The organism is Serratia sp. JSRIV002 (assembly GCF_019968725.1).
GTDB lineage: Bacteria > Pseudomonadota > Gammaproteobacteria > Enterobacterales > Enterobacteriaceae > Chania > Chania fonticola_B.
In genome coordinates this window covers 5687886-5918571 of record NZ_CP074143.1, presented here as the reverse complement: position 1 = coordinate 5918571, position 230686 = coordinate 5687886, and the positions used below count along the sequence as shown (strand labels likewise).

216 protein-coding genes, 4 tRNA genes, 3 rRNA genes, 4 pseudogenes and 2 riboswitches (2 of these 229 only partly in view) are annotated in these 230686 nt (G+C 53.8%); of the genes and pseudogenes, 107 read left to right on the top strand and 120 right to left on the bottom strand.

Features of this window, described 5'->3' with window-relative positions; genetic code table 11:
- The 3 genes in view from KGP26_RS27820 to KGP26_RS27810 are tightly spaced (each overlapping or abutting the next) and all read left to right on the top strand, a layout consistent with a single transcriptional unit that may run on beyond the window.
- Positions 1–477: the 3' portion of an energy-coupling factor transporter transmembrane component T gene (locus tag KGP26_RS27820; RefSeq protein ID WP_223664834.1), read on the top strand. Its footprint begins 234 nt before the window's first position; the window shows 477 of its 711 coding nt (coding positions 235–711); the start codon falls outside the window, past its left edge; it ends in the stop codon at positions 475–477.
- Positions 462–1139, top strand: a complete 678-nt coding sequence (locus tag KGP26_RS27815; RefSeq protein WP_371824929.1) for an energy-coupling factor ABC transporter ATP-binding protein — start codon at positions 462–464, stop codon at positions 1137–1139. The genes KGP26_RS27820 and KGP26_RS27815 overlap by 16 nt, the downstream gene beginning before the upstream one ends.
- Positions 1133–1810, top strand: coding sequence for an ABC transporter ATP-binding protein (locus tag KGP26_RS27810; protein ID WP_223664833.1), 678 nt, complete (start codon positions 1133–1135; stop codon positions 1808–1810). Before KGP26_RS27815 ends, KGP26_RS27810 begins: the two co-directional genes overlap by 7 nt.
- Positions 1811–1927: 117 nt before the next feature.
- Here KGP26_RS27810 and dinD read toward each other — a convergent pair.
- The 3 genes and pseudogenes from dinD to KGP26_RS27795 all read right to left on the bottom strand — a co-directional run.
- Positions 1928–2188 (bottom strand): annotated as a pseudogene (gene dinD / locus KGP26_RS27805) (DNA damage-inducible protein D); the annotation flags it as partial.
- Between the two features lie 208 nt (positions 2189–2396).
- Positions 2397–2568: pseudogene (locus tag KGP26_RS30455) on the bottom strand (IS3 family transposase); the annotation flags it as partial.
- A 566-nt stretch (positions 2569–3134) separates the two neighbouring features.
- Positions 3135–3530 (bottom strand): DUF2280 domain-containing protein, encoded by a 396-nt coding sequence (locus KGP26_RS27795; protein ID WP_371824928.1) that lies wholly within the window; start codon positions 3528–3530, stop codon positions 3135–3137.
- Between the two features lie 704 nt (positions 3531–4234).
- On the opposite strand from KGP26_RS27795, the gene KGP26_RS27790 reads away from it, so the two are divergent.
- Positions 4235–4666, top strand: a complete 432-nt coding sequence (locus KGP26_RS27790) for a hypothetical protein (RefSeq protein WP_223664832.1) — start codon at positions 4235–4237, stop codon at positions 4664–4666.
- Positions 4667–4678: 12 nt separating this feature from the next.
- On the opposite strand, the gene KGP26_RS27785 is transcribed toward KGP26_RS27790, so the two are convergent.
- The 12 genes from KGP26_RS27785 to KGP26_RS27730 form a co-directional block, all read right to left on the bottom strand.
- Positions 4679–5641, bottom strand: a complete 963-nt coding sequence (locus tag KGP26_RS27785) for an Abi family protein (RefSeq protein WP_223664831.1) — start codon at positions 5639–5641, stop codon at positions 4679–4681.
- A 343-nt stretch (positions 5642–5984) separates the two neighbouring features.
- Positions 5985–6173, bottom strand: coding sequence for a hypothetical protein (locus tag KGP26_RS27780; protein WP_199062150.1), 189 nt, complete (start codon positions 6171–6173; stop codon positions 5985–5987).
- Positions 6174–6468: 295 nt separating this feature from the next.
- Positions 6469–7050 carry a hypothetical protein gene (locus KGP26_RS27775; protein ID WP_223664830.1) on the bottom strand — a complete coding sequence of 194 codons (582 nt, stop codon included), beginning with the start codon at positions 7048–7050 and terminating at the stop codon, positions 6469–6471.
- A 219-nt stretch (positions 7051–7269) separates the two neighbouring features.
- Entirely contained in the window at positions 7270–7467 is a 198-nt protein-coding gene (locus KGP26_RS27770; protein WP_059200085.1) for a hypothetical protein, read from the bottom strand.
- A gap of 148 nt (positions 7468–7615) precedes the next feature.
- Positions 7616–7996 (bottom strand): hypothetical protein, encoded by a 381-nt coding sequence (locus tag KGP26_RS27765; RefSeq protein WP_223664829.1) that lies wholly within the window; start codon positions 7994–7996, stop codon positions 7616–7618.
- Entirely contained in the window at positions 7993–8757 is a 765-nt protein-coding gene (locus tag KGP26_RS27760) for a hypothetical protein (RefSeq protein ID WP_223664828.1), read from the bottom strand. The genes KGP26_RS27765 and KGP26_RS27760 overlap by 4 nt, the downstream gene beginning before the upstream one ends.
- 15 nt (positions 8758–8772) lie before the next feature.
- Positions 8773–9609, bottom strand: a complete 837-nt coding sequence (locus KGP26_RS27755; RefSeq protein ID WP_223664827.1) for a hypothetical protein — start codon at positions 9607–9609, stop codon at positions 8773–8775.
- An 8-nt stretch (positions 9610–9617) separates the two neighbouring features.
- Complete coding sequence (locus tag KGP26_RS27750) at positions 9618–10238, bottom strand: Gp138 family membrane-puncturing spike protein (RefSeq protein WP_223664826.1); 621 nt, start codon at positions 10236–10238, stop codon at positions 9618–9620.
- Positions 10235–12013: a hypothetical protein gene (locus KGP26_RS27745; protein WP_223664825.1), complete on the bottom strand. Its 1779-nt coding sequence runs from the start codon at positions 12011–12013 to the stop codon at positions 10235–10237. Before KGP26_RS27745 ends, KGP26_RS27750 begins: the two co-directional genes overlap by 4 nt.
- 9 nt (positions 12014–12022) lie before the next feature.
- Entirely contained in the window at positions 12023–12232 is a 210-nt protein-coding gene (locus KGP26_RS27740; RefSeq protein WP_223664824.1) for a transglycosylase, read from the bottom strand.
- A 2-nt stretch (positions 12233–12234) separates the two neighbouring features.
- Positions 12235–12642, bottom strand: coding sequence for a hypothetical protein (locus KGP26_RS27735; RefSeq protein ID WP_223664823.1), 408 nt, complete (start codon positions 12640–12642; stop codon positions 12235–12237).
- A 9-nt stretch (positions 12643–12651) separates the two neighbouring features.
- Positions 12652–12831 carry a hypothetical protein gene (locus tag KGP26_RS27730; RefSeq protein ID WP_071926072.1) on the bottom strand — a complete coding sequence of 60 codons (180 nt, stop codon included), beginning with the start codon at positions 12829–12831 and terminating at the stop codon, positions 12652–12654.
- Between the two features lie 369 nt (positions 12832–13200).
- Here KGP26_RS27730 and KGP26_RS27725 point away from each other — a divergent pair, with 369 nt between their 5' ends.
- Positions 13201–14160, top strand: a complete 960-nt coding sequence (locus tag KGP26_RS27725) for a phage antirepressor N-terminal domain-containing protein (RefSeq protein WP_223664822.1) — start codon at positions 13201–13203, stop codon at positions 14158–14160.
- A gap of 42 nt (positions 14161–14202) precedes the next feature.
- Here the strand turns inward: KGP26_RS27725 and KGP26_RS27720 are convergent, their stop codons facing one another.
- From KGP26_RS27720 to KGP26_RS30285, 10 genes are all read right to left on the bottom strand, one after another.
- Positions 14203–15135, bottom strand: a complete 933-nt coding sequence (locus KGP26_RS27720) for a hypothetical protein (RefSeq protein WP_223664821.1) — start codon at positions 15133–15135, stop codon at positions 14203–14205.
- The gene (locus tag KGP26_RS27715) at positions 15132–15605 is read right to left on the bottom strand and encodes a hypothetical protein (RefSeq protein ID WP_223664820.1); all 474 of its coding nucleotides are present in this window, start codon (positions 15603–15605) and stop codon (positions 15132–15134) included. Before KGP26_RS27715 ends, KGP26_RS27720 begins: the two co-directional genes overlap by 4 nt.
- Before the next feature lie 156 nt (positions 15606–15761).
- A complete protein-coding gene (locus tag KGP26_RS27710) occupies positions 15762–15926 on the bottom strand; it encodes a hypothetical protein (protein WP_223664819.1) in 165 nt (54 codons plus the stop codon).
- A 155-nt stretch (positions 15927–16081) separates the two neighbouring features.
- On the bottom strand, positions 16082–17092 hold the full coding sequence (locus tag KGP26_RS27705) for a hypothetical protein (protein ID WP_223664818.1): 1011 nt from the start codon (positions 17090–17092) through the stop codon (positions 16082–16084).
- 198 nt (positions 17093–17290) lie between these two features.
- Positions 17291–20050, bottom strand: a complete 2760-nt coding sequence (locus tag KGP26_RS27700; protein WP_223665697.1) for a TOPRIM and DUF927 domain-containing protein — start codon at positions 20048–20050, stop codon at positions 17291–17293.
- Positions 20050–20256, bottom strand: a complete 207-nt coding sequence (locus KGP26_RS27695) for a hypothetical protein (RefSeq protein ID WP_223664817.1) — start codon at positions 20254–20256, stop codon at positions 20050–20052. The genes KGP26_RS27700 and KGP26_RS27695 overlap by 1 nt, the downstream gene beginning before the upstream one ends.
- Entirely contained in the window at positions 20240–20425 is a 186-nt protein-coding gene (locus KGP26_RS27690) for a hypothetical protein (RefSeq protein ID WP_223664816.1), read from the bottom strand. Before KGP26_RS27690 ends, KGP26_RS27695 begins: the two co-directional genes overlap by 17 nt.
- Positions 20418–20642 carry a hypothetical protein gene (locus KGP26_RS27685; RefSeq protein ID WP_223664815.1) on the bottom strand — a complete coding sequence of 75 codons (225 nt, stop codon included), beginning with the start codon at positions 20640–20642 and terminating at the stop codon, positions 20418–20420. Before KGP26_RS27685 ends, KGP26_RS27690 begins: the two co-directional genes overlap by 8 nt.
- Positions 20639–20857: a hypothetical protein gene (locus KGP26_RS27680; RefSeq protein WP_223664814.1), complete on the bottom strand. Its 219-nt coding sequence runs from the start codon at positions 20855–20857 to the stop codon at positions 20639–20641. The genes KGP26_RS27685 and KGP26_RS27680 overlap by 4 nt, the downstream gene beginning before the upstream one ends.
- The gene (locus tag KGP26_RS30285; protein WP_245399450.1) at positions 20850–21011 is read right to left on the bottom strand and encodes a host cell division inhibitor Icd-like protein; all 162 of its coding nucleotides are present in this window, start codon (positions 21009–21011) and stop codon (positions 20850–20852) included. The genes KGP26_RS27680 and KGP26_RS30285 overlap by 8 nt, the downstream gene beginning before the upstream one ends.
- A gap of 319 nt (positions 21012–21330) precedes the next feature.
- On the opposite strand from KGP26_RS30285, the gene KGP26_RS27670 reads away from it, so the two are divergent.
- The gene (locus KGP26_RS27670) at positions 21331–21522 is read left to right on the top strand and encodes a YlcI/YnfO family protein (RefSeq protein ID WP_199062119.1); all 192 of its coding nucleotides are present in this window, start codon (positions 21331–21333) and stop codon (positions 21520–21522) included.
- 398 nt (positions 21523–21920) lie between these two features.
- Here KGP26_RS27670 and KGP26_RS30280 read toward each other — a convergent pair.
- The 7 genes and pseudogenes from KGP26_RS30280 to KGP26_RS27635 form a co-directional block, all read right to left on the bottom strand.
- Positions 21921–22025: pseudogene (locus KGP26_RS30280) on the bottom strand (DUF4222 domain-containing protein); the annotation flags it as partial.
- On the bottom strand, positions 22025–22627 hold the full coding sequence (locus tag KGP26_RS27660; protein ID WP_223664813.1) for a BRO family protein: 603 nt from the start codon (positions 22625–22627) through the stop codon (positions 22025–22027). The pseudogene KGP26_RS30280 and the gene KGP26_RS27660, both read right to left, overlap by 1 nt.
- 14 nt (positions 22628–22641) lie before the next feature.
- Entirely contained in the window at positions 22642–23064 is a 423-nt protein-coding gene (locus tag KGP26_RS27655) for a hypothetical protein (protein WP_199063865.1), read from the bottom strand.
- Positions 23064–23279 carry an AlpA family transcriptional regulator gene (locus KGP26_RS27650; RefSeq protein ID WP_199063864.1) on the bottom strand — a complete coding sequence of 72 codons (216 nt, stop codon included), beginning with the start codon at positions 23277–23279 and terminating at the stop codon, positions 23064–23066. Before KGP26_RS27650 ends, KGP26_RS27655 begins: the two co-directional genes overlap by 1 nt.
- Before the next feature lie 111 nt (positions 23280–23390).
- The gene (locus KGP26_RS27645; RefSeq protein WP_223664812.1) at positions 23391–24326 is read right to left on the bottom strand and encodes a hypothetical protein; all 936 of its coding nucleotides are present in this window, start codon (positions 24324–24326) and stop codon (positions 23391–23393) included.
- Positions 24327–24419: 93 nt separating this feature from the next.
- Complete coding sequence (locus KGP26_RS27640) at positions 24420–25688, bottom strand: site-specific integrase (protein ID WP_223664811.1); 1269 nt, start codon at positions 25686–25688, stop codon at positions 24420–24422.
- A 186-nt stretch (positions 25689–25874) separates the two neighbouring features.
- Positions 25875–26738: a YicC/YloC family endoribonuclease gene (locus tag KGP26_RS27635; RefSeq protein ID WP_021181835.1), complete on the bottom strand. Its 864-nt coding sequence runs from the start codon at positions 26736–26738 to the stop codon at positions 25875–25877.
- A gap of 126 nt (positions 26739–26864) precedes the next feature.
- On the opposite strand from KGP26_RS27635, the gene rph reads away from it, so the two are divergent.
- Positions 26865–27581, top strand: a complete 717-nt coding sequence (rph, locus tag KGP26_RS27630) for a ribonuclease PH (RefSeq protein ID WP_037376445.1) — start codon at positions 26865–26867, stop codon at positions 27579–27581.
- 92 nt (positions 27582–27673) lie between these two features.
- A complete protein-coding gene (pyrE, locus tag KGP26_RS27625) occupies positions 27674–28315 on the top strand; it encodes an orotate phosphoribosyltransferase (protein ID WP_021181837.1) in 642 nt (213 codons plus the stop codon).
- 34 nt (positions 28316–28349) lie between these two features.
- Here the strand turns inward: pyrE and slmA are convergent, their stop codons facing one another.
- From slmA to coaBC, 3 genes are all read right to left on the bottom strand, one after another.
- Positions 28350–28946 (bottom strand): nucleoid occlusion factor SlmA, encoded by a 597-nt coding sequence (gene slmA, locus KGP26_RS27620; RefSeq protein WP_223664810.1) that lies wholly within the window; start codon positions 28944–28946, stop codon positions 28350–28352.
- A gap of 257 nt (positions 28947–29203) precedes the next feature.
- Positions 29204–29662, bottom strand: coding sequence for a dUTP diphosphatase (gene dut / locus KGP26_RS27615; RefSeq protein ID WP_021807280.1), 459 nt, complete (start codon positions 29660–29662; stop codon positions 29204–29206).
- The gene (coaBC, locus tag KGP26_RS27610) at positions 29640–30857 is read right to left on the bottom strand and encodes a bifunctional phosphopantothenoylcysteine decarboxylase/phosphopantothenate--cysteine ligase CoaBC (protein WP_223664809.1); all 1218 of its coding nucleotides are present in this window, start codon (positions 30855–30857) and stop codon (positions 29640–29642) included. The genes dut and coaBC overlap by 23 nt, the downstream gene beginning before the upstream one ends.
- Before the next feature lie 198 nt (positions 30858–31055).
- Between coaBC and radC the strand changes: the two genes are divergently transcribed.
- From radC to mutM, 4 genes are all read left to right on the top strand, one after another.
- A complete protein-coding gene (gene radC / locus KGP26_RS27605; protein WP_223665695.1) occupies positions 31056–31724 on the top strand; it encodes a DNA repair protein RadC in 669 nt (222 codons plus the stop codon).
- Between the two features lie 265 nt (positions 31725–31989).
- Positions 31990–32226, top strand: a complete 237-nt coding sequence (gene rpmB / locus KGP26_RS27600) for a 50S ribosomal protein L28 (protein ID WP_004931195.1) — start codon at positions 31990–31992, stop codon at positions 32224–32226.
- An 11-nt stretch (positions 32227–32237) separates the two neighbouring features.
- Entirely contained in the window at positions 32238–32405 is a 168-nt protein-coding gene (gene rpmG / locus KGP26_RS27595) for a 50S ribosomal protein L33 (protein ID WP_004392084.1), read from the top strand.
- A 79-nt stretch (positions 32406–32484) separates the two neighbouring features.
- Positions 32485–33294, top strand: coding sequence for a bifunctional DNA-formamidopyrimidine glycosylase/DNA-(apurinic or apyrimidinic site) lyase (gene mutM / locus KGP26_RS27590; RefSeq protein ID WP_166733682.1), 810 nt, complete (start codon positions 32485–32487; stop codon positions 33292–33294).
- Here the strand turns inward: mutM and coaD are convergent, their stop codons facing one another.
- From coaD to waaA, 3 genes are read right to left on the bottom strand one after another with little or no spacing between them, the layout of a single operon-like run.
- Positions 33295–33780 carry a pantetheine-phosphate adenylyltransferase gene (gene coaD / locus KGP26_RS27585; RefSeq protein WP_021807277.1) on the bottom strand — a complete coding sequence of 162 codons (486 nt, stop codon included), beginning with the start codon at positions 33778–33780 and terminating at the stop codon, positions 33295–33297.
- 3 nt (positions 33781–33783) lie between these two features.
- Positions 33784–34557: a glycosyltransferase family 2 protein gene (locus KGP26_RS27580; RefSeq protein ID WP_021807276.1), complete on the bottom strand. Its 774-nt coding sequence runs from the start codon at positions 34555–34557 to the stop codon at positions 33784–33786.
- On the bottom strand, positions 34558–35835 hold the full coding sequence (gene waaA, locus KGP26_RS27575; RefSeq protein WP_223536658.1) for a lipid IV(A) 3-deoxy-D-manno-octulosonic acid transferase: 1278 nt from the start codon (positions 35833–35835) through the stop codon (positions 34558–34560).
- 123 nt (positions 35836–35958) lie between these two features.
- Between waaA and KGP26_RS27570 the strand changes: the two genes are divergently transcribed.
- Positions 35959–36972: a glycosyltransferase family 9 protein gene (locus KGP26_RS27570; protein ID WP_223664808.1), complete on the top strand. Its 1014-nt coding sequence runs from the start codon at positions 35959–35961 to the stop codon at positions 36970–36972.
- Positions 36973–37004: 32 nt separating this feature from the next.
- Here the strand turns inward: KGP26_RS27570 and KGP26_RS27565 are convergent, their stop codons facing one another.
- Genes KGP26_RS27565 through rfaQ form a run of 3 tightly spaced genes read right to left on the bottom strand, consistent with a single transcriptional unit; the run spans position 37005 to position 40309 of the window.
- Entirely contained in the window at positions 37005–38102 is a 1098-nt protein-coding gene (locus KGP26_RS27565) for a glycosyltransferase (RefSeq protein WP_223498619.1), read from the bottom strand.
- Positions 38103–38105: 3 nt separating this feature from the next.
- Positions 38106–39233, bottom strand: a complete 1128-nt coding sequence (locus KGP26_RS27560; protein WP_094981578.1) for a glycosyltransferase family 4 protein — start codon at positions 39231–39233, stop codon at positions 38106–38108.
- On the bottom strand, positions 39230–40309 hold the full coding sequence (gene rfaQ, locus KGP26_RS27555; protein WP_024527877.1) for a putative lipopolysaccharide heptosyltransferase III: 1080 nt from the start codon (positions 40307–40309) through the stop codon (positions 39230–39232). Before rfaQ ends, KGP26_RS27560 begins: the two co-directional genes overlap by 4 nt.
- 215 nt (positions 40310–40524) lie before the next feature.
- Here rfaQ and KGP26_RS27550 point away from each other — a divergent pair, with 215 nt between their 5' ends.
- Positions 40525–41481, top strand: a complete 957-nt coding sequence (locus tag KGP26_RS27550) for a polysaccharide deacetylase family protein (RefSeq protein WP_223664807.1) — start codon at positions 40525–40527, stop codon at positions 41479–41481.
- Between the two features lies 1 nt (position 41482).
- Positions 41483–42577 (top strand): glycosyltransferase family 9 protein, encoded by a 1095-nt coding sequence (locus KGP26_RS27545; RefSeq protein ID WP_021181851.1) that lies wholly within the window; start codon positions 41483–41485, stop codon positions 42575–42577.
- 16 nt (positions 42578–42593) lie between these two features.
- On the opposite strand, the gene KGP26_RS27540 is transcribed toward KGP26_RS27545, so the two are convergent.
- From KGP26_RS27540 to rfaD, 6 genes are read right to left on the bottom strand one after another with little or no spacing between them, the layout of a single operon-like run.
- Entirely contained in the window at positions 42594–43583 is a 990-nt protein-coding gene (locus tag KGP26_RS27540) for a glycosyltransferase (protein ID WP_186486578.1), read from the bottom strand.
- The gene (locus tag KGP26_RS27535; protein WP_209529689.1) at positions 43580–44812 is read right to left on the bottom strand and encodes an O-antigen ligase; all 1233 of its coding nucleotides are present in this window, start codon (positions 44810–44812) and stop codon (positions 43580–43582) included. The genes KGP26_RS27540 and KGP26_RS27535 overlap by 4 nt, the downstream gene beginning before the upstream one ends.
- 28 nt (positions 44813–44840) lie before the next feature.
- The gene (locus KGP26_RS27530; RefSeq protein ID WP_223664806.1) at positions 44841–46004 is read right to left on the bottom strand and encodes a glycosyltransferase; all 1164 of its coding nucleotides are present in this window, start codon (positions 46002–46004) and stop codon (positions 44841–44843) included.
- Positions 46001–46966: a lipopolysaccharide heptosyltransferase RfaC gene (gene rfaC, locus KGP26_RS27525; RefSeq protein ID WP_021181855.1), complete on the bottom strand. Its 966-nt coding sequence runs from the start codon at positions 46964–46966 to the stop codon at positions 46001–46003. Before rfaC ends, KGP26_RS27530 begins: the two co-directional genes overlap by 4 nt.
- Before the next feature lie 2 nt (positions 46967–46968).
- A complete protein-coding gene (gene rfaF, locus KGP26_RS27520; RefSeq protein WP_223664805.1) occupies positions 46969–48015 on the bottom strand; it encodes an ADP-heptose--LPS heptosyltransferase RfaF in 1047 nt (348 codons plus the stop codon).
- A gap of 24 nt (positions 48016–48039) precedes the next feature.
- On the bottom strand, positions 48040–48972 hold the full coding sequence (rfaD, locus tag KGP26_RS27515; protein ID WP_021807264.1) for an ADP-glyceromanno-heptose 6-epimerase: 933 nt from the start codon (positions 48970–48972) through the stop codon (positions 48040–48042).
- 240 nt (positions 48973–49212) lie between these two features.
- On the opposite strand from rfaD, the gene kbl reads away from it, so the two are divergent.
- Together kbl and tdh are read left to right on the top strand one after the other, a co-directional pair.
- Positions 49213–50409, top strand: a complete 1197-nt coding sequence (gene kbl / locus KGP26_RS27510; protein ID WP_024482907.1) for a glycine C-acetyltransferase — start codon at positions 49213–49215, stop codon at positions 50407–50409.
- A gap of 9 nt (positions 50410–50418) precedes the next feature.
- A complete protein-coding gene (tdh, locus tag KGP26_RS27505; RefSeq protein WP_021181859.1) occupies positions 50419–51444 on the top strand; it encodes an L-threonine 3-dehydrogenase in 1026 nt (341 codons plus the stop codon).
- An 86-nt stretch (positions 51445–51530) separates the two neighbouring features.
- Here the strand turns inward: tdh and KGP26_RS27500 are convergent, their stop codons facing one another.
- Genes KGP26_RS27500 through gpmM form a run of 3 tightly spaced genes read right to left on the bottom strand, consistent with a single transcriptional unit; the run spans position 51531 to position 55372 of the window.
- Entirely contained in the window at positions 51531–52481 is a 951-nt protein-coding gene (locus tag KGP26_RS27500; RefSeq protein ID WP_021807262.1) for a divergent polysaccharide deacetylase family protein, read from the bottom strand.
- 2 nt (positions 52482–52483) lie between these two features.
- Positions 52484–53818 carry a murein hydrolase activator EnvC gene (gene envC, locus KGP26_RS27495; protein ID WP_039996198.1) on the bottom strand — a complete coding sequence of 445 codons (1335 nt, stop codon included), beginning with the start codon at positions 53816–53818 and terminating at the stop codon, positions 52484–52486.
- Positions 53819–53827: 9 nt separating this feature from the next.
- Positions 53828–55372, bottom strand: a complete 1545-nt coding sequence (gpmM, locus tag KGP26_RS27490; protein ID WP_021807260.1) for a 2,3-bisphosphoglycerate-independent phosphoglycerate mutase — start codon at positions 55370–55372, stop codon at positions 53828–53830.
- Between the two features lie 303 nt (positions 55373–55675).
- On the opposite strand from gpmM, the gene KGP26_RS27485 reads away from it, so the two are divergent.
- The 9 genes from KGP26_RS27485 to KGP26_RS27445 all read left to right on the top strand — a co-directional run bounded on the left by KGP26_RS27485 (position 55676) and on the right by KGP26_RS27445 (position 61757).
- Positions 55676–56110 (top strand): rhodanese-like domain-containing protein, encoded by a 435-nt coding sequence (locus tag KGP26_RS27485; RefSeq protein ID WP_021807259.1) that lies wholly within the window; start codon positions 55676–55678, stop codon positions 56108–56110.
- A gap of 26 nt (positions 56111–56136) precedes the next feature.
- Positions 56137–56385, top strand: a complete 249-nt coding sequence (gene grxC / locus KGP26_RS27480) for a glutaredoxin 3 (protein WP_024482902.1) — start codon at positions 56137–56139, stop codon at positions 56383–56385.
- A gap of 83 nt (positions 56386–56468) precedes the next feature.
- Entirely contained in the window at positions 56469–56939 is a 471-nt protein-coding gene (gene secB / locus KGP26_RS27475) for a protein-export chaperone SecB (protein WP_021181865.1), read from the top strand.
- On the top strand, positions 56939–57958 hold the full coding sequence (gene gpsA / locus KGP26_RS27470) for an NAD(P)H-dependent glycerol-3-phosphate dehydrogenase (protein ID WP_223664804.1): 1020 nt from the start codon (positions 56939–56941) through the stop codon (positions 57956–57958). The genes secB and gpsA overlap by 1 nt, the downstream gene beginning before the upstream one ends.
- Positions 57959–58056: 98 nt before the next feature.
- The gene (cysE, locus tag KGP26_RS27465) at positions 58057–58878 is read left to right on the top strand and encodes a serine O-acetyltransferase (protein WP_021181867.1); all 822 of its coding nucleotides are present in this window, start codon (positions 58057–58059) and stop codon (positions 58876–58878) included.
- A gap of 185 nt (positions 58879–59063) precedes the next feature.
- A complete protein-coding gene (locus KGP26_RS27460; protein ID WP_223664803.1) occupies positions 59064–59387 on the top strand; it encodes a type II toxin-antitoxin system RelE/ParE family toxin in 324 nt (107 codons plus the stop codon).
- Positions 59374–59655, top strand: a complete 282-nt coding sequence (locus KGP26_RS27455; RefSeq protein WP_024482898.1) for a helix-turn-helix transcriptional regulator — start codon at positions 59374–59376, stop codon at positions 59653–59655. The genes KGP26_RS27460 and KGP26_RS27455 overlap by 14 nt, the downstream gene beginning before the upstream one ends.
- Positions 59656–59695: 40 nt before the next feature.
- On the top strand, positions 59696–61201 hold the full coding sequence (locus KGP26_RS27450; RefSeq protein ID WP_223664802.1) for a PLP-dependent aminotransferase family protein: 1506 nt from the start codon (positions 59696–59698) through the stop codon (positions 61199–61201).
- A gap of 100 nt (positions 61202–61301) precedes the next feature.
- Positions 61302–61757: a GNAT family N-acetyltransferase gene (locus KGP26_RS27445; protein ID WP_223664801.1), complete on the top strand. Its 456-nt coding sequence runs from the start codon at positions 61302–61304 to the stop codon at positions 61755–61757.
- A 68-nt stretch (positions 61758–61825) separates the two neighbouring features.
- Here KGP26_RS27445 and trmL read toward each other — a convergent pair whose 3' ends face one another.
- From trmL to cpxR, 3 genes are read right to left on the bottom strand one after another with little or no spacing between them, the layout of a single operon-like run.
- Positions 61826–62299: a tRNA (uridine(34)/cytosine(34)/5-carboxymethylaminomethyluridine(34)-2'-O)-methyltransferase TrmL gene (gene trmL / locus KGP26_RS27440; protein ID WP_179248759.1), complete on the bottom strand. Its 474-nt coding sequence runs from the start codon at positions 62297–62299 to the stop codon at positions 61826–61828.
- A 57-nt stretch (positions 62300–62356) separates the two neighbouring features.
- Positions 62357–63727, bottom strand: coding sequence for an envelope stress sensor histidine kinase CpxA (gene cpxA / locus KGP26_RS27435; RefSeq protein WP_059199350.1), 1371 nt, complete (start codon positions 63725–63727; stop codon positions 62357–62359).
- The gene (cpxR, locus tag KGP26_RS27430; protein WP_021181873.1) at positions 63724–64422 is read right to left on the bottom strand and encodes an envelope stress response regulator transcription factor CpxR; all 699 of its coding nucleotides are present in this window, start codon (positions 64420–64422) and stop codon (positions 63724–63726) included. Before cpxR ends, cpxA begins: the two co-directional genes overlap by 4 nt.
- Before the next feature lie 149 nt (positions 64423–64571).
- Here cpxR and cpxP point away from each other — a divergent pair, with 149 nt between their 5' ends.
- The 4 genes from cpxP (at position 64572) to KGP26_RS27410 (ending at position 68669) form a co-directional block, all read left to right on the top strand.
- On the top strand, positions 64572–65066 hold the full coding sequence (gene cpxP / locus KGP26_RS27425; protein ID WP_021181874.1) for a cell-envelope stress modulator CpxP: 495 nt from the start codon (positions 64572–64574) through the stop codon (positions 65064–65066).
- Between the two features lie 335 nt (positions 65067–65401).
- The gene (gene fieF, locus KGP26_RS27420) at positions 65402–66304 is read left to right on the top strand and encodes a CDF family cation-efflux transporter FieF (RefSeq protein WP_021807232.1); all 903 of its coding nucleotides are present in this window, start codon (positions 65402–65404) and stop codon (positions 66302–66304) included.
- A gap of 233 nt (positions 66305–66537) precedes the next feature.
- Entirely contained in the window at positions 66538–67500 is a 963-nt protein-coding gene (pfkA, locus tag KGP26_RS27415; RefSeq protein ID WP_021181876.1) for a 6-phosphofructokinase, read from the top strand.
- A 179-nt stretch (positions 67501–67679) separates the two neighbouring features.
- Positions 67680–68669 (top strand): sulfate ABC transporter substrate-binding protein, encoded by a 990-nt coding sequence (locus KGP26_RS27410; RefSeq protein WP_021807231.1) that lies wholly within the window; start codon positions 67680–67682, stop codon positions 68667–68669.
- Positions 68670–68734: 65 nt separating this feature from the next.
- Here KGP26_RS27410 and tpiA read toward each other — a convergent pair whose 3' ends face one another.
- Both tpiA and KGP26_RS27400 read right to left on the bottom strand, forming a co-directional pair.
- On the bottom strand, positions 68735–69502 hold the full coding sequence (gene tpiA, locus KGP26_RS27405) for a triose-phosphate isomerase (RefSeq protein ID WP_021181878.1): 768 nt from the start codon (positions 69500–69502) through the stop codon (positions 68735–68737).
- 127 nt (positions 69503–69629) lie between these two features.
- Positions 69630–70217 carry a DUF1454 family protein gene (locus KGP26_RS27400; protein WP_209529740.1) on the bottom strand — a complete coding sequence of 196 codons (588 nt, stop codon included), beginning with the start codon at positions 70215–70217 and terminating at the stop codon, positions 69630–69632.
- Between the two features lie 195 nt (positions 70218–70412).
- On the opposite strand from KGP26_RS27400, the gene KGP26_RS27395 reads away from it, so the two are divergent.
- Positions 70413–70832, top strand: coding sequence for a DUF805 domain-containing protein (locus tag KGP26_RS27395; protein ID WP_021181880.1), 420 nt, complete (start codon positions 70413–70415; stop codon positions 70830–70832).
- Position 70833: 1 nt separating this feature from the next.
- On the opposite strand, the gene fpr is transcribed toward KGP26_RS27395, so the two are convergent.
- Both fpr and KGP26_RS27385 read right to left on the bottom strand, forming a co-directional pair.
- Positions 70834–71580: a ferredoxin--NADP(+) reductase gene (gene fpr / locus KGP26_RS27390; RefSeq protein WP_021807228.1), complete on the bottom strand. Its 747-nt coding sequence runs from the start codon at positions 71578–71580 to the stop codon at positions 70834–70836.
- 4 nt (positions 71581–71584) lie between these two features.
- A complete protein-coding gene (locus KGP26_RS27385) occupies positions 71585–72208 on the bottom strand; it encodes a metalloregulator ArsR/SmtB family transcription factor (protein WP_021807227.1) in 624 nt (207 codons plus the stop codon).
- A gap of 308 nt (positions 72209–72516) precedes the next feature.
- Here KGP26_RS27385 and emrD point away from each other — a divergent pair, with 308 nt between their 5' ends.
- On the top strand, positions 72517–73701 hold the full coding sequence (gene emrD, locus KGP26_RS27380; protein WP_021807226.1) for a multidrug efflux MFS transporter EmrD: 1185 nt from the start codon (positions 72517–72519) through the stop codon (positions 73699–73701).
- A 32-nt stretch (positions 73702–73733) separates the two neighbouring features.
- Here the strand turns inward: emrD and glpX are convergent, their stop codons facing one another.
- From glpX to KGP26_RS27365, 3 genes are all read right to left on the bottom strand, one after another.
- Positions 73734–74744 carry a class II fructose-bisphosphatase gene (gene glpX, locus KGP26_RS27375; protein ID WP_059199387.1) on the bottom strand — a complete coding sequence of 337 codons (1011 nt, stop codon included), beginning with the start codon at positions 74742–74744 and terminating at the stop codon, positions 73734–73736.
- A 121-nt stretch (positions 74745–74865) separates the two neighbouring features.
- Entirely contained in the window at positions 74866–76374 is a 1509-nt protein-coding gene (gene glpK / locus KGP26_RS27370; RefSeq protein WP_021181885.1) for a glycerol kinase GlpK, read from the bottom strand.
- A 43-nt stretch (positions 76375–76417) separates the two neighbouring features.
- On the bottom strand, positions 76418–77263 hold the full coding sequence (locus tag KGP26_RS27365; protein ID WP_021807225.1) for an MIP/aquaporin family protein: 846 nt from the start codon (positions 77261–77263) through the stop codon (positions 76418–76420).
- Positions 77264–77784: 521 nt separating this feature from the next.
- Between KGP26_RS27365 and zapB the strand changes: the two genes are divergently transcribed.
- A complete protein-coding gene (gene zapB, locus KGP26_RS27360) occupies positions 77785–78024 on the top strand; it encodes a septal ring assembly protein ZapB (protein ID WP_021181887.1) in 240 nt (79 codons plus the stop codon).
- 54 nt (positions 78025–78078) lie between these two features.
- Here the strand turns inward: zapB and rraA are convergent, their stop codons facing one another.
- The 7 genes from rraA to priA form a co-directional block, all read right to left on the bottom strand.
- Positions 78079–78564: a ribonuclease E activity regulator RraA gene (gene rraA / locus KGP26_RS27355; protein ID WP_021181888.1), complete on the bottom strand. Its 486-nt coding sequence runs from the start codon at positions 78562–78564 to the stop codon at positions 78079–78081.
- Between the two features lie 104 nt (positions 78565–78668).
- Entirely contained in the window at positions 78669–79586 is a 918-nt protein-coding gene (locus KGP26_RS27350) for a 1,4-dihydroxy-2-naphthoate polyprenyltransferase (protein WP_021807224.1), read from the bottom strand.
- 97 nt (positions 79587–79683) lie between these two features.
- Positions 79684–81018, bottom strand: a complete 1335-nt coding sequence (hslU, locus tag KGP26_RS27345) for an HslU--HslV peptidase ATPase subunit (RefSeq protein WP_021807223.1) — start codon at positions 81016–81018, stop codon at positions 79684–79686.
- Between the two features lie 12 nt (positions 81019–81030).
- Entirely contained in the window at positions 81031–81561 is a 531-nt protein-coding gene (gene hslV, locus KGP26_RS27340) for an ATP-dependent protease subunit HslV (protein ID WP_021807222.1), read from the bottom strand.
- Positions 81562–81663: 102 nt separating this feature from the next.
- Positions 81664–82593 (bottom strand): cell division protein FtsN, encoded by a 930-nt coding sequence (ftsN, locus tag KGP26_RS27335; protein ID WP_037376434.1) that lies wholly within the window; start codon positions 82591–82593, stop codon positions 81664–81666.
- 195 nt (positions 82594–82788) lie between these two features.
- Entirely contained in the window at positions 82789–83817 is a 1029-nt protein-coding gene (cytR, locus tag KGP26_RS27330; RefSeq protein WP_024482873.1) for a DNA-binding transcriptional regulator CytR, read from the bottom strand.
- 280 nt (positions 83818–84097) lie between these two features.
- On the bottom strand, positions 84098–86293 hold the full coding sequence (gene priA / locus KGP26_RS27325) for a primosomal protein N' (RefSeq protein WP_179248757.1): 2196 nt from the start codon (positions 86291–86293) through the stop codon (positions 84098–84100).
- Positions 86294–86492: 199 nt separating this feature from the next.
- On the opposite strand from priA, the gene rpmE reads away from it, so the two are divergent.
- Complete coding sequence (gene rpmE, locus KGP26_RS27320; protein WP_021181895.1) at positions 86493–86708, top strand: 50S ribosomal protein L31; 216 nt, start codon at positions 86493–86495, stop codon at positions 86706–86708.
- Between the two features lie 72 nt (positions 86709–86780).
- Here rpmE and metJ read toward each other — a convergent pair whose 3' ends face one another.
- Positions 86781–87098 carry a met regulon transcriptional regulator MetJ gene (gene metJ, locus KGP26_RS27315; RefSeq protein ID WP_006317756.1) on the bottom strand — a complete coding sequence of 106 codons (318 nt, stop codon included), beginning with the start codon at positions 87096–87098 and terminating at the stop codon, positions 86781–86783.
- Between the two features lie 317 nt (positions 87099–87415).
- Between metJ and metB the strand changes: the two genes are divergently transcribed.
- The 3 genes from metB to metF all read left to right on the top strand — a co-directional run bounded on the left by metB (position 87416) and on the right by metF (position 92129).
- The gene (metB, locus tag KGP26_RS27310; RefSeq protein ID WP_223664800.1) at positions 87416–88576 is read left to right on the top strand and encodes a cystathionine gamma-synthase; all 1161 of its coding nucleotides are present in this window, start codon (positions 87416–87418) and stop codon (positions 88574–88576) included.
- Positions 88577–88579: 3 nt separating this feature from the next.
- The gene (locus KGP26_RS27305; protein WP_021807218.1) at positions 88580–91015 is read left to right on the top strand and encodes a bifunctional aspartate kinase/homoserine dehydrogenase II; all 2436 of its coding nucleotides are present in this window, start codon (positions 88580–88582) and stop codon (positions 91013–91015) included.
- Between the two features lie 214 nt (positions 91016–91229).
- A complete protein-coding gene (gene metF / locus KGP26_RS27300) occupies positions 91230–92129 on the top strand; it encodes a methylenetetrahydrofolate reductase (protein WP_021807217.1) in 900 nt (299 codons plus the stop codon).
- A 36-nt stretch (positions 92130–92165) separates the two neighbouring features.
- Here metF and rihC read toward each other — a convergent pair whose 3' ends face one another.
- From rihC to argE, 4 genes are all read right to left on the bottom strand, one after another.
- Positions 92166–93101 (bottom strand): ribonucleoside hydrolase RihC, encoded by a 936-nt coding sequence (gene rihC, locus KGP26_RS27295; RefSeq protein ID WP_223664799.1) that lies wholly within the window; start codon positions 93099–93101, stop codon positions 92166–92168.
- A 64-nt stretch (positions 93102–93165) separates the two neighbouring features.
- Positions 93166–94536: a C4-dicarboxylate transporter DcuC gene (dcuC, locus tag KGP26_RS27290; RefSeq protein WP_037376433.1), complete on the bottom strand. Its 1371-nt coding sequence runs from the start codon at positions 94534–94536 to the stop codon at positions 93166–93168.
- Between the two features lie 331 nt (positions 94537–94867).
- Positions 94868–97504 (bottom strand): phosphoenolpyruvate carboxylase, encoded by a 2637-nt coding sequence (ppc, locus tag KGP26_RS27285; protein WP_223664798.1) that lies wholly within the window; start codon positions 97502–97504, stop codon positions 94868–94870.
- A 315-nt stretch (positions 97505–97819) separates the two neighbouring features.
- Positions 97820–98965, bottom strand: a complete 1146-nt coding sequence (gene argE, locus KGP26_RS27280) for an acetylornithine deacetylase (RefSeq protein WP_037376432.1) — start codon at positions 98963–98965, stop codon at positions 97820–97822.
- A 218-nt stretch (positions 98966–99183) separates the two neighbouring features.
- Between argE and argC the strand changes: the two genes are divergently transcribed.
- The 4 genes from argC to argH all read left to right on the top strand — a co-directional run bounded on the left by argC (position 99184) and on the right by argH (position 103674).
- Positions 99184–100188 carry an N-acetyl-gamma-glutamyl-phosphate reductase gene (gene argC / locus KGP26_RS27275; protein ID WP_021181907.1) on the top strand — a complete coding sequence of 335 codons (1005 nt, stop codon included), beginning with the start codon at positions 99184–99186 and terminating at the stop codon, positions 100186–100188.
- Between the two features lie 20 nt (positions 100189–100208).
- The gene (gene argB, locus KGP26_RS27270; RefSeq protein ID WP_021181908.1) at positions 100209–100982 is read left to right on the top strand and encodes an acetylglutamate kinase; all 774 of its coding nucleotides are present in this window, start codon (positions 100209–100211) and stop codon (positions 100980–100982) included.
- Positions 100983–101008: 26 nt separating this feature from the next.
- On the top strand, positions 101009–102226 hold the full coding sequence (locus KGP26_RS27265; protein WP_021181909.1) for an argininosuccinate synthase: 1218 nt from the start codon (positions 101009–101011) through the stop codon (positions 102224–102226).
- Positions 102227–102300: 74 nt separating this feature from the next.
- Positions 102301–103674 (top strand): argininosuccinate lyase, encoded by a 1374-nt coding sequence (gene argH, locus KGP26_RS27260; RefSeq protein WP_021807213.1) that lies wholly within the window; start codon positions 102301–102303, stop codon positions 103672–103674.
- Between the two features lie 29 nt (positions 103675–103703).
- Here the strand turns inward: argH and KGP26_RS27255 are convergent, their stop codons facing one another.
- The 4 genes from KGP26_RS27255 to KGP26_RS27240 all read right to left on the bottom strand — a co-directional run bounded on the left by KGP26_RS27255 (position 103704) and on the right by KGP26_RS27240 (position 106762).
- Positions 103704–104030, bottom strand: a complete 327-nt coding sequence (locus KGP26_RS27255; protein WP_021807212.1) for a type II toxin-antitoxin system HicB family antitoxin — start codon at positions 104028–104030, stop codon at positions 103704–103706.
- Entirely contained in the window at positions 104017–104277 is a 261-nt protein-coding gene (locus KGP26_RS27250; RefSeq protein ID WP_021807211.1) for a hypothetical protein, read from the bottom strand. Before KGP26_RS27250 ends, KGP26_RS27255 begins: the two co-directional genes overlap by 14 nt.
- 171 nt (positions 104278–104448) lie before the next feature.
- Entirely contained in the window at positions 104449–105897 is a 1449-nt protein-coding gene (locus KGP26_RS27245) for a dihydrolipoyl dehydrogenase (protein ID WP_223664797.1), read from the bottom strand.
- A gap of 133 nt (positions 105898–106030) precedes the next feature.
- On the bottom strand, positions 106031–106762 hold the full coding sequence (locus tag KGP26_RS27240) for a glutathione peroxidase (protein WP_021181914.1): 732 nt from the start codon (positions 106760–106762) through the stop codon (positions 106031–106033).
- Positions 106763–106915: 153 nt separating this feature from the next.
- On the opposite strand from KGP26_RS27240, the gene oxyR reads away from it, so the two are divergent.
- On the top strand, positions 106916–107833 hold the full coding sequence (gene oxyR, locus KGP26_RS27235) for a DNA-binding transcriptional regulator OxyR (protein WP_021181915.1): 918 nt from the start codon (positions 106916–106918) through the stop codon (positions 107831–107833).
- On the opposite strand, the gene sthA is transcribed toward oxyR, so the two are convergent.
- Entirely contained in the window at positions 107816–109213 is a 1398-nt protein-coding gene (gene sthA, locus KGP26_RS27230; RefSeq protein ID WP_021807209.1) for a Si-specific NAD(P)(+) transhydrogenase, read from the bottom strand. The two genes, oxyR and sthA, sit on opposite strands and share 18 nt — an antisense overlap.
- A gap of 214 nt (positions 109214–109427) precedes the next feature.
- On the opposite strand from sthA, the gene fabR reads away from it, so the two are divergent.
- A complete protein-coding gene (gene fabR, locus KGP26_RS27225) occupies positions 109428–110060 on the top strand; it encodes an HTH-type transcriptional repressor FabR (RefSeq protein WP_024482854.1) in 633 nt (210 codons plus the stop codon).
- Between the two features lie 13 nt (positions 110061–110073).
- Positions 110074–110436 carry a YijD family membrane protein gene (locus KGP26_RS27220; protein WP_021807207.1) on the top strand — a complete coding sequence of 121 codons (363 nt, stop codon included), beginning with the start codon at positions 110074–110076 and terminating at the stop codon, positions 110434–110436.
- 64 nt (positions 110437–110500) lie between these two features.
- Here the strand turns inward: KGP26_RS27220 and trmA are convergent, their stop codons facing one another.
- Positions 110501–111601 (bottom strand): tRNA (uridine(54)-C5)-methyltransferase TrmA, encoded by a 1101-nt coding sequence (gene trmA, locus KGP26_RS27215; RefSeq protein ID WP_223664796.1) that lies wholly within the window; start codon positions 111599–111601, stop codon positions 110501–110503.
- Between the two features lie 120 nt (positions 111602–111721).
- A riboswitch (cobalamin riboswitch) is annotated at positions 111722–111937 on the top strand.
- A 73-nt stretch (positions 111938–112010) separates the two neighbouring features.
- Here trmA and btuB point away from each other — a divergent pair.
- The 13 genes from btuB to yjfF all read left to right on the top strand — a co-directional run bounded on the left by btuB (position 112011) and on the right by yjfF (position 125436).
- Complete coding sequence (gene btuB / locus KGP26_RS27210) at positions 112011–113891, top strand: TonB-dependent vitamin B12 receptor BtuB (protein WP_037376431.1); 1881 nt, start codon at positions 112011–112013, stop codon at positions 113889–113891.
- On the top strand, positions 113836–114699 hold the full coding sequence (gene murI / locus KGP26_RS27205) for a glutamate racemase (protein WP_223664795.1): 864 nt from the start codon (positions 113836–113838) through the stop codon (positions 114697–114699). The genes btuB and murI overlap by 56 nt, the downstream gene beginning before the upstream one ends.
- Positions 114700–115115: 416 nt before the next feature.
- Positions 115116–116656: ribosomal RNA gene (locus KGP26_RS27200) — 16S ribosomal RNA — on the top strand.
- Between the two features lie 75 nt (positions 116657–116731).
- Positions 116732–116808: transfer RNA gene (locus KGP26_RS27195), tRNA-Ile, on the top strand.
- Positions 116809–116916: 108 nt separating this feature from the next.
- Positions 116917–116992 (top strand) — tRNA-Ala (locus KGP26_RS27190).
- A gap of 219 nt (positions 116993–117211) precedes the next feature.
- Positions 117212–120119, top strand: a 23S ribosomal RNA gene (locus KGP26_RS27185).
- Between the two features lie 102 nt (positions 120120–120221).
- Positions 120222–120337, top strand: a 5S ribosomal RNA gene (gene rrf, locus KGP26_RS27180).
- Together the 16S, 23S and 5S rRNA genes with 4 tRNA genes alongside form the textbook arrangement of a ribosomal RNA operon.
- Positions 120338–120431: 94 nt before the next feature.
- Positions 120432–120508 (top strand) — tRNA-Asp (locus tag KGP26_RS27175).
- A gap of 53 nt (positions 120509–120561) precedes the next feature.
- A tRNA-Trp gene (locus KGP26_RS27170) sits at positions 120562–120637 on the top strand.
- 297 nt (positions 120638–120934) lie between these two features.
- Positions 120935–121891: a galactofuranose ABC transporter, galactofuranose-binding protein YtfQ gene (gene ytfQ / locus KGP26_RS27165; protein WP_021807362.1), complete on the top strand. Its 957-nt coding sequence runs from the start codon at positions 120935–120937 to the stop codon at positions 121889–121891.
- A 22-nt stretch (positions 121892–121913) separates the two neighbouring features.
- A complete protein-coding gene (gene ytfR, locus KGP26_RS27160; RefSeq protein WP_094982440.1) occupies positions 121914–123428 on the top strand; it encodes a galactofuranose ABC transporter, ATP-binding protein YtfR in 1515 nt (504 codons plus the stop codon).
- A gap of 17 nt (positions 123429–123445) precedes the next feature.
- Positions 123446–124447 (top strand): galactofuranose ABC transporter, ATP-binding protein YtfT, encoded by a 1002-nt coding sequence (gene ytfT, locus KGP26_RS27155; RefSeq protein ID WP_223498610.1) that lies wholly within the window; start codon positions 123446–123448, stop codon positions 124445–124447.
- Positions 124444–125436 (top strand): galactofuranose ABC transporter, permease protein YjfF, encoded by a 993-nt coding sequence (gene yjfF, locus KGP26_RS27150; protein WP_037376500.1) that lies wholly within the window; start codon positions 124444–124446, stop codon positions 125434–125436. Before ytfT ends, yjfF begins: the two co-directional genes overlap by 4 nt.
- A gap of 4 nt (positions 125437–125440) precedes the next feature.
- On the opposite strand, the gene hdfR is transcribed toward yjfF, so the two are convergent.
- Positions 125441–126268, bottom strand: coding sequence for an HTH-type transcriptional regulator HdfR (gene hdfR / locus KGP26_RS27145; RefSeq protein ID WP_021807365.1), 828 nt, complete (start codon positions 126266–126268; stop codon positions 125441–125443).
- A gap of 119 nt (positions 126269–126387) precedes the next feature.
- Here hdfR and KGP26_RS27140 point away from each other — a divergent pair, with 119 nt between their 5' ends.
- Positions 126388–126726 (top strand): DUF413 domain-containing protein, encoded by a 339-nt coding sequence (locus KGP26_RS27140; RefSeq protein WP_021181829.1) that lies wholly within the window; start codon positions 126388–126390, stop codon positions 126724–126726.
- A 28-nt stretch (positions 126727–126754) separates the two neighbouring features.
- Here KGP26_RS27140 and KGP26_RS27135 read toward each other — a convergent pair whose 3' ends face one another.
- Complete coding sequence (locus tag KGP26_RS27135; RefSeq protein WP_094982438.1) at positions 126755–128278, bottom strand: YifB family Mg chelatase-like AAA ATPase; 1524 nt, start codon at positions 128276–128278, stop codon at positions 126755–126757.
- Between the two features lie 343 nt (positions 128279–128621).
- On the opposite strand from KGP26_RS27135, the gene KGP26_RS27130 reads away from it, so the two are divergent.
- The 8 genes from KGP26_RS27130 to KGP26_RS27095 all read left to right on the top strand — a co-directional run bounded on the left by KGP26_RS27130 (position 128622) and on the right by KGP26_RS27095 (position 137267).
- The gene (locus KGP26_RS27130; RefSeq protein WP_094982437.1) at positions 128622–129854 is read left to right on the top strand and encodes an MFS transporter; all 1233 of its coding nucleotides are present in this window, start codon (positions 128622–128624) and stop codon (positions 129852–129854) included.
- A gap of 133 nt (positions 129855–129987) precedes the next feature.
- Positions 129988–130086, top strand: a complete 99-nt coding sequence (gene ilvL / locus KGP26_RS27125) for an ilv operon leader peptide (protein ID WP_071681478.1) — start codon at positions 129988–129990, stop codon at positions 130084–130086.
- Positions 130087–130227: 141 nt separating this feature from the next.
- Complete coding sequence (gene ilvG, locus KGP26_RS27120) at positions 130228–131874, top strand: acetolactate synthase 2 catalytic subunit (RefSeq protein ID WP_037376516.1); 1647 nt, start codon at positions 130228–130230, stop codon at positions 131872–131874.
- The gene (gene ilvM, locus KGP26_RS27115) at positions 131871–132128 is read left to right on the top strand and encodes an acetolactate synthase 2 small subunit (protein ID WP_021181824.1); all 258 of its coding nucleotides are present in this window, start codon (positions 131871–131873) and stop codon (positions 132126–132128) included. The genes ilvG and ilvM overlap by 4 nt, the downstream gene beginning before the upstream one ends.
- A 21-nt stretch (positions 132129–132149) precedes the next feature.
- Positions 132150–133076, top strand: coding sequence for a branched-chain-amino-acid transaminase (gene ilvE / locus KGP26_RS27110; protein WP_021181823.1), 927 nt, complete (start codon positions 132150–132152; stop codon positions 133074–133076).
- Positions 133077–133143: 67 nt separating this feature from the next.
- Entirely contained in the window at positions 133144–134994 is a 1851-nt protein-coding gene (gene ilvD, locus KGP26_RS27105) for a dihydroxy-acid dehydratase (protein ID WP_021181822.1), read from the top strand.
- A gap of 5 nt (positions 134995–134999) precedes the next feature.
- Positions 135000–136544, top strand: a complete 1545-nt coding sequence (gene ilvA / locus KGP26_RS27100) for a threonine ammonia-lyase, biosynthetic (RefSeq protein ID WP_021181821.1) — start codon at positions 135000–135002, stop codon at positions 136542–136544.
- A gap of 21 nt (positions 136545–136565) precedes the next feature.
- Positions 136566–137267 (top strand): DUF2461 domain-containing protein, encoded by a 702-nt coding sequence (locus tag KGP26_RS27095; RefSeq protein ID WP_021807370.1) that lies wholly within the window; start codon positions 136566–136568, stop codon positions 137265–137267.
- Here KGP26_RS27095 and ilvY read toward each other — a convergent pair.
- Positions 137262–138146, bottom strand: coding sequence for an HTH-type transcriptional activator IlvY (gene ilvY / locus KGP26_RS27090; protein WP_059201933.1), 885 nt, complete (start codon positions 138144–138146; stop codon positions 137262–137264). The genes KGP26_RS27095 and ilvY overlap by 6 nt on opposite strands.
- Positions 138147–138314: 168 nt before the next feature.
- Between ilvY and ilvC the strand changes: the two genes are divergently transcribed.
- The gene (gene ilvC / locus KGP26_RS27085; protein ID WP_021181818.1) at positions 138315–139790 is read left to right on the top strand and encodes a ketol-acid reductoisomerase; all 1476 of its coding nucleotides are present in this window, start codon (positions 138315–138317) and stop codon (positions 139788–139790) included.
- 87 nt (positions 139791–139877) lie between these two features.
- Here the strand turns inward: ilvC and KGP26_RS27080 are convergent, their stop codons facing one another.
- Complete coding sequence (locus tag KGP26_RS27080) at positions 139878–140810, bottom strand: sugar kinase (protein WP_223664794.1); 933 nt, start codon at positions 140808–140810, stop codon at positions 139878–139880.
- 153 nt (positions 140811–140963) lie between these two features.
- The gene (locus KGP26_RS27075) at positions 140964–141167 is read right to left on the bottom strand and encodes a 2-hydroxymuconate tautomerase family protein (RefSeq protein WP_021181815.1); all 204 of its coding nucleotides are present in this window, start codon (positions 141165–141167) and stop codon (positions 140964–140966) included.
- Positions 141168–141309: 142 nt separating this feature from the next.
- On the opposite strand from KGP26_RS27075, the gene pdeH reads away from it, so the two are divergent.
- From pdeH to KGP26_RS27060, 3 genes are all read left to right on the top strand, one after another.
- A complete protein-coding gene (gene pdeH / locus KGP26_RS27070) occupies positions 141310–142110 on the top strand; it encodes a cyclic-guanylate-specific phosphodiesterase (protein ID WP_179248696.1) in 801 nt (266 codons plus the stop codon).
- Positions 142111–142213: 103 nt separating this feature from the next.
- The gene (locus tag KGP26_RS27065; protein ID WP_223664793.1) at positions 142214–144259 is read left to right on the top strand and encodes an AsmA family protein; all 2046 of its coding nucleotides are present in this window, start codon (positions 142214–142216) and stop codon (positions 144257–144259) included.
- Positions 144260–144509: 250 nt separating this feature from the next.
- The gene (locus tag KGP26_RS27060; RefSeq protein ID WP_059199085.1) at positions 144510–145469 is read left to right on the top strand and encodes an IS110 family transposase; all 960 of its coding nucleotides are present in this window, start codon (positions 144510–144512) and stop codon (positions 145467–145469) included.
- A 194-nt stretch (positions 145470–145663) separates the two neighbouring features.
- On the opposite strand, the gene KGP26_RS27055 is transcribed toward KGP26_RS27060, so the two are convergent.
- The 3 genes from KGP26_RS27055 to yhjD form a co-directional block, all read right to left on the bottom strand.
- On the bottom strand, positions 145664–146416 hold the full coding sequence (locus KGP26_RS27055; RefSeq protein ID WP_223664792.1) for a CDP-diacylglycerol diphosphatase: 753 nt from the start codon (positions 146414–146416) through the stop codon (positions 145664–145666).
- Between the two features lie 92 nt (positions 146417–146508).
- Positions 146509–147831 (bottom strand): MFS transporter, encoded by a 1323-nt coding sequence (locus KGP26_RS27050; protein ID WP_021807376.1) that lies wholly within the window; start codon positions 147829–147831, stop codon positions 146509–146511.
- 341 nt (positions 147832–148172) lie between these two features.
- On the bottom strand, positions 148173–149168 hold the full coding sequence (gene yhjD, locus KGP26_RS27045; protein ID WP_223664791.1) for an inner membrane protein YhjD: 996 nt from the start codon (positions 149166–149168) through the stop codon (positions 148173–148175).
- 321 nt (positions 149169–149489) lie between these two features.
- On the opposite strand from yhjD, the gene KGP26_RS27040 reads away from it, so the two are divergent.
- Positions 149490–150356 carry a crotonase/enoyl-CoA hydratase family protein gene (locus KGP26_RS27040; protein WP_071681458.1) on the top strand — a complete coding sequence of 289 codons (867 nt, stop codon included), beginning with the start codon at positions 149490–149492 and terminating at the stop codon, positions 150354–150356.
- A gap of 19 nt (positions 150357–150375) precedes the next feature.
- Here KGP26_RS27040 and pdeR read toward each other — a convergent pair whose 3' ends face one another.
- A complete protein-coding gene (gene pdeR / locus KGP26_RS27035; RefSeq protein WP_223664790.1) occupies positions 150376–152367 on the bottom strand; it encodes a cyclic di-GMP phosphodiesterase in 1992 nt (663 codons plus the stop codon).
- A 411-nt stretch (positions 152368–152778) separates the two neighbouring features.
- On the opposite strand from pdeR, the gene spy reads away from it, so the two are divergent.
- The gene (gene spy / locus KGP26_RS27030; protein ID WP_223664789.1) at positions 152779–153282 is read left to right on the top strand and encodes an ATP-independent periplasmic protein-refolding chaperone Spy; all 504 of its coding nucleotides are present in this window, start codon (positions 152779–152781) and stop codon (positions 153280–153282) included.
- 285 nt (positions 153283–153567) lie between these two features.
- Here the strand turns inward: spy and KGP26_RS27025 are convergent, their stop codons facing one another.
- Both KGP26_RS27025 and KGP26_RS27020 read right to left on the bottom strand, forming a co-directional pair.
- The gene (locus KGP26_RS27025; RefSeq protein ID WP_021807379.1) at positions 153568–154926 is read right to left on the bottom strand and encodes a Fic family protein; all 1359 of its coding nucleotides are present in this window, start codon (positions 154924–154926) and stop codon (positions 153568–153570) included.
- A 180-nt stretch (positions 154927–155106) separates the two neighbouring features.
- Positions 155107–156327, bottom strand: a complete 1221-nt coding sequence (locus tag KGP26_RS27020) for a Tm-1-like ATP-binding domain-containing protein (RefSeq protein ID WP_094982430.1) — start codon at positions 156325–156327, stop codon at positions 155107–155109.
- 385 nt (positions 156328–156712) lie between these two features.
- On the opposite strand from KGP26_RS27020, the gene KGP26_RS27015 reads away from it, so the two are divergent.
- Together KGP26_RS27015 and KGP26_RS27010 are read left to right on the top strand one after the other, a co-directional pair.
- Positions 156713–157249, top strand: coding sequence for a TetR/AcrR family transcriptional regulator (locus tag KGP26_RS27015; RefSeq protein ID WP_223499731.1), 537 nt, complete (start codon positions 156713–156715; stop codon positions 157247–157249).
- A 397-nt stretch (positions 157250–157646) separates the two neighbouring features.
- Entirely contained in the window at positions 157647–158498 is an 852-nt protein-coding gene (locus tag KGP26_RS27010) for a helix-turn-helix domain-containing protein (RefSeq protein WP_021807381.1), read from the top strand.
- On the opposite strand, the gene KGP26_RS27005 is transcribed toward KGP26_RS27010, so the two are convergent.
- The 3 genes from KGP26_RS27005 to KGP26_RS26995 are packed head-to-tail and all read right to left on the bottom strand — an operon-like array spanning position 158488 to position 161823.
- On the bottom strand, positions 158488–160275 hold the full coding sequence (locus KGP26_RS27005; protein ID WP_021807382.1) for an ATP-binding protein: 1788 nt from the start codon (positions 160273–160275) through the stop codon (positions 158488–158490). The genes KGP26_RS27010 and KGP26_RS27005 overlap by 11 nt on opposite strands.
- Positions 160272–160766: a molybdopterin-dependent oxidoreductase gene (locus KGP26_RS27000; protein WP_024527650.1), complete on the bottom strand. Its 495-nt coding sequence runs from the start codon at positions 160764–160766 to the stop codon at positions 160272–160274. Before KGP26_RS27000 ends, KGP26_RS27005 begins: the two co-directional genes overlap by 4 nt.
- Positions 160767–160788: 22 nt before the next feature.
- A complete protein-coding gene (locus KGP26_RS26995) occupies positions 160789–161823 on the bottom strand; it encodes a glycosyltransferase family 9 protein (protein WP_218520160.1) in 1035 nt (344 codons plus the stop codon).
- Between the two features lie 237 nt (positions 161824–162060).
- On the opposite strand from KGP26_RS26995, the gene KGP26_RS26990 reads away from it, so the two are divergent.
- Positions 162061–162603 (top strand): hypothetical protein, encoded by a 543-nt coding sequence (locus KGP26_RS26990; protein WP_223498602.1) that lies wholly within the window; start codon positions 162061–162063, stop codon positions 162601–162603.
- Between the two features lie 285 nt (positions 162604–162888).
- Here KGP26_RS26990 and KGP26_RS26985 read toward each other — a convergent pair.
- Positions 162889–164018 (bottom strand): annotated as a pseudogene (locus KGP26_RS26985) (RNA-guided endonuclease InsQ/TnpB family protein).
- Between the two features lie 186 nt (positions 164019–164204).
- Between KGP26_RS26985 and KGP26_RS26980 the strand changes: the two are divergent.
- Positions 164205–164492 (top strand): hypothetical protein, encoded by a 288-nt coding sequence (locus tag KGP26_RS26980; RefSeq protein ID WP_218520162.1) that lies wholly within the window; start codon positions 164205–164207, stop codon positions 164490–164492.
- 169 nt (positions 164493–164661) lie between these two features.
- On the opposite strand, the gene KGP26_RS26975 is transcribed toward KGP26_RS26980, so the two are convergent.
- Both KGP26_RS26975 and KGP26_RS26970 read right to left on the bottom strand, forming a co-directional pair.
- Entirely contained in the window at positions 164662–164973 is a 312-nt protein-coding gene (locus KGP26_RS26975; RefSeq protein ID WP_147281014.1) for a hypothetical protein, read from the bottom strand.
- Positions 164974–165146: 173 nt separating this feature from the next.
- Positions 165147–165965 (bottom strand): winged helix-turn-helix domain-containing protein, encoded by an 819-nt coding sequence (locus KGP26_RS26970; protein ID WP_218520163.1) that lies wholly within the window; start codon positions 165963–165965, stop codon positions 165147–165149.
- 526 nt (positions 165966–166491) lie between these two features.
- Here KGP26_RS26970 and KGP26_RS26965 point away from each other — a divergent pair.
- From KGP26_RS26965 to KGP26_RS26935, 7 genes are all read left to right on the top strand, one after another.
- Complete coding sequence (locus tag KGP26_RS26965) at positions 166492–166992, top strand: hypothetical protein (RefSeq protein WP_223664788.1); 501 nt, start codon at positions 166492–166494, stop codon at positions 166990–166992.
- A 146-nt stretch (positions 166993–167138) separates the two neighbouring features.
- Positions 167139–167702 (top strand): type 1 fimbrial major subunit FimA, encoded by a 564-nt coding sequence (gene fimA, locus KGP26_RS26960; RefSeq protein WP_223664787.1) that lies wholly within the window; start codon positions 167139–167141, stop codon positions 167700–167702.
- 214 nt (positions 167703–167916) lie between these two features.
- The gene (locus KGP26_RS26955; RefSeq protein ID WP_071784889.1) at positions 167917–168621 is read left to right on the top strand and encodes a fimbria/pilus periplasmic chaperone; all 705 of its coding nucleotides are present in this window, start codon (positions 167917–167919) and stop codon (positions 168619–168621) included.
- A gap of 81 nt (positions 168622–168702) precedes the next feature.
- Positions 168703–171312, top strand: coding sequence for a fimbrial biogenesis usher protein (locus tag KGP26_RS26950; protein WP_223500517.1), 2610 nt, complete (start codon positions 168703–168705; stop codon positions 171310–171312).
- Complete coding sequence (locus KGP26_RS26945) at positions 171312–171833, top strand: fimbrial protein (RefSeq protein ID WP_021807393.1); 522 nt, start codon at positions 171312–171314, stop codon at positions 171831–171833. The genes KGP26_RS26950 and KGP26_RS26945 overlap by 1 nt, the downstream gene beginning before the upstream one ends.
- 18 nt (positions 171834–171851) lie before the next feature.
- Positions 171852–172355, top strand: a complete 504-nt coding sequence (locus tag KGP26_RS26940; protein ID WP_037376519.1) for a fimbrial protein — start codon at positions 171852–171854, stop codon at positions 172353–172355.
- A 15-nt stretch (positions 172356–172370) separates the two neighbouring features.
- On the top strand, positions 172371–173297 hold the full coding sequence (locus KGP26_RS26935; protein WP_094982420.1) for a fimbrial protein: 927 nt from the start codon (positions 172371–172373) through the stop codon (positions 173295–173297).
- 151 nt (positions 173298–173448) lie between these two features.
- On the opposite strand, the gene KGP26_RS26930 is transcribed toward KGP26_RS26935, so the two are convergent.
- From KGP26_RS26930 to KGP26_RS26865, 14 genes are all read right to left on the bottom strand, one after another.
- Positions 173449–174813 carry a cation-efflux pump gene (locus KGP26_RS26930; RefSeq protein WP_094982419.1) on the bottom strand — a complete coding sequence of 455 codons (1365 nt, stop codon included), beginning with the start codon at positions 174811–174813 and terminating at the stop codon, positions 173449–173451.
- A gap of 150 nt (positions 174814–174963) precedes the next feature.
- The gene (locus tag KGP26_RS26925) at positions 174964–175131 is read right to left on the bottom strand and encodes a hypothetical protein (RefSeq protein ID WP_181817539.1); all 168 of its coding nucleotides are present in this window, start codon (positions 175129–175131) and stop codon (positions 174964–174966) included.
- On the bottom strand, positions 175131–175202 hold the full coding sequence (gene mgtS, locus KGP26_RS26920; RefSeq protein ID WP_245208526.1) for a protein MgtS: 72 nt from the start codon (positions 175200–175202) through the stop codon (positions 175131–175133). The genes KGP26_RS26925 and mgtS overlap by 1 nt, the downstream gene beginning before the upstream one ends.
- A gap of 286 nt (positions 175203–175488) precedes the next feature.
- A riboswitch (M-box (ykoK) riboswitch) is annotated at positions 175489–175660 on the bottom strand.
- Positions 175661–175899: 239 nt separating this feature from the next.
- Positions 175900–177252, bottom strand: coding sequence for a glutathione-disulfide reductase (gene gorA / locus KGP26_RS26915; protein ID WP_021181790.1), 1353 nt, complete (start codon positions 177250–177252; stop codon positions 175900–175902).
- Between the two features lie 123 nt (positions 177253–177375).
- A complete protein-coding gene (locus tag KGP26_RS26910; protein ID WP_059199417.1) occupies positions 177376–178164 on the bottom strand; it encodes a DeoR/GlpR family DNA-binding transcription regulator in 789 nt (262 codons plus the stop codon).
- Positions 178165–178292: 128 nt separating this feature from the next.
- Entirely contained in the window at positions 178293–179342 is a 1050-nt protein-coding gene (gene gatD, locus KGP26_RS26905; protein WP_059199418.1) for a galactitol-1-phosphate 5-dehydrogenase, read from the bottom strand.
- 51 nt (positions 179343–179393) lie between these two features.
- Positions 179394–180776, bottom strand: a complete 1383-nt coding sequence (locus tag KGP26_RS26900) for a galactitol-specific PTS transporter subunit IIC (protein ID WP_021807401.1) — start codon at positions 180774–180776, stop codon at positions 179394–179396.
- A gap of 3 nt (positions 180777–180779) precedes the next feature.
- Positions 180780–181064 carry a PTS galactitol transporter subunit IIB gene (gene gatB, locus KGP26_RS26895; protein ID WP_021181786.1) on the bottom strand — a complete coding sequence of 95 codons (285 nt, stop codon included), beginning with the start codon at positions 181062–181064 and terminating at the stop codon, positions 180780–180782.
- Positions 181061–181558 (bottom strand): PTS galactitol transporter subunit IIA, encoded by a 498-nt coding sequence (gatA, locus tag KGP26_RS26890; RefSeq protein ID WP_223664786.1) that lies wholly within the window; start codon positions 181556–181558, stop codon positions 181061–181063. Before gatA ends, gatB begins: the two co-directional genes overlap by 4 nt.
- On the bottom strand, positions 181551–182852 hold the full coding sequence (gene gatZ, locus KGP26_RS26885; RefSeq protein WP_021807403.1) for a tagatose-bisphosphate aldolase subunit GatZ: 1302 nt from the start codon (positions 182850–182852) through the stop codon (positions 181551–181553). Before gatZ ends, gatA begins: the two co-directional genes overlap by 8 nt.
- A 450-nt stretch (positions 182853–183302) precedes the next feature.
- Positions 183303–184157 (bottom strand): tagatose bisphosphate family class II aldolase, encoded by an 855-nt coding sequence (locus KGP26_RS26880; protein ID WP_223664785.1) that lies wholly within the window; start codon positions 184155–184157, stop codon positions 183303–183305.
- A gap of 192 nt (positions 184158–184349) precedes the next feature.
- Positions 184350–185192: a 23S rRNA (adenine(2030)-N(6))-methyltransferase RlmJ gene (locus KGP26_RS26875; protein ID WP_021181782.1), complete on the bottom strand. Its 843-nt coding sequence runs from the start codon at positions 185190–185192 to the stop codon at positions 184350–184352.
- Positions 185193–185296: 104 nt separating this feature from the next.
- On the bottom strand, positions 185297–185680 hold the full coding sequence (locus tag KGP26_RS26870; RefSeq protein ID WP_039996185.1) for a MarR family transcriptional regulator: 384 nt from the start codon (positions 185678–185680) through the stop codon (positions 185297–185299).
- 4 nt (positions 185681–185684) lie between these two features.
- Positions 185685–186050 (bottom strand): DUF6516 family protein, encoded by a 366-nt coding sequence (locus KGP26_RS26865; protein WP_218520166.1) that lies wholly within the window; start codon positions 186048–186050, stop codon positions 185685–185687.
- 388 nt (positions 186051–186438) lie between these two features.
- Here KGP26_RS26865 and prlC point away from each other — a divergent pair, with 388 nt between their 5' ends.
- The 3 genes from prlC (at position 186439) to KGP26_RS26850 (ending at position 191259) form a co-directional block, all read left to right on the top strand.
- The gene (gene prlC, locus KGP26_RS26860) at positions 186439–188481 is read left to right on the top strand and encodes an oligopeptidase A (protein WP_059199426.1); all 2043 of its coding nucleotides are present in this window, start codon (positions 186439–186441) and stop codon (positions 188479–188481) included.
- Positions 188482–188489: 8 nt separating this feature from the next.
- The gene (gene rsmJ, locus KGP26_RS26855) at positions 188490–189236 is read left to right on the top strand and encodes a 16S rRNA (guanine(1516)-N(2))-methyltransferase RsmJ (protein WP_094982413.1); all 747 of its coding nucleotides are present in this window, start codon (positions 188490–188492) and stop codon (positions 189234–189236) included.
- Positions 189237–189366: 130 nt separating this feature from the next.
- On the top strand, positions 189367–191259 hold the full coding sequence (locus KGP26_RS26850) for a bifunctional UDP-sugar hydrolase/5'-nucleotidase (protein WP_223665694.1): 1893 nt from the start codon (positions 189367–189369) through the stop codon (positions 191257–191259).
- A 68-nt stretch (positions 191260–191327) separates the two neighbouring features.
- On the opposite strand, the gene gdhA is transcribed toward KGP26_RS26850, so the two are convergent.
- Complete coding sequence (gdhA, locus tag KGP26_RS26845; protein ID WP_021807409.1) at positions 191328–192671, bottom strand: NADP-specific glutamate dehydrogenase; 1344 nt, start codon at positions 192669–192671, stop codon at positions 191328–191330.
- A 182-nt stretch (positions 192672–192853) separates the two neighbouring features.
- The gene (gene uspA, locus KGP26_RS26840) at positions 192854–193288 is read right to left on the bottom strand and encodes a universal stress protein UspA (protein ID WP_021181773.1); all 435 of its coding nucleotides are present in this window, start codon (positions 193286–193288) and stop codon (positions 192854–192856) included.
- Between the two features lie 553 nt (positions 193289–193841).
- Between uspA and uspB the strand changes: the two genes are divergently transcribed.
- Positions 193842–194177 carry a universal stress protein UspB gene (gene uspB, locus KGP26_RS26835; protein WP_021181771.1) on the top strand — a complete coding sequence of 112 codons (336 nt, stop codon included), beginning with the start codon at positions 193842–193844 and terminating at the stop codon, positions 194175–194177.
- A gap of 64 nt (positions 194178–194241) precedes the next feature.
- Here the strand turns inward: uspB and pitA are convergent, their stop codons facing one another.
- A complete protein-coding gene (gene pitA, locus KGP26_RS26830; RefSeq protein WP_223664784.1) occupies positions 194242–195747 on the bottom strand; it encodes an inorganic phosphate transporter PitA in 1506 nt (501 codons plus the stop codon).
- Positions 195748–196051: 304 nt separating this feature from the next.
- On the opposite strand from pitA, the gene KGP26_RS26825 reads away from it, so the two are divergent.
- The 7 genes from KGP26_RS26825 to fetB all read left to right on the top strand — a co-directional run bounded on the left by KGP26_RS26825 (position 196052) and on the right by fetB (position 202849).
- Positions 196052–197254, top strand: a complete 1203-nt coding sequence (locus tag KGP26_RS26825) for an NAD(P)/FAD-dependent oxidoreductase (RefSeq protein WP_218520168.1) — start codon at positions 196052–196054, stop codon at positions 197252–197254.
- Positions 197255–197431: 177 nt separating this feature from the next.
- Positions 197432–197776 carry a helix-turn-helix transcriptional regulator gene (locus KGP26_RS26820; RefSeq protein ID WP_059201935.1) on the top strand — a complete coding sequence of 115 codons (345 nt, stop codon included), beginning with the start codon at positions 197432–197434 and terminating at the stop codon, positions 197774–197776.
- The gene (locus KGP26_RS26815; RefSeq protein ID WP_321147196.1) at positions 197763–199025 is read left to right on the top strand and encodes a type II toxin-antitoxin system HipA family toxin; all 1263 of its coding nucleotides are present in this window, start codon (positions 197763–197765) and stop codon (positions 199023–199025) included. Before KGP26_RS26820 ends, KGP26_RS26815 begins: the two co-directional genes overlap by 14 nt.
- 204 nt (positions 199026–199229) lie before the next feature.
- A complete protein-coding gene (locus KGP26_RS26810; protein WP_021807411.1) occupies positions 199230–199970 on the top strand; it encodes a lipoprotein in 741 nt (246 codons plus the stop codon).
- Between the two features lie 619 nt (positions 199971–200589).
- A complete protein-coding gene (locus tag KGP26_RS26805) occupies positions 200590–200892 on the top strand; it encodes a hypothetical protein (protein WP_094982411.1) in 303 nt (100 codons plus the stop codon).
- Positions 200893–201411: 519 nt separating this feature from the next.
- Positions 201412–202089 (top strand): iron ABC transporter ATP-binding protein FetA, encoded by a 678-nt coding sequence (fetA, locus tag KGP26_RS26800; RefSeq protein WP_021181766.1) that lies wholly within the window; start codon positions 201412–201414, stop codon positions 202087–202089.
- On the top strand, positions 202076–202849 hold the full coding sequence (gene fetB / locus KGP26_RS26795) for an iron export ABC transporter permease subunit FetB (RefSeq protein WP_021807413.1): 774 nt from the start codon (positions 202076–202078) through the stop codon (positions 202847–202849). Before fetA ends, fetB begins: the two co-directional genes overlap by 14 nt.
- 66 nt (positions 202850–202915) lie before the next feature.
- Here fetB and KGP26_RS26790 read toward each other — a convergent pair whose 3' ends face one another.
- Both KGP26_RS26790 and KGP26_RS26785 read right to left on the bottom strand, forming a co-directional pair.
- On the bottom strand, positions 202916–203752 hold the full coding sequence (locus tag KGP26_RS26790; protein ID WP_094982410.1) for a TIM barrel protein: 837 nt from the start codon (positions 203750–203752) through the stop codon (positions 202916–202918).
- Between the two features lie 27 nt (positions 203753–203779).
- The gene (locus KGP26_RS26785) at positions 203780–205216 is read right to left on the bottom strand and encodes a sugar porter family MFS transporter (protein ID WP_071681409.1); all 1437 of its coding nucleotides are present in this window, start codon (positions 205214–205216) and stop codon (positions 203780–203782) included.
- A gap of 560 nt (positions 205217–205776) precedes the next feature.
- Here KGP26_RS26785 and KGP26_RS26780 point away from each other — a divergent pair.
- Together KGP26_RS26780 and iolB are read left to right on the top strand one after the other, a co-directional pair.
- A complete protein-coding gene (locus tag KGP26_RS26780; RefSeq protein ID WP_024482786.1) occupies positions 205777–207282 on the top strand; it encodes a CoA-acylating methylmalonate-semialdehyde dehydrogenase in 1506 nt (501 codons plus the stop codon).
- A gap of 110 nt (positions 207283–207392) precedes the next feature.
- Positions 207393–208202 carry a 5-deoxy-glucuronate isomerase gene (gene iolB / locus KGP26_RS26775; RefSeq protein WP_021807417.1) on the top strand — a complete coding sequence of 270 codons (810 nt, stop codon included), beginning with the start codon at positions 207393–207395 and terminating at the stop codon, positions 208200–208202.
- 46 nt (positions 208203–208248) lie between these two features.
- On the opposite strand, the gene KGP26_RS26770 is transcribed toward iolB, so the two are convergent.
- Positions 208249–209085, bottom strand: a complete 837-nt coding sequence (locus tag KGP26_RS26770) for a MurR/RpiR family transcriptional regulator (protein ID WP_021807418.1) — start codon at positions 209083–209085, stop codon at positions 208249–208251.
- Between the two features lie 207 nt (positions 209086–209292).
- On the bottom strand, positions 209293–211233 hold the full coding sequence (iolC, locus tag KGP26_RS26765; protein ID WP_094982408.1) for a 5-dehydro-2-deoxygluconokinase: 1941 nt from the start codon (positions 211231–211233) through the stop codon (positions 209293–209295).
- A gap of 594 nt (positions 211234–211827) precedes the next feature.
- Between iolC and iolD the strand changes: the two genes are divergently transcribed.
- The 3 genes from iolD to iolE all read left to right on the top strand — a co-directional run bounded on the left by iolD (position 211828) and on the right by iolE (position 215853).
- Complete coding sequence (iolD, locus tag KGP26_RS26760) at positions 211828–213768, top strand: 3D-(3,5/4)-trihydroxycyclohexane-1,2-dione acylhydrolase (decyclizing) (RefSeq protein WP_223664783.1); 1941 nt, start codon at positions 211828–211830, stop codon at positions 213766–213768.
- Between the two features lie 113 nt (positions 213769–213881).
- Positions 213882–214895 (top strand): Gfo/Idh/MocA family protein, encoded by a 1014-nt coding sequence (locus KGP26_RS26755; protein WP_021807421.1) that lies wholly within the window; start codon positions 213882–213884, stop codon positions 214893–214895.
- Positions 214896–214956: 61 nt separating this feature from the next.
- Positions 214957–215853: a myo-inosose-2 dehydratase gene (gene iolE, locus KGP26_RS26750; RefSeq protein ID WP_223664782.1), complete on the top strand. Its 897-nt coding sequence runs from the start codon at positions 214957–214959 to the stop codon at positions 215851–215853.
- Positions 215854–215925: 72 nt separating this feature from the next.
- On the opposite strand, the gene KGP26_RS26745 is transcribed toward iolE, so the two are convergent.
- Positions 215926–216423 (bottom strand): GNAT family N-acetyltransferase, encoded by a 498-nt coding sequence (locus KGP26_RS26745; RefSeq protein ID WP_021807423.1) that lies wholly within the window; start codon positions 216421–216423, stop codon positions 215926–215928.
- A gap of 387 nt (positions 216424–216810) precedes the next feature.
- Between KGP26_RS26745 and KGP26_RS26740 the strand changes: the two genes are divergently transcribed.
- Complete coding sequence (locus tag KGP26_RS26740) at positions 216811–217506, top strand: pirin family protein (protein ID WP_021807425.1); 696 nt, start codon at positions 216811–216813, stop codon at positions 217504–217506.
- Between the two features lie 135 nt (positions 217507–217641).
- Positions 217642–218637, top strand: a complete 996-nt coding sequence (gene gntR, locus KGP26_RS26735) for a gluconate operon transcriptional repressor GntR (RefSeq protein WP_071681484.1) — start codon at positions 217642–217644, stop codon at positions 218635–218637.
- A 36-nt stretch (positions 218638–218673) separates the two neighbouring features.
- Here the strand turns inward: gntR and KGP26_RS26730 are convergent, their stop codons facing one another.
- Positions 218674–219180, bottom strand: coding sequence for a gluconokinase (locus KGP26_RS26730; RefSeq protein WP_094982405.1), 507 nt, complete (start codon positions 219178–219180; stop codon positions 218674–218676).
- Between the two features lie 305 nt (positions 219181–219485).
- Between KGP26_RS26730 and gntT the strand changes: the two genes are divergently transcribed.
- Positions 219486–220802: a gluconate transporter gene (gntT, locus tag KGP26_RS26725; protein ID WP_021807428.1), complete on the top strand. Its 1317-nt coding sequence runs from the start codon at positions 219486–219488 to the stop codon at positions 220800–220802.
- 43 nt (positions 220803–220845) lie between these two features.
- Here gntT and KGP26_RS26720 read toward each other — a convergent pair whose 3' ends face one another.
- Positions 220846–221439, bottom strand: a complete 594-nt coding sequence (locus KGP26_RS26720) for a YhgN family NAAT transporter (RefSeq protein ID WP_021181749.1) — start codon at positions 221437–221439, stop codon at positions 220846–220848.
- A gap of 202 nt (positions 221440–221641) precedes the next feature.
- On the opposite strand from KGP26_RS26720, the gene asd reads away from it, so the two are divergent.
- Positions 221642–222748, top strand: coding sequence for an aspartate-semialdehyde dehydrogenase (gene asd / locus KGP26_RS26715; protein ID WP_223664781.1), 1107 nt, complete (start codon positions 221642–221644; stop codon positions 222746–222748).
- A 204-nt stretch (positions 222749–222952) separates the two neighbouring features.
- Here asd and KGP26_RS26710 read toward each other — a convergent pair whose 3' ends face one another.
- Positions 222953–223438: a heme-binding protein gene (locus tag KGP26_RS26710; protein WP_021807430.1), complete on the bottom strand. Its 486-nt coding sequence runs from the start codon at positions 223436–223438 to the stop codon at positions 222953–222955.
- Positions 223439–224065: 627 nt separating this feature from the next.
- Here KGP26_RS26710 and glgB point away from each other — a divergent pair.
- The 4 genes from glgB to glgA form a co-directional block, all read left to right on the top strand.
- Complete coding sequence (glgB, locus tag KGP26_RS26705) at positions 224066–226249, top strand: 1,4-alpha-glucan branching protein GlgB (protein ID WP_223664780.1); 2184 nt, start codon at positions 224066–224068, stop codon at positions 226247–226249.
- Complete coding sequence (gene glgX, locus KGP26_RS26700) at positions 226249–228234, top strand: glycogen debranching protein GlgX (RefSeq protein ID WP_094982403.1); 1986 nt, start codon at positions 226249–226251, stop codon at positions 228232–228234. Before glgB ends, glgX begins: the two co-directional genes overlap by 1 nt.
- A gap of 12 nt (positions 228235–228246) precedes the next feature.
- On the top strand, positions 228247–229524 hold the full coding sequence (glgC, locus tag KGP26_RS26695) for a glucose-1-phosphate adenylyltransferase (RefSeq protein ID WP_094982402.1): 1278 nt from the start codon (positions 228247–228249) through the stop codon (positions 229522–229524).
- Positions 229525–229606: 82 nt separating this feature from the next.
- Positions 229607–230686, top strand: partial view of a glycogen synthase GlgA gene (gene glgA / locus KGP26_RS26690; protein WP_021807434.1) — the 5' portion only. 354 nt of this gene lie beyond the right edge of the window; the window shows 1080 of its 1434 coding nt (coding positions 1–1080); it begins with the start codon at positions 229607–229609; its stop codon lies off the right edge, out of view.

The following is a 230686-nucleotide window of genomic DNA, read 5'->3' as shown; positions in this document are numbered from 1 at the left end:
GATGATAGCGAAATGCTCAACGCTGCCGCGCTCTGGCTACGCTTGTTGGCGTTGCTAAGTTTTGGGCAAATCTGGCTGCAATACGTGCCGCCGCAGCATGTTATTCGCGCTCTGTTTGCCAGCCGTTTGCCGCTCGGGCTGGCCTACCTGCTGGCAGGGCCGCTGTTGGTTGCTGAACAGCTGCGAGCGCAACTGGCCGCGATTTACCAGGCACAGCTGGCGCGAGGCGTGCCGCTAGACGGCTATTGGTATCAACGATTGCGCTACATTCCGGCATTGGTTATCCCGTTAACCCACAGTGCGTTGAATGATTTAACCGCGCGCAGCACGGCGCTGGATATGCGTGCTTTTCGGCTGTATCCCAGACGCACAACGCTATGGGCACCGAGCGACAGCCCGCTGCAACGTAGCGTGCGCTATGGCTTGCTGTTGGTGGCGGCATTGGAAATAGGAGCCTGGCTGTGGTTGTGGCACTGAATGCGCTGAGCTTTATTCCTCAAGGTAGTCGCTGGCAGTTGGAAAGCATCGATCTACATTGCGAGGTTCCAGGTTTATATGGCATTAGCGGTGGGAATGGCAGCGGAAAAACCACGCTTGCCCAGCTGTTGGCAGGCTGTTTCCCCGACTTCTTACCCGGCACAATACAGGGTTCAGGAGTGGCCCTCGGTGAGGAAATAGGTTCGCGCCCGCTGGTTGAAATGGCGCAGCAGGTGCAGCTCATTCAACAGGCACCCCAGCTGCAACTCTCCGGCTGTACCTTCACGGTCGAAGAGGAGATCGCCTTCGGGCCGGAGAATCTGTGCCTGGATGAAGCTGAGATCATGGCGCGTATCGAACAGGCGCTGACGTTTACCGATTGCCACGCCTTACGCCATCGTCATCCAGCTACGCTCTCTGGCGGTGAGGCACAACGGGTGGTGATGGCCTGTGCGCTGGCGATGCGCCCACGGCTACTATTGTTGGATGAAGCCTTTAGCCGCCTGACACCTGAAGCTACCGCCAAGCTGTTACAACAGCTGGTTACTTACGCTAATCAGCAGCAGTGCGTGGTTTTGCTCTTTGAGCGGTCACTCACCAAGGTTGCCGCTTATTGCCTGCAAACCTGGGCGCTGGAGCAAGGCAGGCTTTCATTATGCTAACGATTGAATCGCTGGAATATCAGTGGCCAGGCGTGAGCGAACCCATCATTAACGGTTTGGATTTGACCATTGAGGCGGGGGAATGGGTGGCCTTGATCGGGGATAACGGTGCCGGGAAATCCACGTTATTACGCCTGATGGCCGGGTTGCTAAAACCGACCGGCGGCAAGGTTCTCTTGCAGGGTCAAAATATTGCCACCCTTAAAGCGGCACAGCGTGCGCCGTTGCTGGGAGTATTATTTCAGGAAGCAGAACGGCAGATATTTCGTAACCGGGTACGCGATGAGATCGCTTTTGGCTTACACCATCAGGGTGTGCGCGGCGATAGCCTGGAGCAGCGTGTTGCTCAAACGCTGGCGCTTTGTGAGCTAACGGATGTTGCGGATGCTCACCCATTGGATTTACATGCCGGTCAGCGGCGTATGGTAGCCGTTGCCAGCCTCGCTGCCGTTGCGCCACCTCTGCTGCTGTTGGACGAACCCAGCCGTGACTTTGATAGCTATTGGTTAGGAGTATTTGCCCGTTGGTTAGCGGTTTGCCGTTCGCAAGGCACCACCGTGCTGGCCATTAGCCATGATTATGTTTTTGTTAAAACGCACTTTCCGCGCGTGATCCGTTTGGCTGATGGGGTTATTGCGGAGGATGGCGATGCGGGTCGGATAGTGGGCTAGCCTTAAGGCGAACCATTACGAGGATATCCTCGCAATGGCTTAGGCACAGGTTACTGATGATAAGCTTTGCCCTATTCGTGTCGTAGGGGCTAAGCAAAAATGCGCCCGTTAAGTGGTCTATTTCTTATCCAGGCGTTTCGCTGCTGATTCGAGTTGCTTGATGCTTTTTTCCGGCGTAGGGAGATTTTCCGGCATGGTTCCAACTAGTTCTTCAATAGTTTGTCGTACTTTCCTACCTACATCGAAATGGGTCTGATTTGCCTGTTGTTTTGATTTTACCTGGTCGCGGCGCAGTTTTTCTTCCGCTTGGGTTGCTCGGAACAGATTGGCAGCAAGCTCAGTAGAACCCATATGGTCGAGGATTTTTTGGCTCTGTTTTTGCGTGAGGACTTGCCTGGTCGTTTTATTATGACACTGATCTCATAGTCATTTTTCAGCATGTTAACGACAGCATCAAGGAACTCCGCTTTCTGGGTGACCAGCTCAAGCTGTTCTTCAAGTTTCCTGATCCTTTGCTCAGGAGTTAAAGGGGCAGGCGGTTGGCTCATGGGCAACTCCCGGCCGGAGAGATGGGGAAGACCTAGAGCCCAGTTAAGATGACCATGCTTGCGCGACCAGGTCAGAACGGTGGAACGTCCCTGAATACCATAGTGCAGTTGAGCCTGTTTGTAGGTCATTTCGCCTTTTTCAACCTGCTCAACAACAGCAATTTTAAAAGACAAAGGATAGTCACGTTGTGTGCGTTTAAACTCGGCCATTATCACGTTCTCCGGATTTAAGTCGAAAACGTGTCAACGCTATTCAGGACGGGTCAATCACTACAAAAAGCCCGCTAATGTGCGGGCTCTAAGGTTTTTAGCTATCCAGTGGTAGCGACTGAATTTATTCATTGAGTATCGGCATCTAAGCCTTTCTGTTAAAGGGGTTGTGATAATGCGATTTTCAAGTGTGTACACCCATATGTACACGGTAAAACGGAGTGCTATGCTATTCCGCCTATTTTTTAACCTTAGCCGTTCCCGCTGCTGAAATGTTTCCCACAGGACATTTTTGTCCCCTGGTACATATGGGATTATCCCACATCATGGAGCTGTTGCCTTTGTGGCTCGATTACATCGCATGGCTCTATCGGAATCTTTTTCCGGTCTCCGCTCAGATAGTACCGTATTGGTGGATACCAAAGTGGATACCCAGTGCATGGATACCAGGTGCGAACTTCAAAACAGCCTTTTCGGTGCGAACCAGAGCCGCGAACCTCCCAATGCGAACCAAGGTTGCCAATCTTAAACTCTCTTTTGGGTGGCAACTGACTTGGCAACAAGTATTATCCCCTGGAACGCCCCCGCTTTTGGTGGTTGGTGTAAGCATCCCCGACTTCTTTAGCCGCCTGCTCTATAAGTTGTGCCGCCATGCCGTAGTTCTTCACGCTTTCGGCCTGCGCAACCATCCTATCAAGTGACCGTAACCGGCAAGCCTTGTGTGCTATTGGAATATCAGCGATCTCGTTCTGGAGTCGTTCGCGGGTGAAGTGGAAAAGCTCAATCCACTTTTGCCCCAGCTTCTTACCATTGGCTTTACTGGGGTCGTGTGATTCCACCTGCTGGCGCGTTATGGTTAGGTTGAACTCTGCTTGTACAGACTTGACTACTTGAGTAGGCGTATCAAAACAGGCTAGCGCCTGAACAATGAAAGCCTTAACCTCTGTTGGTAATGTTGCCATTGCTCGTGATTCCGTCATACCCTGTCAAAAGTTTAAGCTGATTTTAGCACGCGCTCTATGCTTGGCTCGCACTATGAAGCCCTCTTTTCGGTGGAAACCTGCTTTGAAACCTCACGACTGGAAACTACAGCACCACTCAGCCAACTATTTGGCTCAGCTCGCAACCATCCAGCTAAACCTCAGTGCGACCACAGTGTGACCTTACCGTAATCTTACCGTTAGGTGCGTTTTCGCTGCGTACCGGCCTGCGTACTTTTGAGTGCGTACCTAATACGTACCTGTCACCAGGACAAAGGAGTGGATGCTTCCAGGCTGAGTTCTTTTCATACAATCAAAAAGCTGAGCTGCCCGCTAGGCCGCATTCCACCGTTTGAAAGCGTTTTTAAGTCCCGTCTTTTTATATATAAGCAAAAGTATGTTGGTTCAGTTAGTTCAGTTGGTTCAATTTGTAAAAATTGTTGTTTTATATGGCTTTATTTTCGAAAAGTGAACCAACACAAGGCCGTTTTGAACCAACAAGCGGGGTTTTTGTGTTGGTTCAGTTCCGATCATCTTGTCTTGCGCGTACTGGTCGCGAAACTCAACCGGCCAGGGAAGGAATCGTCAGCCTCTATCGAGTCCCTTAAATTCAGCCACCAGCTATGTATAACACTGTTATACAGTAGTACACTGTATGCCTACCAACTGGCTATCGAGGTGCGAGTGTGAGCAAATCCAACTTAGTGGCGTTCCGGGTTCCGGCTGATTTACAGGATGCCTTCAATCAGGCCGTGACGGCGTCAGGTGGCGATAAGTCGGCTTGGCTTGTCGATGCCATCAGAAGCAAGCTCAATCGCCCTGTGGCTGATTCTGATAGGCGTATGCTGGCGCTGGTGGAGCGCATGGAAACGGCAGCGGCGGCCCTGGTTGCCGGTAAGTCCGGCATACCTCCACACCCGTACAATGAAAAGGCTGTGATTGCCATTGTGGCGCAGACTATCGGGGAAGGTTTAGACAATGGCCGGATCATCGCTGAACGGCTCAATGATGCCGGGTATCAGACCAAGGGAGGCAAGGCGTGGGATAAGGACATTTACAGCGCCTGGAAGCGTCAAGGGAACAATGCCAACCTGGTTACTGCCGCACTGATCCGATAACACAGAGATAATTCATTCAATATCAAATAATTTCCGGGGGAATCCCTCATTGTTAGGGAACCCCATCGCCGTCAAATTACATCCGGGCAAGTGTGGTTTTTTATCTATCAAATCAGCAACGTCCCTGACCCATCTAGAGCCAGGCCCTATTTCCTTCACCAATAGCCATAGAACGGCTATCATTCCGTACATTCTTTCGTAAGCATCGTCGTTCATGTTCAAACGTTCGAAATAAGGATGGTTTGGTAATGGCTTTATCTTTGGCTCGTTAACTTTGTTCCAGATACGTGAGTGATGAGCGCAACGATTTCTAAGCACGTTCATAGCACTAAGCCAGTTTTGAAAAATAGCGCCATTACCAGGGGCTATACCAAGCCTAGAAAGTATCCCATTGCGGTGACCATCCTTCAGCATGGCATAGTATTTTGACATTAAGCCAAAATCCCAAACCTCAATAGCTACCCAGAACGGTAATCCTTCGTATTTACCCTCGTGCCACTTGATAAAATCCTCTCTGCTTTTGGCTATTTCGTTTGAATGCTTGGTAAGCCATTCATCTCTTGCACTACAACGCCCACCATGCCGTGGCTTCAAGTGCTTGGGATTGATCAGCGTATCGTCCAAGTATCCAAGAGGGGATATTTTGCCAATTTCATGTGCAATGACAGAGCGAACATAAACTTCGATTCGTTCCAAGGCATTCATCATCAGAAGGCGTAATTTTTTATCAAACAAATACAGGTCGTACACTGCCCGGAAGTTTGTCCCTGGGCGAACCTGATCCAATCGCGTTCTGATATGTTCAGGGGTTATATGGGGAATTCGGCACGGATACCAAAAGCCAGAGAGGCGATAATAGCCTACCTGCGATATTTTTTTTATTGCATGGAAACGGTCGGGAACATCCATGCCACGGGAAAGTAGCAGATCGATTAGTTCGTCATATTCTTTATGAACCTTTACCGGATCAGCCATTCAAGAGTTTCCCTGCCCCCAGATATGAGAAGGCCCAGCCATAACAATCACCCATCTAGGATAGGATCAAGCCAGGGGGCCGGGCTCAGTTGCTGCTAAATCTACACTATGTTGCTTTTATGTCAATGTGACCGGGCGCACTTACTTTTGTATAGTTAGCTATACATCAAGGCAAAACACTATATGTGGTTGTTAAGCCTGTTTATCACCACCAAAGGGTGTATTGAACGTTTTTACCTATCAATCTTATCAGCGGCGCTTCAACTGTAGTTAGGGGTGTTGTGTTACCGCAATACCTTGTGGTGATCTTGCGGTGCCCTTGTTGTGATCTTGTTGTTCGTGACTAGCGGCGCGGTGCTGGCTTCTTCCACTGGTAGGCCGGTGTGTTCATTCGCTGCCGGTGCCGCTCCTTGGCCGCCAGTGCCATCGAAACGTTGGTACGGATGTCTAGCAGGTCTTTACCGTTCAAGGTCAATCCTTCTCGCTTGGCGACGCTGATTAACGCCAGTTCCATAGTATGACGGTCAAGCACGGTATCACCTCCGATAATTGGTAGCCTGTTATCAACCGCCCATCCCGTAGGGCAACCTTAGGGTAGTGGTGGTGATCAATGCCAACGTGGATCACCGCCATTTTAGCTTAATCATTGGCAACATACACATTAGTTAGAATATTGAGCTTAGGGACTAACGTACATTTTTAACTTTATGGTGTTAAATGCTGCTATTCGGTGGTGATCGGCATTATCTGGATCACCGCCTATGCCTGGAACCCTTCGGCCTTCTTCGCAATTCGCATTTGTGCGTCAGGATTACTGACTCACAGTATCACCCTATCCGCTCAATCTTCCCTGTCTGGCGCTCAATTACAGGCATGAATACCTTCCAGTAGCGCTCCTCCTGCCGGAACAACTGCCAACGCTTACGCTCGAACGTTTCCCACCTCATGCCCTTGGGCTTGTCAAAATGAAATGGCGTCTTGAACAGGTTCATTAACTCCGGTGTGTCATGGCTCCAGATGGCAAGGCGCTGGCTTCTGAGCAACCGGCGCATTCTGGCTAACCTGTCCTCGCTCTGGCTGGCGTAGTGAAGCCCCCAGCACTTACGGCAGGCGATACTCTTACGCCCGATATGGAGCTTTGCGCATCGCTGGTGGCAGTGAGGGCATAGATACCAATGCCGCACACCATAACCGGCCTGGGTGGTTGTCAGTGATAGCCTGAACGAATGCCCGTTGATGGTGGCTGTGTACCCGTTGCCATTCTTGGTGATCCACAGCGTCCCGCTTTCGGTGGTGGCGTAGGTGGCGTGGCCGTCTGGCACATCTGCCAAATCCCGGCGCATATTACCAAGATACGCCAAGCCAATACGGGGGAGTGCGTCTGTGTAGCTCCTGGTTTGCTCTCTCATTTTCGCAATCTCCAGATTTTTGAATACGAAATAATATGGGAGTTGATAGAAATGCGAATCGTGCGCAATCGGGCTTATCCCTGTCGTGGTGCGACTTCTAGCCCAATTTGCGAATTGCTTTATGTTTCGTTTTACAGGCCCATGAATCCAAGGAAATCGGGTTAGCGCTAAAGTGATAGGGGGCCGGTGGTCTGTCAGGTGAAGGGGTCAAAGATTTACCTACCCGCCCCTCCCCAGTTTCTCCAGTATTGCCAGCCTCACGAACTCCGAGCGGTTCCGCGCTGCCGGGTGTGCTGGGTTGCCCGTTATCACTTCATCAACCAAGGCGACAATATCAGCCTCAACCGACACAATCAGCCTTGCCGTAACCTTACCGTTAAAGTAGCGGTTAACCTTTTTCTTTGTGCTGTGAGTCATGGCATTGCCTCCACCCGGCGTGCTCTCCCGTACTTGTCGCTTAATCATCTAAGTTAAAGATGAGAAATCTCACCTTTTTATGGTGTGTATAAATCATCAAACTGTTGCGCTTTAAAGCTGGCCCAACCGCCTCCACATACACTGCCATTTAACCTTTCTTGATGGAGCTGTAGTCGCTAAGGTAGTTTTGCGGCTCCTCAAGGCAATCTTGGTAATAGCTGTTCGTAAAGTCGGCCCCTTGGGAATCTCTAAGTATTCTGCGAAACGTTTTGTCGGTATAGACGCGATCAATAATAGACTGCACAAACTTTACGCCAGCTTCGGGAGGGGTTGTTTTCGGAGCTTGAGGTAGCAACAATTCTTCGGTAGGCTTCTTCTCAGGGTATAAGCTGGCTGCCGTCTTTGACACAAGGTTAAAAACTTGGGCATGCGTCATACATCCATTCTGTATCAATCCATCTATGTCCCTTGTTTCGGCGTTTCCACCAAAAGTGATTGCCCCCAAGGCAACCAGAATCAATTTTTTCATGAGATAAGCCCTATAAGTGTTTTTACTGCGCTCTTTAATTGTGCCTCGCCACTAAGACCAAGAACAGCGCGGCTAACTGTATTTACTGTTTGAGGTTGCGCTGATGGCACCATGTCCCTGGCTGAACGGATCGCCTTATTGACATCATCAATACTGGCCTCTCGCGTCGCCGCTTTGTCGTTCTTCTCAGTGACAAGTGCTGCGTCTGACTTCGTGTTTTTATTAATAGTTGCCTTTGAGGTTTTCACTGTTACAGGAACAGCCTGGAACACCATAGAGACAAGTAGCATAGTTACGCCGCTTTTCGAGTCGATCTTATAATCATACCTGGATAAATCATAGTCATAAAATAAGTCATCAGGCGTTTCGATATCATAAGTATCCGCACTCGCAACCATATTATCCAAGGTTTTTAGAAAGTCCGTTCTAGATGTTGCGGTGAAATTTGGCAGATTAGGCACTGCGCCGCTATACCCCGTCCATCCTTCAAATGCTACAACAAGGTTTATCTCTGCCGGCCGCTTTACCTTGTTGAATGCCTGGTAGTCGCCCCTCTCAAGTGGAGCAGTAGTGATGACGCTATCATTTTGACGAGCAAAAGAAACTGTAGTGTCATAGACCAGAGCCTTTTGCCCTACTTTTGGTGATGATGAGGAAAAATATACCCCATAACTTGGGACGAGAACGCTACCAATGACTGCGAAAATCCCGCCACCGTTGATAGCTGATAAAATCGTTGTTTCATTTAAATTTAGTGCCATATTTGAGCCCTTAAATCAGTCTTTCTTAATGGCTTGGATGGTTGTCATCCATGGGCCACCAGGAACATTGGAGGATATATCATGCTGAATGCTGACTACCGTCAACTCACCGTCAGCCGCTTTGTTATCTGACTTTATTAAAACCTTTCCTAGCCTCCGCAGCTTCGGGTTGAATAGCATGGTAGCGAAAACGCCCATACTGGTAACGGTTGGATAGCCGATCATTCCTGTATCAGGAGAAACCTCCAGAACGATATCTGTGAGTATTCCACCTTTGTTGGAAATCTCGACAACCCCGTTATGAATCGTCATTCCAATGTCGGCGGCGTCTGCGCAATCCATCATCTGGTTAATGGCGCTGCCAACCAAGTACATATCGTTAAGAATTTTATCCACGCCATGATTAACAAACGTGTAATCGCAAGATTCGGCTAGTACCTTAATAATATCCTGAACCTTTACAGCCCCTTTGTATGAGTTCGGGGCGGCAGGCTTCACTTGGTAGTAATACTTACTGTTAGATTGTATCCGCATAGGGACGTCAGGCATTTTGTTATAATCGACATAAGCATCAAATATCGTCCCTTGGTATATTTGCACCTGGTTATTTTTTTCTCCAGCAAGCAAGGAAACAACACTTCGTGTAGTATTAAAGCTAAACCCTTGACCAACAATTAACTGGGAAAGATCCTGATTTACATTGTAAATCACCATGTCTATTTTGCTTTGACTTCGCCCACCAGCGTTCTGCATGTTAACTTCGCAACGATACCCATCCAGGCGCACAACTTCATCGCTGTTGCTTGCAAGCTTAAACTCTACAGATATCAGCTTTTCCGAGTATATGCTCATTTTATGCCTTAATTTTCAGGTGTGCTGGTAGAACTGCCGCCAGACTCAACGCCGCCGTGCCTGTGAGAGTCAACAACGATGCCATCTTTAAGAACAAGCGTTCCATCAGCAAGCACTTTCAGCCCGTTAATGTTCACCTCTGGCGAGGTTATTTTGATGCCGTCATTTAAAAACTGAATAACCTGCGTTGGCGCTCCGTTGAGGAATCCGCCAATGTAAAGACCATCAGAGTAATGGTTACGCCTAAAGGAACCAGGGTTACCCGGCTTGCGTGTTTTTTTGATGTTAGTGATATCTCTATCTGCAAATATAGCGACGCCGATATCGCCAGGCTGCGGGTCAATAACGATGGCGTTACTACCACCCTGCAATCGGAAGAACGGGAGACTGTAAAGGATGTTGTGATCCATCTTATCTCCGCTCGCTGTCAGCAGGTTAACCATCGGCTTAACATCAACAAATCCAACAGGCGATAGCTCATCCTCAGTAGACACTGAGATCACATTTACCATCGAGGTGAAACACTTAAGCCCCATAAACTGCTTTATCATCGCGTTAAGCAGATTTTCCTGGTTGGCTCTATCCTCTGGACTTAATTCCCCTGGATATCCCTTGTTATCATTACTCATGATACAGCCCCATTAATGGTACCAATAAGAGGGTTTTGCCCCAGCTCTTTATGCATGCTTGTGGCAATGCCCTTAGCATCCGTAGCCTGCGTGTAAATGTTAAGCGCACCAATATGTACCTCGCTCGTGGAGCTTCCCCTGCCAACAGAAGGCATTGAAGAAAACGACGCACCAGCACCTAGCTGTAATCCCTTTATTAAGTCAGCGTTACTAACCGCATCCTTCCCACTCTCATGGTCAACAATGCCGCGCATCAGACTTCGCATGGTTTCAATGTCGTTGGGATTTAGCTTTTCATTTGCCCCTTTGCCGGTAGCCTTGGAAAGGTGGGAGATATACGCCTGAACATTATTCCCATCGCTGGACGGGGCGTAGGTATTAACAATTTCCGCGATGGTGTCTTTTCCGCGTTGAAAATACCGCATCAGTTGACGGTATAGGGCGGCAACTCCCTCGCCCATGGTCTTGAATGCCGCAAACCTTCCCGGCCCCTGCTCAGGAACAGCCCCGCGCTGGCCTCTGAATTCAAGGTTGCCAGGGTTGTTGTTACGCGCACCTCTCGTTTTAGATCGGTTGGCTGATTGGGCGTGCTGAACTGGCTCGGCAGGATCTTCCCCTTCATCACCAAAGCCTAAATAATTCTTGGCTTTATCAACGAACTCCCAAAAACCGACCCCGTTTTTTTCTTGGTTCTCGTTAACCTTATCAAGGAGGTACTCACCTTTTGTTTTTCCAACCTTGCCTGCTTCTTCTTGCAGTGATTTTACCTTGGAGGTTGCAAGCGCAATCATGGCGATAACTTTACCTATTGGCCCCAACATGCTGCCAAGCCAAACCGCGCCCATGAAAATGGCTAGCGCCGATAATTCGCCATGCCAGTCCCCAACGGCTTTGGCTGCGTCGCCTATCCCAATGGCAGCCTCATTGAAGAATGCGGCAATTTTGTCTGAGTTCTTATTGACCCAATCACCAAACTTATCAAGAAGCCGATTTAGTTGTTCCAGCGCGGGCATCATGCCAATAAGGATTTTCTGCTTGGTAGCGTCAAACTTGGAAGCCAACTCCGAAAGCTTTTGCACATACAGCTGAGCTTTCTTTGTCGCCTCATCTGTGGCATTAGACATTGCAGTATTTTTTGATACATCTTGCCCAACCACGTCGCTACCACGCGACAGCATGTTAACCATCTCAGGGGACAAACCAACATCACGCCCATACATTTGACGCGTGGCCGGATCCATATTCTTGAATCGGTCGGCCAACTCCATGTAGATGGCTTGAACAGACTTGTAGGCTCCTTCCTTGTCTTGCAGGTTGATACCCAGGCGGCCGGTAATTGTTATCAGCCCCTGGCTTATCTCGCCTTTGTTTTGGAGCAATGCAAGGTCATTTTGCAGGCCAGCCATGGAGCCGCGCACCTGCTCAGCTCCCGCCCCAAATTTTGCAAATGATTTCTGCCAGCCATCCAGTTCTTTACTGCTCATGCCAAGGTTCTGTGCGGCATACCCCAATTTACTTAAGGAGTCGGCAGTCGATAAAACAAAGCTTCTTATCCCCCCGAGAGTTAGGGTTACCCCTGCCAGAGCAAGTAATTCATTCTTGATCGAACCAAAGAAAGAGGCGGCTTTTTTACCTGCCGCCTCCATATCCTTGGCTAATTTCTCTGATTCCTTTTTTTGCTTTTTCATTTCCTCGGTCATCTCTTTACTCCCCCTTTTAAAATCAGAGGGGTCAAGACCGAGGGTGATAACTAAAGCATCAATAACTGTTGGCATTATCTCGCCTCACTGGCCTTTGTTGATGACCATTTGGTTGTAATCATGAACGGTTATCACTTCGAGAAACCGCCAAGCATCCTCCAGGCCATAAACCGTGTCTAACTCATGGAGGCTCGCCAAATTCAACTTATGCGAGATGATGATGCCGATAATCTTCGGCACATTGACGAGTTCAATCATTCCGCCAACATCATCACCCGGCATAGTCGGAGGCATATTTAAGCGCTTGCGGGTAGCAAAAAATCCACGTGAAGCTTGAAAACCTCCATACGCAGCTTAAGGCGTGTAGCAACCTCTTCGGTGTCGGACTCAACCAGTGGGCGCTGAATTTTCTTATCGTTAGGGTTTGGAACGGCCTGAACGCATGCCATCAGTTCATCGAGTAGCGGCTTAGCTTCAACGGCCGGGATTTTCGCAACCAGCGCCAACCCGTGCATAGCCATAGCAGCCATGCCCATGCTTGATAAATCGTCTGGCACCTCAACGCCGTTTCGAGACATCGCCATCCCCACTTGAATAGCCCACCACTCCGCCTGTGATGCTGACATTTCTTGAATGTGATACATCTTCCCTTCGTCACGGCCTTTGGTGCCGGACACTGTGTAATAGAGTTCTTTGCGAGCCATGGATACCCCTTAGTTAGATTCGTTGATAGAAGTAGTAAGCGCTTTAGCCACCAGCCCGCGAGCAATCTCATGAATGCTTGGCGAGATACCTAACGGTGACTTTTGTTTTTCTTGGCGTTGAATTTGAAGTATCGCCGCCATCTGCTCACCAGATAAAAGAACAGGCTTAACGTTTGCTTTCGTTGCCATAGCCACAATCTCACTGGTTATTAATACAGTTATTAGTGTTGCATAAAATGAAATGATTGCAATTTATATTGCAACAATCGCAATGATATATTTCGATCATTGCGATCGAATTTGCTGGTGGTTATGGAAGCCAGTCTGGAGGTGAGCAAGCAAGGGTTTGTTACAACAGGGTGGCAGGGTGAGGAGATACTTGAGGGGCAAGCAGTTAGTCTCATTCAGTTCAAAAAATATACTCAGATCCCATTTTTGCTATATACATTAGAAAAATTGTTCACTTCATGACTGTAAGTGTTCAATATTCAATCTAATCAGACACGCAACCGATACAGGAAAGGCCACCAAGGAGACACTCACCAAGGAGGGATTATCATGGCCCATTTAGCGATCAGCGTTCCATTCATCAACTCAATACTCTACATAATCAAACACTATGGAAAGCCCTACGTACCGATGAAGCCTGTAGTGGAAGGTATGGGGATGGATTGGCAAAGGCAACGCGCAAAACTTAAGGGACAGTTCAACGCTCATATTAAGAAACTTACTATTAAACCTTCTATCGATAGCCAGCCAACGATGTTTCTTTGTCTTGCCCTCGATAACTTTTCTGATTGGATGCAAACGATCTGCCCAAACAAAGTTAACCCCCAAATCAGAGATAAGGTTATCCAATACCAGTGTGAATGCTACGATCTGCTACATAAGGGCTGGGCCAAAGGTGAATCAAACCAAGTACCAGCCAGCGCCCCCGAAGAACGCACACCGTTACAGACAGCAGTAAACCGCATAACGGGGAAATACGGGTTACCTTACCAGGCAATTTACAAACTGATTCATTGCAAATTGGGTACAAAGCATCTCAATGAGTTGACTGAACGTCAGAACGCCGAAGCTATCGACCACCTTCTCGCTAGAGTGCTAGATGGTGAACTCTTGGGTAAACAGGATGGATTACCGCCACCCAGTCGCAAACCTGACTATAACTATCCTGTTGAAACTGCTGACCCACATGATCGCAAATTCGGTAATGCCTGGATGACTCCCCGCGTAATTCTGGACGAACGCAATCGTGCACCAGAACAGGAATTGTTAGAAGCATTGGAAAAAGATGGTTTTGATGTCACCGGTGCAAAAATACGCATCCATGCTATGTACGGCATCACGCAGCAATTTATCGAAATGCAGAAAGAGTTATCCTATGCGCATCAACTAACATCTCGCCTGAACAATGTTATCAATAACCAGACTAAAGAACGTGGTGCAAACATTATCTTCTCAGGAAAGGACAAGGGGTTAGCTTATGGTGGATATCCGAAAAGACGGCTAGGCTAAACACTAAATAAAAGACCCGGCTCGCTGACCGGGTCTAAATTATTATTGAAGGCTTTTTATCATATAATTTCGTCTTACGATACCTAATCTATCGTTATGAACTTCAGTGACACTTGCGACCACCGAAATACGTTCGCCAACTTTATATTTACTTTGTATTTCATTTAGCATCTCAATGGGATAAGAAGCTTTAATTCGCTCACATTCATTAACAACCTCAAGCTTCCCATACATAGAAAGTACAGCCAGTTCACCAGAGATACGCTCATCCCATGGTTTTGAAACCTGGGTCAACATCAGTCGATTAGTGAGTTTTCGGATATCTTCACTACTGATGGATACCTCTTTTCGGCCATTACTAAGGGGACCAACCCAGGAAATATCAAAGTTAAGGCCGTTTCTCTCACACTCATCAATGATTTTCTTAAGACTATGCGTCGAGTGAGAGCCAATTTCAGCGACCTTAGCTATAAATGTTTCCTCATCAGCAGCTTCCAACATTGAAAAAATTTCTTTTACCGCCTGGCTTGAGACTGTGTCGAAAAGCTCTCCCGAACCAGTAGAGAAAGTAACTGCGAGCTTTGTTGATCCTGGAGCGAGATCTGCTAACCGCATATTAAGGGCGTTTTTTACATCATTTGGTACCCGTCGAGAATCTTTACCTGATGAAATTCTATGCGTTGCCTTCTGGACAAGTCCTGCCAGATTAGCTGATATGACGGAAAGTATATCCAGCGGAATAGAACCAATGTCGACAAGGACACCTTTCAACCGCAGTTCCATGAAATCCTGTAGGGGATGCTTGATATCGATAGCCCTTTGCTGGGCTCGCAGGTCGCTCAGATGAGAGTCCATTGACCTATAAATAATATCGTCAGCAAATGACCTACCTCTTTTGCCCGAGAGCGATTCGACGTCACGCTGAACGAATTCAATTCGATCCTTCAAGGACTTGAAATCTTTTTCTTCGTTCATAGCATAACCCTCACCAGACCTTTTGGATTCTCCTTTCTATCGAAACCAAACCATCCCCGCCAATAGCTTCTTCTCTCACTATAATCTATCTCAGGGTGGTTTTCAGGAAGTATCAGCACATCAATGTTGAAATTTAACTTCACATATTGACGATCTAACAAGCTGCTTACCAGTCCATGAAATTGTTCAGTAATTTGATTTAATGCTAAAAAATCAACAACAACAAGAACGTCTATGTCATCTGGTTCTGGCTTTTCTGTTGTAAACGAGCCGTCAACCCATATCTCACTGAAACACTTGAACTGAGCATTGATGCTCCTAACCTGAGAAATATACTGTATATAATTACAGTACAGCATACCCCTTCGCTGAGAAGTAGTAAATCGTTCGACACACAATTCCTTCAGGCCATCATCGTCATAGTCATGGAACCCTGGCGATAGAAGGGGAGGAAAGCATAACTTCTCCATTACACGCCCTTGCTGTTTTTATTGTAAGATTCTGTTTTTATTTGCAATTTATGAAGCTCTTGATTTTAGTCGCTCCCCAGATACCTCTTACCACCATTAGGCCCTATAACCACATCATGAACTTGTGGCGATAGAGTTCGCGAGCGACAGAAACCATCAGCGGCAAGTTTTCTTTGATTTACTGACTGAGCCGTCATTACAGACAAATTTTTCGCCAGAACAATGGGAAACGCCACCTTTCTTGCCTGAACATGGGGTATTAGCTGCCGTTGCTACGAATGCAAACAGCGATAGGCATACAGCCAAAATTATTTTCTTCATTATCCGCTCCCTCGAATGCCACACATTAGTTTGCCTACTGTGTTCTACAGACGGCTATATAGCTAGACTAAAGTGTCTGTCCTTTGATCAATGGCACAAAAAAGCCCGCAAGATCGCAGGCTTAAGTATGGGAATGCAATAATTTAACAACGTTACTATTTGATACCTGTAGCACCAATGAGGTTAAACAATATCGCCTCGTTGTCATCGTCAAATCGCTCTTGAACCAGTAGCCACTTCAACACATCCACAGCCTCACGCTGGTGGAGCGGGCGGATCTGCGCCAACCGTCCAGAAAGATAATCCTCACGGTCATAAATATATCGCTCACTGTCAATGAGGGAATCGTTATACAGCTCTTTGTAAGCCGCCTGACGCATACCGTAGAGCCAATCCCAATACTGCCACTCCCTCACCACATCCGAGAGAGTGTGAGGCTCTGGAAGCGCATCCCTGAATCCCTCGGTTTTAAGTTGGCGCTCTGCCTCTTCCTGTTCGTGTTCTTCCCAATCCATCGAGCGAGTTTCACCCTCCTCCAAATCACTGACATACAGATGCCCGTATTTATCCAGCATCATCGCCTCTGCCTGGGTGGGCTTCATGGCGGCTTCATAGCTACCGAATACCGCCCTGACCTTGGCCGCCTCGCTGTTCTGCGCTTTGGCGCGATTGATGTGGTGCTGTGGATCATCCATGAACATGGTTGAGAAAGCCGCCGTCCAACCCGCGCCCGTGTTTACAAGGTGCTGCGTGTAGCGTTCCTGTGCCTGCTTGGGGGTAATGGTCAGCTTTTTAAGCGCATCCTCTGCGGCGGCGACGTGTGACAGCTCGTTGGTGCCGATCACTTCCAGCACCCACAGGTAAGCGTCCGTTTGCTTATGGCCGGTAATGACGCGCTGTGGTGGCAATGGCTTTACTGTCGCTACAGCGGTGCCGTATTGCGGTTCCGGGATGGTAAACAGGGCTTTGTGTACCTGGTTATCTGCGAACAGGCCAGACCGCTTACAGGCGCTTTTAACCGTACTCAGGTTAAAGCCGGTGATGTCAGCAATACGGCGATAACCCATGCCCGACTGTTTCAGGCGTAGCACTTCCGCCCGGTGCTCCCTGCTCATTCTGCCGGTAGATTTTGCACCCCCGGTATGCACGTTGGTTTGTGTGCTCATTCCCACTCACTCCGCTTGTTTTCTGGCTTGTGATTAGGGCCACCAGCCAGAAACACAATAATTTGTTGGTTCAAAACGGGCATTTGTTGGTTCAGTGTTGGTTCAAAATTAAAAATAATTTCCTTTAAAAACAGACATCTTTACAAATTGAACCAACTGAACTAACTGAACCAACATGTTTTCTCGCACGTAGAGATTTTATTCTTCCGACTGTTCGCCGTCTGGCAGGTGGTGGATCACGTACACGTTAATCTGTCGCCCGTCGATACGCGGTGATTTCCGTTGAAAGCCTCTCCCACTGGCTGGCGGTGTCAGCATCCCGGCCTCTGCCAGCGCCTTGGCGAAATGCTTGGTGTTAAACCCTCGCGCTATCTCATCTTCAAACGCTGCCGGGAACGTGTAGAACACCATAGCGTCGCAATCATGCTTCCCTTTGTCCCGGTACCCGGCCAAGTCACGAATAGGCAGGCTCTGCGGGTCATAGGGCAGTGGCGCGAACCGGCTCAAGCCGTGGGCGTTCAGGAAGGCTTCGGCAGCCTCGATAATCTGCTGGTGCTCTTTGTTGCCGGTGCCGAACTCTCTGATCCAGGCGTTGAAGTTGTGTTGTATCGCGTCCCGGCACTCCTGCGCATCCCAGCCAGTTACCACACAGCCCAGCAACAGCGCCGCCTCCAGTACAGCGAACCGCGCCGCCACTCGGTGAACCTGTTCCCCGTAGTCTGCCGGTATCAGTGAGCGCCAGCGTTCCTCTGCTGCTCTAACAGCGGCAATGGCCTGTTGCTGGTGGTCGGCAAGGTGCTTAATCCAAAAGCGCCCAGCGGCCCCGTAATTGTGCTGATAGGCGTCTTTCAGGGCGTCGGCGTGGGCCTTGCCGTTGACTGTCTCATGGTGCTGTTGTGACTTCTCCAGCGGGATATTCAGCAGGCGCACCAGTTGCCCAGCCTTCACCTTGCGGCCAGCGGTAGCTATGAAGGTTTCAATATCCATTTCACCGGTACTGAGCGCCACGGTACGCCAGCGCTTTAGATCTCGGTTCCCGCCCTCTTTGGCCCCTTGGAGCTTACCCACGCCGTTAAACAGGGTGTAGGCCGATTTCGCCACGCTATCCGGATCAGCGCCTTGCCCCACCTCATCCAGCGGCATCAGTCCGTCATTGTGCGCGGCGGCCTCGTTGGCTATCCCTAAAGCTGTACCGAACCACGTCAGGCGCAAGGTGTCCGGCTCACCGTACAGACTGCTGGCAATGTTAGCGGTCGTGGTCTTACCGGCACTGGATTGCTCGTAGAAGTGAATACCGAACCCGTCAACACCTGCCAGCCCAATGAGGGGGGCAGCCAGTGCCGCACCGATCCCGGCCATCATGGAAGGGTTGCCCTGCGCCAACCGGGCCACTGAATCACGCCAGCTTTCCGGCGTTCCCTTGACGGTGTACCCGGCAGCGGCAGCACTGCGCCCGTTGAACAGTACCGGCCTTTCAGGTGTGCCGATGATTTCCCCGTCCGGCATGATGTATGCCCCGCACTGCCAGCCCGTAGCCTGCGCCACGCGCCAAATATCACGGGAGCCGCCACACTGTAGCCAATCGGCCAACGTCGCCCGGAGTGCGGTTTTCGTGGTCACGTTCACACCGCCCGCCTTGAGTGTGCGCCATCCTTCACGCTCGCCAATGTCGGCCAGGGGAATGGCTGCGGTTGTTGGCAGGGTTTCGCCTACCGGTAGCCAACGGATAATCAGGTATTGGTCTTTGTCATCCCGGCCAGTGCCGATCACTTCCAACGGAGAACACAACCACGATTCATTGTTGATCACCTCGCCGCTCACCTGGTCTACCTTCGGCGTGATCCAGAAAATGCCATCCTTGCGGCTTTCAATGCGAGGTTTTAGCGGATCAGCCTCTTGGCTGTCTTTTTTACCGCCCTCAATGGCTTTCAGTTGGACGCTCACGCCTTCCCCCTTGTGCTGATACTGCGAATCGTCAAATGCTTGTGTAGCGGCTTCTAGACCGTTTTGCTGGCGGTAGTCGTCCCAATCGGCTTTATGCTCGGTAGGTGGCACTGATACCCACCCGGCAACAGCGGTAGCGGCTTTCTCTGCGGCGATCCGGCCAGTGTTGGCGCTGCCGTCTGCGTGGTGGTCGTTATCACCTGCAATGATGATTTGTGCCTCTGGATATTTCCGGCGCATCACCTGAGCAACGTGTAACAGGTTCCCGGCATCGATAGCGGCCACCGTCAGCGCGTCAGGGCGCATTAGGTGAGCGGTTAGTGTGGTTGCCAGCCCCTCGGCAATAATCACCGCCTGCGGCTGTTCTGGGGCGTTCACGGCATGGTATGCGCCGCGCTTGGTGCCGTCCGTTACCTGCCGCTTCTCACCAGCGGGGGTGATGGTCTGTGCTGCCGTGACTGCGCCGGTTTCGTCAGTCAGGGCCACCAGCAAGCGGCCATCGGGAAGAATGGGGAAGGTGAAGCCGGTCAGCCCTTTGGCGGTGAAATAGGTCGATTCACCCGGTGAGGCTTTGTTGTATAACGCGGTATAACGGTGGTTAAACTGCTGGCGCTTGCGCTCCTGCTCCACGGCTTCGGCCTGCTGGCGTTCCTGCTCCCGCTGCTGGCGTTCGGCGTCGATTATTGCCTTGCTCTGGCTGGTGGCCTCTGGTGCTGGTTCTGCTGCCCGGTAATCAATACCCAGCACGTCAGCGACCATCCGAGCGGCTTCGGTGGCGTCGCACCGGTTCGCCTTCTGGATGAGGTCTAACCCGTCACCGGCCCCGCACTGGTTGCAGAAATGCGAACCGCGCCCGTTATCGTCGAAACGAAAGCGATCTTTCCCACCACAGGCCGGGCAGGCCACTTGTGCGCGCGGGCTGGCGGGAACGTCAATCCCCACCATCGGCAACACGTCCGGCCAGCGGTTGGCGGCTGCTTTGGTCACTTCGCGGATAAGGTCAATGTTACGCATCATGCTGCCACCGCCAGCGGTTTGCGCTTCATCTGAACGCCAATGACTTTGGTCACAGTCCAGCAATTCTCTACAGCCTCGTCCAACGCCTTTTTGATAGCCTCATTCTGGTTCTGAGCATTGCCATACCAGACGGGGGAAATAGGGCGCCCAGCGGCATCCGTAGCGTAAATAAACACGCGGTAACGGTTAGTTTGATTCGACATAACCAGCCCCCTTGTTGCCGTCCTGCGCCTCTTTGGCTGTTACTTCGATAATTTCTAACAGACGGTGTTTTACCGCCCCTTCATCACCATTCGGCGCAAGGTGTCCGGCTGCTGCGGCTAGGGCTTCAATCTTGATCAGGGCATCAAGCAGCGAAAGAATGCTATGCATGTTTACCTCCACGCTTCGCCGCTTCGGCATCCATGCGTTGTGCCTGTTCTTCAATCAGCCATGTGGCAACCTCACCTGTTAGTTGGGCTAGTAACGAGGCAATGGCGGTAACTTCACTTTCTGCCATCTGGTGTGGATAGCTTTCCAATAGACGGCTGACCACTTCTGCCTGTTCGGCCTTTTCTGCTGCTTTAGCTAAGGTGATTTCGTGGCTCATGATTTACCCCCTGAATGGTCACGCATGACGTACTCACCAATACTGTTTTCCGCCTCGTCCATTGCTTCTGTCACACCTTCCAGCAGAGACATTACCGCGCCGATCATATGTGTATCGGACTCGCCCGCCTTTGTTGCTTCAAGCCATACAGAAAGGGTGGCTTTCGCTTGCGCAACACGTCCTCTAGCGTCAATCAGGGGCATCGGTTTACGCATAGCTCACCTCCTGAACCGTAGAGGTTTTCGCTATGGTTGAAGGTGTAGAGATTTCCCCCATACCTTGCACCGGCAGACGGGAGGCCAATGACAGGATGAAGTGTGGGGCCAGCACTTGGCGGGCTTCGCGCTCGGTGTGCGCTTCTACAGACATGCGGCAAGGCTTGGCCTTACGGTCTGAGCGTGATATCGCCAGAAAGCGCCAGGTGAACTTATTCAGGGTGAGAGAATTCCGCCCGGTTAAGGGTGTGGTATGATCTGACATAGCTACCTCGTTACTGTACTTAACGTTGGTGGTAAGACGCCTCGGTAGTGTTCCACCACTTCGGGGCGTCGCTATTTTGTGTGTTGCCTGTGCCTTACCTGTGGATAAGGTGTTAGAACACCATAACCTCAGGTGTTCTAACACGTCAAGTGTTTTATTTCCTCCACTTTTGTGTATAGTGCTTACACACCATCTAGGAGAAAAACCAATGGCGACTAAGAATGTTAATAACAAGTCAAGCTTGAAGGGAATTCGCTTTCCGCACGAACTAATTGAAGAAATAGACGTAAGCGTAGAGCGAGAGAAGCCAGAAAATCCCAGCGCCAACTTTTCTGCCTGGGTACTTGATGCCTGTGGTCGAAAGCTCAAGTTGGAACAGCGCAAGAAACCAAAAGAGTGACCAAAGTGCGATTTTGCACTTTGCCCCACATACTCCGGGGGGGCAGAAATGCCGCCCTTTTTTATGGACTTAAGAAACCCAGTCGCTGCCGCGTTGCATACCCGGTGCGCAAAGGTTGCCGCATGAAAAAAACTATGCATAACAGCATTATCCAAAACCGGATAATGACCGGCAGCACTCAGAGCCTTAGGAATTGTTAGGATCGCGCCACCAGCTTTACGGTCGGTGGTGTTATCAATTGTTAACATTGCCCAGGGCCAGATGTCAGGTTTTGACAGGTTGCCAGCCAGGGGAAAGGCTTCTTTCTGGCAGGTAGCGTTACTCATCCTCACCCCGGCGATAAGCTTATAATCCTTGTCGAAACGATCTAACGGCTGTACGCATGGGTGCTCGTACCCGTCGCGGTAGAACGTCACACTCAGGAACTCCACACTAACCACCGTGATCCGGTGGCCGTGTGAGTCTTTGTAGCGCTGATTAGGCTGAGGCTTGCTGACGGTCATTAGTGAACCTCCAACAGATCCGGCTGATACTTGCGCCACAACTCCGCTTCCTCATACGCCAGCGCCTGCTTCTCTGCTTTGCATGACTGTAAAGCCTGGCCTCGTTTGCTGGCCTTCTTGGTATACATGTTCTTGCGCTTGCTGTAGTCGTTCAGGAACGCAAACGGGACGCCATACGAGCCAGTCTTACGGATGGACGGGATAACATCGCGGAATACCCAATTACTGAATCGATGGGCTAATGTCCCTGCAGTGCTAGCCTTACGGCTACGGGCGATCAGTTTGTAGAAGCCAGACTCAGCAACCATATTCCAGATACGTGCACCACCACGCTTGCCGGAATGACCCGCAGTTAAAGTTAGGGTCATCACCTCGTCTCCATCCAGAGAGGAAACCGCGCTGGTGGGATTACTAATTTCTAGCGATTGGCAAACATCAGAGGCAACGAACCACGGCTGACCGTACACATTAACTATACGCACCGTTGTGCCCTCGAACTTGATAACGGAAATATCACTCTCATCAGCGGTGAAAGTAGCTTTCTGGCTTGGGATAGGCTGAGGGGCGTCCTCAGAATTGAATCTGATTTTTTCGAGTTTCATGTTGTCAGGCTCCGTTAGGCGGCGTTGTTGGCGTCTGGGTACAAGGTTAGGATGTTAGCTATGTCACCTTGGGAAAGGCCGTGATAGCCACCAGCAACGGCGCTATGGTTGACCAACTGGATCACGTGCAGAACATCGGCACGGCTCACAAATCGATAGCGAAAATGGCTACCGATACCGTCCGGGTTCTTTTCGTCGATACGCTCTAGATGAATATCCAGGCGGCGTTCCAACTCGCTAGCGTAGTTACGGCCAGATGAGAGGCGGCAATACTTGAGAATGTCATTCTCAGTCCAGCCATTGACGCCGGTTTTCAGCATATAAACACGAGCACGGTGTTTCTTTGGTGCTGGCTTGATGGTAGAGATGGCGCTATTATCAGAGGTGCCAACCTTCTGATTAGCCGCCTGCTGTACTGGGCGGTTTTTCATTTCCATTACGCAGCCTCCCGCCGAGAAGTCAGCCAGTTATTAATCTCTACTGCGTCGAAAGCCGTGATTTTCTCGCCCAGCTTAACCGGGCGCGGCAATGTGCCGTTTTTAACTTTGCGGTCGATGGTGGCAACGCTAACGCCCAGCATTTCAGCCAAGCGAAAGCGGCGGATATAGCCTGTAGTGGGGATGGCGACTTGCGTCTTTTGTGTTGCTGTCATAGCCCGTAACCTTTTGTTAGTGGTTGTTGCGTCGTTACGGGTGAGATTAATGAATTATTTTTTGCAAGTATCGGAGTTATCAGAAAACTCCTCGGAATTATGATAACTCCGTTATCGAGTTACCCCTCCCTTCCGCAACCACTCAATCAGTGCCTTATCATCATCCGGGAAAGGGAGATTATGTACTTTACTATTAGCTCTCTTTCTGAGAAGCGGCACACTACCCGTCAGATCACTCTCTGTTAAACCAATAGCTTTAAGCAAGGCAACAATAAGCTCTGACTGTTTTGCTGTTGTTCTTACTGGTTTTTCTACCTTCATTTCAGTTGACGGGGGTTGGTTAACACCTCCATTTATAAAGTTTGGTATACTTCCCCCAACCGAATTATCTATTTTTTCAATTTGATGCCGAGTAATAAGGATGTCGTTTACTGTAATTGTGGCAATTGGTTTAACTTCCGCTTCATTTAGGAAGCCAGATGAGTAGAGGTGCTCAGTCAATGGATGGGCCATAACTACATAATCATCACTGTCATAATCATCTAGGCTTAATGGAATGTCAGCTTCTTTAAATGAAAGATTGAAAGCGGTAAGCGTAACTTTTTCATTATTTTTTAATGCGCTGAAAAATGATAACGGAAGAAAGCCTGTTGACAACGCCCACAAGCCAGAAAGAAAAAGAATCGGTTTTTTTAGTCCCGGTGTATCTTCATGTTGATAAAATCGCTTAATTCTCTCGGTTGCTGTGGGGTTCATATTAACTTCAGCTTTTGGCATAAACATACTTAAAGGTGATTTGTTTGTGTATTTTGTCATCAGCTTGGGGGGGAATTTTTTCTCCCATTCATTTAATTCTTCCCATACGCTAAGTGGGGATAAGGCTGCTTCGAAATTATGAAGAGATAAACAAAGTTCAATAGCACCAATCTGGCTAAAATGAATTAAATCATTGGGATGACAGCCAAGCAGCTCAGCCGCTCTTGGCAGGTGGCAAAACTCTAGTGCTGGAATGTTATTACGTTCCCAGACGTTATTATTTTTGTTCATAACGTTACCTTTCACGCGCGGCCTTAAAAAGTTATTGAGTCAGGCGGTAAGGTTTCCCGCTTTTCACTCCGTCGAGCTATGCTCAATCCATTCTCATGATAGCTTATGTATCTTCTTGATGGGTGTCACGTTGTATTCTTCGCCGAGCTCTAAGGCCACCAGCAACGCCGCCCATTGCGCCAGTGCTGTTTTCCGTTCGTCAAAGTATTGATGCCGGTTGTAGATGCCCTCAACGCCTCTTATGCGGTGATTCAGGCAACGTTCAGCAACCACCGGATCAACCCCCAACGCTGCGAGGTGAGTGCGTGCTGTACGCCGGAAGTCGTGGATCGTGTAGTTAGGTACATCCGGCATCTCTGCCCGTACCTTAGCCAGTGCCACAGGGAGGGTGCTTTCCTGTATGTGGGGAATCATTCTGTTTTGCATCTTCCTGGCTGGCAGTACCCAGGCGCTATTGCATGAGAACGTGTGAAGCTCCTTCAGCCATTCAACCGCTGGTGGTGGTAATGGGATGTCGATAGCGTCGCCGTTCTTGCTACGCTCTTCTGGTAAATGCCAGATAGCAGCGTCCAGGTCGAATTCTTCCCACCGTGCGGCGCATAGCTCCATTTTGCGCACACATAGGGCCAGCAATAGCTTGAACGTGAGTTCGTTTTGTCTGCTGAACCCTTTGGCGGTTCGCATAGCCTGGAAAAGTCGGATCAGTTCTTCACGAGTTAACCACCTGTCTCGCGCTACCTCTTTCCCGCCAGCGTCGGAAACTTCAAAGGCCGAACAGGGGTTAATCTCCAGTGCGTGTCGTTTAATGCCGTAATCGAATATGCGGCGCGTCCATCTTAAAACGTCGGTTGCTATGGTCGGTGCTCCACGATCAACAATGCTTTTCAGCATGTCGTCAATGTGGCGGGGTTTTACGTCCTCGACCTTCATGTGACCGATAGACGGATTTATGTCTTTGTCGATACGGCGGCGCAGTATGTCCGGGTGCTTCCAGCGTGGCAGGATCTGGCGCTCAAAGTATTCGGCGGCAAGTGCTGACACTTTTAGAGCGTGCTTCTCCTGCTCCATCTTTTCCAGCGCTTCGGATTTGCGTTCCTGCTTCTCTCCGGCTACGTCATAACCCAGGGCAACACGAGCAGAAAGTTCTTTGGTTGTCTCCCGTGCTTTGGCTAACGACAGGTCGGCATAGGAACCGATCATCATTACCCGTGACTTTCCGGCAAATTTATACCGGAAGCGCCAGACGGGTGTTTGATAGTTTTCCCGGTAGGAAAGATAAAGCCCGTTGCCGTCTGAGCGTCCCTCAAACCGTTCTCCAGCTTTTATCCATGCCCGTATCTGCATATCTGTGAGCTTTGCCATTGTGCCGCCTGAACCTCAAATAGTGGTGTACACCTAATGCGGTACACCTTTTCCTTAGGGGTACACCCAGGTGTACATAACAATAGTGCGCTTTCTTGATTCTTTATGCTAGCTCATGACAACAAAAAAGCCCGCTGTTATGCGGGCCTTCTGGTTTTTTGCGGCTTGTTGATTCTTCCTGAATATTTACTCGATATTCTGAATTTGCTCGCGCATCTGCTCAATCAGCACCTTCAGCTCGATAGCTGAGGTAGTCACTTCGGCATTGATCGACTTGGACGCCAGCGTATTCGATTCGCGATTGAATTCCTGCATCATAAAGTCGAGGCGACGGCCAACGGCTTCTTTCTTCTTCAGGATGTTGTGCGTCTCTTTGACGTGCGCTTCCAGGCGGTCCAGCTCTTCGGCGACGTCGATACGCTGTGCCATCAGCACCAGTTCCTGCTCCAGGCGAGTGTTTTCCAGCTGTACCTGGGCTTCTTCCAGCTTGCTGACCAAACGTTCGCGCTGCCATTGCAGGATATTAGGCATCTGGGCGCGGACTTTGATCACTTCGGCGCTCACGCCGTCGAGGCGTTGCTCGATCAGGGCTTTCAGCGCGGTGCCTTCGCTTTCGCGTGCCACGATGAAATCATCCAGTGCGCCTTCCAGCGCCTGCATCAGCTCGTTGCTGATGAGGTCCAGATCCTGTTCCTGAGCGGACATCACGCCCGGCCAGCGCAGGACGTCGATCGGATCGATTTCTCCTTCGTCGCTCTGCATTTTGACCCAGTTAGCGGCTTCAACCAGCTGCTTGGCCAGTTTTTCGTTCAGGATCATCGAGCTTTGCGCGCTTGGGTCGAGCTCAAAGCGCAGGTTGCACTCCACTTTGCCACGCGTCAGGCGGCCACGGATACGCTCGCGGATCACTGGCTCGAGGCTACGGAACTGCTCAGGCAGACGGATGTAGGTTTCTAAGTAGCGTTGGTTAACGGAACGCAGCTCCCAAGCTGCGCTGCCCCATTCACCCTTGATTTCACGCCGGGCGTAGGCGGTCATGCTGCGGATCATTGTGCGTACCCGTAAATAGGAAAAGATGGAACGATTATAGCGTTGCACCTGCGGGCAGGATAGGCATAACGTCACGAAGCCCGTATAATGCGCAGCCAAACGTTAATAAGAAGCCGGAGAGAGCCCATGCGTCCTGCAGGCAGAGCACCACAACAAGTTCGCCCCCTGACACTGACCCGTCACTACACGAAACACGCTGAAGGTTCAGTGCTGGTTGAGTTTGGCGATACCAAAGTTTTGTGCACCGCCACGGTAGAAGAGGGCGTTCCGCGCTTTTTGAAAGGCCAAGGGCAAGGGTGGATCACCGCAGAATACGGCATGTTGCCGCGTTCTACCCACAGCCGTAATGCCCGCGAAGCGGCCAAAGGCAAGCAGGGTGGCCGTACGTTGGAGATCCAGCGTCTGATCGCTCGTTCACTGCGTGCCGCAGTGGACCTGAAAAAGCTCGGTGAGTTCACCATCACCCTGGACTGCGATGTGCTGCAAGCCGATGGCGGCACCCGTACCGCTTCCATCTCCGGAGCCTGTGTGGCGCTGGCCGATGCGCTGAATGCGCTGGTTGCCGCCGGTAAACTGAAAGCCAACCCGATGAAAGGGCTGGTTGCCGCAGTTTCTGTCGGTATCGTTGGCGGCGAAGCGCTGTGCGATCTGGAGTATGTGGAAGATTCCGCCGCAGAAACCGATATGAACGTGGTGATGATGGAGGATGGCCGCATGATCGAGGTGCAAGGAACCGCCGAGGGTGAGCCGTTCAGCCACGATGAGCTATTGGCGCTACTGGCGCTGGCCCGAGGGGGCATCGAAACCATCTTCCAGGCGCAGAAAGCGGCGCTGGCAGACTGATTTTTAAAGGCGACCAAGCAGTCGCCTTTTTTATGCCCGGAAATCGGGCTGCAATAGCACTAAAGTTACCGACCCAATTAGGAGAAGCAGTAATGAAAGCCTACCAGCGCCAGTTTATCGAGTTTGCGCTCCGCAAGCAGGTATTGAAATTCGGCGAGTTCACCCTGAAATCCGGCCGTACCAGCCCCTATTTCTTCAATGCCGGCCTGTTTAATACCGGGCGTGATCTGGCGCTGTTAGGGCGTTTTTATGCCGAAGCGCTGGTGGATTCCGGCATCGAGTTCGATCTGCTGTTTGGCCCAGCCTACAAAGGTATCCCGATCGCGACCACCACCGCAGTGGCATTGGCAGAACATCACAATCTCGATGTGCCTTATTGTTTCAACCGTAAGGAAGCCAAGGAACATGGCGAAGGCGGCACGCTGGTAGGCAGCCCGTTGCAGGGGCGTGTGATGCTGGTAGATGACGTGATCACCGCCGGGACGGCCATCCGCGAATCGATGGAAATTATCAGTGCCCATAACGCCAGCCTGGCAGGTGTGCTGATTTCTCTCGATCGTCAGGAACGTGGCCGTGCCGAAATTTCTGCAATCCAGGAAGTGGAGCGTGATTATCACTGCAAAGTGATCTCGATTATTACGCTCAAGGAGCTGATTGCTTACCTGGAAGAGCAGCCGGAAATGGCCGAAAGCCTGGTGGCCGTGAAGGCATATCGCGAGCAGTACGGGGTTTAAAATAATAGCGCCGGGTTGAACCCGGCGATATTTGTTACTGCAGTTGCACCGCTAACAGCGGCCAGCGTGCATCAAAATCCTGCGTTGGGCGGTAGCGGAATTCAGAGCGAATATAGCGCGACAGCATCCCTTCACAGAAGGCCAGGATCTGGCTGGCCAGCAAGGTCTCATCGACGATAAAGCCCTTTCCTTCCCGTAGCTTACGTTCCTTCAACACCTGACGCAGTTGCGCTTCAATCCGCTCGAACAGCTGGTTGATCCTGCCCTGCAGGCGATCCTGCTCAAACATCAGCGCGTGGCCGGTCATGATCCTGGTCAGGCCTGGGTTGCGCTCTGCAAACCCCAGTACCAACAGCACAATCAGGCGTAGGCGGTTGAACGTCTCTTTTTCATCCTGCAAGATCAGGTTGATGCGCGTTATCAGGCTATCTTCAATAAACTCGATCAGGCTATCAAACATCCGCGTCTTGCTGGGGAAATGCCGATAAAGGGCAGCCTCAGAGACACCAACGTTTGCGGCAAGCTTGGCTGTGGTAATGCGCTGGCTGCCGTCGCTGGATTCCAGCATCTGGGCTAACGCCTGCAATATCTCCTCACGCCGATTCCTTTTGGTATTTTCTTTTTCTGCCATGTTTGATTAGACCCTTGCTAAAACGGCTTATCCCCTCAATCTCTTCGGGTATAGATTTGCGAAAACCCGCGCACCGGCCGTTGCAGAGTAAACTCTGTGCGGCTTATAAGATCGCTGTTGTACGGTGTAATGGCTAACAGGTCTTTCAGACCCTTATTCTCCGTGCGTTACTCTCAATTGCCAGACCAACCGTGCCGCATTGCAAGCGGCGCGGTTGCAGGCGCCATCCCTGTAAATCATTCGGTTACGGGCAGGTTCTATTGGCGACCGGAGTGGCCAAAACCACCGGTACCCCGTTCGCTGCTATCGAACTCTTCCACCAGATTAAACTCGGCTTGCACTACCGGCACAAATACCATCTGTGCGATGCGTTCACCCGGCTCGATAGTGAAGGATTTCTGGCCACGGTTCCATACGGATACCATCAGTTGGCCCTGATAATCGGAATCGATCAGGCCAACCAGGTTACCCAGCACGACGCCGTGCTTATGGCCCAGACCGGAGCGCGGCAGGATCACTGCAGCAAGACTGGTATCGGCGATGTGGATAGCCAGGCCGGTAGGCAGCAGGGTGGTTTCGCCTGGTGCCAGCTCAACCGCGCTGTCCAGACAGGCACGCAGATCAAGCCCGGCAGAGCCTGGGGTGGCATAGGTCGGCAGTGGGAAATCTTGACCGATACGCGGGTCAAGGATCTTAACGTCGATTTTTTTCATCATAACGGCTGACTATCTCGTCTAGTAAACGTTGGCCAAGGAGTGCCTTGTCGCTATGCGGCAGGCGCTTGTCTCCATCCTGCCAAAAAAGATGCAGGGCATTGGTATCACTGTTAAAACCGTGCTCTGCAAGCGATACATCGTTAGCGCAGATTAAATCCAGTTTTTTACGCAGTAGTTTTTGTCGCGCATATTCTTCCACATTCTGGGTTTCAGCCGCAAACCCGACGACAAAGGGACGATTTTTGCTCATCGCGGCAACGCCCGCGACAATATCTGGATTCTTGATCATCTTGAGGATGATTTCATCACCCTGCTTTTTGATTTTCTCATCGGCAATCTGTTCTGCCCGGTAATCCGCCACGGCAGCGCAGGAGATAAAGATGTTCTGCTGCGCGGCGTGCTGTTGTACCGCTTGCTGCATTTCCAGCGCGCTGACGACATCCACACGGGTTACCCAAGGCGGCGTAGGCAGGCTGACCGGCCCGGCGACCAACGTGACTTGCGCACCGCGAGCGGCGGCGGCCTTGGCGATAGCAAAACCCATCTTGCCGGAGCTGTGGTTGCTGACGAACCGCACCGGATCCAGTGCCTCACGGGTGGGGCCCGCGGTGATCATAATCTTTAAATGTTGCAGATCCTGCGGCGCAGAGAAATGAGCGTTAGCCAGTTCCACTATCTCCAACGGATCCAGCATGCGGCCAGGCCCGATATCACCACAGGCCTGGCTACCGCTGTCTGGCCCCCACAGCAGCACACCACGCCCTTGTAGGGTCTGTAGATTGGCCTGAGTGGCGGCAGCGCGATACATCTGTTGATTCATGGCCGGTGCTGCCGCGATCGGGGCATCGGTAGCCAGGCAGACCGTGGTCAGCAGATCGTTGGCCATGCCGGCGGCAACGCGGGCCAGCAGATCGGCGGTGGCCGGGGCCAGGATCATCAGATCGGCCCATTTGCCCAATTCAATATGGCCCATGGCAGCTTCTGCTGCGGGATCCAGCAGATCGTCGAAAACCGGATAGCCGGAAACGGCCTGCAGCGTCAGTGGGGTAATGAAGGCTTTGGCAGCGCTGGTCATCACCACTCTTACCTCGGCGCCTCTGTCGCGCAGGCGGCGTACCAGCTCAGGGCATTTGTAAGCGGCGATACCGCCACTGATGCCAAGCACAATATGTTTGCCGGAAAGTCCCGTCATCATGATTGTCCGATTGAAATCCGAAAGAGGCGGACATTTTAGCATAACCGCTGCCAGGTGGAGCGATTCTGCTGTGTATGCAGCCAGTTACATGCGAGTTTTCGTAACACTTCGCAATATTATCAATCACCTGTCGCACGATGAAATTCCCCGTGACATGCTGCTGTAGCAGGCAGGGAGGTGGCAATGAGCAATCAGGATATGTCGTTATGGCCCGGGGCGTTGGCACCCAGGGAAAAATTGATGCGTGATGGGGCTGCGGCGCTTTCCGATAGGGAGTTGCTGGCGATCTTCTTACGAACCGGTTCGCCTGGAGTTCACGTCTCACAGTTGGCCGATCAGTTGCTGGCGCGGTTTGGTTCGCTGTATAGACTGATTTCGGCGGACTACGAACAGTTTTGCAGTCATAAAGGGTTGGGAATTGCCACTTATGCGCAGTTGCAGGTGATTTCCGAATTAGCCTTCCGGTTGTTTTCTTGCCCCCATCTGCAGGAAAACGCGTTGCTGAATCCGAAAATTACCCAGCATTATCTGCACAGTTTGCTGGCTCACCACGAGCGAGAGGTGTTTTTAGTGTTGTTTTTAGACAATCAGCACCGGGTTATTCGCCATCAGGAGATGTTTGCTGGTACCATCAACAGCGTCGTTGTCCACCCAAGAGAAATTGTGCGTGCGGCGTTGAAGGCTAATGCAGCAGCCCTCATTCTGGCGCATAATCACCCTTCGGGTAAGGCTGAACCCAGTCACGCCGACCGTTTGATAACCGAGCAAGTGGTTAATGCCTGCCGGTTATTGGAGATCCGAGTGCTCGATCATTTGGTGATAGGCCGGGGTGAATGCGTCTCTTTTGCCGAGCGCGGATGGCTATAAGCAACTTTTTCGCGATCCTTGAGGGATCTTTAGCTGTTCGGGACTTGAGCACTTACGCTTCAGAGCGTATACTACGCCACCTTTGAGAATCTTGGGTTTGGCGTTAAGAGCCTATCTCAGCAGGTTTCCAACCTGATGTGAGGTTTCTGACCTGATGACGAGAGTCTCCTCAGTATGAAGTTTGCTGAGATGGGCTCTAAAAGCCTGACGAGGCGGCCATACCCTATACGAAGCTCGAGCTGATTTGATTTTTGGAGAATAAGACATGTCACGAGTCTGCCAAGTTACTGGCAAGCGCCCGGTGAGCGGTAACAACCGTTCCCACGCAATGAACGCGACCAAACGCCGTTTTCTGCCTAACCTGCACTCACACCGTTTTTGGGTTGAGGCTGAGAAGCGCTTTGTAACTCTGCGTGTATCTGCTAAAGGTATGCGTGTTATCGATAAGAAGGGTATTGAGACGGTCTTGGCCGATCTGCGTGCCCGTGGTGAGAAGTATTAAGGAACTGCATCATGGCTAAAGGTGTTCGCGAGAAGATCAAGCTGGTTTCTTCTGCTGGTACTGGTCACTTCTATACCACCACGAAGAACAAGCGTACTAAGCCGGAAAAATTGGAACTGAAGAAATTCGATCCAGTTGTCCGTCAACACGTGATCTACAAAGAAGCTAAAATTAAATAATTTTAGTGGATTAATGAAAACCCGGCCTCGGCCGGGTTTTTTCATTTTATAGGGGTAGCAAACGGAGAGGGAGCCAGTCATGCCTGAATTACCAGAAGTCGAAACCAGCCGCCGTGGTATCGAGCCTTATCTTGTTGGCCACAACATCCAGTATGCGGTGGTGCGTAACGCTCGTTTGCGTTGGCCGGTCTCCGAGCAGATCCTGGCGCTGAGCGATCGGCCGGTGCGCAGCGTACAGCGCCGTGCCAAGTACCTGCTGATCGAGTTGGACCACGGCTGGATTATCGTGCATCTGGGGATGTCTGGCAGCTTGCGTATGCTGGCAGAGGAAATCGAGCCAGGTAAGCATGACCACGTCGATCTGGTGATGAGCAACGGTTTTATTCTGCGCTACACCGACCCGCGCCGCTTTGGTGCCTGGCTATGGTGTGACGATCTGGCCGCCAGCAACGTGTTGGCTCATCTTGGCCCGGAACCGCTGGGTGAAGAGTTCAATGGCGCCTACCTGTACGAGAAGTCCCGTAATAAGCGTACGCTGATCAAGCCTTGGTTGATGGATAACAAGCTGGTGGTTGGCGTGGGGAATATCTATGCCAGCGAATCGCTGTTTACCGCCGGGATCCTGCCAGATCGTCAGGCGGGATCCTTGACCAAGGCGCAGGCGGATCTGTTGGCCGAAACCATCAAGGCGGTGTTGCTGCGGTCAATTGAACAAGGGGGAACGACGTTGCGTGACTTCCTGCAGTCGGACGGTAAGCCGGGGTATTTCGCGCAGGAACTGCAGGTCTATGGCCGGGCAGGTGAACCTTGCCGCGCCTGTGGCACACCGATCGAGAGCGCCAAACACGGGCAGCGCAGCACCTTCTTCTGCCGCCGCTGCCAGCGATGATTACTGCGCGGCCAGCTTTTCCATCAGCGCTTTGGTGACGACATCCGGCAAGAACGGTGCGATGTCGCCGCCATGGCGTGCCACTTCCTTCACCAAGGAAGAAGAGATAAATGACCACTGCTCGGAAGGCATCAGAAACACGCTTTCCAACGTTGGCATCAGATGGCGGTTCATGTTCGCCAGCTGCAATTCATATTCAAAGTCGGATACCGCACGCAGGCCGCGTATCAGAATATTGGCGTTCTGATGGGCGGCGAAGTGCGCCATCAACTCGCTGAACCCCAGCACCTCGACGTTATCCAGATGAGAGGTCACCTGCGTGGCCAGGGCAACGCGTTCTTCCAGCGAAAACAGCGGTTTTTTGCTCGAACTGGCGGCAATGGCCAGGATCACGTGATCAAACATCAGTGAGGCGCGGGTGACCAGGTCCAAATGGCCGTTGGTCATTGGATCGAAGGTACCTGGGTAGATGGCTTTGCTGCTCATGGTTTACTTCTCTGAATAGTTGCGGCCCAATGCCCACAGTGCGGCATATTTATTGAAGGTATATTGCGCGTTGACCACGGCTAACAGCAAGCCCTGTTTGCCGTCGAGGAAACCGGCCCGCAGCAGCCAGGTTTTGCAGAACGCCCCCAGCGTGTGGGTGAGGATCGACAGATAACCGCAGCGCTTACCGGCCTGGTGGCGTTGGATTGCCCACTGCTCGGCGTAATGCAGTTGTTTGCGCTGGAAAGCAAAAAAGTCACGGCAGGTCAGGTGCAGCAGATCGCCTTGCAGCGGCACGACTTTTGCACCGCCGGTGTTGAGGGATTCATGGACAAGGTCGTCGTTATAGCGATAGCGCTGATTGGCATACAGCCGGTTGACCCGATCGGGATACCAGCCGCTGTGGCGCATAAAGCGGCCAAGAAACAGGTTACGGCGGCCCAGGCTGTAGACGACGTTATCGTCGGCGTTGGCTAATACCTGCTCAATGGAGTGGCGCAATTCTGGCGTGACGCGCTCGTCGGCGTCGATCATCAGCACGTAATCCTGAGTGGCGTAGCTTTGTGCTTTCTGCCGCTGCTTGCCGAAGCCTTGCCAGTCGGTATGGACAAACACTTTGGCACCCAGACTTTCCGCCAAAGCGACGGAACCGTCGGTACTGCCGGAATCTAGCACAATGATTTCATCAGCCCAGGCGACCGATTGCAGGCACTCGCTCAGCAACTCGGCTTCGTTTTTGGCGATCATCACTACCGACAGGCTGTTACGGTGGCTCATTCAGTGGCTCCGTGGCGGCAGGTGTGGCTCCAACAACTGCAGCAGGCGCTGCAACGCCCCCTGGTTCTGATACAGCACTTCAACCGCGTGGCGGCCGTAATAGCGGCGATAATCTTCATCGGTCAGCAGCGTTTCTATCTCTTTCACCAAGGAATCGATATCGCTGATGGTGATCATCCCGCCTGCTTCGGAGAGTTTGGCGCAGATATCTTTGAAGTTGAAGGTATGTGGGCCCATCAACACCGGAATGGCATGGGCTGCCGCTTCCAGGGGATTATGTCCCCCGCGCTCAACCAGGCTGCCACCGACGAAGGCCAGATCGGCAATACCGTACAGCAGCATCAGTTCGCCCATGGTATCGCCAATCACCACCTGTGTGCTGCCGGAAGGGATTTCGCCGCTGCTGCGGGTGGTGTAACTGAAGCCCGCTTTTTGCGTCAGCTCTTTGGCGGTTGGGAAACGCTCCGGGTGGCGTGGCACCAGGATAAGTAATAGGTCGGGGTGCTTTTCCAGCAGCCGGCGGTGGGCTTCCAGCAGAATGGTTTCTTCACCTTCGTGAGTGCTGGTGGCGATCCACACCGGGCGGCGTGGTGCCCATTGGCGGCGTAGCGTAACGGCTCTGGCCGCCAGCTCTGGCGTTACGGAGATATCGAACTTCAGGCTGCCGGTGACGGTCAGCTGTGAACGCTTCAGGCCCAGTTCGATAAAGCGCTCGCCGTCTTCCTGATTTTGCGCAGCGATCAGGGTAATGCGGCGCAGGATATCACGGATAAAACCGCCGATTTTCTTGTAGCCAGCCGCCGAACGGGCGGAAAGGCGCGCGTTGGCAATCACCAGCGGGATTTGGCGCTGGTGCAGGGCGTTAATCAGGTTGGGCCACAGCTCGGTTTCCATGATGATCACCAGCTTGGGATCCACCTGGTCGAGGAAACGGCGCATCGAACCCGGCAGATCGTAAGGCAGGTAGACATGATGCACATCTTTACCGAAAGCGGATTGCACCCGTTCGGAACCCGTTGGCGTCATTGTGGTCACAGTAATCGGCAGGTAAGGGTAACGATGGCGCAGGGCGCGAACCAGAGGGATCGCCGCCAGGGTTTCGCCAACAGAAACGGAATGCAGCATAATGCCGCCCGATACTACTTTCCCGGCGCAGAAACCATAGCGTTCCGCCCAGCGTTTACGGTAGGCTGGTGCTTTGCGGCTGCGCAGCAGTAAGCGGAGCCAGATCAGGGGTTGGATAAGGTAGAGTAGTACCTGATATAAACGGAGCAGCATTCTATCAATTTCATTTATATGGGTTATCCAGAATAGTACCATAACCGGAAGGGAAAGGCGCTAACTTGGTGGCTCGGTGTCAGGTTGGGACAACAGGCGAGAGATGTCGCCGATAGGTTTGTAATGAAGAATATTTTAATTATCCGCCGCGACAATATTGGCGATCTTGTCTGTACCACCCCGCTGATTGAAGGGGTGAAAACCGCTTACCCTGAAGCCAACCTCTATCTGCTTATCAATAAAGTCAGTCAGGATGTGGTGAAAAATAACCCGCATCTCACCAAGGTTTTTGTTTATAAGAAGGCCAAACACAAGGCCAAGAATGAGACCACCCTTGGGGTCTATTTTGAACGGCTGATGATATTTTTGCAGCTGAGAAAAATTAAGTTTGATGCGGCTATTCTGGCTAATCCGGTACCGTGCAAATATAGCCTGCGCCTGGCAAAAATGGCCGGGGTTAAAAATATTATCGGTGCAGATCTTGGTACCAGTGAAATTCATCACCCTTTCCGCGCGGCGGATTTTCACGGCAAGCATCAGGTGGAACACACCTTCAGCTACCTCTCTGCCATCACCGATCGCTCCATTGCCATTCCTCCGGTGAAGGTCTTCCTCACTGCGGAAGAACAGCACCAAGCGCAGCAACGTTTACACAGTCTGCTGCCCCCGGTTGAGCGGGTATTTGCCGTGCATATCAGCAGCCGCAGTCCGAAACGGCGCTGGCCCATTGAGCGCTATGCCGAAATCATCAACCGCCTGGTTGCCGATCCCACCACCGGCGTGCTGATCTTCTGGTCACCGCAGGGGACGCTAACGCCTGATGATATAGGCGATCAAAAGCGAGCGGAGCAGCTGTTGGCTGGCTGCCAGAACGAAAGGGTAGCGCTTTACCCAACGGCCTCGGTACGCGAACTGTTGGCCGGTTTCGAGCTATGCGACAGGGTGCTGTGCAGCGACGGTGGCCAGATGCATCTGGCCGCGGCACTGAATAAAAGCATGGTGGTCTTCTTTGGCGATACGGATAAAGAGTCTTGGCATCCGTGGAGCGGGCAATATCGGATCCTGCAAACCGAGTCGGGTGATTGCGTTGATGTTACCGTCGATGAGGTGTGGCAAGAAATACAGGCCTTGAATTAATTAACAACCAGGCAGGGTAACCCTGCCTGGAGTTATTTCTTTAACGCCAGATACTGTTGGCAAATAGGCTCCAGGCCATAGCTCAGCAGCTGCTGGTGATTAATGACCGGCGGATGAGCATAAATCTCTGCCATTTTCTCCGCCAGTGAGGCTTCATTTAATTCCGCTAGCGCACGGGTTAACCCCGCTTTTTCCAGAATTTCCTCAGGCCCGCCAGGGCAACGAGTGCTGACGACCGGCGTGTCGCACAGCAAGGCTTCAACCAGCACGTTACCGAATCCCTCACTGTCTGAACTGAGCACCAGCATCGCGGCGTGTTTGATCAGGGGATAGGGATTGGCCTGAAAACCGAGGAACAGCACGCGATCGCTAATGTTTAACTCTGCGGCAAGGCGTTTGGTCTCGTTGATTTGCGCTTCATTACCGGCGCCCACCAGCGCCAAAGGGGCCTGGATACCAGACAGTGCGTAGGCTTTCAGCAAGCGGTCGTGGCGTTTATGTGGATGAAAACGGCCCACGTGCACCAGATAGTCTTTGCCTGCCAGTTCACAAGGCTCTGCCGCCTGCTGTTCGATGGCGGCGATATCGAACGGGTTGTTGATCACCGCCAGCCGGTTAGGAGCAATCCCCAGATTTTGCTGGAGATCGTTGCCCACCGCCTGCGAGACGGCAACGATATTCTGCCGCTGGTAGACGCCCGCGACCTTGCGGCGTTTCAGCCAGCGATCGAGGCCGGTACGGTGACCGAGGTAGGAGGTGGACAGAATGCCGTGAATGCAGAACCACAGCCGGGTGCTGTCCAGCACTTTGCTATGGCTGACGATACGATCGGTCTTGTGCAGGTTGGAGAACACCAGGTCGTAACGGCCGTGCTGCTGCTCGTTGGCGGCAACCGCGCGATCCAACATCGCGGCGCGGCGTGCCAGCTCGGTCAGCTTACGCCAAGGCGATCGGCAGTTGTCGCTGAGCACCTGATAATCAATGCCGGTGGGGATCGGGTAGTTGCAGACGTCCCGCAATGAGATCAGGCTGACATCATGCCCCAACTGCTGCATGCCCTGGCACAGGGTCAGTACCACCTTTTCTGCTCCGCCGCCCGGCAGGCCGTCGATAATCATCAGAATACGCATAAGTTAGTCCAGCAGTCGGTTATACAACGATATGAGCTGTTCTGAGAGGTGTGCTGGCGTGGCCGACATGATACGCAACCGTGCCGCCTCTCCCATGCTCGATCCCAAGGCTTGCCGTGGCAGTGCAACGATAGCATCGGTGAGGGCGCTGACGTCCAATGCATCACAGACAAAGCCGTTATGCCCAGGAGTGATGAACTCAGCGCCACCGCAGGTGGTGCTGGTGATCACCGGGAGCCCGCATGACATGGCTTCCAAAATCACGTTGGGGAACGGATCGTACAACGTTGGCAGCAACAGGGCATCGGCGGCCTGATAGAACGGCAGCGTCTGTTTCTGCACGCCCATGAAGCGCACCCGGTCACCACAACCCAGCTTTTGTGCCAGTGAGCGGTAACGTTTTTCTGCTTTATCTTTACCCACCACCAATAGGTAGCTGTCGGTGGCGGCTACGGCGCGAATTGCGGCTGCCAACCCTTTACGTTCGAAGCCTGAACCGACAAAGATCAGACAGTGCGCCTGTTGCGGGATCTGATACTGCGCCCGCAACTGCTGCCGCTGTTGCTCATTCGCCGGTAAAAATTTCTGATTGTCGATGGCATTGTAGATCACCGTGATTTTATCGGCCGGCACGCCGAAATCGGCGATGATTTCCCGTTTGATCATCTCGGCGTTGCAGATCACCGCTTTCAGCTCTGGCGCGGCATACATGGCGCGTTCGGCACACATCACATAGCGGTGATAGCGGTTGGAGAACAGCCATTTGCGCCGCCACTCCGGCAGCAGGCGTGCCCGTTGCAGCAGCCAGCGGCGATGGACGCCGTCACCGGCGCGATAGATATCACAGCCGGGGATGCGTTCATGGCTTTGCACCAGATCGAAGCTCTCTTTCTGCCACAGGGCTCTAGCCGCTTCGGCAAAACCGCGTTCGCGGCTGATGCGCCCGAACTTCATCGGGTTGCACAGGTGGATGTGCCAGTTAGGGTTAACGTCCCCCTGCCATTCGCGGGTGATGACGTTCAGATCCAGATCTTGTTGTTCCAGCGCCTCCAGGGCACGGGAAACGAATCGTTCTGCCCCGCCATCCGGGCGGTATTTTTGGCGGACAATCGCCAGGCGAAATGCTTTCATGCAAGCGTGCTCCGCGCGGCTGCAATCACCACGTCTGTAGGAATAAGGTCCAGGTAGCGCTCATCGGTGCCGGTATTGATGGCATCCGGGTCCGGCAGGCTGCCGTAGTCCCCGGCCCAAATCACCTGGCCGATAACCTGCCAGGGGCGCCAAAATACCAGCTTGGATGGCCCGAACAGCGCCACGCAGGGCGTTTGTAATGCCGCCGCCATATGCATGGGGACTGAATCTACCCCGATAAACAGTTTGGCATGGTCGATCAACGCCGCCAGCTGACGCAGGGTCAACTGCCCGGCCAGAGAAACCACCCCTTGTTGTGGGCACTGTTTCAGTATTTGCGCCACCATGTCCTGCTCTTTGGCATCCGGCCCTGAGGTGATCACCAACTGGTGCCCTTCGGCCTGCAATGCGCTGATGGTGGCCGCCATTTTTTCTTCGCTCCAGCATTTAAAGAACCAGCGCGACGTGGGTTGTACCACGATATAGCTGCCGGTGACGCCATTTTGTTGCAAAAGCTGGTGGCTGGCCTGCCAATCTTGTGGGCTGTAGCTCATGGTGACCTGCTGGTTTTGCTCAGGTAAACCCAGCGGTTGCAGCAGCGAGAGATTTTGTTCAACGGTATGCAGATGCTCGTGCCCGGCTACCGGCACCAACTGAGTGTGGCAGTAACGCCACAGGAAGCCACGGCGTTTGGGGAAATCGAATCCCAGACGAATGCGGGCACCGGTGAGGCGAGTAATCAACGCGCTGCGCCACTGGTCGGCCAGGTTGACCACCAGATCGTAGCGTTGTGCCTGCAACTGACGGATCAGATGCAGTTCGTGACCCAAGTGTGCCTTGGTGCCCTGTTTTTTCCACTGGCGATCGATGACAAAGATTTGCGACAGCGCCGGGTTGCTCGCCAACATCTCCTGCGTTTCTTTGTACAGCAGGATGTCGATTTGAGCATCGGGATAGTTCTGCCTCAGCGTATTGATGACCGGAGTGGTCAGCAGCATATCGCCATGATGGCGCAGCTTGACGATCAGAATACGCTGTATGGGCGTGGCAGAAACAGGGGCTGGCGCGTCGTTCATAGTCAGTCGCTTTCAGGGAAACCAATCTTTGATTCTAAATGACCCGATTGCATGTGGCTACTGTTGCTCGGTTTTCTTGCCTGCACAGAAAAAAATAGTGGCATAGAGTGACAATTACGGCTCAATGTTGTCCAAACGAGGCGATAAAGTCGTTTGCCCTGAGGAATGGGGCTGCGTAACATAATGTAAATCTGTGACTATCAGGTTCCCAATGTATGACTAAACCGGCGTTTCTTATCACGATTGATACCGAAGGCGATAATCTGTGGCAAAACCACGATCGCATTTCGACCGAGAACACGCGTTTTTTGCCGCGCTTTCAGGCGCTGTGTGAAAAATATGCCTGCAAGCCGGTTTATCTGACCAACTATGAAATGGCGGTCGATACCCAGTACGTTGAATTTGCCCGCGACGTGATAGCACGCGGCACCGGCGAAGTGGGCATGCATCTGCACGCCTGGAACAGCCCACCGTTGACGCCGCTCACCGATGATGACTGGCGGCATAAACCCTATCTGATCGAATACCCGGCCGATCAAATTCGTGCCAAGGTCGATCATATGACCAAGCTGCTGGAAGATACCTTCCAGACCAAGATGCTCAGCCACCGTGCCGGGCGCTGGGCGTTTAATGAGTTTTATGCCTCATTGCTGCTGGAATATGGCTATCAGGTCGATTGTTCCGTCACTCCGCGCGTTAACTGGCAGTATTCGCCCGGCAATCCGCAGGGCAACGGCGGGACCGACTATCGCCATTTCCCCTCGCAGGCCTATTTTATCGATCCGGCCAATATCGCCAAACCCGGTAATTCCACGCTGTTGGAAGTGCCAATGAGCATTCAGTATAAACATTCGGCGCTGATGAATGCGGTGAAACAGGGCTATGACCGCCTGCGGGGTAAAAAGCGTTCGCCGTCGGTGCATTGGCTGCGTCCCTCCGGTAACAATCTGGACAAGATGAAGCTGGTGGTCGAACGCTCTCTGGCACAGGGGCACGATTGCGTCGAATTTATGCTGCACTCCTCCGAGTTTATGCCGGGAGGCAGCCCGACGTTCAAGACCGAGCAGGATATTGACGCGTTATATCGCGATTTGGAGCAGCTGTTTGCCTGGTTGCAACAGCGCACGGTTGGCATGACCTTGGCTGAATACTATCAACTGAAAGTGAATTAACATGTCAAAAAAATGGAAAATCAAGGCCGCTGACTGGTTCTTGCGGCGCTATACGGCAAAGCACGGCCGTTTCCAGCCGCCAGCGACTTTCGACAGCCGTCTCCAGTTCGAGAATATCGTGATTTATTCCACGACGGCACTGGGGGATTTCATGTTCAATACCCCGGTGTTAAGAGCGATGCGCGAACGCTACCCGGCAGCGCATATCACGCTGGTGGTACATGAAAAGAATAGGGAACTGGTTGAAAACGGCCGCTATTACGATCGCGTAGTCTACTGGAATAGCAAAATAAAGACCCTGGGGCCGCTGTTGAAATCGTTGCGTGAGCATCAGCCTGATTTGGCGCTGATCATGCATTCACATCTGCCTTATGACATTATCAGCGCCATTATGGCCGGGGCCAAATATGTCATCCGGGATAACTACAGCTCGGGGATCTGTGGGCTGGAGCCTTGGTTGACCAACTACGTATTCCATTATTACGGCCACTTTATCCGCCGTAAGCTGGAGCTGGTTTCTATTCTGGGTTGCCGCAGCGACGATCCGACCATGGAAATACCGGCCCCTTATACGCCAGGCAGTAAAAACCCTGATTTCTGCACCATTGGCTTCCAGCTAGGTGCATCAACAGAATCACGTTGCTGGCCGGTGGGGCACTTTGCCAAGCTGGCGGATATGCTGGTTGCTCGCTATGACAACATGCGCTTCGTGCTGATCGGCGCGCCGATGGAAGAAGGAAAAGCCCAGCAGTTCCAGCGGCTGATCAATGCCAATACCCAGGCTTGCGTTGACAACCAGATCGGCAAAACCGGGCTGCAAGGAGCGCTGACGCTGATCAGTAGCCTGGATGTGCTGGTGACCGGAGATACCGGGCCGCTTCATCTGGCGGTGGCCCTGAAAACCAAGACCATCAGCCTGTTTGTCACCGCTGACCCGCGCTCAACCGGGCCGATCCAGGATCACCAACTGCACCGTATCATTCATCAGTCACGCACGGGCTACACCATGCCATTGGAAGCGGAAGGCCCGGTGGGTGTCATACAACCGCAGCGGGTTTTTGATGAGATCGTGGCTCACGTACCACTGAACCCTTGAGAAAAAAACGCATCGGTTACCCGGTGCGTTTCTTCAGCCAGCGACGGATTTTAGACAGGCAGCTATCCACGCGCGCGAAGCGCATCTGGCGGACTTTCTTGTGCGGAACGTCGCTGTTGCTACACAGGGCCGCCGTTTGGCGCAGGATCGCCAGGGTTTCCGGCGGGTAGCGATAATAGCCGTAGACCGCCTTCGACATGGCCTTTAACTCCGAGAAAGCGTTGGCGAGCATCAGGGCAGCCAGCTGCCGCAGTGGCTCATCACCGCGATGAGCGTCCACGAAGCGCAGCATCTTCTGCATGGCAAACAGCATATCTTCACTATCTTTCGCCCGGATGTTGCGGGTGATCCCACGGTCATTATCCCGATATAAGTAGAGCGGGTGGTCGAGATGCGCGATGTGGCGGGTTTTGAAATATTGGAACGGCGTGAAGATAACGTCTTCATAGCGGCGGCCGTTTTCGAACGTTTCCCCAGCCAGCAGCGTACGCCGGTAAATCCGGCTCCAGACGTGCCACATTGAGTGTTCAAACAGCGGCTTCAGACTGGCCAGGCCGTGCTGTTCGAAATCGTAGCTACGGTAGCGTATCTCGCTATTGGCGGGCACTGCTGGCGGGTTTCCAGAGAATTTCTGATAGTTGAAATCAATCAGGTCATCTCTGCCTGTGAGTAACAGCGGGCGCAGGATCGCCAGATAGTCGCTGCTCAGCAGGTCATCGCCGTCCAGAAATGCGACGTAGCGTCCACTGACGTGTTGCAAACCGACGTTACGGGCGTGGGCAACGCCGCCGTTTGCCTGAGTAATGAATTTGCTATGCGGGTGCTGTCTTGCCGCCAGGAATTGGCTCACCAGGGCCGCAGACGCATCGCTTGAGCCATCATCGATAATCACCACTTCAATATCATCACCGATCTGATCGTATAACGAGCTCAGGCTGGCGATGACAAAGTCTTCATTGTTGTATACCGGCACAATAAAGCTGAGCAGCAGCGGTGACGAACTCATACCGACGGTTCCTGACGCTTCTTCACCGACAGCACGCTGGCGATGATGGCCAGGCAGAAGACTGCCGTGCCTTCGGTACTGAAGAAGATAACGTCGCTAAGCCCGTAGACAAACAGGCTGAAGGTCACCCCCAGCAACAGCGCATTGCGATACGGCTTAAATGAGGAGATGAATAGGCCGATGTACAGCGCCAGTAACAACAAACTTCCCCAGAGGCCTTTGAGCGAATAGGTTTCCAGCAGTTCGTTATGCAGATGCACGTTGATGTAAGGCGTTACCCCGTACAACCGCGGCTCCTGCGCAACGATGGCGCGGATCTCTTCCCCACGCTGTTCGGCAGATTGTCCCATTGGCGCAAGCGAGCCGGTGCGTATGGCGATGACCTGCATCGTCAGGCGGGAAATAATCGAGTTTTCCACCTCAGGCTGGTCGATCTCTTGTAGGTCGGTTTTGAAATCGGCAACACGCTGCTCGATTTGTGACTTAAAGGCGAAACCGCAGGCCAATAGCAATAAAGGCACCGAGGCGACCAGTTGGATCTTATGCTTGCGGGTCACCAGGTCTTTGGTTGCCAACAGCGACAGGCAGATGGCAACGGGATACACCAGTATGGCCGCCCGCGTCCCTGTTAGGATAAGAGTGGAGAAGGTGAGCAGGAAGCCAACCACGTACAGCGGGATGCGATACTTGGTCCGCAGCATCAGTATCGCCTTCATCATGACCAGGCTGATGGCGGTCATCAGGTAGGCAACGACGGTAGCCCGGTCGAAGTTAAGCTCCACGCGCGAGATATCTAACTGCAGGCCCTGATAAAGCGCATAGCCATTGACGGCCAAACCACAGACCAGAGCTACGACAATGAAGGCACGTTGCATGCAAAGACGCTCGTTCAGTGCGATCAACAAAATAAACGCTGTGGCAATCTGCAGCTTACCGGTCGACATATACGAGCGGTAAATATTGATGTATTCGCCGGGCTGCTTGAAATGGTTCATCCAGAAAATCGTCCCCATGCCTACGCAGAAAAACAGCAGCGGCAGGATCAGGTTTCTTTTGTTTTTCAGGAAGTACCTTAAGTGCAGACAAACGGCAATAAAGGAAATATAGCTGGAGACATAAAACAGGTTACGCCCCGTGTCGAAGCCGAAAGGGATGGTACAAAAGGCAATGGCGCATCCCAGATAGATCAGGTAGCTGAAAATCGGGTGCGGGGCTGTTTCTTTAAACATGGAGTAAGGTTTCCGGCTCACATTACGGTTAAGCAATAAAGGATTGCAGCGTGTCGTCGAATTCTGTTTTGAACAGAGCATAGCTGAAATGTTGAGCGGGGTAGTGCCGGGCATTCTGGCTCATCTGGTGGTAGGTTTCTGCCACCAGCAGTTTCTCTACCGCATCCGCACAATCGATATGCGACAACAGCTTCGGCGTGACCAGGCTGTCGGAGAGGGGATCGTAAACCTCGTGTGGGAAATCGACCTTGATGCCGGTTAACCGCTGGTGCTCTTCAATGGATACCGTCGGCGTCAAGCCAATGCCGCAGTAGCCGTCTTTCACCGCTTCCGGCTGGCCGTCTACCATGGGGAAAATCACCGGTACGCCAAAATAGAGCGACTCCATGCAGGATAAGCCGAAGGGTTCGGTGATCGGCGTGCTCATGTAGATTTGTGTGCGGTTGAAAAAATCTGCCACGTTATCCTGAAAGCCGCTGAAAACCACCCGCTCACCGAGCTGCAGCTTGGCTGCCAGGGCTTCAAACGCTGTCCGATCCGGGCCTTTGCCCGCAATTTCCAGATAAACGTCGTGCCCACGGCGCAGTAGCTCCTGCATCATCAGCAGAGAAACGCTGATGCCTTTCAGGCTCACCAGGCGCGAGGCAGTCCCAATCCTGATCGGCTGTGCCAATGATTTTGGCGTTTCATCGATCCCGGTAGGCGTTTTGATGCGGTTGATCACCACCGGATTCGGGCAAGGCAGATTAAAGCGCAGCTCCATCACCCGTTTTGAGGCATGGGAGGCAGAAATCACGCCGTCCAGCATGGCAAAGAAGCGCAAGGTCTTGTGGTTTTTGGCGTAGCGCCATGAGCAACCATGATCATAATAGACCAGTTTGCCACGCTTGGGCTTGGCCGCCAGCCCTGGGATCAGATCCCACACGATAATGACGTCGGCGTTTGCCCGCTCGATTTTTCTTTGCAGCAGGTATTTGCGCAGAAACTGTGGGCAACGCAGAGAGAGCGAATTGAACAGCCGGTTGGCAAAGGTGACCTGCTGGTTCGGCATCTGTTGGCGGATCTCTTCGCCAACTTCGCTGCTGACGCAAATCACCTCGTTACTGCCGTCGTGGGTATCATTGATATACTGCAGGAACAGGCGCTCAACCCCGCCCATCTTGCCTAAATTGATAATATGCAGCTTTTTCATGCAATAACCTTTTGCAGTTCTGTCCAAACGGCGTCGGCGGTGAGGGTGGCCATGCTTTTTTCCGGCGAAATCAGTGAGTGCTGATTCTGCCCATAACCCCCAATCAGCCCCGGATCGGTCGGGCCGAACAGGGTGATATTCGGGCGATCCAGCGCGGCGGTCAGGTGGCTTAACCCGGTATCGACCGACACCACGGCTTTTGCCCCAGCCAGCACTTCGGCAACCTGTTGCAGACTGAGCTTGGGTAACACTTCAACGTGTTCAAACCCTTCTGCCAGCCGTAAAGCGCGTTGGCGTTCGTGCTCAGCCCCCCAAGGTAGCTTGATATTTATGCCGCTCGGAGCGATCAGCGCGATCAGTTCGCGCCAGTTTTCCTCCGGCCAGTGTTTTTCATCCCGCGTAGTGGCATGCAGGAACACCAGATATTGCCCGGCATCGGCGGGTGGTTGGCTTAGAAAACGAGCGGCAATGGCGTAATCACCCGTGCTCTGCGGCTTTGCATATCCCAGGCTCTTGGCGAACAGCTCGCGAATGCGTTCCACCGCATGCTGCTGCTTGTCGATCTCATGGCGATGATTATAGAACCAGCTGGCAAAAGGCTCGCGGACGCTTTTGCAGTCCAGGCCGTGTTTGCTGCCGTGCGCGATGCGCGTCACCAACGCCGCGCTCTTGATCAGGCCCTGTGCATCGATCACGATGTCATAGTCGCGCTCCTGCACCTGGCGCTTGAAATCGCAGCGCTGTTGGCGTGTTTCACTGCCGAACCAATTTTTACGCCAGCGGCGGATGGCCACTGGGATCACGCGATCCACTGCCGGATGCCAGGTAGGGATCTGGCTGAACCCCTCTTCCACTACCCAATCGAAGCGGATACCGGGGATGGCGTGCATCGCGTCGGTCAAGGCCGGCAGCGTATGGAGCACATCCCCCATCGAAGAGGTCTTTACGATCAGCACCTGCATGATTATTCCTCGCTGGCGGCTAATAACGGCGTCAGCGCGTCTAACACCTGCTGTGGCTGGATGTCGATCAGGCTCTGGTGATAGCCCTGGTCGGCATCGCCTTTGCGTACCTTGTGATAACCACTGATCAGGCGGATCACCTTGGCCTGATGGGACAGCGGCGGCGTGAAGTCCGGGCTGCTTGGCCCGTACAAGGCTATCAGAGGTTTATTCAACGCTGCTGCAACGTGCATCAGGCCGGAATCGTTACTGACCACGGCCCGGCAGGAGGCCAACAGGATCACTGCCTGTTCGAGCTGGGTTTCACCGGCCAGGTTGAAGCAGAAATCGCGAGACTTTTCTGCCAATGCGTCACGGATCTGCTCACCGGCCTCGTGGTCTTTGGCTGAGCCAAACAGGGCGATTTGATAGCCTGCGTCGATCAACATCTGTGCCAGCGTGGCGTAATGGTAATGCGGCCAGCGTTTGGCTGGGCCGAATTCGGCGCCTGGGCAAAAACCGATAATGGGCCGGTGATCGGTGAGATTAAACGCCGACGTGGTTTCGGCAATCTCTTCGTCACTGACCTGCAACTGCGGCCAGAGTATCGGCTGCGGCAGATCTTCGGCGCGCAGTATCCGCTGCTTGTCATAAGCCAGTGCGACATAGCGCTGCACCATCAATGGGAATGCTGCTTTATCCAGTACGCGGAGATCGTTGAGCAGGCCATAGCGCATCTCGCCGCGCCAGCCGGTACGCTGCGGCACGTTGGCAAAGAAGGGCACCAGGGCAGACTTGAATGAGTTGGGCAGCACATAGGCACGGTCATAACCATTGGCGCGTAGCGCATGGCCAAGACGGCGGCGTTCGCCCAATGCCAGGGCACCGTGGCCCAGCGGCATTGCCAATGCCTGGTTGACTTCGGGCATCCGCGCCAGCAGGGGACGGCACCAGGCAGGTGCCATCACATCGATTTCTGCCGACGGGTGCTCGGCCTTCAGGGTGCGGTAGAGACTTTGCGACATCATCATATCGCCAACCCACGAAGGGCCAATGACCAGTATTTTCATACCGTGAGTAACTTCCTTCAGCGCTTAAGCGGGACGATTCAACCAGGCCATGTATTCTTTCACGCCTTCAGCCACGGTTTTGAACGGTGCGTCATAACCGGCAGCGCGCAGCTTGGTTTGATCGGCCTGGGTGTAAGCCTGGTAGCGGCCTTTCAGCTTTTCCGGGAATTCAATGTATTCCACGGCACCGGACTGATGGTATTCCACTACCGCATCGGCCACCGCCTGGAAGGTTTCCGCACGGCCGGTACCGCAGTTGAAGATGCCGGATACGCCGTTCTTCCAGAACCACAGGTTGACCGCCGCCACGTCGCCGACGTAGATAAAGTCACGCTTGAAGTTTTCGCTGCCGGCGAACAGTTTTGGATTTTCGCCACGGTTGATCTGGTTGTTCAGGTGGAACGCGACGCTGGCCATGCTGCCTTTATGGCCTTCACGCGGGCCGTAAACGTTGAAGTAACGGAAGCCACACACCTGCGAATCCGCTTCTGGCAGGATCTCGCGCACGTATTGGTCGAACAGGAATTTGGAGTAACCGTAAACGTTCAGCGGCTGCTCAAACTGACGCTCTTCGATAAAGTTATCGGTGCGGCCGCCGTAGGTGGCAGCGGAAGAGGCATACAGGAACGGGATCTGACGATCCAGGCAGTAGTGCAGGATGTCTTTGGAATACTGATAGTTGTTATCCATCATGTATTTGCCATCCCACTCGGTGGTAGAGGAACAGGCACCCTCATGGAAAATGGCGTCAATGTCACCCAGATCGTCACCGGCCATGATGCTGGCGATAAAGTCTTCTTTATCGACATAGTCAGCGATATCAAGGTCGACCAGGTTAACGAATTTGGTGCCATCTTTCAGGTTATCCACCACCAGGATATCGCGATATCCGTTTTCATTCAGTGCCTTGATGATGTTGCTGCCAATCATGCCAGCGCCGCCAGTGACGATAATCATTGGGTTTACCCCTGTGTTCTTCCCGGTGGTGCACAATGCCCCACCCTATATGCTGCCTATAATAGCATTTCATGCCATTGGGAACATCGGTACGGCTCTTAATATCCCGTGCCGTTACACTATGCGCCGGTTTGCCGTGATATCTGCTGCAATTTTCAGATTCTCTGCGGCGGAATGTCGTCAGTTTGCCGGCAACGCAGTAAAATATGCCGAAAATGCCCCTATCCTGGAGATGACCGAATGTCTGCGTCTTTTTACCAGCAGCTGGAACAGCAGCTTGCTACCACTCGCGCCGAAGGGCTGTTTAAACAAGAGCGCATTATCACTTCTGCCCAACAGGCCGATATCTCGGTGGCTGATGGTCGCCAGGTGATCAACTTCTGCGCCAATAACTATCTCGGGCTGGCTAACCACCCGGCGCTGATCGCGGCGGCAAAGGCCGGGATGGATAGCCATGGCTTCGGCATGGCGTCAGTGCGTTTTATCTGTGGTACACAGGATAGCCATAAGCAACTGGAACAAAAGTTGGCCGATTTCCTGGGAATGGAAGATGCGATCCTCTACTCCTCTTGTTTTGACGCCAATGGTGGCCTGTTTGAAACCCTGCTGGGCCCGGAAGACGCCATTATTTCCGACGCGCTGAACCATGCCTCGATCATCGACGGCGTGCGCCTGTGCAAGGCCAAGCGCTATCGCTATGCCAATAACGACATGAGTGAACTGGCCGAGCAACTGAAGCAGGCCAAGGCGGACGGGGCGCGCCACATCATGATCGCCACCGACGGGGTGTTCTCCATGGACGGCGTGATCGCCAACCTGAAGGGCGTGTGCGATCTGGCGGACCAATACGATGCGCTGGTGATGGTCGATGATTCCCATGCTGTGGGGTTTGTCGGCGCCAACGGGCGTGGGACGCACGAATACTGCGAAGTGATGGACCGCGTCGATATCATCACCGGCACCTTGGGTAAGGCGCTGGGCGGCGCTTCCGGCGGCTATACCGCTGGCAAGAAAGAGGTGGTGGAGTGGCTGCGCCAGCGTTCACGCCCTTATCTGTTCTCCAACTCGCTGGCGCCGGCCATTGTGGCAGCGTCGATTAAGGTGTTGGAATTGCTCGAAGACGGGGACGCCCTGCGCGATCGCCTTTGGGCCAATGCCAGCCTGTTCCGCGAAAAAATGACCGCAGCGGGCTTTACGCTTGCCGGGGCCGATCACGCCATCATCCCGGTGATGTTGGGTGAAGCAAAACTGGCGCAGGATTTCGCCAACGCACTGCTTAAGGAAGGCATCTACGTTACTGGTTTCTTCTATCCGGTGGTGCCAAAAGGTCAGGCACGTATCCGCACCCAGATGTCAGCCGATCACTCACCGGAGCAGATTGAACGTGCTGTTGAGGCGTTTATCCGCATCGGTAAGACGCTTGGCGTTATTGCATAAGGTAATTCGATGAAAGCATTAGCAAAACTGAAAGCGGAAGAAGGTATTTGGATGACCGATGTGCCTCAGCCTGAGCTGGGCCACAACGATGTCATGATTAAGATCCGCAAAACCGCTATCTGCGGTACTGATGTGCATATCTATAACTGGGACGAATGGTCGCAGAAAACCATTCCGGTACCGATGGTCGTGGGCCACGAATATGTGGGTGAAGTGGTCGCCATCGGTCAGGAAGTCAAAGGTTTCAGCATTGGCGATCGCGTTTCTGGCGAAGGGCACATCACCTGTGGCCACTGCCGTAACTGCCGCGGTGGCCGTACGCATCTGTGCCGCAACACCACCGGCGTGGGCGTAAACCGCCCAGGTTCTTTTGCCGAATATCTGGTGATCCCGGCGTTTAACGCCTTCAAAATCCCGGACAATATCTCGGACGAGCTGGCCTCGATCTTTGACCCGTTTGGCAACGCCGTGCATACCGCGCTCTCCTTCGACCTAGTTGGGGAAGACGTGCTGGTATCTGGCGCAGGCCCAATCGGCATTATGGCCGCGGCGGTATGTAAACACGTTGGCGCACGCCACGTGGTGATCACCGACGTGAACGAATATCGCCTGGAGCTGGCGCGCAAGATGGGCGTGACCCGTGCGGTAAACGTCAGCAAAGAAAACCTGACGGACGTGATGGCCGAGTTGGGCATGACCGAAGGGTTTGACGTGGGCCTGGAGATGTCCGGCGCGCCACCGGCGTTCCGTTCGTTGCTCAATGCCATGAACCACGGCGGCCGTATTGCGATGCTGGGGATCCCACCTTCAGATATGTCGATTGACTGGACTCAGGTGATCTTCAAAGGGCTGTTTATCAAAGGGATCTACGGCCGCGAAATGTTCGAAACCTGGTACAAGATGGCGGCACTGATCCAATCCGGTCTGGATCTGACGCCGATCATCACTCACCGTTTCTCGATTGATGAGTTCCAGCAGGGCTTTGACGCCATGCGTTCCGGGCAGTCGGGGAAAGTGGTACTGAGCTGGGATTGATGTGATTGGCTAAGTGGGCGCTGCATACGGCGTCCTGGCTACTTGGTCATTAAATGATAGGCGGAGCGTAAGCCCCGCCTTTTATCTTATGGCTTGGTTGGCTCCGAACCTACCCAGTGCTGCCAATGGCGTTTGATCACCAGCACGACCGGCGACTGCGCCACGCTTTCTGCAATGATGCCCAGCGCATGGCTGGCATTCACGCCTTCCTGCGGCAATTTAACTTTGCACTGCTTGATGCCACCGGTGAACGGATTTTTCGGCTGCGGTTTGTGTGGCTTGGATGGCGGCACATAGCCGCTTCCGCTCTGCTGAGGTTCATTGAGCAGCGAGCTGGGTTTCACCAGCACGATGTCGGAGGGCAGCGTAGCCAGCATCTGTTGCAGCACTTTTACCGTTGCCGGGCGCGGGTGGCCGATAGCGATGGCCGATCCGTTGCGGCGTGCCAGCTCGACGGCACGATTAAACTGGCGGCGGATATCGTCCGGGTTGGCCGTATCGTCAAGGAACACCTTGCGTTTGATCACCTTCACGCCGGTGCCCGCCGCCGCATGCGTGGCCTGGCTGTTGCCGATGGTCATGCTGTCGAGAAAATAGAGATGGTAGCTTTCCAGCGCCTGCATGACCTTTTGCATGCCCGGCAGGCTGGAGGTCATGGCGCTGCCCATATGGTTGTTCATGCCCACCGCAAAAGGCACGTTATTCACCGCATTACGGATGATACGCTGCACTTCTTCACTGCTCATGGAGGGTTGTAAGGTATCGCGCTCCAGCGGCTGTTTGCTGAGGGGAGCCATGGGCATGTGGATCAGCACTTCACGGCCTTGGCTATGGGCTTTGGTGGCCATCAGATGGGCGTGAGGCGCATTGGGCAGCACGGCAACGGAGATCGCCGTCGGCATTTGCAGTACGGCATTTTCTTCATGTGGGCGATAGCCCACGTCATCGATCACGATAGAGAGCTTGCCTGCCTGCGCTGCGCTAACGCACAGCAGCGCACTCAACAACAGGGCAGTACGCGTTTTGCTATAGTACAAATCTATCTTCCCAACCACGGCTGTGGGTTAACGGCCTGACCCTGGCGACGGATTTCGAAATAGAGCGATGGCGTTCCCTGACCACCGCTGGTACCGACCAGGGCGATAGGCTGACCGGCACGCACCTGCGCCCCGACGCTAACCAAAGCGCTCTGGTTATAGCCATACAGGCTCATATCGCCCTTACCGTGTTCGACCACGACCACCAGGCCATAGCCTTGCAGCCAGTCAGCCAGCAGCACGCGGCCATCGGCAATGGCTTTGACTTCGCTGCCTTCGGCTGCGGAAATCACCATGCCTTTCCAGCGTAACTCACCTTGCAGTTGCTCGCCAAAGCGATGTTCGATGCGGCCACGCACTGGCCATACGGCTTGCCCCGCAGGCTTGCCCAAACCGCCGGTTCGCGCCATCAGTGAACGCTCACCTTCGCTCGGTTTATAGCTGGTGCCGGTTTTCTTTGCCTGCTGCTCTTTGACTTTGACCTGCTCACGCACCTTGGCCGCTTCACGCGCTTCGCGTTCGGCTCGGGCGCGGGCTTCACGTTCGGCACGGGCGATCTGATCGCGCAGACGGCTTTCGTTCTGGCGCAGTTCCACCAGCCGCTGTTGATCTTTTTCCAACGAGGCTTCTAACGCGGTCAGGGTTTTTTTACGGGCGATGCGCGCCTGTTCCAGCTTTTGCTGCTGGGTTTGTTGCTCGCCAAGCAAGGATTTCTGCTGACCCTGTTTGGCCACCAGCGAGCTCTTTTGCTCTGCCAATTGCTTGCGGGTCTGCTTGAGTTGTTCAATCGACTGTTGACGTGCTTCGTTCAGATAGCCGAAATAAGCCAGCATGCGCTCACTGCGCTGGGTTTCCTCGCCGCTGAGCACCAATTGCAAGGCGCTGTGTTGCCCCTGGCGGAAGGCGGCATCGAGCTGTTTGGCGAGGATTTCCTGCTGAGTGGACTGCTGTGTTTGTAGCTTGGCGATGGAGGTGTTCAGCCCGGCAATGTCTTTGCCCAGTATGTCGAGCGTACCTTGGGTATCACGCAGCGAACGGCTGGCTTGCGCGATGGTCTTTTCCTGGAGTTTGAGCTGATTTTGCAGCGAACTGCGCTGTTGTTGCTGCTGTTTAACCGCTTTTTCTTTTTCCGCGATGCTCTGCTGAATATCTTTGAGCTGGGATTTGTTATCTTCCGCGGCGTTGCTGGTGAATGGCAACAACAATGCGCCAGCGAAAAACACGCTGGCGCAGAGTGTGGTTAACTTCCGTGGCGCGGAGCGTTCAGGCAGCGGTTGGCTGCCTGAGTTTGCGCTTCGGGTTACCCTTGATAGTGCAAAATTCGCCTTCTCCCTCATGGGGAAGGATTATTCCACGATGAACAGCGGCTTACCAGTCATCTCTTGCGGGATTTCCATTCCCATCAGTGACAGCATGGTTGGAGCGATGTCGGACAGTTTGCCACCTTCCACCGCTTTGGCGGCTTTACCGATGTAGATCAACGGCACTGGCAGGCTGGTATGGGCAGTGTGCGCCTGGCCGGTGGCCGGATCGCGCATTTGCTCGGCGTTACCGTGATCGGCGGTGACCAGCAGTTGGCCGTCAACGGCTTTCACCGCTTCAACTACCTGCGCAATGCAGTTATCCAGGGTTTCTACCGCTTTGACGGCTGCATCATAGACACCGGTGTGGCCAACCATGTCGCCGTTCGGGTAGTTACAGATGATGGCGTCATATTTACCGCTGTGGATGGCTGCCAACAGCTTTTCGGTCAGCTCGGCGGAGCTCATCTCTGGCTGTAAATCGTAGGTGGCCACTTTTGGCGAGTTGATCAGAATACGGTCTTCACCTTTGAACGGTTCTTCGACGCCGCCGTTATAGAAGAAGGTGACGTGGGCGTATTTTTCGGTTTCCGAAATGCGCAGCTGGGTTTTGTCATGCTTCATCAGCCACTCACCGAAGGTGTTGGCCAGCGAGGCAGGTGGATAGGCACAGGCGGTTTTGATGTCGGCGGCGTATTCGGTCAGCATGACAAAATCACCAAACTTGACCACTTTGCTACGTGGGAAGCCGTCGAAATCGGCATTGACGAAGGCGCGGGTGATCTGGCGAGCACGGTCGGCACGGAAGTTCATGAAGATTAACGCGTCGCCGTCGTTCATCTCGGCGCTGGCTTCGCCCGCAGCCTGGATCACGGTTGGTTTAACGAATTCGTCGTTTTCGTCACGGGCATAGGCAGCCTGCAGCGCGGCCACGGCGTTGTCGGCGGTGAATTCGCCTTTGGCCTGGGTCATCAGATCGTAGGCCAGCTGTACGCGGTCCCAACGATTATCACGATCCATCGCATAGTAACGGCCGATCACCGTGGCGATACGCCCGGCACCCAGCGTGGCAAATTCGTCACTGAAACGTTTCAGTGTATTTTCAGCACTGCGCGGCGGAGTGTCGCGGCCATCCAGGAAGGCATGCAGGTAAACCGCTTTGGCACCGCGCTGTGCGGCCAGCTTGATCATCGCCAGGATATGATCTTCATGGCTGTGGACGCCACCAGGGGACATCAGGCCCATGATGTGTACCGCTTTGCCTGCCTTCACGGCCTTGTCGACGGCGCTGGTCAGCGTTGCGTTGGTGAAGAAATCACCGTCTTTAATCTCTTTATCCAGACGGGTCAGGTCCTGATACACGATGCGGCCAGCGCCGAGGTTCACGTGACCGACTTCCGAGTTACCCATCTGGCCATCAGGCAGGCCGACATCCAGACCGGAAGCGGCAATCAGGGTATGCGGCTGTTGTTGCCACAGACGGTCCATGACCGGCGTTTTGGCGTTCAGGATCGCGTTGTCCTGTTGCTCTTCCCGGTGGCCGTAACCGTCCAGGATCACCAGTACCATGGGCTTTTTCTTGCTCGACATTGCAGTAACCTCTTTATGATCGTTTTAAGTTGTGAATAGCCATCAGCCCGTGGGCACTGGAATGATGGCTATTCACCCTCTGGAACCCGATGATACTACATTGTGACCGACTAAAAAGAGCCCAAAGAGATCAAAGATGCGGTGAACAGCCTCGACTTTCTCAACGTCATGACGGTAATTTTCCAGTGTACTCCGCAGTTTCTGCATTCCCGTTTGCTTATTGGCTGTATTTGACGCATTCGGCAGGTATACTCTGAAACCTTGACTTATTTTTCCCTTAACTGACGGGAGTTGTTACACCCCATGCTGCAAGAAATTATGCAATTTGTTAGCCGGCACCCCATACTTAGTCTGGCCTGGGTCGGTCTGCTGGCTGCCGTGATCGTCATGACCTTCAAGAGCCGTTTCTCCAAGGTTAAAGAGATCGCCCGCGGTGAAGCTACTCGCTTGATTAATAAAGAAGATGCGGTAGTGGTCGATACCCGTACCCGTGATGATTTCCGCAGAGGCCATATCGCCAACGCGATCAACCTGACGGCGAGCGAGATCAAAACCGGCAGCTTCGGCGAACTGGATAAACACAAGGCCCAGCCGGTCATCGTGGTCTGTGCCAATGGCACCACCTCACGCGAACCCGCAGAAAACCTGAGCAAAGCCGGGTTTGAACAGGTCTATACCCTGAAAGACGGCATTGCCGGCTGGAGTGGGGAAAACCTGCCGTTGGCGCGTGGCAAGTAAATTTTAGTGTGATTGAAGGGGTTTCCATGGCTAACATTGAGATCTACACCAAGGCAACCTGCCCGTTCTGTCATCGCGCCAAGGCGCTGCTGAACAGCAAGGGAGCTGCGTTTAGCGAGATTGCCATCGATGGTGATAACGTCAAGCGCGAAGCAATGATCGCGCGCAGTGGGCGAACCACCGTGCCTCAGATTTTCATCGATGGCCAACATATTGGCGGCTGTGATGATTTACATGCACTTGATGCTCGCGGTGGGCTGGATCCGCTGCTGTAAACCAGCGGCGGTCCCACTGCCAAGATGTGGGTATTGCAACCACTGAGTGTCTCTAAGGATAGTTAACCAAGGGTATTACACACATGTCAGAACAAAACAGCACAGAGATGGCTTTCCAGATCCAACGCATTTACACCAAGGATATCTCATTCGAAGCGCCAAACGCTCCGCAGGTATTCCAGCAAGAATGGCAGCCAGAAGTTAAGCTCGATCTGGATACGGCTTCCAGCCACCTGGCAGACGACGTCTACGAAGTGGTACTGCGCGTTACCGTTACCGCCTCTCTGGGTGAAGAAACTGCATTCCTGTGTGAAGTTCAGCAGGCAGGTATCTTCTCCATCTCCGGTATCGAAGGCACGCAACTGGCACATTGCCTGGGTGCATACTGCCCGAACATCCTGTTCCCGTATGCGCGTGAGTGCATCACCAGCCTGGTTTCTCGTGGTACCTTCCCGCAGTTGAATCTGGCACCGGTAAACTTTGACGCGCTGTTCATGAGCTATTTGCAGCAGCAGGCGGAAGGCGAAAGCGCTGAACCTCATCAGGATGCCTGATGAATACCGTCAATGCTTCAATGACTGTAATCGGTGCCGGCTCGTACGGCACCGCTTTAGCCATTACGCTGGCGCGTAATGGCCACCCGGTAGTGCTGTGGGGGCATAACCCCGAGCAGATCCAGATTCTGCAGCGCGATCGCTGCAATCAGGCGTTCCTTCCCGGCGTTCCTTTCCCCGATGCCCTGTTGCTCGAAACCGACCTTGCTCGTGCATTAGCGGCCAGCCGTGATGTGCTGGTGGTGGTGCCTAGCCACGTGTTTGGTGACGTATTGCGTCAGTTGAAACCTCACCTGCGCCCGGATGCCCGCATCGTATGGGCGACCAAAGGTCTGGAAGCGGAAACGGGGCGGCTGTTGCAAGACGTGGCTCGTGAGGCTCTGGGGGATACCATCCCACTGGCGGTCGTTTCTGGGCCAACGTTTGCCAAAGAGCTGGCGGCCGGATTGCCAACGGCGATCGCCCTCGCCGCCACCGACGAGCAGTTTGCCGAAGATTTACAGCAGCTGTTGCACTGTGGCAAAAGCTTCCGCGTTTACAGCAACCCGGATTTCATCGGGGTACAGCTGGGCGGCGCGGTGAAAAACGTGATTGCCATCGGTGCCGGTATGTCCGACGGTATCGGTTTTGGTGCCAACGCGCGTACCGCATTGATCACCCGTGGTCTGGCAGAAATGAGCCGTCTCGGTTCGGCATTGGGTGCCGATCCTTCCACCTTTATGGGCATGGCTGGGTTGGGCGATCTGGTGTTAACCTGCACGGATAATCAATCGCGCAACCGTCGTTTCGGTATTATGCTGGGGCAAGGCAAGGGCGTGCAGGAAGCGCAGGATAGCATCGGCCAGGTGGTTGAAGGCTATCGCAATACCAAAGAGGTATTGGCACTGGCGCAGCGCTTTGGCGTGGAAATGCCGATCACCGAACAGATCTATCAGGTGCTGTACTGTAATAAAAATGCCCGCGAGGCAGCGTTGACTCTACTTGGGCGCACCAAGAAAGACGAAAAGCACAGTGCCTGACCTTGGCTGCGGTGCAGCAATGTATCGCGTCACGACAATTTGATTAGGTTACCCTGCCGGGATCAGGCGGGGCAGCCTGTTTTGGCAGAGAGGAAGCGATGTCGTCAGAAGAGTTAGAACAGGTCTGGAGCAGCATTAAATCAGAGGCGAGAGCACTGGCAGATTGTGAACCGATGCTGGCTAGCTTTTTCCACGCGACCTTGCTCAAGCATGAAAATCTGGGCAGTGCGCTCAGCTACATTCTGGCGAACAAACTGGCTAATCCGATCATGCCGGCAATCGCCGTGCGTGAGGTGGTGGAAGACGCCTATCGTTCCGACGCTCAAATGATCGTCTCAGCGGCCCGCGATATTCTGGCGGTGCGGCTGCGCGACCCCGCAGTAGATAAATATTCAACGCCGTTGCTATACCTGAAAGGTTTCCATGCCTTGCAGGCATACCGTATCGGCCATTGGTTGTGGATGCAGGGCCGTCAGGCATTGGCGATCTACCTGCAAAATCAAATCTCGGTTGCCTTTGGGGTGGATATTCACCCGGCGGCTACCATCGGCTGCGGCATCATGCTCGACCACGCCACCGGCATTGTGATCGGTGAAACCGCCGTGGTGGAGAATAACGTCTCTATCCTGCAGTCGGTAACCCTGGGCGGGACAGGCAAAACCAGCGGCGATCGCCACCCTAAAATCCGCGAAGGCGTGATGATTGGTGCGGGGGCTAAAATCCTCGGCAATATCGAAGTGGGCAAAGGGGCCAAGATCGGTGCCGGTTCCGTGGTGCTACAGCCCGTGCCACCACATACTACCGCCGCAGGCGTGCCCGCACGTATTGTTGGCCGCCCGGAGAGCGATACGCCATCGATGGATATGGACCAGTACTTCAACGGTGCCAATCACGGGTTTGAGTACGGCGACGGTATCTGAATAGCTTTTCAGTCGTTATTGCTAATTATCTCTAATACCCACTAAACCCCTTGTAAACCGGCATGTGGAAACAAAATCACATACCGGTTTATCCCTGTGTGTCCCCCTGAAGAAAGACATGAAAATTGCACTACAATGCAAGTTGCATTATAGTGCAATAGTGGCAAAGACACAGGGATGGAAAGATGCTTACAGTAATCTATCACTACGAAGCGGAAAAGGAATTGAAGGCGTTGCCCCCGACCGTTGCGGCAAAACTGTCCCGGATTATCAGCAAGCTTGAAAGTGATCCCCGACAACTGAGAGAACCAGATACAAAGCCCCTAGGTAATGGACTCTATGAGATCCGTTCCATGGGCAAAGATATCGCACGTGGCATGTGGGTTTATCAGAAGGGTGAGAGGATCTTTATGCTCAGAATTTTTATTAAAAAGACGCCAAAAACACCAAGAAATGAGATAGATCTGGCCATGCAGCGACTGGAGGAAATGATCAATGACAAAGTATAAAACACATTCGCAAGTTCAGGCCGAGATGATGGAAAACAGCGAGTTTAAGGCTGCGATTGAGGATGAAATGCGCAAAGAGCGTTTGCAGGCAACCTTGGCAGAGTGGCGAAATATCGCAGGACTTACTAGTGCACAAGTCGCAAAGGCAATGGGTGTGAATGCTTCAACAGTCAGCAGAATGGAAAACAACGTAACGAAATCGAGCGTTGAAACCATTGCTCGCTATGCAAAAGCTTGCGGTATTGATCATGTGACGATTTCCTTCTGATTAACGACAGCGTTATTTTCTCTCTCCGTGGAGCTGCGCCTTGAACCGCCTGACCGAAAAGCAGCTCCAGACTCTCTTGCTGCAAAAAAACCTCGCCAAGCAAACAGTCCCCGAAGTTTCATTAACTACGGCGCTGGCTGCTGCTTTCAAGACGATGATCCAGCAGGGTGAGTTCATCACCGGCCAACGTTTACCGGCCAGCCGTGCGTTGGCAGCCTCACTGCAGTTATCTCGAGGGACCATTGAGAACTGTTATACGGCGCTGGAAACCGAGGGATACGTCTGCAGAGAGGTGGGGCGGGGAAGCTTTGTCGCCCAAAGACAGCAACCTTTGCTGGGCCTGACTAGCGAGCACTCAGTTGCATCTTTCGGCGGCCAGGTTACATTGAGCCGGAGATCGTCACAGCATACCAGGCCTGAATCAGGCAACTTGCCCCAGCAGCGGGCATTTAGCCCCGGCATGCCTGAAACCCGCAATTTTCCGATCCATACCTGGCTCAGGCTATATCAGCAAACCGTCAAAGAAGAGGGGCTGTCTATCTCGGCGGGCAGCAACTTGCAGGGCAATATTCACCTGCGGGAGGCGATTTGCGATTTCCTGCTGGCCGAGCGGGGCGTGAAGGCGCAGGCCGATCGAATTCTGATTGTGAGCAGTACGCAGCAATCGCTGTCTTTATGTGCGCAGGTCCTGGCGGATGCTGGCGATAGCGTCTTTATCGAAAATCCGGGGTATACCGGTGCGATTAAGGCCTTGCGGGCGGCCCAGCTAAAGCCTATCCCGATTACCGTGGATGAGCAGGGGATCTGTACCGATGAAATCATTCGCTCTCAGGCTAACGGCAAATTTGTCTATGTCACCCCTTCTAACCAATATCCTACCGGGCGAGCACTTTCGCTGGCCAGGCGGTTGGCATTAATTGAGGCGGCTAAAACACGGGATATGTGGATCATCGAAGATGATTATGACAGCGAGTTTCACTACCAAGGCATTGCGACGGCCTGTTTGCAGGGGTTAGACCCCCATCAGCGCACCATTTATATGGGCACCTTCAGTAAAACCCTGTTCCCGGATCTGCATGTGGCTTATATGGTACTGCCAGAAGCGCTGGTAAAACCCATGACCACCGCGCGGGCGAATACGGACAGCCAGGTTTCGGGGATCGCTCAGCGTACGCTGGCAAAATTCATTATGCAGGGACATTATCGAGAACATGTCCTGACCATGAAGAAAATATATTCATCCCGTGCGGCGCTGTTTATTAATGAGATCAACAAGCACTGCGGCTTAAAGGTGAAGGTTATAGTGCCTAACTGCGGCTTGCAAATACTCTGCCTGGTGGAAAGTAAACAGCTTGAGCAAGCTGTTGCCCATCGCGCTTCTGAGTATAATTTAACGCTTAGAAGCGTTGCCGAGTTTTGTACTGCAGATATTCCCTTATCTGGCTGGCTGCTGGGTTTCGCGGCTCTGGATCCTATTGAGATAGCCTATAACGTCGAGCAGTTTTCCCAGTTGCTAACGCGCTGTTTAAACGAGAGGCTTAATTAGCCACTTGAAATGGTCCGGTGTCTATCACGGATTGGTCCATTAACCCCACCCTATGGCATCGCCTATACTTGCGCCACTTTGAACATGCAGGGGTAGGACTATGTTGATGACTAAAAATAGCGTTACCATCAGGGAAATAATCGCTTCAGATAGAGCGGGTTGGGAACATCTGTGGCAGCAGTATCTGCACTTTTATCGTGCCGATGTCAGCGCCGAAATTACCGAAAAAACCTTTATCCGCCTGTGCCAAAAACAGGATTTGGTCGGCCTGGTCGCCGTTAACGATCAGGGGCAGATCCTAGGCTTTATGCATTTGGTTTATCACGCCTCGACGTGGAGCGATAAAAACTATTGTTATATTGAAGATCTGTTCGTTGATAAAAGCGCGCGGGGACAAAACGTAGCGGAGAGCTTATTTAATGAAGCTTATCAACAGGCGGAAGTGAGAGAGTCAAGCCGTGTTTACTGGATGACCCAGGAGTTCAATTCTTCTGCCCGTTCGCTATACGATAAAATCGGCCAAAGAACCTCGTTTATTATTTATAGTAAAAAATAGTACGGTGTTAAAAATAAGGCGACGGGGTTTAACCGTCGCCTGGCTGGCAGGCGATCGCCCAATAGGGATTACTCTTTAAGCAGTGCGCCCGCATAACCCAGTTGGCGCCAGGCTTCGTAAACCACCACCGAGACGGCATTGGACAGATTCATGCTGCGGCTTTGGGCTTGCATGGGAATACGGATCTTCTGCTGTGCGGGCAAGGCATCCAGAATGCTGGCGGGCAGTCCACGGGTTTCCGGGCCAAACAGCAGATAATCCCCAGCCTGATAGCTGACTGCGCTATGCGCCGGTGTGCCTTTGGTGGTCAGGGCAAACAGCCGCTGTGGATTTTCGCTGGCGAGGAAGGCGGAGTAGTCGGCATGACGCTTGATGCAGGCAAATTCGTGATAATCCAACCCGGCACGGCGCAGGCGTTTGTCGTCCCACGGGAAGCCCATAGGTTCGATCAGATGCAGTTGGAAACCGGTGTTGGCACACAGGCGAATGATGTTGCCGGTGTTCGGCGGAATTTCAGGTTCAAATAAAACGATATTCAGCATGTAAAAAGCCCCTCATGACGAGGGGCGCAGAATAGCAAAATCTTTGGGTGCTGGCGATTAACGCTGATGCAGCGGCAACCATAACACCAGACGCAGGCCACCTAGCGGGCTGTCTTCCGCTTTCACCCAGCCGCGATGCTGATTGACGGCGGATTCGACGATGGCCAAGCCCAACCCGGTACCGCCGGATTGGCGATCGCGTGCTTCATCGGTGCGATAGAACGGCCGGAAAATCTGCTCACGATCTTCCGGGCTGACACCTGGGCCATCATCATCCACCACGATGGTGATCCCCTGATTATCGGCGCTGAATGCCACCGCGATGCGCGTATCGGAATAACGCAGGGCATTACGCACGATATTCTCCAGCGCACTGTCCAGGGCACCTGCGTTGCCGTAAATCGTCCATGGGCCTGGAGGGGAGGTGACCTCCAGCTGTTTGCCCATCTGTTCGGCTTCGAAACTGGCGTTGTCCAGCACGTCGGCCCACAGTTCGTTGGCCTTCAGCAGTTCGCGCACCAGCTCGCTCTTCTGTTGGCCACGGGATAGCAACAGCAGGTCGTTAATCATCGAATCCAGGCGTTGGGCTTCGGTTTCGATACGCGCCAGCTCATGGCCTTCACCGTGGCGGCGGCGCATCAGGGCGGTTGCCAGCTGCAGACGCGTTAACGGGGTGCGCAACTCGTGGGAGATATCGGAGATCAGCCGTTGCTGGGCCGTCATCATCCTTTCGAGCGCGCTGATCATCTGGTTGAAACTGGCCCCGGTGGCAAGGAACTCCTGCGGCCCGGCTTCCAGCTCAGGGTGTTGCTTAAGGTTGCCACGGGCTACATCATCGGCGGCATTTTTCAACTTACGCGCCGGTTTGGCAAGACTCCAGGCCAGCCACAGCAACAGTGGGGCACTGATCAGCATGGTGACGATCAGCAGCAGCAGCGGCCGGTCGAACATCAGGTTGATAAAATCGGACTGCGAGCTGCTGGCCGGGCGGATCAGGTACAACTGGTAGTTGTCTTCACCATCGCGCACCGAGAACGGGCCAACCAGCTCGACGCGGCCATATTTTTTCTTTTGCGGTTGGTCGGAGTTGTCCGACTGGCCGATAAAGTTGCGCACGATCTGCATTTCGTTGCGCTGCGCGCCGATCACTCGCCCTTCGCTGGTCACCAACAACAGGCGCTGGCCCGGCGGTGCCCATTTTTCGATGGCGCGGAACAGGCGGCGCCACCACATCAGATCGTTGGCCGGATCGTTTTGCAGTTCGGCTTCGACATGCTGTTCCAGCATCAACCCCTGCCGCTGTTCACTTTCCAGCAGCGTGGTCATTTGGCGGGAGTCGAGTTTGGGCACCATCAACACCAACATCAGCACCAGGGCCAATGTGAACCAGAAAATGGCGAAGATGCGTGCCGTCAAGCTGTTGATCATGCTGCAGATACCATCAAGTAGCCCCGTCCGCGCAGGGTTTTGAACCAAGGATGCCCATCTTTGCGGTCCGGCAGTTTGCGCCGCAGGTTGGAGATATGCATATCAATGGCGCGATCGAACGGCGTCAGGCGTTTGCCCAGCACTTCCTGGCTGAGGAGTTCACGGGATACTACCTGGCCGAGATGCTGTGCCAGCAGATATAACAGGGTAAATTCGGTGCCCGTCAGATCCAGCACCTGCCCGTCGAAGCTGGCTTCCTGGCGGCCGGGGTTCAGCTGCAGGCCGTCAACATCCAGCGTAGGTGCGCTGGTATCCACATTCTGTTGCTGTTCGCTCCAGTTGGAACGGCGCAGAATGGCCCGGATGCGCGCAACCAGTTCGCGATCGTTAAAGGGTTTTGCCAGATAGTCGTCCGCACCGAGTTCCAGGCCAAGTACCCGGTCCAATTCGCTGCCGCGAGCGGTGAGCATGATCACCGGAGTCTGGTGGTGCTGACGCAATTCTTTCAGCGTATCGATACCGTTTTTCTTCGGCATCATGATATCGAGCAACAGCAGATCGATGGAGCTGTCCAGTAACGACAACGCCTGTTCACCGTCGTGAGCCACGACGATGTTAAAGCCTTCCATTTCAAGCAGTTCTTTCAGTAGCGAGGTGAGCTCGCGGTCGTCGTCAACTAACAGAATTTTGTGCATATGTGATTTACCTCCTGACGCAAAATACGTCATCAACTGTTGCTATTCCATGACTTTACGTAGTTTTACATGCCCTGACGCATGTTTGCAGGTGCAGCGATACACTGCTCCTCGTTGATTCGCAAAGTGAGAAAGCTCGAGGAGTAAAAATGGTTAAGGTGACCGCAGTAGTTATGGCATCAATTTTGGCATTTGGTTCTACCGCTGCCTTTGCTGCTGATACTACACCGGAAACTGTCCAACCTCCTGCTAATGATGCACTGTTGAGAGCGCTTGGCCAGAATCACATGTTCGACGGCGTTCGCTTGACCGAACAGCAACGCCAGCAAATGCGCGATTTGATGCGCCAGGCCCGTTACGATCTGCCTGGTGTTAATGTAGATGAAGTGGAAACCATGCATAAGCTGGTCACCGCAGATAAATTTGATGAAGCCGCCGTGCAGGCCCAGGCGGAAAAGATGGCTCAGGAACAGGTTAAGCGCCAGGTCGAAATGGCCCGGGTACGCAACCAAATGTATAACCTGCTGACGCCAGAGCAAAAAAGTGTTTTAGACCAGAAGCATCAGCAGCGTGTGCAGTTGATGAAGCAACAGATTTCTGGTTTGCAGCAAACTTCTGCCCAGAAGTTGAGTATGACCGAGTAATCCCCTGTTTTTCCTTGCCATAGACACCATCCCTGTCTTCCCCCTCATGATGAGGGGGTTTTTTTTATTCCTATTAAATAAATTCACTTAAAAAAACAATTCGTTAGCTATTTTCTGGAAGGCTGCGGATTTTCAAAAACCGTTGAGTGTGGACAGTATGTGGACGCGCCTTCAAACCTGGATACCTTATGAATACTTATCTAGGGAGAGCGACATTACTGCACGTTTTGCCAGATTTTTTTGCTTAGCTGACACGCATCCCGTCATGATGGCGGGACTTTTTTTACCCGGCATTCCGTTATACTGAAGCCCATAAACGTTAGTTGGGGTTTTTTATGGAACAGCAATATGCGCGGCTGGTACAGTCCGCTGCTTTAGCCGCCACCGGAATGGCTTCCATTCTACTGTTGATCAAGATTGTTGCCTGGTATCTCACCGGGTCGGTCAGCCTGTTGGCGGCTTTAGTGGATTCGTTGATGGATATTGCCGCATCGTTAACCAACCTGCTGGTGGTACGCTACTCGTTGCAGCCGGCTGATGAAGAGCACACCTTTGGCCATGGCAAGGCCGAGTCGCTGGCGGCGCTGGCGCAAAGCATGTTTATCTCCGGTTCTGCCCTGTTCCTGTTCTTGACCGGCTTCCAGCATCTGTATTCCCCGCAGCCCCTGAATTCGCCGGGCATAGGGGTAGCTGTAACTATCATTGCGTTGATTAGCACTTTCATCCTGGTGACCTATCAACGTTGGGTAGTCAGAAAAACGCGCAGCCAGGCGGTACGGGCCGATATGCTGCATTATCAGTCAGATGTGATGATGAATGGTGCTATTTTGATAGCACTTGGGCTAAGCTGGTACGGATTTCATCGTGCGGACGCGCTGTTTGCCCTGGGCATTGGGGTTTATATTCTCTATAGCGCGCTGCGTATGGGGTACGAGGCGGTGCAGTCCCTGCTGGATCGCGCCTTGCCGGATGAAGAGCGTCAGGCAATTATCGATGTGGTATCGTCTTGGCCGGGTATCAAAGGTGCCCACGATCTGCGTACGCGGCAGTCTGGGCCAACGCGGTTTATCCAGTTGCATCTGGAAATGGAAGACACCCTGCCGTTGATGCAGGCGCATATTCTGGCAGAACAGGTGGAGCAGGCATTGTTGCATCGTTTCCCCGGAGCCGACGTGATTATTCACCAAGATCCCTGTTCTGTTGTTCCTCAGGGCCGACAGGGGCATTGGGAACTATAATCAACTGACATAGGTCAATGTTGGGTGGATTGAGAAAACACGGTGTTAGCACGCCGTGCCATGTGAAGTTTTTTCCTTGATGTTGCGTGACCTGAATCAATTCAGCTGGGTGTTTTTGTTATAATATCCAGCAATAAAAGCCGTAAAGCTGGTTTTGCGCCGTTGGAGAGATACCCGGTGAGTCGGCGAATACAGAATTCTTAAGAAATTGCATCTACAGTTCAGAGGTAGTCATGATCAAGAAAATCGGTGTACTGACGAGTGGCGGTGACGCCCCAGGTATGAACGCTGCCATTCGTGGCGTTGTGCGTGCCGCGCTCACAGAAGGTCTGGAAGTATTTGGTATTTACGATGGCTACCTTGGTTTGTACGAAGATCGTATGGAGCAATTAGACCGCTATAGCGTGTCTGATATGATCAACCGCGGCGGCACCTTCCTGGGTTCTGCGCGTTTTCCAGAATTCAGGGATGACAGCGTGCGCGCCAAGGCGATTGAAAACCTGAAAAACCGCGGCATTGATGCGCTGGTGGTCATCGGTGGTGACGGCTCCTACATGGGGGCGAAGCGCCTGACCGAAGAGGGTTTCCCTTGCATCGGTTTGCCTGGCACCATCGATAACGACGTTGCAGGCACCGACTACACCATCGGTTACTTCACCGCGTTGGAAACCGTGGTGGAAGCCATTGACCGCCTGCGCGATACCTCTTCATCACACCAACGTATCTCTATCGTGGAAGTGATGGGGCGTTACTGTGGCGACCTGACCCTGGCGGCGGCCATTGCCGGTGGTTGTGAATTTATCGTTCTGCCGGAAATCGAATTCAGCCGTGACGATCTGGTTGACGAAATCAAAGCCGGTATCGCCAAAGGTAAAAAGCATGCCATCGTGGCGATCACCGAGCATATCTGTGATATCGACGAACTGGCACGCCATATCGAGCAGGAAACCAAGCGTGAAACCCGTGCTACCGTATTGGGCCACATCCAGCGTGGTGGTTCACCGGTTGCTTACGACCGTATTCTGGCTTCCCGCATGGGCGCGTACTCCATCGACCTGCTGCTGCAAGGTTACGGTGGCCGCTGCGTAGGGATCCAGAACGAGAAGATGGTGCACCACGACATCGTTGACGCGATCGAAAACATGAAGCGTCCGTTCAAGGGTGACTGGTTGGAAACGGCGAAAAAGCTGTACTAATCCAGCTTGAACGCCGCGAAATAGCCTCCTTTGTTGGGGGCTTTTTTTTATCGGTAGCCGCTATATTCCAGAATGGTCTAGTACAACATTTTTTATTCTTTAATTGTGAGGGAAGTTTCTGGCAGGCTTTGATGCTAAATCAACCGCTTGAGGTTGCGTCATTTTCTGGGGGAACGGCAATGCAAAAATGGGGTGTGGGTCTGACTTTACTGCTGTTGGCATCGGGTGCTATGGCGAAAGATATTCAACTGCTGAACGTCTCATACGATCCTACGCGTGAGTTCTACCAGGAATATAACACGGCGTTTGGTAAGTATTGGCAGCAGCAGACCGGCGATAAGGTTACCGTGCGTCAGTCACACGGCGGTTCCGGCAAGCAGGCGACCTCGGTGATTAACGGCATCGAAGCGGATGTGGTCACGCTGGCGTTGGCATACGACGTGGACGCGATTGCCGAGCGTGGTCGTATTGATAAAGCGTGGATCAAGCGCCTGCCAGACAACTCGGCACCTTACACCTCGACCATCGTTTTCCTGGTGCGTAAGGATAATCCAAAACAGATCCATGATTGGGCTGACCTGGTGAAGCCTGGCGTGTCGGTTATTACACCGAACCCGAAAACCTCTGGCGGTGCCCGTTGGAACTATCTGGCTGCCTGGGGTTATGCTCTGCACAAGAACGGTGGCGATAAAGCCAAGGCTCAGGAGTTCGTCAAACAGCTGTACCGAAATGTGGAAGTGTTGGATTCCGGTGCACGTGGCGCAACCAATACCTTCGTTGAGCGCGGCATCGGTGATGTGCTGATCGCCTGGGAAAACGAAGCTTTGCTGGCAGAGAAAGAGCTGGGTAAAGACAAGTTTGAAATCATCACCCCGAGCGAATCCATTCTGGCTGAACCGACGGTATCGGTGGTGGATAAGGTCGTTGATAAGCGCGGCACCCGTGATGTGGCTACGGCTTACCTGAAGTATCTGTATTCACCGGAAGGCCAGACCATTGCGGCCAACAACTACTACCGTCCACGTGATGCAGCCGTTGCAGCCAAATTCGCCGAGCAGTTTCCAAAACTGAAACTGTTCACCGTGGATGATACTTTTGGCGGCTGGACTGAAGCGCAGAAGGTGCACTTTGCCACCGGCGGGATTTTTGACGAAATCAGCAAGCGCTGATCGCCAATTTTGAGCCATAAAAAACCCCGGGAAACCGGGGTTTTGTCATTTCAGGCCGGATAAAATCAGGCTTTTTTCGCCAGGGCAGCGGCTTTGACGATCACGGCGAAAGCGTCAGCTTTCAGTGATGCGCCGCCAACCAGCGCGCCGTCGATGTCTGGCTGAGCAAACAGCTCTGCAGCGTTCTTATCGTTCACGGAACCGCCGTACTGGATGATCACTTCGGCAGCGACTGCAGCGTCTTGCTTGGCAATATGGTCACGGATAAATTTGTGTACTGCCTGAGCTTGCGCTGGGGTGGCAGATTTACCGGTACCGATAGCCCACACTGGCTCATAAGCGATGACGGTGCCTTTGAACGCTTCAGCGCCCTGGGTTTTCAGCACGGCGTCGATCTGGCGCGCACAAACTTCTTCGGTTTTACCCGCTTCGTTTTCTGCTTCGGTTTCACCGATGCACAGCACTGGGATCAGGCCAGCGGCTTTCAGCACGGCAAATTTCTCGGCGATCGCTGCGTCGGTTTCTTTGTGATAGGTACGGCGCTCTGAGTGGCCGATGATGATGTATTCAGCACCGACGTCTTTGAGCATGGTGGCAGAAACTTCACCGGTGAAGGCGCCAGACAGGTTGATGTCGACGTTCTGTGCGCCCAGAGCGATGCGGCTGCCACCCAGTGCGTGCTTGGCCAGATCCAGATACATGACTGGAGGTGCGATGGCAACGCCACAACCGTCAACGCTGCTCAGTTCTTTACGCAAGGCGGCGATCAGTTCGTTAACCATGTGAACGCTGCCGTTAAGCTTCCAGTTACCCATTACTAATGGATGACGCATGTGTTTTCCTCCAAAAAGGGGACGCGAGAGTCTAAATGACAACTGCCGGACAGGCAGTTTACCTGCCCAACAGTATAGAGATGAATCAGTGCAAAGGCTTTGCTTTTTGTCATTAATTGCTGGGGTATCAGGGTTCAGATAGCGTTAGCTTAATCGGTTCAACGGCGAAGGTTACCCCCTTATCGCCGTTATCTGCTACCACATAGCGTATTGCCCCGACCTGTTGTTGGTAGAAGTAGGAGCCTTTGCCTTTTTCCAGCAGGTTGTTCACCTTGATGATGCTTTCTTCCACGGTGAGTGTCGGTTCAAACTGGCGGCTCAGGGCTGCCATGTAGTTCACTGCGATGGCTTTGGCCGCTTTTTCTTCGCCATCCTGCAACAGCAAATGGGTAATTTGCAGGGTTTTAATCTTACCGGTGCCCTTTTCCAGCGCGGTAGAGGCGTACAGGTTTTCGTTAATCTTGCTGGCCGCGCGGGTCAGCAAAGGAGAGTCATCCTCTCTTGAGGGGACTACGCGGAATTCACCAATCGGCAGCGTTGGGTTGTCGCGGTTGTACTTTTCGCGAAATTGCACCACCGTCAGATCGAAGGTCGGCGCGCCAGCCAGCAAGTAGGGGGCGTTCGCCGGGGCTTCGGTAGGCGTATCCGGTGGATCGGCCCAAGCACTGCCGATGGGGGAGCACAGGCAGGCTATAACGATGATTTTTTTCAGCATGGTATACGGCATCGGTAACAAAGATGACTCCGATTAAAACGATAACCTGGGCGAATTGTCAAAAATTCCGCGTGATTGTCGTTTGCTGACGCAAGGCGGTGCGATGGTCTGCGTTTTTCCGGGGCTAGCTCAACCCGGTATGGCCTATGTTACACTGCGGCGCAGAATATGGGCAGGCCAAGAGTGCATGAATCGATGAGCTTACAGCAATGGTGTTTTTCCTTTAAGGGCCGTATCGGGCGGCGCGACTTCTGGATCTGGATGGCTGTCTGGGTAGTGCTGATGGCGGTGGCTTTCACGCTGGCCAACTACGATGTGGTAGCGATCCAGACCATCGCCTTTTGCATTGTGGCGCTGCTGTGGCCAACGGCGGCGGTGCTGGTCAAGCGCCTGCACGATCGCAATAAAAAGGGCTGGTGGGCGTTGCTGTTGATCCTGGCGTGGATATTGGCAGCCGGTAACTGGCAGATGTTGGCACCGGTCTGGCAGTGGGGCGTGGGGCGTTTTATTCCGACGCTGATTGTGGTGATGATGGCGATCGATCTGGGGGCTTTTCTGGGCACCCCAGGGGATAACCGATTCGGGCCAGAGGCCGAACCGGTAAAATTCCGCTGAACTACCAGTAATGCTCGCTGGTGATATGGCCCGGCTTGCGGCGCAGATGTTTGCGCATCTGGTACTTCTCTTTCAGCGTTTGCTGGGTATCTCGCACCATCTGCGGGTTGCCGCACAGCATCACATGGCTGGTTTCGGCATCCAGGGTCAAACCAACTGCCGCTTCCAGCCGCCCATCCTCCAGCAGAGCCGGAACGCGCCCGGTCAATGAGCCAGCCACCTCTTCGCGGCTGACCACGGTTTGAATGCGCAGTTTGCCGTTAAAACGCTGTTGCAGCTGCTGCATCAGCGGCAGGTAGCTGAGATCGCGGGCAAATCGTGCGGCGTGCACCAGTACCAGGTTGTTGAAGCGATCCAGATCTTTGCCTTCTTGCAGGATCGACAGATAAGGGCCGATGGCGGTGCCGGTCGCCAGCATCCATAAGGTGTCGCAGTCTGGCACTTCTTCGAGCACAAAGAATCCGGCGGCTTCTTTGGTGACCATCACTTCCGCTCCGGGCTGCAACTGATGGAGGCTTGGGCTGAGTTTTCCTTCCGGCACTGTGACCAGATAAAACTCCAGGTTGGGATCGCTGGGGGCATTAACGTAAGAATAGGCGCGCTGAACGCGCTCGCCGCCTATTTCTAGTGACAGCTTGGCAAACTGCCCGGCGGTGAAACTGTCGATCGGGGCATTGACGGTGATGCTGAACAAGCCATCGGTCCAATGTTGTACCCCTGTCACTTTGCCATTAACCCATTCAGCCATACTTTTAACGCTCCCGTGGTCGGATCAAATAAGCACAATGTCGTGAGCCGGAGATGGCATGCGCGGTACGTTCTATCCGGTAGCCTTTACCAAACAGGCGATGGAACAGCTGCAGTTCGGAGTTGCACAGGTTGCTGCAAGTATGGGCCGCCACGCCGATCGGACAGTGGTTTTCCACCAGCAACATGCCCTGCGGGCTTTCCAACAGTTCCGCCATATAGCCGTCACGCTGGCGCAGGTTAACCAGGCGGTTGAGCTTGCTGAGATGGTCTTCTTCCTCTGCCAGCTCATCGGCGTACCGGTGATAGAGTTTATCCTCGCGCGCCCGGATCAGCTTTTCTATACCTTCGGCACCGAACAGCTCATGTGCAGACTCCAGCAGGATCGCCGAAAGCCGATCGTGTCCGTCGGCAAACTGGGCATGGCCCTGTTGGGTCAAAGACCAGTAACGCGTCGGGCGGCCTACTTTGGCGCGCGTTTCCTCGTAGCAAACCAGCTCACGTTGTTCAAGGGATTGCAGATGCTGGCGGATCCCCATCGGCGTGATTTCCAGCCGCTCTGCCAGCATTTTGGCAGAATGAGGACCCAAGGTTTTTAACTGCAATAAAATCAGCTCTGGTGTTTTCATAAAACCCAAATCCCTGTGGCGGTATCTTATTTCAAGTTGATGGAAATAATTATCGATTAAGTGTTAAAGCTAATCTGATGCAAGTTTATCATTTTTAACTCTTTCCCGTTATGACAACAGATACGTACAGTTTGATTTACGAGACTGGTAGCGATAGGTGCCAGTGTGACGGCGATCTATATTTGCCCGAAACTCGCTAAAAAAATCAGATTTGTTAGCTTATGCGTCGCTGAGAAGCTGCTCTGTGGTTCCCCCTGGGGTATTGGGCGGGGTTGAGTGTCGCAATACTGAATAAGTTAATGAAGATAATGAGAAAAGTTGAGAACTTCCACCTGCTGGTGATGCTGATCCTGCTGGTTGCCGTCGGTCAGATGGCACAAACCATTTATGTACCAATTATCGCCGATATTGCCCGCGATCTCTCGGTGCCCTCCGGCTCCGTGCAGCGCGTTATGGCGGCTTATCTGCTGACCTACGGCTTCTCGCAGCTGATCTACGGACCGCTTTCCGATCGCATTGGCCGCCGCCCGGTGATCCTGGCTGGCATGATGATTTTCCTACTTGGTGCCTTGGGCGCTTTGCTGGCCAACAGCCTATCGATGTTGGTAGCCGCCAGCGCGGTTCAGGGTATGGGCACCGGCGTGGCGGGCGTGATGGCCAGAACCATGCCGCGCGATCTGTATGCAGGCACTTCCCTACGTTATGCCAATAGCCTGCTGAATATGGGCATTCTGGTCAGCCCGCTGTTGGCTCCTGTGATTGGCGGGGGATTGGCGATGATGTTTGGCTGGCGGGCTTGTTATGGCTTCCTGCTGGTGTTGTGCGCCGGTGTAGCGTTTGCCATGTTCCGCTGGTTGCCGGAAACCCGGCCGCAGCAAACGGAAAAACGCCGTATGCTTTCCAGCTTCCGCCAACTGCTGGCGGACGGCACCTTCAGCTGCTATCTGGTGATGTTGATCGGTGCTCTGGCCGGTATCGCCGTCTTTGAAGCCAGCTGTGGCGTGTTGATGGGCGGGGTGTTGGGCCTGAGCGGTTTGACCGTCAGTATCCTGTTTATCTTGCCGATCCCGGCGGCGTTCTTTGGTGCCTGGTATGCCGGGCGTGACGGCAAATCCTTCCACAGTCTGATGTGGCATTCGGTGATCAGTTGCCTGTTGGCCGGGCTGATGATGTGGATCCCTGGTTGGTTCGGGGTGATGAATATCTGGACGCTGATCGTGCCTGCGGCGTTGTTCTTCTTCGGTGCCGGGATGCTATTCCCCTTGGCGACCACCGGTGCGATGGAGCCGTTCCCTTATCTGGCCGGGGCGGCGGGTGCTCTGGTGGGCGGCATGCAGAATATGGGGTCTGGACTGGCGACATGGTTGTCAGCCATGCTGCCGCAAACCGGGCAGTTCAGCCTTGGCTTGCTGATGTTTGCCATGGCGTTGTTGATTTTGCTGTGCTGGTGGCCGCTATCGAGCCGTATGCAGCATCAGGGACATACCGCCTGATAGAAACGGGGCGCGCTCTGCGCCCCTGAGCATTAAAGCAGGAATTCGTGCAGCGCTGCGTCTTTGCGATCCAGATAGTGGGTCGAACGGATGCGGCGGATAGTGCGCGATTTGCCCCGGATCAACAGGGTTTCGGTGGTGGCCATATTGCCTTTGCGGCTGATGCCCTCCAGCAGATCGCCTTTGGTGATCCCGGTCGCGGCAAAGATCACGTTATCGTTGCGCGCCATTTCATCCAGAACCAACACTTTACCGGCTTCGATGCCCATTTCTTTACAGCGGGCCAGCTCCTGCTCGCCAATACGGCGATTATCTTCGTTATCCCCTTTGACCTGATGGCGAGCCAGCAGGCGGGCTTGCATATCGCCATCCAACGCACGGATCACCGCAGCGGAGATCACGCCTTCCGGTGCGCCACCGATGCCGTACATCACATCCACTTCGCTTTCCGGCATACAGGTCAGGATCGAGGCGGCGACATCACCGTCGGGAATAGCGAAAACCTTCACCCCGAGCTGCTGCATTTCTGCGATCACCGCATCGTGGCGCGGTTTAGCCAACGTGATCACCGTCAGCTCCGTCAGTGGTTTACCCAGGCAGGCAGCGACGTTGTTCAGGTTGGTGGCTAGCGGCAAGTTGAGATCGATCACCCCACGCGCCTGTGGGCCGACGACCAGTTTTTCCATATACATATCAGGAGCGTGCAGGAAGGTGCCGCGGTCGCCTACCGCCAGGACAGCCAGCGCATTGGATTGCCCCATTGCGGTCATGCGCGTACCTTCGATGGGATCGACGGCGATATCCACCGCATCGCCCAGCCCGGTGCCGACGTTTTCGCCGATATACAGCATCGGGGCTTCATCAATCTCACCTTCACCGATCACGATCCGGCCATCGATATCCACTCTGTTGAGCATAATGCGCATGGCATTGACGGCGGCACCGTCGGCGGCGTTTTTGTCACCACGCCCCAACCATTTATAACCCGCAAGTGCGGCGGCTTCGGTAACGCGGGAAAATTCGATGGCTAATTCACGTTTCATGGCAAACCTGTCAGTGAGAAAAGGGAAGAAAATATCGGCAAAGTTTACCACAGGGGGGAGCTGGCAGGGCGAGGCAATAAAAACGCTGCCCGAAGGCAGCGCTGTTGCAGGGTAAAACGAATCAGTCGTGATCTTCCCAGGCTTGTGCACGAGCCACGGCCTTTTTCCAGCCGCTGTAACGGAAATTACGCTCGGTAGTTTCGATACCCGGACGGAATTCACGCTCGATGTTGGCTTTGCTCTTCACCTCATCCAGATCGCTCCAGTAGCCAATCGCCAGCCCGGCCAGATAGGCCGCGCCCAACGCCGTCACTTCACGCACTTCAGGACGTTCGACACGGGTGCCGAGGATATCGGACTGGAACTGCATCAGGAAGTTGTTGGCTACCGCACCACCGTCCACACGCAGCGATTGCAGACGGGTATTGGCATCGGCCTGCATAGCATCCAGCACGTCGCGGGTCTGGTAGGCGATAGACTCCAGCGTGGCGCGGATGATGTGGTTGCTGTTGACGCCGCGGGTCAGGCCGAAGATGGCGCCACGGGCATACGGGTCCCAGTAGGGGGCACCCAGGCCGGTAAAGGCGGGTACCACGTAGACGCCATTGCTGTCTTTGACCTTGGTGGCGAAGTATTCGGAGTCTGCGGCATCGCTGATCAGTTTCAGCTCGTCGCGCAGCCACTGGATAGAGGCCCCACCAATAAACACCGCACCTTCCAGCGCATAGTTCACTTCCCCGCGTGGGCCGCAGGCGATGGTAGTCAGCAGGCCGTGGCTGGAGCGTACTGCCTCTTTGCCAGTATTCATCAACAGGAAGCAGCCGGTGCCGTAGGTGTTTTTCGCCATACCCGGCTGAACGCAGAGTTGGCCATACAGCGCCGCCTGCTGGTCACCGGCGATCCCGGCGATAGGAATACGCGTCCCGCCTTTACCCCCGATGTTGGTCTGGCCATACACTTCGGAAGAAGGGCGGACTGCTGGCAGCATGGCGCGTGGGATATCCAGCGCCTCCAGCATACGATCGTCCCAGTCCAGCTCATGGATGTTGAACATCATGGTACGTGAGGCGTTGGTGTAGTCGGTCACGTGAACCCGCCCTTGGGTCATCTTCCACACCAGCCAGGTGTCGACGGTACCAAACAGCAGTTCACCGCGCTTGGCACGTTCGCGCGCGCCTTCGACGTGGTCGAGGATCCATTTGACCTTGGTGCCCGAGAAGTAAGGGTCAACCACCAGGCCGGTATTGTGGCGGATATACTCTTCCAGGCCATCACGCTTGAGTTTTTCACAGATGTCGGCGGTGCGACGACACTGCCAGACGATCGCGTTATAAATCGGCTTCCCGGTCTCTTTTTCCCAGACGATGGTGGTTTCACGCTGGTTGGTAATGCCGATCCCGGCGATTTGGTCCGAACTGATATCGGCCTTGGCCAGCACTTCGACCAAGGTGGAACTTTGTGAGGACCAGATTTCCATCGGGTCGTGCTCTACCCAGCCGGCCTTCGGGTAGATCTGCGTAAATTCACGCTGTGAAACCGCAACAATATTGGCATCGTGATCGAGCACTACGGCACGTGAACTGGTGGTTCCCTGGTCGAGGGCGACAATGTATTTTTTTTCGGTTGTCATAATTTTGAGTCCTACTGTGGTTAACCGTTTAAAGCCGTGCCAATCACGCTTTACGTTGTTCTGGTTTAGTGGCGGGTTGCTCTTCCTCGAAGCAAACGTCACAAGGCAGATGGCGACCGATCAGCGCGCGATAACCAAAGGCACCCAAACCTGCACCGACGATAGGGCCGAAGATAGGCACCAGGAAGTAAGGGATGTCGCGAGCGCCGGTGAAGGCCACGTTGCCCCAACCCGCTAGGTAGGCGAACACTTTCGGGCCAAAGTCACGCGCCGGGTTCAGTGCAAAGCCGGTTAATGGTCCCATAGAGGCACCGATGACGGCAATCAGAATACCGATCAACAGCGGTGCCAGCGGGCCGCGTGGAATGCCGTTGCCGTCGTCTGTCAGTGCCAGGATCAGGCACATCAGGATGGCGGTGATCACGGTTTCTACCAGGAAGGCCTGGCCAACGGAGATATGTGCATTGGGATACGTCGAGAAAATGCCGGCCAATTCGAGGCTTTCGTTGCTGCCACGCACCATCTGGTGGGCGGCTTCAAAATCAAAGAACAGACTGTAATACAGCCCGTAAACCAATGCTGCCGCGCAAAAGGCCCCCGCAATCTGCGCAACGATGTAAGGGAGTACTTTGCGTCCATCAAAGCAGGCGAACAGCCACAGCGCGAGCGTGACGGCCGGGTTCAGGTGAGCACCGGAAATGGCGGCGGTCAGATAGATGGCCATCGCCACCCCCAGGCCCCAAATGATACTGATTTCCCATTGGCCGAAGCTGGCACCTGCCAGTTTCAGCGCTGCAACACAGCCTACGCCAAAGAAAATCAACAGACCGGTGCCGAGGAATTCAGCGATGCACTGGCCTTTTAAGGTCGGACTGATGGTTTGGCTCATAATATTATTGTCCTGCAGACGACGGTTATAGGTTATCTAGGCTTGGCGCGTTGGCGTTGTGGCCTTGAGCTACAGAGTTTTTCTTCACGTCCTCTTATCGGTTGAGGATGTGATGTAAATTTATCGTTAACGAGCATAAACGAGAAATAGCGAAATCAAAATGTGTGTACTTCGTCATAAAATTGAGCGAATTCGCGTTGTTCGGTGTTCTTTCTGCGCCATAAAACGGTGATCTGACCAGTTATTTTGTCTCTATTTGTTAACAACCCTGCCGTTTGGCAGCGGTGACTTTCAGCTTTGACCGATAGCCAGGGTAGGAAAATTGCAACAGAGTGCGCGTTGGGTCGGTATGTTGCTAGACACTGGGGGGCTGGCTACTTACAATCGTTTTTATTGCGGGAAAGATTTTATCGAAACAGGCGTTGGGCCTGTTGGTTACGCGAGCATATTCGCAGTCGCTGCAGCTAAGGTTGCGGCGCTACTTATGGATGTACGCCTTGCTATCATGAGGGGACTGAAGAATGTCATTTGAAGTATTTGAAAAACTGGAAGCAAAAGTTCAGCAGGCGATCGATACCATCACGCTGTTGCAGATGGAAATTGAAGAGCTGAAAGAGAAAAACAATTCCCTGTCTCAGGAAGTCCAGAGTGCTGCGGGTAACCACGAGTCACTGGTGCGTGAAAACCAGCAGCTGAAAGAAGAGCAGCACGTGTGGCAAGATCGCCTGCGCGCATTGCTGGGTAAAATGGAAGAAGTCTGATCCATTAGCTCCAACGAAAAGGGCGCCTCAGGCGCCCTTTGTCATTTTCTGCGGTTACTCGATATCGAGCGGATCTTCAGAAAGGATGATGCCGGTGTTGTCGGCATACAGATGATCGCCAGAGAAGAAGGTCACACCGCCAAAATTAACGCGGATATCACTTTCGCCTATCGCTTCGCTGGTGGCTCCTACCGGGATTGCTGCCATCGCCTGAATGCCGATGTCCAGTTCTTCCAGATCGTCCACCTGGCGCACCGCACCGTAAACCACGATGCCTTCCCATTCGTTCTGAGTCGCCAGACGGGCCAGCTCCGCGTCGATCAGGGCACGGCGTACCGAGCCGCCGCCGTCGATCACTAACACGCGGCCACGGCCGTTTTCTTCGAGCAGTTCAAACAGCAGGCCGTTATCCTCGAAGCATTTCACCGTAGTGATTTGCCCGCCAAATGAAGTACGCCCGCCAAAGTTGGAGAACAGAGGCTCAACTACGTTGACCTCTTCCTGATAGATATCGCAAAGTTCGGAAGTATCGTATTTCATAGGATTTTACGTCTGTTTGCCGCTGGAATAACCAGTATATCCCTTTATTCGCCCCGTTGGCAAAATCATCAGTGCCAGGATGCGTTCTGCTACGCATGTCTCAACTAACTGAGCACCACGCCAATCGCAAACAGCACGTTGGCGAGCAACGCGGCCTTGACCATATGTTCCAGCATTGGACGCATGCCGACGGCCGTAGGGTCACGTAAGACACGCATTCCGTGGCGATACAGAAACGGGATGGCCAGCACAAACAGCCAGCCCCATAGGCTGTGCAGGTTAAGCAGGGTAAACAGGGCAAAGCAGACCACGGCGGCGATCAGCAGCGTTGCGTGGTAATAGCGCGCATTCTGTGGACCCAGGCGGACGGCCAGGGTATTTTTGCCGTTAGCGCGGTCACTTTCGATATCGCGCAGATTATTGATGTTCAACACCGCCGCTGCGAGCAGACCACAGGCGGTGGCTGGCAACATTACGACGCTATCGAAAGTGTGAGTCTGTAGATAGTAAGTGCCTGCCACGCTGAGCCAGCCGAAAAACACCAATACCGAAATATCGCCCAGCCCCAGATAACCGTAAGGTTTGGTGCCCACGGTGTAGGTAATGGCCGCGACAATCGCTAGCCCGCCCAGCACCAGGAAGCCCACCACATCGCTGGGTTTTTCACAGGCGACGGCGATTAGCCAGCAACCGGAAATGGCGATCAGCACTACCGTCAGCATCAAGGCCCGTTTCATCTGGCTTTGGGTGATCATGCCCTTTTGCATGCCGCGCAACGGACCGATACGGTCTTCTTTATCGCTGCCTTTTACCGCATCACCGTAATCGTTGGCCAGGTTGGAGAGGATCTGCAGCAGACCTGCGGTCAGCAGAGCCAACAGCGCCACGCCGGGCTTCAGGCTGCCCTGCCAGGCGGCGATCGCGGAACCGACAACGATGGAGGCAAAGGCCAATGGCAGGGTTCGTGGTCGTAAACTTTCCAGCCAGGCTCTGGCCGGGGTGGTGGTGGTTGATGAGCTCATATTTCGCTTCAGTAAGTCAAAAGACGGTGTCCGTTAAAAATAAATGTGGGAGGCAATGCCTCCCACAAAGATAACTGACAGGACAGTGATAGAGCGATTATAGGATAAAACGACTCAGATCTTCATCCGCTACCAGTTCATCCAGATGATTGCGCACGTATTCGGCGTCAATTGTAATGGATTGGCCGCCAATTTCACTCGCATCGTACGAAATATCTTCCATCAGACGCTCCAGCACGGTGTGCAAACGACGTGCGCCGATGTTTTCGGTGCTTTCGTTAACCTGCCAGGCGGCTTCAGCGATGCGGCGGATACCGTCAGCGGTGAAATCGATGGTGACGCCTTCGGTAGCCATCAACGCTTTGTACTGCTCGGTAAGCGACGCGCTTGGCTCGGTCAGGATACGTTCAAAATCTTCCGTGGTCAGCGCTTGTAGCTCAACGCGGATTGGCAGACGGCCTTGCAGTTCCGGGATCAGGTCGGAAGGGCTGGCAGTCTGGAATGCACCGGAGGCGATAAACAGAATGTGATCGGTTTTCACCATGCCGTGCTTGGTCGATACCGTACAGCCTTCCACCAGCGGTAGCAGGTCGCGCTGGACGCCCTCGCGGGACACGTCTGGGCCGGAGCTCTGGCCACTGCGCTTACAGATTTTGTCGATCTCATCGATAAACACGATACCGTGCTGCTCAACGGCTTCCACCGCCTGCTCTTTCAGCTCTTCCGGGTTTACCAGCTTGGCCGCTTCTTCTTCGATCAGCAGCTTGAAGGCTTCCTTGATCTTCACTTTACGCGGTTTCTGCTTCTGCCCACCGAGGTTCTGGAACATCGATTGCAGTTGATTGGTCATTTCTTCCATGCCCGGAGGAGCCATGATTTCCACGCCCATCGGGGCTGCAGCCAGATCGATTTCGATTTCTTTATCGTCCAACTGACCTTCACGCAGTTTCTTGCGGAATGCCTGGCGAGCGGCAGAGGGTTCTTGCTGCTCTTCGGCCTGGCCCCAGTTGTTTTTGGCCGGCGGGATCAGCACGTCGAGAATGCGTTCTTCTGCCATCTCTTCCGCACGGGTGCGGTTTTTCTCGATCGATTGCAGACGCACCATTTTCACGGCAGCATCGGTCAGATCGCGGATGATAGAGTCCACTTCCTTACCCACATAGCCCACTTCGGTGAACTTGGTGGCTTCTACCTTGATGAAGGGAGCGTTGGCCAGTTTAGCCAGACGGCGGGCGATCTCGGTTTTACCGACGCCAGTTGGGCCGATCATCAGAATGTTTTTTGGGGTCACTTCGTGACGCAGCATCTCGTTGAGCTGCATCCGGCGCCAGCGGTTGCGCAGGGCAATGGCGACGGCACGTTTGGCTTTGTTTTGGCCAATGATGTAGCTGTCCAGTTCGCTGACGATCTCGCGCGGGGTCATTTCAGACATGGTATTCGATCCTTACGCTTTGGAAGGCAATTCTTCAATGGTGTGGAAATGGTTGGTGTAAATACAGATGTCACCGGCGATGTTGAGGGATTTATCCACGATCTCGCGGGCGCTTAATTCGGTATTTTCCAACAGCGCACGAGCGGCAGACTGGGCATAAGGGCCACCAGAACCGATCGCAATCAAATCATTTTCAGGCTGGATCACGTCACCGTTACCGGTGATGATCAGCGAGGCATTCTCATCGGCTACCGCCAGCAGGGCTTCCAGTTTGCGCAGCATGCGGTCGGTACGCCAGTCTTTGGCCAGCTCAACGGCCGCTTTTACCAGATGGCCCTGGTGCATTTCCAGCTTACGCTCGAACAGTTCGAACAGGGTGAAAGCATCAGCGGTACCCCCGGCGAAACCGGCAATCACTTTATCGTTATACAGGCGACGGACTTTTTTGACGTTGCCCTTCATTACCGTGTTGCCCAGTGTGGCCTGGCCATCGCCACCGATCACTACCTGGCCGTTGCGGCGTACGCTTACAATTGTTGTCACGAGCAGACCCTCGTTGCGGACGGAAAGAAGTCCCCGCAGCCTCTGCGTTGGCAGAGACTGCGAGGCATATTGAGACTATAGATGGGGGGAGATTGACGCTTTTCAACCCCCGACGGAGAGGGGAATGCAACTTGACATGCCAATGCCTTTCAGGCGCGACAGGGTTTTGTCTGCGGCGGCGCGGCTGCTGTATGGGCCGAGCATCACACGATTCCAGCCACCGCCTGCGGTGACCCGGCTTTCAACCCCTTCAAACGCCAGCTGTGCCCGTACCGACTCGGCCTGATCGGCTGCGCGGAACGAACCACATTGCACCATCCACTTCTGCTTCGACTCCGGTTTGGTTTCCGGCTTGGCCGCTTCCGTTTTTACTTCTTGTTTCACTTCTGGCTGACGGGTCTGCACTTGCGGAGTCACGGCCTGGGGTTTTGGTTGCTGTACCTGCGGCTTCGGCTGTTGTACCGGTTGCTGCTGCACGGGTGCTGCGCCGTTGTTGAACGGGTTGCGAGGCTGAGTGGTCTGCTGTTGCTGTACCGGTGGCGCTATCTGCTGCTGTACCGGCTGTTGTACCTGTTGTGGCCGCCCACCGTTACGCAGCTGTGAAGGATCGTTGTAAGGCACCTCAGACAGTTGCGTTGGGCGCTGCTGCATATCGGCCTGCATCTGCTCCAGCAATTGGCGCTGTTCGTCGGTCAACTGCGTTTTGGAGTTGACCTCTCCCCCGGCGGTTGGCTCGGTAGGTGTCTTGACGCCGATCTGGCGGTTCTCCAGCTCTTTGATGTAACGCCAACGCTCTTCCGGCTTCGGTGGCAGACCGTTGCCCGGGCGTGTGCCATGCGTAGGCAACATCGGCGTTTCATCCGGTTTGTTGTGGGTAATGAAATAAAGACCACCGATAAAGACAACCAGAATGGCGACGGCAAGCGCCACCACGGTTTTGGATACCTTTGGAGAACTGCGTTTTTTACGGCTGGGGGTCTTGCGCCGCGCTGCTCCTGAGCGCCCGCGGCCTACATAGTCTCTCTGTGCCACTATAATTCCGCTGTGTCGTGATGAGGTTAAAACCTATCCTCTAGCTATTTTATCGGCCATTTTGCATCAGCTTACTGCCCTGTAGGTGTAGGCAGGCTCCGGGGAGCGGTTCTGGCAAAATGACCACAACAATGATCATTACGCCGGTTTGGCCGGCGCTGGGTCAGCCATGTTACTTAACCCAAAAATATTTGACTAGCGTTTAGGGGCCGCGGTGCTGCCTCTGATGATCAATTCACTGTCCAGTAACCGGGAACCGCTGTTCACGGTTTGCCCATGCAACTGTTCCAGCAGCAGCAACATCGCCTGCTGACCAATCTGGAAGCGGGGCTGTGCCACGGTGGTCAGTGGCGGATCGCAATACTGCGCCAGCTTGATATCGTCAAAGCCGACAATCGACAGATCCTGCGGTACACGCAAGCCCAGCTTTTTCGCCTGGGACAATACGCCGATCGCCATGACGTCGCTGTGACAAAAGACCGCCGTTGGCGGTTTCGGCAGCGCCATCAGTGAGGCTAACGCCTGCGCACCGGCTTCGTAGGTGAAGTCACCCCGGGTAATATAGCTGCTTTCGACGGTAATGCCATTACGGCGTAGCGCCTGAATGTAGCCTTGCAACCGATAATGGCTCAGCGGCATCTGTTCTGGCCCGGCGATACAGGCGATCTGTTTATGGCCAAGCTGATGCAGATAATGTACGGCTTCAAACGCGGCGGTCAGGTTGTCGATATGTACCGTTGGCAGTTCCAGCTCCGGTGCAAACTCGTTGGCCATTACCATTGGCGGCAGGTTGCGTTGCTCTTCCTTGCTGGCGTCGAAAGGCAGGTTGGAGCCGAGCAGCAGCATGCCATCGATTTGTTTGGTGATGATCAGGTTAACGAAGGTGCGTTCCTGTTGGTTCTGCTGCGCACAGTCGCCGATCAGCACCAGGTAACCCTGCTGCGCTGCCGTTTGTTCGATCCCCTGGATCACGTCGGCAAAAAACGGATCGCAGATGTCCGGGACGATCACCAGGATAGTGCGGGATTCATTGCGTTTGATATTGCGTGTCAGGGCATGAGGGGAGTAACCCACGGCCAGCACGGCCTGTTCCACTTTCTGGCGCGTTGGCGTTGACACCTTTTCCGGATTCATCAGCGCACGCGACACGGTTGCCGTGGAAACGCCGGCCATTTCGGCAACGTCTTTCATGGTCGCCATGGGTAATTCTTGCTTGTGTTCCAACGCCTTTCTCCTTGCGTCAGCACCCGGCTAACGCGGTTACTTCAGTTTGCTCAAAAAGTCTGGCATGCAGTGGTGGTGGTGTTATTTTTAGCGTCATCCACATTCAAGCATTCCATTGCCTGGCTGAAAAAATGCCTTCACCGACATTCTAAACAGATTACGGGCCGCTTTTGTTACCTAATTTGCATGAAAAGTGTGACGCAGGAAGGTTTTTTCGTGTTCGCTCGCAAATTGTGGTGTAAACGTTTGCTTTTAACCATGGAATTGAGAGTTTTCTTAATCAACTATCAATGGGATCAACGTCTAACGTCCATTTGACTTTACGTGCCTGAGGCAGGGTGCCAATCAATGGCAACGTGCTTTTTATCAGGTGCTGTAACAGTTTTCTGGACGGGTGCTGCAACAACAGTTGCCAGCGGAAGCGACCCCCGCGTTTGGGTTGCAGTGCCGGAACCGGGCCCATTACCCACAGCGAATCATCCTTCAGCGGGCTGGCTTCCAACAGATTGCGTAGCTGCTGTAAGAACAGCGGTGCCTGCTGATTATCGTGATCTTCCGAACGCACGATGATGTGGCTGGTGTAGGGCGGCAGGAAGACGCTGCTACGCTCGGCCAGGGTTTGCTTGGCAAAAGCGTCGTAACCCTGTTGTAACAGGATTTGCAGTAGCGGGTGCTCTGGGTGATGGGTTTGCAGCAGCACCTCGCCCTGCTTGCCCGCCCGCCCGGCACGGCCTGAAACCTGAGTATAAAGCTGGGCAAACCGCTCGGCAGAACGGAAATCGGCGGAGAATAGCGCGCCGTCCACGTCAAGCAACGCTACCAAGGTGACATCTGGGAAGTGGTGGCCTTTGGCCAGCATTTGCGTGCCGATCAGGATACGCGGGCCGCCACGGTGAATATCGGCCAGATGCTGTTCCAGCGATCCCTTGCGGCTGGTGGTATCGCGATCGATACGGGTAATGGCGGTTTCCGGGAACAGGGGAGCCAGTTCGTTCTCCAACTGTTCAGTACCGACGCCGACGGAAACCAGGTTGGTGGTACCGCACTGCGGGCACTGATGTGGCACCGGGCGCTGGCTGTCGCAGTGGTGGCAGCGCAGCTGGCGTTGATGCTGGTGGAACGTGTAGTAATGGTCGCAGCGCTGGCATTCGGCGATCCAACCGCACTCATGGCACAGCAGCGCGGGGGCATAGCCACGGCGGTTAAGGAACAGGATCACCTGATTGCCGTTCTTCAGGTGGTGCTGCATGCTTTTCAGCAGAGGCTGAGAGAGCCCGACCTTCAGCGGCAGGCCTTTCAAATCGATCAGATGCTGATTGGCCGGTTTGGCGTTGCCTGCCCGCTGGGTCAGTTTGAGCTGGCGGTATTTGCCTAACTGCACGTTGTGCAGCGTTTCCAGCGCCGGTGTTGCAGAGCCCATCACTAGCGGGATGTTTTCGGCGTGAGCGCGGAATACCGCCAGATCGCGAGCGTGATAGCGCCAGCCTTCCTGCTGTTTATAGGAGCTGTCGTGTTCTTCGTCGATGATGATCACCCCAAGGCGTGAGAAGGGGGTGAACAACGCCGAGCGGGTGCCGATCACAATGGCGGCTTCACCGCTGCGCGCGCGTAGCCAAACGGCCAGCCGTTCGCTGTCGTTCAGGCCGGAGTGCAGGACTTCTACCGGTGCGTTGAAGCGTTCACGAAAGCGAGCGATGGTCTGCGGGGTGAGGCCGATCTCCGGCACCAACACCAGCGCCTGCTTACCTTTCGCCAGGATATTTTCCAGCACGCTGAGGTAAACCTCTGTTTTGCCGGAGCCGGTGACCCCGGCCAGCAGCCAGGCGGCAAACTGCTCGTCTTCACTGCGGATAGCGCCCACGGCGGTGGCCTGCTCGGTATTGAGCCGCAATCGTTCGCCGAGCACGGCAAAGCCTGGCCGCCAATCCTGCGTTGCCACAGTTTGCGAACGCAGGTCGATCAAGCCTTTGGCCCGCAGCGCCTGGAGCGCGCTTTCCGTCAGCTCCAATTCGCTGACCTGATGGCGATACACCGGGCGTTGCAGCAGTGCCGCCAGTGCCTGTTGCTGCTTTGGCGCACGCTTCAGGCTTTCCGGCGGGGTTGCGCGCCCCTGCTCGGTAGCAAACCATTGCCACAGCGGGGCGGCTTCTGCGGGCTTACCCTGACGCAGCAGAATGGGCAGCGCATGGAACAACACTTCACCGATCGGGTAATGGTAGTATTCGCTGGCCCACAGCAGGATGCGCCACAGGCTGGTGGTGAACAGCGAGTCGTTATCCAGCAGGCCATCGATGGGCTTGAGCTTTTCCAGCGGCAGTTCACTGGTCTCGCTGCTGCCGGTGATGATGCCTATCGCCCGTTGCTTTCCCCAAGGCACACTGACTCGCGCGCCGATGACCGGCTGCAGGCCTGCGGGCAGCAGATAATCGAAGGTGCGGGCAAGGGGAACCGGTAGAGCAACGTGTACAACAGGCATGTGGCTGTCCAGGTAGAAAAAAGTGTTGGCTAGTTTACACGGTAGGCTGGCAAATGTACGGATCCGATTGCGCGCTACATTTTATTCTGTATAATTTGCCGCCTTTGGTATAATCCCATATCAAAACCTATTATCAACCACGTGTGGTGTCTGGCGGAACAGGGCTGGATAGCGACACGGCCTTAACTGAGGTTCTCCCATGAAAAAAGGTATTCACCCTAAATACGAAGAAGTTACTGCAAACTGCTCTTGCGGTAACGTGATCAAAATCCGCTCTACCGTGGGTCACGATCTGAACCTGGACGTTTGTGGCGAATGCCACCCGTTCTACACTGGCAAGCAGCGTGATGTTGCTACCGGTGGCCGCGTTGACCGCTTCAACAAGCGTTTCAGCGTGCCAGGCGTTAAGAAATAAGTTTTCTTATCGTCAGATGAAAAAGGCGCCTTCGGGCGCCTTTTTTCGTTTTTGCCTTCGGTGCAGGCAGGATCAATATTCCCAGGTATCAGGGTCGACACCCAATTCTCGCATCAGTACTTTCGCGGCTTCAGGGATTTCATCGCTGCGTTCTTTGCGCAGGTCTTCATCGTTCGGCAGCGGCTGGCCGGTAAAGGCGTGCAGGAATGCTTCACACAGCAGTTCGCTGTTGGTGGCGTGGCGCAGGTTGTTTACCTGGCGACGAGTCCGTTCATCCGTCAGGATTTTCAGCACCTTCAGCGGAATGGATACCGTGATTTTTTTGACTTGCTCGCTCTTTTTACCGTGTTCAGCGTAAGGGCTGACATACTCGCCGTTCCACTCAGCCATGGGACACCTTAAAATTGTCTGAAAAATACAAAATTCTAAAAACCGGCCAATTATGCCCGATCTTCACTGTGCTCACTAAATAAATGTCTTCTTTACGCGATAAGGGTCACTGAATCTGATGATTTAATAGGCTATGCCTATGCATTGTTGGGCTGACATCTTATCAATATTACAAACCGCCATAATTTTAGCGGGTATTGTCCCTTTGCTCAATCTATACGCAAAGAAGTTTAGATGTCCAGATGTATTGACGTCTATATCCGCTGCGGTTAATCTTTAAGCCTCATTCCCCCACTTTCCGAGAGCCGAGCCACCCTATGACGCGTAAACCAGCCACGATTGCCGTACGTAGCGGTCTGAATGATGACGAACAGTACGGCTGCGTCGTTCCGCCGATCCATCTTTCCAGCACCTATAACTTCACCGATTTCAACCAGCCCCGAGCTCATGATTACTCACGCCGTGGTAACCCTACGCGTGATGTCGTGCAGCGTGCGCTGGCAGAATTGGAAGGAGGTGCGGGGGCGGTGATGACCGGGAGCGGGATGTCGGCAATCCATCTGGTGACCACGGTATTTCTCAAACCGAGCGATCTGCTGGTGGCCCCTCATGATTGCTACGGCGGCAGCTACCGCCTGTTCGATAGCCTGAGCAAACGCGGGGCGTATCGGGTGCTGTTTGTCGATCAAGGAAATGAAGCCGCATTGCGCGATGCGTTGGCGCAAAAACCGAAGTTGGTGCTGATCGAAAGCCCAAGCAACCCGCTATTACGCGTGGTGGATATCGCGGCCATCTGTAAAGCTGCCCACGAAGCCGGTGCGCTGACCGTGGTAGACAACACCTTCCTCAGCCCGGCGCTGCAACAGCCGATCGAACTGGGTGCCGATCTGGTCGTCCACTCTTGTACCAAATACCTCAACGGCCACTCCGACGTGGTTGCGGGCGCGGTGATTGCTAAAGATAAAGATCTGGCGGTCGAGCTGGCCTGGTGGGCCAACAATATCGGCGTCACCGGCGCGGCATTCGATAGCTATTTGTTATTGCGGGGGATGCGTACCCTGTCGCCGCGTATCAAGGCTGCACAACATAATGCCGAGGCGATTGTCGGCTATTTACAGCAGCAACCCTTGGTCAAAAAGCTGTATCATCCTTCCTTGCCAGAAAACCCTGGCCATGAGATTGCGTGCCGTCAGCAACGTGGGTTCGGTGCCATGCTCAGCTTTGAACTGGATGGGGATGAAGCGCTGCTGCGCCGTTTCCTGTCCGCTCTGGAGCTGTTTACGCTGGCGGAATCCCTGGGTGGCGTAGAAAGCCTGATCTCACATGCGGCAACCATGACTCACGCCGGTATGGCGCCAGAAGCGCGTGCCGCAGCGGGGATTTCCGAAAGCCTGCTGCGTGTTTCCGTGGGGATTGAAGACAGCGAAGATTTGATTGCCGATCTGGAACAAGCCTTCCAGGCGGCGGCTACGAGGTAAGTCATGAATGCAATTGCGGTAGCAGGGCCGGTTAGCGGGCGTCAACTGCACAAATTTGGCGGCAGCAGCCTGGCAGATGTGAAGTGTTATCTGCGGGTGGCCGGGATCATGGCCGAATACAGCCAGCCGGGTGACATGATGGTGGTGTCGGCGGCGGGGAGCACCACCAACCAACTGATCAGCTGGCTGAAGCTTAGCCAGAGCGATCGCCTTTCCGCGCATCAGGTGCAGCAAACGCTGCGCCGTTATCACAGTGAGCTGATCGGCGGGTTGTTGCCGGCGGAAACGGCGGAACCGCTGATTGCCGAATTTATCCACGATCTTGAGCGCCTGGCAATCCTGCTGGACGGCAAGGTTGATGATGCGGTGTATGCCGAAGTGGTGGGGCACGGTGAGATCTGGTCAGCACGCCTGATGGCTGCGGTGCTGAACAAGCAGGACATGCAGGCGGCATGGCTGGACGCGCGTGATTTCCTGCGTGCCGAACGTGCGGCACAGCCGCAGGTCGACGAAGGTCGTTCCTATCCGTTATTGCAGCAACTGCTGGCTCAACATCCCGGCAAACGTCTGGTAGTAACCGGCTTTATTTCGCGTAATGACAGCGGTGAAACCGTGCTGCTGGGGCGCAACGGCAGTGACTATTCTGCCACGCAGGTTGGCGCGTTGGCCGGAGTGGAGCGAGTCACCATCTGGAGCGACGTGGCCGGGGTTTACAGCGCCGATCCGCGCAAAGTGAAAGATGCCTGCCTGCTGCCGCTGTTGCGTCTGGATGAGGCCAGCGAGCTGGCCCGCCTGGCGGCTCCGGTGCTACATACCCGAACCTTGCAGCCGGTGTCTGGCAGCGATATCGATCTGCAACTGCGTTGCAGCTATCAGCCGGAGCAGGGGTCGACCCGTATCGAGCGCGTGCTGGCTTCCGGCACCGGTGCCAAAATTGTCACCAGCCACGATGATGTCTGCCTGATCGAACTCAGCGTTGCGCCGCAGCATGACTTCAAGCTGGCGCAGAAAGAGTTGGATCTGGTGCTCAAGCGCGCGCAGATCAAACCGTTGGCCGTAGGGGTTCATCCTGACCGTAACCTGATCCAGCTGTGCTACACCTCTGAAGTGGTGGGCAGCGTGCTGCGCATTTTGCAGGAGGCTGGGCTACCGGGTGAACTGCAACTGCGTGAAGGGTTGGCGCTGGTAGCGTTGGTGGGTGCGGGCGTGTGCAAAAATCCGCTGCATAGCCATCGTTTCTATCAGCAGTTGAAGGACCAGCCGGTGGAGTTCATCTGGCAGGCCGAGGATGGTATCAGCCTGGTGGCCGTGCTGCGTCAGGGGCCGACTGGTCTGCTGATCCAGGGCCTGCACCAAACGCTGTTCCGCGCGGAAAAGCGTATTGGCCTGGTGCTGTTTGGCAAAGGTAATATCGGTTCGCGTTGGCTGGAGCTGTTTGCTCGTGAACAGAAGAATATCTCTGCGCGCAGCGGCTTTGAGTTTAGCCTGGCAGGGGTGGTGGATAGCCGTCGCAGCCTGCTCGATTATGACGGATTGGATGCCAGCCGCGCGCTGGCGTTCTTTGAAGATGAAGCCCAGGAACTGGACGAAGAGTCGCTGTTCCTGTGGATGCGGGCGCACCCGTTCGACGATCTGGTTGTGCTCGACGTCACCGCCAGTGGGGAGTTGGCGGAGCAATATCTGGACTTTGCCAGCTATGGTTTCCATGTGATCAGCGCCAACAAGCTGGCGGGGGCCTCATGCAGTGCCAATTACCGCCAGATCCGCGATGCGTTTGCCAAAACGGGCCGCCACTGGCTGTATAACGCCACCGTGGGAGCCGGGTTACCGGTGAACCATACCGTGCGCGATCTGCGCGACAGCGGGGATAGCATCCTTGCGATCAGCGGCATCTTCTCCGGCACGCTTTCCTGGCTGTTTCTGCAGTTTGACGGCACGGTGCCGTTCACCGATCTGGTGGATCAGGCCTGGCAGCAGGGGCTGACGGAACCGGATCCGCGTGTTGACCTGTCAGGACAAGACGTGATGCGTAAGCTGGTGATCCTGGCGCGTGAAGCGGGTTATGACATTGAACCTAACCAGGTGCGTGTGGAGTCACTGGTGCCTGCAGGTGCGGAGCAAGGGTCCATCGACCAGTTCTTCGAGAACGGCGACGCGCTGAATCAGCAAATGCTACAGCGTTTCGAAGCGGCCAACGAAATGGGCCTGGTGCTGCGCCACGTGGCGCGTTTCGATGCTAATGGCAAAGCGCGCGTTGGCGTTGAGGCCGTGCGGCCAGAACACCCGCTGGCTTCGCTGCTGCCCTGTGACAACGTGTTTGCCATCGAGAGCCGCTGGTACCGCGACAACCCGCTGGTGATCCGTGGGCCAGGGGCCGGTCGCGACGTGACGGCTGGAGCCATCCAGTCTGACCTTAACCGCTTGGCACAACTGCTTTAAATCCTCGCTTTAGCCTCGGGGGTAGCGCCGCGCTGCCCCCGTTCAATCCTTCAACATGAAATTCTCTCATCTTGCGTGAGGATTAATCATCGTATCTCCCTCACTTTCCTGTTGACTCTTCAGGCAACATCCGGCATTTTCTATCTAGACGTCTAAACGTATAGACGCTTATTATAACGAAGCAAAACAGTGATCGATAAGAGGCGGACAGGGTATGAGTTTTTATCACGCAAACCAGCGGGAAGCGCTGAATCAGAGTCTGGCAGAGTTAAACGGCCAGATTAACGTGTCGTTCGAGTTCTTCCCGCCGCGCACCAGCGAGATGGAAGATACCTTGTGGCAGTCGATCGATCGCCTGAGCAGCCTCAAACCCAAGTTTGTTTCTGTGACCTACGGTGCCAACTCGGGTGAGCGCGACCGTACCCACAGTATCATCAAGGGGATCAAAGAGCGCACTGGTCTGGAAGCAGCGCCTCACCTGACCTGTATTGATGCCAGCCCGGCGCAGCTGCGTGAGATCGCTACTGATTACTGGAACAGCGGTATCCGCCATATCGTTGCGCTGCGTGGCGATTTACCACCAGGCGGTGGCAAGCCGGAGATGTATGCGACCGATCTGGTCACGCTGCTCAAAGACGTCGGCGACTTTGATATTTCTGTCGCGGCCTACCCGGAAGTGCATCCGGAAGCGAAAAGCGCCCAGTCAGACCTGATCAACCTGAAACGTAAAATCGATGCCGGTGCCAACCGTGCCATCACCCAGTTCTTCTTCGACGTTGAAAGTTATCTGCGTTTTCGTGACCGCTGTGTGACAGCTGGCATCGACGTAGAAATCGTGCCTGGCATTCTGCCGGTGTCCAACTTCAAGCAGCTACAGCGCTTTGCCACCATGACCAACGTGCGGGTGCCAAGCTGGATGACCAGCATGTTTGCCGGGCTGGATGACGATGCGGAAACCCGCAAGATGGTCGGCGCCAATATCGCCATGGATATGGTGAAGATCCTGAGCCGCGAAGGAGTCAAAGATTTCCACTTCTATACGCTCAACCGGGCGGAAATGAGTTACGCCATCTGCCATACCCTGGGCGTGCGCCCCGCTGCAGTGGTGGGCTGATAGATAGCGGTTGCCGTTGCGGCAACCGCGCCATTATCAAGGAACGGCCGGGTGCGTGAGCATCTCCACGAACCACTGCCGGAATCCTTCGACATCGATTTCCAGACAGACCTCGGCATTGGCTGGCAGTTTCAAACGATTGGCCAGATCGACGCAGGTCGTTCCTCTGGTCAGCTCACCTTGCGTCTCTACCGCCACATGGCAGGCCTGAGTGGTAAACAACTCGGGTTTTGCCAGATAGGCCAGAGCGCATAGATCATGCATTTTCAGCCCACGGCTCATACTCCCACCCCGATAGTGTTGGAACAGGCTATGCAGCATTGCTCCGGTTCGGTTCAGCGTCGGTAAGCTGGCGATCATCTCGGCGGTGAGCGTAGCCCGGTTGGTGACGTCCAGCCCGCACATGACAATCGGGATACCGCTGGCAAACACCATGCTGGCGGCCTCGGGATCCACGTAGATATTGAACTCCGCGTTTGGCGTATGGTTGCCACGGCTGGCGGAGCCTCCCATCATGACGATCCGCGCGATGGATGGTTTACATTCCGGGTAGAGCGTGAGCAACAGGGCAATGTTGGTTAACGGGCCAATCGGCACCAAGACTATCGGATCCTTGCTGGCCAGTAGCAGGTCACGCATCACTTCAACGGCATGACCGTCAAGGATCTGCCGTGTCGGCTTTTCAAACTCGTATCCATCCAGGCCAGAGTTGCCGTGAATATGGCTGGCATCCTCCAGTTTACGTACCAGCGGAGCTGCTGCCCCGCGAGCTACGGGCGTTGATGCGCCCAGGAAATGCAGCAGGCGTAGCGCATTGTTGGTGGTTTTATCCACGCTAACGTTGCCAGCGACCGTACTTACCAGGCGCAGGTCGATTTTGGGATGAAACAGCGCGGCAACCAGCGCGACGGCGTCATCAATACCGGGATCGGTATCCAGGATCATGGCAATAGGTGCAGAGTTAGAGGACATAATATCTCCCATACAGAGTTAGTGCTGATGGTCAAAATAGCTGATAGTGCTCATTTGCATCTCCTCAGAACGAATAGCGGATCAGCGTGAAAATCAGGGTGGCGATAAACCCGATCAGCAACGGCACCGAGGTTCTTTTGACCACCTCAATCGGGCTGACTTTGACTACTGATGCCACGATGATCACCACCGCAGAGACTGGCGACATCGCACGGATAAGGTTTGAGGTCAGCTGCATCGGCAGGGCAATCATCACCGGATCGACGTGAGCCTGAGTGGCTATCGAAGGTATGAGCTCGATAAAGGAGTAGAACACCGCATTACCGCTACCGCTGATCAGCGTGATCAGCGCGGTCAGGCCAGAGAAGATAAACATCAGGCCGATCCCGGCGTTGTTGACCTCTTTAACCAGCGAGGCCACGGTGCCGATGGCCCCGATGACGGTCAACCCGGCCACCAGGGTGCTGGCAGCCACGATCAACACCACCACCTGCGAGAAGCCTTGCCCCATGCCGGTAAAGAACAGCGACGAGTTTTTCATTTGCTCGCGCAGGTCGCCCTTGCGGATCAGTTCCACAATAAAGGCCAGGGCAAACGAGAACAGGGTAATTTCCACCAGGCCGATTTTTATCTGGCGGAAGAACAGGCCAAATACCACGATCAGGAATAACGGGATCAGCGGGAATATGGCGTAGTAAGCCGGAGGGAGCAGGCTGTTGGTGGCCAATTTACTCTCATCGACGTCGGTAAACGCGGCGGCACCCTGGCGCTTATCCATGTACTTTTGCCAGAAATAGTGCGCGATGCCGATAATGACCAGCACCGGCAGTGAGATAACGGCATGGTGCATAGTGACGTAGTCCACCACGTGTTCGAAACCCAGGATTTTGGCTGCGACCACATTATCGCCACCCAGCGGTGTGGGTACGATGGTGGCAGTGGTGGCAATGACCCCGGCGGCGCTGAGTGAGGACATGTTTGCCACGCGCAGAATGGGGTAAAGCGTAGCCATTAAAATCACGGCGAGTGAGGCGGCGCTGGGAATAATCAACGACAGCAGTGACCCTATCCAGAACACGATCGGTACCAGAATATAGGGGGAGCGGATCTTCGCGATGGGTTTTGACATGATTTTAACAGCGACATCGTTTGCGCCAATGTGCGACATATAAGCGGAAAAGCCGAACAGCACCATGATGATGATGCCTGCCCGGCTAAACTGCTTGATGAAATCCAGCTCGATTTGTTTTAACGGATCCAACCAGACGGTGCCCGTCCCCGTTCCGGCGCTCAAAATCGGCAAGCCCAAGGTGGCTGCCGCCAACATGAGTACGATCCCTGAGCTAAACAACACCAGCTTGGTGTCGTAATTCTTGGCAATGGCGTAACCGGCCACGACGAGTACTGCCAAGCTGATTATTAGTGCTACATCCATTTACTTTCCCTGTCATTATCAATCTTCATGATAAATATCTTTCTGTGGGGATATTTTCAAGAAGGTAAGGTCTTTGGCTATTACCAGTAACGAATAGTACCGGTAATTTTGATGTTAACTGCATTATTGGACCACAAGTTCAGCATAATCAATGCAAAAGGTGTGGTCAAACTGAGCATGGACTCAGAATGAGTGTCAGCAATGATAGTCTTGATAACCCGTAGCGAGTGACCGCTGGGGCAAAATATGCAGATTGGGAACGGGGGATCGCCGGGGGAAAATAAGCACCGACGCCGATCGCATCGGTGCTTGCTGCAAAGATGAAGCAATATTAGCCGGTGTTGCGCATCCCGGCTGCCACGCCAGCAATAGTGACCATCAGCGCCTGCTCAACGCGGGCATCCGGATGCTCCTGCTGGCGCGAACGGTGCAGCAGCTCGGCCTGCAACACGTTCAGCGGGTCGGTGTAGACGTTGCGCAACGCGATAGATTCAGCGATCCACGGCAGGTCTTCCATCAGATGGTCGTCGTTGGCAATGGTCAGCACCGTCTTGATATCGCTGGCCAATTGATCACGCAACTGTTGGCCGAGCGGCCACAGGGACTTGTCTACCAGACGCTGATCGTAGTATTCGGCCAGCCACAGGTCGGCTTTGGCGTATACCATCTCCAGCATTGCGATACGGGTAGAGAAGAACGGCCAGTTGTGGCACATGGCTTCCAACTGGTCCTGCTTGCCAGCCTTCACCGCTTCCTGCAGGCCAGCACCGGCACCCAGCCAGGCTGGCAGCATCAGGCGGTTCTGAGTCCAGGCGAAGATCCACGGAATGGCACGCAGGCTTTCAACACCGCCGTTCGGGCGGCGTTTGGCCGGGCGTGAACCCAATGGCAGTTTCCCCAGTTCCTGCTCTGGCGTAGCGGCGCGGAAGTAAGGCACAAACTCAGGGTTTTCACGCACGTAACCGCGATACATGTTGCACGAGGTTTCGGACAGTTCATCCATCAGCGTGCGCCATTCTGGCTTAGGCTCCGGCGGTGGCAACAGGTTGGCTTCCAACACCGCACCGGCGTACAGCGCCAGGCTGCTGATGGTGACTTCTGGCAGACCGAATTTAAAGCGGATCATCTCGCCCTGTTCGGTCACGCGCAGGCCACCTTTCAGGCTGCCTGGTGGTTGGGACAGCAGAGCGGCGTGCGCAGGTGCGCCACCACGGCCAATGGAACCACCACGGCCATGGAACAGCGTCAGTGCTACTCCGGCCTTCTCACAGGTTTTGATCAGTGCGTCCTGTGCACGGTATTGCGCCCAGGAGGCCGCCATCACGCCAGCATCTTTTGCCGAGTCGGAATAGCCGATCATGACCATCTGTTTGCCCTGAATAAAGCCGCGATACCAGTCGATGTTCAGCAACTGGGTCATCACGTCTTCGGCGTTGTTCAGATCGTCGAGGGTTTCGAACAGCGGGGCCACAGGTAGCGCGAATGGGCAACCAGTCTCCTTTAACAACAGGTGCACGGCCAAGACGTCGGACGGGGTACGTGCCATGGAAATGACGTAGGCGGCGATCGAACCTTGTGGCGCTTCGGCGACTACCTTGCAGGTTTCCAGCACTTCCTGAGTGTCTGCACTTGGCTCCCACTTCAGTGGCACTAGCGGACGCTTGGAGTTCAGCTCACGGATCAGGAATGCCTGCTTGTCGGCTTCTGACCAGCTCTCATAATCCCCCAGGCCCAGATAGCGGGTCAGTTCGGCAATGGCTTCGGTATGGCGGGTGCTTTCCTGGCGCACGTCGATACGCACCAGCGGCACGCCAAAGCAGCGTACGCGGCGCAGCGTATCCAGCAGTTGGCCGTTGGCGATAATGCTCATGCCACAGGCCACCAAAGATTGGTAGCAGGCATACAGCGGTTCCCACAGCTGCTCGTTATTTTCCAGCAGATCGTGCGGACGCAGCACGCGTTCACCCTTCAGGCGGCCTTCAAGGTAGGCCTGGGAGCTCATCAGCTGGCTGCGCAGTTGCTTCATCAATTCGCGATAAGGTTCTTGTACTTCGTCACCACCGGCAAGTTCGCGCAGCTCCGGGGTACATTCGGTCATCGACAGTTCGGAGACCAGTACCTGAATATCACGGGTGAACAGATCGCAGGCCTTCCAGCGGCTCAGCAACAGCACGTGACGGGTGATTTCGGCGGTCACGTTCGGGTTGCCGTCGCGGTCGCCACCCATCCAGGAGGTGAAGCGGATAGGCACGGCTTCTACCGGCAGGCGGTAATCGATGGAGTTTTCCAACTGTTCGTTGAATTCGCGTAGGAAGGCCGGTACGCCTTCCCACAGGCTGTTTTCCACCACGGCAAAGCCCCATTTGGCTTCATCGACCGGGGATGGGCGATTCTTGCGGATCTCGTCGGTATGCCAGGATTGCGCGACCAACTGGCGCAGACGGCGCATGATTTTATTACGCTCGTAGTCGGCCAGATCGTTATGGTCCAGCTGGCTCAGGCAGGTGTTCACCTCAACCAGCTTGTGGATCAGGGTGCGGCGGGTAATTTCCGTTGGGTGAGCGGTCAGGACCAGCTCGATGGAAAGATCGTCCACCGCCTTTTGCAGCTGTTTGTTATCCAGCTTGTTGTCTTTCAGCTTGGTAAACAACTGCGCCAAGGCTTCCGGGTTGCTGGCCGCTTCGCCGTGCGGCGAGATGCTGTGGTATTGCTCGGCAACGTTGGTCAGGTTGAGGAATTGACTGAAGGCGCGGGCAACGGGCAGCAGCTCATCGTTAGACAGGTTCTGCAGCGTAGAGAGCAGCTCCTGACGATGCGCCTCGTTACCGGCACGTGAGGATTTGGAAAGCTTACGGATAGTTTCAACGCGATCGAGAATATGCTCGCCCAGCGCTTCTTTAATGGTATCGCCTAGCAGTTTGCCGAGCATACTGACATTACTTCGCATTGCCGAATATTGTTCGTTCATATAATCCCTGACCCAGTTCTTTGCATACTTATCATCCTCCGATTGCAGCGTTTTTCACCACTATCTGAACACGATGAGTACGTGATTTTTCATCTTGTAAGTAAATTTCACGTGCCGTCGCAGCCTGCCGGTTTTAGCCGATCACGTGCCTGTCCAATCATCAATTGACACTATTTTTAGCAAAAAAACATCAAATTCGGCGTATTTTCTGAAATTTAATTACGCGCTGCCGGTTATCAGTCTGGCTTATCGGCGTAAATTGCTACGCCTTAAGAGGTAGGGGATGGTAACCCATTCCCCTGTTGTTATTAAGGTTTATTGCCGGCAGAAATGGTCGACCAACTGACCCAGCAGCTTACGCGTTGGCTCAATAAACGCGGTATCCAGATATTCATCCGGCTGATGCGCCTGGTTGATCGAACCTGGGCCGAGCACCAGCGTTGGGCATACTTCCTGGACGAACGGTGCTTCGGTGCAGTAATTGACCACTTCGGTGCGTGAACCCAGCAGTTTTTCAATCACCGCCACCATGTGATGGTCGGTTGGGCATTCGTAGCCAGGGATCGGCGGATGCAACTCATCGATCGTCAAGCGGCCAGGCCAACGTTGGCTTACCGGCGCCAGCGCTTCGTGCAGGAGTTCGTTGATGTTATCCAACGTCATCCCCGGCAATGGGCGAATATCCATATGCAGTTCACAGCAGGCACAGATACGGTTGGCCGCATCGCCGCCGCTGATATGGCCAAAGTTCATGGTTGGGTAAGGCACAGCAAACGCCGGGTTGTTGTAGCGCTCCTGTAGCGTTTTGCGCAATGCCATCAGATGCCCAATGGACTCATGCATCAGATCGATGGCATTGACGCCGCGCGCCGGATCGCTCGAATGGCCCGACTGGCCAACGATGCGGATCGCACTTGAGATATGGCCTTTGTGCGCGCGCACCGGTTGCAGCGAGGTTGGCTCGCCGATGATGGCAAAGTCCGGGCGGATTTTGCTGGAGGCAGCAAAGTAACGTGCACCAGCCATCGTCGTTTCTTCATCAGCGGTGGCTAAAATGTACAGCGGCTTGGTCAGCTTGCTGGCATCGATATCGCGTACCGCATCGAGGATAAAGGCGAAAAAACCCTTCATGTCGGCGGTACCCAGCCCGTACAGCTTGTTGTCGTGCTCGGTCAGGGTAAAGGGATCTCGCGTCCAGCGCCCCTGATCGTAAGGCACCGTGTCGGTATGGCCCGCCAGCAGCAGGCCGCCGCTGCCTTCGCCGAGGCTCGCCAGCAGGTTGAATTTGTTGCGGGTGTCCGGCACGGGCTGCACGTCGACGCGAAAGCCCAAATCGTTGAACCAGCCAGCCAGCAAGTTGATTAATGCTTCATTACTCTGATCGAGGGCGCCATCGGTGGCGCTGATCGACGGAGTGGCGATCAACGCCCGGTACAGCTCAATAAATGGAGGTAATTTCATCTTCACTGTTGACAGCCTTTGGTTAGGATAGTATCAATATTCATGCATTTATTTTGAATAAAAATACAGTAAGCTAGAGCGTAAGGGAACCTGTAACCCGGATGTTGATAAAAACATCACGCTCAACCACGTGGGTGAACCGCGCAACAACGCGACCAAGCCCTGCTACCGGGGTCGCCGTGACTCTTAGATTGCTAGCCAAGAAGGTGAAAGGCCACATGTTGAATACGCTGATTGTTGGTGCCAGCGGTTATGCCGGAGCAGAGCTCACGGCTTACCTGAATCGCCACCCACACATGAACATAACCGCTTTAGCGGTTTCAGCGCAAAGTGCAGATGCAGGAAAATTGCTTTCCGAGCTGCACCCTCAATTAAAAGGCATCGTCGATCTGCCATTACAACCGCTGGTTGACGTTGCCGCAGCGGCCAAAGGCATCGACGTTGTTTTCCTCGCGACCGCCCATGAGGTGAGCCACGACATCGCGCCAGCATTCCTGGCCGCCGGTTGCGTGGTGTTCGATCTCTCCGGCGCCTTCCGCGTACAGGATGCGGATTTTTATCAGCAATATTATGGCTTTACACACCAGCATGCCGACTGGCTGGCGCAGGCGGTTTACGGCCTGGCAGAGTGGCAGAGCGAAAAACTCAAGCAGGCGCAGCTGATTGCCGTGCCGGGCTGCTACCCAACGGCAGCGCAGCTGGCGCTCAAACCGCTGCTCGACAAGCAATTGCTGAACCTGGCTCAATGGCCAGTGATCAACGCCGTCAGTGGCGTGAGCGGTGCAGGGCGTAAAGCCAGCGTCACGACCAGTTTCTGTGAAGTCAGCCTGCAACCTTACGGCCTGTTCAATCACCGTCATCAGCCAGAAATCTCTGCTCATCTCGGGGTGCCGGTCATCTTTACGCCACATCTGGGTAACTTCCCACGGGGTATTCTGGAAACCATCACCTGCCGCCTGAACAAGGGTGTCACCGCGCAGGACGTGGCGGCGGCTTACCATGCGGCTTACGATGATAAACCGCTGGTACGGCTGTACGACCAAGGGGTGCCAGCACTGAAATCCGTGGTGGGCCTGCCGTTCTGTGATATCGGTTTTGCCGTTCAGGGCGAGCATCTGATCGTCGTAGCTGCAGAAGATAACCTGTTGAAAGGTGCGGCGGCCCAGGCGGTGCAGTGTCTGAATATCCGTTTCGGTTTCCCAGAAACCCAATCCTTACTTTAAATCAGCGTGAGTAAACAGCAATGAATCCATTGATTATCAAACTAGGTGGCGTGCTACTGGACAGTGAAGAAGCGCTGGAGCGTTTGTTTACCGCGCTGGATGTCTATCGCCAGGAACATCAGCGCCCGCTGGTGATCGTTCACGGCGGCGGCTGCGTGGTAGATGAGCTGATGAAACAGCTCTCCCTGCCGGTAGTGAAGAAGAACGGCCTGCGTGTCACTCCAGCCGATCAGATCGATATCATCACCGGCGCGCTGGCAGGAACGGCCAATAAAACCCTGCTGGCCTGGGCGGTGAAGCACAAAATTAATGCCGTTGGTCTGAGCCTGGCAGACGGTGGCAGCGTTGCGGTTACGCAGCTGGATCCAGCGTTGGGCCACGTAGGCCATGCAGTTCCAGGAACACCTGCGCTGCTCAATACCTTGTTAGGCGCTGGCTACCTGCCGGTGGTCAGCTCCATCGGCATCACTGCCGAGGGGCAACTGATGAACGTGAACGCCGATCAGGCAGCGACGGCCCTGGCCGCCACGCTGGGGGCGGATTTAATCCTGCTGTCGGATGTCAGCGGTATTCTCGACGGCAAAGGGCAGCGCATCGCGGAAATGACAGCACAAAAAGCCGAGCAACTGATTGCTCAAGGCATCATTACCGATGGTATGGTGGTGAAGGTCAATGCAGCGCTGGATGCTGCACGTACCCTTGGCCGCCCGGTAGATATCGCCAGCTGGCGTAATGCCGAAAAGCTCCCTGCTCTGTTTAATGGTGTGTCGATTGGCACCCGGATCCTCGCTTAAATTTAGAATTAAAAAGGAATAACACAATGCAAAACAAAGGCATCAAGAAAATCGTTCTGGCGTACTCCGGCGGTCTGGATACTTCGGCCATCATTCCATGGCTGAAAGAGAACTACGGCGGCTGTGAAGTGGTAGCCTTCGTGGCGGACATCGGCCAGGAGCGCGGCGATCTGGAAGGCGTTGAGCAGAAAGCTCTGCAATCCGGTGCCTCTGAGTGTCATGTTGTCGATCTACGTGAAGAGTTTATCCGTGACTACGTTTATCCGGTGCTGCAGACCGGCGCACTGTACGAAGGCAGCTACCTGCTGGGGACTTCAATGGCGCGTCCGATCATTGCCAAGGCTCAGGTTGAGCTGGCACTGAAAGTGGGTGCTGATGCGCTGTGTCACGGGGCTACCGGTAAAGGCAACGATCAGGTGCGTTTCGAAACCACCTATACCGCATTGGCTCCACACCTGAAGGTCGTCGCGCCTTGGCGTGAGTGGAACCTGCGTTCCCGTGAAGCACTGCTGGATTACCTGAAAGAGCGTAATATCCCAACCACCGCTTCGCTGGAGAAGATCTACAGCCGTGACGAAAACGCCTGGCACATCTCTACCGAAGGCGGCGTGCTGGAAAGCCCGTGGAATGCGCCAAACAAAGATTGCTGGGTCTGGACTGTCGATCCGTTGGAAGCACCGGACAAGCCAGAACAAGTGACCGTGACCGTTGAGAAAGGCTGTGTAGTGGCCGTTAACGGTGAAGCCATGAGCCCGTACAAGTGTCTGGAAGCCCTGAACGTGCTGGGTGCCAAACATGGCGTGGGCCGTATCGATATCGTGGAAAACCGCCTGGTAGGCATCAAATCCCGTGGTTGCTATGAAACCCCAGGAGGCACCATTATGGTTGCCGCGCTGCGCGGGATCGAGCAGTTGGTATTGGATCGTGATAGCTTTAAATGGCGTGAGCAGTTGGGCCTGGAAATGTCCTATGTGGTCTACGATGGCCGCTGGTTTGCTCCGCTACGTCGTTCCATTCAGGCTTCAGCACAAGCGCTGGCGGAAGAAGTTAACGGCGAAGTGGTATTGCAGCTGTATAAAGGCCAGGTGACGGCGATCCAGAAGAAATCGGCCAACAGCCTGTACTCAGAAGAATTTGCGACCTTTGGCGAAGACGAAGTTTACGATCACAGCCATGCGGGTGGCTTTATCCGTCTGTTCTCGCTCTCTTCCCGTATTCGCGCGTTGAACGAGAAGAAAAAGTAACGTCGTGGGTTTAGCGTCAATTTGAGGGGCGCAGCATGCTGCGCCCTTTCGCATACTTATTCAGGAGCAAGATTATGGCACTTTGGGGCGGACGGTTTAGTCAGGCAGCGGATCAGCGGTTCAAACAGTTAAATGATTCCCTGCGCTTTGACTATCGCCTGGCGGAACAGGATATTGTGGGCTCCGTCGCCTGGTCAAAAGCGCTGGTGACCGTCAACGTACTGACGTCAGCAGAGCAACAGCAGCTTGAGCAGGCACTGAACGTGCTGCTGGAAGAAGTGCAGGCCGATCCTCTGGCGATCGTTAACAGCGACGCAGAAGATATTCACAGCTGGGTCGAGCAGAAGCTGATCGAGAAAGTCGGCGATCTGGGCAAAAAGCTGCATACCGGCCGCAGCCGTAACGATCAGGTGGCCACCGATCTGAAACTGTGGTGCAAACATCAGGTTAGTGAACTGCTTCAGGCATTGATACAGCTGCAACAGGCGCTGGTGGAAACCGCCGAAGCCAATCAGGATGCGGTGATGCCGGGTTATACCCACCTGCAGCGCGCCCAGCCGGTGACTTTTGCCCACTGGTGCCTCGCTTACGTTGAGATGCTGGCGCGTGATGAAAGCCGCCTGCAGGATACGTTGAAACGCCTGGACGTCAGCCCGCTGGGTAGCGGTGCCTTGGCCGGAACCGCTTATCCTATCGACCGTGAACAACTGGCTGGCTGGTTGGGCTTTGCCTCTGCTACGCGCAACAGTCTGGACAGCGTCTCCGATCGTGACCACGTGCTGGAACTGCTGTCCAATGCGGCCATCAGCATGGTGCACCTGTCGCGCTTTGCCGAAGACCTGATCTTCTTCAACAGCGGCGAAGCGGCGTTTGTCGAGCTTTCGGATCGCGTGACCTCTGGCTCATCCCTGATGCCGCAGAAGAAAAACCCGGATGCGCTAGAGCTGATCCGTGGCAAGTCTGGCCGCGTGCAAGGGGCTTTGACCGGCATGATGATGACGTTGAAAGGCCTGCCGTTGGCCTACAACAAAGACATGCAGGAAGACAAAGAAGGGCTGTTCGACGCGCTCGACACCTGGATGGATTGCCTGCAGATGGCGGCGTTGGTGCTGGACGGCATTCAGGTGAAGCGCCCGCGTTGCCAGGAAGCGGCACAGCAAGGTTATGCTAACGCCACTGAGCTGGCCGACTATCTGGTTGCCAAAGGCGTGCCGTTCCGCGAAGCGCACCACATTGTGGGTGAAGCGGTAGTGGAAGCGATCCGCCAGGGCAAACCGTTGGAAGACCTGCCGTTGAGCGATTTGCAGAAATTCAACAGCGTGATTGGTGACGACGTTTATCCGATCCTGTCGCTGCAATCTTGCCTGGATAAGCGCGCGGCCAAGGGCGGCGTTTCTCCTCAGCAGGTTGCCTATGCAATCGCAGAGGCGAAAAAACGCCTGTTCTAAGCTACGCCGAGGGCAGCGCAATGCTGCCCTTATCCTGCCAACCGGGCGCACAAATAGCGGTTCAGGCTAACGCCTTCATCCATAGCATTAATCGCCAGGCGGCGATGCTGTTCCGGGGTCATCCGCAGCACCAGTTTCCCACTGAAATTTTTCTCTGCCAGTGCCTCTGGCGGCGTTTCACCTTGGGAAAGCATATCGGCAATCACATCGCGGACCAGCTTTTCAATGCCGTCCAGCGCTGCGGTGCGGGTAGGTGCCAGCCATGACAGAGAAGGAAACTCCGTACAGAGGCCGACATACTCGCTATCCTCCGTTGACCAGGTGATGCGGTAAGTGTAGTGCTCATGTTTTTCCATTTTCTTCCTCCAGTTTGATCAGCGCGCTGATCACCTGTTTGACCTGATATACCTTTGCCATGCCGCTATCTGCACGTTGGATATTCACGCGTGGATCCCCCGGCCAAGGCATTTTGTAAACCTTGTGACTGCCACCGTTCAAGCGGGGTGGGCCAAACCAGTAGGTGCAGATCTTTACTAATGTGTTGAATTTGATATTGGCTTGCCGCTGTTGCAGATCGTCAATGGTTTCTCTGAGTCCTTTCATTTAGCTGTCCCATATTAGTATCAATATTAGTATCATTTCAAGGTGAGGGAGCATAAAAATGACGCTAAAACCAAAACTCGGCAAGCAAGGAGATTCAAGGTTGGAATGCCATACGCAAAAAAACCGGGCGCGAAGGCCCGGTGGATGGTGACTGATAGCAGAGATAAAGGCTTATTCGCCAGGGCAACGCTGGCAGCGTTCGGCCTCAGACTCACCCAGCTTCAGCTTGGCTTGCAGATCGCGTAGCGCGGTTCGCAACCCTTCTTCGATCACCGGATGATAGAACGGCATATCCAGCATTTGGTCGATGGTCATCTGCTGCTGATGTGCCCAGGCCAGCAGATGGGCGATATGCTCCACGTCTGGCCCCATCATCTCTGCCCCCAGGAAGCGGCCAGTCCCTTGCTCGCCATAGACGTGCAAGATGCCTTTATTGCGTAGTATCACCCGGGAACGGCCCTGGTTTTCGAAGGATACGGCACCCACTTCAAAACAGCCACAGGCGCTGAATTTCTGGTTCAGTTCACGGAAGGTTGAGCCGACCATGGCAATTTGCGGGTCTGAAAACACCACGGAAATCGCACTGCGACGTAACCCTGGCGTTACTTCTGGGAAGCTGCCCGCGTTGTGCCCGGCAATACGAGCCTGATCGCTGGCTTCGTGGAGCAGTGGCAATTGGTTGCTGGCATCGCCGGCGATGAAAATATGCGGCACGCTGGTTTGCATGGTTAAGAGATCGGCCTGTGGTACGCCTTTGGCATCCAGCACCAGGGTGGTATTTTCCAACCCCAGCTTGTCGACGTTCGGACGGCGGCCGGTGGCGGCCAGCACGTAATCCACCATCATTTCCTGCGGTTGACCGTGCAGATCCTGGTAGCGGATAAACACTTTGTCGCCTTCGCGCTGCATGATGTCTACTTTGACATCCGGGTCGAGATAGAACTCTTCACCCAGCGTTTTAGCGGCATATTCCCGCACTACGCTGTCGGTCAGCGGGCCAACCGCGCCGCCAACGCCGAACACTTTGGTGGCAACGCCAAGGCGATGCAGCGCCTGGCCCAGTTCCAATCCGATCACCCCTGGGCCAAATACCGCGACGGACTGCGGCAAATCATCCCAGTTAAACACATCATCATTGACGATCAGGCGGTCGCCAAGGTCGTTCCACGGCGCAGGCCAGCTAGAGCGGGAACCGGTGGCAATCACGATACGCTGCGCGACGATGCGCGTATGCTCGTCAACCTGCAGGGTGTTGTCGTCAATGAAGCGGGCATAGCCCTGAATTTTATCTGCGGCCGGGATGCTATCGACCCCTTCCAGTACAAAACCGACGAAGCGATCGCGCTCGCGTTTGACGCGATCCATCACTTCACGGCCATTAATGGTGGTTTTTCCCGCAGGATGGATGCCAAACCCTGGAGCACGTTCGATCTGATGCACCGCTTCTGCCGCAGCAATCAGCAATTTGGAAGGCATACAGCCAACGCGGGCACAGGTAGTGCCAAAAGGTCCGCCCTCAATCATCACCACGCTCGGGGTAGAAAGTTTTGCTGCGCGGTAAGCGCCTAGTCCGGCTGTGCCGCCGCCAATAACGGCGACGTCGACATTCAACAGTTTCATATCCGCTCCTGAAGGGAATAAAAAAAGGGCGGGTTAGCACCCGCCAAAGGTCACATTACTTCTATTCCGCTAGGTTTTTCAGGCGACAGATTGTTGAACCGTGCCTGAGACCCATCGGGTTTATTTTTATCATTCAGGCTGACAGGAAGTTTTCCAGATCGTCGCTACCACCGATGTGGCGACCACCGATAAACACCTGTGGCACGGTAGCGCGGCCGCTGACAGCGCGCAGGCTGACCGTGGTCGCGTCTTGGCCCAACACGATTTCTTCATATTGGATCCCGCGCTCTTGCAGCATTTGTTTGGCTTTGGCGCAGAACGGGCAGCCCGGCTTGGTAAACAGGGAGACCGATTCCTGCACTTGGAATTCCGGTGCCAGGTACTTCAGCATGGTATCGGCGTCAGAGACTTCAAACGGGTCGCCCGGCTTGTTTGGCTCGACGAACATTTTTTCTACCACGCCGTTACGCACCAGCATGGAGTAGCGCCATGAACGTGGGCCAAAGCCCAGATCGGCTTTCTCAACCAGCATGTTCATGCCCTTGGTGAACTCACCGTTGCCGTCCGGCACGAAGGTAATATTTTCGGCGTGTTGATCGGCTTTCCAGGCGTTCATCACAAAGGTGTCGTTCACCGAGACGCACAGGATGCTGTCAACGCCGTGTTGCTTGAACACGCTGGACAGTTCGTTATAGCGCGGCAAATGGCTTGATGAGCAGGTTGGGGTGAACGCGCCCGGCAAGGAGAACACGATCACGGTTTTGTCTTTGAACAGGTCATCAGTGGTCACGTCAATCCATTGGTCGCCCTGGCGAGTATGGAAGGTAACCTGAGGGACTTTTTTGCCTTCTTGACTGGTAAACATGAATTAACCCCTTAATTAGAAAAATGAATTTTTTATGTTGGCGCCGTTGCGCTTCGTTGGGGGACATTATTCACTGCGGGGCTTGATAGTTCTAATCACTCGTTGCTATCTTATCTATCGCCATGAGCTATCATGGCCAGGAGGGAAACAACAATGAATATTCGTGATTTAGAGTATCTGGTCGCCTTGGCCGAGCACCGCCACTTCCGGCGCGCTGCCGACTCATGCCATGTCAGCCAACCAACATTGAGTGGGCAGATCCGTAAGCTGGAAGACGAGTTGGGCGTGATGCTGCTTGAGCGGACCAGCCGTAAGGTGCTTTTCACACAGGCAGGCTTACTGCTGGTGGAGCAGGCGCGCACCGTGCTACGCGAAGTCAAAGTCTTGAAGGAAATGGCCAGCCAGCAGGGGGAGGCGATGTCCGGGCCGTTGCATATCGGCCTGATCCCTACCGTGGGGCCTTATCTGCTGCCGCAGATTATCCCGACGCTGCATAAATCATTTCCCAAGTTGGAAATGTACCTGCACGAAGCACAAACCCATCAACTGCTGGCACAGCTGGACAGCGGCAAGTTGGACTGCGCTATTCTTGCCCTGGTGAAAGAGACCGAAGCCTTCATCGAAGTGCCTTTGTTCGATGAGCCGATGCAATTGGCAGTCTATTCCGACCATCCGTGGGCGCAGCGTGAACGCGTGGCGATGGCCGATTTGGCGGGTGAAAAACTGCTGATGCTGGAAGATGGCCACTGTTTACGCGATCAGGCGCTGGGCTTTTGCTTCCAGGCCGGTGCGGATGAGGATACCCACTTCCGCGCGACCAGTCTGGAAACGCTGCGTAATATGGTTGCCGCGGGCAGTGGGATAACGCTGTTACCCGCCTTGGCGGTGCCGCGTGAGCGTGAGCGTGACGGCGTGTGCTATCTGGAGTGCTACAAACCGGAACCGAAGCGCACCATTGCTCTGGTGTATCGCCCCGGCTCCCCGCTGCGTAGCCGCTATGAGCAGTTGGCCGAGGCTATTCGCGAACACATGCAGAACTACCTGGACGCGAACTTAAAACAGGCGGTTTAAGCCGTTTAGCGCTGCTACACGGTAGGCTTCGGCCATGGTCGGATAGTTGAAGGTGGTATTGACGAAATACTCGATGGTATTACCTTCACCTTTCTGTTCCATGATCGCCTGACCGATGTGAATGATCTCTGCCGCACGTTCACCAAAGCAGTGGATCCCCAGGATCTGCAAGGTATCGCGGTGGAACAGGATCTTCAGGCTACCCACGTTCATGCCGGCAATCTGCGCCCGGGCCAGGTGTTTGAACTGGGCGCGGCCCACTTCGTAGGGCACTTTCATCGCCGTCAGTTCCTGCTCGGTTTTACCGACGGAGCTGATTTCTGGAATGGTATAAATGCCCGTTGGAATGTCTTCGATCAGATGCCCGCTGGCTTCCCCAGAGGAGATGGCCTGAGCGGCGATGCGTCCCTGATCATAAGCAGCAGACGCCAGACTCGGATAGCCGATCACGTCACCCACGGCATAAATGTGGGATACGGCGGTCTGATACATGCTGTTGACCTTCAGCAGGCCACGGCTGTCTGATTCCAGACCCACATTTTCCAGGCCTAGCGCATCGGTATTACCGGTACGGCCATTGGCGTACAGCAGGCAATCGGCCTTCACTTTCTTGCCGGATTTCAGATGCACAATCACGCCATCGTCGGTACCCTCGATCTTCTCGAACTCTTCATTGTGGCGGATCACCACGCCGTTATTCCAGAAGTGGTAAGACAGAGAATCTGACATCTCCTGATCGAGGAACGCCAGCAGCCGATCGCGGGTGTTGATCAAATCCACCTTCACGTTCAAACCGCGGAAGATAGAAGCATATTCGCAGCCAATCACCCCAGCGCCGTAGATAATCACGTGGCGTGGCTCGTGGTTCAGCTCCAGGATGGAGTCGCTGTCATAAATGCGCGAGTGGTTAAAATCAACGCCGTTCGGATGATAAGGGCGTGAACCACAGGCGATCACAATATGGTCGGCGCGGATGGTATCCTGCGTGCCATCCATATAGCTTACGCTGACGGTGTTGGCGTCGATAAACTTGGCGTTACCGGCGAACAGCTTGCACTGGTTACGTTCGTAGAACCCTTGGCGCATGCGCGTTTGCTGGTTAATCACGCTGTCGGCGTGGCGTAAAATGTCAGGGAAGGTGGCACTAAGGGTGCGGGAGTTATTGTAAAGCGGGTTCTGGTTGAATTCGATAATGCGGCTGACGGCGTGGCGGAGGGCTTTTGAGGGGATGGTTCCCCAGTGAGTACAGCCGCCGCCCACGTTATTGTACCGTTCGATCACGGCCACGCGGGCACCTTGTTTCACCAGACCCATGGCTGCGCCTTCACCACCAGGGCCGGAGCCGATGATAATGGCATCAAATTGATAGTGTTGTTGCATGTAGGAGAGACCTGTTCTTATACAAATTTACAACGGTATCTTAACATCATAGCGCTGCGTGCCCAATTACCATTAGCCTTTTTGTGGCAAAGCACAATCGGTGTGGCCTAGAACTGTGACAAAGCGCGTTTGTATAAATGCTGTTGCAATAAATTTGCTATATTGCCAGTTCTGCGGCGTTAGACTGAAGAAGGGAAGTCATCCGGATATGCAAATGGGCGTCAGAGCACAACAAAAAGAACGCACTCGTCGTTCCCTCATTGAGGCGGCTTTCAGCCAACTGAGTGCCGAGCGCAGTTTTGCCAGCCTGAGCCTGCGTGAAGTCTCACGAGAGGCGGGCATCGCGCCCACGTCTTTCTATCGTCATTTTCGCGATGTGGATGAGCTTGGGCTCACCATGGTTGACGAAAGCGGCCTGATGCTGCGCCAATTGATGCGCCAGGCACGCCAGCGTATTGCCAAAGGCGGCAGCGTGATCCGCACGTCGGTATCGACCTTTATGGAGTTTATCGGCAATAATCCCAACGCCTTTCGGCTGTTGCTGCGTGAACGTTCCGGCACCTCGGCCGCGTTTCGTGCGGCGGTAGCACGGGAAATCCAACATTTTATCGCCGAACTGGCAGATTACCTTGAGCTGGAAAACCATATGCCGCGTAGTTTTACCGAGGCGCAGGCGGAAGCTATGGTGACGATTGTGTTCAGTGCCGGTGCGGAAGCGCTGGATATTGATATTGAACAACGGCGGCAGCTCGAAGAAAGGTTAGTGTTGCAACTGCGGATGATTTCCAAAGGAGCCTATTACTGGTATCGCCGCGAACAAGAAAAAGCATCTGTATCCCACGTATAACAAGGTGAAAGTCATGGAAAAACTAAGCCGTGAGAATGGTACTTTACTGCTGGCGTTGATTGCCGGCCTGTCCGTAAACGGTTCCTTTGCCGCGCTGTTCAGTTCGGTGGTGTCGTTTTCAGCCTTCCCGTTGATTGCTTTGGTGTTGGCGGTATATTGCCTGCATCAGCGTTACCTGAACCAGCCAATGCCGGATGGTATGCCAAAACTGGCGGCTGGCTGTTTCCTGTTGGGCGTCCTGGGATATAGCGCGATCGTGCGTGCGGAATACCCGCAGATCGGCTCGAACTTCCTGCCCTCGATTGTCTGCGTGGTGCTGGTGCTCTGGATTGGTTTTCAATTAAAGAAACGCAATACCGTCACTGTTCAGCATTAAAAATGGTTTTATCGAGAAAAGGCACTCCGCGGAGTGCCTTTTTTGGTTTTTGCGCCTGTCTAGATCAGCGGCGTTCGAGCAATACGCCACATTCCATATGATGGGTGTATGGGAACTGATCGAATAGAGCCAGGCGAGTGATTTTGTGCGTGGTCTGCAGCGTATCCAGATTGGCGCACAGGGTCTCCGGGTTGCAGGAGATGTAAAGGATGCGTGGATAGGTCTGCACCATCTTCACCGTTTCCTCATCCAGCCCGCTGCGCGGCGGATCGACGAAAATCGTCTCACAGTTATAGCTGCTCAGATCGATCCCTCTTAACCGGTTGAACTCGCGAGCGCCGTTCATTGCCTGAGTGAAGTCTTCCGCCGCCATACGGATAATCTGCACGTTGTCGATATTATTGGCCGCGATGTTGTACTGCGCCGCCGCCACCGAAGGCTTGGCAATTTCAGTGGCTAATACCCGCTCGAAGTTGCGGGCCAGGGCCAGCGAGAAGTTGCCGTTACCGCAATACAGCTCCAGCAGATCCCCTTTTGAACCTTGGGTGACATCCAGCGCCCATTCCAGCATTTGCACGTTCATGGCGGCGTTTGGCTGGGTGAAGCTGTTTTCGACCTGGCGATAAATCATTGCGCGGCCAGCGACCGGCAGCACTTCGTCGACGTAGTCCTGATCCAGCATGATTTTCATCTTCGAGGCGCGGCCAATCAGTTGCACATCGAAGCCGTCTGCGCGTAACGCATCACGCAGCGCAGTGGCATCTTGCTGCCATTGTTCGTCCAGCTTGCGGTGATACAGCAGCGAGGCAATGATCTTACCGCTCTGCGTAGAAAGATAATCGATCTGGAACAGCTTGTGGCGCAGCACTGGATTGGGCTTGAGGGCCGCCATCAGGGCGCTCATCAGGCGGTTAATCAGCTCGCTGGCCGCCGGGAAGCTATCGACGCGAATACGCTGCTTGGTCTGCTGATCGAACATGATGTGGTACATATCGTCCTCATCATGCCAGATGCGGAATTCCGCACGCATCCGGTAGTGGCTGACTGGCGAGCGAAACACTTCCGGCTCGGGCGCCGTGAACGGTGACATCATGGTCTTCAGGCGGGCTGTTTTCTCCGCCAGTTGGTCGTCATAGCGTTCAATAGGCAAATTCTCGGGCGTCATGGTTTCTCTCGTCAGGCAAATTGGATCAGCGGGGATTGTAGGGAATCAGCCCGTGAAGTCCAGTTTTGTTGTGGTGCTATTTTGCAACACTGTTGGCAATCTAGACATCCATTTTCATTGATTGTAGCATTGCCGTCCGGTCTCAAGCAGCGAGTGAAAAGGGAATCCAGTGCAAATCTGGAGCTGACGCGCAGCGGTATGGGGAAGTCACGGCGATAGCGTTAAATGACGCAGACACTGTCCACTGCAGGATGGGAAGTCATCGCCCGGTGCGGGTTGCCACAGGCAACCGGCAAATCCCAAGCCCGAAAACCTACCGGTGTACGTCGCAATATCCATAGCCGTCGCGAACTACCGGCCGTGGCCCTGCGGCATCCCCAATGAAGTTTGGATGCTTTTTATAATGACAATGATAAAAAATACACTGCTGGCGGTGGTCTCCTCCGCGACGGCATTTTCTGGATGGGCGCAAGATAACACCACGGCTAAAAGTAGCGATGATCTGGTGGTGACCGCCAATCGCTTCCCTCAACCGGTCTCTTCCGTATTGGCGCCTGCCGATGTGGTAACCCGCGAAGATATCGATCGCTGGCAGGCCAAAAGCCTCAATGATGTAATGCGCCGTTTGCCCGGTGTCGATATTTCACAGTACGGCGGTATGGGGCAGGGGTCATCCCTCTCGGTACGCGGCACTGAAGCTCGTCATGTATTGGTTCTGATTGACGGCGTGCCAATGGCCCGTCTGGGGATCAGCAACGGCGTCGATTTTAACCAGGTTCCGTTGGCGCTGGTTCAGCGTGTGGAGTTTATCCGTGGGCCGCGCTCTGCCATTTACGGTTCTGGTGCCATCGGCGGGGTCATCAACATCATTACCCAGACGGATAAAGAGGGCGGAAAAGTCCAGGCGGGGATCGGTTCTAAAGGATACCAGCAGTACGATGGTGCCTTGCGCCAGCGTTTTGATAACACTGTTGCTACCGTTGCGGGCAGCTACCAGATGACCAACGGTTTCAATGTGCAGCCAGGCTCGCCTTATTCGGTCGACAGCGATCGTGATGGTTTCCGTAATAAAAGCTTCTGGGGCGGGTTGGAACAGCAGTTCAATCAGAATTTCTCAGGCTTCGTGCGGGGTTATGGTTATACCAATAACTCGGACTACGATGTCGGCAGTGTACCTTACAGCCCGAAGTACAGTAATGATGAAGACCGCCTGTATAGCCATACCTATGATATGGGGCTGCGTTTCCTGTCTGGGGCTTTCTCTTCTCAACTGACGGGCAGCTATCAGAAACAGAAAGATTACAACTACAGCAGCCAGAATGGCCGTTATGGCATCAGCACTACGCTGGATGATATGGATCAGCGTAACCTGCAATGGGGCAATACCTATGCTTTCGAGCACGGTAGCGTTACCGCCGGTGCCGATTTCCAGCAACAGCGCCTGACCTCTTCCGACAGTTCCTTTGCCGATACCTATAAAAGAGACAACACGGGGCTGTACCTGAGCGGTCAACAGCAGTTTGGCAGCGTGACGCTGGAAGCCTCTGGGCGTGAAGACAAGGCAGGTGATTTTGGTTGGCACGGCACTTGGCAGACCGCGGCAGGTTGGGAGTTTGTTGATGGCTATCGAGCTACCTTATCTTATGGTACGGGTTTCCTGACGCCGTCATTGGGTCAGCAATATGGCTCAAAACGCTTTGGCATTGATTCCAACAGCAACCTCAAGCCGGAAGAGTCCAAACAGTGGGAAATGGGTCTGGAAGGTTTGACCGGGCCATTGGATTGGCGTCTGTCTGCTTACCATTACAAAATCCAGAACCTGATCAACTATGATTCTGACCCGGTGACCTATCAGGGGCAGTATTACAATGTGGATCGGGCAACGATTAAAGGCGTTGAATGGACCGGTAGCTTTGATACCTGGATGTTCACCCACCGTTTGACGCTGCAATATATCGATCCGCGTAATGACCAGACCGATGAGGTGCTGGCGCGCCGTTCGAAACGTCAGGCCAAATATCAGTTGGATTGGACGATGTTCAACCTGGACATGGATATCTCGTATCAGTACTACGGCAAGCGTTACGACAATATCTCTTCTACTTATAACCCTGAGCAGCGCGTATTGCCGAGTTACAGCACGGTCGACGTGAGCGCCTCATATCCAATAACCTCTCAGCTGACAGTTCGTGGTAGAATTGCCAACCTGTTTGATAAAGATTATGAGACGGCTTATGGCTACGCTACCCCAGGAAGAGAGTACTACCTCACTGGCAGCTATACCTTCTAACGCCACTGCGGCTCCTCGCCCGACGGCGCTGGTTTTTGATTCCGGCGTCGGCGGGTTGTCAGTGTTTCAGGAGGTTCGGCAACTGCTGCCGGATCTCCACTATATCTATGCCTTCGATAACGTGGCATTCCCCTACGGCGAGAAATCCGAAGAGTTCATCGTTGAGCGCGTGCTGGAAATTGTCAGTGCGGTTCAGGAACGTCATCCTTTGGCAATCGTCATCATTGCCTGCAATACCGCCAGTACCGTTTCCTTACCTGCGCTGCGTGAGCATTTTGCTTTCCCGGTGGTGGGAGTGGTGCCAGCGATCAAGCCTGCTGCCAAACTGACCGCCAACGGTATCGTCGGTTTACTGGCCACGCGCGGTACGGTTCAGCGTACTTATACTCATGAACTGATCGAGCGTTTCGCGACAGATTGCAAAATTGAGCTGTTAGGCTCTTCTGAGCTGGTGGAGCTGGCAGAAGCCAAGCTGCATGGTGAACCTGTGCCGCTGGCAACGCTGAAGAAAATATTGCAGCCGTGGCTGAGCATGCGCGAGCCTCCGGACACGGTCGTGTTGGGCTGTACTCACTTCCCTCTATTATCTGAAGAGCTGATGCAAGTCCTGCCTGAAGGAACGCGTCTGGTGGATTCCGGTGCGGCAATTGCCCGCAGAGCTGCCTGGCTTATCTCTAATCAGGAAAATCTGGTCTCAACTCAGGAAGAGAATCTGGCGTATTGCATGGCGCTGAATGAAGACACCGATGCTTTATTGCCCGTTTTGCAGGGTTATGGCTTTAAATCGTTGAAAAAACTGCCGCTTTAATGGGGTTTTGCTTAAACATTCGACGGTCAGCAAAAAAAATGAATTTAGGGGTTGCGGCGTTCTGAGAACTCCCTATAATGCGCCTCCACTGACCGGGAACAACGACGAACAAGTCGCCCAGCCAGGAAGAAGCAATCCGGTGAAAACACCGCGTCTCGCAAGAGAAAAAGGTTGACTCTTCAGCGGGAAAGCGTAATATGCACCTCCCGCGTTACCGAGAAACTTCCCGGTAACGAACGCTCTTTAACAATTTATCAGACAATCTGTGTGGGCACTCACAAGACGATATCCAGCTACTTCGGTAGCAAAAAAAATATCAAGTCTTGAAGAGTGACCAAGCAGTCATTCATGCGAATGAATGATTACGAAAGTTAATTTTCGAGCATCGCTGCACGAGTTGCAGCAAATCAAGCTTTTAATTGAAGAGTTTGATCATGGCTCAGATTGAACGCTGGCGGCAGGCCTAACACATGCAAGTCGAGCGGTAGCACAGGGAGCTTGCTCCTGGGTGACGAGCGGCGGACGGGTGAGTAATGTCTGGGAAACTGCCCGATGGAGGGGGATAACTACTGGAAACGGTAGCTAATACCGCATAACGTCTTCGGACCAAAGTGGGGGACCTTCGGGCCTCACACCATCGGATGTGCCCAGATGGGATTAGCTAGTAGGTGAGGTAATGGCTCACCTAGGCGACGATCCCTAGCTGGTCTGAGAGGATGACCAGCCACACTGGAACTGAGACACGGTCCAGACTCCTACGGGAGGCAGCAGTGGGGAATATTGCACAATGGGCGCAAGCCTGATGCAGCCATGCCGCGTGTGTGAAGAAGGCCTTCGGGTTGTAAAGCACTTTCAGCGAGGAGGAAGGGTTCGGTGTTAATAGCACTGTTCATTGACGTTACTCGCAGAAGAAGCACCGGCTAACTCCGTGCCAGCAGCCGCGGTAATACGGAGGGTGCAAGCGTTAATCGGAATTACTGGGCGTAAAGCGCACGCAGGCGGTTTGTTAAGTCAGATGTGAAATCCCCGAGCTTAACTTGGGAACTGCATTTGAAACTGGCAAGCTAGAGTCTTGTAGAGGGGGGTAGAATTCCAGGTGTAGCGGTGAAATGCGTAGAGATCTGGAGGAATACCGGTGGCGAAGGCGGCCCCCTGGACAAAGACTGACGCTCAGGTGCGAAAGCGTGGGGAGCAAACAGGATTAGATACCCTGGTAGTCCACGCTGTAAACGATGTCGACTTGGAGGTTGTGCCCTTGAGGCGTGGCTTCCGGAGCTAACGCGTTAAGTCGACCGCCTGGGGAGTACGGCCGCAAGGTTAAAACTCAAATGAATTGACGGGGGCCCGCACAAGCGGTGGAGCATGTGGTTTAATTCGATGCAACGCGAAGAACCTTACCTACTCTTGACATCCACAGAACTTTCCAGAGATGGATTGGTGCCTTCGGGAACTGTGAGACAGGTGCTGCATGGCTGTCGTCAGCTCGTGTTGTGAAATGTTGGGTTAAGTCCCGCAACGAGCGCAACCCTTATCCTTTGTTGCCAGCGCGTAATGGCGGGAACTCAAAGGAGACTGCCGGTGATAAACCGGAGGAAGGTGGGGATGACGTCAAGTCATCATGGCCCTTACGAGTAGGGCTACACACGTGCTACAATGGCATATACAAAGAGAAGCGAACTCGCGAGAGCAAGCGGACCTCATAAAGTATGTCGTAGTCCGGATCGGAGTCTGCAACTCGACTCCGTGAAGTCGGAATCGCTAGTAATCGTAGATCAGAATGCTACGGTGAATACGTTCCCGGGCCTTGTACACACCGCCCGTCACACCATGGGAGTGGGTTGCAAAAGAAGTAGGTAGCTTAACCTTCGGGAGGGCGCTTACCACTTTGTGATTCATGACTGGGGTGAAGTCGTAACAAGGTAACCGTAGGGGAACCTGCGGTTGGATCACCTCCTTACCTAAAGATATGCAGTTGAGTGCAGTGTCCACACAGATTGTCTGATGAAAAAGTAACGAGCAGAAATACCTTTATAGGCTTGTAGCTCAGGTGGTTAGAGCGCACCCCTGATAAGGGTGAGGTCGGTGGTTCAAGTCCACTCAGGCCTACCAAATTCGCACTTGTGCTGCGTTGCACGCGATACGTTTACACCGTAAACGTCCAGTGAGCATGCCTTGCCTGAGCGAGTGGTAAATAAAGGTTTCTGCAAGTGACTGTATGGGGCTATAGCTCAGCTGGGAGAGCGCCTGCCTTGCACGCAGGAGGTCAGCGGTTCGATCCCGCTTAGCTCCACCATATCCATATGGTCCTTGATAATACTTCAGAGTGTACTGGCAACAGTATGCTGCGAAGTATTTTGCTCTTTAACAATCTGGAACAAGCTGAAAATTGAAACATGACAGCTGAAACTTATCCCTCCGTAGAAGTATTGGGGTAAGGATTAACCTGTCATAGAGTCTCTCAAATAAACAGCACGACAGTGTCTCTGTTTACAGAAACACCTTCGGGTTGTGAGGTTAAGTGACTAAGCGTACACGGTGGATGCCTAGGCAGTCAGAGGCGATGAAGGGCGTGCTAATCTGCGAAAAGTGTCGGTAAGGTGATATGAACCGTTATAACCGGCAATACCCGAATGGGGAAACCCAGTGTGTTTCGACACACTATCGTATGGTGAATACATAGCCATACGAGGCGAACCGGGGGAACTGAAACATCTAAGTACCCCGAGGAAAAGAAATCAACCGAGATTCCCCTAGTAGCGGCGAGCGAACGGGGAACAGCCCAGAACCTGAATCAGTTCTTGTGTTAGTGGAAGCGTCTGGAAAGTCGCGCAGCAAAGGGTGATAGCCCCGTACACTAAAATGCATTAATTGTGAGTTCGATGAGTAGGGCGGGACACGTGACATCCTGTCTGAATATGGGGGGACCATCCTCCAAGGCTAAATACTCCTGACTGACCGATAGTGAACCAGTACCGTGAGGGAAAGGCGAAAAGAACCCCGGCGAGGGGAGTGAAATAGAACCTGAAACCGTGTACGTACAAGCAGTGGGAGCACCTTCGTGGTGTGACTGCGTACCTTTTGTATAATGGGTCAGCGACTTATATTTTGTAGCAAGGTTAACCGTATAGGGGAGCCGTAGGGAAACCGAGTCTTAACTGGGCGAATAGTTGCAAGGTATAGACCCGAAACCCGGTGATCTAGCCATGGGCAGGTTGAAGGTTGGGTAACACTAACTGGAGGACCGAACCGACTAATGTTGAAAAATTAGCGGATGACTTGTGGCTGGGGGTGAAAGGCCAATCAAACCGGGAGATAGCTGGTTCTCCCCGAAAGCTATTTAGGTAGCGCCTCGTGAACTCATCTTCGGGGGTAGAGCACTGTTTCGGCTAGGGGGCCATCCCGGCTTACCAAACCGATGCAAACTCCGAATACCGAAGAATGTTATCACGGGAGACACACGGCGGGTGCTAACGTCCGTCGTGAAGAGGGAAACAACCCAGACCGCCAGCTAAGGTCCCAAAGTCATGGTTAAGTGGGAAACGATGTGGGAAGGCATAGACAGCCAGGATGTTGGCTTAGAAGCAGCCATCATTTAAAGAAAGCGTAATAGCTCACTGGTCGAGTCGGCCTGCGCGGAAGATGTAACGGGGCTAAACCATGCACCGAAGCTGCGGCAGCGACGCTCAGGCGTTGTTGGGTAGGGGAGCGTTCTGTAAGCCGTTGAAGGTGAACTGTGAGGTTTGCTGGAGGTATCAGAAGTGCGAATGCTGACATAAGTAACGATAAAGCGGGTGAAAAACCCGCTCGCCGGAAGACCAAGGGTTCCTGTCCAACGTTAATCGGGGCAGGGTGAGTCGACCCCTAAGGCGAGGCCGAAAGGCGTAGTCGATGGGAAACAGGTTAATATTCCTGTACTCGGTGTTACTGCGAAGGGGGGACGGAGAAGGCTAGGCTAGCCGGGCGACGGTTGTCCCGGTTTAAGCGTGTAGGGGGGTGTTCCTGGTAAATCCGGAACGCTACCAACCCTGAGGCGTGATGACGATGCACTACGGTGCAGAAGTAGTTGATGCCCTGCTTCCAGGAAAAGCCTCTAAGCATCAGGTAACATCAAATCGTACCCCAAACCGACACAGGTGGTCAGGTAGAGAATACCAAGGCGCTTGAGAGAACTCGGGTGAAGGAACTAGGCAAAATGGTGCCGTAACTTCGGGAGAAGGCACGCTGGCGCGTAGGTGAAGAGACTTGCTCTCGGAGCTGAAGCCAGTCGCAGATACCAGCTGGCTGCAACTGTTTAATAAAAACACAGCACTGTGCAAACACGAAAGTGGACGTATACGGTGTGACGCCTGCCCGGTGCTGGAAGGTTAATTGATGGGGTCAGCCGCAAGGCGAAGCTCTTGATCGAAGCCCCAGTAAACGGCGGCCGTAACTATAACGGTCCTAAGGTAGCGAAATTCCTTGTCGGGTAAGTTCCGACCTGCACGAATGGCGTAATGATGGCCAGGCTGTCTCCACCCGAGACTCAGTGAAATTGAACTCGCTGTGAAGATGCAGTGTACCCGCGGCAAGACGGAAAGACCCCGTGAACCTTTACTATAGCTTGACACTGAACATTGAGCCTTGATGTGTAGGATAGGTGGGAGGCTTTGAAGTGTGGACGCCAGTCTGCATGGAGCCAACCTTGAAATACCACCCTTTAATGTTTGATGTTCTAACTCGGCCCCGTGATCCGGGGTGAGGACAGTGTCTGGTGGGTAGTTTGACTGGGGCGGTCTCCTCCCAAAGAGTAACGGAGGAGCACGAAGGTTAGCTAATCACGGTCGGACATCGTGAGGTTAGTGCAAAGGCATAAGCTAGCTTGACTGCGAGAGTGACGGCTCGAGCAGGTACGAAAGTAGGTCTTAGTGATCCGGTGGTTCTGAATGGAAGGGCCATCGCTCAACGGATAAAAGGTACTCCGGGGATAACAGGCTGATACCGCCCAAGAGTTCATATCGACGGCGGTGTTTGGCACCTCGATGTCGGCTCATCACATCCTGGGGCTGAAGTAGGTCCCAAGGGTATGGCTGTTCGCCATTTAAAGTGGTACGCGAGCTGGGTTTAGAACGTCGTGAGACAGTTCGGTCCCTATCTGCCGTGGGCGTTGGAAGATTGAGAGGGGTTGCTCCTAGTACGAGAGGACCGGAGTGAACGCACCACTGGTGTTCGGGTTGTCATGCCAATGGCACTGCCCGGTAGCTAAGTGCGGAAAAGATAAGCGCTGAAAGCATCTAAGCGCGAAACTTGCCTCGAGATGAGTCTTCCCTGGGCCTTTAAGGCCCCTGAAGGAACGTTTAAGACTAAGACGTTGATAGGCTGGGTGTGTAAGTGCAGCGATGCATTGAGCTAACCAGTACTAATGATCCGTGAGGCTTAACCTTACAACACCAAAGGTGTTTTAGAGTAGACGACAATTTTCAGCGAAGTTCCGAGATTGGTTCTGGTGGTTACGAAAGTAACGGCCAAGAATGAAACAGAATTTGCCTGGCGGCAATAGCGCGGTGGTCCCACCTGACCCCATGCCGAACTCAGAAGTGAAACGCCGTAGCGCCGATGGTAGTGTGGGGTCTCCCCATGCGAGAGTAGGACACTGCCAGGCATCAAATAAACGTTATCAGTATGACACCTGGTAATGCGCGAAATCACCCAGGTGGTTTTGCCAGCATCGAAAGATGCGACGTAAAAGAATCGGTGGAGCGGTAGTTCAGTTGGTTAGAATACCTGCCTGTCACGCAGGGGGTCGCGGGTTCGAGCCCCGTCCGTTCCGCCACTTATTTAAATTATGCCTGCTAACTTTAGCAGGCATAATGTTAAGCGTAATTTAGGGGCGTAGCTCAGTTGGTAGAGCACCGGTCTCCAAAACCGGGTGTCGCGAGTTCGAGTCTCTCCGCCCCTGCCATATTAGAAACCCTTTGCGAAAGCGAAGGGTTTTTTTTGCTTTCTACTCGCCTAAAATTGCCATTCCTGCCGCTAGCGCGTACAAAATTCCCGCCGAAATCGTTCCCAATTTAGACATTTCTAGCTGTATCTATGTACAAAATGGTTGTAATCCCGCGCTGTGATATCGCTCATCATTCCTGTCTGTATTTCAACTACACCTTATAAGCCCCACGAGTTTGTTGGGCACACTCGATGAAAGCGAATATACCCACAGCCATCTCTGTCTGATCGATTCAGGCAGAGCGAGGAGAAAAACATGGTTAAGCGTTTACTGTTAGCGGCCGCCGTAAGCGGCGTGTTGATGGGAGCGGCGCAGGCTGCCCCCTTGGTTGTCGGCTTTTCTCAGATTGGTTCTGAATCAGGATGGCGTTCGGCAGAAACCAAAGTGGCGAAACAGGAGGCGGAAAAACGGGGTATTACGCTGAAAATCGCCGATGCACAGCAAAAGCAGGAAAACCAGATCAAGGCGGTGAGATCCTTTATTGCTCAGGGCGTTGACGCCATCTTCATTGCGCCGGTGGTGGCCACCGGTTGGACTCCGGTATTGCAGGAAGCGAAAGAGGCCAAAATTCCGGTCTTCCTGCTGGATCGCATGATCGAAGTGAACGATCCCTCGCTGTATACCGCAGCCGTCGCCTCTGACAGCGTCCATGAAGGAAAAGTCGCAGGCGAATGGCTAGTGAAAGCCGTTGCGGGCAAGCCCTGTAACGTGGTGGAACTGCAAGGCACCGTTGGGGCCAGCGTGGCCATTAACCGCAAGAAAGGCTTTGCGGATGGTATTGCTTCTGCCGACAACGTCAAAATCATCCGTTCGCAGTCCGGTGACTTTACTCGCAGCAAGGGTAAAGAAGTGATGGAAAGCTTTATCAAGGCTGAACAGAACGGCAAAAACATCTGCGCCGTCTATGCACATAACGACGATATGGCCATTGGTGCCATCCAGGCGATCAAAGAAGCTGGCCTCAAACCAGGCTCACAGATCAAGGTTGTTTCCATCGACGGCGTGCCGGATATCTTTAAAGCAATGATGGAAGGGGAAGCCAACGCCACGGTTGAACTGACGCCAAATATGGCAGGACCTGCGTTTGATGCCTTGATTGCATTGAAAAAAGACGGCACACAGCCACAGAAATTTATCCAGACCGAGTCGAAACTGCTGCAGCCTGAAACGGCCAGACAGGAATACGATATGAAGAAAAGCATGGGATATTGATCGTTAACAGGCGGAGCAGATAATGGCCACACCTCAGGCAGCATTATTGGCAATAAGCGGGTTATCCGTGGAGTTTCCAGGTGTAAAAGCGCTGGAGCAGGTTGATTTCACACTACAACGCGGTGAGGTGGTGGCGCTTCTTGGGGAAAACGGCGCGGGTAAGTCCACGCTGATTAAGGCATTAACCGGTGTTTACCAACGCTCCGCCGGTGAGGTATGGCTAGAAGGCACCGCGATTGCGCCACAGAATACGGCCCAGGCGCAATCGTTGGGGATTGGCACCGTCTATCAGGAAGTTAACCTGCTGCCTAATATCTCGGTGGCCGCCAATCTGTTTATCGGCCGCGAACCCACCCGCTTTGGCCTGATCGATCAAAAAACCCTGTTGCGTAATGCCCGTAAGCTGCTGGAAGGGTATGGATTACCGCTGGATGTCAGCCAGCCGCTGGGTAACTACTCTATCGCCATTCAGCAAATTGTCGCGATTGCTCGCGCCGTCGATCTCTCCGCCAAGGTGCTTATCCTGGATGAACCCACCGCCAGCCTGGATGCCAAGGAAGTCACCATGCTGCTGGATATTCTTAGCCAGCTGCGATCTCAGGGAATGGGGATGATCTTCGTCACCCATTTTCTCGAACAGGTTTACCGCATCAGCGATCGTATTACTGTGTTGCGTAACGGCAAGCTGGTCGGGACCCGTGTCACCGCCGAGTTGCCACGGCTCGAGTTGGTACAGATGATGCTTGGCCACAGTTTTGATGAGACGTTGCTCAAACGCAGCGAACATCAGGCCGTGCAGGCTCCGCCGTTAGTGGAGTTTAGCGGTTATGGCCGACGCGGCATGGTTGAGCCCTTTGATCTGGCGATCCGGCCTGGAGAAATAGTTGGTCTGGCTGGTTTATTGGGATCGGGGCGTACTGAGACGGCACAACTGATCTTCGGCATTAAGGCTCGGGATAAAGGTACAGCGAAGGTTGAGGGCAAAATGGTGGCGATCCCTACCCCCCGTAAAGCGGCCAGCCTGGGATTTGGCTATTGCCCAGAAGATCGTAAGACCGACGGTATTGTCGGCGCGGCCACGGTAAGGGAAAACATCATTCTGGCATTGCAGGCGCAGCGTGGCTGGTTACGGCCTATCCCTTTGCGTGAGCAAACCCGAATTGCGGAGGATTTCATCAAACTGCTGGGGATCCGCACACCGGGGCCGGAGCAGCAAATCCAGTACCTTTCCGGCGGTAACCAGCAGAAGGTGCTGCTTTCCCGCTGGCTGGCGACTAAACCCCGTTTCCTGATCCTGGATGAGCCAACCCGTGGCATTGACGTAGGAGCCCATGCGGAAATTATCCGCCTGATTGAACGGCTCTGTGATGAAGGGTTGGCGCTGCTGGTGATCTCCTCCGAACTGGAGGAGCTGGCAGGCTATGCCGATCGCATCGTGGTATTACGCGATAGAAAACATGTGGCGCAGCTTGAGCATGATGCCATTACGGTTCCCGCCATTATGCAGGCCATTGCCGTGCAACAGGGGGCAGCATGAACCACAGGAGTTTTCCCATGACCGGTGGACCGCGCAAAGTAAGGTGGGTAATGCCCGCCGGAGCGACGCAGCTGGGGGCGCTGGCGGTGATTTTGCTTATCGATAGCCTGGTCGCCCCCCATTTCTTTTCAATTCATATCCAGGATGGCCGCCTGTTCGGCAGCGTGATTGATATTTTTAATCGCGGTGCCCCCGTTGCGCTGCTTGCCTTGGGTATGACGCTAGTGATCGCTACCGGTGGGATCGATCTCTCCGTCGGTGCGGTGATGGCGATTGCCGGGGCGACCGCTGCCACCATGACTAGCGCTGGCTACCCATTAGCTTACATCCTGGGGGCCGCATTAGCGGTTGGGGCACTGTGTGGCCTGTGGAACGGTTTCCTGGTGGCGGTGCTGCAAATCCAGCCGATCGTCGCCACCTTGATGCTGATGGTGGCCGGGCGCGGTATCGCGCAGTTGATTACCGAAGGGCAAATCGTCACCTTTGAAAGTGAAGGATTAGCCAAGCTCGGCAGTGGTTCGCTGATGTATCTGCCGATGCCGGTGATCATTGCTGCCATGATGCTGCTGCTGATTTGGTTACTGACACGCAAAACCGCGTTGGGGCTGTTTATTGAGGCGGTCGGTATCAATTTGCGCTCGGCACGTAATGCTGGCGTCAGTACTCGCTGGGTGATTATTGCGGTGTATATCATTTGCGGCCTGTGCGCGGCGGTGGCAGGGGTTATCGTCACGGCGGATATCCGTGGTGCGGATGCCAACAATGCGGGCCTGTGGCTCGAACTGGATGCGATCCTGGCCGTGGTGATTGGTGGTGGGTCACTGCTGGGCGGGCGTTTTAATCTGTTGCTCTCGGTGGTGGGGGCGCTAATCATTCAGGGCATGAATACTGGAATTCTGCTTTCGGGCTATAAACCGGAGTTTAACCTGGTGTTGAAAGCGGTGGTGGTATTAGCCGTGTTGCTGGTGCAATCCCCCAGTGTGTCATTACAGCGGCTGTGGCGGAGACGGAAATCATGATGAAACGTAACCTTCCCCTATTGATCACTATCGCGGTTTTCCTGCTGGGCTATGCCTTTTGCCTTAGCCAATTCCCCAGCTTCGCTTCCACCCGCGTCTGGTGCGATCTGCTGACCGACAACGCCTTTCTCGGCATTGTGGCCGTGGGCATGACCTTTGTGATCCTTTCAGGGGGTATCGATCTTTCGGTGGGCTCAGTGATCGCCTTTACCGGCGTACTGCTGGCCAAGCTGATTGGCACTTATGGTATTGCTCCAGGTTATGCATTTGTCATTGCCTTGCTGATGGGGGCCTCATTTGGTGCGCTGATGGGTTGGATCATTGACGTGCTGAAATTACCTGCATTTATCATCACGCTCGCGGGGATGTTCTTCGTGCGCGGCATGAGTTTTATCGTGTCAGAAGAGTCTTTGCCGATCGATCACCCGCTGTATGCCACGCTGGCAAACTATGCCTGGAAAGTCCCCGGTGGTGGCCGATTTACCTTATTGGCGCTGGTGATGCTGCTGGTTGTGGCGATTGGCATGATCCTGGCGCATCGCACCCGTTTTGGCCATAACGTCTATGCCATTGGCGGCAATCCGGTCTCCGCTGCCTTGATGGGGGTGCCGGTAAGGCGTACCACCATCCAGATTTACATGCTTTCCAGTACGCTGGCAGCCCTCTCTGGCATAATTTTCTCGCTATACACTTCCGCCGGTTACGCTCTAGCTGCCAGCGGTGTCGAACTGGATGCCATTGCGGCGGTCGTCATTGGGGGAACGTTGCTGACCGGTGGTGTCGGCACCATCTTGGGTACCCTGTTTGGCGTGCTGATCCAGGGCCTAATCCAGAGTTACATCACTTTCGATGGCTCGCTCAGCTCCTGGTGGACCAAAATCGTCATCGGCATCCTGCTGTTCTGCTTTATCGGCCTCCAGAAGGCGATGAGCGCCTTTTGGCAGACCAGACGGGCAAAACCCCGCCATCCACGCCTGAAGCCGTCATAGCGGCTCAGGTTGCGGTATTTAAAGGTATTTTCAACAGTTGGCGGATTAACGGCTGCTGGTCGCTGTTTTGCAGCCAGACGGCATAAAGCGGGCGGATGATCGGCTGGGCGTCTGCAACGGCGATCAACTGAGGGTACTCTTTTTCCCACTGGCTGGGGAGAAATGCACAGCCACCGGTTGTCTCCAGCAATTGACGCGTCAGATGTGCCGAAGTGGTGGTCAGCACGGGCATGCTGTCGCCCTCAAGCATGCGGGCTTCCTGTTGGTGAAAATCGGCACCCCATTCCAGTTTGATGTAAGGCATGGGGGCGGATTTATCGCGTAGCGATGAGGAAAACAGGCGTAGCGAGAAGTTACCCAACAGCTGGCTGGCCAGCTCATCCATCTTTGGCGGTTCGGTGGTGATTAGCAAATCGAGCTGTCTTTCATGTAGCTGTTTCACCAAAGAATGGCGCAGAGCCACCCTGGCTTCGAGCTGCAAGGCCTCCCGCTGCTGGTAGAGAGATTGCAGCCAGGGCGTGAGGTAAGCTTCCCATAGCGACGCGGTGGCGCCGATCGAAAGTTCGCTGTGCTGTAGCGATCGCACCACCTCTTTCTTTGCTAACTGCCAAGTGTTCATCAGGCTCTCGGCATAGGGCAACAGCCGCTCTCCTGCTGGTGTCAGGCGGATGTTGTTGCGGTGGCGGGTGAATAAATTCGCCCCTAATTGAGTTTCAAGCTGACGGATACGGAAACTCACCGCAGACTGCGTTAAGTACAGGGATTCCGCTGCGCGGCCAAAGTGTCGCGTTCTACTGACCTCCAAAAAGGTTTTCAGTAATTCGGTGTCCACACCAATCTCCAAAATTTTTTATCGTTAAGATTTAAATGTTTTGTTTTACACGATGTCAAGCCTATCTAATACTCCGCGCCATAAACAGCACGGCCATGAGAGAATTAGGAGCGTGTCAGATGGCGGATAGCTTCACCACCAACAGTCGTTTTTTTGATAATAAAAACTATCCTCGCGGGTTCTCCCGTCACGGCGATTTCACCATTAAAGAAGCGCAATTGCTAGAGCGTTTCGGGTATGCGTTCAACGAGTTGGATGCCGGCAAACGCCAGCCAGCCACTGAAGAAGAACAGTTGTTCGTTGCAGTGTGTCGCGGTGAGCGTGAACCGGTAACCGAGCAAGAAAAAGTATGGTCTAAATATCTGGCGCGCACCCGCCGCCCGAAAAAATTCCATACGTTGTCAGGTGGCAAGCCGCAGGCTGATGCGGTAGAAGACTACACTGAAAGCGACGATTGATCATCATGGGGCCATTCGGCCCCATTTTTTATTCCAGGCTGCGGTGTAACTGCAGCAGCAGGCGATCCATACTGCGATAGCTGAGCGCTTCGCTGAGATGGCGTTTATCAATCTGTTGTTCCCCCGTCAAATCGGCCAGTGTGCGTGCCACTTTCAGGATGCGATGCCAGGCTCGAACCGATAATCCCAGTTGGCTCAGCGTTCTTTCTAAAAACTCCGCTTCCGCTGCAGGTAAATGGCAATCCCGATCCACCTCGCGGTTACTCAACAGCGCATTCACTTTACCTGCACGTGCCAGCTGCCGCTCGCGCGCCACCAGCACCCGTTGACGTACCTGTTGGCTGCTTTCCCCCGCATGGCGCTGCTTGGCCAGTACGCCTGGTGGCAGCAGTGGCACCTCAATCGACAAATCAAATCGATCGAGGAAGGGGCCAGAGAGCCTGCCGAGGTAGCGCAAAATCTGCTGCGGTGGCGTGCGGTTGTGTATGCCCTGATAGTGTCCGGTTGGGCTGGGGTTCATCGCTGCAATCAGCTGCACCCTGGCTGGGAAGCGTACCTTGGCACTAGCGCGTGAGATGACGATTTCACCGGATTCCAGCGGCTCACGCAGCGCATCCAATACTCGCCGTTCAAATTCCGGTAACTCATCCAGAAATAGCACGCCGTTGTGCGCCATGGAGATTTCCCCTGGCCGTGGCAAGGAACCACCTCCAACCAGTGCAGCCATCGAAGCGCTGTGATGCGGGGCACGAAACGGCCGCTGTCGCCATGGCAGGGTTTCATCAGGGTGATGCAATAAGCTGGCAACGGCCACGCTTTCCAACGCCTCCCGATCGCTTAACGGCGGCAGCAAACCGTTGAGGCGGCTGGCCAGCATGGTTTTTCCGGTGCCCGGAGGGCCAAGCAGCAATAGGTTGTGGCCCCCGGCCGCGGCAATTTCCAACGCTCGTTTTGCCTGCTCCTGGCCAATGACTTCCTGCAGGTCGGCAGTTTCCGTTGACGTGGCGGCCGCAGGGGGCGCTACGGCGATCGGCAGCTCACCCTTACCTTGCAAAAAAGCGCAAACCTCAAGCAAATGTTCCGCAACTCGGGTCGTGCTGTTGGGAAGCAACCCTGCCTCTTTGCCGTTGGCCGCTGCGAGGATCAGCTCACGTTTGGCCTCGGCAGCCGCTATTGCCGCCGGAATGGCGCCGTGCACCGCCCTCAATGCGCCAGAAAGCGCCAATTCACCCAGGAACTCATAGTGCGCCAACTTATCTGCTGGCAACTGTTCTGAGGCCGCCAGAATGGCCAGCGCAATGGGTAAATCATAGCGCCCCCCTTCCTTAGGCAAATCGGCGGGTGCCAGATTGACGGTGATGCGTTTGGCCGGAAAGGTGAAGCCGTTGTTGATCAGTGCGCTGCGCACCCGGTCACGGGCTTCTTTCACCGTGGTTTCCGGTAGACCGACCAGCGTGAGGCCGGGTAATCCGTTGCTGATATGGACTTCAACCATGACCGAAGGTGCCTGCACGCCGATCGTGGCACGGGTATAGATTACCGCCAGTGACATATTGCTCTCCTCGCTGAAGGCAACATGATGCGGGAACGGACCGATAGCTGCGCTCTATTCATCGTCAACTTGCGTAGTGCTACAAAATTAAAAGTGATTTATTTCATCAGGTTAGTGGTGTTTTTCGAGCCGGCACGCATTTCGCTGTAATACCCCTTAACAATTACCACAAGGTTGCAACAAATTAGCAAGCTAACCAAGTTGCAACAGCAGGGTTAATGGGTGTATTTAACAATTGGTTAAAATAAAAAATCACTTCATTAACAAAGCCCCGACCGCTACCGCACCCGCTGCGGCCGCCGCTAAACCTGATAACTTCATACTCTACGGTAGGGATAACACTATGTTCGGTTGGACTCCGCTGCAGCGCAATGCGGCAATTGCCAGCTTTTCAAGCTGGACGCTCGACGCTTTCGATTTCTTTGTGCTGGTCTTCCTGCTCAGCGATATAGCTCAGGCTTTTCAGGTGGGGATGGAAGAAGTCACCCTGGCGATCCTGCTGACGTTGGCGGTGCGCCCGATTGGCGCCCTGATCTTTGGCCGTGCGGCGGAAAAGTACGGCCGTAAACCAATCCTGATGTTGAATATCGTGTTTTTCTCGGTATTTGAGCTGTTGTCGGCGGCGGCTCCTTCTTTGACCGTCTTCCTGTTGCTGCGTGTGCTTTACGGCGTGGCGATGGGGGGCATCTGGGGCGTGGCCTCTTCGCTGGCGATGGAAAGCATCCCAGATCGTTCGCGCGGCCTGATGTCCGGTATCTTCCAGGCGGGGTATCCGTTTGGCTATCTGTTGGCGGCGGTGGCCTACGGCCTGCTGTTTGAAGTGGTCGGCTGGCGTGGCATGTTCGTGATCGGGGCCGCGCCAATCCTGTTGCTGCCGTTTATCTACTTCTGCGTGGAAGAGTCGCCGGTGTGGCTGGCGGCACGGGCTCGTAAAGAAAGCACCGCTCTGCTGCCAGTTCTGAAGAGCCATTGGAAGCTGTGTGTCTATCTGGTGCTGCTGATGGCGGCGTTTAATTTCTTCTCCCACGGCACACAGGATATGTATCCGGCCTTCCTGAAAATTCAGCACGGTTTCGATCCTAAAACCGTCAGTATCATCGCCATTAGCTACAATATCGCGTCCATTATCGGCGGTATTTTCTTTGGTGCCCTGTCGGAAAAAATTGGCCGTAAGAAAGCCATTATTATTGCGGCCCTGCTGGCGTTACCGGTGATCCCGCTGTGGGCCTTCGCCAGCGGTTCGTTCATGCTGGGGCTGGGGGCGTTCATGATGCAATTCATGGTGCAGGGCGCGTGGGGTGTGATCCCAACCTACCTCAACGAACTGGTGCCAGCGAATACCCGCGCGGTGTTGCCGGGGTTTGTCTATCAACTGGGTAATCTTATTGCCTCAGTGAACGCGACCTTGCAGGCCACGATTGCGGAACATCATGGGCAAAACTACGGCCTGGCGATGGCGATGATTGCCGGGACGGTGGCGATCGTGATCGCGGTGCTGGTGTATTTTGGCAAGGATACGCGCGGCAAAGCGATTGCGGTGGAAAGTAAAGCGCCCGGTGCTGGTGTTAGCGTTTGAATTTCATGCGCTTTGTTGCAGCTTTGACCCGGCAGCGCCGAATAATAACGCAAAAAAAGTGTTGTCAGGTTACCGGCTGCTATGGTAACTCTGTAGGCATTAGTTCGAAACGAGCACAGTGAACAACCCAATTATGAAAGCCCTAGCCCAAGTGATTAGCCTAGTCGTGATTAGCGTGGTGGTGATTATTATCCCACCGTGCGGGGCTGCACTTGGACGAAGAAAGGCTTAGAAAACAAGCCGGAATCGCAAGATAACCCCCGCACCCAAAAGGTCCGGGGGTTTTTTTATGCCAAGAAAATATGAACAAGGAGCAGAGAATGACCAACAGAATAAAATCCTGCACTTCCCGCAACAAGGCGGGGAAATAACCATGAATGGTGCTCAGTGGGTAGTTCAAGCGTTGCGTGCGCAGGGGGTAGACAAGGTATTCGGCTATCCCGGTGGTGCGATCATGCCGGTCTACGATGCGTTGTATGACGGCGGAGTTGAACATCTGCTGTGTCGTCATGAGCAGGGTGCGGCGATTGCGGCCATTGGCTATGCTCGTTCCAGCGGCAAAGTTGGCGTCTGTATCGCCACCTCTGGCCCCGGCGCGACCAACCTGATCACCGGGTTGGCGGATGCGCTGTTGGACTCGGTGCCAGTGGTTGCGATCACCGGTCAGGTAGGCTCTGCGCTTATCGGTACCGATGCTTTTCAGGAGATCGATGTTCTTGGCCTGTCTCTGGCCTGTACCAAACACAGTTTCCTGGTGGAGTCGCTGGAAGCGCTGCCAGGGATCATGGCAGAGGCTTTTGCCATCGCCACCAGCGGCCGCCCAGGCCCGGTACTGATCGACATCCCGAAAGACATCCAACTGGCGCAGGGCGATTTGCCTCCTCATCTGATGCCGGTAGAAGACCAGTTTGAACATCCTACGGCGGAGCTGGCTATGGCCACGCAGTTGCTGGCACAGGCGCAGAAGCCAATGCTGTACGTGGGCGGTGGCGTAGGGATGGCGCAGGCAGTCTCGGCATTACGGGAATTTGTCGAGCTGACGCAAATCCCAACCGTGGCGACCTTGAAAGGCTTGGGCGCACCGGATGCCAACCATCCGTATTATCTCGGCATGTTGGGTATGCATGGCACCAAAGCTGCCAACTTCGCCGTGCAGGAGTGTGATTTATTGATAGCCGTAGGCGCGCGTTTTGACGATCGGGTGACCGGCAAGCTGAACGCCTTTGCGCCGCAGGCCAAGGTGATCCACATGGATATCGATCCGGCAGAAATGAGCAAGCTGCGTCAGGCGCATGTGGCCCTGCAAGGGGATCTGAGAACCCTGCTGCCAGCGCTGCAACAGCCGATGCAGATCGCCCCTTGGCTGCAACGGGTGGCCGAACTGAAAGAAACTCACCCTTGGCGTTACGACCACCCGGGCCAACCGATCTATGCTCCGTTGCTGCTCAAGCAACTGTCTGAACGCAAACCGGCCAATACCGTGGTGACCACCGACGTGGGCCAGCACCAGATGTGGACCGCGCAGCACATGAGCTTTGAACGCCCAGAGAACTTCATCACCTCCAGCGGGTTGGGGACGATGGGCTTCGGTATCCCCGCAGCGGTAGGTGCGCAAATGGCACGCCCGGAGGATATGGTGATCTGCGTGTCCGGGGATGGTTCCTTCATGATGAACGTGCAGGAGCTGGGCACCATCAAACGCAAACAGTTACCGCTGAAAATCGTGTTACTGGATAACCAGCGTTTAGGGATGGTTCGTCAGTGGCAGCAACTGTTCTTTGATGGCCGTTACAGCGAAACCAACCTCTCCGATAACCCCGATTTCCTGATATTGGCCAGCGCTTTCGGCATCCCCGGCCAACGTATTACCCGCAAAGACCAGGTCGCAGACGCGCTCGATACCTTGCTTAACAGCGAAGGGCCTTATCTGCTGCAGGTTTCCATTGATGAACTCGAGAACGTCTGGCCGCTGGTGCCGCCGGGCGCAGGCAACGAAACCATGTTGGAGAAAGTATCATGATGCAGCATCAACTCTCGATCCAGGCCCGCTTCCGCCCTGAAATGTTAGAGCGCGTATTGCGCGTTGTTCGTCACCGTGGCTTCCAGGTCTGTGCTATGAATATGGCTTCGGGCAGCAATAGCGACGATATAAATATTGAATTGACCGTTGCCAGCCAGCGCCCTGTGGATTTACTGTCATCTCAGTTGAGCAAACTGATGGATGTCTCCAGCGTTGAGATCCAGCAACAATCATCACAACAAATACGCGCCTGATTGCGCAAAAGGAACGGAACAATGACGAAGAAAGCCGATTATATTTGGTTCAATGGTGAGATGGTTCCTTGGGCCGATGCCAAGGTTCACGTAATGTCGCATGCGCTGCACTACGGAACGTCGGTATTTGAAGGGGTTCGCTGCTACGACTCCCATAAAGGCCCGGTGGTATTCCGCCACCGTGAACATATGCAGCGTCTGCATGACTCGGCCAAAATTTACCGTATGCCGGTAACGCAAAGCGTCGATGAACTGATGGAAGCCTGCCGTGCTACGCTGCGTAAAAACAATCTGGTCAGCGCGTATATTCGTCCTTTGGTGTTTGTTGGTGATGTTGGCATGGGCGTTAACCCACCGGCAGGCTATAAAACCGACGTGATTATCGCGGCGTTTCCTTGGGGCGCATATCTGGGTGAAGAAGCGCTGGATCAAGGTATCGATGCGATGGTCTCTTCCTGGCACCGTGTGGCACCAAACACCATTCCTACCGCGGCGAAAGCCGGGGGCAACTACCTTTCCTCACTGCTGGTGGGCAGCGAAGCACGCCGCCACGGCTATCAGGAAGGTATTGCGCTGGACGTTCACGGCTATATCTCTGAAGGCGCAGGCGAGAACCTGTTTGAAGTGAAAGACGGCGTGCTGTTTACTCCACCGTTCACCTCCTCCGCTCTGCCGGGTATCACGCGTGACGCGATCATCAAGCTGGCAAAAGACATGGGCTTCGAAGTGCGCGAGCAAGTGCTTTCCCGTGAGTCTCTGTACCTGGCGGACGAAGTGTTTATGTCCGGCACTGCGGCGGAAATCACGCCGGTGCGCAGCGTGGATGGCATTCAGGTAGGGATCGGCAAGTGTGGCCCAATTACCAAGCAGATCCAGCAGGCGTTCTTTGGCCTGTTCAGCGGCAAAACCGAAGACAAGTACGGCTGGTTGGATCCGGTAAACCAATAACGACAGACAACACTAAACGGATGGTTCGTTCGCCATCCGTAAAATGACTATTTTTGGAGTGAAGAGCATGCCTAAGTACCGTTCCGCCACCACCACCCACGGCCGCAACATGGCGGGTGCCCGCGCATTATGGCGCGCGACCGGGATGACCGACGACGATTTCGGCAAACCGATTATTGCGGTGGTCAACTCCTTCACCCAGTTTGTGCCGGGCCATGTGCACCTGCGCGACCTGGGCAAGCTGGTTGCAGAACAGATCGAAGCCTCCGGCGGCGTCGCCAAAGAGTTCAACACCATTGCGGTGGATGATGGGATCGCCATGGGCCACGGCGGCATGCTCTATTCTCTGCCGTCGCGCGAACTGATCGCCGACTCGGTGGAGTATATGGTGAATGCCCACTGCGCCGATGCGATGGTATGTATCTCCAATTGCGACAAGATCACCCCAGGGATGCTGATGGCGTCACTGCGCCTGAATATTCCGGTGATCTTCGTTTCCGGCGGCCCGATGGAAGCCGGTAAAACCAAGCTTTCCGACAAAATCATCAAGCTGGACCTGATCGATGCGATGATCCAGGGTGCCAACCCGAACGTCAGCGACGCCGACAGCGCGCAGATCGAGCGTTCCGCTTGCCCAACCTGCGGCTCGTGCTCCGGGATGTTTACCGCCAACTCCATGAACTGCCTGACCGAAGCGTTGGGCCTGTCTCAGCCGGGCAACGGCTCGCTGCTGGCGACCCACGCCGATCGTAAGGATCTGTTCCTGAACGCCGGTAAGCGCATCGTTGAACTGACCAAGCGTTACTACGAGCAGGACGATGAGAGTGCACTGCCACGCAGCATCGCCAACAAGGCCGCATTCGAAAATGCGATGACTCTGGACATTGCGATGGGCGGCTCCACCAATACCGTACTGCACCTGTTGGCGGCAGCGCAGGAAGGCGAGATAGACTTCGCCATGGCGGATATCGATCGCCTGTCCCGCAAAGTGCCACATCTGTGCAAGGTCGCGCCAAGCACTCAGAAATACCACATGGAAGACGTACACCGTGCCGGTGGCGTACTTGCCATTCTTGGCGAGCTGGATCGCGCCGGGCTGATGAACCGCGATGTGGATAACATCCTGGGGATGAAGCTGCCAGAGACCCTGGAAAAGTACGACATCATGCTGACCCAGGATGAGGCCGTGAAGAAAATGTTCCGCGCAGGTCCGGCGGGCATCCGCACCACCCAGGCATTCTCACAGGACTGCCGTTGGGACACGCTGGACAACGATCGTGCCGATGGCTGTATCCGCTCTTTGGAAAACGCCTTCAGTCTGGAAGGGGGCTTGGCGGTGCTGTATGGCAACATGGCCGAAGACGGCAGCATCGTTAAAACCGCTGGCGTGGATAAAGACAACCTGACTTTCCGTGGGCCAGCCAAAGTTTATGAGAGCCAGGATACGGCCGTTGAGGCGATTCTTGGCGGTAAAGTGGTGGCCGGCGACGTAGTGGTGATCCGTTATGAAGGGCCAAAAGGCGGGCCGGGCATGCAGGAAATGCTCTACCCAACCACCTATCTGAAATCGATGGGGCTGGGCAAGGCCTGTGCGCTGATCACCGATGGTCGTTTCTCAGGCGGCACCTCCGGTTTATCCATTGGTCACGTTTCGCCGGAAGCGGCCAGCGGCGGCCTGATTGCGCTGGTGGAAGAAGGGGACATGATCGATATCGATATCCCGAAACGCAGCATGGTGCTGGATGTGCCGGAGAGCGTACTGGCTGCACGCCGTGAGGCGGAACTGGCACGCGGTGATGCGGCCTGGACACCGAAAGCGCGTGAGCGCCAGGTATCTTATGCGTTACGTGCTTACGCTACGCTGGCCACCAGTGCTGATAAAGGCGCAGTGCGGGACAAGAGCAAGCTGGGAGGCTAACCACCATGGCGGTATCACAACCCCTACCCGACGCCCCCTGTGGCGCCGAATATTTGCGAGCGGTACTCCGCTCGCCAGTTTACGAGGTGGCTCAGGTCACCCCGTTACAGACAATGGGCAAGATCTCTGCGCGCCTCGGCAATACCATTCTGGTGAAGCGCGAAGATCGCCAGCCGGTGCACAGCTTTAAGCTGCGCGGGGCTTACGCGATGATTGCCAGCCTGGATGAAGAGCAGAGGGCGCGTGGTGTGGTCACGGCCTCTGCGGGCAACCATGCGCAGGGCGTCGCCTTTTCCGGCAACCGTTTGGGGATCAAAACCCTGATCGTGATGCCGGTGTCGACGGCGGATATCAAGGTTGATGCGGTACGCGGTTTCGGCGGTGAAGTGTTGCTGCACGGCGCCAACTTCGACGAAGCCAAGGTCAAGGCGATTGAGCTTTCGCAGCAACAGGGCATGACCTTTGTACCCCCGTTCGATCACCCGGCAGTCATTGCCGGGCAGGGCACTTTGGCGATGGAGCTATTGCAGCAGGACGCGCACCTGGACCGGGTGTTTGTGCCGGTGGGCGGTGGCGGCCTGGCGGCCGGTGTCGCGGTGCTGATCAAGCAACTGATGCCGCAAATCAAAGTGATTGGCGTGGAAGCTGAGGATTCGGCCTGTCTGCGTGCGGCGCTGGATGCCGGGCAGCCGGTCGATCTGGCGCGCGTCGGGTTGTTTGCTGAAGGCGTGGCAGTAAAGCGCATCGGTGATGAAACCTTCCGTCTGTGCCGTGAATACCTTGATGATGTGATCACCGTCGATAGCGATGCGATCTGCGCAGCGGTGAAAGATCTGTTCGAAGACGTGCGGGCCATCGCCGAACCTTCTGGCGCGCTGGCGTTGGCAGGGCTGAAAAAATACGTGCAGCAGCACAATATTCAGGGCGAGCGGCTGGCCCATGTGCTTTCCGGTGCCAATGTGAATTTCCACGGACTGCGCTACGTTTCCGAACGTTGCGAACTGGGCGAACAACGCGAAGCGCTGCTGGCGGTGACCATTCCAGAACAGAAGGGCAGCTTCCTGAAGTTCTGCCAGCTGTTGGGTGGCCGTGCGGTTACCGAGTTCAACTACCGCTATGCCGATGCTGACAACGCCTGCATCTTTGTCGGGGTCCGCCTGACCAGGGGCCATACCGAGCGGCTGGAAATCATCGATGAGCTGAACCGTGATGGCTATCAGGTGGTAGACCTGTCCGACGATGAGATGGCAAAACTGCACGTGCGTTACATGGTGGGCGGGCGGCCTTCGAAACCGCTGCGTGAGCGTCTGTACAGCTTTGAGTTCCCAGAGTCACCGGGCGCTCTGCTCAAGTTCCTGCAAACGCTGGGCACGCACTGGAATATTTCGCTGTTCCACTACCGCAGCCACGGTACCGATTTTGGTCGCGTGCTGGCAGGGTTTGAGCTTTCTCAGACTGAGCCAGAGTTTGAGCAACACCTGCAGGCGTTGGGTTACGACTGCCATGATGAGACCGACAACCCGGCCTTCCGGTTCTTCCTGCAGGGCTAACATCGGCGACAAGGATAGCGTATGAGTAATGAGTTCACCGGGTTCAGCCAACAAGGGCTGGACTTCCTGCAACAGGTGCGGATCGAGAACGACAAGGAGTGGTTTGATGCCAATCGGGGCGTGTATGACCGTGAGCTGTTAACGCCGTTCCGTTCGCTGGTGGATGCGCTGAGTCCTGCGATGCTGATGATTGACCCGCAGTTTGAAACCCGTCCGGCCATTGGCAAAACGCTGTCGCGCATTCATCGCGACACGCGTTTTTCCCATGATAAATCCCGCTACCGTAGCCGCATGTGGCTGACCTTCAAGCGGCCAAGCAAAGACTGGAAGCTGGCACCGGTGTACTTCTTTGAACTAGGGCCGGACATGCTGCGTTATGGCCTGGGTTATTACAGCGCCGACAAAGCCACCATGGATCTGTTTCGCCATACCTTGCTGCGCAGGCCACAGCCGTTTTTGGAGGTGGCCGAGTGCTGCCGTGCGCCGTTCGAGCTGGTGGGGGAAAGCTATAAGCGCCCGTTGGTGAAGGAACAGGCACCGGAGATTGCCACCTGGTACAACCGTAAGTCCTTTGCGGTGATGGCCACAGATAATCAGGTGGAAAAACTGTTCAGCGCCGATCTGGTCGCTACCCTTACGCAGAGTTTCCAGCAGTTGGAGCCGCTGTACCAGTGGCTGATGCAGGTGGAAGCGATGAAGCAGATCGACCCTGCAGACTTATGAGAGCAAACGCCAGAACGCCTCAATCAGCGGTTCGTTGAGGCGTTTTTTCGGCACGCAGACCCCCAGTTCGAACGGTTCGACCATCGAGATATTTTCCAACTGAGAGATGCGGTTGCGAACGGGCTCCGGGCTATTATCTACCACCACGCTGGGGATCAGCGCGATACCGCAGCCTAATGCCACCATCGAAACAATCGCCTCATGCCCGCCGACGGTGGCGTAAATCAGCGGATTGGTGATGTGCTGGCGGCGGAACCACAGCTCGATGCGTTTTCTTGATGGGCCATGCTCCGGCAGGATAAACGGCATATTGGCCCAGTCCGGCTGCTCTGCAAAAGCCTGCGTTCGAACCGCACACGGCAGAGCGGGAGCAATCAGCACCAGCGGGATCTCACCGATTTGGGTGAAGGCGACGCTGGTGGGGAGTGTTTCAGGCCGCCCGGCGATACCAAGGTCGGCCTCGTTGGATTGTACTTTGTCCACCGCATCGGCGGCATCACCGGTAGTCAATTTGATTTCAACCAGGGGATGCTGGGCACGGAAGCGGTCGAGGATCGGCGGCAGATGACTGTAAGCGGCAGTGACCGAGCAGAACAAGCGTAGCTCGCCACTCAGAGAAGGGCCGTGCTGGCCAAGCGAATGTTTCAACTGCTGATACTGCAGCAGCGTTTGTTGAGCAAACACTTTCAACTGTTCGCCAGCATCGGTCAGCTCTACGGTTCGGTTATCACGCAGAAACAGCGACTGTCCAAGCGTTTCTTCCAGCCGCTGGATTTGGCGGGAAAGCGTAGAGGGGCTGACGTGCATCGCCTTGGCCGTGCGGCCAAAGTGATGGCTTTCAGCCAGGTGCAGGAACAGCTTGAGATCACGTAAGTCCATAATCAGTACGCTCGCAGCGGGGTGTTGCAGAAATTGCAACGTCACGTTCGTAATATATCAATTTAAGCAACGCAATTCCTGTTATACATTGGTTTCAACGGATCCCGCATAGACAGGGCGGGAATGAGAATAATATTGCACGACACAACATCTAACTGGAGCATCACCATGGCTAACTATTTCAACACATTGAACCTGCGTCAGCAGTTGGCGCAATTGGGTAAGTGCCGTTTCATGGCGCGTGACGAATTTGCGGATGAAGCCGGTTACCTGAAAGGGAAAAAAGTGGTGATCGTCGGCTGTGGTGCTCAGGGTCTGAACCAGGGTCTGAACATGCGTGATTCCGGCCTGGACGTGGCTTATGCGCTGCGTAAAGAAGCGATTGCCGAGAAGCGTGCCTCATGGCGCAAAGCCACCGAGAACGGCTTCAAGGTTGGCACCTACGAAGATCTGATCCCGCAGGCCGATCTGGTCGTTAACCTGACGCCAGACAAGCAGCACACCTCCGTAGTTCGTGCCGTACAGCCGCTGATGAAAGACGGTGCTGCGCTGGGCTACTCCCACGGCTTCAACATCGTTGAAGTTGGCGAGCAGGTTCGTAAAGACATCACCGTAGTGATGGTTGCACCTAAGTGCCCAGGTACCGAAGTGCGTGAAGAATACAAACGTGGTTTCGGTGTACCAACGCTGATCGCGGTTCACCCGGAAAACGATCCAAAAGGCGAAGGCATGGCGATTGCCAAGGCATGGGCGGCAGCCACTGGCGGCCATCGTGCAGGCGTGCTGGAATCTTCCTTCGTTGCAGAAGTGAAATCTGACCTGATGGGCGAGCAGACCATCCTGTGTGGTATGCTGCAAGCGGGTTCTCTGCTGTGCTTCGACAAGCTGGTATCTGAAGGTACCGACCCGGCATACGCAGAAAAACTGATCCAGTTCGGCTGGGAAACCATCACCGAAGCGCTGAAACAGGGCGGTATCACCCTGATGATGGATCGCCTGTCCAACCCGGCGAAACTGCGTGCCTATGCGCTGTCTGAGCAACTGAAAGGCATCATGGCTCCGCTGTTCCAGAAGCACATGGACGACATCATCTCTGGCGAATTCTCCAGCGGTATGATGGCAGACTGGGCCGCAGACGATGTGAAACTGCTGACCTGGCGTGAAGAGACCGGCAAAACCGCTTTCGAAACTGCGCCGCAGTTTGAAGGCAAAATCAGCGAGCAGGAATACTTCGACAACGGCGTACTGATGGTAGCAATGGTGAAAGCGGGCGTTGAGCTGGCCTTCGAAACCATGGTGGATTCAGGCATCATCGAAGAGTCTGCTTACTACGAATCACTGCACGAGCTGCCACTGATCGCCAATACCATCGCGCGTAAGCGTCTGTATGAAATGAACGTGGTGATCTCCGATACTGCAGAATACGGTAACTACCTGTTCTCTTATGCGGCGGTACCGTTGCTGAAAGAGTTCATGACCACTCTGCAGGCGGGCGATCTGGGTAAATCAGTTGCAGGTACCACCGTTGACAACGCGCAGCTGCGTGACGTGAACGAGGCGGTGCGCAACCACCCGATCGAATCCGTTGGCCGCAAACTGCGTGGTTATATGACCGATATGAAACGTATCGCAGTAGCCGGTTAAGCACCAAGATTGTAGAGGCCCGATTTATCGGGCCAACTAAAAAGGCCAGCATCGTTGCTGGCCTTGTGCATTTCTGGCGTTCGGGAATTATTGTGGCATCGCCTCGCGTGGGATGATGGCCCCGCGATACTGGATCACCGTGCTTGCGGTCAGGTGACCACGTTTGGCCGCGCTAACCGCATCACCGCCGGTCAGGCGTACAGCCAGATAACCCGCGCTGAAGGAATCTCCGGCGGCGGTGGTATCAATCACTTTCTCTTTTGGCAGTTTGACCGCCGGTACGTCGTGGGTTCCCCCATCGGCGCTGAACACCAGGCAGGAATCTGCGCCACGCTTAATCACAATCTCACTCACGCCAAAGTCGCGGGTACGGCTCACCACCTGCTCAACCGGCTGCTTGCCCCACAGTAAATCTTCATCATCCAGCGTCAGGAAGGCGATGTCGGTACAGGCCAGGATCTCGCGATAGGCCTGCTGAGTTTCTTGCTGGCTTTGCCACAGCCGCGGCCGATAGTTGTTATCGAAGATCACTTTGCCGCCGTTGGCCCGGCATTGGCGCAGCAGGGTCAGCAGTTTTTCCCGGCTGGCAGGGTTGAGGATCGCAACGCTGATACCGCTCAGATACAGGTAATCAAACTGCGCCAGCTGTGCGCACAGGCTCTCTGCCTGCGGGCCATCCAGCCAGTAGCGTGCGGCCGCATCGTTGCGCCAGTAATAGAAGGTGCGCTCGCCGGTATCGTCGGTTTCGATCACGTACAGCCCCGGCAGCTTGTTGTCCAATTGCTGGATCAAATCGGTTTTTACCTGCTCCTGCTGCCAGGTTTGCAGCATTTCCCGGCTGAAGCTGTCGGTGCCTAGCGCGGTGACGTAATGCACGTTCAGCGCCTGTTGCGGCACCTGACGGGCGATATAGACGGCAGTGTTGAGGGTGTCGCCGCCGAATCCACGGCTGAGATCGGCGCCTTTCTGCGACAGTTCGATCATGCATTCGCCGATCACGGCGAGGTTTTTGCTGTTCATGATAATCCCTGGCTTGATAATGAGTCTGGTTGCTGCGAATACGTCCAGTCTCAACGCAAGGGCGAAGCGAGTCAATAGGAATAAAACAGCGTTTTAATTAGTTTATGATCGCGATCGGGAAACGCGTGGTTTCCCGCCGCTGAGGAAGGAAAACTACTTGGCCGCCGCGCGCAGATCGGTGACACATTGACCACCAATCCCCCAGTTATCGGTTTCCACTTCATCGATAACCACCACGGTAGTGGCCGGATTTTTGCCGAGCGTATCGACCAACAGTTGAGTCACGCCTGCAATTAGCTGTTTTTTCTGCTCCGCGGTTGCGCCTTCGCGGGTAATTTTGATATTTACGTAGGGCATTAAATTTTCCTCTTGTTATAGAAACGTTGCATGTAGGTAATGGTTTAATGTAGGGACCTTTTACCCAGGCTTAAAGTTTTATTGTGCGTTGCCGATAACAAGATCGACAAATTTCCGGCAACGTTATCGTTCCCATTCCCTAATGGCGATAGAACCGATGATAACCAACATGATCTCTGGTCTACTGACGCCATTGTTTGCCGCCTGGCAGCGTGCCAAGGTCTTCCGTTACTGGCGGCAGTGTCGGCGTTTGTATACTTTTCAGCCCATTTACCGCACCTGCGGCAAATTGCTGGCGGTAGAGCTGCTTACTGCGGTGCATCATCCGGCGGCACCGAGCAAGCCGGTCTCCCCCGAGGACTACTTTGCCGCGCTGGGGTTGCGCCAGCGCCTGGCGGTGCTTCAGGAACAGCTCAATTTACTGCAGCAATGGCAGGCCATGTTTATCCACCATGCGTTGATGGTCTCCATCAATATCGACGGCAAGGCCTTACAGGCCCTGCAGCGACACCCGGCGATGCAGCGGCAAATCAGCGTCATGCCTTACCTGCGTTTTGAGCTGGTTGAGCAGGCAGACAGGGCGTTGAATGGGCCGCTGCAGCATATCCCCGGAGCGGAGCGCCTGTGGCTGGATGATTTTGGTAGCGGGTTGGCGAATTTCTCTGCGGTCAGCAGTTGGCGTTATCAGTATATCAAGGTGGCGCGCGAGCTGTTCATGTTGCTCAAGCAAAGCGACGAGGGCATCCAGCTGTTTTTTACCCTGGTGCGCCTGATGAGCCAGCATAGCGACGGAGTGATTGTCGAAGGGGTAGAAACAGAGCAGGAATGGCTGCTGGTACAGCGCTCTGGCGCGTTTGCAGCCCAAGGGTATTACCTGAGCCGCCCTGCACATTTTGACCAGCTGAAAACGCTGCCTACGCGGTTTATTGCCCCCATCCCTTGACCCATTAGTTCCCATCGCGTGAACTTAGGCTTATCCTCGACTAGGCTTTCAGTAAGGCTGCTTATCAATTTTCGCAGTCAGCTATCGCCTCAAGGGAGCCGCTATGACAAGAACAGGCAAAACTTTTAGCTGGATTGGCGGCATCGTACTGCTGATTATCGTGGTTTTGGTGGTGTTCATTGCCACCTTCGATTGGAACCGCCTCAAACCCACCATCAATAGCAAAGTCTCTGCCGAGCTGCAGCGCCCGTTTGCTATTCGTGGCGGTCTGGGCGTTAACTGGGAACGTCACCAGGATGAGGGAGGCTGGCGTGCCTGGGTACCTTGGCCGCATATTCACGCCGAAGATATTATGCTGGGCAACCCTGCCAAGATCCCCGGTGATGAGATGGTCACACTGCAACGCGTCGATGCTTCGATCGCGCCATTGGCGCTGCTGGGCAAAGAGGTGCTGATCCCGCGTATCTGGTTGAAACAGCCAAATGCCTCGCTACAGCGCCTGGCGAACGGTGACAATAACTGGACCTTCAACCTGGCTAACAGCGCCGAAAAAGACCCCAACCAACCGCAGTCAGACTGGTCTGTCAGCATTCACGATATCGTGTTCGATCGCGGCCAGATTGATTTTAAAGACGCCACGCTCAAGGCCGATTTCCAGGCGCTGATCGACCCACTTGGCAAGCCTCTGCCCTTTAGTGAAGTTGCGGGTAAGCAGCCGGGAGATAAAGCGACGACGCCGGATTATGTCTTCGGCTGGAAGATTAAAGGAAAATATCACGGTGAAGCGCTGTCAGGCAGCGGCAAGATAGGTGGCATGCTGTCACTGCAAAGTGCTGATATTCCGTTCCCGCTGCAGGCCGATGTCCGTTCCGGCAATACCAGAGTGCAGGTCGCGGGGACGTTGTCCGATCCGTTGAACCTTGGCGGCCTGGATCTACGGCTGAAATTCTCCGGTGACAGCCTGGGAAACCTGTATGCGCTGACCGGCGTGCTGTTACCCAACACTCCACCTTATTCTACCGATGGCCATCTTATCGTCCGGTTGCATCAACCGGGCGGTGCGGTATTCGAGTATCAGGGCTTTGACGGCAAGATCGGTGACAGCGATATCCATGGGGACTTGAAGTACGTTGCGAGCCACCCGCGGCCCAAGTTGAGCGGTGAAGTGCTTTCCAAACAGCTGCGTTTTGCCGATCTTGCGCCATTGATCGGCGCGGACTCCAATCAGCAGAAAGCCAATCGCGGCGAGAAAACCCGCCAGCCGAGCGACAAAGTGCTGCCGGTTGAGAAGTTCGAAACCAAAAGCTGGGGGGTAATGGATGCCGACGTCAAATTTACCGCCAAACGTATTGAGCATGGCAGTTCGCTGCCGTTGAGCGATCTGAATACCCATCTTAAGCTGGATAACGCAGTGATCCTGATGGACCCGCTGCGCTTCGGCGTGGCCGGGGGCAACCTGAATGCCACCGTCCGTCTTGATGGTAGCAAGAGCCCGATGCAGGGCCGGGTGGATATGCACGCGCGTAAGTTCCAGCTGAAGCAGTTGCTGCCGAACGTGGAGTCGATGAAGCGCAGCCTGGGGGAATTGAACGGCGATGCCAAGCTAACAGGCAGCGGCAACTCGGTGGCCGATTTGCTGGCGACCAGCAGCGGCGATCTGCGCCTGCTGATCAATGACGGCGTGATCAGCCGCAGCCTGATGGAAATCCTGGGCCTCAACGTAGGTAACTACCTGGTAGCTCAACTGTTTGGCGATGACGAGGTGGGGATCAACTGCGCTGCGGCGGATGTCGGCATTCGCAGCGGGTTGGCGACGCCACGACTGTTCGTGTTTGATACGGAAAATGCCATCATCAACATCACCGGCAACATCAATTTCGCCACCGAGCGGCTGGATCTGTCCATCGATCCGGAAAGTAAAGGGATGCGGGTGCTGACCTTGCGTTCGCCGCTGTATGTCAAAGGGACGTTTAAAAAACCGGACGCTGGCGTGAAGGCTGGACCGTTGATTGCTCGCGGGGTGGCTGCGGTGGCATTGGGAGTGGTTGTCGCCCCGGCAGCAGCGTTGCTGGCTCTGGTTTCACCGAGTGACGGTGGCGAAGAAAACCAGTGTGGCAAGATCCTGCAGCAGATGAAGAACAAGAAGTGACCCCTCACCCTAACCCTAACCCTTATGTCTTGATCTTCTCCGCCTTAGCGGAGAAGATCCCCGACTGATCATCGGGAGATAGCCGGTGAGCTCCCCCTAACCCTAGTGCCTATGAGCCCGTGGGAGAGATTGTGCCCCGGCTGTCTATTTCCCTGTCGCCTTGTAGACCGAACGGTATCCTGTGCCTATGAGCACCTACATATAAGGATGGTCCGGCGATAAATTTCAGACATGGTTATGGAGTGCCATAATGCGTAGAACCCCTGTCGGCGTTGATATCGCTAAACACAAATTTGATGTCGCCGTACTGCTGGACAATCAGAAGTATAAAACCAAAAAGTTTGCCAATACCCCTTCTGGATGCCGCGAGTTCGCAGCCTGGTTGAGCCGCTTTGGCGACTGTCATGTCTGTATGGAAGCCACCGGGAGCTACAGCACGGAACTGGCCACTTATCTGGCAGACAACAACTACCACGTCAGTCTGATGAACCCGGCGTGTATCCATTCCTTCGGCAATACAGAACTGGCCCGGAACAAAACGGACAAAAGCGATGCAGCGATGATAGCCCGCTACTGCGCACTGCATCAGCCTGCCCCGTGGTTCCCAGCCCCGTTGAGCGAGCGCCAGTTGACCGCGTTGGTCAGGCATCTTAAGAACCTGGAAGAGATGCGTCAGATGGAAGAAAATCGCCTGGAGGTGGCCGAAGCAGTCATCGTCCCTTCACTCAATGAGCACATCGCCACGTTGGATGAACTGATACGAGAAACGAAAAAGAAAATCAGTCAGCACATCGATGATAACCCTGACCTGAAACGGGACAGCGAGTTGCTAAAAAGTATCCCTGGAGTGGGAGAGATGCTGAGCTCCAGCCTGCTGGCCTTCGCAGGAAACCTGCGTCGGTTCACCAGCAGCAAGGCCCTGGTAGCGTACGCAGGACTGAATCCACAGCGATGTGAGTCGGGGATGTTTAAAGGGAAAAGCCGGTTATCGAAAGTGGGGCACGGTGAGCTGCGAAGTGCGTTATACATGCCCGCGGTAGTGGCAGGCCAATACAATGTTGTGGTTAAAGACTTAACAGAAAGGCTAAAGTTGCGTGGGAAGTCGGGCAAAGAAAGAGTGTGTGCGGCGATGCGAAAGTTGCTGCAACTGGCCTATGGTGTGGTGAAATCAGGAAAGACATTTAATGCGGAAATACCGCTTGCCGGATAGCCGACAAGACGGTATCTCTCCCCCAGGAGAGGGGACCGATCGAGCTGGGCTGAAAGTGTAGTGATTCTTCATGGGCACTGGCTAATTCACCTTGGTTGAAAGGGAGATCGCGGTTGCTAAGGTGACCTTTTTACTTCCAAACGAGCAGGGGCTATCAGCTCCCTCTCCCTTTGGGAGAGGGTTGGGGTGAGGGGTTAATGCAGTACCTGGCAGCTGTGATCCTGGCTCTCTTCGGCGGAGGCCAGATTCAGCTGCCATAGGTTACGTTTCACAGCCAACAGCAGGAAATCCCCTCCCGGTAAGGCCGTCATCGCCATGCCGTAGCTCCCCATGCTTTCACGTGCGCCCTCAACGCCCTGAGCCAGCAAACGGAATGCCCCAAGCTGCTTGAGTTCAGCAGCGCTGGCGCGGCGAGCCAAATAATCATGCCCCAGCAATCCACCGGGTAGCGGCTGCCAGCTTTCGCTGAAATCCCCTTGCAGCTGCGCCAGCCGGTTTTTTACCGCCGGTTGCAGGCAGAAGATATGAATATGCAGCTGATTTTGCGTACGGCCATATTCGGAGTTGATCGCCAGAGAGATGGCGGCATCGTCGATCGGTTTACCGAGTTTATCCGCCATAAAATGCCGGGCCTGCCAGGCTAAGGTGAATAAGTTGGCAGTGTCGGGCTCTAAGACCAGTGGGCTTTCTATGCCGGTGATTTTGGCCGTTGGCATCAACAGGTATTGCAAAGACCCATTGCGGTCTTTCAGCACGACGAACCCGGCCTGCTCATCTACCTGTGCGCAGGGGGCCGGATTATGGTTTTGTTGCTGATTCGGCAGGCATTGTTGGCTGACGATATGCCACAGCGCATCCGGGTGGGCCGGTTTCAGCCAGAAATAGGTGGCAATGGCGATAATAATCAGCAACGTAACAGACAAACAGAGCCAACGGCGCAATGACATGGGCGGGTTTCCTCAGCAAATGGAGGGATAGCATAGCCGGGATTTGTGACAACAGACAAACAGGCCCCCATAGGCAGGGGGCCGGGAGAGGATTACAGAGACGTGTGGCGGGTTTCTTTCATCAGCAGCAGCGCGATCAGCGTCAGGCTGGCCATGGCCGCCAGGTACATGCCAACGTAGAACAGCCCGTAGTTGTTAGCCAACCAGGTCGCAATATAAGGCGCTACCGAAGCCCCCAGGATCGAGGCCACGTTATACGAGAACGAGGCTCCGGTGTAGCGCACTTCGGTTGGGAACAGTTCAGGCAGCAGTGCGCCCATCGGGCCAAAGGTCAGGCCCATAATGCTCAGCCCCAGCAGCAGGAAAGCCATCACCAACAGCTGATTGCCGGAACCCAGCATGCTCGGGAACAGGAAGGCAAAGCCGATCATCAACAGGGTGATGACAATCATGGTCTTGCGGCGGCCAAAGGCATCGGCCAGCAAACCGGCGATCGGCACCATCACGCCAAAACCAATCACCGCTACCATCAGCATCCACAGGAAGCTGTTACGTGAATATCCCAGCCCCAGCGGCTCTGCGGCCGTGCCGTAGGTCATGGAGTAAACGGTCATCAGGTAGAACAGCGTATAGGTAGCCAGCATGATGAAGGTACCCAGGATGGTAGCCTTTTTGTGTTTGCTCAACAGCGTCCCGAGCGGGACCTTCACCTGTTTGCCCGCTTTGGCCACCTTGGCAAAAACCGGAGTCTCGTGCAGCGAAATACGCACATACAGGCCCACCAGCACCAGCGCGGCAGAGAGGATAAACGGTACGCGCCAGCCCCAGGTCATGAACTGTTCGTCAGTCAGCAACCAAGAGAGCAGCAGGAAGGTGCCGTTGGCGAAGAAAAAGCCGATCGGTGCACCCAACTGCGGGAAAGAGCCGTACAGCGCACGTTTGTTGGCAGGCGCATTCTCGGTGGCCAGCAACGCGGCACCGCCCCATTCGCCACCCAGACCCAGGCCTTGGCCAAAGCGTGCCAGCGCCAGCAGGATCGGTGCAAAGATGCCAATGGTTGCATAGCTTGGCAGCAGGCCGATCAGCACGGTGGAAATCCCCATGGTCAGCAGTGAAGCCACCAAGGTGACCTTCCGCCCGACGCGGTCGCCGAAGTGGCCGAACAGAGCAGAGCCGATGGGCCTTGCCACAAAGGCGATGGCGAAGGTGGCCAGCGATTGTAGCGTTGCAGCAGCCGGGTCACCCTGTGGGAAGAAGATATGCGGGAATACGATCACCGCAGCGGTGGCATAAATATAGAAATCAAAGAACTCGATGGCGGTACCGACCAGAGAGGCGACGATGACTTTTCCCCGGGAGTTAACCGGTGTGGACGCGGCATCGGCGTCCAAGGGGGTTGCGATGGTGGCTTGCATAGTTATTTCTTATATTTTGACTAGGGAAAAATTCATCTTAGTCATAGCAAAATGGCTTTTCAACGGGGAGATTTTGTACTATCTGGCAAATAAACTGTTAAAAAGACTAATGTTTTAACGAGTTGACGTTCTATGGTTGTTAACGTGGTGAAGTGAGCTATACGCAGAGAGAATGACTGGAAAAGGTGCAAAGAAAAGTTATAGGGTAGTTTGTTATGCTGGTTTTTGCCGATCGGTTAGTCTGGTTTTAGAGTTATTGACTGCTTTTTGGGTTGATTGTCGAAATAAAAAACCAGTCGCAACCTTGCGACTGGCATGAATACCATGCTGATGGTGGATATTCACTTGCCCTGCGGCAGGGTTTTGTCCTCTTTATACTGTGCCGTGGCGATCCAGGCGGCGCAAAACAGCGTCAGGCGGGCAAAAAAGTAGAAGAACGCCATCAGCCCGATCACCGAGCCAAAGGCGGCACCGGAAGGTGATTTGGCGACCTGCGGCAGCGTCATGGTCATCACAAACTTGATGGCTTCAAAGCCAATTGCGGCGATCAGGGTGCCGCGCAGCAGCGCTTTTTTCTTCGGCTTATGGCGTGGCAGCATCCAGAAGATCCACAGAAACAGCAGGTAGTTGGCAAAAATGGAGATCGACAGCGCGATCAGCGTCATCGCCGGCCGCAGCCATTCAATGCCATCCAGTCCCAACGCATGCACGATGGCCGCCTGGGCAGAACCCGCAATCGAGGTTAAAGACAGAGTGACGATCAGCGCCACCACCAAGCCAGTTAATGAAATAAAATCGCGGGTGTAGCGAAAATAGATTTTCTCCTGATCCTGCAGATTACGTTCCCAGACGTCACGGGACTGGGCGCGGATCGCCTCACGCAGGTTACCCATCCAACTGATGCCGGAGTACAGCGCCAGCGCCAGACCGGTCAGGCCGACGGTGGTACGTTGCTGGATGGCGGTATTCACCGTGTTCTTCAAGGTACTGGCCAGCGTGGGATCGCTGATGCTGTTGACGATCTTGTTGATCAGTTCGGCCAGCAAATCCGGATTAGATGCCAGCACAAAGCCCACGGCGGCAAACGACACCATCAGGATCGGGATCAGTGAGAGAAACGAGAAGTAGGTAATGGCGGCGCCAAACTGGCTGCCGAGACGGTCGTTGAAGCGTTCGGTGGCTCGCAGCAGGTGAGCGATGGTGGGCCAGGCTTTAACGCGCTCTATCAGGCGAGCGAACCCCGAAAGGCCTTTATCCAGTTTTTGATTGCCGGTTTTGATGGCGATCGTCGGTTTCTCAATGGCCTCAGGCTGCTCTGGAGCGGCTTTATTCTGCATTACGTCACGGTATCCTTCAGGTAAATCAATGGGCATGTGCTTGATTATAGCCAAATATGCCCTCGATTTGGTCGCTAATGGACGAGATTGGGTTAATTCTGATGATGGCCTCTACCGACAGCTGCGAGCAAGAACGTTCGATTTTGTCCTATTCACCACACGTCTGTTTTTCTGCCGGATCCCTGCAATTTTATCTATCTCAGCGCCAGGAAGGCTTTTACTCATCTTATGGCGCGCGCTTTTTTATCCGGCATGCGCCTACTGCAGCCGTAGGGGCTGGAACGGTTATTTCCTGAATCAATAGATAAAATGGAAGGTCTTATGAAATTATTCAATCATCCCACCTGTCGTCCATTTACCGAAGCGGGCAACCTGTCGCAACTTTCCGCTTATTACGAGGAAGATCGCCACATCATGTGGATGTTACTGCGTGCAGAGCCGCGTCCTTGCTTCAATCAGGCGCTGATAGAAGACATCATGACGCTGGCGCAGGCGGCGAAAGAGTCGACGTTGCAGTTCGACTTCTGGGTCACCGGCTCGCTGGTGCAAAACATGTTTAACGTCGGCGGGGATCTGAGCTTTTTTGCCGAAGCGATCAAAAACCGCAAGCGTGAGGCGATGATGGCATATGCCCGGGCCTGTATCGACTGTGTGCATGCGGCAGCACGAGGTTTTGATACCGGGGCCATCAGCATTGCCATGGTGGAGGGCAGCGCGCTAGGGGGCGGTTTTGAGGCGGCATTGGCGCACCATTTTGTTTTGGCGCAGAACAACGCACGGATGGGGTTCCCAGAAATCGCCTTCAATCTGTTTCCCGGTATGGGCGGTTATTCACTGGTAGCCCGCAAGGCAGGTATGCGCCTAGCGGAAGAACTGATCTGGAGCGGTGAGTCTCACACTGCCGAATGGTTCGAAAACTATGGGCTGGTGGATAAGCTGTTTCAACCAGGTGATGCCTATATGGCGACTCGTACTTTCATCGACACCATCAGGCCCAAGCTGAACGGTATGCGTGCCATGTTACGCGCGCGTCAGCGGGTATTACAGTTAACCCGCTCCGAGCTGATGGACATTACCGAGGATTGGGTGCACGCGGCCTTTACCATCGAGGAGAAGGATCGCCTGTACATTGAACGGTTGGTGATGTTGCAGGATCGGCACACGCTTAATCAGCGTCACGCTGGCTAAGCGTTAATTCCCGCCCGCATCACTCTGGTGATTGCGGGCTATAGGTTTTCAGCCACTGCTCCAACTGTTCGGGCAGCATCGGCCGGGCGAAAAGAAATCCCTGTTTTTCATCGACCCCAACGCAGTCCAGGAAGCGATTTTCACTGTCCGTCTCGACCCCTTCGGCAATCACCTTGAACTGTAGCGCTTCGGCGACCGCGACGATGGCGCGTATCAATGACTGTGATACCGGGGCCAGATTGACGCCGCGAACAAAGCTTTGATCCAGCTTGATAGCGTCCAGCGGGATACGTGCCAACTGGGCCAGAGAGGAGTAACCGGTGCCAAAATCATCCAGGTGTACCTGGGCGCCCAAGGCCCGTAGCCGGGCGATCACCTCACGAGCCCGATTCTCATCTTCTATCAGGCTGCTCTCGGTCAGCTCAAAGTCCAGAGTGCAGGGAGAAAGCTGGTTTTCTCGCAGTACCTCAACCAGATTGTCTACCACGCTGTCATCCACCAACTGCCTGGCGGAAAGGTTAACCGCAATGCGTAAATTCAGCCCCTGCTGCTGCCAAATGGCAGCCTGTTTAGCGGCGGTTTGCAGCACCCAGCGGCCAAGTGGGGCAATCAGCCCGGACTCTTCGGCATAGGAGATAAACTGCAGCGGTGGGATCAGCCCGCGCTCCGGTGAATCCCAGCGGACCAGCGCCTCTACGCTGTTCACGGCTCCGTTGAGCGTTGTGACCTTGGGTTGGTAATACACCACCAGTTGCTCCTGTTCCAGCCCCTTACGCAGGTTGGTATCCAGCCACATGTATTCGGCAACGCGGCGGTTCATGTCCGGCGAGAAGACGATAAAGGTGCGTTTGCCGTGCTCCTTGGCGACGTACATGGCGGTATCGGCGCTGCGGATCAGGCTGTCCAGATCGTGGCCATGTTGCGGGCAGAGGGCAATGCCAATCGAACAGCCGGTGTAGACCTCGATCAGGCCGATGCGGAAGGGCATTTGCAAGCGATCGATAATGCGCTGAGCCAGCTCTTGCAGCATGATCCGGTCGGCCTGGGTGACCAGCACCAGAAATTCATCGCCCCCCAGACGGGCAAGTTTTTCTCCATGATCCAGGCAACTGAGAATGGCGTGGGACACCTCGATCAGCAAGCGATCGCCAAACATATGGCCATAGGCGTCGTTCACTTTTTTGAAGTTATCCAGATCGAGATAGACCAGCCCTACGTGGCTTTCACCGCGTTCGCTTATCGCCCGGTTGATATCATCCTGAATGGCGTTGCGGTTTGGCAGGCCGGTGATGGTATCGGTATTGGCCAATAGCCGCAGGCGTTCCTGGGCACGGCGTTCTTCGGTGATATCCGTGCCGGAACAGATCAGGAACACCTCTTTTTTGCCGCTGCCGCTGTGGACAAACTTGTTGCGGAACAGGAATAACCGCTCGCCTTTGACCGTTTTGATCCAGCGCTCCACCTCATAGGAGGCCCCGTTGTGAAAGAAGTTGGCAATATTGCGCCGGGATGCTGCGGCCTCTTCGGGGCTCATAAACATCTTGAAGACGTTTTTGCCAATCACGTCCTGCTCCTGCAGGCCGGTATACTCTTCGCTCAGGCGGTTAAAGCGCTGGACGCGGCCGTGTTGGTCAACGATGACAATGACGGAATTAGCCTCTGACACCACCTGTTCGGCAAACGATAGGCCGTGCACCAAATCACGTGCCACGGCTTCGGTATCGGTATAGGCAGAGGCGGTGCCAGCCCACTCAAATTTATTGATCCGGCGGCCGACCAAATGCAGGTGGATGGGCTGGCCGCTGAGTTGGATGGTCAGATCCAGGCTGGCGGTGACCCCGCTCAGACGGCGGATTTTCGCCGCCTGCATTTCGTCGAGGGCCACGGCAAGGTGTGTTTTGCCTTTGATTGCCGTCAACTGCAGGGCATTGCTGTCAAACGCCAGATGCCAGTAAGGGCTGCTGGTGCCAAAATGGGTGTTAAGGAGTATCGGGCCTTGGTCTGCGAACATGTTCATTCCTCAAAATGGGACAGCCGGACCCTACGCTGCAGCCTGAAAGACGATGGGGATCGCGTGAACGACGTCTGTATAGAGTGTAAAAGAGAACCGCGCAGTGTGCGAAAATCAGTTTTTGGCTTCGTTGAGCCAGAGTTGTGGCTAGGGATGCTAAATTAATCCCAAGCTGGAGGTGGACAAAAGCCACACTAATAATTACGCTTGGGTCATGTAATCTTCCAAATAACAGACGCCTTCTCCATAATTTATTCATAATTGACGAATATTGCCATTTTTGATTTTAAAAAATTTACACTCCCTCGCATTACTATATATTCATGCGCATACTATTATTTCCGACGACGAGATAGTGAGCCTGTTAACGTACAGCGCTCCTGATGAAGAATAACTTTTAAGGAAATAATTATGCGTAAACTGACTGCTTTATTTGTCGCTTCAACCTTAGCCCTGGGTTCTGCTTCTACCGCCTTTGCTGCCGATGCAACTACCGCCCCGGCAACCGCATCGGCCACACCTGCCGCCCCGGTAAAAATGATGCACTATAAAGAGGCGAAAAGAGACAATCTCTTTGCTGGTTTGAACTTGACCAAAGATCAACGCCAGCAGATGCGCGATATTATGAAAGAGTCGCATCAAAAACGCGGCCCGGGTGCTAAAGACGAGCGCCAGGCACTGCACAGCATGATCGCTTCGGAAAGCTTCGACGAAGCCAAGGCAAAAGCCCAGATCGATGCAATCGGCAAAGCGCAATCCGAGCACATGCTGGAACGTGCCAAAGCGGAAAACAAAATGTATAACCTGCTAACGCCAGAGCAGAAAAAACAATACAATGAGAATTATCAGAAACGCGAGCAGAAGATGATGGAGCATATGAAGAAAATGCGCGATCATGTCCCTGCTGCTGAATAATTAACATTGCTGTCAAAATAAAAATGCCGGGTTATTTGCCCGGCTTTTTTTATTAATGACAACGTCCTGACCGTGAAGCTAAAATTTAACCTAATAAGGTTAGTGTAAAAAATAGACTGGCCGCCATGTTCAAAGATCTCTCTCCCCAGTAATACCAGTTTGAAATCATCACTCTTAATGAATTTTCCCCCGAAGACCATCTGGAATGAAAAATTGAGGATGGTGTATGTGCTGCCACGCCTACAGCCTATTTCCCGCGGATCTCGCATGGGTTGAACGGGGCGACTAGGCCGGTTTCCCGTCTTTAATCCACTGTTCCGTCATACGCATCGAAAGGCGATACCGGGCGCAGTTGTGCGTGTTCAGTACCCGGAGTTCATCCTGCAGGAGAGCCCTGAACTGCTCCTTATCTTCTGTGGCAATAGTGATGGCTAGCAGGGCGGATTCGATACTCTCCCTGTCGGTGACGATATAGCGGATGGCTGTATTTAAGTCCTCCCGGTGGCGCAGTCTGAACGGGTCAGGAACACCCATTGCCTGGAGTGTCACGGCGTAGCGTTTTATTGAGCGACGGTACAGATGCTCAAACAACTCCACTGCTAGAGCCACATTACGCTTTTCATAGACCCCCATCATGGCGTATGCATAATTCGTGGCATCAGCGTCAAGGAAGGACAAAGGGGCACTATTATACAGCATCAGCGGAATGTTGGCCGCGAGCCTGCTGGTTCTTTTGTTACCGTCCTCAAAGGGTTGCAGGTAGGCAAGATTGACCCACAGAAAAAATGCGGACTCTACCGGATTTATGATTTGCCGGGCCTTCTCAATAATTTTGTCAAACATCTCCTGCAGCAGGAAAGGTGTCTGCAGCGGAGTGTAAGTTGTTCCGCTGATATTCACTATCTTCTTCCTGATGGCCCCGAGACCTTCCGGTTCAGAAAGCAAGTCGTGCATCAATAGAGCATGAAGGTTGCTGATGACAGGGCCAGTCAGTCCGGATTCGGGGACGGCATCGACCATAAACTCAATCGCCTGCTTATGGTTCAACAGCATCACTGCATCCATATCCCCGGCTTCTGTCCCGCTTTTAAAGAGTTCCTCGGTTGCCAGCAAGGAATACCGGTTGCCTTCCAATTGCGATGAGGACCAGGATAAATCAATCAGCAACTGCTCCAGCACTTTTCGGGCATAGGTCCCTGCAGGTTGCTGCCCGGCCATCTTCCCTTCTTCCATTAGTGCCCTGGCAAGAGACTCTGACAGCAGAAAGGTCTGGTTCGGGATGTAGTCCTCCACAAAGCTTCGGTCATAACCAGTAATCTCCCTGCTAGTCAGTGGGGAGTGTAGGTAGTTGAGAAGAGCTTGCGCCTCCGTGGTGTGAGGTGCGATGCCACTGTCTGTTGTGACCGAAGAAGTGGGTTGTACCAACTCTGTCTGTTGCCCAGAGAGGGTGTAACGGGTTCCTCGTCCGGTGCCGTATCGGATGATTCTGTCTTCCCTGAGCAGGACCTCAATATGACGCTTGATGGTGGAGCGACCGACCTGAAGCTGCTTCGCCAGTTCCCCAGAACTGACGGGAGTTTTCGCGGCAGCGATGGCGGTTAGGATGGCCTGCTGCAGGTTGGGTAGGGTAACTGAGGATGTCATCGATGTTTGTTTCCTGCGGGCCAGTAAAAACACGGACCGAAAAATATGATATTTACGGCCCGTTTTGCCATTTATGGCCCACTGTATCAGGTTTTATGGCCCAATTTAAGTTTTACCGGCCCATTAAAGGGTTTGCGGCCCATAGTAGGGCCATCGACACGATTTTAATTTCTGACAGGATTATTTAGCCGAAGCAGCAATGGCATTAAATTGTTCGATAATAACCGCGGCGAACAGGGGATCGTTGATATGGTATGGTACCTTGAGCAACCGGCGTTTTGCGGTCTGTACCAGCGTCCGTTCCAGCGAGTGAACAAAAGCGCTCAGCGCTTGTGGATCCCAGAAGGGTTGCCCTGGCGCATCCAAGGTTGAAAAGCCACCCAGCGGTACGACAAAGCATACTTCCCCGGCGCAGGCGTTCAGCTTGTCACCAATCCAGCGTCCTAACTGGGTATTCTCCTGCGCCGTGGTGCGCATCAGCGTTACCTGGCTGTTGTGGCAATAAAATTGACGATTGGCGTAGCGGGCCGGAATGGTTTTCGGGTGACCGAAGTTGATCATATCCAGCCCTCCGCATGACATCACACCAGGGATCTCGGTGCGGGCAATGGCCCCAAAGCGATCTTCGTTGCAGGCCAACACGCCATCAAACAGATAGTCGCACACCTCGGTGGTGGTCAGATCCAATACGGCGTTGAGCAAGCGGCTGTCGATCAGCTTCTCCATTGCCTGGCCACCACTGCCGGTAGCGTGAAACACCAGGCAATCCCAGTCGTGCTCAATGGCGCTGGTCACGGCCTTGATACAAGGCGTAGTGACGCCAAACATGGTCAGGCCGGTGGCAGGTTTGCTGTCGGCATCATCATCGATATGAAAGCGGATGGCGCCGGCTATCTGGTTGGCGGCATTGCTCAATACCTTGCGTGAAATGCGATTTAGCCCGGCGATATCGGTGACGGAATACAGCATGGCAATATCGCTGGAGCCGACATAGCCAGCGACATCACCCGCCGCCATACTCGACACCATCAGCTTTGGCAGGCCGATGGGCAACTGTTGCATGGCGGGCGTGATGATCGCGGTGCCACCAGACCCGCCCAAACCGAGCAGTGCAGCAACATCACGACGTGAGAGCATGAAGCGCTCAAAAGCGATAGCCATGGCCGCAATCGCCTGCCCGCGATTAGCACAAAAAACGGCTTGTTCACCTTCCGGATGGTAACCCGCGATCTCATGCGCAGAAACGTCCGCATGATACAGAGAAGGCTTACCGGAAGTGGAGAGATCGAGGGTGATGACGGGTAAATCGAGATTGGCGATCAGATGACGGACATATTCCAGTTCTTGTCCTTTAGTATCTGCTGTGGTAGCAATATAGACAAAACCCGGGGTGCTGCTCATCATCTGTTCCTGAAAAAGGTTCAGACAAAGGCCTGAACAAATTGATTTTAATGCTATTTTTTATAGTAGGTGGTGAGCCCTGGTGTCGGACAATAAGGTACTATCGTTTATTTGTTGGTCATAATGAGACTGCCGTATCATTTTTGCAAGCATTAATTTGTTTAAAGTGAGACTTGAGTCCCGTTTTTGGCTATCTTAGCTGTAATTTTTTACGTTGCCGATGGGCCAGGATCTGTCGGTGAGGCTGTCTATCGTATTGACTCCAAGGCTGGAAGATACGAGGAAGTTCGAGGAAAACGTGCCAATATCCGCATTTCCCGCTCCACGGGATGAATCTTTGACACATACTCGTGCCAAAACCCGCAGCTTGCTGCTGGCCTGTGCGATGGAGCTCTACGATGGTGGAGTCTTCCCTTCGATTACTGAGCTAGCGGCGCATGCGCAGGTCTCTCGTGCCACCGCTTATCGCTATTTTCCCACCCAAAGTGCCCTGATCTCCGCCGTTGTGGCGAAAAGCCTGGGGCCGATCCTTGAATGGCAACCGCAGGATAACGATGCGCTCAAGCGCATTCATCAACTGTTGGCGTTTGCCTACCCGCAGATGGAGCAGCATGAAGGCGCGCTACGTGCGGCGTTACAGCTATCGCTCCAGCAATGGGCTAACGCGACGCCGGGCGAAAAGTTTGTGCGTGGCAATCGCAAGCGGCTGTTGAAGCTGGCGGTTGAGCCCTTGCAGAACAAACTCCCTGCTGAAGCCTTGCAACGCGTGATCCACGCCTTTTCGCTGATTTATGGTTCCGAGGTGTTCCTGGTGCTGAAGGACATTTGGGGTTTAGAGCTCGATGATATTCAGGATGTAACCCAGTGGATGGCCAAAGCCATCATTCGTCAGGCTGAGGAAGATGCCAGAGTTGAGGGATAATCCGCGAACGAGTGACGGGCCGGGGAGTGCTCTCCGGCCTTTTCATTGGTTTTTTGGCAAATAAAAAACCGGAACCCTTGCGGGCCCCGGCTTAACGAGGGGTGAAGCAATTAACTCTGCGGTTAAACTTGCTCAGCTTGCAACTCCCTGTTGATACTTTAATCAGGTGTTGTGGCCGGCTTATAATTTCCCTGGTGTTGGTATGGTTATTACTAACTTATCGTTCTACTATCGTTTTTATAATACATCACTTCTGATACCATGTTTGACCATAAAAGATGGTATGTCAAGCAAGCTATTAGGCTAAGATTGTATAGTATGCGAGATTTCGATAACGTTTTTGTACGGATGGGTGTCAAAGCGACTGAAAAATCAGCGAGATATATCGAAGGATAACATGTTTAACAATCATCAAAAATTCGATTCGCAGTCGATTGCAGGCAAGGTCAGGGAACTCTTTTTGCAACATGGGATCGGCAAGCGACAACATGCCAAGGAACTCAGCCGCATTTTGGATCTGAGTTTTTCCCATGCTCACCGCAAGCTGAAAGGCCAGAGCCCATGGACGCTGGAGCAAATCAACAGCGTGGCACTGGCCTTGGGAGAAACGCCAGCCTCCATCGTCGACATTCTCCCCGAAAGCGAGTCTGTTGGGTCCACTGTGGCACAGGATGCCATCTTTTCTGTGGCCGGGGTGGCGTTACCTTGCGTGGCGCACATTAGCAGCGAACTAGTGGGCAGCAAGCAGGCCGAGTTTGTTGGCTTGCAGCAGGATGGGCAGTGGATCGTTTATCGAGCCGGCGAAGCCCCACAGGGCAAGTATTTTGCTGTCGAACTGATCGAGATCCGCCCCGGCCTTAGCGAGGACGATCGCCTGAGCATTGCAGTATTGGACGATGCACATCAGGCCGCTGATGAGCTAACCAAGTATCTCAATAGCCAAGGATTTAACGCGGTGGCTTTCTATGACGTCAGCAGTTTCTGCCAGGCGTTGGCCAAAAGCCCGTTTGATGGCTACGTGGTGGATTGGTTGATAGGCCATGAGACGGCGCAGACATGCATCGAAACCATTCGCACTTCCGATCATGCGGATGCGCCGATCCTGGTGCTGACCGGCCAGTTGGGCACCGATTTGCGTGAGTCAGAGATTGCCAGAGCAATGCGTGATTATGACGTGCTCGGCCCGTATGAAAAGCCGGTGCGGCTCCATGTGATCGAAGCCGCACTGCAACGGTGCTTTAATCTGTAGCGACAAACAGCGACGTGAGTGAGGTGGATAGCGCCTCCATGCGTACCGGTTTCATCAGGTAATCGTCAAACATGGCGCGTTGCTCGCTAGGGAGCAGCTCCGGCGTATAGGCGCTGATACCGATAATCGGGATATTACGGTTCGGGCCACGCTGGTCACGCAACTGTTGCGCCACTGCCACACCATCGATGCCGGGCATTTGCAGGTCGAGCAGCAAGGCATCGTAAGGCCGCCGCAACAGCTTTTGCAGCGCACGTTCCGACGAGTCACACAGCTCATATTGATAGCCCAACTTATCCAGCAGGGCGATAAAGGCCATGCCTGCGGCAGGATTGTCGTCCACCACCAGGATTTGCTGCTCTTTTTTCAACAGCGTCGCTGCCGGACGTGGGCTTTGCTCCGGCAACTGTTCTTCACTGATCTCAACGGGGATGCTGACGATAAAGGTGCTGCCTTCTCCCACTTCGCTGTACACCGTGATCGTGCCATCGAGCAATTCGACCAGGCCGTGGACGATCGCCAATCCCATGCCAACCCCGCTGTATTGGCGAGTATTTGACTGATCGAGCTGGGTAAAGGGCTCGAAAATCTGCGGTAGCAGGGCATTGTCGATACCGATGCCGGTATCCGTGACTTCAATGATTAACGAGCTTCCCGCCGGTTGGCTACGCAGGCAGCTGTGCAGCGTGATGGTGCCGCTTTCGGTATATTTAAAGGCGTTGGTCAGCAGGTTAACCACGATTTGCCGAAGCCGCTGAGGGTCTGAATAGACCTGCGCATGGGTAAACTCCACTTCACGTACCAGTTTGACCCCAGGTTTATGGGTCAGCATGGCGATTTCATCCGTCGTTTCGTCGATCACCTGCTGGGCATTAAAGGGAACAATGCGCAGCTCCATCATGCCGCTGTCCAGGCGTGCATAATCGGTGAGATCCTTCATCTGGCTTTCTATCTGCTCGGCGGCGGTTTCCAGCCGGTGGAAGGTATCCTTGTGCTCATGGGATACGCGGGTATTGGTCAGCACATCAATGGCGGACATAATGCTTTGCAGCGAGGTGCGCAGTTCATGGCCGATGGCCCCGAGGAAGGCGTTTTTGGTGCGGATAGCCTTTTGCTCTGCGCGAATGGCCTTCGACTGCTGGCTGATGGTTTGGCGCTGCTGGCGGATGACGATCAGCGTGATGGCAATCAGCGCGATCACCGAGAACATAATGATCACCAGGCCATAAAAGATGATGTGCCTTTTCTCGATAAAATCTTCGTAAGCGCCGGTGCGCTGCTTCACTTCAGCGTGGTCCGCCAGGTTGGCCATCATAATCGCGGAGGGTTTGATCTGTTGCATGGCTTGCGAAATCAGCCCCAGATCTACCTGAGGGCTGTTGACCAACTGATCCAACTGGGTAATTTCATTGCGCATCCGTTCAACGAGCTCGGGATATCCAGGCTCGTGATACAGCGGCAGGGTCGATTCTGACGGGCGGGCGAGCACCGAATAGCGAGAATAGAGAATATCGAACCTTAGCCTCAGGTTATCGATATCCACCTGATTGGTACTTTTTTGCTGTTCCACCAGGGTTTCAAATTCCGCCAGCTTGATGGCGAACTTGGCGATCGACCAAGAGTAGTTTTCCTGCGTACCGGCAACGGCATACAGCCCTTTTTTGGACAAGGTGGCACTGTAGTAATACAGCGTCACCGTCGAGGCGAGCAGGAATAAGGCGGCAAAAATGGCCGGAATGGCCAACCTGCCGCTGTCTTTGAAGCGGACTAACTTCATTTAATTACTATCCTGTTGATCTGCCAGATAAAGCGCGAGTTATACAGCGGAGAGTTGAGCTCCGCGCCCCCGGCATCGCGGGGATAGATCAGAAACAGCGGCCCGAAATCGCGCACCTTTAACATTTCCCCGCCCATTTTATAGGCCAGGATCATATTGTATTTAGCCACGTCCGAGATGGGCACATCAATATAATAATCGTTCAGCGCGTAGAGCGTCATCATGGTGCCTTCGGCCCCCACTTTAGCCAAAATATCTGCCAGCAATACGCCATCGAATTTTACTCTTGGCGTCCACGACGTGGTGGTCGTGATGCTGTGGACCGGCATGGCAAACAGCTCTTTATCGGTAAAGACATAGGTTTTGTTCTCGGCGTCGGTGGTGTTTTTAATCTTGCCGCCAACTTCCAGGGTAAAGCTGAGTGCGCTGGTTTGGGTAATGACCAAAGCCAGCAGGGCAAATGCGGTATTTCTTATTGCGGTCAACAGCATCGGTAGTTCTCCAGACCGGGGATCAGGCCCACGGCAATTCGTTTAGCATCAGGGTAGTAAAGGCTAGTTCGACCTGCTCCAGGTCATGCTTTCTGGCGCTGGCCTGCACGTTGTTCAGCTCGGGGATGGCAAAATAGACAGGCTGACATAAAGGATAGTCTCGCACCCGCAATTCGGGAGCGATTGAGGTAAAGAAGGCGGTGGTTGGCACATCGTAACCAGCGGCAATATGCACCGCAGCGGTATCCGATGTCAGAACATAGCGGGCATGCTTCACCCAGGCCAGGAAATCCGCGGTCGTGGTGGAAAGCGGTTGAATATCCACATAATGCGGATGATCTACCGCGCCAAATCCTAGCACTGGGCAGGCAAATTTCTCCCACAGGGCATTCACCAGTGGCACATGGGCACTGGCCGGAATGCTGCGTAACGGCGTACTGGCGGTGGGGCAAAACAGCACGTAGGGCTTGTTCTGCCAGCGTTCAGGTAATGGCGGCAGACATAGTTTTTGCATCCAGCGGTTGGCTTTCGCCGTAGCAGGAATAGCGGTAGGTTCAACGCCCAGCGCCTGCAGAAAAAAATCGATCATCGGCAACGTGGTGAAGGCTGGCCAGAACAGTTGATTACCGGCATCGATACACAGTTCTTGTTCTGGAATATGCTCTGCCTTCCACGGCAGCCAACGGAGATCCGCCACCACGCCTGCCGCCAGATGATAAAGCTGATCGACATAGTGGGGCGCGCGCCCTGGCCGATAAATAATAGTGTGCAAGTTGGGATTAAACTCGCGCAGAGCCTCAAGTGCAGTCAGGCCAATAATGGAATCGCCCAGCGTTACGCCCATGCCATTAATGATGTGCACGACAGATTCGTTGCAATAATCCACGTTGAAAGGGGCCGCAGCGGCATTGCGGATACCGCGGTAGCCAGCCAGGCTAAAATAATCACCGGAAAAACTCTCCTGTTGTTCAAGATCCCATGAGGCGACCATGACGCCGTCTGCCGTCAGCAAACTTCCCCGGTGATATAACACTTCATCCTTTGTTAACACTTCCATTATTTGTCCTGTCTACGAAGGCGTGGCTAAGGCTAGGAGGAATAGGCAAAAGAATGGCAGAAAACGCCGCGCTTTGCAGGTGAGAATAAGCGAAATAGCATTAAAAAGATTGGAGTTTACGCCTTACCTGAATAGCCGCAGGAAGGCAGCCCCAATAGATAAGATGTCATCCGTGTTATTTTCCGCTAGATTGAGGTGATTTTGTGGTCAATGGATAATGATAAGCAGGATAATGAGATGAAAAATAGCGTAATGGCCTTGGTTTTGGTGATGATGGCTGCCACTGCCGTTCAGGCTGAAGAGACCGCCGTGGTGAAAGACAGCGTGAAAAGCGTGGTCTCTGGCGTCATTGCCTCAGGTAAAGATGCTCTCAGCGGTCTGAAAGATGGCGTGGATGATGGCCGTCAGTCAGGTAGCAGCATTGATGGGGCCATCATTGTGACCGACAAAGACAATCTGGTTAAAAATGTCACCGCATCGGTTTCCGCCATTGAGAAAGTCGCGCTCCAAGAATATAAAGTGACCCTTTCCCTACGTAATAAAACCGACAAAATCGTACGTCTTAGCAATCTGAATGAAAGTAAATCATTGATGCTGTTAGACAAGGAGGGGTTTGTTTCACCACTGAAAACCGCATTGGTGCCTGGGGATGCGAATATTACCATCCCGGAAAATGCGGCAGTCCGAGTGCGGTATGTTTTTGCTGACGTTGAAGACACGCCTGCCATGCTGCGCCTTTATGGATTGGATATTCCGGTCCCCGCAGTCGTAAATCAGTAAGCTAAACCATCTGGTGTCCGTGATCGATTGATTCTGGATCGCGGCCTGGCCTGGTAACCGCCCACCAACGTTGACCTATTACCGCCCGTCTGAAAACGACCGGGGTGGCAATTTGTCGTGCCTCCGTTTTTTGACGGGCAAAAAATGAGCCTTGAATCAGCCAGTATTTGGCCTTGATGGTGGGCGCGCTGGCATTGTTTGATAGAGCGGTAAAGTAAACCAGGGGCCAGATATTGGCTGCTCCAAGCCCTAAAGGACGAGGATTCCCACTTCAACGAGCCGAACCTAAGCCGCGTGCTGCGATTCAGGATTTACAGGCTCTCCGTGGGCTAACACTGCCAGCCCGGCAGCTTTGATATTTCGGGCCGCGTTGATATCCCGATCATGGTCTTCCCCGCATTCAGGGCAGTGCCAATTACGAATATCAAGAGGCATTTTTTCCATGGTGAAGCCGCAACTGCTACAGCGTTTTGAGGTTGGGAAAAACGGGTCGATAGCGACAACGCTACGCCCCGCCCATGCGCCTTTGTACTGTAGCTGGCGAACAAGTTCGCTCCAGCCAGCATCTGCTATCGCTCTAGACAGCTTTGGATTGCGGAGCATGTTTTTACCTTAAGGGATTCGACGCAAACAACTTGGTTTTCGTTAATCAGTTTGCGGGACAACTTGTGCAGGTTATCCATCCGGCAATCGGCGATTTTCGCGTGGAGTCGGGCGACCTTTAAGCGCGCTTTGGTTCGGTTTTTCGAACCTCTGGCTTTTTTGCTTAATCTGCGCTGTAGCAACGCAAGGCGTACAGCGTATTTAGCTGTATGGCGGGGATTGCTGGTTTTGAGTCCAGAGTCGGTGACGAACAAATCTTTTAAGCCAACATCAATGCCAACTGTTTTGGCACTAAGCGGCAGTGATACAGGTTCAAACTCACAAAGGCAGGAGACGAAGTACCTACCGGTAGCATCTCTGGAAAGGGTGACGGTAGACGGCACGGATGGCAACGGGCGTGACCAGCGGACATCAAGAGGCGTTTTGCTTTTAGCCATGTACAACTTGCCTTCACGGTCTTTAAACGCGCTGGTTGTCAATTCTGCCGTCTGCTTGTGGCGTTTGCTCTTGAAAGCCGGATATGCAGCCCGTCCAGCAAAGAAGTGAGTAAATGCCGCTTGTTGGTGCCGCAAAGACTGCTGGAGGGGGACGCAGGAGACGTCATTCAGCCAGGTGAACTCAGGCTCTTTTTTGAGAGCAGTAAGGCGCGCATTGGCCTGTATGTAGCCGATTTTTTCCTGTCGTTCGTAGTACGCATCAGTGCGCCAGTGAAGGATTGAATTATAGACGAAACGCACGCAGCCGAACGTCTGAGCTAAAAGCGCAGACTGTTCCGGTGTTGGGTAAAACCGATACTTATATGCACGTTTCATGGATCCACATACTAGAGAGGAAAATGTGATTATGCCAAACCACGTTAGTCTGAAAACAGCCTCCTTTCCTCCCCGGCCTGAAGGTCGAGGTTTCTCGGAAGCATCCTGAGGAATGACCCGCGCTCCGGGGTTATCAAATCCAACCGGATCGTATTCCCCGACGGTATCAAGGCCGGTTATCTATGGGTGGAACAAGGGAAAATAAGCGGTTTCGCCAGCCACTTTTCCGGTTGCTGCATCGACCATAGTCATCGGATCATCATGCCCGGCTTTGTCGATATTCATGTGCACGGCTGGGGGCGGGGTTCGTTCGGCTGCAAGGGCAATAAGGAGTCGCTGAAGTGGATGAACCACGATTTGGTCAAGGCCGGTGTCACTTCTTACCTGCCCACTTCCGGCATGGGTATACAGATTATTGTGCTCCAATTGGCAGACATAAAACCGCCGTCATATTGGATTTTGTCACCAGTCTGAGGCCGCTTGAGCGGCCTGGGTTCGCTGCAGACTCTCGCCAGTTTCACTGTCTCCCTCCATCAGGGATATACCGACGCTTTTGGCGCATTTATAGTGACGACCCCTTAAAGCTGTTTATCAGGCCTGACGATGTGCTCGTGACACAGCTAACATACCCCTTTTCTTGGGGTCAATCATCGATATTCCGGCAATAGAAAGAAGGCAAAAAATATCGGCCTAAAATATAGCCATTAGGATATTGGGGTTGGATGAAAAAACCACTGCGTATCCCTTTTTGATACCAAATATCAGGTAGGAAGGTATCCACTTTTGCGTCAAAAAGTGTACTCTGAGAAAGGTTTACTATATCTTCTACGTAGATCTTATAAAAAGATCCACTTTGAATGTAATTAAACGAAATATCCCTGCTTATAATTCCAACGCTCTTTCCGTTCTCATACAATTTACCTTGCAGGAAAATCATGCCATTACCTTTCTGCATAAGATATCTTAATCTAAGGGAGAGTATTTTGTCATTCTTGTGTATGTTTATAGTTGCATAACAGGATATTCTATTGTGCTGAGTGTATAAATATCTTCTCAATTCTAATACAGATAGTGAACTGATGGCAAAAATAGCCATGATAATTAAGGGGGTTTTCAGTTTTCTTATGCTTAATCTAGATAAAATTCTGTTGAACATTCGCCACCCTCCTGAAATGTACTATCACATGTGATAATGGCCCGATAACCAATTTGCTGTCTTGAGGCATAATAAACTTTTTCTCCTTTATTGCAGGAGAATTTTTTACTTTTTAAAAATGATGTGACGCTCTCTACGGAGTTAGTATTGTTGGAGAGGTAAATATCACATGGGTAGCCACTTTTCATATGGTGAAAAGTATCAAAGAACCTACCCGAATTTATATTTAAAATGAGTCCTGTCATGCATCCAAGGGTGAGGGTTAATAATAAAATAGCATAGAAACCTCTTCTCTTTGACTGGGGGGGATTGTTGGTTGGGGACTCAATGGTATCTTGCTGAGTATCCTGGCAGGCCATCTCATCTATCGTACCTTCCAACGGCAGAGTTCTTGTCTCTACACTGTCTGATGAAAGCTGTGTCTTTAAAATAATTGAGGTTTTTTTTTCTATAACCAGACCTCTTCTATATCTTGTTGCAATAACATCATCCAAGCCAAGTGTTGAAAACGCCTTTCTGATGGTGAGTATCGTCTGGTAAAAGTTATTGTCAGAAGCGATAACGCCCCTTTTTTTCCAGACACTGTCCATTAGTTCTTCTCTGGGGATTATCTGCCCCTGACGCGAGATAAGAGTAGAAAGGCACTCTGTTGCTGTACTTAAAAGTTTAATCTTCTCATCATAATTTTTTGAAATGAGTAGGTTTTCATCGGGTATGAAGTATACTTTTTGGTCAATGAGGTAAATGCAGCGATTGCTGATTTCTGCATCTTCTTTATCTACGTCGTTCATTTTTTTCCTTATCAAATCATCACTTAAGTTTCATTTAAGGTTGTATGTTGAGCAAGAAAACCCCATTTTGAATTACCTGTGGCCAAGTTGGTTTATGTTTTAAAATCATTATGTTAGGAGAAATCTAAGAAAGAGTTAATAACTTTATAGGTTCATTGATTTATCATATGATCGCATTTTTTTAAGCAAAATGCACTTTAGGAAAAATCTTAAAATTATAAGAATCTCAGATGATTATTTTTGATTTTTTTTGATTATTTTAAGTGGTGTTACGATGATACTGTGGTTGCCATTGAGAGGGACCTTGGGTATTTAATGACTAATATGGTGCGGGACTTTCTACCCGTGTAAAAATGTATGATGTCATAATTACCTGCCAGATTTCTGCGTGGTTAAGAAAACTATGTATGCTAAGAAAACAAGATTCATAACATGGAGTGACGATCATTTTTTTATATCTGGCCTGAAATCTTTGCATTCGGAATGGAGATTCATTCAGTCGAGACGTTTTCCATCAGAGAAAAAAATGCGTAGTGCACTTAAGAAAACATCCGAAAATAGTATATTTATTGTAAATGTAAATATGGAAAATATTCATTTTTTCTCAAAAATTTTAGGGTTTTTGTTAGCGAATGATATTCTAACAGTTTGTTTTATCGACGTTCCTGTGAAGGTCAGGCCCAATCCAAAGGGCAGTGTATTTTTTTTATCCTCAAAAACGGAAGTTTCTGAAGTTGTAAACTTTATTAACGACGTTAAAACCAATAGAGCGGATAAAAGACACGTTAGAGAAAAAATGTTTTTGTGGCAACGGTTTACTGCTGACGAGGTCAGTATCATGCGCTCGATGATTAATGACGGTATGGACATTAATAGAGTCTCTAAAGTGCTGCTGATGAATTCAAAAACCGTTTATAGGAAAAGGAATAATGCATTATATAAAGCCGGGCTGTCTAATCTTAATGACTTAAGTATGCTTTTGTTTAAGTTTCTCTGGCTTTCTGATAAGGCATTAAATCATCATTAATTCATTCAGGTAAGTAACATCGTTACTCACTGAGTACATGATGTTTTGAAATGGTATTTTCAAGAATTCCGTATAGTTATATGGATATGCACCACACTACCTTAGTTTAAATAAGGTTACTCACTCATATGTTTAAAGGAATACACATGAAAATTAATAAACTGGGCGCCATTGCACTGTCAATCCTGGCCTTGAACTCTACATCCGTATTGGCTGCGGAAGCTGGTGCGACGAAGAGCATTGTGAATGGAGGTAAGGTTTATTTTAAAGGGGAAGTAATTAACGCAGCTTGTGCTGTAGACGCGGGCTCTATCGATCAGACCGTTCAGTTAGGCCAGGTGCGTTCCGCAAAACTGGCTAAAGCGGGCGACACCAGTCCGGCTGTTGGCTTCAATATTCAGCTTAACGATTGCGATACTGCTGTTTCGACTAAAGCTTCTATTGCTTTCTCCGGTACAGCGGTTGACAGCACTAACACTACCGTACTTGCAACGCAGAGTTCAACTTCCGGTGGGGCAAAGAATATCGGTGTACAGATCCTTGATAAAACGGGTTCTCCGCTGGTATTGGACGGCTCAACTTTCAGCACTGCGATGGCTCTGAATGATGGCAGTACGGCTGTTCCTTTCCAGGCTCGTTTCTACGCTACTGGTGCGGCAACGGCCGGTACTGTCAGTGCTGATGCCTCCTTTAAGGTGCAATACGAGTAATCCATTTGCCAGGCAAGGAGGCATTCAGGGCCAGGATGGCCCGTTATACACAATAAAACTGGGATGATAACGATGCAGAAAGTGAAATCGGTATTCTGCTATCTGTTTTAGGTAATTGCTTGAGCATCACCTTACCCAAGGGAGCCGCCAGTATTGGTTCTCCCTGAACTACCAATAAGAAATAGAAAATAACAACGAATAAAAAGGGAAATATGTGAGAAAAATACTGGAGATAACGCGCTGCTTATTCGTGGGATGTTTGATAATTGCCGCCACCGGCTTTTCCGTGCGTAGCGAAGCGGGTGTAGCGCTGGGGACCACCCGGGTTATCTATCCGGCAGGCCAGAAACAGGTTGCGCTGGCGGTCACCAATAATGAGCAGGACAGCACCTACCTTATTCAATCATGGGTGGAAAATGCTGAAGGTGGCAAAGACGGTCGCTTTGTCATCACCCCCCCGCTGTTTGCCATGCAGGGTAAAAAAGAGAACACCCTGCGCATTATCGATGCCACTAATAATCAGCTACCGCAGGATCGGGAAAGCCTGTTTTGGGTAAACGTTAAAGCGATCCCATCGATGGATAAATCGAAGCTGAGTGAAAACACGCTGCAATTGGCAATCATCAGCCGTATCAAGCTCTATTATCGCCCAGGGAAACTGAGCCTGCCGCCGGAGTTGGCAGCGGAAAAACTGACATTCAGCCGGAGTGGCTCAACGCTGACGCTTCACAACCCTACTCCCTATTACCTGACGGTCACGGAGCTGAAGGCTGGGAACCAGGTGCTGGAAAATGCGCTGGTACCACCGATGGGTAAAGCTTCGGTGACGCTTCCTGCCAACACTGGCGGCGAAATCACCTACCAGACGATTAATGACTATGGCGCATTGACTCCAAAAATGACGGGCGCACAGCAATAACCAACAGGGAAGATCCCAGCGGTTTGTTCCCTGGGTATAAAGAAAGAACTGACAGCCGGCCAATTTCAGACCGGAGGGACTATGTCGCAGCTAAAACATGGAACAGGCCATTTAGGCTCACGGTTCAATATGCACTTCAGCCAGTATTCGGGGCGTTTTTTTATCGCCTTATTGGCGACGATACCGACATATACAATACCAGCCGAGCTTTACTTTAATCCCCGTTTTCTGGCGGACGATCCTGCTGCTGTGGCAGATCTTTCCGGGTTTGAAAATGGTCAGGAAGTGCCGCCTGATACTTATCGAGTAGATATCTATCTTAACGACGACTTTATGACCACTCGTGATGTTGCCTTTAGTGCGGGTGAAAACGGCCTCGGTCTGGTTCCGTGCCTGACCGGCAGCCAGCTCGTTGGCATGGGCGTCAATACCTCCGTAGTCAGTGGTATGGATACGTTCGCGCCAGACGCCTGTGTCCCCTTGACCGATATGATCGAGGGGGCCACAAGCCGTTTCGACGTCGGCCAGCAACGTCTTTATCTGACCGTACCACAGGCCTTTATGGGTAACCGTGTGCGTGGTTATATTCCGCCTGAGCTCTGGGATGAAGGGATTACTGCCGGCCTGCTGAACTACAACTTTACCGGTAATAATATTGGTGATGGCAGAAATAATGCTTATCTGAACCTGCAAAGTGGATTGAACATGGGCTCCTGGCGGTTGCGCGACAATACCATTTGGAGCTACAGCAGAGGTGGTTCATCCGACAGTAAAAATCAGTGGCAACACATCAATACCTGGATAGAGCGCGGTATTACCTTACTACGCTCACGTCTGACGGTGGGTGACAGCTATACCAGCAGCGACATTCTTGGCGGCATTAACTTCCGTGGTGCGCAGTTGGTCTCCGATGACAATATGCTGCCAGAAAGCCAGAGGGGCTTTGCGCCGGTTATTCATGGTATTGCCCGTAGTACGGCACAGGTGTCGATCACGCAAAATGGTTATGAGACTTATAACATTACGGTGCCACCTGGGCCGTTCACCATCAACGATCTTTATGCGGCAGGCAACGGTGGCGATCTGCAGGTCACCATAAAAGAATCTGACGGTACCAGCCAGGTATTCAGCGTGCCTTATTCCTCTGTGCCGATGTTGCTGCGCAGCGGCCAGATCCGCTACAGCGTAGCGGCGGGTGAATATCGTAGCGGCAGCAGCCAGCAGGAGAAACCCAAATTCATCCAGAGTACGCTGATGCACGGTATGCCGGCAGGCTGGACGCTGTACGGTGGCACCTTACTGGCGGATCGCTATCGTGCGTTTAACTTTGGGTTCGGCAAGAATATCGGCGATTTCGGTGCCTTCTCGCTGGATATCACGCAGGCAAACGCCATGCTACCCGACGACAGCGAGTATCAGGGGCAGTCGCTACGTTTCCTCTACAACAAGTCGTTTAATGAGACCGGTACAAATATCCAGTTAGTGGGCTATCGGCACTCGACACGGGGTTACTACAGCTTTGCAGACACCACTTACCGGCGAATGGAGGGCTACAGTATAGATACCCAGGATGGGGTTATACAGGTGCAACCCAAATTCACTGATTACTACAATCTCGCCTGGAACAAACGCGGTACATTACAGGCCAGTTTGACCCAGCAGTTGGGGGGGGCAGCCACCTTCTATCTGAGCGGCAGTCGCCAGACCTACTGGGGGACCGGCAAGGCTGACGAACAGCTGCAAATGGGACTGAATGCCGCAGTGGACAACATCAACTGGACGCTGAGTTACAGTCTGACCAGAAGCGCCTGGCAGACAGGCCGCAACCAGATGTTGGCTTTCAACGTCAACATCCCCTTCAGCTACTGGCAGCGCTCCAACAGCCAGTCAGTATGGAACAGTGCCAGTGCAAGTTACAGCATGTCCCATGATCTGAACGGTCGGATGAACAACTTTGCCGGCCTCTACGGTACGCTGCTGGAGGATAACAACCTGGGTTACAGCGTGCAGACCGGTTACGCCAGCGGAGGCGATAGCCGTAGTAACGGTACGGGCTATGCGGCGCTGAACTACCGTGGCGGTTACGCTAACACCAATATTGGCTACAGCCGCAGCGACGGTTTTAAGCAGCTGTACTACGGCGTCAGCGGTGGTGCACTGCTTCATGACAATGGCGTCACCTTGAGCCAGCCGCTGAACGATACGGTGGTGCTGGTGAAAGCGCCTGGCGCGGGTGGCATCAAAGTTGAAAACCAGACCGGTGTTCGCACGGACTGGCGCGGTTACGCCGTACTGCCTTATGCCACCGACTATCGCGAAAACCGGATAGCGCTGAATACCAATACTCTGGCCAATAACGTCGAGCTTGATGATCCGGTGGTCAGTGTTGTACCTACCCACGGCGCGGTAGTGCGCGCTGATTTCAACGTCAGAGTCGGGATAAAAATTCTGATGACGTTGATATACAACGGCAAGCCAGTGCCATTCGGTGCCCTTGTAACATCCGAAACCAACCAGGGCGGCAATATCGTCGACGAGAACGGTCAGGTTTATATGAGCGGTATGCCGCTAGTGGGCAAGGTTCAGGCAAAATGGGGCCATGGACAGGACAACAGTTGTGTGGCTGATTATCGCCAGCCGAAAGATAGCCTGAACAAAGTGCTGAATCAACTGACGGTGGTGTGTCGTTGATGAAACTTAACCTGTTTAGTGCGCTATTGGCTTGTTACATATGCTCGGCCGTTGCCACCGATAACTCCATTTCTCTTTACGGAAACATCCTGAATAACACCTGCGCAGTGGCAGGTGAATCGAAAGATTTTACTGTCGATCTGAGGCATAACGTCGCTAAACAATTTCACACAGTAGGCGCGACGACATCACCAGTACCATTCCGTATCGTGCTTTCCCCGTGCGGAAGCTCGGTAACGGCGGTAAAAGTCAGTTTTACCGGTACTGCGGATAATGACAACACAAGTCTGTTAAAGCTCGACAGTGGTGCGGCTGCTGCTGCGGGAATAGGCGTACAAATTCTGAATAGCCAGCAGACGATGTTGTCGCTCAATGCCACATCGTCATCAATATCATGGACGACGCTGACACCAGGACAAACCAACGTACTTAATTTTTATGCCCGTTTGATGGCTACCCGGATGCCGGTCACCGTCGGGCATGTCAATGCAACGGCAACCTTTACGCTTGAATTTCAGTGACAGGAAACTGATATGAATATGAAAAATAGGAATGTGTACCCTCTGCTATTGTCCGGGCTACTGAGCCTCGCCAGCCCATTACAGGCTGCTGACGTGACTATCACGGTTAGCGGTAAAGTGGTAGCCGGCCCTTGTACCGTTTCAACCTCCAAAGCTTCTGTTGCACTAGGTGACATATACAGTTCGGATATGATCTCCGCGGGTGCCGCATCGGAGTGGAAACCCGTTACCCTAAGCCTGACGGGTTGCCCCATCGGAACGTCACAGGTGACAGCGACATTTAGCGGGACGGCTGATGCGACCGGTTATTATAAAAATATGGGGACCGCGGGTAATATTCAGATCGAACTGCAGGACGATAAAGGAACCAAGCTGAATAATGGCATTAAAAAGGCAGTATCGGTCGTCGATGCTACCAAGTCGGCAAGTTTCCCACTCAAAGTCAGAGCACTGTCTGTAAACGGTGCGGCTACCCAGGGAACTATTCAAGCGGTAATTAGCATTACCTATACCTATGCCTGATTGATGAGTGTTTTTATGGAAAAAATCATATTAATAATATTATTGATGGGATGCTCTTTTAATAGTTTGGCAACTACGTGTATAGATTTGACTGGTCAGACTATAAGTGATAAAGACGAGAGCGTCGTGAATGTCTATGTTGATATTAGGCCGAGTATTTCTGCTGGGGAAAACATGGTAGTAAACCTTTCCAACTCTATCAGTTGTAAAGATCGCTACAAAATTAATGGTGGGAACGGGAGCCCCGTTTTTTTTTATTTTGCACGCAACTCAGGCTTCACGGGGGAACTATCTAAATATGCTGGTTATTTAGAATTCGTTAGAACTAAGTATTCATTGCCGTTAGGTACCGAAACTTTCTCATATTTTTCTTCTAACTATAATTATACACCACTCTCCGCTAAGCTTATTATTACGCCTGACTCATCTGCCAGAGGAGTTGTGATACCAGCCGGGAGCAATTTTGCTGTTTTGTATGTGCATATGATGGATAGAGGCCCTGATAATAACGGCCCTGTAACACTCGAAACGTACACATGGAATCTAATAGCTAATAACAGTGTCGTCATTCCTACAGGAACCTGCGATGTTTCAGCACGTAATGTTACGGTCTCATTACCTGATTATCCTGCTAGTACTCCTGTGCCCATTTCTGTGAATTGTTTGAAAAATCAACAGTTGAGCTACTACCTTTCAGGAACGACTGAGGATGCCGGCAACACCGTTTTCCGCAATACGGCTTCAGCCTCTGCCGCACAAGGGGTTGGCATACAGATAACGGGCAACGGCAAGGTTATCCCTGCGAACAGTAATGTATCACTGGGTAACGTTGGAGAATCGTCAGTGGAGCTTGGGTTAACGGCGAGCTATGCACGTACCAGTGGGCCGTTGACCGCAGGAAACGTTCAGTCAATCATTGGGGTGACGTTTGTTTACCAGTAAATGTAAGCGAATATTCCATGGCTATTTAAACCTTCTTAACCCCCTGATGCTGGCAGCTCAGCATCGGGAGGCTTGGTTTTTTGGGGCACATCACGCCGGCAATTTCTACTTCGATGCTGACTGTGCCCACTCCCTATTCCGCTGTGAGGGATCACAGCGGTTCAACATGCCCCACCACCCGCGATACCATCGGGAATTGTATTCTTAATTGCCGTTCAATATGGTCCACCGCATCGTGCACCGCAGAAATCGACAAGGCTGGAAGGGCCCGACAGTGAAAATTCACAATCACGCCCTGTGGCGTTTCTCGCGCACGGATATCATGGATGTCTTGCACCAATCCGCTGTTTTGCGCCGAAACCGTCAATGCTTGTTCAATCCTTGCCAGTTCGCCGTGTTCCACATCCTGGCTAGTTAGCCAATCCAGCATCTGGGGCTCCAGGTGGGTTTCAATCTCGGTATTTTCGCCCAAGGTCTGGCGTAGAGCCTCCTCCACCTCGCTGGCAATATCATGCGCCTGCTCTACGCTGGCATTGGCCGGAACCAGCAGATCCATCCCGATCGCCACACGGTCTGCCAATTGTTGTAGCGAAAGGCTCTGTACCACGGCCCCATGGTTGGCGGCCAGCATGCGAATACGGGTTGCCAGATCTTCATCACTTCTGGCTTGAGGGATGGCAATCACCCTCACTTCCGAGTTGGCGTATTGCTGCGCAAGTTTGGCGGTAATCGCCAGCTTCAATTCCTTGATCCGCTCAAGCGGTAGCGTACGGCATACCCCAACGCTCACCTCGATAAACAGCGTGGCTCCACCACTGCGCAGACGAATATTCTCCGTAGACAGCACCGCGGGGAAGTCATTAAGTATGGCAGCGATATCTTCCCGCGTGCCAGCAGGTGCAGTATCAATCAGGGAATCAAAGGAGCGTTTCCCCAGCTTCAATGCGGCAGTCAGGATAAAGCAGGCGACGATCAGTGCTGCCAGCGCATCTGCACGGGCAAAACCAAAAAGCACAAAAACCATGCCCAACAGCACCACACCAGAAGACAACATATCGGAGAAGAAATGCAAAGCATCGGCTTCCAGAGCCGCGCTGTTGGTGGCTTTGGCCACGCGGTTCAAGGCTCGGACACGGAAGAAATCAACCACAATGGACACCAGCAGTACCGCAATCACTACCGGTGCAGCTACAATCTGGTTGGCCTCACCTATCAGGCTGCTTACTGCTTCAAAGATGATCCAACCGCCAGCCGCCAACAGGAGCAGTACCTCAAACAGTGCGGCCAGATTCTCAACCTTGCCATGACCGAAGTGATGGTCATCATCAGCAGGTTTATCGCTGACGCTCACCGCCCACCAGGTGATGCTGGTGGCTATAAAATCGGTAAATGAATGAATGCCTTCGGAGATCAGGCCAATACTGCCGGTAAATATACCTGTGATAAATTTACCTAACGCCAACAATCCGCTGATAATCATCGAGTTTCTGGCGACGGCCTGTTTTTTATTTTGCATAGCACAGCTCATAGTTGAATTAAAAAAAATCAGCGTTTAGTTTTTACGGAACATTGCCAGACAAAAGCGACGAGCAGCAAGCTTGCGGTCGCTGTCAGCAATAAACAGGAAAGAAAGGCAGTTTGACCGGTGGAATACAAATAAATCTCATTAATACCTACCGAGATCATAAAAATAGCGTACAGCAACCCAAGAATAAAAATTATCATCATTATCACGCGCGGTAAATACCGTCCGTTTATTGCGGTTATTCATCCTCCCCGCAATGATTGATGAGGCTACGGGGAGGATGATGCTAGGCGGATCTTTTTCGTTCATTAGTCATCCCATTTGGTGCTCAGATAGGCTGCGATCAGCCCCAATGAGCTGATGAAAAACAAAAATCCCATAAAAAACATCATATTTCCCATAATCTTATCCTCGGTTAACTGTAATCGATAACGACCTCTGTGGTTAAAAGTAAGTGTGTAACGTAGTCTCTGGCTTCATTCACCGTCCTGGTGCCAGCGGCGGTGAAAAAGTCAGCGTTCAAAGCGTTAGCAATGGCTGATCCGCCTGTGCTGCTGGCGTGGTAGCGGTCATCGCTGAGGAGTCTGGAAGTGATTGACCCTATTGCTGTTTAAACTTCAACAGTGCATCGCATAGGGGAGTAAACCAAAGAGGGGGAGTGCAGAAAGCCTATCTCCGCGTCCAGGTTTTAGCACTATACAACGTATCTGAAAAATTTCAGAAGTTACCTTGGGCTGAACCTTAATCCGATAAAGCCTGTCTTAACCTTGGGCATCTCTCGATGTCGTCAGATCAGTAACCTGTGTTTGTATAGGAGCCTCGCCAAACGAGATACTGCATATAACTACGCGGTGATTATAGGCGCGTTGGGAGCGATTGTGCTCGAAAATCGGCATCTCGTTGAGGTTATATTTAAGAAGTTATATTTAAAAGAACGATTTATCTTAATGAATGCTAATTTTGCAGTGATATAAACATTATGGTGGGGATATTCAATTGCCTTAATCAGCATTTATAAGCTGAATAAAAGCAAAAACCGACCTTTTACAGTCGGTTTTACAGTAAGGAATGCACCATTTACCGCATGGTCACGAATTCTTCCGCAGCGGTTGGGTGGATCGCCACGGTGTTGTCAAAGTCTTTCTTGGTCGCTCCCATCTTGATTGCCACGGCGAAGCCCTGCAGGATTTCATCCATGCCGAAGCCAATCCCGTGCAGACCAACAATCTTCTCTTCTTCGCCCACACACACCAGCTTCATACGGCATGGTTGGCGATGCTGAGTCACAGCGCTGTACATGGCGGTAAAGGACGATTTATAGACCTTCACTTTGTCCTCACCAAACTGCTCTTTCGCCTGCGGTTCGGTCAGGCCGATGGTGCCGATCGGCGGATGGCTGAACACCACGGTGGCGATGTTGCTGTAATCCAGATGCTCGTCTGGCTTGTTGTTGAACAGGCGCTCGGACAGTCGACGGCCAGCGGCAACGGCAACCGGGGTCAGCTCAACCGCACCGGTGTTGTCACCTACCGCGTAGATGCCTTTCACGTTGGTGTTCTGGAATTTGTCGACCTCGATGTAACCTTTGGCATTGGTTTTCACGCCGGTGACCGCCAGGTTCAGATTGTCGGTCGCTGGTTCGCGGCCGATGGCCCAGACCAGGCTGTCCACGGTGAACTCTTTGCCGTTTTCCAACGCCAGCGTCAGGCTACCGTCGGCATTCTTGACGATGGATTTTGGAATGGATTCGGTGTGCAGGGTTGGCCCTTCGGTGTTCATCACCTCAACCAGGGTTTCTACAATCATCGGATCGAAGGTACGCAGCGGGGCGTGTTTACGCACGAACAGATGCGTTTCCGCTCCCAGCGCGTTCATCACACCGGCAATCTCTACCGCGATGTAGCCAGCACCCACCACTGCCACGCGTTTTGGCATGGCATCCAGCTCGAAGAAGCCGTCGGAGTCGATGCCGTATTCGGCACCAGGGATCGACGGATGGCTCGGGCGGCCACCGGTAGCGATCAAAATATGGTCGGCGGTGATTTTCTCGCCGTTGACTTCTACGGTATGTGCGTCAATAAAGCGGGCAAAACCTTTGATCACGTCAACTTTGTTTTTACCCAGCACGTTGTCGTAGGAAGTATGAATACGATCGATGTAGGCGGTGCGGTTGGCGATCAGGCGTTTCCAGTCGAAGGCGTTAACGGTGGTATCGAAGCCGTAATCCGGGCCGTACTGGTGAATGGCCTCGGCGATTTGCGCCGCATGCCACATGACTTTTTTCGGGACACAACCCACGTTAACGCAGGTGCCGCCAAGCTCTTTGGCTTCAATCAGTGCGCATTTCTGGCCATACATGGCTGCCCGGTTGATCGATGCGATACCGCCGCTGCCGCCGCCAATTGCTAGATAATCGTAATGTTTCGTCATCTGGGTTTTCCATGAGTTGTGTGATTCGAGAAGGGTAAGAGTTTAACGCCTGACTGGGGGTTGTCGCAAAGATTGCGTCGATGGCTGTAATAGGCAGAGGCTTGATCCTCTGCCCGGTCGATTTTACACGATAACCAGTTCGGGTTTTGCCCGATCGAGCGCTTGGCGATCGGCACTGCTGATGCCAGTATCGGTAATGATCATGTCGATCTGGCTCATCGACAGCACCAGGTTGAAACCCCGGCGGCCGAACTTGGTAGAGTCGACCACCGCGACTACGCGCTTGGCTGCCTGAGCCATCACGCCGCTGATAGAGTAGCCTTCATTAAAGGTGGTAATGCCGTTGGTGGCGTCCAACCCGTCGGCCCCGACGAACATCACGTCACCGGCAATACCCTGTAGGGAGAGCTCCGCGATGGAACCGTGCATGGAGCGCGTCTTATGGCGCAGCGTGCCACCACACAGCACCAGCGTGATGTCTTTATTGTCGGAGAGCGCAAAGGCGGCAGGCAGGTTATTGGTGATCACTGTGATATTGCCCATCTTCACCAGCTCTTCGGCGATCAGCATGGTGGTGCTGCCGCTGTCGAGGATCACCGTATCGCCGGGGTTGACCATCGCTGCTGCCTTTAAGGCAATGCGTTTTTTCGGGTCTTTGGCCAGCTGGTAGCGTTCCTCCAGGATGACCTCACCGGTGGTTTTCGGCGCCTCGGCCTCCTGCTCCAACTGGCTGCCCGGCCTGGCGGCACCGCCGTGGAAGCGGATCAGCAGGCCTTTTTCTTCCAGCAGGCGCAGGTCAGCGCGGATGGTAACTTCAGAAATTCCGAAGGAATTCGAAAGATCGCTGACCAAGATGCTGCCGTTCTGCTGAACCAAGTCGACAATTTTGTTTCGTCTTTCAAAAGAGTTCATCATCCTGACCTATCGAAATGTTTTGCTTTTATTTTATGCGAAAGGGATATGAAAGGGGAGCATAAAGATCAAGGAGATGGGATTTGAGGCAAAATAATGGCTGCACCAGGGCAGCCATTGGCTAAATATCACTCTTCGCCGAGCTTAAGCATGATTTTTCCCTGCATCGGCATACCGGCCAGGGCCGCAACGCTGGCGGCGTATTGCTGCGGGCGATCGATGCTGGCAATCAATGGCTCCAGAGCCAAATCTGCCGATTGGAACAGCTTCATGGCCTGCTGCCACTCTTCCCCTGGCCACGGGGCCGAATAGTTCATCCAACTGCCCAGCAGCGTTAGCTCCTTGCGCAAGATCTGGCTAAAGGTGCTGTAAGACAGGTGCAGATCCTTATGGAGAGTCCCCACCAGCGCGATTTGTGCCCGCGGCCCGGCGATATCCAGCGCCAGGCCAACCGTTTGTGGCGTGCCGGCGGTTTCCAGGATCAACTGATCAAAACGCCTTTCCTGCAAGCGTTCGGCTATCTGGGCGGGACTGAGTTCTGCGCTGTTAAACGCGTTTTCTGCGCCGATCTGGCGTGCCAGCTTGAGCCGGTCGTCATTGATATCGATCGCCGTGACGCTGCGTGCGCCCATTGCTCTGGCGCACTGGATCGCCAATTGGCCAATGGTACCAGCACCAATGATGATCACCTCTTTGCCCTGACAACCCCCAGCCAACTGAATGGCATGCAGGCCGACGGTGATAGGCTCAATAAACGCCCCCTGCAATAAGCTGACGTTGGCAGGCAATTTCACCAGATTGGCGCGTTTGACCACGATAAACTCGGCGTTGCCGCCATGGCTGCGTGAACCGACGAACTGGTAATGCTTGCACAGCGAATAGTAATGGCGCTGGCACTCCGGGCAGTTAAAGCATGGCAACAAAGGAACGCAGGCCACGGCATCATGCTGTTGCAGATCGGTAACCCGATCGCCACAGGCCACGACCCGGCCACTGAACTCATGCCCCAGGGTAATCGGGTAGAAATGCGCTCCCTTGGCGAATATGCGGGGGATATCCGAACCGCATAGCCCGGAATAAGCCACCCGAACCAACACCTCATCGGCGGCCTCAATAGCAGGGGCGGGGCGTTCTTCAACGCGCACTTCTCCCTCCGTGTGGATCACGACTGATTGCATAACTTGAACTCCGTAGAAATAGAGAGGGGGGAGATAAGCTCCCCCGAAGGATCAGGACATAGCGTTGAGGCTTTGGGCGGCCTGTTGCTTGGCGGTGGCTTCAGCCTGGGCAAATTGACGGGCACGGCGCCAGGTGAGGAACACCCCAATGGCGTAAATGACGCCGATAACCACCAGACCCACCACGTTTTGCCAGGTGAGCAGTTGGATCAGCAGGTAGGTGATCGGTGAGCCGCCTTGGTCCATGGAGGCCACCACTCCGCCCGCTTTCAGGGCACCGGCATTGGCCGCCAGTTGGGTATGTAGCCCGATGGTTTGGGTCGCGATCCACAGCGTGATGCTCATGATGATAAAGCCCGAGATCAGCGTGCGGAACAGGTTGCCCTGATGTACCGCGACGGCGAGGGCCACAAAGAAGCCGATGGTTGCCAGATCGCCGAACGGCAGCACCTGGTTACCTGGGACGATCACGGCGATCAGAATGGTCAGCGGGATAAAGATCAGGCTGGCGGAGACCACGGCGGTATGGCCCAGCAGCAGCGCCGGATCGAGGCCGATAAGGAACTCCTGGCCACCAAAGCGTGCTTGCAGGCGTTTACGAGCGTGCTTGGCGATCGGCGTCAGGCCATCCATGATCGGTTTGATCACCCGTGGCATCAGCAGCATCACGGCAGCGGTTTTCACCGCCAGTTGCAGAATGCCCTTCAGGTCATAACCGGCCAGCGCACCGATAATCAGCCCCATCACAAAGCCGACGGTCACCGGCTCGCCGAACGGGCCAAAGCGTTTCTGTACGTCGTCCGCGCTGAAGTGAATACGGTTCAGGCCGGGGATCTTCTCGATAATGGTGTCCACCAGTACGGCGATCGGCCCCATATAGGCGGAGGTGCCGTGCGGAATGGCAATCCCTTCCAGCCCGAAGAAGTCGCGGGTGTCTTTGGCGAACCAATCCCCCAGCTTGTAGACGAAGGCGGCATGCACCACCACGCCCAGCATACCCAGCCAGTATGAGCCGGTGGCCAGATGCACCATGGCACCGGTAAAGGTCATATGCCAGATGTTCCAGATATCCACGTTAACCACGCGGGTCATACGCATCAGCAGCATCACGATGTTGACCGCAATCGCAACCGGGATGGCGATCAGGGCAATCTGTGAGGCCCAGGTCATTGGTGATGAGCCTGGCCAGCCGATATCCACCACGTGCAGGTTGATCTGGAACTGTTCGGCCATCGATTTTGCTGCGGGGCCGATCGAGTCCAGCATCAGGCCGATAACCAGCCCGATACCGACAAAGCCAATGCCGATATGAATGCCGGATTTAAATGAATCCCCTAACTTCATCCCTAAAATCAGCGAGAAGATGATGATCACGATGGGCAGCATCACCGTAGGGCCGAGATCGAGGATGTAACGCATGATGTCGGTAAACATGGGCTACTCCGTCAGAATGGTGAGTATTTTTTGTTTCAGCGCATCGATGCCGACGCCGGAAATAAACGGCATGCCGTGGACCAACGGTATATCGCCAAACTGCCGGTCGACACGGGCGGTGGTGCAGATCAAATCGGCATCGTCCATATAGGTTTCAATCTCGGTCACGCGGCACTGCACCAAATCCAACTCGATGTTGTGCTCCGCGCACAGCTCTTTGATCTCTTCTGCGGCCATGGTCGAGGTGGCAACGGCACCGCCGCAGGCAACGATAATTTTACGTTTCACAGTGTGGCTCCTTCATATTCTGTTTTTTGTTGTGGTCGGGAGGGCGAAGTGAAAACCCGCTGGGCAAAAATTTCGCCCAATTGGTCCTCGGGGGCGGTCAGTAGCGCAGTGATAAACTCGGGGTGCTGCAACTGGCCAAACAGCGTGCGCAGTAAAACCAACTGCGCAGCCGGGTCGGTGACGATCAGCGCGATAATCAGCGCAACGTCGATCGTGCCGTCATCATCCGCCTGAGCGAAGGGAACGGCATGGTCAGGGCGGATCAGATAAATAGCTGGAGCACGTGCATGCTCCGCTTCACAGTGGGGGATGGCGACCGCGTGCTGCTCAAGGGCTATGCCGGTGGGATAAGCGCTCTCACGCACCAGCAACGCCTGCGGGTAGCTGTTGTGAACGACCCCGGCGTTGAGCATGGTGACGCCAATGTGCTCCAGCGCCTGCTGCGCGTCGGCAAAGCTGATGCCAGTGCGAACGAACAGTTGGCTGTTATGCATGGACCATCTCCTCGGCGTTTTTGGCTTGCTCTGCGGAGGCACAGCCGAAGCGGTAAGCGCGCAGCACATCCTGAATCTTGTCGATCATCAGTGCGTGGGGTTGCTTCGCCAGTTTGCGCTCCATCACGCGCTGATATTGCAGCGGGAAGTATTGGCTAAGCAGGCCCGCGGGGATCTCTTGCTGGTCGAGGTTATTGAGCAGCGTCGTCATACTTTGGGCAATACGCGGATGAGGCCAGTAGTAGCGGATACGATCCGACAGGCTGAAATGCAGGTCGATCAGCGAGCGGCTGAACGTCGGGTGATAATACTTTTTCCAGTAATCCGGTTCGTCGAGCATTACGGCGTCAATCACCGCCAGGATCTGGCTGCGTTTTTCCGGGGCAATCAGGGCCTGTTCGATATTGGCCAAGGCAAACACCGCTTCGCGTAGGGCAAACGTCAGGGCCGGGCCAACCTTGAGAATGGCGAAGTGATCGCGCACCAGTTGCTGATAGGCTTCACGCGTTTGATAATCGGTAGAGTGCGCCTCATAAACCAACGGCGTGGTGGTAATAAATTGGGAGAGCTCACGGGCAAGCTGTGGTTGGTAGGCGATCACTTGTGAGTGGTCGAACTCCACCCCTGGCTGCACTACCACGGCGATGATCCTCGGGATCGCCGCTGCCAACCCAGCCTTGCGGAACGCCTGATAGTGAGTTTCCAGCGTGGCGGCGGCATCCGTCGCGTGAGTGATATGTACGCTGCCAATGGCGGAAGACTCTCCGCCTGGAACCGGCACCTCGGTCCCAATCACATAGGTTAGCTGCTGTTTTTGCTCTGGGGTAGCGACCCGTTCGGCGACCTGGCACAAACGGGCGGCGCGTTCTGCCACCACATTGGGATCTAACGGGATCGGATCGTCGGCGCAGGACATGGATGCATCCAGATGGATCTTGCTGAATCCGGCGGTGACGTAGTCGGCTATCAGCACTTCCGCTTTCGCCATTGCGCTGGCGGCGGGTTCATTTTGCCAGCAGTTAGGGCCTAGATGGTCGCCCCCTAACAGTAGCCGGGAGAGCGGAAAGCCGACGGTTGCCGCAATATCGCAGACAAACTGCCGGAAATCCGCCGGTTTCATGCCGGTGTAACCGCCAAACTGATTAACCTGGTTGGATGTGGCCTCGATCAGCACCTGGCGATCGCTGTGCAGATCCAGGCGTAATGCGGCCTCAATGACTAATGGGTGTGCCGAACAGACAGAGCAGATCCCGATCGGCTCCCCTGCTTTATGTCGTGCGATGATATTTTTCATTCTACCCTCCGTTTTCTTACGAATATAATCGTAATGTTTCGAAAGGTTAGCAATGCACTTTTCTATTATTCGTGATCAAGATCGAAAACTTTACCGCTATGTTTCCGTGCTAGTGCTTTCAGTGTGAGGAAATAAGTTAACGAGCAGGATAGGTTTAGTTATTTAAAATCAGTTAATTATAGAGGATTGATAAAGAGAGGCGTCGGCATACGCAATAAAGTGAAAGCCGTTATTGTGACGAGAGGATGTCCTCACTCCAACCCTCTCCCATAGGGAGAGGGAGTGGTCCGGCGTTGTGGTTGGGAATGGAGTGCATTGTTGGATCGCCTCAATTGCCCTTCTTTGTGGGAGTTGGTGAGGTAGTATGCAAGGCTTAATTTGTAGCACGTGCTGTCCCCTCTCCCTGTGGGAGAGGGTTAGGGTGAGGGGCCGTTACCATGCTGGTGTATTTCACAGCCTGCCTTCGCAGCCACAAACCTGAATCACCTTTTGCACCACCTGCTGCATCGCCAGCTTGGCGGGCTGCATATAGTGGCGCGGATCGTTGGCCTGCGGATGCTCCGCCAGATGCTGTTTCAGCGCATCGGAAAAGGCGATTTTAAGCTCCGTCGCCACGTTCACCTTGCAGACACCCAGCCGAATCGCCTGCTGAATATCGGCGTCCGGCAAACCCGACGCACCATGCAGCACCAATGGCACGCTGACCCTGTCGCGGATCTGTCCAAGGCGGATGAAATCCAGCTCTGGCTTGCCCTGGTAAAGCCCATGTGCCGTACCAATCGCCACCGCCAGTGAATCGATGCCGGTGGAACGCACAAACTCCTCGGCCTGTTGCGGCGAGGTATAGCGGGCATCCTTGGCATCGACGCTGATGCCATCTTCAACGCCACCAAGCCGCCCCAGCTCTGCCTCAACGCTGACATCATAACGATGGCAAAACTCGGTCACCTGCCGCACCAGGGCGACATTTTCCGCAAAGGGCAGATGCGAGCCATCAATCATGGCCGAGCGGATCCCAGCATGCACTTTGGTTTCAATATCTTGCAGGGTTTCATGGTGATCCAGATGTACCGCCAGTGGGATGCGGTATTCGGCGGCCAACTGTTTGACAATGGCGACCACGTTAGCCGTTCCCGCATAGAGATAGGTGCCGGGCGTACCGGCCAGGATCACCGGCGAGCGCATGTGCGCGGCGGTTTCAGCCACCACCTGCATGGTTTCCAGGTTATGAATGTTGAAGGCCGGTACGGCATAGCCCTGTTGTTGTGCCTTCTGCAGCATATGGTTGGTCGAAATGATGTACACCGCCTGCCTCCTGTTTTCCTTGGTTACGTTATCTTTCGATAATCATCATCTAATCGAAAGGTAAAATAAGCAAACAGTTATTTTGCGGTTGTGATGAGGATCGGCAAAAGATCGGGGGAAAATGAGGCTGAAGCAGGGGGGATGGAGAAGGGAAAAGTGGATGGCCGCCCAGGCAGGCGACCATCATCGAACTTATTCTGGTACGACCCAGTTCACCAGGTGGTGACCGATACCGGACGGCACCAGTACCTTGTGTAGCCACGGCAGCACGTTGTTCATCTGCTGTTCCAGCTTCCAAGGTGGGTTAATCACGATCATGCCTGAAGCCGTCATCCCGCGTTGATCGCTGTCGGGTTTCACCGCCAGCTCAATTTGCAGGATACGGCGGATGCCGGTCGCTTCCAGCTCTTTGAGCATGCGTTTGATCTGCTGGCGCATCACCACCGGATACCACAGGGCATAGGTGCCGGTAGCAAAACGTTTGTAGCCTTCCTGAATACCTTTCACCACGTCTTGATAATCGGTTTTCATCTCATACGGTGGGTCCATCAGGATCAGGCCACGGCGTGACGGAGGTGGCAACTGCGATTTTAGCTGCTGGTAGCCATCGGCACGCTGCACTTTGGCGCGCTCGTCTTTCTGGAATTCGTTACGCAACAGCGGGAAATCACTTGGGTGCAGCTCTGTCAGATGGATTTTATCCTGCGGGCGCAGCAACTGGCGAGCGATCAGCGGTGAGCCTGGGTAGTAGCGCAGGGTGCCGGAACGGTTGAAGTTGTGCACTACGCTCATGTAGGCCGCCAGCTCTTCTGGCAGATCGTCACGTTGCCACAGCAGGCCGATGCCTTCCAGGTATTCCCCGGTGCGCTCGGCATGCTCACCGCTCAGCTGATAGCGCCCGGCACCGGAGTGGGTATCCAGGTACAGCAGCGGCTTATCTTTTTCTTTCAGCGCCTCAATGATCAGGCTCTGAACGGTGTGCTTGAGCACGTCGGCGTGGTTGCCGGCGTGAAAACTGTGGCGGTAACTTAACATGGCGTTTTTATCCGATTGATTTTAATACACTATTATCGAAAGCATTTATTCTGGCAGGTTGAGGGTGCTAGACGTGAAAAAGCCTGAAAAAACCTGGCTTAAAACTATGCGACTTCCTGAGCCTGCATTGTTGCATATTTTTGGTTTACCTGGATATCGAAGTCGGTAAACAGTGCGACAGGTTTAACGCTACGCCCGTCTTTCTCCAGCCTGACAAAGCCATGTGAATTAAGCGTTTTTAGGGTAACCGACAGATTACTGATTTTTCGGCCTGAAAGATCGGCCAACTCCGTTAGCGTTTTTGGTTTTTGCTCATCCATCAACCGCAGCAGCGCTATATTTTCATTGCTTAGCACCTGCGCGAGGGCAATCATGGAGGTAAACCAAACCTTTGGTTCCCCTGGCTCGGGCTTGTAATCTCCTTTGGCTATCGCCAGCGTTCTCCTGCGTATAAGATCTTCAGACATTACACCGATCAGTGCTTTCATACGCCTACCCTCTCTTTTCTCTTTCTGCGATCGCTTCATCCATCTTCTCAAAGAAGTCCTGGAGCAACTGGGATGCGGAGGTAAACTCATAAGGGTACCCCTTATCTCTGGGCGTTCTATGGATATGGTCATATACCAGTCGCCCAGTATACTTGCCTTTCTTCGGTGGTTTTATGGCGTGGGCGTTATCCATGCCAAACACCCTCGTGTTGTGCTTATCATGCACCGTGAGGTTGTATCGGATGCCATGTGGAATAAAATTATTGGGCTTAACTTGCCATGCCTCAATTTTCCACCAGTAGCCATCCTCTCGGTTAACTCGTTGTCCATGTAATTGAATGAGATAATCTAAACTAGGATCATGTTGCATATCTATTTCTTGTGACATTTATGATCTAATCATAATATAGAGGGGTTGAAATTCAAACAATCCTGTCGTTTAGATTGGTGACAAGGTGGCGATATTGCTCAATTTGTAGGGGCGCCGTATCGTTCATTTCCCCTGTACTCCGGCTAACTCAAGGCCATAAACTGGCGTTGCTCAGTATGTGTTCAATATCTTGGCGAATAAACTCAGTCATGCCTGGGAGCTGTTAGATTAAATTGGTATAGCACTGGGATGAATGAAACACTCGCTAGCGAAGAAGCAGGTGATGACCATTGATTTTCCCGCTGGTTGGCACCATGTTAGAAAGAAGCTTATCTTTGTCTGGCCTGATGTGCGCATCGGGTCCACCACCCTAATCAGGACTGCCTCTATGACCAATGCGTTGCTGACACCGTTTGCCTTACCGCCGTTTTCTGCCATTCGCCCTGAAGATATCGTTCCTGCGGTGACATCCGCACTGGCCGACTGCCGTGCTGCGGTTGAGCGCGTCGTGGCACAACCAGGGCCGTTTACCTGGGAAAATCTGTGTCAGCCGCTGGCCGAATCTGACGATCGCCTGTCACGCATCTGGTCACCTGTTGGTCACCTAAACTCGGTGAAAAACAGCCCGGAACTGCGCGAAGCTTACGAGCAGGCGCTGCCGCTGCTTTCCGAATACGGTACTTGGGTGGGCCAGCATGAAGGGCTGTACCAGGCCTATCGTAATCTGAAAGACGGCGAAGGCTTTGCCAAACTGACCGCGCCACAGCGCAAGTCGGTAGAAAACGCGCTGCGTGATTTTGAGCTATCGGGCATTGGCCTGCCAAAGGAAAAACAAAAGCGTTACGGCGAGATCGTGGCGCGTCTGTCTGAGCTGGGTTCGACCTACAGCAACAATGTGCTCGATGCCACCATGGGCTGGAGCAAGTTGATTACTGATGTGAATGAGCTGAGCGGCCTTCCGGAAAGCGCACTGGCCCAAGCCCAGGCGATGGCACAGGCCAAAGAGCAGGAAGGCTGGTTGCTGACGCTGGACATGCCGAGCTATTTGCCGGTGATGACCTATGCCGATAACCAGGCGCTGCGTGAAGAGATGTATCGCGCCTTCACCACCCGTGCCTCCGATCAGGGGCCGAATGCTGGTAAGTGGGATAACAGCGAAGTGATGGCGGAAACGCTGGCTCTGCGCCACGAACTGGCACAGCTGCTGGGTTTTGCCAGCTATGCGGACAAATCATTGGCGACCAAGATGGCAGAAAGCCCGGAGCAAGTGCTCGGTTTTCTGAGCGATCTGGCCAAGCGCGCTCGCCCACAGGCAGAGCAAGAACTGGCACAGCTACGAGCCTTTGCCAAACAGCACTATGGTGTGGATGAGTTAGAGGCTTGGGATATCAGTTATTACGGAGAAAAGCAGAAGCAACATCTGTTCTCCATCAGTGATGAGCAACTGCGCCCCTACTTCCCGGAACAGCGCGTGCTGGAAGGGCTGTTTGAAGTGGTTAACCGTATTTACGGTATCACCGCCAAAGAGCGTCAGGGTGTTGATACCTGGCATCCAGAGGTGCGTTTCTTCGATCTGTTCGATGCCAAAGGTGAACTGCGCGGCAGCTTCTATCTGGACTTGTATGCCCGCGAGAACAAGCGCGGTGGTGCATGGATGGATGATTGCGTCGGTAGCCTGCGCAAAGCCAATGGCGAATTGCAAAAGCCGGTTGCCTATCTCACCTGTAACTTTAACCGCCCGCTGGGTGACCAGCCGGCGCTGTTTACCCATAACGAAGTCACCACGCTGTTCCATGAGTTTGGCCACGGTCTGCACCATATGCTGACGCAGATCGATACCGCCGGGGTTTCTGGCATCAACGGTGTGCCTTGGGACGCGGTGGAGCTGCCAAGCCAGTTTATGGAAAACTGGTGCTGGGAGCCGGAGGCATTGGCGTTTATCTCTGGTCACTTCCAGACCGGCGAACCACTGCCGAAAGCCCTGCTGGACAAAATGCTGGAAGCGAAAAACTATCAGGCGGCGCTGTTTATCCTGCGTCAGCTGGAGTTTGGCCTGTTCGATTTCCGTATGCATGCCGAATACAGCCCGGAAAAAGGGGCGCAGATCCTGCCAACCCTGTTTGAGGTGAAGAAAATGGTGGCGGTGATCCCTTCGCCGAGCTGGGGCCGTTTCCCACACGCATTCAGCCATATCTTTGCTGGTGGCTATGCGGCGGGTTACTACAGCTACCTGTGGGCGGAAGTGTTGTCGGCAGACGCCTACTCGCGTTTTGAAGATGAAGGGATTTTCAACGCTGAAACCGGTCAATCCTTCCTCGATAACATCCTGTCACGCGGGGGGTCCGAAGAGCCGATGGAATTGTTCAAACGCTTCCGTGGCCGTGAACCGAAGCTGGATGCTATGCTGCGCCATTACGGTATTAAAGGGTAACCCGCCAAGTGAGCGTGTTTTTATTGTGTGAAGCAGGCGCCGATCCCGGCGCCTTGTCTATTTTGGCCGATCGTTGGCAGCTAACCAGCGACGAAAATGCGACAATGGCGCTGGTGCTGACGCCAGAACGGTTGGAGCTGCGCAAGCGCGATGAGCCAAAGCTTGGCGCTATCTACGTCGATTTTATCTCTGGCCCGATGGCCCATCGGCGGCGTTTCGGCGGTGGCCGTGGCGAAGCGGTGGCCAAAGCGGTAGGCATCAAAGGCAGCTATGTGCCTAACGTGGTGGATGCCACTGCCGGGTTAGGGCGTGATGCGTTTGTGTTGGCATCGCTGGGTTGCCAGGTTCGCATGTTGGAGCGTGATCCGGTCGTCGCTGCGTTGCTGGAAGATGGTTTGCAACGGGGCTATCAGGACGCGGAGATCGGTCCTTGGCTGCGTGAACGCATGACGTTGCTTCATGCCTCCAGCCTGACGGCGCTGAGCGATCTCGATCCACGCCCGGAAGTTGTGTACCTCGACCCAATGTATCCGCATAAGCAGAAGAGTGCGTTGGTGAAAAAAGAGATGCGGGTATTTCAGTCGCTGGTGGGCAGTGATGATGATGCCGACGGCTTGCTGGAGCCTGCCCGCAGGCTGGCGACCAAAAGGGTCGTGGTGAAACGACCGGACTATGCCCCTCCGCTGGCCGATGTTCCCGCTCATGCTGCCACGACCACCAAAAATCACCGTTTCGATATTTATATGCCGCTGTAGGATAAACGTGAGGGGGCATTCATTGAGCCTCCTCACATTTCCCATGTTCATTCTGCAATGTCACTGGTAACGCTGAGATGTGCGTCGCATAATCCTGTTTAATTACAATCAACTATAATGAAACAACATGATGAAAAAGACGCTGCTTTCCCTGCTGCTTTGCTTGAGTACCTCTGCCATGGCCGCTGAACCGGTAAATATCACCATTCTGGGCACCTCCGATCTGCATGGCACCTTTGTGCCTTGGGATTACTCTACCGACACCGAGAACCTGGCAGGCAGCCTCAGCCAGATAGCCACTCAGGTGCATAAAGTTCGTGCCCAGCAGCCGAACGTGATCCTGGTCGACGCCGGGGACACCATTCAGGGCAACTTTGTTGAAACCTTCAAGAATGACAAAACCAGCCCGATGATCCTCGGCTTTAACGCGCTGGACTATGACGTGTGGGTGATGGGCAACCACGAGTTCGATTTTGGCCTGAAGGCGCTGGCAACCCCACTCAGCCAGTTCAAAGGCACCGCGCTGGCCGGCAATATCGTCTGGGACAGCGGCAAGCCTTATCTGCCTGCCTATAAGATCGTTGAGCGCCAGGGGGTGAAGATTGGCATTATCGGCATGGATACGCCGATGACCGCTGAGTTTGCCAAGGGCACCGATCGCATCGACGGCCTGACGTTTACCGATCCGGTGCAGGCGGTGAAAAAGGTGATCCAGCAGATCCACGGCCAGGTGGATGCCATCGTGCTGGTGGCCCACATGGGGATCGATAATGAGAACCAGCGGCCGGGCACCGGCGTGGGCGATATCGCGCGGGCCAACCCAGAGCTGGCGGCGATCGTTGCCGGGCATATGCACGTCAAGGTGGATAAAGAGGTGATCAACGGCGTGATCGTCACCGAGCCGGACAAATACGGCCGTGCGCTGTCGCGTATCGATCTGCAATTTGAGCAGCAAAATGGCAAATACGTACTGATCAATAAAGACAGCTACACCTATCCGATCAAAGGCATCAGCTCCGATAAAAAGCTCGAAGAGATCTACCAACCGTTCCATACCATCCTGCGTGCCAATGCCAACCGGCCGATTGCGCAACTGACCGGTCAGGATCTGGTGCCGCCGGATGCGGTAAAAGGTATTCCACAGGTACATATTCAGGATACCGGCATCAGCGCCCTGTATCAGGAGGCTGCTCGTCACTACGCACCTAAGGCGCAGGTGATCGCGTTGCAGATTGATAACGACAGGCCGAAGCTGAACGTGGGCACCATCACCGCCAAGGATATCGCCTTCAACTATCAATATGCCGGTGGTGAAATCACCGTCTACCAGTTGACCGGTAAAGAGCTGAAAAAGTACATGGAGTGGTCAGCGGACTACTTCAACCAGCAGCATGATGGCGATGTCACCTACAGCTTTAACCCACAGCGTCGATCGTCCAAATACTCAACCAATGACTTCTTTGATGGTGTGACCTATACCATCGATCTGCGTAAACCCGTTGGGCAGCGCATCACCGAGTTGAAGTTGAACGACGGCACCCCCGTGACCGACAGCACGCCGATCCAGTTGGGGATGAACAGTTATCGCATGGGCCACCTGACGCAAAAAGGCGGCGTACTGGAAGGTATGCAGTTCCCGGTGCTGTCAGATACCAAGGCGGAATTTGGTGAGGAAGCGGGGACTATCCGTAATCTCACCATTCGCTATCTGACCGAGGTGAAGAAGGGTGAATACCAGGGCAAAGCGATGCACCGCTGGAAGCTGGTGGGGCTGGAAGGGTACGAACGTGAGCGCAAGATTGTGGACAAGTTGCTCAATGAAGGCAAAATCAGCGTGCCAACCACCGACGATGGGCGCTATACCAACGTGGCCTCCATCAACGTCAAAGAGTTATTGTTCAGTGACCCGCAAATGATGAAGCAACAGATTGCGGCACTGCAACAACAGGCGCAAGCAGCGACCGATCCGGTCATCAAACAGCGGCTCAACGATCGGTTGGTGATTATCGAAGCCATTAATTGAGGTAATACTCAGTTAACCAGATAAAAAAATGCCGGCGAATCTGCCGGCATTTTTCATTCAGGATAAGGTTAGAGCACGCCCTGAGCCAGCATCGCATCGGCAATCTTAACGAACCCGGCAATGTTGGCGCCGTGAACGTAATGCGTTTGCTTGCCTTCGCCGCCGTATTCGACGCAGGACTGATGGATATCCGCCATGATGTGACGTAAACGGATATCGACCTTCTCTGCCCGCCAGTTAAGGCGCGCGGCGTTTTGCGCCATCTCCAACCCGGAAGTGGCAACACCACCGGCGTTGGCGGCTTTGCCCGGTGCGAACAGCACGCCCGCTTCCAGGAAGGCATCGGTGGCCTGGATGGTGGTTGGCATATTAGCGCCTTCTGCCACGGCTTTGACCCCGTTGCGGATCAGCACCTGTGCGGCTTCCAGATCCAGCTCGTTCTGGGTGGCACAAGGCAGGGCGATATCCACCGGCACGTTCCACGGGCTTTCACCGGCCAGGTAGGTCAGGCCACGCTCGCGGGCATAATCGGCAACCCGGCCATAGCGCTGGTTCTTGATTTCGGCCAGATGCGCCAGTTTTTCAGTGGTGAAGCCAGCTTCATCCACCACGGTACCGCCGGAATCGGAAACGGTGATCACCCGCGCGTCCAGCTCCAACGCTTTCTCAATGGTGTATTGCGCCACGTTACCGGAGCCGGAAACCGCGACACGCATCCCTTCAAAGCCCAGACCATGGCGCTGCAGCATTGAATCGGTGAAGTACACCAGGCCGTAACCGGTCGCTTCCGGGCGGATCAGGCTGCCGCCGAACGACAGGCCTTTGCCGGTAAATACGCAGCTGGTGTTGTTGGACAGCTTTTTCATCATGCCGGCCATAAAGCCTACTTCGCGGCCACCTACGCCAATATCCCCGGCTGGCACGTCGGTATCTGGGCCCAGGTGACGATAAAGTTCGGTCATCAGCGATTGGCAGAAGCGCATGATTTCGCCCTGGCTTTTGCCTTTGGGATCAAAGTCTGACCCCCCCTTGCCGCCGCCCATAGGTAGCGTGGTCAGGGCATTCTTGAAGGTCTGCTCGAAACCCAGGAACTTCAGAATGGAGGTGTTAACCGAAGGGTGGAAACGCATCCCCCCTTTGTACGGCCCAATGGCGGAGTTGAACTGGATACGGTAGGCGCGGTTTACCCGTACTTTGCCCTGATCGTCGACCCAACTGACGCGAAACTGAATGATACGCTCAGGCTCTACCAGGCGCTCTAACAGGGCATGGTCACGATAATGGGGGTTACGTTCGATGAATGGCCACAGAGAGGTAAAGACTTCACGCACTGCCTGCAGATATTCCGGTTGATGCGAGTTATGACGTTGTAAGGATTTTAGAAAGGATTCTAGCGATACAGCCTGTTCCATGGATAGCTCCTGTTTAGCATATTGGTTCCCCTGTTTTTATGATGTGTCTCACAGTTGGGGAGGATGTTGTGTCTACCTCGACTATATCACTGTGGGGTGGCTGATTAACAAGCAATAAATAACAGGAAACCATGAAAAACGCCCGCGCAGGGCGGGCGTTGGCCAAACAGGTTAGCGAATGCTTACTTTTCTTCGTCGCGCAGCGGCACAATCAGCATATCAATGTGTACCGTATTGATTAACTGGCGCGCAGAGGACATCAATTTGCTCCAGAAATCCTGGTGGTGTCCACACAATACCAGGTCCATATCGTATTTCTTAATCGCATCAACCAGCACCTGCGCCAGATCGCCGCTGCCGCTCAGGGTTTCGGTGATGGGATAGCCCGCATTTTGCGACAGCTCGGTTAACGCATGGTGGGTTTCTTCGGAAATACGCTTTTGCATATCGCCAAGGTTGACGTCGATCAGGCCGGTATACAGATCGGAATAGTTTACATCAACGTGGATCAGAGAGACTTTGGCATTGTACGGCCGCGCCATTGATACCGCTTTCTCGACCAGGATTTTACTTTCCGGTGATAGGTCAACCGCAATCAGTATGTGTTTGTAAGCCATGAGAATACTCCTTCCATATAATGCCGATTAAAGGGGGCAGGCATTCAGTGTTCCAGCTTGGCGCTTTCGCCTTACCTGCATAGTACCATCCAGATAACACAATGATATGTTGGGGCGATCACACTGCACCGCATCAATCACCCTTGTTTATACGTTTACCCCACCCGTTTTACACCGACGGGGCAAAAAATCCTATGGCTTATACGGCTATTCGCCGTTTGAACGATTGAATTATAAGCATTGTTGCTCAAAGTATAGCTTATGGCGGTTATCCGAGCGGAGAGTGGGTAGATGAAGAATTTGGCCCTGACTGTAAATTTTATGCGGCACCGGGATCTGTTTGCGTTTCATTATTCTACACTAGTGAATGTGGGCCCCACTTATTTCCTCTGATCGCTGTAAGACCTGTTCATCAAGCGGTCAGAGGTTGTGGGTAGTAACGGGTCCGTAAGGTGCTAGGGGGATGGGAGCCAAGGCTCCGGCAGCATAAGGTATGAAGTAGGGCCGTTGGCCCGGCGGGTGTCCGGGATAACAACGCCTTGAGGGGGCTATCATGATTAGTACCGTCGCGCTGTTTTGGGCATTGTGTGTGGTCTGTGTGATTAACATGGCCCGGTATTTTTCTTCTCTGCGTGCGCTGCTATTTGTTTTACGCGGCTGCGACCCGTTACTTTACCAATACGTCGATGGCGGAGGGTTCTTTACTTCGCATGGCCAGCCGAGCAAGCAGATACGGCTGGTGCGCTATATCTTTACGCAACGCTATATGGAGCACCACGACCCGGAATTCATTCGCCGCTGTCAGCGTGTCCGCAGCCAGTTTGTGCTGACTTCATCGCTGTGTGGGCTAGTGGTGATCAGCCTGGTGGCATTGGCGATCTGGTATTAGCCCGGCGATAGCAAGGCAAAAAAATGGCGGCCACTTTGGCCGCCATTGTTGTATCGAGCAATCGTCAAATCATTTTCAGCGCCAGCCAATACAGGCCACCGGAAAGCAAAATCGAGACTGGCAGGGTCAGAACCCAGGCCAACAAGATGCTCTTGATGGTTTTGCTCTGCACGCCACCGCCATCCACCAGCATCGTTCCGGCAACCGCCGAAGACAATACTTGGGTAGTGGAAACCGGCATACCGGTATAGCTGGCCACGCCAATCGACAGGGCGGCCGTCATCTGTGCCGACACCCCCTGAGCGTAGGTCATGCCTTTCTTACCGATTTTCTCACCGATAGTGGTAGCAACGCGTCGCCAGCCCACCATGGTACCGAGGGACAGCGCCAGGGCTACCGCGACGATAATCCAGGTTGGTGCATATTCAACGGTTTCCAACAGGTCTGAACGCAGATTCTTCAGGAAGCGTTGATCTTCCACTGAGGTTTCTGGCAGCTTGGCCACCTTGTCTGCAGTCTCGGTCACGCACATCAGCAGGCGGCGCAGATGGCTGCGCTGCTCTACCGTCAGCTGATCGTAGTTTTGCAGATTGTTCAGCAGGTCCAGAGAGCGCTCAACGGCAATCAGGGCACGTGAGCTGTCGCAGTGGAACTCAACCGGTTGATCAGACGTTGGAGCCGCATTCTGAGGCGCAGGAACCAACGGCGTCTGTGTGGCCACGTGTGCCAGAGAATCGCCATGCTTTTGGTAGAATTGCTGCAGGTGGCTCACGGCATCGCGGGTACGGGTGATGTCATAACCGGTCGCGCTCATGTTGAGGACGAAGCCGGCAGGGGCAACACCGATCAGCACCAGCATAATCAGGCCGATACCTTTCTGACCGTCATTGGCACCGTGTGAGAAGCTCACGCCGATAGCCGACAGGATCAGAGCGATACGTGTCCAGAACGGTGGCTTACGTTTGCCATCGACCTTTTCACGTTCCGCCGGTGTCATATGAATACGCTGACGTTTTTTGGTATTGCTCCAATAGCGGCGCAGCATGAACACCATCAGCCCGGCAATGATCATCCCGATCAACGGGGAGAAGATTAACGACAGGAAGATGCTGATCATTTTTGGCACGTTCAGCGCGTCGACCACGGAGGTGTTGGTCACCAACGCATTGGTCAAGCCGACACCGATAATGGCGCCAATCAAGGTGTGGGAACTGGAGGCCGGTAACCCAAGATACCAGGTACCGAGGTTCCAGATAATTGCCGCCAACAACATGGAGAAGACCATGGCTAACCCATGTGCTGAACTGACGTTCAACAACAGATCGGTTGGTAGCAGGTGCACAATGGCGTAGGCAACACTCAAACCGCCGAGCATCACGCCAAGAAAGTTGAACAGGCCAGCCATAACGACCGCAAGTTGCGAGCGCATAGCACGGGTGTAAATTACAGTAGCGACCGCATTGGCCGTATCATGGAAGCCGTTAATGGCCTCATAGAACAGCACGAACAACAATGCGAGAATTAACATCAGGCCGGTATGGAAATCCAGGCCAGTGAACAAATGCAGCATAAGCGTTACGCCAGGTTTGTGGACATGAACGCCGCGCATTATCGGCGACAACGGGTGTCGGGGAAAAGGAAAATATGACGTTTTTTTGATTTCTCTGATGTACAAGGGGTTTGAACACTGTTGAATCGATGCAATTTCAGCATGTTACTGCCGTTTATGTCCGTTACATTTTCTTACGTTGGCGTTGTCCTGCCGATGCCTTTACAATCCCCCACCGCGGATTTAGCGGTATACAGGCACGTAAAAGGCGTAAAATACGCTCTTGTTGCCGCGATTGTTGTGGTTATTGCAAAGAGAGGTTTGGGTGGAACAGTTTGATGTTGTCGTCATTGGCGCGGGTGCCGCAGGGATGTTTTGTGCTGCGCAGGCAGGGCAACTGGGTTGCCGGGTGCTATTACTCGACAACGGCAAAAAACCGGGCCGCAAGATCCTGATGTCTGGCGGTGGGCGCTGTAACTTCACCAACATGTCCGTTGAACCGGCGGCCTACCTCTCGCATAACCCCCATTTCTGCAAATCGGCATTGGCACGCTATACCCAATGGGATTTTATCGATCTGATTAACCGCTACGGCATCGCCTACCACGAAAAAACCTTGGGGCAGCTGTTCTGTGATGATTCTGCACAGCAGGTCGTCGATCTGTTGGTGCAAGAGTGCGAACTGGGTCAGGTGGTAACGCGCCTGCGCAGCGAGGTCCTGAGCGTCGAAAAAACCGACCAGGGCTTTGAATTGGCACTTAACGGCGAGAGTGTGAGTGCTCGCTCACTTGTGGTGGCGAGCGGTGGGCTTTCCATGCCGGGTTTGGGGGCCACCCCCTTTGGCTATAAGTTGGCGGAACAGTTTGGCCTGAAAGTGTTGCCGACCCGGGCCGGTTTGGTGCCCTTTACGCTGCATAAGCCGCTGTTGGAGCAATCCCAGGCGCTGTCTGGCGTTTCGGTTCCCGCAGTGGTCACAGCGGAAGATGGCACCAGCTTTCGTGAAAGCATCTTGTTTACGCATCGGGGGCTTTCTGGTCCGGCTATCTTGCAGATCTCCAGTTACTGGCAGCCTGGTGAGTTTGTGAGCATTAACTTACTTCCAACGCTAGACCTGGTGGGCTTCCTTAACGAACAGCGCCAGGCACATCCTAACCAGAGCCTGAAAAACACTCTGGCTTTGCACTTGCCAAAGCGCCTGGTGGAATTGCTGCAAGAATTGGGGCAACTGCCGGAAGCGACGCTCAAGCAACTCAATCCAACGCAGCAGGCGGCGTTGGTCGATAGTTTGCAAAACTGGCGTGTACAACCCAATGGCACCGAGGGTTACCGCACCGCAGAGGTGACCCTGGGCGGTGTGGACACCAAAGAGCTTTCTTCCAAAACCATGGAGGCGAGTAAGGTGCCGGGCCTGTACTTTATCGGTGAGGTGGTGGACGTGACAGGCTGGCTGGGGGGTTATAACTTCCAGTGGGCCTGGAGTTCTGCTTGGGCCTGTGCACAGGCTTTGTTTGCTATACAAAGATCTTAAAAGTGATTTGCGATAAGCTCACATTAATGAGCTACATATGATTCATTAAGAGACTTTTTGGTTCATATATGACTCACTGCATACAGTTGATAGGGTGACCATTTAATCCTCATATGGTTTACATATAGCCCATTATCACCTTTAATGAACCTTATATGAATCATGTGGGGCATAAGAATGCCAAAGTCTATTGTAAGAGCCTATTCGCGTTACACAGAGGAAGCTCTGGGGCTGCTTGCTGTGTCTATTCGTGCGGCAAGGCTCGAGCGAAAGCTGACGACCAGTGAGGTAGCTGAACGCGCGGGCATTTCTAGAGGCCTACTGCAGCGCATTGAGAAAGCGGATCCTCGCTGCGGGATTGGCGTTGTCTTCGAGGTGGCCAAAATTGTCGGAGTCAGCTTATTTGACGAAGACGCCGAGGTGAGCACGATTATCGGTCACCGTACCCGAACTGAAGAAAAGCTTAGCCTTCTGCCACGGCGCGCCAGGAAAATATCCAAGGAGGTGAATGATGATTTCTAATAGGGAATATAACGAAGCTTATGTCTGGATCTGGTTACCGAATGAAACTCAACCCGTTGTCGCAGGATTAGTCACCCGGGAGGGGGAAAGTCTGCTATTCAACTATGGAAAAAGTTATCTGGAGCGCATTCGTGATGAGCCTCGTGCTATTTCCATCTATGAACCTGAACTTCCTTTGAAAAAAGGGTTTATCCCTCTGCTGCCAGGGTTGAGTATGCCAGGCTGTCTCAGAGATAGCTCTCCTGACGCGTGGGGACGGCGGGTTATTCTTAATCGCAAACTCGGAAGAAAAGGTGCTGATACTGATACAGCCGCTTTGGATGAATTAACCTATTTACTTGAATCAGGCTCGGACAGGATCGGGGCTCTGGACTATCAACGCTCCCCCTCAATTTATGAACCCCGCTCAGCGATTAATGTCACCGTTGAAGAGTTAATGCATTCTGTTGAGCGAGTTGAAAAAGGGATACCTCTGACTCCTGAGCTTGATCAAGCCCTCTTTCATGGGAGTTCTATTGGTGGGGCGCGTCCAAAAGCGCTGATCGAAACGGAGGGTGAAAAGTACATAGCAAAATTTTCGGCCAGTTCAGATCTCTATAGTGTGGTTAAGGCTGAATATATTGCCATGCGGCTAGCTGCGTTGGTTGGTTTGAACGTAGCGCCGGTTAGTCTGCTCAAAGCGGCCAAAAAAGATGTGCTGCTCATCAAGCGATTCGACAGGGAGAGAACAAAGCGGGGATGGACACGTCGCTTGATGGTATCTGCGCTGACTCTGTTTGAGCTGGATGACATGATGGCGAGATATGCGAGTTATGAAACACTGGCAGAAATCATTCGTACGCGTTTTCAACAGCCTAAGGAAACGCTGAAAGAGCTGTTTTCTCGATTGTGCTTTAATATTTTATGCGGGAATACGGACGATCATGCCAGAAATCATGCGGCGTTCTGGGATGGTAGCACCCTGACACTCACCCCCGCTTACGACATTTGCCCACAAGGCCGCGCAGGAAACGAAGCATCACAGGCGATGCTCATTGTTGGCAATACCCGGCTCAGTAAGCGAAGTTGTTGCATTGAGGCGGCCCATGCTTTTCTTTTGACCGCGTCGGAAGCAGAAAACATCTTTGATCAGCAGTGTTCAGTCATTGAGAATCATTGGCAGCAGGTATGCGATGAGGCTGAGGTTTCAGAGGTTGATTGTAGGCTGCTGTGGCACCGGCAATTCTTAAATCCTTTTTCAAGGTTATGATCCTACATTGATGGGATCGCAGGGTGTCTGCATTGGCAAAGTGGAAGCCAATTTTCTCTATTAATTGATCATTATCAGTTTTGGATCGCCCACTTTAGGAGCTTTGGAGATAGAAACATCAGAAATAACTCAGAATAATGGGCTCGGCTTGTGCGTTGAGGCAAGCGCACTCTTATTCAAATAATAACAAGGAAAGTTCTGCTGATGAAAATCAAATGCGGTTTGGCATTACTGGCTTCTCTGGTGCTGGTTTCCGGCTGTAGCCAAAAGATTTCCTCTTCACGCGTGGCGGCTGATCCTGCCGCTGCACCGGCTCCAGTCGCCCAAGAACATAAACTGGGAACGGCATGGGGTGAGGACGTTTACTCCAAAGTGACCACTGTTGACGCGAAGCGTTTGCATTCCTCTCCAGACAGTGTCGCCAAAGTGTTGTACAGCGCAGCCGCTTCCAATAATGGGCAGTACACCAATGAGATCGTGTTGTCTTCCGTCAGAATGCGGGTGCAGACCGAAAACAATCGGGATTTCGCGCTCAATCGCTATAAAAATGGCGAGTTTTCATTCTCTGCCAATGACGGCGAGCGCTACCAGCTGTTCTTCTATAACACCAGCCCCAGCAAAACCTATGAGGTGGTAACCGCTGTTGACGGTCTGGACGTGATTTCTGGCCGCAGTGGTTCACTGCGTAATTCCGGCTATCTGGTCTCCCCAAAAGGAACCCTGGTGATTGAGGGCTTCCGTAAAAGTGATTCGTCCGTTGCCGCATTCCGTTTTGCAAAACCGGATGACTCCTACGCTGCGAGTTCACTGGCGGGGGAAAAAGAGAATGTCGGCGTGATTGGTGTGGCGGTTTATGAAATGGCCCTGCCGGGCCTGCCTGATTGCCAACCGCAGGCGTTCCCTGCGGATGCTAAATACGCCCCTGCTCCCTGCAAGAAACCGTAATTGCGTGAACGTGGCCTCAAAATCTGAGGCCACGTTCAGGCTTCGGGCCTGTTTCCAGCTTCCTCAGACACCCTAGACATACCGGCAGCTCCTGACCCCCGTAGCGGCTATCGCCTCATCGCAGGGTGAACGCTTACCTTTCGGCCAGCAAGACCTTGCTCTTGGCCGTTTTCGAGACAATAAATGGCGTACAGGAATAATCTGGTTGGTAATAACTTTACAATTACAACTATCGTGTTTATTCAGAATATCCTTCTGCATCATGCGAACGCATTTTTCTATTGTTTTTAATCGGTAATTTACCGAAAAGTCTGGTTTTTTTTACCCAATTTAGGTTAGGGATAGATAGATTTTGCAGTAGGAATTTTATCTTTTCTAAGTGAAAAATGTGGCGTTATAGAAATTCTGCGAATTATCTTAGCCATTGACGGGATATAAAAATTTGGCGATCTTTATGCAATGTGACCTATATCAATAAACCATGGCCGGAAAAACCTATCTTGTATAGGGCCAGCTTGGTTAGGGGCGTTTGTGGTTTGTTGTTAGTCGTTAATGCATGTTAACGTGCTGATTATTAATCATATCTAGGCAAGGCAATCAGTCTCAGAGGAAAGTGGTTATGCCATGGAGTCATGAAATTCAACAGGCAATTACCTTGTTACAGGCATGCCAACATCGCCATTCGGACAGCCTGCCCTGTCCGGCCAGGGGGGATGAACCTGGCGCAGTAGGCACTTGCGCAGAAAAAATCATGCCGTCAATCATCCTGCTTAATGCGTTTGCCGATGTACTTCCGCAGCATCAGGAATTACATCGTCTTGGTATGGTGCTGGAGGCCCAGGGCCGGATCAACAAATTGACTCAAGGGGAGAGCTACAGCCAAAGCGCACTGGCGTATTTACGTGCGCAAATCGAACCCTGACAGTTCCATCTCTACCCCTTGTATTTTAGCGAGGGGTTGCTTTTTGGTTCGTATGGTACCGGCTCATTATTAACGAGCTATTTATTTCACCGTACTTTGAACTTATGCTGTTGGATAAGGGGGGAGGGCCAATATAGGGTAGAACGCCCGGGTATTTTATCGATATAATTCTATTTCCGCAGAAAGTATTATTAATTGCTTTTACACGTATACCTATTGTCGTGCCGTTGGGGGCGAATGGGGCTAAACTACTACATTATTAACACGGCCAGCCGTACATGCGTAGTATTAATAATGTGCCAAGAGTGACCTCGACTCCTTTCGGCTCAGTAACATTTTCTTCAGCTTGGTTCTATACTGCATCAACCGCTCTCCACATGCGCTGAGCTGGCCGGTTTGCAGAGCGATTAACAACTTGCCTGAATTTTTTTACTGGCAGAAAATACCCTCATGGATTTCAGCTGGCAGCCAGCAGTTCGCCGCTGAAAGAGGAGAGTCGCGCAACAAGCCGGAGTGAGCATGAAGGGCAGTAATGAATTACTGGTATTGGAAGGCATCCATTATCAAATTGACGAGCAGGTTATTCTGGATGCCGTTTCTTTCACCCTGAAGTCGGGCGAATTTAAGTTGATCACCGGGCCTTCGGGGTGTGGCAAGAGTACTTTGTTGAAGATCGTTTCCTCATTGCTTAGCCCAACTCGTGGCAACATCATTTTCAACGGTAAAAATATTGATGACGTTGCCCCAGAAGAGTACCGCAAGCAGGTTTCTTACTGCTTCCAAACGCCAGCCCTGTTTGGTGACACCGTCTACGATAACCTCGCGTTACCCTATCAAATTCGTAAACTGAAACCCGATGAGAAGAAAATCCGCCAGGATCTGACACTGTTGGCCTTGCCGGATAGCATGTTGAAAAAAGGTATCAACGAGCTCTCCGGCGGTGAGAAACAACGTATTTCCTTGATCAGAAATCTGCAATTTATGCCAAAGGTACTGCTGCTTGATGAGATCACCAGTGCTCTGGATGAAGATAACAAACGTAACGTCAATGAGTTGATCCGCCGCCTGGTGGCCGAGCAAGGTCTAGGGGTACTATGGGTTACACACGATAAGGATGAAATTGCGCATGCGGACGAGGTGATCACCCTGCCGCTGAGCCGCATCGATAGCCAGGAGAAAGCTCATGAGTCAGCATAATATCACCAACGAATCATTAGGCTTGTCGATGCTCCTGGTGATTGTCGCCATTCTGATCAGCCACAAAGAGAAGCTGGCACTGGAAAAAGACATTATCTGGAGCATTTGCCGTGCGGTGGTACAGTTGGTTATCGTCGGCTACGTTTTAAAATATATCTTTGATTTGGATAATGGACTATTAACGGTGTTGATGGTGCTGTTTATCTGCTTCAATGCAGCATATAACGCGAAAAAGCGCAGTAAGTATATCGATAACGCGTTTACCATTTCGTTTATTGCCATTACTGCAGGGGCGACGTTGACGCTGGTAGTGCTGGTACTGAGCGGCTCGATTGCCTTTACGCCAATGCAGGTGATCCCCATTTCCGGCATGATTGCTGGCAACGCGATGGTGGCGGTGGGTCTGTGCTACAACAACCTTGGGCAACGTTTTAAAGACCAACAGCAGAAGATCCAGGAAATGCTCAGCCTGGGAGCATCCCCCAAATTCGCTTCTGCGGCTCTGATCCGTGACAGTATTCGTGCATCGCTGATCCCGACGATAGACTCCGCTAAAACGGTTGGTCTGGTAAGCCTGCCAGGAATGATGTCCGGTTTGATCTTTGCTGGTATCGATCCGGTAAAAGCCATCAAGTATCAGATTATGGTGACATTTATGCTGCTTTCTACCGCTAGCCTGTCAACCATCATCGCCTGCTATCTGGCTTATAGGAAGTTCTACAACCAGCGTGAGCAACTGGTGGTTCATACGCTCAAATAGGCACTTCTCGCCCTACGCAGTATGTGTAAAGCGAGGCTCTCTGTAGCCTACGGGCAGCTTGTGCGTTTATCCTTGCAGCAATGCAATACTGTGGCGGATCTCGCGTTCGATATCGCCCTCTGTCCAGGTGTTTAGCTGTGACGAGAACGGCTCGAAGGCATAGATCCCCCGGTAGCCCAAACGTTCCAGGTTCTGTACCTGGGCTACGCTTGCCAACCGATCTTTATCGCTCAGCATAATGCGTTGTTCATCGCTTAATGCGCCTTTGACGAGCGGATCCTCAACGCCAGAGAGATGCACCAAACCAATCTGCTCAACCCGGATCTGAGCGTCAAACTCTGGTTGTGCAACGTTGCTAAGATAGTGGTGGAACGTATCCAGCACTATCTTATAGGGGGCGCCAGAATCACGAATGATTGCCTGTGCCAGCAAGGAAGAGCGCAGTGAACTTATGCCAAACCCCAATGGTTCCACGTAGCCCTCAACGCCGTACTGTTTGAACAGCGGAGCGAGTAGCCGTAGTGCAGCCAGCGTATCTTCCCTCTTTTGTGATTCACTGCGCCGGTCGCTCGCGTTGCAATGTGGGCACATCACCACCGCCTTGCTATGGATGGCTTTTGCCTGAACCAGCAACGCTTCAGCGTTTTTCAGCAATGCAGCTTGATCTTCCAGCAGGTTGAACATTCCCAGCGCGTTGATGGTGACGATCTCAATGCCGAACTCTTCGGCCAGCGCGTTTAACTGCTCGTTGCTCAGGTTGTCGGACACTTTGCCACCCGACATATCGTTGCGCAGTTCGACCTTGTTTAACCCACATCTTTTCACCAGGCGGAAGAAGTTCTCCAGAGTGAGGTTGGGGGCTATCTTACGGTTGATACAAAAACGTGCTAACGCAATGGCCATGTTGCATCACTCCTGGATTTGTGGGCTTTAGGCTTTGCCATCTTCTGCCGTGACGATTTCAGATAGCGGTTGGCGATAGCGTTTTGCCATCACGACGTCTTCCATTCTTTCCAGTGAAACGCCCTTGGTTTCTGGAATAAAGCGGGCAATAAACCAATAGCTGAACAGGCAGCAGGCGGCAAACACCCACATTGGGAACGCCCCGTGGAAGGTGGAGAACAGATAAGGTTGGTCATTGATCATCGGGAAGCTCTGGGCCACGACGAAGTTGGCCAGCCACATACAGCCAACGGCAATGCTCATCCCCTGTGAACGCATGCGGTTGGGGAAGATTTCGGAAACCAGCACCCAGGCACCCACGCCCCATGACATGGCGTAGAACACCATAAAGAACAGCATGCCAAACAGCGCAAAGTAGCCAGTTGCCTGGGTATACAAGGCATAAGAGGTGATCAGCAGACCAACGATGGTGCCCAGGGTGCCCCAGCGCATCAGTGGAATACGGCCTAAGCGATCCATCAGCATCGCGCCGATCACCGAGCCGACCAGTTGCAATACGCCGATCCAGATGGTCTGGAACAGGGCTTCTTGCGCGTTTTCGGTCACGGTTTTCAGCACCACCGGGGCGTAATACATCATGACGTTAACCCCCGTCACCTGTTGCAGCATGGCGATCATACAGCCGACAAACAGAATGAAGCGTACGCGCACGTCGCCATAATTCAGCTTTTGCTTGCGGTGCTGCTCGTCCTGGCGAAGCGACTCCTTGATTTCTCTCAAAACGCTTTTAGCATGCTCAGCATTTGAAACTCGGGTCAGCATGGCTAAAGCCTGATCGTCGCGGCCTACCATTACGCTCCAGCGTGGTGATTCGGGGATGACAAAGACCAAGGCGGTGAACAGCAGGCAGGGGATCACCTCTGAGCCAATCATCCAGCGCCAGCCCATCTCAATCAGCCAGGCTTCGCTGGCATAGCTGGCAATCTTGAAGTTAACGTAAAAAATCACGATCTGACCGAACACGATGGCGAACTGCTGCATGCTGAGCGCCCGGCCCCGCATATCCTTCGGTGAGACTTCTGACATGTACATGGGGGATACCGTTGCGGCCAGCCCGACAGCCAAACCCCCGATGATGCGATAGATAACAAACCAGGTGAAGGTGGTGGCCAGAGCGGCACCGACGGCAGAGACGGTAAACAGGAAGGCGGCTATCACCAGGGCCTTTTTACGGCCATAGCGCCCGGCCAGCGGCCCAGCACCGAAAGCACCGACCACGCAGCCGATCACCACGTTGGACACGGCCCAGCCGGTTTCTGCCGGGCTGAGATCAAAGTAGGCTTTAAGGGCTTCGATCGCACCAGAAATCACGGCGGTGTCATAACCAAACAGAATGCCGCCGAGTGCTGCAATCCCGCAGATACGCAGAATATACCCAGTATTGTGTTTACGCTGATGTGACATATGTTGCTCCGATTTTTATCCAGGCTTCTGCCTACTTAAGTTACTTGTAGGGGGTAGGGAGGCAGAAGGGTGAACCGTGCCTGTCATCAAGGCGGTGTTTTTCAGGGGGCCTTTGGCAGACAAGAACATTTATTTCATATTTAGTGAATAATGAAATATTGATTTTTAGATCCAGTTCAAAAAATTGAGCATAAATAGGGCAAATGTTCTGCCCGATTTGCATAGCAGATTGGAAAATTGACTCCTCCAGGCGGGCAAGTGTATCTGTTTAAAAAATAGAGATTACTGTGTAAGGCCACGCAGCTGGCGGATCGCGGATAGCATCGTTTGCCACCACCCGCTCTGCCTACGGGAATGGCAAATTTGCGATCGGCGGCACTAAAAACAAATTTTCTAAAAACTTTTATTTGAAACTTTTTTTTCAATAGAATAGAGTTTGATTCATCTGGTCAGGATTTAATCTGCCTGTGGGCCGTACTCTTGCAGACGGCACGATGAACGTCACGGTATGCGGCAATGCTTCAGGTCGTGGCGATAGCGGACTTAAAAGAGGGTGAAACATGAAAACCGTGGGTAACTTTATTGGTGGGCAGGTTTGCCTGAGCAGCAGTAATCAAACCGTCGACGTGCACAATCCGGCTAGTGGCCAGGTTGAACGCCGGGTGACGCAGAGCACCGCCGCCGAGGTGAAACAGGCTATTGATGTCGCCCATCAGGCATTTACCGACTGGGCGCGTACCACGCCGCTGCGCCGGGCGCGTATCATGTTCAATTTCAAAGCATTGCTAGAGCAGCACCGCGAAGAGTTGGCGCAACTGATCGTCAGTGAACATGGCAAAGTCTATTCCGATGCGCTGGGGGAGTTGACCCGTGGCATGGAGGTGGTGGAGTTTGCCTGCGGTATTCCGCACCTGATCAAAGGGGAATACTCACCGGATGTCGGCACCGGCGTGGACAGTTTCTCGTTGATGCAGCCACTGGGTGTTGTGGCCGGGATCACGCCGTTTAACTTCCCGGCTATGGTGCCGATGTGGATGTTCCCTATCGCGCTGGCCTGTGGTAATACCTTCGTCTTGAAGCCTCCGGCGTTGGTGCCTTCGGCCTCCGTGCGCCTGGCAGAACTGCTGAAAGAGGCGGGTCTGCCGGATGGGGTATTCAACGTCGTGCATTGTGGCAATGAAGAGGCCTCGCAGCTGTGCACCGATCCACGCATTCAGGCGGTGAGCTTCGTTGGCTCATCTACGGTTGCAGAGCATATTTACACCACCGCCAGTGCGCATGGCAAGCGTGTACAAGCCTTTGGGGCCGCCAAAAATCAGGCTATCGTCATGCCGGATGCGGATCTGGATGCCACGGTCAATGCGCTGATGGGAGGGGCATTTGGCTCGGCCGGTGAACGTTGCATGGCGCTGCCGGTGGCCGTCGTGGTTGGTGATAGCACCGCGGATAAACTGATTGCCAAACTCAAACCGCTGATCGCCCAACTGCGGGTTGGCCCCGGCATGCAGCAAGGCGGCGAGGAAAATGAAATGGGGCCGTTGGTCTCATCCGCCCATCAGAAAAAAGTGCTGGGGTACATTGATATTGGCGTTAAAGAGGGCGCAACGCTGGTGGTCGATGGCCGCGATTATCAGGTGCCGGGTTATCCAGAGGGTTACTACGTGGGCGGCACCCTGTTCGACAACGTACAACCTGATATGCGCATCTATCGCGAAGAGATCTTTGGGCCGGTGTTGGGCATTGTGCGTGTGGCCGATTACCAAACGGCCATCGATACGGTGAACAGCCACGAGTTTGGTAACGGCAGCGCCATTTTCACCAATAACGGCCACTATGCTCGCCAGTTTGTGCATGAGGTTCAGGCGGGGATGGTGGGGGTTAACGTGCCGGTACCGGTGCCGATGGCTTTCCACAGCTTTGGCGGCTGGAAACGTTCAGTATTCGGTGCGCTTAACGTACATGGCACTGACGGCGTGCGATTCTATACCCGCATGAAGACGGCCACCGCACGTTGGCCAACCGGCCAGCAAACGGTATCCGAATACAGTATGCCAACGCTGGGCTAAACCGCAGCCAGGTATGCCGAGGCCGTTATTCCATCGGGATAGCGGCCGTTGTCGCTGGTATCAATGCATTGCAGCCACACTCACAAGCACGGGATTTAAGGAGCATTGTCATGTCATCATTACTTGCGAAATGTCAGCAACCGGATGCGCAGGGGCGTATTCAGTCCGTCACCCCGGAAAATGCCGGCTGGCGTTTTGTCGGGTTTGAGGTCTATCGGTTAGCGGCCGGGCAGTCGTTGCGGTTGGAGAGTGGCGACAAGGAGCTTTGCCTGGTGCTGGTGGCGGGAATTGCCTCTGTGGTAACGCAACGAGCGGAGTATCCACACATTGGTAAGCGGATGAGCCCGTTTGAGCGCACTCCACCTTACTCCGTTTATGTACCGCATCACGACCATGCTGAAGTCCGGGCAGAAACCGATCTGGAATTGGCGGTATGCAGCGCACCGGGTAACGGACATCTGCCTTCACGCTTGATCACCCCGGCAGACGTCGGCGTGGAGCGCCGGGGTAAAGGCCGTAACCAACGGCTGGTACACAATATTCTGCCTGATAGCCAACCGGCTGACAGCCTGCTGGTGGTTGAGGTTTATACCGACGAAGGCAATACCAGCTCCTACCCAAGCCATAAGCACGACCAGGAAAACTCGCCGGACGAAACCTACCTGGAAGAAACCTATTACCACCGTCTTAACCCTGAACAAGGGTTCTGCCTGCAACGTGTCTATACCGACGATCGTTCGCTGGATGAGTGTATGCCGGTCTATAACCGCGATGTGGTGAAAGTGCCGCGCGGTTACCATCCGGTGGCAACCCTGGCCGGATATGACAATTACTATCTCAATGTGATGGCGGGGCCGGTACGCCTGTGGAAGTTCACCTGGGAAAAAGATCACGCCTGGATCAACAGCGAGAGCTATTGATACTGACAAGGTAGGGGCCGCCGCACACTGCGGCCCTTTTCGAATATTACAGCTCTTTGGCGTTATTCAGTGCCAATGATACCGCCAGCGTCTGTGCCAGACACATGGAGGCCACCTGCGAGCGGAAACCATCTACCTGCGCTTCGCGCACTACAAAACAGACATCGCTGAAGGCGGCAAGCGGGCTGACCTGGCTGTCGGTAATGGCGATCAGCTGTGCGCCCTGCTTGGCACCCAACTCCACCAGTTCTACCGCTTCTTTGGCATAAGGCGAATAGCTTATGGCGATCACCACGTCCTTGGGCTTCACCATGCTGAGCTGTTCGGTAAACATCCCGCCTAACCCGTCGATCAGGAAGGCGCGCCTTTCCAGGTGGCGCAGGGCATAGGTGAGATATGAAGCTACGCTGAACGAGCGGCGCAGGCCGATCACATAGATATTTTCCGCGCTATTCAGCAGCTCTACCGCCCGATCCAACTGCTCGGCACTGGTTTGCATCGCCAACTGTTGTAGCGCCTGCGAGTTGACCATCGTAAACACGTTAAGGATTTCTGCCGGCTTTTCCGGGGCAACGCTGTCGTCGGTAGAGGTTTGGCGGAACAGGCGTGCGCGCTCGGTATAGTTCACCGTTTCTTCCATCAGATGCTGGCGGAAAACCTGCTTCATTTCGTTGAAGCCGCTAAAGCCAAAGGCATTGGCGAAACGGATCAGGGTAGATGGCGGCACGCTGGCCTGTGCGGCGATGGAGGCAACGGTATCGAAAGCAATGCTGTTACTGTTATCCAGAATGTATCGTGCTACCTGTTTCAAGCGCTTGCTCAGCGTTTCATAACGGCGGCGGATCTCGTCCTGTAACAGCGAAAGTTGAGTTGGGTTAGTCATCCATTCGGCTCGCAGTATTGGCTGAGGCGTATTGGGTATACGCTGAAGATATTGTCCGGTTATTCTAACAGATGGAGTGGACATTTCATTTCTACAAAAAGCGATTTATTTCGTCGCCAGTTGCGTTACTTCACAGAAAATGGGCAAAAAAATCCCCTTAAAGCAGCGAAAATCACTTTAAGGGGCAGGTTCATTAACAACGCCAGCTTAACTCCGGCTGGTTTTACTCGCAGGCTGCGGGCGATATTGCCGCCAGAAACCGATCAGCGTCAGGTATTTCTGTTTCACCTGTTCGACCAGCCCGAGGTCATCGATCTCACCTTGTAGCCAAAGGCGTGAAGAAGTGCCAAAAATGGTGCGGCCAACCGCGAAACCTTTTACCCAGTGGGCATCTGCGGCTGCGGCGAACCCGGCTTTCAGCGTTTCCTGTGGGGAGTCTAGCCCGAGGATCAGCACCCCGCGGCAGAATGGGTCGTGAGTTTCAATCAATTCCCCCACTTTTTGCCAGTTGGCGGCACTCAGCGGCGGCAATTTCCACCAGTCTGGCAGAACGCCCAACCGGTAGAAATGTTCCATCACCTGCAGATAGTTGCGCTCGTCTTTGTCGGCATGACCTTCTGGCAAAATGACTTCCAGCAACAGCTCATGGCCCGATTTGCAGCAGCCACGATACACGTCAACGATCAGCTCATCCTGCTCACGGCGCAGCGTTTCGGCATCCTGTGGATGATAAAATACCAGGCATTTGACCACGTGCTCTTGGGGCCAGTCGATCAGCTGCGAGCCAATGTTGCCGTGCTCCAACCGCAAAGGGCGGGAGCTCGGCAACTCCACCGGGCGGCCAATCCACCAGCCTTGGCCAGTAATGGCATTCAACGCCGCCTGGCCGTAGGTAGTATCTGCCAGAATACCGCTGTTGCCGTGTAACCCCGCTTCGGCAGCTGCAGCCTGTGCAGCGGCCAACAATAACGTTTTTAACTGTGGGATCCGCTCTGTACTCACTCCTGCCTCTCGCGCCATTTCTGCCAACTGCTTGCGATGATCAAAGGCAAATACGCACAGTTCCGGCCACTGCTGTTTACGTGTGGTAACGCGGTGTAAATGGTTCAGACGGGCATCCAGATCCGGGCGTTTCACCTCTTGTTCGCGTTGCAGGTAATCGTCCAGCTCCAGCTTGGTCGGCATCGCGGGGGCGCAGCCGTGGCGTGACACTACCAGCGCACCGCAGGCATTGGCGTAACGGCAAGCCTGATCCCAACCCTCATCATTAAGATAGCCACGTAGCAGGCCAGACATAAAGGCATCACCCGCGCCGAGCACGTTCAAAACGTCAACGCGAACGCCAGAATGCAGTTTGACTTGCTGCCAATCTGTGGGGATATCCCCTTCAAATACCGAGCACCCCTGCGCCCCTCGCTTGCACACCAACGTGGCCTGGGTGACCTTACGGACGTTTTGCAGCGCGACCAGCGTATCGGTGCTGCCGCCAGCGATATGGAACTCTTCTTCAGTCCCCACGATGAGATTGAAATGGTGCAGAACTTCCTGCAACTCGCGGGTCACCTTTTCCGATTCGATAAAGCGGGTCTCGCCATCGCCTAACGAGGTCAACCCCCACAGCACTGGCCGATAATCGATATCCAACGCGGTACGCAGCCCGTGGCGGTGGGCGTATTCCAACGCTTGAAGTACCGCTGCGCGCGTTTTGGGATGGGAAAGGTGGGTGCCGGTGATCGCCAGGGCCCGTGATGATGCGATGTAGTTTTCATCGATATCCTCGGGTGTCAGCGCCATGTCGGCACAGTTTTCGCGGTAGAAAATCAGTGGGAAGGTTTCCTGATCCTTGATGCCCAGGATCACCAGGCCAGTCAGGCGCTGCTTATCGGTGATCAGACTCTGCGTGTCCGCGCCGACGCGCTGGAGTTCTTCACGCAGAAAGCGCCCCATGTGCTCATCCCCTACGCGAGCCAGCATGCCGGATTTTAACCCTTGGATCGCGGTGCCATAGGCCACGTTGCCGGAGGAGCCGCCAAGATATTTGGCGAATGAGCTGGCATCTTCCAGGCGTGCGCCGATTTGTTGAGCATAGAAATCGACAGCGATGCGCCCGAGGCAAATGACATCAAGCTGCTTTTGTTGTGTGGCCATACCCGTTTCCTTCTGTCATTAAGCAAAACCGATTGCGACCCGGTAAAGGAGCTAAGTAGGAAGCATGGTTCGAAGTATGAGGAATAAAAATTTCAATTTCAATACTAAATGAAATTTACACCCCGTAAACGTGATGCATTTAAAAGCAGCCTATAACGGACGGCCTGCCGATCTGGCATATTATTATTGATATAACAGTACATTGCGGAAATTTCCTGCACAAGCGAGCGCCATCTTGATGGTTGCTGGTTCGATCGGCGAGTGGGCGCATCGATCGAAAGAGAGTGATGATGAATTTATACTTAATCAATTGAATTATATAAATAACTTAAGCTTGGGTGGTTTTTTTAATATGCGATCTTTATCGCAAAATGAAATGTTTTTTCTGTATTGATATTTTATGAAAAATATATTTGTTTATAATCAATGCACGTTTCAAACCGCTTATTGCATGAGCAGTGTGTAACAACCCAGACAAGATTATCACTGCTTTTGTGTAACGAAGTCAGCGCTACGCCACCGGCTACACCTGTCTGCTCGCACACCACCATCTGCAGCAGGCTCGGGATAACGCCAAATGAAAGGGTGAGTAAAATGGGTAAGATCAAGTTGACCATGGCACAGGCGTTGGTCAGATTTCTCGACAACCAGTACCTGCTGGTAGACGGTGTCGAAACCAAATTCGTCAAGGGTATCTTCGCCATTTTCGGCCACGGTAACGTACTCGGCCTGGGGCAGGCTCTGGAGCAAGACTGTGGCGATCTGCTGGTGCATCAGGGGCGCAATGAACAGGGAATGGCGCATGCCGCTACCGGGTTTGCCAAGCAGAAGCTGCGCCAGCAGATCTACGCTTGCACTTCTTCCATCGGCCCCGGCGCAGCCAATATGATTACCGCTGCGGCCACTGCCACGGCTAACCGCATTCCTTTACTGCTGCTACCGGGCGATGTGTACGCCTCTCGCCAGCCCGATCCGGTATTGCAACAGATCGAACAATCCTACGATTTAAGCATCAGTACCAACGACGCATTTCGCGCTGTCAGTAAATATTGGGATCGCATTGTGCGCCCGGAACAGCTGATGAGCGCCTGCATTAATGCCATGCGCGTGCTGACCGATCCGGTAGAAACTGGTGCCGTCACGCTTTGCCTGCCGCAGGACGTTCAGGGCGAAGCCTACGATTACCCAGACTATTTCTTCCACAAACGGCTGCATCGCCTTGAGCGCCGTCCGGCCAGCCAAGAATCTCTGGCAGAGGCTTTGGCGTTGGTGGTGGGTAAATGCAAGCCGTTGATAATCTGCGGTGGCGGGGTGAAGTATTCGCAGGCTGGGCAGGCGTTGCAGCAGTTTGCTGAACGCTTCCATATTCCGTTTGCCGAAACTCAGGCTGGTAAAGGTACGGTGCTTTCCGCTCATCCTTATAACGTGGGGGGCATCGGTGAAACCGGCTGTCTGGCGGCCAACACGCTGGCGAAGCAGGCAGACCTGGTGATCGGCATCGGCACCCGTTACAGCGATTTCACCACCTCGTCCAAATGGCTATTCCAAAATCCGGAAGTGGAATTCCTTAACATCAACGTCAGCGCGTTTGATGCTGGAAAGCTGGACGGTCTGCAAGTCTTGGCAGATGCCCGTGCGGCTCTGGCCTCTCTCAGCCCGCTGTTGGCTCAGGCGGATTATCGTGCTGATTGGCAAGACACTATCAGCAAGGCGCTTGGCGAACAGCAGAAAGAGACCGAGCGTGTCTATCAAGTGACCTATACCGGCGAAGGCTTTGTGCCGGAAGTCGACGACAGCCTCGATCGTGAACAGGTGTTTGCCGAGTTTATCGAAAAAACCGGCTCCGTATTAACCCAAAGCCGAGTGCTGGGGGTGCTGAATGAGCATTTACCGCAGGACAGCGTCATCGTTGCCGCCGCTGGCAGTTTGCCGGGCGATTTGCAGCGAGTGTGGCAAAACCGGGGTGAGCACGGCTATCACGTGGAATACGGCTACTCCTGTATGGGCTATGAGGTTAACGCCGCGTTAGGCGTCAAGCTTGCGGAGCCGCAGCGCGAAGTTTACGCCATGGTGGGGGATGGGGCGTTCATGATGCTGCATTCTGAGCTGGTCACCTCGATCCAGGAAGGCTGCAAAATCAACGTGGTGCTGTTCGACAACATGACCAACGGCTGTATCAACAACCTGCAGATAGGGCACGGCATGGGGAGCTACACCACCGAGTTCCGCTTCCGTAATCCGCAAGGCAACAAACTGGATGGCAAGCTCGTTCCGGTTAACTTTGCCATGTTGGCGGCGGCCTATGGTTGCAAAACCTACAGCATTACTACAGAACAACAGCTGATCGATGCGCTGGCAGATGCCCGTAAGCAACAGGTTTCCACCCTGATCGATATCAAAGTGCTGCCAAAAACCATGGTCCACAACTATCTCAGTTGGTGGCGCGTGGGGGGGGCCCAGGTGGCTGAAAGTGAAAAAATTATTGCCGTCGCCCGCAGGCTGCAAGAGAACATCGATAAAGCCCGCGACTACTGATAACGCAATGCCTTGGCAATCGTAGGTGCGGTGGAGCATGCCGCGCCGACATAAATAATCAGCTCGACTTCAGACCTTGCGTCTGCCGTTTACAGTCCACGAGGATAACGAAAATGACATTGAACATTGGGGTTATTGGTACCGGTGCTATTGGTAGGGATCATATCCGCCGTTGCAGCCAGGTGTTGCAGGGCAGCCGCGTGGTTGCGGTGAATGACATCAATCGAGACAGTGCGGCCAAGGTGGTCAGCGAACTGAAACTGGACGCCAAGGTTTATGACAATGCCCACGATCTGATCAACTCCTCAGACGTCCAGGCGGTGCTGGTTACATCATGGGGGCCGAGCCATGAAGAGTTTGTGCTGGCCGCCATTGCTGTGGGTAAACCCGTGTTTTGCGAGAAACCGCTGGCGGTCACGGCACAGGGTTGCAAAAACATCGTGGATGCCGAAGCCAGGCATGGCAAACGCCTGGTACAGGTGGGCTTTATGCGCCCTTACGATCAGGGCTACCGGGCGCTGAAACAGGTACTAACCAGCGGCCAGATCGGCGAACCGCTGATGCTGCATTGTGCCCACCGTAATCCAAGGGTCGGTGAAGCCTACACCACGGATATGGCCATTACCGATACGCTCATTCACGAGTTAGACGTGCTGCGTTGGCTGCTGGACGATGATTACGTCTCGGTGCAGGTGGTGTTCCCACGCAAGAGCAGCAAAGCCCTGCCGCATTTGAGAGACCCGCAGATTGTGCTGATGGAAACGGCCAAGGGCACCCGTATTGACGTCGAAATCTTTGTTAACTGCCAATACGGCTACGACATTCAGTGTGAGGTGGTGGGGGAAACCGGCATTGCCAAGCTACCAGAGCCTTCCGCGGTGCAAATGCGCAGCGGTGCCAAACTGTCCACCGAGATCCTGGTCGACTGGAAAGACCGCTTTATCGGTGCCTATGATGTTGAACTGCAAGCCTTTATCAATGACGTTCAGGCCGGCAAGCTCACCGGGCCTTCTGCTTGGGATGGCTTTGCCGCTGCGGTGGCGGCGGATGCCTGTATCGCCGCGCAGACCAGTGGTGAAGTGGTGCCAGTGACCTTGCCTGCCCGTCCTGGCTTCTATGGTAAATAACTTTCTTGGCCAAGCCGGTGGGAAAGATAGCCGGTAAGTGCCAACATGACTGAGGCTGAAAATGAACAAAGACCACGTAAAGCTGGCAATCGCCCCGATTGGTTGGACGAATGACGATATGCCTGAGTTAGGGGACGAGAACACGTTCCAGCAGTGCGTCAGCGAAATGGCGCTGGCCGGGTTCACCGGCAGCGAAGTGGGCAGCAAATACCCGCGCGATCCCAAGGTGCTGAAGCCGATGCTGGATATCCGCGGGATCCAGATCTGTAATGCCTGGTTCAGCACGTTTTTTGCCGATGGGCTGAAGGAAAAGACTATCGATGAGTTTATTAACCACATGAATTTCCTGCATGCAATGGGGGCCAAAGTGATTGGCTGCTCCGAGCAGAGCAAGAGCATTCAGGGCACCACCAAGGCGGTATTTGAAGAGAAGCCCTATTTTAGCGATGAAGAGTGGCAGCGGGTGGCGCAGGGGTATAACGAGCTGGCGAAAATTGCCGCCGGAAAGGGGATGCAGGTCTGCCTGCACCATCATATGGGCACGGGCATCCAGACCACCGAAGAGATAGACCGCTATATGAGTATGGTGAACGACGATGTTTACCTGCTGTTTGATACCGGGCATGCCTATTACTCCGAAGGCAGCCAACAGGCAATGTTGGCAATCCTGGAGAAATACCTGCCGCGCATCAACCATGTGCACTTGAAAGACGTGCGTGACGAGGTGGTGGCAGAGGTTAAGGCCAAGCGCCTGAGCTTCCTGGACGGGGTGAAAAAAGGCACCTTCACCGTGCCGGGGGATGGCGTGATCGATTTCCGGCCGATATTCAAGCTGTTGGATGAGCGTGGCTATAAGGGATGGATGGTGGTGGAGGCCGAGCAGGATCCGGCGCTGGCCAATCCTTTTGAATACGCTGTGAAAGCACGCCGCTATATTCGCGAAACGACCGGGCTTTAAGTTAGTTGTTGGTTTGCTGAGTCTAACTGGTGGGGCGTTGGTATTAGCGCCCCACCTACAAAGCAGTTCTGATTACGGGGTTTTAAACCGAGCCATATGATAAGCATCCACCAACTCGCCATCGCGCATGGCAAAGCGGCGGCTGGTGCCTTCAATCTCAAAACCGAACTTACGATACAGCGCAATGGCACCCTGATTGTCGGTGAATACCGTGAGCTCAATGCGCTCAATACCGGCCCAGTTGTCGCAGATATCGATCATCGCCTGCATCAGCGCGCTGCCAACGCCTTTGCCGTGGTAACCGGCATCCACGCTGATGCCAATAGTGGCCACATGGCGGCGGCGCACCCGCTGATTGAGTTCCACGAACAGCTGCCCCACCACGCGATCGTCAATGCAGGCCACCATGTTGTAGGTTCCGGGTTGCACGTTAGCAATACGTTGCTGCCACATGGCTTTTGACGGTAGCGGTAGTTGTAGCGTGTCACGGTAAACGGCCGGGTGGGAATATAGCTGGTGCAAGGCTTCAGCATCGTTACTTTCCACGTGACGAACTACAATCTCGCTCATTCTTTCCTCTCTTTGGCGTTTACCGTTTGAATAACCTCCCAAATTATCCGTTTACTCCCCTGAGTCAATATAATTTCCCATTGGTCAAAAAAACGCTTTACAGGTGCGAATGATAATGATTATTATTGTCATGCGTTCAGAGAGAGTATCAACCTTTGATACTGTTTGCTGAAGGCACGACATTGCTCACATTGCTTCCAGTGTTTACTTAGCCAGCTCGGGTGCTGGCTTTTTTTTTGCCCAAATTCAGCGGCTAAACCATCCCACACATCCTTTGCTACGTGCTGGCAAACTCCACCTAATTTTTTGAACAGAGGGGTGAGATTTTTGCGCTTTCATATTCCTCCGTCAGGTCTAGACTGTAGAAAACGTTGAGGAGAGTTGAATATGATTTATTTACGTAAGGCACAAGATCGCGGTCATGCCAATCATGGTTGGCTCGACAGCTGGCACACTTTCTCATTTGCTGACTATTACGATCCCGACTTTATGGGGTTCTCGGCGCTGCGAGTGATCAACGAAGACGTGATTGATGCAGGCCAGGGGTTCGGTACTCATCCCCATAAAGACATGGAAATCCTGACCTACGTGCTGAGCGGCACGGTGGAGCATCAGGACAGCATGGGCAACAAAGAACAGATTAATGCCGGTGAGTTCCAGATCATGAGTGCAGGGACCGGTGTGCGTCACTCTGAGTACAATGCCAATAGCGATCGGCCATTGCATCTCTACCAGATCTGGATTATTCCGGATCAGGTTGGGCTGGAGCCACGTTATGAACAACGGATGTTTGATGCGCCTCAGGGCCGCCAGTTGGTGCTGTCGCCAGACGCCCGTGAAGGTTCGCTGAAGGTGTTCCAGGATATGACGTTGTCTCGCTGGGCGCTGAAGAAAGACGAGCAATCGGTTTATCCAATCCAGGCAGAACGCCGCGTTTGGATCCAGGTGGTGCATGGCAATGTCTCTATCAATGGCCACAAAGCAGGTATTAGCGATGCGTTTGCCATCTGGGATGAGACAGCACTGTCTATCCATGCTGATGAAGACAGCGAGATTTTACTGTTCGATCTGCCGCCGGTGTGATGACAAAGTAATGGCGAGGGCTTGGTGCAATGCCGGGCCCTTTTTTGTGTCTGCTGGCCGGATAACCAACAATATCGGAAAGGCGTTTTATTTGCTAAAATGGCCGCCCATTCACGGTTAGCCAGTTCAGTGATAATGAAGAAAAAACGGCCGGTGCTTCAAGATGTTGCAGATCAGGTTGGCGTCACCAAAATGACGGTGAGCCGCTATTTGCGCAATCCCGATCAGGTTTCTGCCGCTTTACAGCAAAAAATTGCGGTAGCGCTGGACGAACTTGGCTACATTCCCAATCGTGCCCCGGATATCCTTTCCAATGCGACCAGCCGGGCAATTGGCGTGTTGCTACCGTCGCTGACCAACCAGGTATTTGCCGAAGTGTTGCGGGGTATCGAAAGCGTTACCGATGCACACAACTATCAAACCATGCTGGCGCACTACGGCTATCTGCCGGAGCGTGAGGAAGAGCGTCTGACGTCGCTGTTTTCTTATAACATCGATGGATTGATCTTGTCCGAACGCCACCATACCCCACGTACCCTGAAGATGATTGAAGTTGCAGGCATTCCAGTAGTGGAGCTGATGGACTGTGTGTCACCCTGTATCGATCTGGCTGTCGGGTTCAACAACTTTGAAGCGGCCCGCCAAATGACCCAGCAGATCATCGCTCGCGGCCATCGTCATGTGGTGTACTTTGGCGCGCGTCAGGATGAACGCACCATTATCAAACAGCAGGGCTACGAACAGGCCATGCGTGAGTCTGGTCTTGAAGCCTACAGCATCATGACCTCACGTTCTTCTTCCTATTCGGCCGGTGGTGAGATGTTGCGCGAGGCGCAGCGAGATTATCCGCAGGTTGACAGTATCTTTTGTACCAACGATGACTTGGCGATCGGTGCGGCATTCGAGTGCCAGCGCCAGGGGTTATCTATCCCGCAGGATATGGCGATTGCCGGTTTCCACGGCCACGATATCGGCCAGGTGATGGTACCAAAGCTGGCGAGTGTGCTGACGCCGCGTGAGCATATGGGGCAGATCGCCGCTGAGCGCCTGTTGGCACGGCTGCGTGGAGAGGTTGTTTCCCCACGTATGGTGGACGTGGGCTTCACCGTGGCACCCGGTGGCAGCATCTGAACCTGGGCGCAACAGCCAGCGCCCAGCACGGTTAACTTATTGCTTTAGCGCTGCAACACAGCGGCCAACTACGCCTTCAACGTCGGTATCGATATCCACGCAAATCACATCTTTTTCGTCAGCCCCTGGCTCTTCTAATGCCTCAAACTGACTTTTTAGCAGCTCGGTGGGCATAAAATGCCCAGAGCGGGCTTGCAGACGGGTCAGGATCGTCTCGAAGCTGCCTTTTAGATAGATAAACACCATATTGTCATTGTCTTTGCGTAGCAGATCGCGATAGCGGCGCTTTAGTGCCGAGCAGACAATAATCCCGCTCTCGTTCTTGTGATTAAGGCTGTACGCGGCGTCGTTGAGGCGTTGCAGCCAGGGCGCGCGGTCCTCGTCATTCAGCGGCTGGCCGCTGGCCATCTTCTGGATATTGGCGCGTGGATGCAGATCGTCGCCATCGATAAATTTTGCCTTGATTTCCCGTGCTACCGCCGCGCCAATCGTGGATTTGCCGCTGCCGGAGACGCCCATCAGGATGATGCTTTTTCCCGCCATAAGTTTGATCTCTATCTCAGAATGCGAATTTTGCTGGGTTACCTGGTTCCGGATCTTATCATGTTACCGGTATCATGATACGGGTAACAAATGGAGATGTGATTGTCATCACACAGCACAGAACAGGGAACATGCCCGGCGTTTTCATGTCGCCACGTGGCGGGCTGCAATCTGCATCCATTGGCTACCACTGTACTCAGCTGCCTACTTAGACCACCAGGATAGGGTCGTACAATAAAACAAAGCACCTTCTTTCGCTGCCGTTGCGTAAAGAGGCCAAGTGATAAAAGGGTTGGAGAAAAATTATGCCACTAGTGATTGTTGCCATCGGCGTAGCCATGCTACTGCTGCTGATGATCCGCTTTAAGCTGAACGGCTTTATCTCGTTGATTCTGGTCGCTCTGGCGGTTGGTATCATGCAGGGAATGCCGGTAGACAAAGTGATTGGTTCTATCAAGGCCGGCGTGGGCGGAACGCTGGGCGGTCTGGCGCTGATCATGGGCTTTGGTGCCATGCTCGGTAAGCTGCTGGCGGACTGTGGTGGTGCGCAGCGGATTGCGACCACGCTGATCGACAAGTTCGGTAAACAGCATATCCAATGGGCCATCGTGCTGACCGGTTTTACCGTCGGTTTTGCTCTGTTCTACGAAGTGGGCTTCGTGCTGTTGCTGCCTTTGGTGTTTACCATTGCTGCCTCTGCACGTATCCCGCTGCTGTATGTCGGCGTGCCGATGGCTGCGGCGCTGTCCGTTACCCACGGTTTCCTGCCGCCACACCCAGGCCCAACAGCCATTGCTACCATTTTCCATGCGGACATGGGTAAAACCCTGTTGTATGGCACCTTGCTGGCAATCCCAACCGTGATCCTGGCAGGCCCGGTGTATGCCCGCTTCCTGAAAGGTATCGATAAGCCGGTTCCAGTCGGTCTATATAACCCAAAAACCTTTACCGAAGAAGAAATGCCTGGGTTTGGCGTCAGCGTAGCGACTGCACTGGTGCCGGTGATCCTGATGGCGTTGCGTGCCGTGGCGGAAATGGTGTTGCCAAAAGGCCACCCGATCTTGGCTTACGCCGAGTTCTTTGGTGACCCGGTAATGGCAACGCTGATCGCGGTGCTGATCGCCATCTTTACCTTCGGCCTGAACCGTGGCCGCACCATGGACGAAGTGATGGGTACCGTCAGCGACTCCATCAAAATCATTGCCATGATGCTGTTAATTATCGGCGGTGGCGGGGCGTTCAAACAGGTGCTGGTGGACAGCGGCATTGAGCAATACATTGCTGGTATCATGCATGGCAGCAATGTGTCACCGATCCTGATGGCCTGGTCAATTGCCGCAGTGCTGCGTATTGCACTGGGTTCCGCGACCGTAGCGGCAATCACCGCCGGGGGCATTGTGGCTCCGCTGATTGCTACCACCGGGGCTAGCCCGGAGCTGATGGTTATCGCCGTTGGTTCGGGCAGCGTGATTTTCTCTCACGTAAACGATCCAGGCTTCTGGCTGTTCAAGGAGTATTTCAACCTGACCATTATGGAAACCATCAGGTCCTGGTCCGTGTTGGAAACCATCATTTCAGTCTGTGGCCTGATTGGCTGCCTGCTGTTGGCGATGGTGGTTTAAGTCTTAACGGCGGGGCGCAGCAATCTCTGCTGCGCCCTGACTGCTAAAGGTTCAGATAGGCCCGAACGCCGTCCAGGAACATCTGGGTGGACAGCATCACCAGAATCAACCCCATCAGTCGTTCCAGTGCACTCACCCCTTTGCTACCCAGTAACCGCAGGAATACGTTCGACATCAGCAGGATCGCCGCCGACAATCCCCAGGCAATCAGCAAGGCCACGACCAGATGCGAAATCTGGTTGGGGTACTGGTGTGAAAGTAACATCAAGGTTGCCAGAATCGACGGCCCGGCCACTAACGGAATGGCAAGCGGCACCAGGAAAGGCTCCTCTCCGGCGGAAAGATCGCTGCCGCTGCCCTCCTGCGAAGGGAAAATCATCTTGATGGCGATCAGGAACAGGATTATCCCGCCGGAGATCGACACGGTTTCGGTGCGCAGGTTGAGGAACGCCAAAATATGTTCGCCCGCGAACAGGAAAATCAGCATCAATACCAAGGCTATCAGCAACTCGCGGATCACCACCGCCCGGCGACGGCGCGGTTCCAGGTGTTTCAGCACCGACATGAAAATCGGCAGGTTACCCAGCGGATCCATAATTAAAAACAGCAACACCGTTGCCGCAATCATTTCTGTCATTTAAGGCCTCAAAATCAGAAAAAACGACGGATATAAGCGGCGTTACTGAGAATTGCCTGCTCATTGAATAAATTCACTTTGCGCTCGCGCCGACTTTTTGTAAGGTGGGTAGATATTGCACACAACATATAACTTAACTCTATCTCATATCCTTCCTGAAAGGGTATAGAGCATAGCCATCCTCCAAGGCAGGACAGTAAATATGAAAAACGTTGGTTTCATTGGTTGGCGTGGTATGGTCGGCTCGGTTCTCATGCAACGCATGACTGAAGAGCGCGATTTTGACGCCATTCGCCCGGTATTCTTCTCCACTTCGCAGCTCGGTGCTGCCGCCCCGGCTTTCGGTGGCCAGCAGCAAGGTACGCTGCAAGATGCGTATGATGTCGAAGCATTAAGCGCTCTCGATATTATTATTACCTGCCAGGGCGGCGATTACACCAATGAAATCTATCCAAAGCTGCGGGCTGCCGGCTGGCAGGGCTATTGGATTGATGCGGCCTCTTCTCTGCGTATGAAAGACGAGGCGATTATCATCCTCGACCCAGTGAACCATGCGGTGATCCAGGAAGGGCTGAACAAAGGCATCAAGACCTTTGTTGGCGGTAACTGCACCGTCAGCCTGATGCTGATGTCGCTGGGCGGCCTGTTTGCCAATGACTTGGTGGAGTGGGCCTCTGTTGCCACCTACCAGGCTGCCTCTGGCGGGGGCGCGCGCCATATGCGTGAGCTGTTGACCCAGATGGGCATGCTGCATGCGGATGTAGCGAAGGAGTTGCAGGACCCGGCCTCGGCGATCCTGGACATCGAACGTAAAGTCACGGAGGCCACCCGTTCCGGTACGCTGCCAACCGATAACTTTGGCGTTCCTCTGGCAGGTAGCCTGATCCCTTGGATCGACAAGCAACTGGATAACGGCCAAAGCCGCGAAGAGTGGAAAGGCCAGGCGGAAACCAACAAGATCCTCAGCACCTCAAGCATCATCCCGGTTGATGGTTTGTGTGTGCGCGTCGGTGCGCTGCGCTGCCACAGCCAGGCATTTACTCTGAAGCTGAAGAAAGACATCCCGCTGCCGGAAATCGAGCAACTGTTGGCCACGCACAACGACTGGGTACGGGTGATCCCGAACGACCGCGAACTGACCATGCGCGAGCTGACGCCTGCTGCCGTAACCGGTACTTTGAACACGCCAGTTGGCCGTCTGCGCAAGCTGAATATGGGGCCGGAATACCTCTCCGCCTTCACCGTTGGCGATCAGCTATTATGGGGCGCGGCCGAACCCCTGCGCCGCATGCTGCGTATCCTGCTGTAGGATATTTAGTTGCGTTGCATGAAGGATCACTAAGCTGCAAAAAACCGATAGCCCGCATAAAAGCGGGCTTTTTTATGTGGATAGCATTACTAAAACGCACATTTAGATTATCCCCAAGACCGTACTTTGGGGACAGGTCGATTGGCGGCAACGTAATGCAGGGGCCATGTTGGCGGTATATCATTGAAACCGCGGCCCATCGTGTTATTTCGTCAGCACCTTTTCTAATGCGGTAAGCGCGCATTGCTGATCAAGGTGTCCACCCGGTGCGCCGCCTACCCCAATAGCGCCAACGACTTCTTCACCGCTTTTCACCGGTACGCCACCGGCCAACAATAAAAATCCAGGGATATCACGCAGATTTTCTGCCCCGGCGTTGGTCTGGGCATTTTTCATCACATTTTCGGTAGGGTTTTTGGTGGTCAGCGCGGTAAATGCTTTCATCCGGCTGGCTTCCACCGTATGAGGACCCGCGTTATCCATCTTCTTAATAACCAGAGGAATACCGGCGCGGTCTACCACGGTAACGGCAACATTGTAGTTATTGGCGCTACAGGCCTGGATGGCACTTTGCGCCAACTTATCAGCCAATTCGAGGGAGAGATTCTTTTCGGTCAGAATGCCACTGGCTGCACTGGTGAATGACAGCATACTGCTAAATAAAATGGCGGATGAGATTATACGTTTCATCTTGGCTTGCTCCTGAATAGACCTTTGGTGTAACAAAGAGAATAGAGGGTGTCATTGAAGCAATCCATTGTCTTGATTACCTACTTGGCTAGGTGTTTTTACTGAATAGGGGGGATATGCAGCCCAGTGAAAGGGCTGGAGCGTTGTTTGATCTGACGTTCGGTTAGCCCCAACACTGCACGTAACTGCTATAACCTTGAACTTCCTTGAGGCTGATCTCTTTCAGCCCTCCAATGTGCTGTTTTCCACATTTCTGATCTCAATTGCTGTAGCAGTAAAGGCGATGCAGGCAAGGTGACGTCACTCCTGTCGTATATCAGACGCAGCCAGCGAAGGTTGCCCGCTCCGCCGGTTTTCCGGCTGAAAATTTTCCTTGGTAATGTCACCGTGTTTTTAGCAGACATGGCTATGCTTATTAGGTGGATGAAAAGTTTTCCATCAATGGTGAAAATTCGCCTAAAAATTAAGCATAAAGAGCGAAACTGCGAGCATGAAGGCGATCGATTAATCAATAACCGACTGAAATCACGCTTTAGGTAGCAAATGAATTGCATGATAGGTGCAACGGCTGCTTTTTGTTCAGCGTAGCCTTTTAAAAGTCATGCTCTTAATCAAAGGAAGAATGCTATGCCTGTACTTCCCGAACGTGACGTGATCAATCAGCTCATCTCCGGTCACTATGCCGATCCCTTTTCCTTGCTCGGCATGCATGTAACCGAAAACGGACTACAGATTTGTGCGCTGTTGCCGGATGCGGGCATCGTGTGGCTGGTAGAGAGTAAAACCGGTAACCGTCTGGTTCAGCTCAATTGCGATGACGCTCGTGGTTTTTTCAGCGCTCTCGTACCGCGTCGTAAAACCCCTTTCCGCTATCAGCTTGAAGTCAGCTGGCGCGACCATCAACAACTTCTCGAAGACCCTTACCGTTTTGGCACCCTGCTGCAGGATATTGACAGTTGGCTGCTGGCCGAGGGCACCCATCTGCGGCCTTATGAGCGGCTGGGGGCGCATCCTGGCTCGTTGGATAATGTGGATGGGGTCAGCTTTGCCGTTTGGGCACCGAATGCCCAGCGCGTGTCGGTAGTGGGGGAGTTCAACTTTTGGGATGGACGGCGTCATCCCATGCGCCTGCGTAGAGAGAACGGGATTTGGGAGCTGTTTTTACCGGGCGTGAAGGCCGGGCAACTGTATAAATACGAGATTATCGATTGTTACGGCAACGTGCAGCTGAAAGCCGATCCTTATGCTTTCGAAGCGCAGATGCGGCCGGAAACGGCCTCGTTGATCACACCGCTGCCTGCGGTGGTGGAAAATACGCCGGAAAGGCAGCGGGCCAATGACTTTGACCGTCCGATTTCCATCTATGAAGTGCACCTGGGCTCCTGGCGCCGCCATACCGACAATAATTTCTGGCTCAGCTATCAAGAACTGGCCGAGCAACTGATCCCCTACGTTAAATATATGGGTTTCACCCATATTGAACTGTTGCCGATCAACGAGCATCCGTTCGACGGCAGCTGGGGCTATCAGCCGTTGGGAATGTATGCGCCAACCCGCCGTTTTGGCACGCCAGCGGAGTTCAAGGCTTTTGTCGCCGCGGCTCATGATGCCGGGATCAACGTGATCCTGGATTGGGTGCCGGGGCATTTCCCCAGCGATGCCCATGGCCTGGCCAACTTCGACGGCACCGCGCTGTATGAATATGCCGATCCTCGCGAAGGCTTCCATCAGGACTGGAACACGCTGATCTACAACTATGGCCGCCACGAGGTGCGTAACTACCTGGCGGGAAATGCGTTTTACTGGCTGGAGCGCTTTGGTATCGACGCCCTGCGCGTCGATGCGGTGGCGTCGATGATTTACCGTGATTACAGCCGTGCCGACGGTGAGTGGGTGCCGAACTACTATGGCGGCAATGAGAACCTGGAAGCGATCTCCTTCCTGCGTTACACCAACCAGACGCTGGGCAAAGAGCGGCCAGGGGCGGTGACGCTGGCGGAAGAATCCACCGATTATCCGGGCGTTACTCTACCGCCAGACGCCAACGGCTTAGGCTTCCACTACAAGTGGGATCTCGGTTGGATGCATGACACGCTGAATTATATGAAGTGCGATCCGGTGCACCGTAAATACCATCACAACCTGATGACCTTCGGCATGCTCTACGCCTATACCGAAAACTTCGTGCTACCGATCTCGCACGACGAAGTGGTGCATGGCAAAGGCTCCGTGTTGGATCGGATGCCGGGAGATGCCTGGCAGAAATTCGCCAACCTGCGGGCCTATTACGGTTTTATGTGGGCGCACCCGGGCAAAAAACTGCTGTTTATGGGCAGCGAATTTGCTCAAGGGCGTGAATGGAATTTCGATAACAGTCTGGACTGGCATCTGCTGGATGGATTGGACGGTTGGCACCACGGCGTGCAACGGCTGGTACGCGATCTCAACCACTGCTACCAGGAGAATGCGCCGCTGTATGAGCGCGATTATCGTCCAGATGGTTTTGAATGGCTGGTAGTCGACGATCACGACAACTCGGTATTTGCCTTCGCACGCTACGACTCGCAGGGCAATGAGCTGATAGCCATCAGCAACTTTACCCCGGTGCCGCGCCCCCATTACCGTATCGGTATTGAGCGCGCTGGCGAATATCAGGAGATCCTCAATACCGATTCACACCATTATCACGGCAGCAACGCGGGTAATCAGGGGCGGGTGATTTCGCAGCCGATCGGCAGCCACGGTCGTGAACATTCGATCAGCGTGATGGTGCCACCACTGGCTACGGTTTATCTGCGGCGGGAGGTTTGATGGTAGAGCTGACGCCGGGTCTTGCCGCGCCTTTAGGGGCTTATTACGACGGTAATGGCATCAACTTTACCCTGTTTTCTGCGCATGCCACTCAGGTTGAGCTGTGCCTGTTCGATGCGCAATATCGTGAAACACGCCTGCCGTTGCCTGCCCGCAGCGGTGATATCTGGCATGGATATCTGCCAGGGGGCGAGTTGGGGCAACGTTATGGTTTTCGGGTGCATGGCCCATTTGAGCCGCATCTTGGGTTGCGCTTTAACGCCAACAAGCTGTTGCTCGATCCGGCGGCGCGGGCAGTCGAAGGGCCGGTTGCCGACCATGTGCATTTGCATGGGGGGTACGATCAACCGGACCCGCAAGACAGCGCCCCGTTGATGCCAAAATGCATAGTGATCGACGAAAGCTACGATTGGCAAGACGATCGCCCGCCAGCCACCCCTTGGGGCAAAACGGTGATCTACGAAGCCCACGTCCGGGGGCTGACGTTAACGCACCCGGAGATCCCGGCCGTATTGCGTGGCAGCTTTGCCGCTCTTGGCCACCCGGCGATGATTGCCTACTTCAAGCGGTTGGGGATCACGGCGCTTGAGCTTTTGCCGGTGCAACAGCACACCACGGAACCGCGTTTGCAGCGCCTGGGGCTGATCAATTACTGGGGATACAACGTGCTGGCTCCTTTCGCGCCAGACAACCGCTACAGCAGTTTGAGCACCGGGACGACGCCGCTGCGTGAGTTCCGCGATGCGGTGAAAGCGCTGCACCGGGCGGGGATCGAAGTGATTCTGGACGTGGTGTTCAACCACAGTGCAGAGCTGGATGTGGATGGGCCAACGCTGTCGCTGCGCGGTATCGATAACCCCAGCTACTACTGGCTAACCCCTGACGGTGGCTACGATAACCTCACCGGCTGTGGCAATACGCTGCGGTTGGATCAGCCGGCGGGCGTGGCGTGGGTGATGGATTGCCTGCGCTTTTGGGTTCGGGAGTGCCATGTCGACGGTTTTCGCTTCGATCTTGGCACCGTGTTAGGCCGTACACCGGCGTTTGACCGCGATGCACCGCTGTTTCAGGCGATGCTGGCGGACGATACGCTGGGGCGCTGCAAACTGATCGCCGAGCCCTGGGACATTGGCCCGGGGGGCTATCAGGTTGGCGCGTTTCCAGGCCGTTTTGCTGAGTGGAATGACCATTTCCGTGACGATATCCGCCGTTTCTGGCTGCGGGGCGATCTGTCACTGGGTCAGTTTGCCCAGCGTTTTGCTGCCTCCAGCGAGGTATTCAACCAACGTGGGCGCGCGCCTTATGTCAGCATCAATATGCTGACGGCCCACGACGGCTTTACCTTACAGGATGTAGTGAGTTTCAAGGAGAAACATAACCAGCCTAACGGAGAGGGAAACCGTGATGGCAGCGACCAAAACTTTAGCTGTAACCACGGGGTTGAAGGCCTGATTGCCGACGAAACCGTTTTGCAACGCCGCCAGGCCAGCCAGCGAGCACTGCTTGCCACGCTGCTTCTGGCGCAGGGGACACCGATGCTGCTGGCCGGTGATGAGCACGGAAATAGCCAGCAAGGCAACAACAATGCTTACTGTCAGGATAACGCAACCACCTGGCTCGACTGGGCCAATGCGGATGAGTCACTGACCGCCTACACCGCCGCGCTGATCCGCTTGCGCCAGCAAATTCCTGCTTTGCAGGCAGACCGCTGGTGGCAGGAGGGAGACGGCAGCGTGCAGTGGTTAAACGCGCAGGGGCAGCCGCTCAGTGCGCAACAGTGGGAACAGGGCGATCGCTGCTTGCAGATCCGCCTGTCGCAACGCTGGCTGATGGTGATCAACGCCACCCAGCAGACCGTTGAGATGACGTTACCCGAGGGTGATTGGCAGGTTGTCGCCCCCTTTACTCAGGAAGATTCACGGGCGGTTCTACCCGCCTGGTGCCAGGTTGCGCATTCGCTTTGCGTGCTGGTAGAGAAAAATTAAAAGGAGTCAGTTATGGTTAAGCACGAAAATAAAGACCCTCTGATGTTGGCGCGCCAACTGCCGAATAAATCCGTTGCCCTGATATTGGCAGGCGGCCGTGGCTCGCGTTTGAAAGATTTAACCTCTACCCGCGCCAAGCCAGCCGTTCACTTCGGTGGCAAGTACCGCATCATCGATTTTGCCATGTCCAACTGCCTGAACTCAGGGATCCGCCGTATGGGGGTGATCACTCAGTATCATTCTCATACGCTGGTGCAGCATATTCAGCGGGGCTGGTCGTTCCTGAACGAAGAGATGAATGAGTTTGTCGATCTGCTGCCTGCCCAGCAGCGCCTCAGCACCGAACACTGGTACAAAGGCACCGCAGATGCGGTCTACCAGAACCTCGACATCATTCGCCGCTATGAAGCGGAATACGTGGTGATCCTGGCAGGCGACCATATTTATAAAATGGACTACTCGCGGATGCTGATCGACCACGTCGAGAAGGGAGCGCAGTGTACGGTGGCCTGTATTCCGGTACCGCGCAAGGAAGCCAGCGAGTTTGGCGTGATGAAGGTGGACGATAACGACCTGATCCTCGAATTCCTGGAGAAGCCAGCCAATCCGCCGGCCATGCCTGGCAACCCGGATATGTCACTGGCCAGCATGGGCATCTATATTTTCAACGCCAGCTACCTCTTCCAACTGCTGGAAGAGGATATGTCGACTCCTGACTCCACCCACGATTTCGGTAAGGATCTGATCCCCAAAATTACCGCGCAGGGTGCTGCCTGGGCGCATCCGTTTACGCTTTCCTGTGTGGGGTGTGGTCCCGATCTGCCGCCATATTGGCGTGATGTCGGGACCTTGGAAGCCTACTGGCGCGCCAACCTCGATCTGGCTTCGGTCACGCCTGAGCTGGATATGTACGACCGCTCCTGGCCGATCCGTACCTATATGGAGCCACTGCCACCGGCCAAATTTGTGCAAGATCGTTCCGGCAGCCATGGCATGACCATGAACTCGCTGGTGGCCGGTGGGTGCATTGTCTCCGGTTCGGTGGTGGTGCATTCAGTGCTGTTCTCGCGAGTACGGGTGAACTCCTTCTGCACTATCGACTCTTCTGTATTACTGCCCGATGTCAACGTTGGCCGCTCCTGCCGCCTGCGCCGCTGCATTATCGATCGCGCCTGCCATATTCCCGAAGGCATGGTGATTGGTGAAAACGCCGAGGAAGACAGCAAGCGCTTTTACCGTTCGGAAGAGGGCATCGTGCTGGTAACGCGCGAAATGTTGGCAAAACTGTAGCCATTCCGGCTGGGACCTTGGGCGTGGCAAGCTGCGCCCCTTATCTCTGTAAAGACGTTTTTACCGAATTTCAGGAGTGATAATGCAGGTTTTACACGTATGTTCCGAGATGTTCCCACTGCTTAAAACCGGCGGGCTTGCAGACGTGGTTGGCGCATTACCGACGGCGCAGATTGCCGCAGGAGCTGATGTTCGGGTGCTATTACCGGCTTTTCCTGACGTGCGCAACGGTATCCCGGACACGGTACTGGTTGCCGAAATCGACTCTTTTGCCGGGCGCGTAGGCCTGCGTTATGGCACCTACCATGGCGTGGGCGTTTACCTGATCGATGCCCCTTGGCTGTACGATCGGCCGGGCAGCCCGTATCACGATCAGTCGATGTACGCCTACCCGGACAACCATCGCCGTTTTGCCTTGCTGGGCTGGATGGCCTGCGAGTTGGCGAAGGGGTTGGATCATTACTGGCGGCCAAAACTGGTCCATGCTCACGACTGGCATGCTGGCCTGGCCTGCGCCTATCTGGCTGCTAATGGCCATCCGGCACGCTCAATCTTCACCGTACACAATCTGGCCTATCAGGGGTTATTTTCCGCCCACCATATGGCGGAGCTGTGGTTGCCACCGTCATTCTTGAATATCTATGGCCTGGAGTTTTATGGCCAGATGTCTTTCCTGAAAGCAGGCTTGTACTACGCTGACCATATCACCGCCGTCAGCCCGACCTATGCGCGTGAAATCACCCAGCCTGAGTTTGGTTACGGGATGGAAGGATTGCTCCAGGAGCGGCAGCGGCAGGGAAGATTGAGCGGCATTCTCAACGGTGTTGATGACAAGATTTGGGACCCGTCACACGATGCGCGCCTGGCGGCACGCTATGACGCCAGCAGCTTGAAAAACAAGGCAAAGAACAAGGTTCATCTGCAAAAAGCCATGGGGCTGCAGGTGGATGAATCGTTGCCACTGTTTGCGGTGGTCAGCCGTTTGACCAACCAGAAAGGATTGGATCTGGTGCTGGAAGCCCTGCCAGCGTTGCTGGAACAAGGGGGGCAGTTGGTGCTGCTGGGGGCGGGGGACGCGGTATTGCAGCAGGCTTTCCTGGCCGCGGCGGCCGATTATCCGGAACAGGTCGGCGTGCAGATTGGCTACCACGATGCCTTCTCA

Excerpts from the sequence above, each read along its gene's own strand:
- KGP26_RS27540 (WP_186486578.1), bottom strand. The coding sequence starts at position 43,583 with ATGAGTTCGTCACCGCTGCTGCTCAGCTTTATTGTGCCGGTATACAAC.
- gatZ (WP_021807403.1), bottom strand. The coding sequence starts at position 182,852 with ATGAAAAATATCATCGCACGACATAAAGCAGGGGAGCCGATCGGGATC.
- fieF (WP_021807232.1), top strand. The coding sequence starts at position 65,402 with ATGGAACAGCAATATGCGCGGCTGGTACAGTCCGCTGCTTTAGCCGCC.
- KGP26_RS27545 (WP_021181851.1), top strand. The coding sequence starts at position 41,483 with ATGTCAAAAAAATGGAAAATCAAGGCCGCTGACTGGTTCTTGCGGCGC.
- rpmB (WP_004931195.1), top strand. The coding sequence starts at position 31,990 with ATGTCACGAGTCTGCCAAGTTACTGGCAAGCGCCCGGTGAGCGGTAAC.
- fabR (WP_024482854.1), top strand. The coding sequence starts at position 109,428 with ATGGGCGTCAGAGCACAACAAAAAGAACGCACTCGTCGTTCCCTCATT.
- KGP26_RS26900 (WP_021807401.1), bottom strand. The coding sequence starts at position 180,776 with ATGTTTACCGACATCATGCGTTACATCCTCGATCTCGGCCCTACGGTG.
- KGP26_RS27560 (WP_094981578.1), bottom strand. The coding sequence starts at position 39,233 with ATGAAAGCATTTCGCCTGGCGATTGTCCGCCAAAAATACCGCCCGGAT.
- KGP26_RS27705 (WP_223664818.1), bottom strand. The coding sequence starts at position 17,092 with ATGAGCACACAAACCAACGTGCATACCGGGGGTGCAAAATCTACCGGC.
- KGP26_RS26995 (WP_218520160.1), bottom strand. The coding sequence starts at position 161,823 with ATGGAAGTGTTAACAAAGGATGAAGTGTTATATCACCGGGGAAGTTTG.
- KGP26_RS27010 (WP_021807381.1), top strand. The coding sequence starts at position 157,647 with ATGTTTAACAATCATCAAAAATTCGATTCGCAGTCGATTGCAGGCAAG.
- rfaF (WP_223664805.1), bottom strand. The coding sequence starts at position 48,015 with ATGAAAATACTGGTCATTGGCCCTTCGTGGGTTGGCGATATGATGATG.
- KGP26_RS27065 (WP_223664793.1), top strand. The coding sequence starts at position 142,214 with ATGACAAGAACAGGCAAAACTTTTAGCTGGATTGGCGGCATCGTACTG.
- KGP26_RS26805 (WP_094982411.1), top strand. The coding sequence starts at position 200,590 with ATGCCATGGAGTCATGAAATTCAACAGGCAATTACCTTGTTACAGGCA.
- iolD (WP_223664783.1), top strand. The coding sequence starts at position 211,828 with ATGGGTAAGATCAAGTTGACCATGGCACAGGCGTTGGTCAGATTTCTC.
- ytfR (WP_094982440.1), top strand. The coding sequence starts at position 121,914 with ATGGCCACACCTCAGGCAGCATTATTGGCAATAAGCGGGTTATCCGTG.
- KGP26_RS27350 (WP_021807224.1), bottom strand. The coding sequence starts at position 79,586 with ATGAGCTCATCAACCACCACCACCCCGGCCAGAGCCTGGCTGGAAAGT.
- glgX (WP_094982403.1), top strand. The coding sequence starts at position 226,249 with ATGGTAGAGCTGACGCCGGGTCTTGCCGCGCCTTTAGGGGCTTATTAC.
- KGP26_RS27740 (WP_223664824.1), bottom strand. The coding sequence starts at position 12,232 with ATGCCTCCGACTATGCCGGGTGATGATGTTGGCGGAATGATTGAACTC.
- KGP26_RS27735 (WP_223664823.1), bottom strand. The coding sequence starts at position 12,642 with ATGGCTCGCAAAGAACTCTATTACACAGTGTCCGGCACCAAAGGCCGT.
- dcuC (WP_037376433.1), bottom strand. The coding sequence starts at position 94,536 with ATGGATGTAGCACTAATAATCAGCTTGGCAGTACTCGTCGTGGCCGGT.
- trmA (WP_223664796.1), bottom strand. The coding sequence starts at position 111,601 with ATGACGCCCGAGAATTTGCCTATTGAACGCTATGACGACCAACTGGCG.
- ilvM (WP_021181824.1), top strand. The coding sequence starts at position 131,871 with ATGATGCAGCATCAACTCTCGATCCAGGCCCGCTTCCGCCCTGAAATG.
- KGP26_RS26745 (WP_021807423.1), bottom strand. The coding sequence starts at position 216,423 with ATGAGCGAGATTGTAGTTCGTCACGTGGAAAGTAACGATGCTGAAGCC.
- gorA (WP_021181790.1), bottom strand. The coding sequence starts at position 177,252 with ATGACGAAACATTACGATTATCTAGCAATTGGCGGCGGCAGCGGCGGT.
- glgC (WP_094982402.1), top strand. The coding sequence starts at position 228,247 with ATGGTTAAGCACGAAAATAAAGACCCTCTGATGTTGGCGCGCCAACTG.
- rraA (WP_021181888.1), bottom strand. The coding sequence starts at position 78,564 with ATGAAATACGATACTTCCGAACTTTGCGATATCTATCAGGAAGAGGTC.
- KGP26_RS27645 (WP_223664812.1), bottom strand. The coding sequence starts at position 24,326 with ATGAACAAAAATAATAACGTCTGGGAACGTAATAACATTCCAGCACTA.
- hslU (WP_021807223.1), bottom strand. The coding sequence starts at position 81,018 with ATGTCTGAAATGACCCCGCGCGAGATCGTCAGCGAACTGGACAGCTAC.
- KGP26_RS27265 (WP_021181909.1), top strand. The coding sequence starts at position 101,009 with ATGCAAAACAAAGGCATCAAGAAAATCGTTCTGGCGTACTCCGGCGGT.
- KGP26_RS27060 (WP_059199085.1), top strand. The coding sequence starts at position 144,510 with ATGCGTAGAACCCCTGTCGGCGTTGATATCGCTAAACACAAATTTGAT.
- gntT (WP_021807428.1), top strand. The coding sequence starts at position 219,486 with ATGCCACTAGTGATTGTTGCCATCGGCGTAGCCATGCTACTGCTGCTG.
- KGP26_RS27550 (WP_223664807.1), top strand. The coding sequence starts at position 40,525 with ATGACTAAACCGGCGTTTCTTATCACGATTGATACCGAAGGCGATAAT.
- ilvD (WP_021181822.1), top strand. The coding sequence starts at position 133,144 with ATGCCTAAGTACCGTTCCGCCACCACCACCCACGGCCGCAACATGGCG.
- rpmE (WP_021181895.1), top strand. The coding sequence starts at position 86,493 with ATGAAAAAAGGTATTCACCCTAAATACGAAGAAGTTACTGCAAACTGC.
- KGP26_RS27640 (WP_223664811.1), bottom strand. The coding sequence starts at position 25,688 with ATGGCAAAGCTCACAGATATGCAGATACGGGCATGGATAAAAGCTGGA.
- iolC (WP_094982408.1), bottom strand. The coding sequence starts at position 211,233 with ATGGCCACACAACAAAAGCAGCTTGATGTCATTTGCCTCGGGCGCATC.
- envC (WP_039996198.1), bottom strand. The coding sequence starts at position 53,818 with ATGAGGGAGAAGGCGAATTTTGCACTATCAAGGGTAACCCGAAGCGCA.
- KGP26_RS27660 (WP_223664813.1), bottom strand. The coding sequence starts at position 22,627 with ATGAAACTCGAAAAAATCAGATTCAATTCTGAGGACGCCCCTCAGCCT.
- KGP26_RS27670 (WP_199062119.1), top strand. The coding sequence starts at position 21,331 with ATGGCGACTAAGAATGTTAATAACAAGTCAAGCTTGAAGGGAATTCGC.
- KGP26_RS27005 (WP_021807382.1), bottom strand. The coding sequence starts at position 160,275 with ATGAAGTTAGTCCGCTTCAAAGACAGCGGCAGGTTGGCCATTCCGGCC.
- KGP26_RS27000 (WP_024527650.1), bottom strand. The coding sequence starts at position 160,766 with ATGCTGTTGACCGCAATAAGAAATACCGCATTTGCCCTGCTGGCTTTG.
- KGP26_RS27250 (WP_021807211.1), bottom strand. The coding sequence starts at position 104,277 with ATGAAAGGACTCAGAGAAACCATTGACGATCTGCAACAGCGGCAAGCC.
- KGP26_RS26730 (WP_094982405.1), bottom strand. The coding sequence starts at position 219,180 with ATGGCGGGAAAAAGCATCATCCTGATGGGCGTCTCCGGCAGCGGCAAA.
- gatD (WP_059199418.1), bottom strand. The coding sequence starts at position 179,342 with ATGCAATCAGTCGTGATCCACACGGAGGGAGAAGTGCGCGTTGAAGAA.
- iolB (WP_021807417.1), top strand. The coding sequence starts at position 207,393 with ATGTCATCATTACTTGCGAAATGTCAGCAACCGGATGCGCAGGGGCGT.
- KGP26_RS27765 (WP_223664829.1), bottom strand. The coding sequence starts at position 7,996 with ATGAAAAAATTGATTCTGGTTGCCTTGGGGGCAATCACTTTTGGTGGA.
- metJ (WP_006317756.1), bottom strand. The coding sequence starts at position 87,098 with ATGGCTGAGTGGAACGGCGAGTATGTCAGCCCTTACGCTGAACACGGT.
- KGP26_RS27365 (WP_021807225.1), bottom strand. The coding sequence starts at position 77,263 with ATGAGCCAAACCATCAGTCCGACCTTAAAAGGCCAGTGCATCGCTGAA.
- metB (WP_223664800.1), top strand. The coding sequence starts at position 87,416 with ATGACGCGTAAACCAGCCACGATTGCCGTACGTAGCGGTCTGAATGAT.
- KGP26_RS27240 (WP_021181914.1), bottom strand. The coding sequence starts at position 106,762 with ATGTTTACCAGTCAAGAAGGCAAAAAAGTCCCTCAGGTTACCTTCCAT.
- priA (WP_179248757.1), bottom strand. The coding sequence starts at position 86,293 with ATGCCTGTTGTACACGTTGCTCTACCGGTTCCCCTTGCCCGCACCTTC.
- KGP26_RS26910 (WP_059199417.1), bottom strand. The coding sequence starts at position 178,164 with ATGAACTCTTTTGAAAGACGAAACAAAATTGTCGACTTGGTTCAGCAG.
- gdhA (WP_021807409.1), bottom strand. The coding sequence starts at position 192,671 with ATGGAACAGGCTGTATCGCTAGAATCCTTTCTAAAATCCTTACAACGT.
- ilvC (WP_021181818.1), top strand. The coding sequence starts at position 138,315 with ATGGCTAACTATTTCAACACATTGAACCTGCGTCAGCAGTTGGCGCAA.
- KGP26_RS26965 (WP_223664788.1), top strand. The coding sequence starts at position 166,492 with ATGCGTAGTGCACTTAAGAAAACATCCGAAAATAGTATATTTATTGTA.
- KGP26_RS26790 (WP_094982410.1), bottom strand. The coding sequence starts at position 203,752 with ATGGCCATTGCGTTAGCACGTTTTTGTATCAACCGTAAGATAGCCCCC.
- KGP26_RS27770 (WP_059200085.1), bottom strand. The coding sequence starts at position 7,467 with ATGACTCACAGCACAAAGAAAAAGGTTAACCGCTACTTTAACGGTAAG.
- KGP26_RS27715 (WP_223664820.1), bottom strand. The coding sequence starts at position 15,605 with ATGGAGAAGTTATGCTTTCCTCCCCTTCTATCGCCAGGGTTCCATGAC.
- ilvE (WP_021181823.1), top strand. The coding sequence starts at position 132,150 with ATGACGAAGAAAGCCGATTATATTTGGTTCAATGGTGAGATGGTTCCT.
- KGP26_RS27015 (WP_223499731.1), top strand. The coding sequence starts at position 156,713 with ATGGAGCTCTACGATGGTGGAGTCTTCCCTTCGATTACTGAGCTAGCG.
- KGP26_RS27755 (WP_223664827.1), bottom strand. The coding sequence starts at position 9,609 with ATGAGCATATACTCGGAAAAGCTGATATCTGTAGAGTTTAAGCTTGCA.
- KGP26_RS27810 (WP_223664833.1), top strand. The coding sequence starts at position 1,133 with ATGCTAACGATTGAATCGCTGGAATATCAGTGGCCAGGCGTGAGCGAA.
- KGP26_RS26865 (WP_218520166.1), bottom strand. The coding sequence starts at position 186,050 with ATGCAACATGATCCTAGTTTAGATTATCTCATTCAATTACATGGACAA.
- KGP26_RS26870 (WP_039996185.1), bottom strand. The coding sequence starts at position 185,680 with ATGAAAGCACTGATCGGTGTAATGTCTGAAGATCTTATACGCAGGAGA.
- yjfF (WP_037376500.1), top strand. The coding sequence starts at position 124,444 with ATGATGAAACGTAACCTTCCCCTATTGATCACTATCGCGGTTTTCCTG.
- ppc (WP_223664798.1), bottom strand. The coding sequence starts at position 97,504 with ATGAACGAACAATATTCGGCAATGCGAAGTAATGTCAGTATGCTCGGC.
- KGP26_RS26950 (WP_223500517.1), top strand. The coding sequence starts at position 168,703 with ATGTCGCAGCTAAAACATGGAACAGGCCATTTAGGCTCACGGTTCAAT.
- argB (WP_021181908.1), top strand. The coding sequence starts at position 100,209 with ATGAATCCATTGATTATCAAACTAGGTGGCGTGCTACTGGACAGTGAA.
- KGP26_RS27570 (WP_223664808.1), top strand. The coding sequence starts at position 35,959 with ATGAAGAATATTTTAATTATCCGCCGCGACAATATTGGCGATCTTGTC.
- cpxR (WP_021181873.1), bottom strand. The coding sequence starts at position 64,422 with ATGCACAAAATTCTGTTAGTTGACGACGACCGCGAGCTCACCTCGCTA.
- KGP26_RS27530 (WP_223664806.1), bottom strand. The coding sequence starts at position 46,004 with ATGAAAAAGCTGCATATTATCAATTTAGGCAAGATGGGCGGGGTTGAG.
- tdh (WP_021181859.1), top strand. The coding sequence starts at position 50,419 with ATGAAAGCATTAGCAAAACTGAAAGCGGAAGAAGGTATTTGGATGACC.
- waaA (WP_223536658.1), bottom strand. The coding sequence starts at position 35,835 with ATGCTGCTCCGTTTATATCAGGTACTACTCTACCTTATCCAACCCCTG.
- fpr (WP_021807228.1), bottom strand. The coding sequence starts at position 71,580 with ATGGCTGAATGGGTTAATGGCAAAGTGACAGGGGTACAACATTGGACC.
- KGP26_RS27255 (WP_021807212.1), bottom strand. The coding sequence starts at position 104,030 with ATGGAAAAACATGAGCACTACACTTACCGCATCACCTGGTCAACGGAG.
- ilvY (WP_059201933.1), bottom strand. The coding sequence starts at position 138,146 with ATGGACTTACGTGATCTCAAGCTGTTCCTGCACCTGGCTGAAAGCCAT.
- slmA (WP_223664810.1), bottom strand. The coding sequence starts at position 28,946 with ATGGCAGAAAAAGAAAATACCAAAAGGAATCGGCGTGAGGAGATATTG.
- gntR (WP_071681484.1), top strand. The coding sequence starts at position 217,642 with ATGAAGAAAAAACGGCCGGTGCTTCAAGATGTTGCAGATCAGGTTGGC.
- KGP26_RS27040 (WP_071681458.1), top strand. The coding sequence starts at position 149,490 with ATGAAATTATTCAATCATCCCACCTGTCGTCCATTTACCGAAGCGGGC.
- pyrE (WP_021181837.1), top strand. The coding sequence starts at position 27,674 with ATGAAAGCCTACCAGCGCCAGTTTATCGAGTTTGCGCTCCGCAAGCAG.
- ilvA (WP_021181821.1), top strand. The coding sequence starts at position 135,000 with ATGGCGGTATCACAACCCCTACCCGACGCCCCCTGTGGCGCCGAATAT.
- KGP26_RS27080 (WP_223664794.1), bottom strand. The coding sequence starts at position 140,810 with ATGAACAGCAAAAACCTCGCCGTGATCGGCGAATGCATGATCGAACTG.
- KGP26_RS26740 (WP_021807425.1), top strand. The coding sequence starts at position 216,811 with ATGATTTATTTACGTAAGGCACAAGATCGCGGTCATGCCAATCATGGT.
- dut (WP_021807280.1), bottom strand. The coding sequence starts at position 29,662 with ATGATGAAAAAAATCGACGTTAAGATCCTTGACCCGCGTATCGGTCAA.
- KGP26_RS27410 (WP_021807231.1), top strand. The coding sequence starts at position 67,680 with ATGCAAAAATGGGGTGTGGGTCTGACTTTACTGCTGTTGGCATCGGGT.
- tpiA (WP_021181878.1), bottom strand. The coding sequence starts at position 69,502 with ATGCGTCATCCATTAGTAATGGGTAACTGGAAGCTTAACGGCAGCGTT.
- KGP26_RS27635 (WP_021181835.1), bottom strand. The coding sequence starts at position 26,738 with ATGATCCGCAGCATGACCGCCTACGCCCGGCGTGAAATCAAGGGTGAA.
- fetA (WP_021181766.1), top strand. The coding sequence starts at position 201,412 with ATGAAGGGCAGTAATGAATTACTGGTATTGGAAGGCATCCATTATCAA.
- KGP26_RS26755 (WP_021807421.1), top strand. The coding sequence starts at position 213,882 with ATGACATTGAACATTGGGGTTATTGGTACCGGTGCTATTGGTAGGGAT.
- KGP26_RS27535 (WP_209529689.1), bottom strand. The coding sequence starts at position 44,812 with ATGTTTAAAGAAACAGCCCCGCACCCGATTTTCAGCTACCTGATCTAT.
- KGP26_RS26770 (WP_021807418.1), bottom strand. The coding sequence starts at position 209,085 with ATGACTAACCCAACTCAACTTTCGCTGTTACAGGACGAGATCCGCCGC.
- asd (WP_223664781.1), top strand. The coding sequence starts at position 221,642 with ATGAAAAACGTTGGTTTCATTGGTTGGCGTGGTATGGTCGGCTCGGTT.
- KGP26_RS26935 (WP_094982420.1), top strand. The coding sequence starts at position 172,371 with ATGGAAAAAATCATATTAATAATATTATTGATGGGATGCTCTTTTAAT.
- glpX (WP_059199387.1), bottom strand. The coding sequence starts at position 74,744 with ATGAAACGTGAATTAGCCATCGAATTTTCCCGCGTTACCGAAGCCGCC.
- KGP26_RS26710 (WP_021807430.1), bottom strand. The coding sequence starts at position 223,438 with ATGAAACGTATAATCTCATCCGCCATTTTATTTAGCAGTATGCTGTCA.
- KGP26_RS27730 (WP_071926072.1), bottom strand. The coding sequence starts at position 12,831 with ATGGCAACGAAAGCAAACGTTAAGCCTGTTCTTTTATCTGGTGAGCAG.
- KGP26_RS27720 (WP_223664821.1), bottom strand. The coding sequence starts at position 15,135 with ATGAACGAAGAAAAAGATTTCAAGTCCTTGAAGGATCGAATTGAATTC.
- KGP26_RS26815 (WP_321147196.1), top strand. The coding sequence starts at position 197,763 with ATGATGATTTCTAATAGGGAATATAACGAAGCTTATGTCTGGATCTGG.
- KGP26_RS27395 (WP_021181880.1), top strand. The coding sequence starts at position 70,413 with ATGAGCTTACAGCAATGGTGTTTTTCCTTTAAGGGCCGTATCGGGCGG.
- KGP26_RS27795 (WP_371824928.1), bottom strand. The coding sequence starts at position 3,530 with ATGGCAACATTACCAACAGAGGTTAAGGCTTTCATTGTTCAGGCGCTA.
- KGP26_RS27680 (WP_223664814.1), bottom strand. The coding sequence starts at position 20,857 with ATGCGTAAACCGATGCCCCTGATTGACGCTAGAGGACGTGTTGCGCAA.
- KGP26_RS27455 (WP_024482898.1), top strand. The coding sequence starts at position 59,374 with ATGACAAAGTATAAAACACATTCGCAAGTTCAGGCCGAGATGATGGAA.
- rpmG (WP_004392084.1), top strand. The coding sequence starts at position 32,238 with ATGGCTAAAGGTGTTCGCGAGAAGATCAAGCTGGTTTCTTCTGCTGGT.
- oxyR (WP_021181915.1), top strand. The coding sequence starts at position 106,916 with ATGAATATTCGTGATTTAGAGTATCTGGTCGCCTTGGCCGAGCACCGC.
- KGP26_RS27485 (WP_021807259.1), top strand. The coding sequence starts at position 55,676 with ATGCTGCAAGAAATTATGCAATTTGTTAGCCGGCACCCCATACTTAGT.
- KGP26_RS27245 (WP_223664797.1), bottom strand. The coding sequence starts at position 105,897 with ATGAAACTGTTGAATGTCGACGTCGCCGTTATTGGCGGCGGCACAGCC.
- KGP26_RS27305 (WP_021807218.1), top strand. The coding sequence starts at position 88,580 with ATGAATGCAATTGCGGTAGCAGGGCCGGTTAGCGGGCGTCAACTGCAC.
- KGP26_RS27775 (WP_223664830.1), bottom strand. The coding sequence starts at position 7,050 with ATGAGAGAGCAAACCAGGAGCTACACAGACGCACTCCCCCGTATTGGC.
- glgB (WP_223664780.1), top strand. The coding sequence starts at position 224,066 with ATGCCTGTACTTCCCGAACGTGACGTGATCAATCAGCTCATCTCCGGT.
- rfaC (WP_021181855.1), bottom strand. The coding sequence starts at position 46,966 with ATGCAGGTGCTGATCGTAAAGACCTCTTCGATGGGGGATGTGCTCCAT.
- KGP26_RS30285 (WP_245399450.1), bottom strand. The coding sequence starts at position 21,011 with ATGTCTGTAGAAGCGCACACCGAGCGCGAAGCCCGCCAAGTGCTGGCC.
- iolE (WP_223664782.1), top strand. The coding sequence starts at position 214,957 with ATGAACAAAGACCACGTAAAGCTGGCAATCGCCCCGATTGGTTGGACG.
- KGP26_RS26930 (WP_094982419.1), bottom strand. The coding sequence starts at position 174,813 with ATGCAAAATAAAAAACAGGCCGTCGCCAGAAACTCGATGATTATCAGC.
- pdeR (WP_223664790.1), bottom strand. The coding sequence starts at position 152,367 with ATGTTCGCAGACCAAGGCCCGATACTCCTTAACACCCATTTTGGCACC.
- KGP26_RS26990 (WP_223498602.1), top strand. The coding sequence starts at position 162,061 with ATGAAAAATAGCGTAATGGCCTTGGTTTTGGTGATGATGGCTGCCACT.
- argH (WP_021807213.1), top strand. The coding sequence starts at position 102,301 with ATGGCACTTTGGGGCGGACGGTTTAGTCAGGCAGCGGATCAGCGGTTC.
- KGP26_RS27445 (WP_223664801.1), top strand. The coding sequence starts at position 61,302 with ATGTTGATGACTAAAAATAGCGTTACCATCAGGGAAATAATCGCTTCA.
- KGP26_RS27400 (WP_209529740.1), bottom strand. The coding sequence starts at position 70,217 with ATGCTGAAAAAAATCATCGTTATAGCCTGCCTGTGCTCCCCCATCGGC.
- KGP26_RS26785 (WP_071681409.1), bottom strand. The coding sequence starts at position 205,216 with ATGTCACATCAGCGTAAACACAATACTGGGTATATTCTGCGTATCTGC.
- radC (WP_223665695.1), top strand. The coding sequence starts at position 31,056 with ATGTCGTTATGGCCCGGGGCGTTGGCACCCAGGGAAAAATTGATGCGT.
- KGP26_RS26975 (WP_147281014.1), bottom strand. The coding sequence starts at position 164,973 with ATGCAGAAAGGTAATGGCATGATTTTCCTGCAAGGTAAATTGTATGAG.
- cpxA (WP_059199350.1), bottom strand. The coding sequence starts at position 63,727 with ATGATCAACAGCTTGACGGCACGCATCTTCGCCATTTTCTGGTTCACA.
- KGP26_RS26940 (WP_037376519.1), top strand. The coding sequence starts at position 171,852 with ATGAAAAATAGGAATGTGTACCCTCTGCTATTGTCCGGGCTACTGAGC.
- fimA (WP_223664787.1), top strand. The coding sequence starts at position 167,139 with ATGAAAATTAATAAACTGGGCGCCATTGCACTGTCAATCCTGGCCTTG.
- gpsA (WP_223664804.1), top strand. The coding sequence starts at position 56,939 with ATGAATACCGTCAATGCTTCAATGACTGTAATCGGTGCCGGCTCGTAC.
- KGP26_RS27655 (WP_199063865.1), bottom strand. The coding sequence starts at position 23,064 with ATGGAAATGAAAAACCGCCCAGTACAGCAGGCGGCTAATCAGAAGGTT.
- glpK (WP_021181885.1), bottom strand. The coding sequence starts at position 76,374 with ATGACAACCGAAAAAAAATACATTGTCGCCCTCGACCAGGGAACCACC.
- gatA (WP_223664786.1), bottom strand. The coding sequence starts at position 181,558 with ATGCATAACAGCCAACTGTTCGTTCGCACTGGCATCAGCTTTGCCGAC.
- secB (WP_021181865.1), top strand. The coding sequence starts at position 56,469 with ATGTCAGAACAAAACAGCACAGAGATGGCTTTCCAGATCCAACGCATT.
- KGP26_RS27385 (WP_021807227.1), bottom strand. The coding sequence starts at position 72,208 with ATGAAAACACCAGAGCTGATTTTATTGCAGTTAAAAACCTTGGGTCCT.
- KGP26_RS27700 (WP_223665697.1), bottom strand. The coding sequence starts at position 20,050 with ATGCGTAACATTGACCTTATCCGCGAAGTGACCAAAGCAGCCGCCAAC.
- pdeH (WP_179248696.1), top strand. The coding sequence starts at position 141,310 with ATGGCGATAGAACCGATGATAACCAACATGATCTCTGGTCTACTGACG.
- cpxP (WP_021181874.1), top strand. The coding sequence starts at position 64,572 with ATGGTTAAGGTGACCGCAGTAGTTATGGCATCAATTTTGGCATTTGGT.
- KGP26_RS27785 (WP_223664831.1), bottom strand. The coding sequence starts at position 5,641 with ATGGCTGATCCGGTAAAGGTTCATAAAGAATATGACGAACTAATCGAT.
- argC (WP_021181907.1), top strand. The coding sequence starts at position 99,184 with ATGTTGAATACGCTGATTGTTGGTGCCAGCGGTTATGCCGGAGCAGAG.
- rfaD (WP_021807264.1), bottom strand. The coding sequence starts at position 48,972 with ATGATTATCGTCACTGGCGGCGCTGGCATGATTGGCAGCAACATCATC.
- KGP26_RS27690 (WP_223664816.1), bottom strand. The coding sequence starts at position 20,425 with ATGCATAGCATTCTTTCGCTGCTTGATGCCCTGATCAAGATTGAAGCC.
- KGP26_RS27130 (WP_094982437.1), top strand. The coding sequence starts at position 128,622 with ATGTTCGGTTGGACTCCGCTGCAGCGCAATGCGGCAATTGCCAGCTTT.
- spy (WP_223664789.1), top strand. The coding sequence starts at position 152,779 with ATGCGTAAACTGACTGCTTTATTTGTCGCTTCAACCTTAGCCCTGGGT.
- KGP26_RS27460 (WP_223664803.1), top strand. The coding sequence starts at position 59,064 with ATGCTTACAGTAATCTATCACTACGAAGCGGAAAAGGAATTGAAGGCG.
- KGP26_RS26720 (WP_021181749.1), bottom strand. The coding sequence starts at position 221,439 with ATGACAGAAATGATTGCGGCAACGGTGTTGCTGTTTTTAATTATGGAT.
- KGP26_RS26875 (WP_021181782.1), bottom strand. The coding sequence starts at position 185,192 with ATGTTAAGTTACCGCCACAGTTTTCACGCCGGCAACCACGCCGACGTG.
- KGP26_RS27135 (WP_094982438.1), bottom strand. The coding sequence starts at position 128,278 with ATGTCACTGGCGGTAATCTATACCCGTGCCACGATCGGCGTGCAGGCA.
- KGP26_RS27650 (WP_199063864.1), bottom strand. The coding sequence starts at position 23,279 with ATGACAGCAACACAAAAGACGCAAGTCGCCATCCCCACTACAGGCTAT.
- KGP26_RS27050 (WP_021807376.1), bottom strand. The coding sequence starts at position 147,831 with ATGCAAGCCACCATCGCAACCCCCTTGGACGCCGATGCCGCGTCCACA.
- rihC (WP_223664799.1), bottom strand. The coding sequence starts at position 93,101 with ATGTCCTCTAACTCTGCACCTATTGCCATGATCCTGGATACCGATCCC.
- KGP26_RS26780 (WP_024482786.1), top strand. The coding sequence starts at position 205,777 with ATGAAAACCGTGGGTAACTTTATTGGTGGGCAGGTTTGCCTGAGCAGC.
- ilvL (WP_071681478.1), top strand. The coding sequence starts at position 129,988 with ATGAAAGCCCTAGCCCAAGTGATTAGCCTAGTCGTGATTAGCGTGGTG.
- KGP26_RS27140 (WP_021181829.1), top strand. The coding sequence starts at position 126,388 with ATGGCGGATAGCTTCACCACCAACAGTCGTTTTTTTGATAATAAAAAC.
- emrD (WP_021807226.1), top strand. The coding sequence starts at position 72,517 with ATGAGAAAAGTTGAGAACTTCCACCTGCTGGTGATGCTGATCCTGCTG.
- sthA (WP_021807209.1), bottom strand. The coding sequence starts at position 109,213 with ATGCAACAACACTATCAATTTGATGCCATTATCATCGGCTCCGGCCCT.
- KGP26_RS27565 (WP_223498619.1), bottom strand. The coding sequence starts at position 38,102 with ATGCGTATTCTGATGATTATCGACGGCCTGCCGGGCGGCGGAGCAGAA.
- KGP26_RS27695 (WP_223664817.1), bottom strand. The coding sequence starts at position 20,256 with ATGTCGAATCAAACTAACCGTTACCGCGTGTTTATTTACGCTACGGAT.
- KGP26_RS27745 (WP_223664825.1), bottom strand. The coding sequence starts at position 12,013 with ATGCCAACAGTTATTGATGCTTTAGTTATCACCCTCGGTCTTGACCCC.
- btuB (WP_037376431.1), top strand. The coding sequence starts at position 112,011 with ATGATAAAAAATACACTGCTGGCGGTGGTCTCCTCCGCGACGGCATTT.
- KGP26_RS26810 (WP_021807411.1), top strand. The coding sequence starts at position 199,230 with ATGAAAATCAAATGCGGTTTGGCATTACTGGCTTCTCTGGTGCTGGTT.
- KGP26_RS27095 (WP_021807370.1), top strand. The coding sequence starts at position 136,566 with ATGAGTAATGAGTTCACCGGGTTCAGCCAACAAGGGCTGGACTTCCTG.
- KGP26_RS26945 (WP_021807393.1), top strand. The coding sequence starts at position 171,312 with ATGAAACTTAACCTGTTTAGTGCGCTATTGGCTTGTTACATATGCTCG.
- trmL (WP_179248759.1), bottom strand. The coding sequence starts at position 62,299 with ATGCTGAATATCGTTTTATTTGAACCTGAAATTCCGCCGAACACCGGC.
- KGP26_RS26925 (WP_181817539.1), bottom strand. The coding sequence starts at position 175,131 with ATGAACGAAAAAGATCCGCCTAGCATCATCCTCCCCGTAGCCTCATCA.
- fetB (WP_021807413.1), top strand. The coding sequence starts at position 202,076 with ATGAGTCAGCATAATATCACCAACGAATCATTAGGCTTGTCGATGCTC.
- gpmM (WP_021807260.1), bottom strand. The coding sequence starts at position 55,372 with ATGTCGAGCAAGAAAAAGCCCATGGTACTGGTGATCCTGGACGGTTAC.
- grxC (WP_024482902.1), top strand. The coding sequence starts at position 56,137 with ATGGCTAACATTGAGATCTACACCAAGGCAACCTGCCCGTTCTGTCAT.
- KGP26_RS27685 (WP_223664815.1), bottom strand. The coding sequence starts at position 20,642 with ATGAGCCACGAAATCACCTTAGCTAAAGCAGCAGAAAAGGCCGAACAG.
- ilvG (WP_037376516.1), top strand. The coding sequence starts at position 130,228 with ATGAATGGTGCTCAGTGGGTAGTTCAAGCGTTGCGTGCGCAGGGGGTA.
- zapB (WP_021181887.1), top strand. The coding sequence starts at position 77,785 with ATGTCATTTGAAGTATTTGAAAAACTGGAAGCAAAAGTTCAGCAGGCG.
- prlC (WP_059199426.1), top strand. The coding sequence starts at position 186,439 with ATGACCAATGCGTTGCTGACACCGTTTGCCTTACCGCCGTTTTCTGCC.
- coaBC (WP_223664809.1), bottom strand. The coding sequence starts at position 30,857 with ATGATGACGGGACTTTCCGGCAAACATATTGTGCTTGGCATCAGTGGC.
- KGP26_RS27025 (WP_021807379.1), bottom strand. The coding sequence starts at position 154,926 with ATGACATCCTCAGTTACCCTACCCAACCTGCAGCAGGCCATCCTAACC.
- KGP26_RS27055 (WP_223664792.1), bottom strand. The coding sequence starts at position 146,416 with ATGTCATTGCGCCGTTGGCTCTGTTTGTCTGTTACGTTGCTGATTATT.
- argE (WP_037376432.1), bottom strand. The coding sequence starts at position 98,965 with ATGAAATTACCTCCATTTATTGAGCTGTACCGGGCGTTGATCGCCACT.
- yhjD (WP_223664791.1), bottom strand. The coding sequence starts at position 149,168 with ATGCAGAATAAAGCCGCTCCAGAGCAGCCTGAGGCCATTGAGAAACCG.
- KGP26_RS27220 (WP_021807207.1), top strand. The coding sequence starts at position 110,074 with ATGGAAAAACTAAGCCGTGAGAATGGTACTTTACTGCTGGCGTTGATT.
- ytfT (WP_223498610.1), top strand. The coding sequence starts at position 123,446 with ATGACCGGTGGACCGCGCAAAGTAAGGTGGGTAATGCCCGCCGGAGCG.
- kbl (WP_024482907.1), top strand. The coding sequence starts at position 49,213 with ATGTCTGCGTCTTTTTACCAGCAGCTGGAACAGCAGCTTGCTACCACT.
- uspB (WP_021181771.1), top strand. The coding sequence starts at position 193,842 with ATGATTAGTACCGTCGCGCTGTTTTGGGCATTGTGTGTGGTCTGTGTG.
- metF (WP_021807217.1), top strand. The coding sequence starts at position 91,230 with ATGAGTTTTTATCACGCAAACCAGCGGGAAGCGCTGAATCAGAGTCTG.
- KGP26_RS27075 (WP_021181815.1), bottom strand. The coding sequence starts at position 141,167 with ATGCCCTACGTAAATATCAAAATTACCCGCGAAGGCGCAACCGCGGAG.
- pitA (WP_223664784.1), bottom strand. The coding sequence starts at position 195,747 with ATGCTGCATTTGTTCACTGGCCTGGATTTCCATACCGGCCTGATGTTA.
- mutM (WP_166733682.1), top strand. The coding sequence starts at position 32,485 with ATGCCTGAATTACCAGAAGTCGAAACCAGCCGCCGTGGTATCGAGCCT.
- KGP26_RS27580 (WP_021807276.1), bottom strand. The coding sequence starts at position 34,557 with ATGAGCCACCGTAACAGCCTGTCGGTAGTGATGATCGCCAAAAACGAA.
- coaD (WP_021807277.1), bottom strand. The coding sequence starts at position 33,780 with ATGAGCAGCAAAGCCATCTACCCAGGTACCTTCGATCCAATGACCAAC.
- KGP26_RS26820 (WP_059201935.1), top strand. The coding sequence starts at position 197,432 with ATGCCAAAGTCTATTGTAAGAGCCTATTCGCGTTACACAGAGGAAGCT.
- KGP26_RS27725 (WP_223664822.1), top strand. The coding sequence starts at position 13,201 with ATGGCCCATTTAGCGATCAGCGTTCCATTCATCAACTCAATACTCTAC.
- rfaQ (WP_024527877.1), bottom strand. The coding sequence starts at position 40,309 with ATGAACGACGCGCCAGCCCCTGTTTCTGCCACGCCCATACAGCGTATT.
- pfkA (WP_021181876.1), top strand. The coding sequence starts at position 66,538 with ATGATCAAGAAAATCGGTGTACTGACGAGTGGCGGTGACGCCCCAGGT.
- KGP26_RS27750 (WP_223664826.1), bottom strand. The coding sequence starts at position 10,238 with ATGAGTAATGATAACAAGGGATATCCAGGGGAATTAAGTCCAGAGGAT.
- KGP26_RS26850 (WP_223665694.1), top strand. The coding sequence starts at position 189,367 with ATGAAAAAGACGCTGCTTTCCCTGCTGCTTTGCTTGAGTACCTCTGCC.
- uspA (WP_021181773.1), bottom strand. The coding sequence starts at position 193,288 with ATGGCTTACAAACACATACTGATTGCGGTTGACCTATCACCGGAAAGT.
- KGP26_RS26970 (WP_218520163.1), bottom strand. The coding sequence starts at position 165,965 with ATGAACGACGTAGATAAAGAAGATGCAGAAATCAGCAATCGCTGCATT.
- rph (WP_037376445.1), top strand. The coding sequence starts at position 26,865 with ATGCGTCCTGCAGGCAGAGCACCACAACAAGTTCGCCCCCTGACACTG.
- cysE (WP_021181867.1), top strand. The coding sequence starts at position 58,057 with ATGTCGTCAGAAGAGTTAGAACAGGTCTGGAGCAGCATTAAATCAGAG.
- KGP26_RS27710 (WP_223664819.1), bottom strand. The coding sequence starts at position 15,926 with ATGAAGAAAATAATTTTGGCTGTATGCCTATCGCTGTTTGCATTCGTA.
- ytfQ (WP_021807362.1), top strand. The coding sequence starts at position 120,935 with ATGGTTAAGCGTTTACTGTTAGCGGCCGCCGTAAGCGGCGTGTTGATG.
- KGP26_RS27760 (WP_223664828.1), bottom strand. The coding sequence starts at position 8,757 with ATGGCACTAAATTTAAATGAAACAACGATTTTATCAGCTATCAACGGT.
- KGP26_RS27020 (WP_094982430.1), bottom strand. The coding sequence starts at position 156,327 with ATGAGCAGCACCCCGGGTTTTGTCTATATTGCTACCACAGCAGATACT.
- murI (WP_223664795.1), top strand. The coding sequence starts at position 113,836 with ATGGCTACGCTACCCCAGGAAGAGAGTACTACCTCACTGGCAGCTATA.